The 228,628-nt window shown below is 59.5% G+C and carries 211 protein-coding genes, 1 other RNA gene and 3 pseudogenes (2 of these 215 cut by a window edge); 79 read left to right on the forward strand and 136 right to left on the reverse strand.

Translation table 11 applies throughout. The features are described 5' to 3' along the window. Positions 1-175, forward strand: the 3' end of a protein-coding gene (locus AB4N74_RS22365) for an HD domain-containing protein (protein WP_093429781.1). The gene continues 464 nt to the left of window position 1, outside the view; the window shows 175 of its 639 coding nt (coding positions 465-639); its start codon lies beyond the left edge, outside the window; its stop codon occupies positions 173-175. Positions 176-325: 150 nt separating this feature from the next. On the opposite strand, the gene AB4N74_RS22370 is transcribed toward AB4N74_RS22365, so the two are convergent. From AB4N74_RS22370 to AB4N74_RS22405, 8 genes are all read right to left on the reverse strand, one after another. After that, on the reverse strand, positions 326-1,216 hold the full coding sequence (locus AB4N74_RS22370) for an ABC transporter permease subunit (RefSeq protein ID WP_093429780.1): 891 nt from the start codon (positions 1,214-1,216) through the stop codon (positions 326-328). Next, the gene (locus tag AB4N74_RS22375; protein WP_177413063.1) at positions 1,213-2,094 is read right to left on the reverse strand and encodes an ABC transporter permease subunit; all 882 of its coding nucleotides are present in this window, start codon (positions 2,092-2,094) and stop codon (positions 1,213-1,215) included. Before AB4N74_RS22375 ends, AB4N74_RS22370 begins: the two co-directional genes overlap by 4 nt. Before the next feature lie 35 nt (positions 2,095-2,129). Further along, positions 2,130-3,272 carry an ABC transporter ATP-binding protein gene (locus AB4N74_RS22380; RefSeq protein ID WP_034151965.1) on the reverse strand — a complete coding sequence of 381 codons (1,143 nt, stop codon included), beginning with the start codon at positions 3,270-3,272 and terminating at the stop codon, positions 2,130-2,132. Positions 3,273-3,339: 67 nt separating this feature from the next. Next, on the reverse strand, positions 3,340-4,437 hold the full coding sequence (locus AB4N74_RS22385; protein ID WP_099757457.1) for a polyamine ABC transporter substrate-binding protein: 1,098 nt from the start codon (positions 4,435-4,437) through the stop codon (positions 3,340-3,342). A 187-nt stretch (positions 4,438-4,624) separates the two neighbouring features. Continuing rightward, a complete protein-coding gene (locus AB4N74_RS22390; RefSeq protein ID WP_099757458.1) occupies positions 4,625-5,734 on the reverse strand; it encodes a polyamine ABC transporter substrate-binding protein in 1,110 nt (369 codons plus the stop codon). A gap of 171 nt (positions 5,735-5,905) precedes the next feature. Continuing rightward, positions 5,906-7,270: an aspartate aminotransferase family protein gene (locus AB4N74_RS22395; protein WP_093429776.1), complete on the reverse strand. Its 1,365-nt coding sequence runs from the start codon at positions 7,268-7,270 to the stop codon at positions 5,906-5,908. Positions 7,271-7,326: 56 nt separating this feature from the next. Then, entirely contained in the window at positions 7,327-8,685 is a 1,359-nt protein-coding gene (locus tag AB4N74_RS22400) for a glutamine synthetase family protein (RefSeq protein WP_099757459.1), read from the reverse strand. A 94-nt stretch (positions 8,686-8,779) separates the two neighbouring features. Then, positions 8,780-9,136, reverse strand: a complete 357-nt coding sequence (locus AB4N74_RS22405) for a gamma-glutamyl-gamma-aminobutyrate hydrolase family protein (protein ID WP_139213374.1) — start codon at positions 9,134-9,136, stop codon at positions 8,780-8,782. A gap of 278 nt (positions 9,137-9,414) precedes the next feature. On the opposite strand from AB4N74_RS22405, the gene AB4N74_RS22410 reads away from it, so the two are divergent. Both AB4N74_RS22410 and AB4N74_RS22415 read left to right on the forward strand, forming a co-directional pair. Next, positions 9,415-10,791, forward strand: coding sequence for a glutamine synthetase family protein (locus tag AB4N74_RS22410; RefSeq protein ID WP_038358985.1), 1,377 nt, complete (start codon positions 9,415-9,417; stop codon positions 10,789-10,791). 276 nt (positions 10,792-11,067) lie between these two features. Further along, a complete protein-coding gene (locus AB4N74_RS22415) occupies positions 11,068-11,706 on the forward strand; it encodes a TetR/AcrR family transcriptional regulator (protein ID WP_116254288.1) in 639 nt (212 codons plus the stop codon). Positions 11,707-11,884: 178 nt separating this feature from the next. On the opposite strand, the gene AB4N74_RS22420 is transcribed toward AB4N74_RS22415, so the two are convergent. The 11 genes from AB4N74_RS22420 to argE form a co-directional block, all read right to left on the reverse strand. Continuing rightward, complete coding sequence (locus tag AB4N74_RS22420) at positions 11,885-12,100, reverse strand: TOBE domain-containing protein (protein WP_003229256.1); 216 nt, start codon at positions 12,098-12,100, stop codon at positions 11,885-11,887. 27 nt (positions 12,101-12,127) lie between these two features. Next, the gene (gene ssuB / locus AB4N74_RS22425; protein ID WP_460097266.1) at positions 12,128-12,934 is read right to left on the reverse strand and encodes an aliphatic sulfonates ABC transporter ATP-binding protein; all 807 of its coding nucleotides are present in this window, start codon (positions 12,932-12,934) and stop codon (positions 12,128-12,130) included. After that, positions 12,931-13,713, reverse strand: coding sequence for an aliphatic sulfonate ABC transporter permease SsuC (gene ssuC, locus AB4N74_RS22430; protein ID WP_257356571.1), 783 nt, complete (start codon positions 13,711-13,713; stop codon positions 12,931-12,933). The genes ssuB and ssuC overlap by 4 nt, the downstream gene beginning before the upstream one ends. 8 nt (positions 13,714-13,721) lie before the next feature. Next, positions 13,722-14,870 carry an FMNH2-dependent alkanesulfonate monooxygenase gene (gene ssuD, locus AB4N74_RS22435; protein WP_007939251.1) on the reverse strand — a complete coding sequence of 383 codons (1,149 nt, stop codon included), beginning with the start codon at positions 14,868-14,870 and terminating at the stop codon, positions 13,722-13,724. Between the two features lie 25 nt (positions 14,871-14,895). Continuing rightward, positions 14,896-15,861 (reverse strand): sulfonate ABC transporter substrate-binding protein, encoded by a 966-nt coding sequence (locus AB4N74_RS22440; RefSeq protein WP_034151972.1) that lies wholly within the window; start codon positions 15,859-15,861, stop codon positions 14,896-14,898. A 90-nt stretch (positions 15,862-15,951) separates the two neighbouring features. After that, complete coding sequence (gene ssuE, locus AB4N74_RS22445) at positions 15,952-16,545, reverse strand: NADPH-dependent FMN reductase (RefSeq protein ID WP_007913832.1); 594 nt, start codon at positions 16,543-16,545, stop codon at positions 15,952-15,954. A 331-nt stretch (positions 16,546-16,876) separates the two neighbouring features. Continuing rightward, complete coding sequence (locus tag AB4N74_RS22450; RefSeq protein ID WP_095125823.1) at positions 16,877-17,515, reverse strand: peroxiredoxin; 639 nt, start codon at positions 17,513-17,515, stop codon at positions 16,877-16,879. A 296-nt stretch (positions 17,516-17,811) separates the two neighbouring features. Then, positions 17,812-19,155, reverse strand: coding sequence for an OprD family porin (locus tag AB4N74_RS22455; RefSeq protein WP_320336177.1), 1,344 nt, complete (start codon positions 19,153-19,155; stop codon positions 17,812-17,814). A 419-nt stretch (positions 19,156-19,574) separates the two neighbouring features. Beyond that, positions 19,575-20,903, reverse strand: coding sequence for an OprD family porin (locus tag AB4N74_RS22460; RefSeq protein WP_093429767.1), 1,329 nt, complete (start codon positions 20,901-20,903; stop codon positions 19,575-19,577). Between the two features lie 573 nt (positions 20,904-21,476). Continuing rightward, positions 21,477-22,778: an amino-acid N-acetyltransferase gene (gene argA, locus AB4N74_RS22465; protein WP_064116338.1), complete on the reverse strand. Its 1,302-nt coding sequence runs from the start codon at positions 22,776-22,778 to the stop codon at positions 21,477-21,479. Between the two features lie 273 nt (positions 22,779-23,051). After that, positions 23,052-24,209: an acetylornithine deacetylase gene (argE, locus tag AB4N74_RS22470; protein WP_460097269.1), complete on the reverse strand. Its 1,158-nt coding sequence runs from the start codon at positions 24,207-24,209 to the stop codon at positions 23,052-23,054. 155 nt (positions 24,210-24,364) lie between these two features. Here argE and AB4N74_RS22475 point away from each other — a divergent pair, with 155 nt between their 5' ends. After that, positions 24,365-25,735 carry a CYTH domain-containing protein gene (locus tag AB4N74_RS22475; RefSeq protein WP_460097270.1) on the forward strand — a complete coding sequence of 457 codons (1,371 nt, stop codon included), beginning with the start codon at positions 24,365-24,367 and terminating at the stop codon, positions 25,733-25,735. An 89-nt stretch (positions 25,736-25,824) separates the two neighbouring features. On the opposite strand, the gene AB4N74_RS22480 is transcribed toward AB4N74_RS22475, so the two are convergent. After that, positions 25,825-26,289, reverse strand: a complete 465-nt coding sequence (locus tag AB4N74_RS22480) for an Lrp/AsnC family transcriptional regulator (RefSeq protein ID WP_016983809.1) — start codon at positions 26,287-26,289, stop codon at positions 25,825-25,827. 126 nt (positions 26,290-26,415) lie between these two features. Here AB4N74_RS22480 and AB4N74_RS22485 point away from each other — a divergent pair, with 126 nt between their 5' ends. The 3 genes from AB4N74_RS22485 to AB4N74_RS22495 all read left to right on the forward strand — a co-directional run bounded on the left by AB4N74_RS22485 (position 26,416) and on the right by AB4N74_RS22495 (position 29,017). Next, positions 26,416-26,754: a hypothetical protein gene (locus tag AB4N74_RS22485; RefSeq protein WP_093429765.1), complete on the forward strand. Its 339-nt coding sequence runs from the start codon at positions 26,416-26,418 to the stop codon at positions 26,752-26,754. A 92-nt stretch (positions 26,755-26,846) separates the two neighbouring features. Further along, positions 26,847-28,631 carry a GspE/PulE family protein gene (locus AB4N74_RS22490; protein ID WP_093429764.1) on the forward strand — a complete coding sequence of 595 codons (1,785 nt, stop codon included), beginning with the start codon at positions 26,847-26,849 and terminating at the stop codon, positions 28,629-28,631. Between the two features lie 65 nt (positions 28,632-28,696). Further along, a complete protein-coding gene (locus tag AB4N74_RS22495; protein ID WP_171057234.1) occupies positions 28,697-29,017 on the forward strand; it encodes a DUF2388 domain-containing protein in 321 nt (106 codons plus the stop codon). Between the two features lie 186 nt (positions 29,018-29,203). Here AB4N74_RS22495 and gcvP read toward each other — a convergent pair whose 3' ends face one another. The 10 genes from gcvP to AB4N74_RS22545 form a co-directional block, all read right to left on the reverse strand. Further along, on the reverse strand, positions 29,204-32,077 hold the full coding sequence (gcvP, locus tag AB4N74_RS22500; RefSeq protein WP_460097273.1) for an aminomethyl-transferring glycine dehydrogenase: 2,874 nt from the start codon (positions 32,075-32,077) through the stop codon (positions 29,204-29,206). Between the two features lie 253 nt (positions 32,078-32,330). Beyond that, a complete protein-coding gene (gene gcvH / locus AB4N74_RS22505) occupies positions 32,331-32,714 on the reverse strand; it encodes a glycine cleavage system protein GcvH (RefSeq protein ID WP_242207731.1) in 384 nt (127 codons plus the stop codon). A gap of 49 nt (positions 32,715-32,763) precedes the next feature. Further along, positions 32,764-33,846: a glycine cleavage system aminomethyltransferase GcvT gene (gene gcvT, locus AB4N74_RS22510; RefSeq protein WP_116254279.1), complete on the reverse strand. Its 1,083-nt coding sequence runs from the start codon at positions 33,844-33,846 to the stop codon at positions 32,764-32,766. 156 nt (positions 33,847-34,002) lie between these two features. Continuing rightward, complete coding sequence (locus AB4N74_RS22515; RefSeq protein WP_093429761.1) at positions 34,003-35,619, reverse strand: ABC transporter permease; 1,617 nt, start codon at positions 35,617-35,619, stop codon at positions 34,003-34,005. A 348-nt stretch (positions 35,620-35,967) separates the two neighbouring features. Next, positions 35,968-36,972 (reverse strand): extracellular solute-binding protein, encoded by a 1,005-nt coding sequence (locus AB4N74_RS22520; RefSeq protein WP_093429760.1) that lies wholly within the window; start codon positions 36,970-36,972, stop codon positions 35,968-35,970. Positions 36,973-37,193: 221 nt separating this feature from the next. After that, positions 37,194-38,411, reverse strand: coding sequence for a 2-octaprenyl-3-methyl-6-methoxy-1,4-benzoquinol hydroxylase (locus AB4N74_RS22525; RefSeq protein WP_460101211.1), 1,218 nt, complete (start codon positions 38,409-38,411; stop codon positions 37,194-37,196). Positions 38,412-38,420: 9 nt separating this feature from the next. Continuing rightward, complete coding sequence (locus tag AB4N74_RS22530) at positions 38,421-38,906, reverse strand: DUF4442 domain-containing protein (RefSeq protein WP_093429758.1); 486 nt, start codon at positions 38,904-38,906, stop codon at positions 38,421-38,423. After that, complete coding sequence (gene ubiH, locus AB4N74_RS22535; RefSeq protein ID WP_460097276.1) at positions 38,899-40,086, reverse strand: 2-octaprenyl-6-methoxyphenyl hydroxylase; 1,188 nt, start codon at positions 40,084-40,086, stop codon at positions 38,899-38,901. Before ubiH ends, AB4N74_RS22530 begins: the two co-directional genes overlap by 8 nt. Next, on the reverse strand, positions 40,083-41,417 hold the full coding sequence (gene pepP / locus AB4N74_RS22540; protein WP_099757471.1) for a Xaa-Pro aminopeptidase: 1,335 nt from the start codon (positions 41,415-41,417) through the stop codon (positions 40,083-40,085). The genes ubiH and pepP overlap by 4 nt, the downstream gene beginning before the upstream one ends. A gap of 27 nt (positions 41,418-41,444) precedes the next feature. Continuing rightward, positions 41,445-42,005 (reverse strand): YecA/YgfB family protein, encoded by a 561-nt coding sequence (locus tag AB4N74_RS22545; protein WP_093429755.1) that lies wholly within the window; start codon positions 42,003-42,005, stop codon positions 41,445-41,447. Positions 42,006-42,130: 125 nt separating this feature from the next. Here AB4N74_RS22545 and AB4N74_RS22550 point away from each other — a divergent pair, with 125 nt between their 5' ends. The 4 genes from AB4N74_RS22550 (at position 42,131) to AB4N74_RS22565 (ending at position 43,548) form a co-directional block, all read left to right on the forward strand. Continuing rightward, positions 42,131-42,340 carry a TIGR02449 family protein gene (locus AB4N74_RS22550; protein ID WP_007911197.1) on the forward strand — a complete coding sequence of 70 codons (210 nt, stop codon included), beginning with the start codon at positions 42,131-42,133 and terminating at the stop codon, positions 42,338-42,340. Beyond that, a complete protein-coding gene (locus AB4N74_RS22555; RefSeq protein WP_093429754.1) occupies positions 42,337-42,654 on the forward strand; it encodes a cell division protein ZapA in 318 nt (105 codons plus the stop codon). Before AB4N74_RS22550 ends, AB4N74_RS22555 begins: the two co-directional genes overlap by 4 nt. Before the next feature lie 30 nt (positions 42,655-42,684). After that, positions 42,685-42,863: non-coding RNA, 6S RNA (gene ssrS, locus AB4N74_RS22560), on the forward strand. Between the two features lie 79 nt (positions 42,864-42,942). Next, positions 42,943-43,548: a 5-formyltetrahydrofolate cyclo-ligase gene (locus AB4N74_RS22565; protein WP_099757472.1), complete on the forward strand. Its 606-nt coding sequence runs from the start codon at positions 42,943-42,945 to the stop codon at positions 43,546-43,548. A 36-nt stretch (positions 43,549-43,584) separates the two neighbouring features. On the opposite strand, the gene AB4N74_RS22570 is transcribed toward AB4N74_RS22565, so the two are convergent. Then, positions 43,585-43,740: a hypothetical protein gene (locus AB4N74_RS22570; protein WP_016985917.1), complete on the reverse strand. Its 156-nt coding sequence runs from the start codon at positions 43,738-43,740 to the stop codon at positions 43,585-43,587. 197 nt (positions 43,741-43,937) lie between these two features. Between AB4N74_RS22570 and AB4N74_RS22575 the strand changes: the two genes are divergently transcribed. From AB4N74_RS22575 to AB4N74_RS22590, 4 genes are all read left to right on the forward strand, one after another. After that, entirely contained in the window at positions 43,938-44,387 is a 450-nt protein-coding gene (locus AB4N74_RS22575; protein WP_099757473.1) for an EVE domain-containing protein, read from the forward strand. Between the two features lie 121 nt (positions 44,388-44,508). Then, the gene (locus AB4N74_RS22580) at positions 44,509-45,474 is read left to right on the forward strand and encodes an HlyD family secretion protein (protein ID WP_099757474.1); all 966 of its coding nucleotides are present in this window, start codon (positions 44,509-44,511) and stop codon (positions 45,472-45,474) included. Continuing rightward, positions 45,471-48,200: a ribosome-associated ATPase/putative transporter RbbA gene (rbbA, locus tag AB4N74_RS22585; RefSeq protein ID WP_460097280.1), complete on the forward strand. Its 2,730-nt coding sequence runs from the start codon at positions 45,471-45,473 to the stop codon at positions 48,198-48,200. The genes AB4N74_RS22580 and rbbA overlap by 4 nt, the downstream gene beginning before the upstream one ends. Continuing rightward, entirely contained in the window at positions 48,200-49,318 is a 1,119-nt protein-coding gene (locus tag AB4N74_RS22590; protein WP_099757476.1) for an ABC transporter permease, read from the forward strand. The genes rbbA and AB4N74_RS22590 overlap by 1 nt, the downstream gene beginning before the upstream one ends. A gap of 16 nt (positions 49,319-49,334) precedes the next feature. On the opposite strand, the gene AB4N74_RS22595 is transcribed toward AB4N74_RS22590, so the two are convergent. Continuing rightward, positions 49,335-49,742 carry a flagellar basal body-associated protein FliL gene (locus AB4N74_RS22595; protein WP_027610485.1) on the reverse strand — a complete coding sequence of 136 codons (408 nt, stop codon included), beginning with the start codon at positions 49,740-49,742 and terminating at the stop codon, positions 49,335-49,337. Positions 49,743-49,892: 150 nt separating this feature from the next. On the opposite strand from AB4N74_RS22595, the gene AB4N74_RS22600 reads away from it, so the two are divergent. After that, positions 49,893-50,870 (forward strand): NADPH:quinone oxidoreductase family protein, encoded by a 978-nt coding sequence (locus AB4N74_RS22600; RefSeq protein ID WP_320336171.1) that lies wholly within the window; start codon positions 49,893-49,895, stop codon positions 50,868-50,870. Between the two features lie 6 nt (positions 50,871-50,876). Here the strand turns inward: AB4N74_RS22600 and AB4N74_RS22605 are convergent, their stop codons facing one another. Continuing rightward, positions 50,877-51,506 (reverse strand): flagellar basal body-associated protein FliL, encoded by a 630-nt coding sequence (locus AB4N74_RS22605; protein WP_460097282.1) that lies wholly within the window; start codon positions 51,504-51,506, stop codon positions 50,877-50,879. 224 nt (positions 51,507-51,730) lie between these two features. On the opposite strand from AB4N74_RS22605, the gene glpT reads away from it, so the two are divergent. Next, positions 51,731-53,080 (forward strand): glycerol-3-phosphate transporter, encoded by a 1,350-nt coding sequence (glpT, locus tag AB4N74_RS22610; protein WP_016985912.1) that lies wholly within the window; start codon positions 51,731-51,733, stop codon positions 53,078-53,080. Here the strand turns inward: glpT and AB4N74_RS22615 are convergent. From AB4N74_RS22615 to AB4N74_RS22645, 7 genes are all read right to left on the reverse strand, one after another. Further along, the gene (locus AB4N74_RS22615; protein WP_093429749.1) at positions 53,056-53,724 is read right to left on the reverse strand and encodes a gamma-glutamylcyclotransferase; all 669 of its coding nucleotides are present in this window, start codon (positions 53,722-53,724) and stop codon (positions 53,056-53,058) included. The two genes, glpT and AB4N74_RS22615, sit on opposite strands and share 25 nt — an antisense overlap. Before the next feature lie 196 nt (positions 53,725-53,920). Continuing rightward, entirely contained in the window at positions 53,921-54,889 is a 969-nt protein-coding gene (locus tag AB4N74_RS22620) for a CDP-6-deoxy-delta-3,4-glucoseen reductase (RefSeq protein WP_257356581.1), read from the reverse strand. Then, a complete protein-coding gene (ubiD, locus tag AB4N74_RS22625) occupies positions 54,889-56,355 on the reverse strand; it encodes a 4-hydroxy-3-polyprenylbenzoate decarboxylase (RefSeq protein ID WP_007911173.1) in 1,467 nt (488 codons plus the stop codon). Before ubiD ends, AB4N74_RS22620 begins: the two co-directional genes overlap by 1 nt. Before the next feature lie 80 nt (positions 56,356-56,435). Next, positions 56,436-58,397: an acyltransferase family protein gene (locus AB4N74_RS22630; protein ID WP_460097284.1), complete on the reverse strand. Its 1,962-nt coding sequence runs from the start codon at positions 58,395-58,397 to the stop codon at positions 56,436-56,438. A 126-nt stretch (positions 58,398-58,523) separates the two neighbouring features. Then, a complete protein-coding gene (gene rho, locus AB4N74_RS22635) occupies positions 58,524-59,783 on the reverse strand; it encodes a transcription termination factor Rho (RefSeq protein ID WP_003229334.1) in 1,260 nt (419 codons plus the stop codon). 250 nt (positions 59,784-60,033) lie between these two features. After that, entirely contained in the window at positions 60,034-60,363 is a 330-nt protein-coding gene (gene trxA, locus AB4N74_RS22640; RefSeq protein WP_003206727.1) for a thioredoxin TrxA, read from the reverse strand. Positions 60,364-60,483: 120 nt separating this feature from the next. Beyond that, positions 60,484-61,191, reverse strand: a complete 708-nt coding sequence (locus AB4N74_RS22645) for a FadR/GntR family transcriptional regulator (protein ID WP_093429746.1) — start codon at positions 61,189-61,191, stop codon at positions 60,484-60,486. Between the two features lie 256 nt (positions 61,192-61,447). Between AB4N74_RS22645 and AB4N74_RS22650 the strand changes: the two genes are divergently transcribed. The 5 genes from AB4N74_RS22650 (at position 61,448) to ppx (ending at position 66,009) form a co-directional block, all read left to right on the forward strand. Beyond that, positions 61,448-62,233, forward strand: coding sequence for a transporter substrate-binding domain-containing protein (locus AB4N74_RS22650; protein WP_460097286.1), 786 nt, complete (start codon positions 61,448-61,450; stop codon positions 62,231-62,233). Positions 62,234-62,254: 21 nt separating this feature from the next. Further along, entirely contained in the window at positions 62,255-62,929 is a 675-nt protein-coding gene (locus tag AB4N74_RS22655) for an amino acid ABC transporter permease (RefSeq protein ID WP_460097288.1), read from the forward strand. Next, entirely contained in the window at positions 62,926-63,576 is a 651-nt protein-coding gene (locus AB4N74_RS22660; RefSeq protein WP_116254270.1) for an amino acid ABC transporter permease, read from the forward strand. The genes AB4N74_RS22655 and AB4N74_RS22660 overlap by 4 nt, the downstream gene beginning before the upstream one ends. Further along, a complete protein-coding gene (locus AB4N74_RS22665) occupies positions 63,563-64,300 on the forward strand; it encodes an amino acid ABC transporter ATP-binding protein (protein ID WP_007911148.1) in 738 nt (245 codons plus the stop codon). Before AB4N74_RS22660 ends, AB4N74_RS22665 begins: the two co-directional genes overlap by 14 nt. A 206-nt stretch (positions 64,301-64,506) precedes the next feature. Beyond that, positions 64,507-66,009: an exopolyphosphatase gene (gene ppx, locus AB4N74_RS22670; RefSeq protein ID WP_093429742.1), complete on the forward strand. Its 1,503-nt coding sequence runs from the start codon at positions 64,507-64,509 to the stop codon at positions 66,007-66,009. Positions 66,010-66,281: 272 nt separating this feature from the next. Here ppx and ppk1 read toward each other — a convergent pair whose 3' ends face one another. Then, a complete protein-coding gene (ppk1, locus tag AB4N74_RS22675; protein ID WP_007911143.1) occupies positions 66,282-68,507 on the reverse strand; it encodes a polyphosphate kinase 1 in 2,226 nt (741 codons plus the stop codon). Between the two features lie 18 nt (positions 68,508-68,525). Beyond that, the gene (gene hemB / locus AB4N74_RS22680) at positions 68,526-69,539 is read right to left on the reverse strand and encodes a porphobilinogen synthase (RefSeq protein WP_460097290.1); all 1,014 of its coding nucleotides are present in this window, start codon (positions 69,537-69,539) and stop codon (positions 68,526-68,528) included. A 207-nt stretch (positions 69,540-69,746) separates the two neighbouring features. Between hemB and AB4N74_RS22685 the strand changes: the two genes are divergently transcribed. Both AB4N74_RS22685 and elbB read left to right on the forward strand, forming a co-directional pair. Further along, entirely contained in the window at positions 69,747-70,397 is a 651-nt protein-coding gene (locus AB4N74_RS22685; RefSeq protein ID WP_093429739.1) for a DedA family protein, read from the forward strand. A gap of 290 nt (positions 70,398-70,687) precedes the next feature. Continuing rightward, positions 70,688-71,356, forward strand: a complete 669-nt coding sequence (gene elbB, locus AB4N74_RS22690; RefSeq protein WP_038359087.1) for an isoprenoid biosynthesis glyoxalase ElbB — start codon at positions 70,688-70,690, stop codon at positions 71,354-71,356. 128 nt (positions 71,357-71,484) lie between these two features. Here the strand turns inward: elbB and AB4N74_RS22695 are convergent, their stop codons facing one another. Together AB4N74_RS22695 and AB4N74_RS22700 are read right to left on the reverse strand one after the other, a co-directional pair. Continuing rightward, positions 71,485-71,940, reverse strand: a complete 456-nt coding sequence (locus AB4N74_RS22695) for a YaiI/YqxD family protein (RefSeq protein ID WP_460097292.1) — start codon at positions 71,938-71,940, stop codon at positions 71,485-71,487. Positions 71,941-72,045: 105 nt separating this feature from the next. Continuing rightward, positions 72,046-73,941 carry an FTR1 family protein gene (locus tag AB4N74_RS22700; protein ID WP_460097293.1) on the reverse strand — a complete coding sequence of 632 codons (1,896 nt, stop codon included), beginning with the start codon at positions 73,939-73,941 and terminating at the stop codon, positions 72,046-72,048. 189 nt (positions 73,942-74,130) lie between these two features. Here AB4N74_RS22700 and AB4N74_RS22705 point away from each other — a divergent pair, with 189 nt between their 5' ends. The 5 genes from AB4N74_RS22705 (at position 74,131) to AB4N74_RS22725 (ending at position 78,894) form a co-directional block, all read left to right on the forward strand. Next, positions 74,131-75,531: a COG3014 family protein gene (locus AB4N74_RS22705; protein WP_460097295.1), complete on the forward strand. Its 1,401-nt coding sequence runs from the start codon at positions 74,131-74,133 to the stop codon at positions 75,529-75,531. A 207-nt stretch (positions 75,532-75,738) separates the two neighbouring features. Next, the gene (locus tag AB4N74_RS22710) at positions 75,739-77,133 is read left to right on the forward strand and encodes a COG3014 family protein (RefSeq protein ID WP_093429735.1); all 1,395 of its coding nucleotides are present in this window, start codon (positions 75,739-75,741) and stop codon (positions 77,131-77,133) included. Between the two features lie 15 nt (positions 77,134-77,148). Beyond that, a complete protein-coding gene (locus tag AB4N74_RS22715) occupies positions 77,149-77,523 on the forward strand; it encodes a YcfL family protein (RefSeq protein WP_007911131.1) in 375 nt (124 codons plus the stop codon). A 36-nt stretch (positions 77,524-77,559) separates the two neighbouring features. Further along, positions 77,560-78,147, forward strand: a complete 588-nt coding sequence (gene lpoB / locus AB4N74_RS22720; RefSeq protein ID WP_016772610.1) for a penicillin-binding protein activator LpoB — start codon at positions 77,560-77,562, stop codon at positions 78,145-78,147. Positions 78,148-78,150: 3 nt separating this feature from the next. Next, positions 78,151-78,894, forward strand: a complete 744-nt coding sequence (locus AB4N74_RS22725; protein WP_093429734.1) for a penicillin-binding protein activator LpoB — start codon at positions 78,151-78,153, stop codon at positions 78,892-78,894. A gap of 72 nt (positions 78,895-78,966) precedes the next feature. Here AB4N74_RS22725 and AB4N74_RS22730 read toward each other — a convergent pair whose 3' ends face one another. The 3 genes from AB4N74_RS22730 to AB4N74_RS22740 all read right to left on the reverse strand — a co-directional run bounded on the left by AB4N74_RS22730 (position 78,967) and on the right by AB4N74_RS22740 (position 82,254). Further along, positions 78,967-79,599: a LysE family transporter gene (locus AB4N74_RS22730; RefSeq protein WP_093429733.1), complete on the reverse strand. Its 633-nt coding sequence runs from the start codon at positions 79,597-79,599 to the stop codon at positions 78,967-78,969. A gap of 163 nt (positions 79,600-79,762) precedes the next feature. Further along, entirely contained in the window at positions 79,763-80,344 is a 582-nt protein-coding gene (locus AB4N74_RS22735) for a mechanosensitive ion channel family protein (protein WP_093429732.1), read from the reverse strand. After that, positions 80,344-82,254, reverse strand: a complete 1,911-nt coding sequence (locus AB4N74_RS22740) for an ATP-binding cassette domain-containing protein (protein ID WP_257356587.1) — start codon at positions 82,252-82,254, stop codon at positions 80,344-80,346. Before AB4N74_RS22740 ends, AB4N74_RS22735 begins: the two co-directional genes overlap by 1 nt. Positions 82,255-82,304: 50 nt before the next feature. Here AB4N74_RS22740 and AB4N74_RS22745 point away from each other — a divergent pair, with 50 nt between their 5' ends. Then, a complete protein-coding gene (locus tag AB4N74_RS22745; protein ID WP_257356588.1) occupies positions 82,305-82,766 on the forward strand; it encodes a TIGR02444 family protein in 462 nt (153 codons plus the stop codon). Here the strand turns inward: AB4N74_RS22745 and AB4N74_RS22750 are convergent. Further along, positions 82,763-83,947, reverse strand: coding sequence for an AlgP family protein (locus tag AB4N74_RS22750; protein WP_460097297.1), 1,185 nt, complete (start codon positions 83,945-83,947; stop codon positions 82,763-82,765). The two genes, AB4N74_RS22745 and AB4N74_RS22750, sit on opposite strands and share 4 nt — an antisense overlap. A gap of 192 nt (positions 83,948-84,139) precedes the next feature. Between AB4N74_RS22750 and AB4N74_RS22755 the strand changes: the two genes are divergently transcribed. Then, positions 84,140-84,805, forward strand: a complete 666-nt coding sequence (locus AB4N74_RS22755) for an FKBP-type peptidyl-prolyl cis-trans isomerase (RefSeq protein ID WP_099757488.1) — start codon at positions 84,140-84,142, stop codon at positions 84,803-84,805. Positions 84,806-84,865: 60 nt separating this feature from the next. On the opposite strand, the gene rsd is transcribed toward AB4N74_RS22755, so the two are convergent. From rsd to AB4N74_RS22795, 8 genes and pseudogenes are all read right to left on the reverse strand, one after another. Then, on the reverse strand, positions 84,866-85,324 hold the full coding sequence (gene rsd / locus AB4N74_RS22760; protein ID WP_093429727.1) for a sigma D regulator: 459 nt from the start codon (positions 85,322-85,324) through the stop codon (positions 84,866-84,868). Positions 85,325-85,507: 183 nt separating this feature from the next. Then, the gene (locus AB4N74_RS22765) at positions 85,508-86,059 is read right to left on the reverse strand and encodes a disulfide bond formation protein B (protein ID WP_093429726.1); all 552 of its coding nucleotides are present in this window, start codon (positions 86,057-86,059) and stop codon (positions 85,508-85,510) included. A gap of 218 nt (positions 86,060-86,277) precedes the next feature. Beyond that, positions 86,278-87,516, reverse strand: coding sequence for a heme biosynthesis protein HemY (locus AB4N74_RS22770; RefSeq protein ID WP_116254261.1), 1,239 nt, complete (start codon positions 87,514-87,516; stop codon positions 86,278-86,280). After that, entirely contained in the window at positions 87,513-88,655 is a 1,143-nt protein-coding gene (locus AB4N74_RS22775; RefSeq protein WP_093429724.1) for a uroporphyrinogen-III C-methyltransferase, read from the reverse strand. Before AB4N74_RS22775 ends, AB4N74_RS22770 begins: the two co-directional genes overlap by 4 nt. 16 nt (positions 88,656-88,671) lie before the next feature. Further along, positions 88,672-89,433 carry a uroporphyrinogen-III synthase gene (locus AB4N74_RS22780; RefSeq protein WP_093429723.1) on the reverse strand — a complete coding sequence of 254 codons (762 nt, stop codon included), beginning with the start codon at positions 89,431-89,433 and terminating at the stop codon, positions 88,672-88,674. Next, on the reverse strand, positions 89,430-90,371 hold the full coding sequence (gene hemC, locus AB4N74_RS22785) for a hydroxymethylbilane synthase (RefSeq protein WP_093429722.1): 942 nt from the start codon (positions 90,369-90,371) through the stop codon (positions 89,430-89,432). Before hemC ends, AB4N74_RS22780 begins: the two co-directional genes overlap by 4 nt. Before the next feature lie 138 nt (positions 90,372-90,509). Next, complete coding sequence (locus AB4N74_RS22790) at positions 90,510-91,256, reverse strand: LytR/AlgR family response regulator transcription factor (RefSeq protein ID WP_093429721.1); 747 nt, start codon at positions 91,254-91,256, stop codon at positions 90,510-90,512. After that, a pseudogene (locus AB4N74_RS22795) lies at positions 91,253-91,393 on the reverse strand (sensor histidine kinase); the annotation flags it as partial. The gene AB4N74_RS22790 and the pseudogene AB4N74_RS22795, both read right to left, overlap by 4 nt. A 334-nt stretch (positions 91,394-91,727) precedes the next feature. Between AB4N74_RS22795 and argH the strand changes: the two are divergent. Beyond that, positions 91,728-93,122: an argininosuccinate lyase gene (gene argH, locus AB4N74_RS22800; protein ID WP_095049356.1), complete on the forward strand. Its 1,395-nt coding sequence runs from the start codon at positions 91,728-91,730 to the stop codon at positions 93,120-93,122. 130 nt (positions 93,123-93,252) lie between these two features. Here argH and AB4N74_RS22805 read toward each other — a convergent pair whose 3' ends face one another. After that, positions 93,253-93,912, reverse strand: coding sequence for a glutathione S-transferase family protein (locus AB4N74_RS22805; RefSeq protein ID WP_460097299.1), 660 nt, complete (start codon positions 93,910-93,912; stop codon positions 93,253-93,255). Between the two features lie 123 nt (positions 93,913-94,035). On the opposite strand from AB4N74_RS22805, the gene AB4N74_RS22810 reads away from it, so the two are divergent. From AB4N74_RS22810 to AB4N74_RS22820, 3 genes are all read left to right on the forward strand, one after another. Further along, positions 94,036-94,326: a hypothetical protein gene (locus AB4N74_RS22810; protein ID WP_093429718.1), complete on the forward strand. Its 291-nt coding sequence runs from the start codon at positions 94,036-94,038 to the stop codon at positions 94,324-94,326. 254 nt (positions 94,327-94,580) lie between these two features. Next, positions 94,581-94,826, forward strand: a complete 246-nt coding sequence (locus AB4N74_RS22815) for a TIGR02647 family protein (RefSeq protein WP_047596728.1) — start codon at positions 94,581-94,583, stop codon at positions 94,824-94,826. Positions 94,827-95,009: 183 nt separating this feature from the next. Further along, a complete protein-coding gene (locus AB4N74_RS22820; protein ID WP_093429717.1) occupies positions 95,010-97,853 on the forward strand; it encodes a class I adenylate cyclase in 2,844 nt (947 codons plus the stop codon). 7 nt (positions 97,854-97,860) lie between these two features. On the opposite strand, the gene rnk is transcribed toward AB4N74_RS22820, so the two are convergent. The 3 genes from rnk to cyaY form a co-directional block, all read right to left on the reverse strand. Then, positions 97,861-98,271, reverse strand: a complete 411-nt coding sequence (rnk, locus tag AB4N74_RS22825) for a nucleoside diphosphate kinase regulator (protein ID WP_027610444.1) — start codon at positions 98,269-98,271, stop codon at positions 97,861-97,863. A 128-nt stretch (positions 98,272-98,399) separates the two neighbouring features. Further along, positions 98,400-98,624, reverse strand: a complete 225-nt coding sequence (locus AB4N74_RS22830; protein ID WP_093429716.1) for a DUF1289 domain-containing protein — start codon at positions 98,622-98,624, stop codon at positions 98,400-98,402. Positions 98,625-98,628: 4 nt separating this feature from the next. Beyond that, positions 98,629-98,961: an iron donor protein CyaY gene (gene cyaY / locus AB4N74_RS22835; RefSeq protein WP_077575013.1), complete on the reverse strand. Its 333-nt coding sequence runs from the start codon at positions 98,959-98,961 to the stop codon at positions 98,629-98,631. Positions 98,962-99,278: 317 nt separating this feature from the next. On the opposite strand from cyaY, the gene lptM reads away from it, so the two are divergent. Genes lptM through AB4N74_RS22865 form a run of 6 tightly spaced genes read left to right on the forward strand, consistent with a single transcriptional unit; the run spans position 99,279 to position 103,888 of the window. Beyond that, positions 99,279-99,452, forward strand: a complete 174-nt coding sequence (gene lptM / locus AB4N74_RS22840; protein ID WP_007911098.1) for an LPS translocon maturation chaperone LptM — start codon at positions 99,279-99,281, stop codon at positions 99,450-99,452. A gap of 9 nt (positions 99,453-99,461) precedes the next feature. Continuing rightward, on the forward strand, positions 99,462-100,709 hold the full coding sequence (lysA, locus tag AB4N74_RS22845; RefSeq protein WP_116254256.1) for a diaminopimelate decarboxylase: 1,248 nt from the start codon (positions 99,462-99,464) through the stop codon (positions 100,707-100,709). A 3-nt stretch (positions 100,710-100,712) separates the two neighbouring features. Next, positions 100,713-101,543: a diaminopimelate epimerase gene (dapF, locus tag AB4N74_RS22850; protein WP_095119833.1), complete on the forward strand. Its 831-nt coding sequence runs from the start codon at positions 100,713-100,715 to the stop codon at positions 101,541-101,543. A 13-nt stretch (positions 101,544-101,556) separates the two neighbouring features. Then, on the forward strand, positions 101,557-102,282 hold the full coding sequence (locus AB4N74_RS22855) for a DUF484 family protein (RefSeq protein ID WP_064116398.1): 726 nt from the start codon (positions 101,557-101,559) through the stop codon (positions 102,280-102,282). A 2-nt stretch (positions 102,283-102,284) separates the two neighbouring features. Further along, entirely contained in the window at positions 102,285-103,184 is a 900-nt protein-coding gene (gene xerC / locus AB4N74_RS22860; RefSeq protein ID WP_007950060.1) for a tyrosine recombinase XerC, read from the forward strand. Beyond that, complete coding sequence (locus AB4N74_RS22865; RefSeq protein ID WP_460097302.1) at positions 103,181-103,888, forward strand: HAD family hydrolase; 708 nt, start codon at positions 103,181-103,183, stop codon at positions 103,886-103,888. The genes xerC and AB4N74_RS22865 overlap by 4 nt, the downstream gene beginning before the upstream one ends. 189 nt (positions 103,889-104,077) lie before the next feature. On the opposite strand, the gene sutA is transcribed toward AB4N74_RS22865, so the two are convergent. The 4 genes from sutA to glnK all read right to left on the reverse strand — a co-directional run bounded on the left by sutA (position 104,078) and on the right by glnK (position 106,862). After that, complete coding sequence (sutA, locus tag AB4N74_RS22870) at positions 104,078-104,404, reverse strand: transcriptional regulator SutA (protein ID WP_093429713.1); 327 nt, start codon at positions 104,402-104,404, stop codon at positions 104,078-104,080. Between the two features lie 102 nt (positions 104,405-104,506). Next, positions 104,507-104,932: a secondary thiamine-phosphate synthase enzyme YjbQ gene (locus tag AB4N74_RS22875; RefSeq protein ID WP_102901435.1), complete on the reverse strand. Its 426-nt coding sequence runs from the start codon at positions 104,930-104,932 to the stop codon at positions 104,507-104,509. A 215-nt stretch (positions 104,933-105,147) separates the two neighbouring features. Further along, a complete protein-coding gene (locus tag AB4N74_RS22880) occupies positions 105,148-106,485 on the reverse strand; it encodes an ammonium transporter (protein WP_186620136.1) in 1,338 nt (445 codons plus the stop codon). Positions 106,486-106,523: 38 nt separating this feature from the next. Further along, entirely contained in the window at positions 106,524-106,862 is a 339-nt protein-coding gene (glnK, locus tag AB4N74_RS22885) for a P-II family nitrogen regulator (protein ID WP_002555808.1), read from the reverse strand. Between the two features lie 413 nt (positions 106,863-107,275). On the opposite strand from glnK, the gene AB4N74_RS22890 reads away from it, so the two are divergent. The 4 genes from AB4N74_RS22890 (at position 107,276) to AB4N74_RS22905 (ending at position 111,244) form a co-directional block, all read left to right on the forward strand. Beyond that, on the forward strand, positions 107,276-107,536 hold the full coding sequence (locus AB4N74_RS22890; protein ID WP_460097305.1) for an accessory factor UbiK family protein: 261 nt from the start codon (positions 107,276-107,278) through the stop codon (positions 107,534-107,536). Positions 107,537-107,895: 359 nt separating this feature from the next. Then, the gene (locus AB4N74_RS22895) at positions 107,896-108,414 is read left to right on the forward strand and encodes a BRO-N domain-containing protein (protein ID WP_460097307.1); all 519 of its coding nucleotides are present in this window, start codon (positions 107,896-107,898) and stop codon (positions 108,412-108,414) included. Positions 108,415-108,609: 195 nt separating this feature from the next. Then, complete coding sequence (locus AB4N74_RS22900; protein ID WP_342593393.1) at positions 108,610-109,155, forward strand: N-acetyltransferase; 546 nt, start codon at positions 108,610-108,612, stop codon at positions 109,153-109,155. Positions 109,156-109,750: 595 nt separating this feature from the next. Beyond that, a complete protein-coding gene (locus AB4N74_RS22905) occupies positions 109,751-111,244 on the forward strand; it encodes a YifB family Mg chelatase-like AAA ATPase (protein ID WP_460097308.1) in 1,494 nt (497 codons plus the stop codon). On the opposite strand, the gene AB4N74_RS22910 is transcribed toward AB4N74_RS22905, so the two are convergent. From AB4N74_RS22910 to AB4N74_RS22920, 3 genes are all read right to left on the reverse strand, one after another. Next, the gene (locus AB4N74_RS22910; RefSeq protein WP_460097310.1) at positions 111,241-112,455 is read right to left on the reverse strand and encodes an aldose 1-epimerase family protein; all 1,215 of its coding nucleotides are present in this window, start codon (positions 112,453-112,455) and stop codon (positions 111,241-111,243) included. The two genes, AB4N74_RS22905 and AB4N74_RS22910, sit on opposite strands and share 4 nt — an antisense overlap. Before the next feature lie 206 nt (positions 112,456-112,661). Beyond that, a complete protein-coding gene (locus tag AB4N74_RS22915) occupies positions 112,662-114,638 on the reverse strand; it encodes a methyl-accepting chemotaxis protein (RefSeq protein ID WP_007920409.1) in 1,977 nt (658 codons plus the stop codon). A 184-nt stretch (positions 114,639-114,822) separates the two neighbouring features. Continuing rightward, entirely contained in the window at positions 114,823-115,743 is a 921-nt protein-coding gene (locus tag AB4N74_RS22920; RefSeq protein ID WP_099757501.1) for a LysR substrate-binding domain-containing protein, read from the reverse strand. Between the two features lie 158 nt (positions 115,744-115,901). Here AB4N74_RS22920 and AB4N74_RS22925 point away from each other — a divergent pair, with 158 nt between their 5' ends. Continuing rightward, positions 115,902-117,299 carry a NorM family multidrug efflux MATE transporter gene (locus AB4N74_RS22925; protein WP_460097313.1) on the forward strand — a complete coding sequence of 466 codons (1,398 nt, stop codon included), beginning with the start codon at positions 115,902-115,904 and terminating at the stop codon, positions 117,297-117,299. Between the two features lie 109 nt (positions 117,300-117,408). On the opposite strand, the gene AB4N74_RS22930 is transcribed toward AB4N74_RS22925, so the two are convergent. Continuing rightward, positions 117,409-119,082, reverse strand: coding sequence for a putative bifunctional diguanylate cyclase/phosphodiesterase (locus AB4N74_RS22930; RefSeq protein ID WP_093429679.1), 1,674 nt, complete (start codon positions 119,080-119,082; stop codon positions 117,409-117,411). A 262-nt stretch (positions 119,083-119,344) separates the two neighbouring features. On the opposite strand from AB4N74_RS22930, the gene rep reads away from it, so the two are divergent. Both rep and AB4N74_RS22940 read left to right on the forward strand, forming a co-directional pair. Next, the gene (gene rep / locus AB4N74_RS22935) at positions 119,345-121,354 is read left to right on the forward strand and encodes a DNA helicase Rep (protein WP_038359196.1); all 2,010 of its coding nucleotides are present in this window, start codon (positions 119,345-119,347) and stop codon (positions 121,352-121,354) included. Between the two features lie 59 nt (positions 121,355-121,413). Next, positions 121,414-121,986 carry a xanthine phosphoribosyltransferase gene (locus AB4N74_RS22940; protein WP_007920398.1) on the forward strand — a complete coding sequence of 191 codons (573 nt, stop codon included), beginning with the start codon at positions 121,414-121,416 and terminating at the stop codon, positions 121,984-121,986. 132 nt (positions 121,987-122,118) lie between these two features. Here the strand turns inward: AB4N74_RS22940 and AB4N74_RS22945 are convergent, their stop codons facing one another. From AB4N74_RS22945 to dadA, 6 genes are all read right to left on the reverse strand, one after another. Then, entirely contained in the window at positions 122,119-124,041 is a 1,923-nt protein-coding gene (locus tag AB4N74_RS22945; protein ID WP_460097314.1) for an acetyl-CoA hydrolase/transferase C-terminal domain-containing protein, read from the reverse strand. Between the two features lie 374 nt (positions 124,042-124,415). Continuing rightward, positions 124,416-124,832, reverse strand: coding sequence for a c-type cytochrome (locus AB4N74_RS22950; RefSeq protein WP_257358664.1), 417 nt, complete (start codon positions 124,830-124,832; stop codon positions 124,416-124,418). 181 nt (positions 124,833-125,013) lie between these two features. After that, on the reverse strand, positions 125,014-125,562 hold the full coding sequence (locus AB4N74_RS22955) for a cupin domain-containing protein (RefSeq protein ID WP_007920393.1): 549 nt from the start codon (positions 125,560-125,562) through the stop codon (positions 125,014-125,016). 88 nt (positions 125,563-125,650) lie between these two features. Then, on the reverse strand, positions 125,651-126,724 hold the full coding sequence (alr, locus tag AB4N74_RS22960) for an alanine racemase (protein WP_460097316.1): 1,074 nt from the start codon (positions 126,722-126,724) through the stop codon (positions 125,651-125,653). A 94-nt stretch (positions 126,725-126,818) separates the two neighbouring features. Then, positions 126,819-127,172: a RidA family protein gene (locus AB4N74_RS22965; RefSeq protein WP_093429675.1), complete on the reverse strand. Its 354-nt coding sequence runs from the start codon at positions 127,170-127,172 to the stop codon at positions 126,819-126,821. Then, entirely contained in the window at positions 127,144-128,448 is a 1,305-nt protein-coding gene (gene dadA, locus AB4N74_RS22970; RefSeq protein WP_034152046.1) for a D-amino acid dehydrogenase, read from the reverse strand. Before dadA ends, AB4N74_RS22965 begins: the two co-directional genes overlap by 29 nt. 156 nt (positions 128,449-128,604) lie before the next feature. Here dadA and AB4N74_RS22975 point away from each other — a divergent pair, with 156 nt between their 5' ends. Continuing rightward, positions 128,605-129,093 (forward strand): Lrp/AsnC ligand binding domain-containing protein, encoded by a 489-nt coding sequence (locus AB4N74_RS22975; protein ID WP_003177284.1) that lies wholly within the window; start codon positions 128,605-128,607, stop codon positions 129,091-129,093. 110 nt (positions 129,094-129,203) lie between these two features. On the opposite strand, the gene AB4N74_RS22980 is transcribed toward AB4N74_RS22975, so the two are convergent. Beyond that, a complete protein-coding gene (locus AB4N74_RS22980) occupies positions 129,204-129,557 on the reverse strand; it encodes a YkgJ family cysteine cluster protein (RefSeq protein WP_064389779.1) in 354 nt (117 codons plus the stop codon). A gap of 147 nt (positions 129,558-129,704) precedes the next feature. On the opposite strand from AB4N74_RS22980, the gene AB4N74_RS22985 reads away from it, so the two are divergent. After that, a complete protein-coding gene (locus AB4N74_RS22985) occupies positions 129,705-131,015 on the forward strand; it encodes an NAD(P)/FAD-dependent oxidoreductase (RefSeq protein ID WP_099757510.1) in 1,311 nt (436 codons plus the stop codon). Between the two features lie 117 nt (positions 131,016-131,132). Here AB4N74_RS22985 and AB4N74_RS22990 read toward each other — a convergent pair whose 3' ends face one another. Then, complete coding sequence (locus tag AB4N74_RS22990) at positions 131,133-131,378, reverse strand: DUF1127 domain-containing protein (RefSeq protein ID WP_095049332.1); 246 nt, start codon at positions 131,376-131,378, stop codon at positions 131,133-131,135. 178 nt (positions 131,379-131,556) lie between these two features. Here AB4N74_RS22990 and AB4N74_RS22995 point away from each other — a divergent pair, with 178 nt between their 5' ends. Both AB4N74_RS22995 and AB4N74_RS23000 read left to right on the forward strand, forming a co-directional pair. Next, positions 131,557-132,978: an aminotransferase-like domain-containing protein gene (locus AB4N74_RS22995; RefSeq protein WP_186620155.1), complete on the forward strand. Its 1,422-nt coding sequence runs from the start codon at positions 131,557-131,559 to the stop codon at positions 132,976-132,978. 60 nt (positions 132,979-133,038) lie between these two features. After that, a complete protein-coding gene (locus AB4N74_RS23000; protein WP_093429670.1) occupies positions 133,039-134,607 on the forward strand; it encodes a phospholipase D family protein in 1,569 nt (522 codons plus the stop codon). 86 nt (positions 134,608-134,693) lie between these two features. Here the strand turns inward: AB4N74_RS23000 and AB4N74_RS23005 are convergent, their stop codons facing one another. Then, complete coding sequence (locus tag AB4N74_RS23005; protein ID WP_093429669.1) at positions 134,694-135,836, reverse strand: MFS transporter; 1,143 nt, start codon at positions 135,834-135,836, stop codon at positions 134,694-134,696. 188 nt (positions 135,837-136,024) lie between these two features. After that, positions 136,025-137,518 carry an aldehyde dehydrogenase gene (locus AB4N74_RS23010; RefSeq protein ID WP_257356602.1) on the reverse strand — a complete coding sequence of 498 codons (1,494 nt, stop codon included), beginning with the start codon at positions 137,516-137,518 and terminating at the stop codon, positions 136,025-136,027. Between the two features lie 238 nt (positions 137,519-137,756). Between AB4N74_RS23010 and AB4N74_RS23015 the strand changes: the two genes are divergently transcribed. Further along, a complete protein-coding gene (locus AB4N74_RS23015; protein ID WP_093429667.1) occupies positions 137,757-138,119 on the forward strand; it encodes a cupin domain-containing protein in 363 nt (120 codons plus the stop codon). 181 nt (positions 138,120-138,300) lie between these two features. Here the strand turns inward: AB4N74_RS23015 and rpmG are convergent, their stop codons facing one another. Next, a complete protein-coding gene (rpmG, locus tag AB4N74_RS23020; RefSeq protein WP_007894709.1) occupies positions 138,301-138,456 on the reverse strand; it encodes a 50S ribosomal protein L33 in 156 nt (51 codons plus the stop codon). An 11-nt stretch (positions 138,457-138,467) separates the two neighbouring features. Next, positions 138,468-138,701: a 50S ribosomal protein L28 gene (rpmB, locus tag AB4N74_RS23025; RefSeq protein WP_007920377.1), complete on the reverse strand. Its 234-nt coding sequence runs from the start codon at positions 138,699-138,701 to the stop codon at positions 138,468-138,470. A gap of 448 nt (positions 138,702-139,149) precedes the next feature. Here rpmB and AB4N74_RS23030 point away from each other — a divergent pair, with 448 nt between their 5' ends. Next, positions 139,150-140,736 (forward strand): ABC transporter substrate-binding protein, encoded by a 1,587-nt coding sequence (locus AB4N74_RS23030; RefSeq protein ID WP_257356603.1) that lies wholly within the window; start codon positions 139,150-139,152, stop codon positions 140,734-140,736. A 133-nt stretch (positions 140,737-140,869) separates the two neighbouring features. Here AB4N74_RS23030 and radC read toward each other — a convergent pair whose 3' ends face one another. After that, positions 140,870-141,544: a RadC family protein gene (gene radC / locus AB4N74_RS23035; protein ID WP_093429665.1), complete on the reverse strand. Its 675-nt coding sequence runs from the start codon at positions 141,542-141,544 to the stop codon at positions 140,870-140,872. 135 nt (positions 141,545-141,679) lie between these two features. Between radC and coaBC the strand changes: the two genes are divergently transcribed. The 4 genes and pseudogenes from coaBC to argB all read left to right on the forward strand — a co-directional run bounded on the left by coaBC (position 141,680) and on the right by argB (position 145,921). After that, positions 141,680-142,888, forward strand: coding sequence for a bifunctional phosphopantothenoylcysteine decarboxylase/phosphopantothenate--cysteine ligase CoaBC (coaBC, locus tag AB4N74_RS23040; RefSeq protein WP_007920365.1), 1,209 nt, complete (start codon positions 141,680-141,682; stop codon positions 142,886-142,888). A gap of 5 nt (positions 142,889-142,893) precedes the next feature. Further along, positions 142,894-143,349 (forward strand): dUTP diphosphatase, encoded by a 456-nt coding sequence (dut, locus tag AB4N74_RS23045; RefSeq protein ID WP_038359240.1) that lies wholly within the window; start codon positions 142,894-142,896, stop codon positions 143,347-143,349. 272 nt (positions 143,350-143,621) lie between these two features. Next, positions 143,622-144,998: pseudogene (locus tag AB4N74_RS23050) on the forward strand (phosphomannomutase/phosphoglucomutase); the annotation flags it as partial. A 17-nt stretch (positions 144,999-145,015) separates the two neighbouring features. Further along, positions 145,016-145,921 carry an acetylglutamate kinase gene (gene argB / locus AB4N74_RS23055; protein WP_003229488.1) on the forward strand — a complete coding sequence of 302 codons (906 nt, stop codon included), beginning with the start codon at positions 145,016-145,018 and terminating at the stop codon, positions 145,919-145,921. 168 nt (positions 145,922-146,089) lie between these two features. Here the strand turns inward: argB and pyrE are convergent, their stop codons facing one another. Beyond that, positions 146,090-146,734 carry an orotate phosphoribosyltransferase gene (pyrE, locus tag AB4N74_RS23060; protein WP_008078597.1) on the reverse strand — a complete coding sequence of 215 codons (645 nt, stop codon included), beginning with the start codon at positions 146,732-146,734 and terminating at the stop codon, positions 146,090-146,092. Positions 146,735-146,816: 82 nt separating this feature from the next. On the opposite strand from pyrE, the gene AB4N74_RS23065 reads away from it, so the two are divergent. After that, positions 146,817-147,596, forward strand: a complete 780-nt coding sequence (locus AB4N74_RS23065) for an exodeoxyribonuclease III (protein ID WP_007920349.1) — start codon at positions 146,817-146,819, stop codon at positions 147,594-147,596. Between the two features lie 78 nt (positions 147,597-147,674). On the opposite strand, the gene gltS is transcribed toward AB4N74_RS23065, so the two are convergent. The 3 genes from gltS to rph all read right to left on the reverse strand — a co-directional run bounded on the left by gltS (position 147,675) and on the right by rph (position 150,363). Continuing rightward, a complete protein-coding gene (gene gltS / locus AB4N74_RS23070; RefSeq protein ID WP_093429662.1) occupies positions 147,675-148,886 on the reverse strand; it encodes a sodium/glutamate symporter in 1,212 nt (403 codons plus the stop codon). 357 nt (positions 148,887-149,243) lie between these two features. Next, positions 149,244-149,612, reverse strand: coding sequence for a DUF4870 domain-containing protein (locus AB4N74_RS23075; protein ID WP_007920344.1), 369 nt, complete (start codon positions 149,610-149,612; stop codon positions 149,244-149,246). A 28-nt stretch (positions 149,613-149,640) separates the two neighbouring features. Beyond that, positions 149,641-150,363 carry a ribonuclease PH gene (gene rph, locus AB4N74_RS23080; RefSeq protein ID WP_016985814.1) on the reverse strand — a complete coding sequence of 241 codons (723 nt, stop codon included), beginning with the start codon at positions 150,361-150,363 and terminating at the stop codon, positions 149,641-149,643. 271 nt (positions 150,364-150,634) lie between these two features. Here rph and AB4N74_RS23085 point away from each other — a divergent pair, with 271 nt between their 5' ends. The 6 genes from AB4N74_RS23085 to AB4N74_RS23110 all read left to right on the forward strand — a co-directional run bounded on the left by AB4N74_RS23085 (position 150,635) and on the right by AB4N74_RS23110 (position 155,940). Continuing rightward, entirely contained in the window at positions 150,635-151,498 is an 864-nt protein-coding gene (locus AB4N74_RS23085) for a YicC/YloC family endoribonuclease (protein ID WP_093429970.1), read from the forward strand. A 12-nt stretch (positions 151,499-151,510) separates the two neighbouring features. Further along, positions 151,511-152,131: a guanylate kinase gene (gene gmk, locus AB4N74_RS23090; RefSeq protein ID WP_008078609.1), complete on the forward strand. Its 621-nt coding sequence runs from the start codon at positions 151,511-151,513 to the stop codon at positions 152,129-152,131. A gap of 167 nt (positions 152,132-152,298) precedes the next feature. Continuing rightward, entirely contained in the window at positions 152,299-152,562 is a 264-nt protein-coding gene (gene rpoZ, locus AB4N74_RS23095) for a DNA-directed RNA polymerase subunit omega (protein WP_003177259.1), read from the forward strand. A gap of 57 nt (positions 152,563-152,619) precedes the next feature. Continuing rightward, entirely contained in the window at positions 152,620-154,725 is a 2,106-nt protein-coding gene (spoT, locus tag AB4N74_RS23100; RefSeq protein WP_064589822.1) for a bifunctional GTP diphosphokinase/guanosine-3',5'-bis pyrophosphate 3'-pyrophosphohydrolase, read from the forward strand. A gap of 24 nt (positions 154,726-154,749) precedes the next feature. Then, entirely contained in the window at positions 154,750-155,130 is a 381-nt protein-coding gene (locus AB4N74_RS23105; protein ID WP_003229509.1) for a RidA family protein, read from the forward strand. 69 nt (positions 155,131-155,199) lie between these two features. Next, entirely contained in the window at positions 155,200-155,940 is a 741-nt protein-coding gene (locus tag AB4N74_RS23110; protein ID WP_116254239.1) for a hypothetical protein, read from the forward strand. A 139-nt stretch (positions 155,941-156,079) separates the two neighbouring features. Here the strand turns inward: AB4N74_RS23110 and AB4N74_RS23115 are convergent, their stop codons facing one another. Beyond that, positions 156,080-156,937: an SDR family oxidoreductase gene (locus AB4N74_RS23115; protein WP_320336150.1), complete on the reverse strand. Its 858-nt coding sequence runs from the start codon at positions 156,935-156,937 to the stop codon at positions 156,080-156,082. Between the two features lie 188 nt (positions 156,938-157,125). Here AB4N74_RS23115 and exbB point away from each other — a divergent pair, with 188 nt between their 5' ends. The 6 genes from exbB (at position 157,126) to AB4N74_RS23145 (ending at position 164,034) form a co-directional block, all read left to right on the forward strand. Continuing rightward, positions 157,126-158,085 (forward strand): tonB-system energizer ExbB, encoded by a 960-nt coding sequence (exbB, locus tag AB4N74_RS23120; RefSeq protein WP_099757518.1) that lies wholly within the window; start codon positions 157,126-157,128, stop codon positions 158,083-158,085. 6 nt (positions 158,086-158,091) lie between these two features. Continuing rightward, positions 158,092-158,520, forward strand: a complete 429-nt coding sequence (exbD, locus tag AB4N74_RS23125; RefSeq protein WP_007920333.1) for a TonB system transport protein ExbD — start codon at positions 158,092-158,094, stop codon at positions 158,518-158,520. Beyond that, positions 158,517-159,263, forward strand: coding sequence for an energy transducer TonB family protein (locus AB4N74_RS23130; RefSeq protein ID WP_093429658.1), 747 nt, complete (start codon positions 158,517-158,519; stop codon positions 159,261-159,263). The genes exbD and AB4N74_RS23130 overlap by 4 nt, the downstream gene beginning before the upstream one ends. 276 nt (positions 159,264-159,539) lie before the next feature. Continuing rightward, positions 159,540-160,469 (forward strand): hydrogen peroxide-inducible genes activator, encoded by a 930-nt coding sequence (locus AB4N74_RS23135; protein WP_007920331.1) that lies wholly within the window; start codon positions 159,540-159,542, stop codon positions 160,467-160,469. Between the two features lie 9 nt (positions 160,470-160,478). Beyond that, positions 160,479-162,554: an ATP-dependent DNA helicase RecG gene (recG, locus tag AB4N74_RS23140; RefSeq protein WP_320336149.1), complete on the forward strand. Its 2,076-nt coding sequence runs from the start codon at positions 160,479-160,481 to the stop codon at positions 162,552-162,554. A gap of 79 nt (positions 162,555-162,633) precedes the next feature. Beyond that, positions 162,634-164,034 carry an aminoacyl-tRNA deacylase and HDOD domain-containing protein gene (locus AB4N74_RS23145; protein WP_016985804.1) on the forward strand — a complete coding sequence of 467 codons (1,401 nt, stop codon included), beginning with the start codon at positions 162,634-162,636 and terminating at the stop codon, positions 164,032-164,034. 64 nt (positions 164,035-164,098) lie between these two features. On the opposite strand, the gene AB4N74_RS23150 is transcribed toward AB4N74_RS23145, so the two are convergent. Beyond that, positions 164,099-166,711, reverse strand: coding sequence for a hypothetical protein (locus tag AB4N74_RS23150; protein WP_093429656.1), 2,613 nt, complete (start codon positions 166,709-166,711; stop codon positions 164,099-164,101). A 192-nt stretch (positions 166,712-166,903) separates the two neighbouring features. Continuing rightward, positions 166,904-167,287 (reverse strand): helicase, encoded by a 384-nt coding sequence (locus AB4N74_RS23155; RefSeq protein WP_093429655.1) that lies wholly within the window; start codon positions 167,285-167,287, stop codon positions 166,904-166,906. Between the two features lie 584 nt (positions 167,288-167,871). Here AB4N74_RS23155 and AB4N74_RS23160 point away from each other — a divergent pair. Further along, a complete protein-coding gene (locus tag AB4N74_RS23160) occupies positions 167,872-168,243 on the forward strand; it encodes a DUF6124 family protein (RefSeq protein ID WP_077575052.1) in 372 nt (123 codons plus the stop codon). Positions 168,244-168,357: 114 nt separating this feature from the next. Here AB4N74_RS23160 and AB4N74_RS23165 read toward each other — a convergent pair whose 3' ends face one another. From AB4N74_RS23165 to AB4N74_RS23355, 39 genes and pseudogenes are all read right to left on the reverse strand, one after another. After that, positions 168,358-168,519, reverse strand: a complete 162-nt coding sequence (locus AB4N74_RS23165) for a hypothetical protein (protein ID WP_320336147.1) — start codon at positions 168,517-168,519, stop codon at positions 168,358-168,360. Positions 168,520-168,556: 37 nt separating this feature from the next. Then, positions 168,557-169,138, reverse strand: coding sequence for an N-acetyltransferase (locus AB4N74_RS23170; protein WP_460097328.1), 582 nt, complete (start codon positions 169,136-169,138; stop codon positions 168,557-168,559). 179 nt (positions 169,139-169,317) lie between these two features. Next, entirely contained in the window at positions 169,318-169,743 is a 426-nt protein-coding gene (locus AB4N74_RS23175; protein ID WP_320336145.1) for a hypothetical protein, read from the reverse strand. A gap of 56 nt (positions 169,744-169,799) precedes the next feature. Continuing rightward, positions 169,800-170,798 (reverse strand): hypothetical protein, encoded by a 999-nt coding sequence (locus AB4N74_RS23180; RefSeq protein ID WP_320336144.1) that lies wholly within the window; start codon positions 170,796-170,798, stop codon positions 169,800-169,802. Between the two features lie 44 nt (positions 170,799-170,842). Next, on the reverse strand, positions 170,843-171,598 hold the full coding sequence (locus AB4N74_RS23185) for a lysozyme inhibitor LprI family protein (RefSeq protein WP_320336143.1): 756 nt from the start codon (positions 171,596-171,598) through the stop codon (positions 170,843-170,845). Next, complete coding sequence (locus tag AB4N74_RS23190; protein ID WP_320336142.1) at positions 171,595-172,458, reverse strand: tetratricopeptide repeat protein; 864 nt, start codon at positions 172,456-172,458, stop codon at positions 171,595-171,597. Before AB4N74_RS23190 ends, AB4N74_RS23185 begins: the two co-directional genes overlap by 4 nt. 4 nt (positions 172,459-172,462) lie before the next feature. Further along, positions 172,463-172,918, reverse strand: a complete 456-nt coding sequence (locus AB4N74_RS23195) for a hypothetical protein (protein WP_320336555.1) — start codon at positions 172,916-172,918, stop codon at positions 172,463-172,465. Between the two features lie 86 nt (positions 172,919-173,004). Then, on the reverse strand, positions 173,005-173,514 hold the full coding sequence (locus tag AB4N74_RS23200; protein WP_320336141.1) for a hypothetical protein: 510 nt from the start codon (positions 173,512-173,514) through the stop codon (positions 173,005-173,007). Next, positions 173,511-175,961: an alpha/beta hydrolase gene (locus tag AB4N74_RS23205; RefSeq protein ID WP_460097331.1), complete on the reverse strand. Its 2,451-nt coding sequence runs from the start codon at positions 175,959-175,961 to the stop codon at positions 173,511-173,513. The genes AB4N74_RS23200 and AB4N74_RS23205 overlap by 4 nt, the downstream gene beginning before the upstream one ends. 9 nt (positions 175,962-175,970) lie before the next feature. Beyond that, on the reverse strand, positions 175,971-177,365 hold the full coding sequence (locus tag AB4N74_RS23210) for a TIGR01777 family oxidoreductase (RefSeq protein WP_460097333.1): 1,395 nt from the start codon (positions 177,363-177,365) through the stop codon (positions 175,971-175,973). A 138-nt stretch (positions 177,366-177,503) separates the two neighbouring features. Then, positions 177,504-178,871, reverse strand: coding sequence for a lysozyme inhibitor LprI family protein (locus AB4N74_RS23215; protein WP_320413657.1), 1,368 nt, complete (start codon positions 178,869-178,871; stop codon positions 177,504-177,506). A gap of 20 nt (positions 178,872-178,891) precedes the next feature. Next, positions 178,892-179,353: an XAC2610-related protein gene (locus AB4N74_RS23220; protein ID WP_320413658.1), complete on the reverse strand. Its 462-nt coding sequence runs from the start codon at positions 179,351-179,353 to the stop codon at positions 178,892-178,894. Positions 179,354-179,482: 129 nt separating this feature from the next. Continuing rightward, entirely contained in the window at positions 179,483-180,043 is a 561-nt protein-coding gene (locus AB4N74_RS23225; protein WP_320413659.1) for a hypothetical protein, read from the reverse strand. 4 nt (positions 180,044-180,047) lie between these two features. After that, positions 180,048-182,753, reverse strand: a complete 2,706-nt coding sequence (locus AB4N74_RS23230; protein ID WP_460066474.1) for a glycoside hydrolase family 24 protein — start codon at positions 182,751-182,753, stop codon at positions 180,048-180,050. A 16-nt stretch (positions 182,754-182,769) separates the two neighbouring features. Further along, the gene (locus AB4N74_RS23235; RefSeq protein ID WP_320413661.1) at positions 182,770-183,789 is read right to left on the reverse strand and encodes a tetratricopeptide repeat protein; all 1,020 of its coding nucleotides are present in this window, start codon (positions 183,787-183,789) and stop codon (positions 182,770-182,772) included. 5 nt (positions 183,790-183,794) lie between these two features. Continuing rightward, a complete protein-coding gene (locus AB4N74_RS23240) occupies positions 183,795-185,831 on the reverse strand; it encodes a type VI secretion system Vgr family protein (protein ID WP_460097335.1) in 2,037 nt (678 codons plus the stop codon). Positions 185,832-185,859: 28 nt separating this feature from the next. Continuing rightward, a complete protein-coding gene (locus AB4N74_RS23245; RefSeq protein ID WP_460097337.1) occupies positions 185,860-186,861 on the reverse strand; it encodes a serine/threonine-protein kinase in 1,002 nt (333 codons plus the stop codon). Continuing rightward, entirely contained in the window at positions 186,858-187,586 is a 729-nt protein-coding gene (locus tag AB4N74_RS23250; protein ID WP_460097339.1) for a PP2C family protein-serine/threonine phosphatase, read from the reverse strand. Before AB4N74_RS23250 ends, AB4N74_RS23245 begins: the two co-directional genes overlap by 4 nt. After that, a complete protein-coding gene (gene tssM, locus AB4N74_RS23255; protein ID WP_460097340.1) occupies positions 187,586-191,125 on the reverse strand; it encodes a type VI secretion system membrane subunit TssM in 3,540 nt (1,179 codons plus the stop codon). The genes AB4N74_RS23250 and tssM overlap by 1 nt, the downstream gene beginning before the upstream one ends. Before the next feature lie 13 nt (positions 191,126-191,138). After that, positions 191,139-192,014: a type IVB secretion system protein IcmH/DotU gene (gene icmH / locus AB4N74_RS23260; protein ID WP_007920301.1), complete on the reverse strand. Its 876-nt coding sequence runs from the start codon at positions 192,012-192,014 to the stop codon at positions 191,139-191,141. Positions 192,015-192,019: 5 nt separating this feature from the next. Continuing rightward, positions 192,020-193,351 carry a type VI secretion system baseplate subunit TssK gene (gene tssK / locus AB4N74_RS23265; RefSeq protein WP_007920300.1) on the reverse strand — a complete coding sequence of 444 codons (1,332 nt, stop codon included), beginning with the start codon at positions 193,349-193,351 and terminating at the stop codon, positions 192,020-192,022. 2 nt (positions 193,352-193,353) lie between these two features. Further along, positions 193,354-193,853, reverse strand: a pseudogene (gene tssJ, locus AB4N74_RS23270) (type VI secretion system lipoprotein TssJ). Between the two features lie 5 nt (positions 193,854-193,858). Beyond that, entirely contained in the window at positions 193,859-195,055 is a 1,197-nt protein-coding gene (tagH, locus tag AB4N74_RS23275) for a type VI secretion system-associated FHA domain protein TagH (protein ID WP_034152083.1), read from the reverse strand. A gap of 18 nt (positions 195,056-195,073) precedes the next feature. Then, positions 195,074-195,214: a hypothetical protein gene (locus AB4N74_RS23280; protein ID WP_003229566.1), complete on the reverse strand. Its 141-nt coding sequence runs from the start codon at positions 195,212-195,214 to the stop codon at positions 195,074-195,076. A 93-nt stretch (positions 195,215-195,307) separates the two neighbouring features. Then, positions 195,308-196,828 carry a sigma-54 interaction domain-containing protein gene (locus AB4N74_RS23285; protein WP_122596747.1) on the reverse strand — a complete coding sequence of 507 codons (1,521 nt, stop codon included), beginning with the start codon at positions 196,826-196,828 and terminating at the stop codon, positions 195,308-195,310. 10 nt (positions 196,829-196,838) lie between these two features. Then, a complete protein-coding gene (gene tssH / locus AB4N74_RS23290) occupies positions 196,839-199,496 on the reverse strand; it encodes a type VI secretion system ATPase TssH (RefSeq protein ID WP_116254220.1) in 2,658 nt (885 codons plus the stop codon). Between the two features lie 11 nt (positions 199,497-199,507). Beyond that, the gene (gene tssG, locus AB4N74_RS23295) at positions 199,508-200,515 is read right to left on the reverse strand and encodes a type VI secretion system baseplate subunit TssG (RefSeq protein WP_016985779.1); all 1,008 of its coding nucleotides are present in this window, start codon (positions 200,513-200,515) and stop codon (positions 199,508-199,510) included. Further along, on the reverse strand, positions 200,479-202,266 hold the full coding sequence (gene tssF, locus AB4N74_RS23300) for a type VI secretion system baseplate subunit TssF (protein ID WP_093429639.1): 1,788 nt from the start codon (positions 202,264-202,266) through the stop codon (positions 200,479-200,481). Before tssF ends, tssG begins: the two co-directional genes overlap by 37 nt. A gap of 80 nt (positions 202,267-202,346) precedes the next feature. Continuing rightward, on the reverse strand, positions 202,347-202,724 hold the full coding sequence (locus tag AB4N74_RS23305) for a hypothetical protein (RefSeq protein WP_093429638.1): 378 nt from the start codon (positions 202,722-202,724) through the stop codon (positions 202,347-202,349). Continuing rightward, positions 202,721-203,572, reverse strand: coding sequence for a hypothetical protein (locus tag AB4N74_RS23310; RefSeq protein WP_093429637.1), 852 nt, complete (start codon positions 203,570-203,572; stop codon positions 202,721-202,723). Before AB4N74_RS23310 ends, AB4N74_RS23305 begins: the two co-directional genes overlap by 4 nt. Before the next feature lie 4 nt (positions 203,573-203,576). Beyond that, positions 203,577-204,083, reverse strand: a complete 507-nt coding sequence (locus AB4N74_RS23315; protein ID WP_093429636.1) for a PAAR domain-containing protein — start codon at positions 204,081-204,083, stop codon at positions 203,577-203,579. Positions 204,084-204,094: 11 nt separating this feature from the next. Next, the gene (locus AB4N74_RS23320; protein ID WP_236427323.1) at positions 204,095-204,526 is read right to left on the reverse strand and encodes a hypothetical protein; all 432 of its coding nucleotides are present in this window, start codon (positions 204,524-204,526) and stop codon (positions 204,095-204,097) included. A gap of 19 nt (positions 204,527-204,545) precedes the next feature. Then, positions 204,546-204,953: a type VI secretion system baseplate subunit TssE gene (tssE, locus tag AB4N74_RS23325; protein WP_093429635.1), complete on the reverse strand. Its 408-nt coding sequence runs from the start codon at positions 204,951-204,953 to the stop codon at positions 204,546-204,548. A 9-nt stretch (positions 204,954-204,962) separates the two neighbouring features. Beyond that, a complete protein-coding gene (gene tssC / locus AB4N74_RS23330; protein WP_016772499.1) occupies positions 204,963-206,438 on the reverse strand; it encodes a type VI secretion system contractile sheath large subunit in 1,476 nt (491 codons plus the stop codon). Between the two features lie 25 nt (positions 206,439-206,463). Continuing rightward, entirely contained in the window at positions 206,464-206,967 is a 504-nt protein-coding gene (gene tssB / locus AB4N74_RS23335) for a type VI secretion system contractile sheath small subunit (protein WP_003229587.1), read from the reverse strand. Positions 206,968-206,999: 32 nt separating this feature from the next. After that, positions 207,000-208,562, reverse strand: a complete 1,563-nt coding sequence (tssA, locus tag AB4N74_RS23340; RefSeq protein ID WP_007920270.1) for a type VI secretion system protein TssA — start codon at positions 208,560-208,562, stop codon at positions 207,000-207,002. 639 nt (positions 208,563-209,201) lie between these two features. Then, positions 209,202-209,477: an HU family DNA-binding protein gene (locus AB4N74_RS23345; RefSeq protein WP_003213368.1), complete on the reverse strand. Its 276-nt coding sequence runs from the start codon at positions 209,475-209,477 to the stop codon at positions 209,202-209,204. Positions 209,478-209,667: 190 nt separating this feature from the next. Then, positions 209,668-210,816: an NAD(P)/FAD-dependent oxidoreductase gene (locus AB4N74_RS23350; RefSeq protein ID WP_093429634.1), complete on the reverse strand. Its 1,149-nt coding sequence runs from the start codon at positions 210,814-210,816 to the stop codon at positions 209,668-209,670. 24 nt (positions 210,817-210,840) lie between these two features. After that, entirely contained in the window at positions 210,841-211,008 is a 168-nt protein-coding gene (locus tag AB4N74_RS23355) for a rubredoxin (RefSeq protein ID WP_093429633.1), read from the reverse strand. A gap of 201 nt (positions 211,009-211,209) precedes the next feature. Between AB4N74_RS23355 and AB4N74_RS23360 the strand changes: the two genes are divergently transcribed. After that, entirely contained in the window at positions 211,210-211,770 is a 561-nt protein-coding gene (locus AB4N74_RS23360) for a chorismate--pyruvate lyase family protein (RefSeq protein WP_460097347.1), read from the forward strand. After that, positions 211,770-212,660 carry a 4-hydroxybenzoate octaprenyltransferase gene (gene ubiA, locus AB4N74_RS23365; protein ID WP_093429631.1) on the forward strand — a complete coding sequence of 297 codons (891 nt, stop codon included), beginning with the start codon at positions 211,770-211,772 and terminating at the stop codon, positions 212,658-212,660. Before AB4N74_RS23360 ends, ubiA begins: the two co-directional genes overlap by 1 nt. 122 nt (positions 212,661-212,782) lie before the next feature. Here ubiA and AB4N74_RS23370 read toward each other — a convergent pair whose 3' ends face one another. Further along, entirely contained in the window at positions 212,783-213,160 is a 378-nt protein-coding gene (locus tag AB4N74_RS23370) for a COG4315 family predicted lipoprotein (RefSeq protein ID WP_093429630.1), read from the reverse strand. Positions 213,161-213,311: 151 nt separating this feature from the next. On the opposite strand from AB4N74_RS23370, the gene phoB reads away from it, so the two are divergent. The 3 genes from phoB (at position 213,312) to AB4N74_RS23385 (ending at position 216,825) form a co-directional block, all read left to right on the forward strand. Continuing rightward, positions 213,312-214,001 (forward strand): phosphate regulon transcriptional regulator PhoB, encoded by a 690-nt coding sequence (phoB, locus tag AB4N74_RS23375; protein ID WP_007896474.1) that lies wholly within the window; start codon positions 213,312-213,314, stop codon positions 213,999-214,001. Between the two features lie 74 nt (positions 214,002-214,075). Continuing rightward, entirely contained in the window at positions 214,076-215,362 is a 1,287-nt protein-coding gene (gene phoR / locus AB4N74_RS23380; RefSeq protein ID WP_256573782.1) for a phosphate regulon sensor histidine kinase PhoR, read from the forward strand. 122 nt (positions 215,363-215,484) lie between these two features. Beyond that, positions 215,485-216,825, forward strand: coding sequence for a hemolysin family protein (locus AB4N74_RS23385; protein WP_007920256.1), 1,341 nt, complete (start codon positions 215,485-215,487; stop codon positions 216,823-216,825). Positions 216,826-216,933: 108 nt separating this feature from the next. Here AB4N74_RS23385 and AB4N74_RS23390 read toward each other — a convergent pair whose 3' ends face one another. The 8 genes from AB4N74_RS23390 to AB4N74_RS23425 form a co-directional block, all read right to left on the reverse strand. Further along, a complete protein-coding gene (locus AB4N74_RS23390; protein WP_093429628.1) occupies positions 216,934-217,830 on the reverse strand; it encodes a peptidoglycan DD-metalloendopeptidase family protein in 897 nt (298 codons plus the stop codon). 208 nt (positions 217,831-218,038) lie between these two features. After that, complete coding sequence (locus AB4N74_RS23395; protein WP_093429627.1) at positions 218,039-218,995, reverse strand: response regulator; 957 nt, start codon at positions 218,993-218,995, stop codon at positions 218,039-218,041. A 176-nt stretch (positions 218,996-219,171) separates the two neighbouring features. After that, the gene (gene phoU / locus AB4N74_RS23400; protein WP_007954334.1) at positions 219,172-219,933 is read right to left on the reverse strand and encodes a phosphate signaling complex protein PhoU; all 762 of its coding nucleotides are present in this window, start codon (positions 219,931-219,933) and stop codon (positions 219,172-219,174) included. 71 nt (positions 219,934-220,004) lie between these two features. Next, a complete protein-coding gene (gene pstB, locus AB4N74_RS23405; protein ID WP_093429626.1) occupies positions 220,005-220,838 on the reverse strand; it encodes a phosphate ABC transporter ATP-binding protein PstB in 834 nt (277 codons plus the stop codon). A 169-nt stretch (positions 220,839-221,007) separates the two neighbouring features. Further along, complete coding sequence (gene pstA, locus AB4N74_RS23410; protein WP_093429625.1) at positions 221,008-222,678, reverse strand: phosphate ABC transporter permease PstA; 1,671 nt, start codon at positions 222,676-222,678, stop codon at positions 221,008-221,010. A gap of 16 nt (positions 222,679-222,694) precedes the next feature. Next, the gene (locus tag AB4N74_RS23415) at positions 222,695-224,728 is read right to left on the reverse strand and encodes an ABC transporter permease subunit (RefSeq protein WP_175559543.1); all 2,034 of its coding nucleotides are present in this window, start codon (positions 224,726-224,728) and stop codon (positions 222,695-222,697) included. A 422-nt stretch (positions 224,729-225,150) separates the two neighbouring features. After that, positions 225,151-226,152 carry a phosphate ABC transporter substrate-binding protein PstS gene (locus AB4N74_RS23420; protein ID WP_054048327.1) on the reverse strand — a complete coding sequence of 334 codons (1,002 nt, stop codon included), beginning with the start codon at positions 226,150-226,152 and terminating at the stop codon, positions 225,151-225,153. A gap of 233 nt (positions 226,153-226,385) precedes the next feature. Next, complete coding sequence (locus tag AB4N74_RS23425) at positions 226,386-227,684, reverse strand: MFS transporter (protein WP_460097349.1); 1,299 nt, start codon at positions 227,682-227,684, stop codon at positions 226,386-226,388. 376 nt (positions 227,685-228,060) lie between these two features. Between AB4N74_RS23425 and AB4N74_RS23430 the strand changes: the two genes are divergently transcribed. Together AB4N74_RS23430 and AB4N74_RS23435 are read left to right on the forward strand one after the other, a co-directional pair. Further along, positions 228,061-228,465, forward strand: a complete 405-nt coding sequence (locus tag AB4N74_RS23430; RefSeq protein WP_003229628.1) for an acyl-CoA thioesterase — start codon at positions 228,061-228,063, stop codon at positions 228,463-228,465. A gap of 57 nt (positions 228,466-228,522) precedes the next feature. Beyond that, positions 228,523-228,628, forward strand: partial view of a D-hexose-6-phosphate mutarotase gene (locus AB4N74_RS23435; protein WP_460097351.1) — the 5' portion only. The gene runs 794 nt beyond the window's last position; the window shows 106 of its 900 coding nt (coding positions 1-106); its start codon is at positions 228,523-228,525; its stop codon lies off the right edge, out of view.

Here is a 228,628-nt window from a genome sequence, read left to right on the forward strand (position 1 = left end):
GCACCCGCGTGGGGAAGGTTTCAAGGAGTGCATCATCTGCGCGTTTGCCGATGGCTTGCGCCATCGTCCGCAGACGACGTTTGGCAATGTGAAGACTGATGTCCTGAAGGATCAGCAGCCGGGGTTCAAGCCGATGAACTTTGTTGAAGTCATCCGCCAATCTCCGTGGATTTGAATATCACCAGAAACAACTGTGGGAGCGAGCTTGCTCGCGAATGCGGTGGGTCAGCCAACATTTCAGTCGCCTGACACGCCCTCTTCGCGAGCAAGCTCGCTCCCACAGGGACTGGGGTTAATCACAGATTTGTGATCAACCCCATTTGGCTTACGCCGCTTCCGGCGCCGGGGCGCGACGCACGTCCGGCTGCTTCCACGAATCGGCTGCGCTTTCTTCGATGGCTTGCTGGATGGCTTTCTTGCGCGCTTCTTCGGCACGGCGGCTGAAGAACCAGACCATGAAGGTCACGATCGACACCGCCAGCAGAATCAGACTGGCAACGGCATTGATCTCGGGTTTCACACCCAGACGTACCGCCGAGAACACCTCCATCGGCAGGGTCGTCGACCCCGGACCAGAGACGAAGCTCGCCAGCACCAGGTCATCCAGCGACAGCGCGAACGACATCATGCCGCCCGCCGCCAGCGACGGCGCGATCATCGGGATGGTGATCAGGAAGAACACCTTCCACGGCCGTGCACCGAGGTCCATGGCCGCTTCTTCGATCGACAGGTCCAGCTCACGCAGACGCGCCGACACCACCACCGCCACATACGCCGCACAGAATGTGGTGTGGGCGATCCAGATGGTGACGATGCCACGTTCCTGCGGCCAGCCGATCATCTGCGCCATGGCCACGAACAGCAGCAACAGCGACAGACCGGTGATCACTTCCGGCATCACCAACGGCGCTGTGACCAGACCGCCGAACAGCGTGCGGCCCTTGAAGCGGGTGATACGGGTCAGCACGAACGCTGCCAGCGTACCCAGCGCCACCGCAGCGACCGCGGTGTAGCAGGCGATTTCCAGCGAGCGCAACACCGAGCCCATGAGTTGCGTGTTGTCGAGCAAACCGACGTACCACTTGATCGACCAGCCGCCCCACACCGTCACCAGTTTCGAGGCGTTGAACGAGTAGATCACCAGGATCAGCATCGGCAGGTAGATGAACAGCAAACCCAGAACCAGCATCAGGCTGGAGAAACGGAAGCGCTTCATTCTTTACCCTCCATTTCCTTGGCCTGACTGCGGTTGAACAGAATGATCGGCACAATCAGGATCGCCAGCATCACCACCGCCAGCGCGGACGCTACCGGCCAGTCACGGTTGTTGAAGAACTCTTGCCACAGCACCTTGCCGATCATCAGGGTTTCCGGACCGCCAAGCAGTTCCGGGATCACGAACTCACCGACCACCGGGATGAACACCAGCATGCAGCCGGCAATGATGCCGTTCTTGGACAGTGGAATGGTGATTTTCCAGAAGCTGTTGAAGGTGCTCGAACCGAGGTCGGAAGCGGCTTCCAGCAGGCTGTGATCGTGCTTCACCAGGTTGGCGTACAGCGGCAGGATCATGAACGGCAGGTACGAATAAACAACACCGATGTACACCGCGAGGTTGGTGTTGAGGATTTGCAGCGGCTCGTCGATGAACCCCATGCTCATCAGGAAACCATTGAGCAGACCGTTGTTGCTGAGGATGCCCATCCACGCGTAAACGCGGATCAGGATTGCGGTCCAGGTCGGCATCATGATCAGCAATACCAACACCGTTTGCATTTCTTTACGGGCGGTGGCGATGGCGTAGGCCATCGGGTAGCCGATCAGCAGGCAGAGGACGGTGCTGATGAACGCCATCTTCAACGAGCCGAGGTAAGCGGCGATGTACAACTCGTCGCCCGCCAGCATCGCGTAGTTGCCAAGGTTCAGCAGCAGTTGCAGCTTCTGCTCGGCGTACGTGTAGATCTCGGTGTACGGCGGAATGGCCACGTCGGCTTCGGCGAAACTGATCTTCAGGACGATGAAGAACGGCAGCATGAAGAACAGAAACAGCCAGATGAACGGAACCCCGATGACCAGTTGCCGGCCATTGGGGATTATTCGGTTGATGCGACGTTTGAATTTGCGCATGTTCATGAGCGAAGTACCACGCCGCTGTCGTCTTCCCACCACACGTAGACCTGATCACCCCAGGTCGGACGCGCGCCGCGACGTTCAGCGTTGGCCACAAACGACTGCACCAGTTTGCCGCTCGGCAATTCAACGTAGAACACCGAGTGCCCGCCGAGGTAGGCGATGTCGTGCACCTTGCCGCTGGACCAGTTGTACTCGCAGGTCGGCTGGTCGGCGGTGACCAGCAGCTTCTCCGGGCGGATCGCGTAGGTCACGGACTTGTCCTGCACCGAGGTGCTGATGCCGTGGCCGACGTAGATCTGCCGATCGAGATCCTTACAGGTGATGGTCGCGTGGCCTTCGGCGTCGTCGATCACTTCACCTTCGAAGATGTTGACGTTACCGATAAATTCGCAGACCAGACGGCTGGTCGGGGTTTCGTAGATGTCGATCGGGCTGCCGATCTGGGCGATCCAGCCCAGGTGCATGATCGCGATGCGCTCGGCCATGGTCATGGCCTCTTCCTGGTCGTGGGTCACCATCACGCAGGTCACGCCGACGCGCTCGATGATTTCCACCAGTTCCAGCTGCATCTGCGAACGCAGTTTCTTGTCCAATGCGCCCATCGGCTCATCGAGCAGCAGCAACTTCGGTCGCTTGGCCAGCGAACGTGCCAGCGCCACACGCTGACGCTGACCGCCCGACAACTGATGCGGCTTGCGCTTGGCGTACTGGCTCATCTGCACCAGCTTGAGCATCTCGGCCACACGGGCATCGACCTCGGCCTTGGGAATCTTGTCCTGCTGCAGGCCGAAGGCGATGTTCTGCGCCACGGTCATGTGCGGGAACAAGGCGTACGACTGGAACATCATGTTGATCGGACGTTCGTACGGCGGCATGTCGGTGATGTCGACGCCGTCGAGGAAAATCCGCCCCTCCGTGGGCCGTTCGAACCCTGCCAGCATCCGCAGCAGAGTGGATTTGCCCGATCCCGAACCGCCGAGCAAGGCGAAGATCTCGCCCTTCTTGATTTCCAGGGACACATCGTCCACGGCAATCGTCTCGTCGAACTTCTTCGTGACCCGGTCGATTTTGACCAACACCTGTTTCGGTGTCTGGTCGCCCTCGAGGGCTTTCTTATAGGCGCCGGAGGCAACTGCCATTTACGAAACTCCCAGAAAAAAACAATGCAGTTCGCCCAATGCAGACGAACCCAGGATAGTTTGTGCCTTACTTGCCCGACTTGACCTTGGTCCAGCTGCGGGTCATCAAACGTTGAATATTGGGCGGTAACTCGGTCGACACGTAGGTCTTGTCGAGTACTGCTTGCGGTGGATAAACCGCTTCATCGGTGCGAATGGACTGTTCCATCAGCTTGTCCGAACCCGGGTTGGGGTTGGCGTAACCGACGTAATCACTGACTTGGGCAATCACCTCAGGTTTCAGCAAATAGTTGATGAAGGCGTGGGCCTCTTTGACGTTGGACGAATCCTTCGGAATCGCCAGCATGTCGAACCACAGCGCGCCGCCTTCTTTCGGGATCGAGTACGCGATGTTCACGCCCTTCTTGGCTTCCTCGGCGCGGTGCTTGGCCTGGAAGATGTCCCCGGAGAAACCGATGGCCACGCAGATATCGCCGTTGGCCAGGTCGCCGATGTACTTGGACGAGTGGAAATAGGTCACGTACGGACGCACGGCGAGCAGTTTGGCCGTGGCCTTTTCGTAATCCTTGGTGTTGGTGCTGTTGGCGTTCAGGCCCATGTAGTTGAGCACGGTCGGCATCATTTCATCCGCCGAATCGAGGAACGCGACGCCGCAGCTGTGCAGCTTCTTGATGTTCTCGGGTTCGAACAGCACGCTCCAGGAATCGATCTTGTCGATACCGAGCACTGCCTTGACCTTGTCGACGTTGTAACCGATGCCGTTGGTGCCCCACAGGTACGGCACGGCGTACAGGTTGCCCGGATCGTTTTGCTCCAGACGCTTGAGCAGCACCGGGTCGAGATTGGCATAGTTGGGCAACTGCGACTTGTCGAGTTTCTGGAACGCGCCAGCCTTGATCTGCTTGCCAAGGAAGTGGTTCGACGGCACGACCACGTCGTAACCGGTACGCCCGGCCAGCAGCTTGCCTTCCAGGGTTTCGTTGGAGTCAAAGACGTCGTAGACCGGTTTGATCCCGGTTTCTTTCTGGAAATCGGCCAGCGTGGTCTCGCCGATGTAATCGGACCAGTTATAAATATGTACCGTACCGGCGGCCTGGGCTCCGACGGCGATCGTCAGGCCGGCAGTGGCCAGCAGGGCTTTGCGCAAAGAAGAAAAAATAGGCAAGTGGAGGTCCTCTAAATTAGTTGGGCCCAAGTTGCCCCGCACTGCATGACAGCCATGGCTGCCCGGCAACAAAACCGGCGCGCAACTTACCCTCGAAAAACCGTTCCTGCAAAACTTCCTGTCATTTAATTGATCCGCTGGCCGCCCTCGCGGGGACGACGGCCAGCGGTTGCTGCTTCAAACCGGCTTATTTACCGGATTTGATCTTGGTCCAGCTGCGGGTCATTTCACGCTGGGTCGCTGCCGGCAAGTCGGCGATCGCATACAACTTGGCCTGCACGTCGGCTGGCGGGTAGATGCCTGGATCGCTGGTGATGTCTTTTTCCACCAGTGCGGTTGCAGCGGCGTTACCGTTCGGGAAACGTACGGCGTTGGTGATGCCGGCCATGACTTCAGGCTTCTGCAGGAAGGTCATGAACTTGTAGGCGCCTTCAACGTTTTCGGCATCTTTAGGGATGGCGACCATGTCGAAGAAGCTGCCCGCGCCTTCTTTCGGAATGGCGTAGCTGACTTTCACCTTGTCACCGGCCTCGGCGGCACGCGACTTGGCCTGCTGCACGTCACCCGAGTAGCCGACCGCTACGCAGATGTTGCCGTTGGCCAGGTCCGAGATGTACTTGGAGGAGTGGAAGTAGGTGATCGAAGGACGAATCTTGAGGAACAGTTCCTCGGCTTTCTTGATGTCTTCTTTCTTCTGGCTGTCGGTTGGCAGGCCCAGGTAGTGCAGCGCGACCGGGAGCATTTCGGTCGGCGAATCGAGGAAGCTCACGCCGCAGCCCTTGAGTTTGGCGATGTTCTCCGGCTTGAGCAGCACGTCCCACGAATCGATGGTGTCGACGCCCAGCGCAGCCTTGACCTTCTCTGCGTTGTAACCGATGCCGATCGAGCCCCACATGTACGGGAAGGCGTGCTTGTTGCCCGGGTCGCTGACCGACACGGCCTTGAGCAGGTCCTGGTTGAGGTTCTTCCAGTTAGGCAGCTTGGACTGGTCCAGCTCCTGGTAAACGCCAGCCTTGATCTGCTTGGCCAGGAAGTTGTTCGACGGTACGACCACGTCATAGCCGGACTTGCCCGCGAGCAGTTTGGCTTCCAGGGTTTCGTTACTGTCGAATACGTCGTAGACCACCTTGATCCCCGACTCTTTCTCGAAGTTGGCGATGGTGTCCGGCGCGATGTAATCCGACCAGTTGTAGACGTGCAGTACTTTGTCGTCCGCGTGAACCGCACCCGCCATCATGCCCGCCACGGACAGCGCGAGAAGTGTCTTGCCAGCAAGCTTTTTACCTAATGCCTTCATGCGTCATGCTCCAAATTTTTCTTTTTTGAACCACTTTGTTCAGCGGCCGAACCCGGACAACTGGAACCGCGGTTAGTCTGGCAAGATCCGAGGCGGTCTTTCAAGAAAAGACCGGCCTTTCTGACAGCTTTGAGCGAGAGCGCCGCAGCTCCCCCGCTCAGAGCCTAGCACTTAGCCTTGCAACGCACTGAGGGTCAGGTCCAGACACTTGCGTGCCTTGGTCACCAGCTCATCGATCTCGGCTTTGCTGATCACCAGCGGCGGCGCGATGATCATGGTGTCGCCCACAGCGCGCATGATCAGGCCATTGTCGAAGCAGAACTGGCGGCAGATCATGCCGACGCCCTTGCCTTCATAACGCTTGCGCGTGGCCTTGTCCTGCACCAGCTCGATCGCGCCCAACAGACCAACCCCGCGAACTTCACCCACCAACGGGTGATCACTCAGTTCCCGCAGACGTTTCTGCAAATACGGTGCCGTTTCGTTGCGGGCGTTCTCGATAATTTTTTCGTCGCGCAGAATGCGGATGTTTTCCAGGCCCACCGCTGCTGCCACCGGGTGACCGGAGTAAGTAAAGCCGTGGTTGAAATCGCCGCCTTCGTTGAGCACCGCCACAACGGAGTCGCGAACGATCAGGCCACCCATCGGGATGTAGCCGGAAGTCAGGCCTTTGGCGATGGTCATCATGTCGGGCGCAAGGTCGTAGAAATCGCTACCGAACCACTCACCGGTACGGCCGAAACCACAAATCACTTCGTCGGCGACGAAGAGGATGTCGTACTTGGCGAGGATTTCCTTGATGCGCGGCCAGTAGCTGTCTGGCGGAATGATCACGCCGCCGGCGCCCTGGATCGGCTCGGCAATAAAGGCACCGACGTTGTCGACGCCGACTTCGAGAATCTTCTCTTCCAGCTGGTTGGCCGCCCAGATACCGAACTCTTCCGGGGACATGTCGCCACCCTCAGCGAACCAGTACGGCTGCGCGATATGAACGATGCCCGGGATCGGCAAGTCGCCTTGTTCGTGCATATACGTCATGCCACCGAGGCTCGCGCCGGCTACGGTCGAACCGTGATAACCGTTCTTGCGGCTGATGATGACTTTCTTGTTCGGCTGGCCTTTGATCGCCCAGTAGTGGCGAACCATACGCAGCATGGTGTCGTTGCCTTCGGAGCCAGAGCCGGTGAAGAACACGTGGTTCATGCCTTCCGGCGCCACGTCGGCAATCGCCTTGGCCAGTTCCAGTGCCGGCGGGTGCGCGGTCTGGAAGAACAGGTTGTAGTACGGCAGTTCGCGCATTTGTTTGGCGGCCGCATCGGCCAGCTCATCACGACCATAACCGATGGCCACGCACCACAGACCAGCCATGCCGTCGAGAATCTTGTTGCCTTCGCTGTCCCACAGGTAAACGCCCTTGGCGTTGGTAATGATCCGCGGGCCCTTCTCTTTCAGTTGCTTGAAGTCGCTGAACGGGGCCAGGTGGTGATCATTGCTGAGTGCTTGCCACTCGCGGGTTTGCGGGTTGTTGCTGGTCATGCCAATTCTCCTTGTTATCGGTGAAGGCGCGGCTGCTGCCAGCCGCGCCCGGCGTATCAGACGGCGAAGAGCAGGTACTCACGCTCCCAGGAACTGATCACGCGCTTGAAGTTTTCATGCTCGGCCCGTTTTACCGCGACGTAGCCAGTGATGAAGGTTTTGCCCAGGTACTTCTCGATGGTCGCGCTGTTTTCCATACGTTCCAGTGCGTCTTCGATGGTCAGTGGCAGGCGCAGGTTGCGGCGCTCATAACCACGGCCCACCACCGGCGCGCTCGGGTTCAGGCCTTCGATCATGCCGATGTAGCCGCAGAGCAGGCTCGCGGCAATCGCCAGGTACGGGTTGGCGTCGGCGCCCGGCAAGCGGTTTTCCACACGGCGGTTCTGCGGGCCGGCATCGGGTACGCGCAGGCCCACGGTGCGGTTCTCTTCGCCCCACTCCACGTTCACCGGTGCCGAGGTATCCGGCAGGAAGCGGCGGAACGAGTTGACGTTCGGCGCGAACAGCGGCAACAACTCAGGAATCAGTTTCTGCAAACCACCGATGTGATGCAGGAACAACTGGCTCATGGTCCCGTCTTCATTGGAGAAGACGTTCTTGCCGGTTTCGATGTCGATGATGCTCTGGTGCAAATGCATCGCGCTGCCCGGCTCGCCGGTCATTGGCTTGGCCATGAAAGTCGCGGCCACGTCGTGCTTGAGTGCTGCTTCACGCATGGTGCGCTTGAACACCAGAATCTGGTCGGCCAGCGACAGTGCGTCACCGTGACGGAAGTTGATTTCCATCTGCGCCGTGCCGTCTTCGTGGATCAGCGTGTCGAGGTCCAGCTCCTGCAGTTCGCACCAGTCGTAGACGTCTTCGAACAGCGGATCGAATTCGTTCGCCGCTTCAATGGAGAACGACTGACGACCGATTTCCGGACGGCCCGAACGGCCAATCGGCGGCTGCAACGGATAATCAGGATCGTCGCTGCGCTTGGTCAGGTAGAACTCCATTTCCGGCGCGACGATCGGCTGCCAGCCCTTGTCGGCATAGAGCTTGAGAACTTTCTTGAGGACGTTGCGCGGCGACAGCTCGATCGGGTTGCCCTGCTTGTCGTAGGTGTCGTGAATTACCTGGGCGGTCGGCTCGATGGCCCACGGCACCAGGTACACGGCGTTCTGGTCGGGGCGGCAGATCATGTCGATGTCGGCCGGGTCGAGCAGTTCGTAATAGATGTCGTCTTCGACGTAGTCGCCGGTCACGGTCTGCAACAGCACGCTTTCTGGCAGGCGCATGCCTTTTTCGGCGATGAACTTGTTGGTCGGCGAGATCTTGCCCCGGGTGATACCGGTCAAGTCGGCGATCATGCATTCGACTTCTGTGATCTTGTGGTCTTTCAACCAATCGGTGAGCTGGTCGAGGTTGTTACTCATAAATGCCTCTGGGCTGAGTCTCCTGACAGGATGTCAGGCAAAGTTTGACGCTTTGAGCGTCGCGTTAAAGGGGGCTTGCTCGCGCAGTACCGGCTTACGCCTGGCACCGCGCATAGACAATGAAAGAGGAGCTTACCTGCCCTTTACGCTGGCGTTGCATTTCCTGTGCACAGACGAGGCGTGCAGAATCATGAGCACGGCTGGGCACGCGACACAGGCTTTGGGAGTGAAAGCGATCTATATTGGAAGGGGACGCCATAAACAGGATGCTGTCCCGTACGTCCAGAATATCGGACGCTTGCGCTTGAGCGACCATGGACGGGAACATCGTCGGCAACGGTTCAGCCATGCTGGCTGCGCTACGGACGGATTTTTCGCCACTGATGTGATGAGCATGCAGACCGGACTGTTGCGAGCAGTCGGTGATGCCGATTAACGGCAGGCGAGACATGAAGCACCCCGGTATTATTGCTGTTATGGGTTTGATCGGAGCTTAGCCTTGTTCATTTTTTTACACAACACCCCCGTAAAAAATACAACACGGCCTGCTCAAGCCCGCGGGTGGCAAGCTTCCTCAGGACAAAAAACTGCCCAAAAATGCCCCATAAATGCCCTCACAGCGCTTTTTTAGGGCAAAAAAGGCCTCGCTTGACTTCGGCAGGCCGTTCGGGTTGACTGAAACCAGAAAAGATCAATGATTGATATTTTTAACAACAAAGGTGTTGCATCATGTCGGTACCCCCGCGTGCCGTTCAGCTTAACGAAGCGAACGCGTTCCTTAAGGAACATCCTGAGGTTCTGTACGTTGACCTTCTGATTGCGGATATGAATGGTGTGGTGCGCGGCAAGCGCATTGAACGCACCAGCCTCCACAAGGTTTACGAGAAAGGCATCAACCTGCCGGCCTCTCTATTTGCTCTGGATATCAACGGTTCAACGGTGGAAAGCACCGGCCTGGGCCTGGACATCGGCGACGCCGATCGTATCTGCTATCCAATCCCCGATACCCTGTGCAACGAGCCATGGCAGAAGCGCCCGACTGCGCAACTGTTGATGACCATGCACGAACTCGAAGGCGACCCGTTCTTCGCCGATCCGCGCGAAGTGCTCCGTCAAGTTGTTGCAAAGTTTGACGAACTGGGCCTGACCATTTGCGCCGCATTTGAACTCGAGTTCTACCTGATCGACCAGGAAAACGTGAACGGCCGTCCTCAGCCGCCACGCTCGCCGATCTCCGGCAAACGCCCGCACTCGACGCAGGTCTACCTGATCGACGACCTCGACGAATACGTTGACTGCCTCCAGGACATTCTGGAAGGCGCCAAAGAGCAAGGCATTCCGGCCGACGCCATCGTCAAGGAAAGTGCCCCGGCGCAGTTCGAAGTGAACCTGCACCACGTTGCCGACCCGATCAAGGCTTGCGACTACGCGGTTCTGCTCAAGCGTCTGATCAAAAACATCGCCTACGACCATGAAATGGACACCACCTTCATGGCCAAGCCGTATCCGGGCCAGGCAGGTAATGGTCTGCACGTACACATCTCGATTCTGGATAAAGAAGGCAAAAACATTTTTGCCAGCGAGGATCCCGAGCAGAACGCCGCGCTGCGTCACGCGATCGGCGGTGTGCTCGAGACCCTGCCCGCGCAGATGGCGTTCCTCTGCCCGAACGTCAACTCCTACCGTCGTTTCGGCGCACAGTTCTACGTGCCGAACTCGCCGTGCTGGGGTCTGGACAACCGCACCGTGGCGATTCGCGTACCGACCGGCTCTGCCGATGCCGTGCGTATCGAACACCGCGTGGCCGGTGCCGACGCCAACCCGTACCTGTTGATGGCTTCGGTACTGGCCGGCGTGCATCATGGTCTGACCAACAAGATCGAGCCAGGCGCGCCAGTCGAAGGCAACAGCTACGAGCAGAACGAGCAAAGCCTGCCGAACAACTTGCGCGATGCCCTGCGTGAGCTGGACGACAGCGAGGTGATGGCCAAGTACATCGATCCGAAATACATCGATATTTTCGTCGCCTGCAAGGAAAGCGAGCTGGAGGAGTTCGAACACTCCATCTCCGACCTTGAGTACAACTGGTATCTGCATACCGTGTAAGCGGTTGTAGCGCCAAACAGAACGCCGTCGGCTCTTGCAGCCGGCGGCGTTTTTTTATGTCCGGACTCAGATCCCAAGGGTGGGGGTGAATGGCCGCCTGCGGCGGTTCGCGAGCAAGCTCGCTCCCACAGAGATCTTCAGTGAACATGGGTTGTGTGTACACAGGAGATCCCCTGTGGGAGCGAGCTTGCTCCGGGCGGCGCTCCGACGAAAGCGGCCGACAAGACAACACACAAGCCGGCTCGTACAATGCCCGCTGCCCCGCAGGAGACTTCCATGACGCGACCCGCCCCCGTCCGCAAACCCCGTGCCCGCAGTCAGGCGCGCATCGATTCGATACTCGACGCCGCGCGCACGCTGCTGGCTGCCGAGGGCGTGGCGAGTCTGTCGATCTACAGCGTCGCCGAGCGCGCGCAGATTCCGCCCTCCTCCGTGTACCACTTCTTCGCCAGCGTCCCGGCGTTGCTTGAGGCACTGACGGCAGATGTGCACGCCGCGTTTCGCGCCTGCCTGCAAGCGCCGATTGATCATGACGCCTTGCGCGACTGGCGCGATCTGTCGCGGCTGGTTGAGCAACGGATGCTGGAGATCTACGATGAAGACGCGGCGGCACGGCAGTTGATCCTTGCCCAGCATGGTCTGACCGAAGTCACTCAGGCTGACCGTCAGCACGATATTGAACTGGGCGACCTGATGCACAAGCTGTTCGATCATCACTTCGAATTGCCTAGGCTGCCGAAGGATGTCGATGTGTTCGCCCTGGCGATGGAGTTGGGTGATCGGGTATATGCGCGTTCGGTGCAGCAGCATGGGCAGATCACGCCGCGCATGGCCGAGGAAGGCATGCGCGTGTTTGATGCCTATATCGGCCTGTATCTGCCGCCGTATCTACCCAAAAGATCTCTAGTGCTCTGACTGGCCCTTTCGCGAGCAAGCTCGCTCCCACAGTGATTTGTAGTGAATACAACATCTGTGGGCAACACCGAACCTGTGGGAGCGAGCTTGCTCGCGAAGGCCGCACCGCAGTTTTCAGATCAGGCACAAAAAACCCCGAACGGCTCACGCTCTCCGGGGTTGTTTTTTACTCACCGACTTACAGCTTGGCGATCGACACCTCGGTGGATTTCACAAAGGCGATCACTTCGCTGCCGACCACCAGTTCCAACTCCTTGACCGAGCGGGTGGTGATCACCGAAGTGACAATGCCGGAAGCGGTCTGCACGTCGATTTCCGACAGCACGTCACCGAGGACGATTTCCTTGATCGAGCCTTTGAACTGGTTGCGGACGTTGATGGCTTTGATAGTCATGGCAATGATTCCTGTCGTTTGCTTGAGTTATTGAGCCCAACGCAGTTGCGTAGGCAGTGGTGAAACAGGTTCCGGCGCCGGCGGTTCGCCGGGCAGGGAGAGAACACGGTTAAGCACTTCGGTTTCCAGCGCCGCCAGTCGGTGCGAACCACGCACTCGCGGTCGCGGCAGTTCCACATGCAGATCAAGACCGACTTCGCCGTCCTCAATCAGAATCACCCGGTCGGCAATCGCCACCGCTTCGCTGACGTCATGAGTCACCAGCAGCACGGTGAAGCCGTGTTGCTGCCAGAGACGTTCGATCAGTTGCTGCATTTCAATGCGGGTCAGTGCGTCGAGTGCGCCGAGCGGTTCGTCGAGCAGTAACAGACGCGGTTGGTGGATCAGCGCCCGCGCCAGTGCAACCCGCTGCTTCTGTCCGCCAGATAACGCCGCCGGCCACTCATTGGCGCGATCCGCCAGCCCTACCGCTTCCAGCGCTTCCAATGCTTGCGGGCGCCAGTTGCCCTTGAGGCCGAGACCGACGTTGTCGATGATCTTTTTCCATGGCAGCAGACGTGCTTCCTGGAACATCAATCGGGTGTCTTCCCGCGCATCGCTGAGCGGCGCAGAACCGGCGAGCAAGTCGCCGCCAGTCGGTTGATCGAGCCCGGCGAGCAAGCGCAGCAAGGTACTTTTGCCGCAACCGCTACGCCCAACCACGGCGACAAACTGCCCCGCCGGAATGTGCAGATCGATGTCACGCAGCACCTGCCGCGCGCCGAAGGTTTTCTGCAGGTTGCGCACTGCCAGCGGAATCCCGCGCAGCAGGCGTGGAGGTTGTTGAGCGGTCATGCCGCACCTCCTTTGGCAACCTGATACGCCGGGTGCCAGCGCAACCACACACGTTCAAGTCCACGGGCCGAAAGGTCAGCGAGTTTGCCGAGCACCGCGTAAAGCAGGATCGCCAGCACCACCACGTCGGTCTGCAAGAACTCGCGAGCATTCATCGCCAGATAGCCGATGCCCGAGCTGGCGGAAATGGTTTCGGCGACGATCAGCGTCAGCCACATAAAGCCCAGGGCGAAACGCACACCGACCAGAATCGAAGGCAGCGCACCCGGCAGAATCACCTGCCAGAACAGGCTGAAACCGCTCAGGCCATAACTGCGCGCCATCTCCACCAGTGCCGGGTCGACGTTGCGGATGCCGTGATAAGTGTTGAGGTAGATCGGGAACAACGTGCCCAGCGCCACCAGAAAAATCTTCGCCGACTCGTCGATGCCGAACCACAGGATCACCAGCGGAATCAGCGCCAGGTGCGGCACGTTGCGGATCATCTGCACCGAACTGTCGAGCAGGCGTTCGCCCCACTTCGACAGACCGGTGATAAAGCCCAGGACCAGACCGATGCTGCCGCCGATGGTGAAACCGAGGGCTGCACGCCAGCCACTGATGGCCAGGTGCGTCCAGATCTCGCCGCTGCGCACCAGGCTCACGCCGGCCTCGATCACCGCCACCGGTGCCGGCAGAATCCGTGTCGACAACCAACCCGCCGACACCGACAACTGCCACACCGCTAGCAACAACACCGGCAACGCCCAGGGCGCGAGGCTGTGGATGATTTTCTTCATGGCGCGCCTCAGCTCTGCGACGCGGCTTTGGGAAGAATGTCGTTGGCGACCATCTCGCCGAACGGGCTGACATAACCGGCGCTTTTCGGCAGTTCCGGGCGCTCGATGTCGAGATGCGGGAACAGCAGTTCAGCGACGCGGTACGACTCTTCGAGGTGTGGATAACCGGAGAAGATAAAGGTGTCGATGCCCAGATCGGCGTATTCCTTCACGCGCGCGGCCACGGTCGGGCCATCGCCGACCAGCGCCGTACCGGCACCACCACGCACCAGACCGACGCCGGCCCAGAGGTTAGGGCTGACTTCGAGGTTGTCGCGACTGCCGCCGTGCAGGGCGGCCATGCGTTGCTGGCCGACCGAATCGAACCGCGCCAGCGAAGCCTGAGCACGAGCGATGGTGTCGTCGTCCAGGTGCGAGATCAGCCGATCCGCCGCTTGCCAGGCTTCAGCGTTGGTTTCACGGACGATCACATGCAGACGAATGCCGAAGCGCACGGTGCGGCCGAGCTTGGCGGCTTTGGCGCGCACCTGTTCGATCTTCTCCGCAACCGCTGCGGGCGGCTCGCCCCAGGTCAAGACCATTTCCACTTGTTCTGCAGCCAGATCCTGCGCCGCTTCCGAAGAACCACCGAAGTACAGCGGCGGACGCGGTTGCTGGATCGGCGGATAGAGCAACTTCGCGCCTTTCACGCTGATGTGCTGACCGTCGTAATCGACGGTTTCGCCTTCCAGCACACGACGCCAGATGCGGGTGAATTCCACCGAAGCCTGATAGCGTTCTTCGTGGCTGAGGAACAGACCGTCGCCGGCCAATTCTTCCGGGTCACCGCCGGTGACCAGATTGAACAGCGCACGGCCGCCGGACAGGCGATCAAGGGTCGCAGCCTGTCGCGCCGCGACCGTCGGGGAAATGATCCCGGGGCGCAGAGCCACGAGGAATTTCAGGCGCTGGGTCACCGGGATCAGCGACGCTGCCACCAGCCATGAGTCTTCGCAAGAACGGCCGGTAGGAATCAGCACACCGCCGAATCCCAGACGATCCGCCGCTTGCGCGACCTGTTGCAGATAACCGTGGTCGACGGCGCGAGCGCCTTCGGCGGTGCCAAGGTAATGGCCGTCGCCGTGGGTAGGCAGGAACCAGAAGATATTGAGGCTCATGGAGTGGTCTCCTTAGGAATTCGAATTACTGCGCTTTAGCCACAGCGGCCGGTGGTGTCCAGATCACATCCTTGATGCTCAATGGCTTGGGAATCAGCTTGAGCTGGAAGAACGTGTCGGCGATTTTCTGCTGCGCGGCGACCACTTCCGGGGTCAGGAACAGTGCGCCGTAGCCCTGGCGTTTCACCGAGGTCAGGGTGATGTCCGCCGGCAGACCGAGCAGTGGCGCAACCTGTTGGGTCACGTCTTCAGGGTTGGCTTTGGACCACTCGCCGACTGCGCGCACTTCCTCGACGAGGGTCTTGATCACCTGAGGATTTTTCTCGGCGTAAGGCTTGGTCGCGAGGTAAAACTGGTGGTTGTCGACGATGCCTTTACCGTCGCGCAGGGTGTGCGCTTGCAGCTGTTTTTCAGCAGCAGCCTGGTACGGATCCCAGATGACCCAGGCGTCGACACTGCCACGTTCGAACGCGGCGCGGGCATCGGCGGGCGGCAGGAAGACGGTTTGAATATCGGTGTATTTGAGGCCGGCGTCTTCCAGTGCACGCACCAGCAGGTAGTGGACGTTGGAGCCTTTGTTCAGTGCGACCTTCTTGCCCTTGAGATCCGCCACCGATTTGATCGGCGAGTCTTTCGGCACAAGGATCGCTTCGCTGTTCGGCGCTGGCGGTTCGTAGGCAACGTAAAGCAGATCGGCGCCGGCCGCCTGAGCGAAGACGGGCGGGGTTTCGCCGGTGACACCGAAGTCGATCGAGCCGACGTTCAGGCCTTCCAGCAGTTGCGGGCCGCCGGGGAATTCAGTCCATTGCACGTCGACGCCTTGGGCGGCCAGACGTTTTTCCAGAGTGCCCTTGGCCTTGAGCAGCACCAGCGTGCCGTACTTCTGATAACCGATCCGAAGAGTCTCGGCTTGAGCTTGAGTGATGGCGCCGAAGGTGACAGCCGCAGCAAACAGAGCGACCAGACCACGACGCAAAAATACAGTGCGCATAGCGCTCTCCTTTTTGCTGTTGGGTTTTGGCTGCACCTGCTTGACCGTTAGCGGCGAAGTAAGGTGAGTTACATCAAATGCGGGTGTGGCTTAAATGCTCCAGCGAGCACTCAACAAACGTTCGTTCAACAGGCCCGGTTCCAGCGGTTTCGGCCGGCGGGCCATGGCGCCGACAAACTGATCCAGCGCTTCATGCAGTCGCTGCTCCAGCGCCGGTGCCAGTTGTGCTGCGGCACTGCCTTCGCCGTAAGCGATCTGGCTGTCCTCGGCGAAAATCCCTTGGAGCATTTCCTGGGCTTTCAGCGCGGACAACACAGGCTTGAGCGCGTAATCGACCACCAGCATGTGGGCGATGCTGCCGCCGGTGGCCATTGGCAAAACAATCTTGTGGTTCAGGGCGCGCTCCGGGAGCAGATCCAGCAACGTCTTCAACGCGCCGGAAAACGAAGCCTTGTACACCGGCGTGGCGATCAACAGGCCGTCGGCGTTTTCGATCTGTTGCAGCAGGTCGAGCACCTTCGGGCTGTCGAAGCGGGCGTGAAGCAAATCTTCAGCCGGGAAGTCCCGCACCTGATAACTCACCACTTCAACCCCTTGCGCCTGCAACCAGCGTTGCGAGCGTTCCAGCAGCACCCCGGAACGGGAGCGCAGGCTGGGACTGCCACCGAGTGAGACGACCAGCATTGAGACAATTCCTTAAGCGTTTCAGGCGATTCGCGGGTTGCGATCTCGCTTCGATGGGAGTGACCTTACCAGCTGATTTATATATCCATAAATCATATTTATTCATTTGGTTATGCATTTTGGAGATATGCGATTCGCTTTGTTTCGGGCGAAAAAAAGGCCGTCGAAACGGCCTGAAATCCCCTGCTTAGTAGCAACCACTGATCGTTCCCACGCTCCGCGTGGGAATGAATCCATGGACTCCGCGTCCACTGTGACGCAGAGCGTCACGGGCGGCATTCCCACGCGGACGGTTCGACGCCTCGACGTGGGAACGATCTGCCCGGTGAGATCACTTATTCGGCTGCGGCGTCAGGCGCAGGTACGGCTTCACCGCGCGATAGCCCTTCGGAAAGCGCTGCTTGATCTCGTCCTCATCCTTGAGCGACGGCACGATCACGACCTCTTCACCGTCCTGCCAGTTGGCCGGCGTAGCCACCTTGTAGTTGTCGGTGAGCTGCAGCGAATCGATCACCCGAAGAATCTCGTGGAAGTTGCGCCCGGTGCTCGCCGGGTAGGTGATGGTCAAACGAATCTTCTTGTTCGGATCGATCACGAACAGCGAGCGCACGGTCAGCGTGTCGTTGGCGTTCGGGTGGATCAGGTCATACAGATCCGAGACCTTGCGATCGGCGTCCGCCAGGATCGGAAAGTTGACGACAGTGTTCTGGGTTTCGTTGATGTCTTCGATCCACTTGTGGTGCGAATCCACCGGGTCGACCGACAGCGCGATGGCTTTGACGCCGCGTTTGCTGAACTCATCCTTGAGCTTGGCGGTGAAGCCCAGCTCAGTGGTGCACACCGGAGTGAAGTCCGCCGGGTGGGAGAACAGCACGCCCCAGCTATCGCCCAGCCATTCGTGGAAACGAATCTTGCCGGCGCTGGAATCCTGTTCGAAATCGGGGGCGATGTCGCCGAGTCTGAGGCTCATGGTGCTGCTCCTGATGAGTTGTTCGAGACCTCAACTGTAGCCCGGGATTTGCCATCGTTAAAAAGAATAAATAACTAGATATCTAGATCATTATTGAATATTAAATATCTGTTCACTGGACGCTGGCAGGCATCCCGACGACCATCGGTCGCAAGGTTCGAGAAGGCCTTGAGTTGCTTTAAAGAGGGAAGTTTCGGGGATGGCTTACGGGGGTGAGCCTGACTCGAAAACGCAAAAGCCCCGTCCGGCGCGATGCCGGACGGGGCTTTTTTACATCAGCGAATCGAGGCGCGCTATTACAGCAGCGGGATCGAGTAGCTGACGATCAGGCGGTTTTCATCCTGGTCGCGCTGACCTGGGATGTCGTTGCGCCACATGGCGTTTTTCCACATCACGCCAACGTTTTTCAGCGGGCCTTCCGGTACGACGTAACCGATGGTCAGGTCGCGTTCCCACTCGGAACGGCCATTGCCGTTTTCAAGGCCGTTTTTACCCACAGTGTCGATGTTGTCGCCACGCAGGTAAACCATACCGGCAGTCAAGCCCGGCACGCCGACTTTAGCGAAGTCATACGAGTAGCGTGCTTGCCAGGTGCGCTCGCCGGCACGGCCGAACTTCTGGATTTGCATGTCAGTGATGGTGTAGTTCGACGAACCGTCACCTTGGTTCAGCCAAGGGAAGTCGCTGCTACCGTTGGAAACCTGATAGCCGCCACCGAAGGTGTGACCGGCAACGGTATACAAGAACAGGCCGCTGTACAGATTGTTGTCGACCTTACCTTTACCGCTTGTCTGACCGGTGTAGTTACCATTGCTGTAGTAAGCCGGAGTGTTGGAGTTAGCACCATCATCCGAGCTGTTGAAGTAACGGAAGTCAGATTTCAACACGCCAGGGCCAATTGCCCAGTTGTGGACAAGCCCAAGGAAGTGCTGCTTGTAGAAATCTTCTAGGTTGCCGTAGTAGTACTGAGCAGTCAGGTCCTTGGTGATTTTGTAGTCACCACCACCGTAGATGAACTTGTTGCTGTTGGTAATACGTGCGGTTGCACCACCAATGGACATGTTTTCGTTGTTGCTGGAGTTACGTCCCTTCACGGCTTCGATCTGACCGCCAACCAGAGTCAGATCCTTGATTTCGCCAGAGGTAATCTGTCCACCCTGCCACGTTTGCGGCAACAGACGACCGTCGTTGGTCACGATCACTGGCAGTTTCGGCTGCAGGGTGCCCAACTTCAGTTCGGTCTGAGAGATCTTGGCTTTGGCAGTCAGACCCAGACTGGAGAAGCTGTCGACAGCGTCACCATTGTGTTCGCTTGGGAAAACGGTGCCGCCGTAGTTACCGATACCGTTGGTGCCACCACCCGAATCGAGACGCACACCCAGCAGACCAATGGCGTCGATACCGAAACCTACAGTGCCTTGGGTGTAACCAGAGATGAAGCGCAGATCGAAGCCTTGGCCCCATTCTTCGTTCTTCTTCTGAGCGCCAGCCGCTTTTGTGCCGGAGTCACGGTTATCGTTGTTGATGTAGAAGTTACGCAGCCCCAAAGTAGCTTTGCTGTCTTCGATGAAACCAGCGGCGCCTGCCTGCTGCGCCATAACCCCTACGGCCACAGCCAGGGCCAAGGTGGACTTGTTCATGTATCGCTCCTCTCGTTTCTAATTTTTTTGCTTTTTTTACTGTCGGTTCCGGATCTATTGCCCGAAATCCTCAACGCTTGATCGCGACGGACCATCTACCCCCGGTCAAAGCCGCGAAAGGATACCCCGGCATAGTCCTTAAAAGAATTGTTTCACTCTTTTTCAGAGCGTCGAGGCATATATATAGGCAGCGCAGACTGGAGGTATCGGCTTCAACACCGATTCCTGAACCCTGCAGATTGTCGAGGGACAAAAATGCCAAAACACCGCAGCGTATTTTGAACGCCGCACGGGTCTACTTTAGGCCTTCGCCGAAGAACATAAAAAGAATAAAAATCGCCATTAGACTTATATTTTGGAATATAGAAAAATGCGCAAAAAAAACCTTGCCGAGGGGCAAGGTTTTTTTTCAGGACTTGTTACAAGAAGCTGTAGGTGTAGTTGAAGATCAGGCGGGTCTGGTCCTGATCGGCAATATTGATTTCGCTGCCGCGGTAAACACCATTGCGCAGTGTCACACCAAAACCTTTGAGAGCACCCTGTTGAATGGTGTAGTCGATACGCATGTCCCGTTCCCACTCGGACATATCGCTGCCGGTGCCATTCGTTGCCTTGATGTTGTCACCATGCAGATAAGCGATCGAGGCTTTGAGGCCAGGTACACCCAGGCCTGCGAAGTCATAGGAGTACTGACCGAAGGTGGTATTTTCACCGGCACGAACGAAACCGTTGATCATGGAGTCGGTGAACAGATAGAAACTGGCGCCACCGGCACCTTCAGGGCGACCGTTGCCATCGACCACGTTGCCTTGGTTCAGGTAGACGAAGCCACCGTCATCGTTGACACGTTGATGGCCAAGCAAGAAGGCGTTGCCACCCAAGGTGTAAGTGAACATGGCGCTCCAGGTCTTGTTATCGACCTCGCCCGGGTTCTTGGCATAACCACCGTTGTTATTGAAGCGGTAGCCTGCGTCCCCGTTCTTGCCATCGGAGCTGCTGTCGAAATAGCGGATGTCCGTCTTGAACGACTGGTTGGTGCCGATCGGAAGCACGTGTATCAGACCAAAGAAGTTCTGCTTGTAATAATCCTGCAGGTTCGAATGGTAGTACTGCAGGGTCAGGTCTTTGGTGACCTTCCAGTCAGCACCGGCATAGCGGAACTGGTTGCTGTCCTGCGTACCACCGGCCACAGCGAGGCCGGTGCTGTTTGTCGAGGCGCGACCCACAGCGTGCTCGAGCTGACCAGCATTGAAAGTAACGTTGTCGATTTCCTTGGAGGTGATCGTGCCACCCTCGAAGGTTTGAGGCAGCAGACGGCTATCGTTCGCAACCAGAATCGGCAAGCTAGGTTGCAGAGCGCCACCCAGGTGAGCTTCGGTCTTGGACAGACGTGCCTTCACGTTGCCCGCTACGCGGCTCCAGGACTGCGTTGCTGAACCGTCGGAGTCACTTGGGCTGAACGAGTTATTGTCTGGGTGGTGCCCACGGCCACCATCCAGGTGAATGCCGCTGAGCGCCTGCACATCAAGACCAAAACCGACCGTGCCTTGAGTGAAACCGGACAGGTAATCAAACTTGAAGCCCTGCGCGGCTTCTCGCTGATCTGCGCCGCCATCACGGTTGTCGTTGTTGAAATACATGGTGCGGGAACTGATAGAAGCCTTGCTGTCTTCGATGAAACCCGCGGCACCTGCCTGCTGCGCCAATACCCCAAAGGCCACAGCCACGGCCAAGGTGGACTTATTCATTGTTAAGCTCCTCTCGTTTCTAATTCTTGTTGACCTGGCCCGGATCGATGCCCGGGTTCCAAAGGTTAGCGATTAGCGCCAGAGCGTGACCCACAAGTCAATCGTAACTTTGTGTGTCTACGACCATAGTCTAATCAGCGGTTTTTTGGTCCATGCAGATTCATGAGTTCGTCATGAATCTGAAAAGAATGGATGCCTTCTTTTCTAATACCCTTTAGGAATTTAACGCCCGTGTTTGCACGCTCTGGTGCTCCCCACAACAACGCGTCGATTAATTCCTGAAGAGTATTAAGCTGCCCTGTTTAGCGGGTTTGCCTTGAAGCAATCCTGTAACAGTTTCATCACCCCAGCACCTAACCCAGCGCACTATCCGGATCAATTGTTACAGTTTATGTGTCGGCAGAATTTTTTCACGCACGGCGCAGCCGTCGTCCTTGCCGGAATGCACCCAGTCATTTCAGCCGGGGATTTCAGCGGAGGGGAATCAGTAGGAGAGGTTCAGATTGGAATGCACAACAGGTGCAGCAATGTGAGGACCTCGCAGTCGGCCCCCACTCGCCACACCCTGATGAATCAAAGGGTCTTTTCGAAGATCTTCGAATTACGCTGAAAGTTGTACAGCGAAGCCCGCGCCGCTGGCAGGCGTTCAACGCTGCTCGGTTCGAACCCACGCTCACGGAACCAGTGCGCGGTGCGCGTGGTGAGGACGAACAAGGTCTTCAAACCCTGCGCCCGCGCCCGGGTTTCGATGCGCTCCAGCAGTTCATCGCCGCGACCGCCATGACGGTACTCCGGATTCACCGCCAGGCACGCCAGCTCACCGGCATCGGAATCGGCAATCTGATACAGCGCCGCGCAGGCGATGATCATGCCTTCACGCTCGACCACGCTGAACTGCTCGATCTCACGCTCCAGCACTTCGCGCGAACGACGCACCAGAATCCCCTGCTCTTCCAGCGGACTGATCAAGTCGAGCAAACCGCCGACGTCTTCAATCGCCGCCTCGCGGACCAGTTCGAATTGCTCTTGCGCGACCAGCGTACCGCCACCGTCACGGGTGAACAGCTCGGTCAGCAGCGCGCCGTCTTCGGCGTAACTGACGATATGGCTGCGCGCCACGCCGCCACGGCAAGCCTCGGCAGCGGCATCAAGCAGTTCCGCCTGATAATTGCTGCTGCCCAGACGCTGTAAATGCGCCGGCACTTGCTGTGGACGCAACTCACGCACCAGTTTGCCGTTCTCGTCGATCAGACCGAGATCAGCCCCGAACAGCAACAGCTTGTCCGCGCCCAGGTCGATAGCGGCGCGGGTGGCGACGTCTTCGCAGGCGAGGTTGAAGATTTCACCGGTCGGCGAGTAGCCCAACGGCGACAGCAACACGATCGAACGCTCGTCGAGCAGGCGATTGATGCCCTTGCGGTCGACCCGGCGCACTTCGCCGGTGTGGTGATAGTCGACGCCTTCCAGCACACCGATCGGCCGCGCGGTAACGAGGTTGCCGCTGGCCACGCGCAGACGCGAGCCCTGCATCGGCGACGAAGCCATGTCCATCGACAAACGTGCTTCGATGGCGATGCGCAATTGGCCGACTGCATCGATCACACATTCGAGGGTTGCGGCATCGGTGATGCGCATGCCGTGGTGGTAATGCGGGGTCAGGCCACGGGCGGCAAGGCGGGTTTCAATCTGCGGGCGCGAACCGTGCACCAGCACCAGGCGCACGCCGAGGCTGTGCAGCAGGACGATGTCGTGGACGATGTTGCCGAAATTCGGATGCTCCACGCCGTCGCCAGGCAGCATGACGACAAAGGTGCAGTCGCGGTGGGCATTGATGTAAGGGGACGCGTGACGAAGCCAATTGACGTATTCGGGCATGAACCTGGGCCTGTAATAAATAGCAGCCGAAAAAGGGGCGAAACGGAAAACGCACAGCGGGCTGATGGTTATCGTCGGAACAGGCTTGGCGACACGCGCGCTCTCCTCATGAATACGGGTTGGGTTGCTGGCAATTTACAGCGTTTGATCGGGCAAAACATAGATCCCTTGTAGGAGTGAGCTTGCTCGCAAAAGCGGTGTATCAGATACATCAATGTCGACTGACCCGACGCCTTCGCGAGCAAGCTCGCTCCCACATGGACAGTGTTCAATTCATAGAACTTTGTCCGGGGTCAGGCAGTAATGTTCAATCAGTTGCCGTAATAGATGCACGGTAGGCTGCAAACGTGACATTTCAAGGTACTCGCCGGGCTGATGCGCACAGGCAATGTCGCCAGGGCCGAGCACGATGGTTTCGCAACCAAGGCGCTGAAGATAAGGTGCTTCGGTGCCAAACGCTACTGCTTCGGCGCTGTGGCCGGTGAGCTTTTCAGCAATGCGCACCAGTTCAGCGTCTTCGGCCTGCTCGAACGACGGCACTTCCGGAAACAAAGGTCTGTAGTCGATCTTCACCTGGTGGCGTTCGGCGACCGGGTTGAGCTTGCGCAGAATCTCCGCGCGCAGGACTTTCGGGTCCATACCCGGCAATGGCCGCAGGTCGAATTCCAGCGAACACTGGCCGCAGATACGGTTGGGATTATCGCCGCCATGGATGCAGCCGAAGTTCATCGTCGGTTGCGGCACGCTGAACTGCGGATTGTTGAATTCGCGCTGCCACAGCAGGCGCAGGCCGCGCAGTTCGCCGATCGCATCGTGCATCGCTTCGAGGGCGCTGTGGCCCAGACGCGGATCCGACGAATGGCCACTTTGCCCGAGAATGTCGATGCGCTCCATCATGATGCCTTTGTGCATGCGGATCGGTTTGAGCCCGGTCGGCTCGCCGATCACCGCCGCGCGGCCGATTGGACGCCCGGCCTCGGCCAGTGCGCGGGCGCCGGACATCGAGCTTTCTTCATCGCAAGTGGCGAGGATCAGCAGCGGCTGCTTGAACGGCTGATCGAGCAGCGGCAGCACCGCTTCGATGATCAGCGCGAAGAAACCTTTCATGTCGCAACTGCCCAGGCCAACCCAGCGGCCATCGACTTCGGTGAGTTTCAGCGGGTCGGTCTGCCACAACGCATCGTCGTACGGCACCGTGTCGCTGTGCCCGGCCAGCACCAGCCCGCCGGGGCCGCTGCCGAAACTGGCGAGCAGGTTGAATTTGCCGGGGCTGACCTGCTGGATATCGCAATTGAAACCCAGGTCGCCCAGCCAGCCGGCGAGCAAATCGATCACCGCGCGGTTGGATTGGTCGAGGTTCGGTTGGGTACAGCTGACCGATGGCGCGGCGATCAGCGCAGCGAACTGGTCTTGCATGGACGGCAAAGGCATCGCTGACTCCAACTCCCGATTTGAAGTCCATCATAGAACCATCCGGCGTCAGGAATAAACCGCCGCAGGGCGTAGGACGAATCAGTCCTGTACACTGCACGGCCTTGGCAGCCACATATTCCCCGGCTGCGCTCCCGATCCTGGATTTTCCGGCCATGCAGAAAGAAACCGAAATCAAACTCCGCGTCAGCCGCGAAACCCTCGCTGCGCTGCGCGAGCACCCGTTACTGAAAAAACGCAACAAAAGTGGCTGGGAACGCCGTGAGTTGATGAACCAGTACTTCGACACCCCTGAGCGCGATCTGGCCCAGGCCAAAGTCGCCCTGCGCCTGCGCAAGGACGGTGACGAAGTCATTCAAACCCTCAAGACCCGTGGCCAAAGCGTTGCTGGTCTGTCCGAACGCAATGAATACGACTGGAAGTTGCCGAAAGCCAAGCTCGACGTGAAAAAACTCGACGGCGAATGCTGGCCCGAGTCGCTGGCCGAGCTGGACAAGAAAACCCTCAAGCCGATCTTCACCACCGACTTCGTCCGCGAGCGCGCCGAAATCGCCTGGGGCCGTGGCAAGAGCAAAGTGGTCATCGAAGCCGCGCTGGATCTCGGTCACGTTGTGGTAGGCAAGCAGAAAGAAGAAATCTGCGAGCTGGAACTGGAACTGCGCGAGGGCAAGCCTGCCGCGCTGCTGGAACTGGCCGCCGAACTGGCTGAAACCCTGGCGTTGATGCCGTGTGACATCAGCAAGGCTGAGCGCGGCTATCGTCTGTACGACGCCAACAGCTATTCGCTGAGCCTGCCGGCGCCGGAGCTGACCCCGGAAACCCAACTCGACGACGCCTTCGCCGCGCTGAGCTGGCATTTGCTCGGCAGCAGCCAGCGTCTGGCCGAACAGTACCGTTTCAACGGCCACTGGCGCCTGTTGCTCGACTGGGTCGAGAACCTCGCGGAAATGCGCGCCCTGCTCAGCAGCCTCGGCCAGGCCGCGCCGCGTCAGTCGACTCACGATTTGCGCGTCGCGCTTGATGCATTGCTGGAAGACTGGCGCCCACTGGTGCAGGCCGGTATCGAAGATGAAGACGTGCGCAAAGCCGCGCCGGAGCAGTTCCTCGAAGAACTGGAAGATCCGCGCTGGGGTCTGTTCTCGCTGAGCACGTCACGCTGGTTGCTGGCCCGTACCTGGACCGCCGACCGCAACGTTCGCGGCAATCGTCAGGGCGGTGCGCAGTTGCATAGCTGGTTGCCGCGCCTGTTGGGCGAAGAAGCTACGGCCCTGCAATTGCAGCGCTATCAGCAGCAGCCGGAAGATCTGGCTGAACAACTGCCGCGTATCGAGCGCATTCAGGTCTGGCTGCACCACGCGCGCAACGTGCTGGAAATCCCGGAAATGGATCGTCTGTACGGCGAGCTGAACAAGTTGGCGCAACTGGCCAACGAGCCGACGATCACTGACGAACTGCTCGACGCGCGCAAGCAACAGGCGATTGCGGTTTACCAGAATCGCGCATGGAAAATGCTTCTGCGCATGTAATACCGCTTTCGCGAGCAGGCTCGCTCCCACATTGGAATGCAATCCCCTGTGGGAGCGAGCCTGCTCGCGAAGAGGCCAACTGCCTGACCTCAGACAGGGAGGCTTGTGGTGGATTTGATCTCCGACAACGCCACAATCGAATTCACTTCCTGAATCCCCGGCACCAGCGACAGCTTCTCGAAAAAGAATCGCTCATACGCCTCGATGTCCGCCGCAACAATCCGCAGTAAAAAATCCACCGCCCCCATCAGCACATAGCACTCCAGCACTTCCGGAAAGCCGCGAATCGCTTCGGTGAACTCGGTGAAGTTCGAACGCCCGTGGGCGTTGAGTTTGATCTCGGCAAAGATCTGCGTATTCAGGCCAATCTTCTTGCGATCAAGCAAGGTCACCTGGCCACGAATGATGCCCTCCTCTTTCATCCGCTGAATCCGCCGCCAGCACGGTGATTGCGACAGCCCGACCTGCTCGGCGATCTGCGCGCTCGACAGCGAGGCGTCCTCTTGCAGGAGGGCGAGAATCTTGCGGTCGTAGCTGTCCAGTTCACTGTGCATAGAAAAACCTCTAATCGAACATTTTGCGAATTGATCCTTTCGATCAATCGTCAATAACGACGATCATAGCCAAGAAATACCCGGCGTCGAATGTAAAAATTCCTCCAGAGATTTTGGAGACTCGCCATGCCGCACCTCGAAGCCGTAACCACCTCGCCTACCCGCGCCGACGTCTGGAACGTCAGCAACGCCCATTGCCTGGCGCAGTATCAGATCCTCGCCGAGGCCGAGCCGGATCTGCTGGTGCGGGTGCTCAACCTGTTCGCACTGCAGTTCCTCACGCCCGAGCAGGTCAATGTGCAGCGCATGGATGATCTGCTGTCGATCGACCTGGTCATGGGCGGTCTCAGTTGGCATCGCGCGCAAGTGATCGCGGAAAAACTTCGTAACCTGATCAGCGTCTGCTCGGTCAATCTGCAAAACGCCGACAGTGCTTGGGATGCCCCCGCGCAAGCCGCTGGCTGACAAATCCGGCAACGGCTTCATCGGGTAGTGGCCCAACGGTCTGCGGGGCCGCGACTATCCTTTTGCGCACTGTCGCTCAAAAGGAAGCCCGCATGTCCGTTCAACTTGCCACTCAGGACCGCTGGCTGGAACTCAACGAGGTGCTGCGTGAACTGGTCGCCCAAGGCTTTATCGGCCAGGACGCGGCCGAGCAGGCGCTGAATGCCCGTCGTCGCCACGCCGTCCATGGCCAGATGCATCCACTGGAATTCATCGCCAGCCAGCAACTGGACGACCTCAGCCGTCCGGGCAAACACCTCGACCTGGAAAGCCTGACCCTGTGGCTGGCGCAACAGGCCGGCCAACCGTACTTGCGTATTGACCCGTTGAAGATCAACGTCGCCGCGATCACGCCGTTGATGTCCTATGCCTTTGCGCAACGGCACAAGATTCTCGCCGTGGCGGTCGACCGCGATTCGGTGACCGTGGCCAGCGCCCAGCCTTATGTCACCGGCTGGGAGGCCGATCTCACCCACGTATTGAAACTGCCGATCAAACGGGTGGTGGCCAACCCGGCGGATATCCAGCGCTTCAGCGTCGAGTTCTTCCGCTTGGCCAAATCGGTCAGCGGCGCCAGCAATGCCGATCAGCAGAGCGGTAACCTTGGCAACTTCGAACAACTGCTCAACCTCGGCGCCAGCGATCAGGAGCCGGATGCCAACGATGCGCACATCGTCAACATCGTCGACTGGCTGTTCCAGTACGCCTTCCAGCAGCGCGCCAGCGATATCCACATCGAGCCTCGGCGTGAACAAGGCACGGTGCGCTTTCGCATCGACGGCGTGCTGCACAACGTCTATCAATTCCCGCCGCAGGTGACCATGGCAATTGTCAGTCGCCTGAAAAGCCTCGGGCGGATGAACGTCGCCGAGAAGCGCAAACCCCAAGACGGCCGGGTCAAGACCAAGACCCCGGACGGCGGTGAAGTGGAGCTGCGCCTTTCGACGCTGCCCACCGCGTTCGGCGAAAAAATGGTCATGCGGATTTTCGACCCGGAAGTGCTGCTCAAGGATTTCGACCAGCTGGGTTTCAGTGCCGACGATTTGCGCCGCTGGCAAGACATGACCCGCCAGCCCAACGGCATCATTCTGGTCACCGGGCCGACCGGCTCGGGCAAGACCACCACGCTGTACACCACGCTGAAAAAACTGGCGACGCCGGAAGTGAACCTCTGCACCATCGAAGACCCGATCGAGATGGTCGAGCCGGCGTTCAACCAGATGCAGGTGCAGCACAACATCGACCTGAGTTTCGCCGCCGGGGTGCGCGCGCTGATGCGGCAAGACCCGGACATCATCATGATCGGCGAGATCCGTGACCTGGAAACCGCTGAAATGGCGATTCAGGCGGCGCTCACCGGGCACCTGGTCTTGTCGACGCTGCACACCAATGACGCCCCCAGCGCAATCAGCCGTCTGCTCGAACTCGGCGTGCCGCACTACCTGATCAAAGCCACCGTGCTCGGCGTGATGGCCCAGCGTCTGGTGCGCACCTTGTGCCCGCACTGCAAAGCGCCGCTAACGCTGGAAGAAGAGGATTGGCAAACCCTGACCCGCCCGTGGCAAGCGCCGCTACCGGGCAACGCACAACGCGCCATCGGTTGCGTGGAATGCCGCGATACCGGCTATCGAGGCCGCGCCGGGGTCTACGAAATCATGCAACTGAGCGACAGCCTCAAGGCGTTCATCACCCCGGACGCCGACCTCACGGCGATTCGTCGGCAGGCGTTCAAGGAAGGCATGCGCAGTTTGCGGCTGTCCGGGGCACAGAAAGTCGCGGCGGGGCTGACGACGGTGGAAGAAGTGCTGCGGGTGACGCCGCAGAGCGAGCAGAAATAAGCCGCCACGGAACCGGATCGGGGAATGGCGATCCAAGGCCCTAGTTAACCCCCTGGAGTCATCTCATCATGCGTCTCAAACTTGCTGTCGCCACTCTGGCCTTGCTGTCCCTTCCCGTTGGTTCGGCCATGGCGGACAGCTTTTGGCGTAACGTCATCTCGTCCGGTGCCACTACCGGTTCGACCTACCTGACCTTCAAGGATCACAAGCTGATCATCGCCGCACAGGACGATGCCGGCAGCTTCGTTGCCAGTGATGGCGGTATTCGCGGACCGTATCTGGAAGCGGCGATGCAGAAAGTCCGCGCCGACAATCCAGGCCTGCAGGCGACCGATATGGAATTGGCGAATGCGATCCTGGCGAAGAATGCCGTGGCTTCCGAGTAAGCCATCCGCCAACAAAAATGCCGCTCAATCGAGCGGCATTTTTTTGCCTGTCTTCTGAGCCCAGCACTAAACCCTGTGGGAGCGAGCTTGCTCGCGAAGGCAATTTCACATCCGAAATATGCGGCGACTGACACGCCGTCTTCGCGAGCAAGCTCGCTCCCACAAGGACCGCATACAGTCTGAATGTCAGCGGTAATCATCCACCGGGACGCAGGCACAGAACAGGTTTCGGTCGCCGTAAACGTTATCCACTCGATTCACCGCCGGCCAATACTTGTGCGCCTTGGTGTGCGCATCCGGGGTAATGCCCTGCTCGATGCTGTAGGGCCGCTCCCAAACTCCGGTGACATCCGCCAGGGTATGCGGCGCTCGTTTCAACGGGTTGTCCTCGGCCGGCCAGTTGCCGTTTTGCACTTCGGTGATTTCTGCACGAATGCTCAGCATCGCACCGATAAAACGATCCAGTTCAGCTTTGGATTCACTCTCGGTCGGCTCGACCATCAACGTGCCCGGCACCGGGAAGGACATGGTCGGCGCATGGAAGCCGTAATCCATCAGGCGCTTGGCGACGTCTTCTTCGCTGATCCCGGTCAGCGCCTTCAAGGGCCGCAGGTCGAGAATGCATTCGTGAGCGACCCGCCCGTTGCGCCCGGTGTACAACACCGGGAATGCGCCGGATAAATGCTGCGCCAGATAGTTCGCCGCCAGAATCGCCACCTCGCTGGCATCCGCCAGTTGCGGGCCCATCATGGCGATGTACATCCAACTGATCGGCAGAATGCTCGCGCTGCCCCAAGGCGCCGCGCTGACCGCGCCGTTCTGCGCCAGTGGCCCGTCGATCGGCACCACTGGATGATTGGCGACGAACGGCGCCAGATGCGCACGAATACCGATCGGCCCCATGCCCGGCCCACCGCCGCCATGGGGAATGCAAAAAGTCTTGTGCAAATTCATGTGCGACACGTCGGCGCCAATGTCTGCCGGCCGCGTCAGCCCGACCTGCGCGTTGAGGTTCGCGCCGTCCATGTAGACCTGACCGCCGTACTTGTGGATAACCTCGCAGATCTCGCTGATGCCCTCCTCGTACACACCGTGGGTCGACGGATAGGTCGCCATCAGGCACGACAACTTATCCCCAGCCTCGGCGGCTTTCGCTTGCAGATCCTCCAGATCGACGTTGCCCGCTTCATCGCACTCGACGATTACCACACGCATCCCGGCCATTTGCGCCGAAGCCGGGTTGGTGCCATGGGCCGAGGACGGAATCAGGCAGATTTCCCGCGCCCCCTGCTGACGGCTCTCGTGGTATTTGCGGATCGCCAGCAGCCCGGCGTACTCGCCCTGAGCGCCAGAGTTGGGCTGCATGCAGATCGCATCGAACCCGGTGATTGCGCACAACCAGCGCTCCAGTTCCTCGATCATCAGCGTATAACCGACCGCCTGCTCACGCGGCACGAACGGATGCAGGTTGGCGAATTGCGGCCAGGTGATCGGAATCATTTCGCTGGTGGCGTTGAGTTTCATGGTGCAGGAGCCCAGCGGGATCATCGACTGATTGAGCGCCAGATCCTTGTTTTCCAGTTGTTTGAGATAGCGCAGCATCTCGGTTTCGCTGTGATGGGCGTTGAACACCGGGTGGCGCAGGTACGGGGATTTGCGCTGAAGGTTGTCGGGGATGCCCGAGTTCAGGGCTTCAGCGTCAAGTTCATCGACGTTCAACCCATGATCGGCACCCAGCAATACATCGAACAGCTTGGCCACTGTGCTTTCATCGGTTGTCTCATCAAGACTCAGCCCCACACGGCCGCGACCAAGAATTCGCAGGTTGATCTGCGCAGCCTGAGCGCTCTCGATGATCGCCGTTTGCGCACCGCCGACGTCCAGCGTCAGCGTGTCGAAGAATTGTGCGTTGACCCGACTGATGCCCTTGCGCTCAAGCCCTGCCGCCAAAATGCAGGTCAGTCGATGCGTGCGCTGGGCGATGCGCTTCAAGCCTTCCGGGCCGTGATAGACCGCGTAGAAACTGGCAATGTTGGCCAGCAGGACTTGTGCGGTACAGATGTTCGAATTGGCCTTCTCACGACGAATATGTTGTTCGCGGGTTTGCAGCGCCATGCGCAATGCGACGTTACCCCGAGCGTCCTTCGACACGCCGATGATCCGCCCGGGAATCGCCCGTTTGTATTCCTCGCGGCTAGCAAAGAATGCTGCGTGCGGCCCGCCGTATCCCATCGGCACGCCGAATCGCTGGGAGGAACCGAACACTACATCGGCACCCAATTCGCCCGGCGGCGTCAGCAACAACAGACTCAACAAATCCGTCGCGACGCAGGCCAGCGCCTGCTGCGCATGCAGATGATCGATCAAGGGCCGCAGATCATGAATCTCGCCGTGGGTGTCGGGATACTGCAACAACGCACCGAACACCTGATGCTGTTTCAAGTTATCCACAGCGTCGATGATCAGCTCGAAACCGAAGCCTTCGGCGCGGGTCTCCAGCACCGAAATGGTTTGTGGATGGCAGTTTTCATCGACGAAAAACAGATTGCTCTTCGACTTCGCCACACGCTTGGCGAGTGCCATGGCTTCGGCAGCCGCCGTCGCTTCATCGAGCAGCGAAGCGTTGGCCAACTCGAGGCCGGTGAGGTCGATGGTCAGTTGCTGGAAATTCAACAGCGCTTCGAGCCGGCCTTGAGCGATCTCCGGTTGATACGGCGTGTACGCGGTGTACCAGCCGGGATTTTCCAGCACATTGCGCAGGATGACGGTTGGCGTCAGGGTGCCGTGGTAGCCCATACCGATCAGGCTGGTCCAGACCTGATTCTGCTCGGCGTAACTGCGCAGCTTGGCCAGCGCGGCTTGTTCATCCAGCGCGGGTGGCAGCTCGAGCGCGCGATTGAAGCGAATGCCTGGCGGCACCGTTTGCTCGATCAGTTCAATTCGACTACCGAGGCCAAGGCTGTCGAGCATCGCCTGTTGCTCGGCTGCATCGGGGCCGAGGTGACGGCGCAGGAAGGCATCGGGATCGCGTAACTGGCTCAGGGACGGCAACTGGGACATGACGGGCTCTCTCTTGGCTGGCGCTCGGCGTCAATGCAACACGGTCAAACCAGCATAGCAGCCCATGCCACGGCTAAATTTTCAAAATCAACACTGACCCTGTGGGAGCGAGCTTGCTCGCGAAAGCGGTGTGTCAGTCGCGGAAGATGTTGAATGTAAAACCGCTTTCGCGAGCAAGCTCGCTCCCACATTGGATTTTTCATCGCCCATAGAAAAGCCCCGAAGAGTCGGGGCTTTGGGTATTGCTTAAAGCTTACTCGCCGATGGCAGCCTTGTACGCTGCAGCATCCAGCAGCTTGTCCAGCTCAGCCTTATCGCTTGGCTTGATCTTGAAGATCCACGCGCCGTACGGATCGGAGTTCAGCAGCTCTGGCGAACCGCCCAGCTCTTCGTTGATCGCGATGACTTCACCGCTGATCGGCGAGTAGATGTCGGAAGCAGCTTTCACCGATTCAACGACGCCAGCCTGATCTTCAGCGGCGAACACCTTGCCTACTTCGGTCAGCTCAACGAACACCACATCGCCCAGCGCTTCCTGCGCGTGATCGCTGATGCCCACGGTGACGGTGCCGTCGGCTTCCAGACGTGCCCATTCATGACTTTCGGCAAAACGCAGTTCAGCGGGAATATTGCTCATCTTCGGTGTCCTCAGGAATTGGGTCAGCGGTCATGCCCGCCGGAAAAGGTTAGATCAAAGTTTTGCCATGGCGTACGAAGGTCGGTTTGACCACCCGTACCGGGTACCACTTGCCACGGATTTCCACTTCGGCGCGGTCGGCAGTTGCCATCGGAACACGCGCCAGGGCAATCGATTTGCTCAGCGTAGGAGAGAAACTACCACTGGTGATCTCCCCTTCGCCAACATCGGCGATGCGAACCACTTGATGAGCGCGCAAAACACCACGTTCTTCCAGGACCAGACCAACCAGTTTGTGCGCAATGCCGGCAGCTTTTTCCGCCTCCAGCGCAGCACGGCCGATGAATTGGCGGGTGGCCGGTTCCCAGGCAATGCTCCAGGCCATGTTCGAGGCCAGTGGCGAAACGTCTTGGTGAATGTCCTGACCGTAGAGGTTCATCCCGGCTTCAACCCGCAGGGTATCGCGGGCACCGAGGCCGATCGGGGAAATGCCGGCACCGACCAGATCGTTGAAGAACCCCGGCGCCTGATTGGCCGGCAGGCAGATTTCCAGGCCATCTTCACCGGTATAACCGGTACGCGCGATGAACCAGTCACCGTCGGTATAGCCTTCGAAGGGTTTGAGGTGCTGGATCAGCGTGGCGCGCGACTGGGTCACCAGTTCGGCAATCTTGTGCCGGGCCTGTGGGCCTTGGATGGCGAGCATCGCCAGCTCGGAGCGCTCGTGCAGTTGCACGTCGTAATCGCCGCGCTGCGCGTTCATCCAGGCCAGATCCTGATCCCGGGTCGAAGCGTTGAACACCAGTCGATAAGCGTCGTCGAGGCGGTAGACGATCATGTCATCGACGATGCCGCCACGCTCGTTGAGCATGGTGCTGTACAACGCACGGCCGGGGCGGTGCAGGCGGTCGACATCATTGGCCAGCAAATGCTGCAGCCAGGCCTTGGCCTGGGTGCCGGTGACATCGATCACGGTCATGTGGGAAACATCGAACACCCCGCAATCGCGGCGCACTTCGTGATGCTCCTCGACCTGCGAGCCGTAATGCAGTGGCATGTCCCAACCGCCAAAATCGACCATCTTCGCGCCGAGGGCGAGATGCAGGTCATACAGAGGCGTACGCTGTCCCATGGGTTTCTCCTTCCGGGCGTGGCGAAGGTGCGGACAGCCGCTGTACGGGGTGAAAGCCTCGAAATATAAGGCTTTCAGCCGATTTCAGCGAACGGGTCTGTCAGACGAACCGCACCGAATGCCGCGCATTGTAGCCGCATGATTCAGGACTGACGACTAAGTGTTTCGGTGCGCCGAGCGGCGGATCAGTCCGATGACCGGCAGTAGACCGACCAGAACCAGGGTCAGCGCTGGCAAAGACGCCCTCGCCCATTCACCTTCACTGGTCATTTCAAAGATCCGCACCGCCAGCGTATCCCAGCCAAACGGGCGCATCAGCAGGGTCGCGGGCATTTCCTTGAGGACATCGACGAACACCAGCAGCGCCGCGCTCAGCGCGCCGGGCAGCAACAGCGGCAGATACACTTTGAAAAACAGTCGCGGCCCACTGACACCCAGGCTACGTGCTGCTTCGGGCAAAGAGGGCCGTATACGCGCCAGACTGCTTTCCAGCGGCCCGTACGCCACCGCAATAAAGCGCACCAGATAGGCCATCAGCAACGCCGCCAGACTGCCAAGCAGCAGCGGTTTGCCCGCGCCGCCGAGCCAACCGGAGAGTGGAATCACCAGTTCGCGATCCAGGTAACTGAACGCCAGCATGATCGACACCGCCAGCACCGAACCCGGCAAGGCGTAACCGAGATTGGCCAGACCAACGCCGGAGTTGATCGCGGGCGTCGGCGCCAGTCGCCGAGCGAAGGCCAGCAGCAACGCGACGCTTACGGTAATCAGCGCCGCCATGCCGCCCAGATACAAGGTGTGCAGGATCAGCCCGGCGTAGCGCTCGTCCAGATCGAAACGGCCGCGCTGCCAGAACCAGACGATCAGTTGCAGCAGCGGAATGACGAAGGCGCAGGCGAACACCAGTGCGCACCAGCTCATCGCCGCGAACGCCTTGAGCCCGCGCAAGTGATACAGGGCTTTCACCCGTGGTCGCTCGTTGCCCGCCCGATTGGCGCCACGCGCGCGACGTTCGCCGTAGAGCACCAGCATCACCACCAGCAGCAACAGACTGGCCAGCTGCGCCGCACTCGACAGGCTGAAGAAGCCGTACCAGGTCTTGTAGATGGCGGTGGTGAAGGTGTCGAAGTTGAACACCGAGACCGCGCCGAAATCCGCCAGGGTTTCCATCAGCGCCAATGCCACGCCGGCGCCAATGGCCGGACGCGCCATCGGCAACGCCACACGCCAGAACGCTTGCCACGGCGATTGGCCAAGCACCCGCGCCGCTTCCATCAGGCCTTTGCCCTGAGCGAGGAATGCGGTGCGCGCCAACAGGTAAACGTAGGGATAGAAGACCAGCACCAGCACGATGATCACCCCGCCGGTAGAGCGCACGCGCGGCAGCCGCAGGCCGCTGCCGAACCATTCGCGCAGCAGGGTCTGCACAGGGCCGGCGAAATCGAGCAGGCCGACGAAAACGAAGGCCAGCACATAGGCGGGAATGGCGAAAGGCAGCATCAGCGCCCAGTCGAGCCAGCGCCGGCCGGGGAATTCGCAGAGGCTGGTGAGCCAGGCGAGGCTAACACCCAGCAGCGTCACACCGACACCGACGCCAACGACCAGCGTCAGGGTATTGCCCAGCAGGCGCGGCATCTGGGTTTGCCACAGGTGCGACCAGATCTGTTGATCGATGGTCTGCCAGGAGAGCAGCAGAACGCTCAGGGGCAACAGCACCAGCGCGGCGATGGCGAAGACGATGGGATACCAGCGGCGTTGGGCGGGGTGGGCCACTTTTGAATCTCTGGAGGGAATGGGTGTTCTTGGGAATAGGGTTTCAGGTGGATATTGCTGCCCTCACCCTAGCCCTCTCCCTGAGGGAGAGGGGACTGACCGCGTAGTTTATGGGAATTACGCCGACCTGAAACATCGAGCCGAACTCAGGATTCAAATTCAACATAAATCGGCCCCCTCTCCCAGAGGGAGAGGGGACTGACCGAGGCGCTCGTTCAAGCTACATCGACCAGAGATATCGAGTTGAACTCAGGAGTTGAATCCAACACAGATCGGCTCCCTCTCCCTTGGGAGAGGGCTGGGGTGAGGGGCAGCGATCTTGAAGCAGACAAGTCTATCGGAAACGCCTCAATTCCAACCCGCCCGATCCATCATCCGGATCGCTTCAGCCTGACGCTTGCCCGCCACTTCCACCGGCAAGGTGTCAGCGACAAACTTGCCCCACGCCGCCACTTCTTCCGAAGGCGCCACCGCCGGGTTGGCCGGAAACTCCTGGTTCACGTCTGCGAAAATCTTCTGCGCCTCGGGCGTGGTCATCCATTCAACCAAAGCTTTGGCCGCTTCCGGGTGCGGCGCGTACTGGGTCAGGCCAATGCCCGACAGGTTCACGTGCACGCCACGATCGGCCTGATTCGGCCAGAACAGCTTCACCGGCAGTTCCGGCTTCTGCTTGTGCAGGCGGCCGTAGTAGTAAGTGTTGACGATGCCGACATCACATTGCCCGGCGTTGATCGCTTCGAGCACCGCGACATCATCGGAGAACACGTCGGTGGAGAGGTTGTTGACCCAGCCCTTGAGGATCTTTTCGGTCTTCTCGGCACCATGGACTTCGATCATGGTCGCGGTCAGCGACTGGTTGTAGACCTTCTTCGCCGTACGCAGGCACAGGCGCCCTTCCCAGTTCTTGTCGGCCAGTGCTTCGTAGGTGGTCAGCTCGCCCGGCTTCACGCGTTCAGTGGAGTAGGCGATGGTCCGCGCGCGCAGGCTCAGGCCGGTCCAGGCGTGAGTGGACGAGCGATATTGCAGTGGAATGTTGGCGTCGATGGTTTTCGAGGTGAACGGCTGGAGGATGCCCATCTGCTCGGCCTGCCAGAGGTTGCCGGCGTCAACGGTCAGCAGCAGGTCGGCGGTGGCGTTCTCACCTTCGGCCTTGATGCGCTGCATCAGCGGCGCTTCCTTGTCGGTGATGAACTTGATCTTCACCCCCGTCTTGGCGGTGTAGGCATCGAAGACCGGTTTGATCAGCTCATCGATGCGCGACGAGTAAACCACCACCTCATCAGCGGCCTGGGCCGTTGTGCTGCCGATCAGGGTCAGGGCCAGTGCGGTCAGAAGACGCTTGGGTGCCAACATGGGAGTGGTCTCTCGGTCGGAAAATGTGGGCCAAATGATAAGGACTCACATTTACCACCTCAATCGAACTCTTTTTGAAGGAGTTACCAGATGTTGCACAGTTTGAAAATTGTGGTGCCTGGCCGGGCGCCATCGCGAGCAGGCTCACTCCTACATTTGGAATGCGTTCCCCTGTAGGAGTGAGCCTGCTCGCGATGAGGCCATCAGCAGCAACGAAGAGATCAGGGTTTGGCGAGGGCCGGAAGATCACCGGTCAACCCGAGGGCTTCACGCACAAACAGCGCCTTCGCCTCCGGCATCTGCTCCACCAGCTTCAACCCGGCATTGCGCAGCCACCTGACCGGCAACGGATCAGCCTGAAACAACCGCTCAAACCCTTCCATCGCCGCCATCAGCGCCAGGTTGTGCGGCATGCGCCGGCGCTCGTAACGGCTCAGCACCTTCACCTCCGCCAAGCGCTCGCCACGCTCGGCCGCCTGCAACAGCACTTCGGCCAGCACCGCAGCATCAAGGAAACCGAGGTTCACACCCTGCCCCGCCAACGGGTGAATGGTGTGCGCCGCATCGCCGATCAGCGCCAGCCCTTCGGCCACATAGCGCTTGGCATGGCGCTGACGCAGCGGCACGCACAGTCGCGGATCGGCACTGACGACTGCGCCGAGGCGACCTTCAAAGGCGCGCTCCAGCTCTCGGCAGAACGCCGCTTCATCCAGCGCCATCAAGCGCTCGGCTTCGCCCGGCGTGGTCGACCAGACGATCGAACACCAATCCTGCTGCCCGTCACGCTCAAGCGGCAGAAACGCCAAAGGCCCGTGATCGGTAAAGCGCTGCCACGCGGTCATCTGGTGCGACTTGCTGCTGCGCACGCTGGTGACGATCGCGTGGTGCATGTAATCCCACTCGCGCGTGGCCATCCCGGTGAGGCGGCGAACGGCCGAGTTGGCACCGTCAGCGGCAATCACCAATGGCGCGCGCAACTGACGACCGTCAGCCAGCGTCAGCAACCAGTCATCGCCCGAGCGGCGCATCTGTTCCAGCCGCGCATTAGCGAGCATGCCCAGATCGCAATCGTGCAAACGGTCGAGCAAGGCGTCCTGCACCACACGGTTTTCGACGATATGACCCAGCACCTCGGCGTGCACACTGCTCGCCGAGAAATGGATCTGCCCGGTGCCGCTGCCGTCCCAGACGTGCATGTCGGTGTACGGGCTGCTGCGGCGCATGGCGATGCCGTCCCACACGCCGAGGCGTTCGAGGATGCGTTGGCTGGCAGCCGACAGCGCGCTCACACGCGGTTCAAATGCCGCGTCGGCATCGAACGGCTTGACGCTCAGCGGGCTGCCATCGAGCAGCAGGACTTCCAGCCCGCTGTCCTGCAACGCCAACGCCAGGGCGCTGCCGACCATTCCGGCTCCGACAATCAGCAGATCTGCGCGCATTTCCATGCTTTAAGCCTGTCTCGCTTGCGGCTTGAGCCGCACGTAAAGGGTTTTACCGACCCGCGCCACCAGATTGCCGGCGCCGTCATGAATGTCGACCTGCAACTGCGGCAGGTATTTCTCGCCGTTGGCGGTTTGCCGGCGAATCTCGGCGAGCAAGGTCTCGTCGATATTGAAGCGGGCGAATACCGGGCCTTTGCCCGGTGCAATGAAATCGATGTCGGCAGCCTTGTCCCAGACAATGTACTTCGAGCCGAGGTTCTCCATGAGCATCAGCATGAAGAACGGGTCGACCATCGAATACAGACTGCCGCCAAACTGAGTGCCGACGTAGTTGCGGTTGTACCAGCCAAGGCCCATCGACACTTGAATGTCGCGGAAGTCATCGCTGATGTGCCGAACCCGCACGCCAGCACCGAGGTACGGCGGGTAGAACGTCATCACCCAGCGCATCAACCGCGCCTTGCCGAATTTAGCGGTCAACCACTTAAGCATCCGGACGCGTTCCCAAACCCATGGCCTGACGGGCAAACCAGCGTTTGGCCGGTGGCAGCAGATCGAGACCGAGCAAACCGATGTTGCGGCCCAGCGACACCAATGGCTGCGTGCTGCCGAACAGCCGCGTGACCTGATCGGAGAAACCGACGGTAAGGTCCTGATCCAGACGCTGACGCTCGCGATACGCCTGCAACGTGGCGAAGTCGCCCAGCGGCTTATCGCTGGCCAGCAACGCAGCGGCCAAGGCATCGGCGTCACGCAGCGACAGGTTGAAACCCTGCCCGGCTATCGGGTGCAGGCTGTGCGCCGCGTTGCCGAGTACAGCCAGATGCGAGCGCACCTGCTCTTCGGCCTCGACCAACGTCAGCGGATACAAATGCCGTGCGCCAACCTGTTTCAACGTGCCGAGGCGATAACCGAATACGCCCTGCAATTCGCTGAGGAAATCACGCTCGCTCAAATCGGCCAGACGCTGCGCGTCCATGCCCAGACGGGTCCAGACCAAAGCGCAGCGGTTTTCCGGCAACGGCAGCAGCGCCATCGGCCCTTCGTCGGTGAAGCGCTCGAAAGCCATGCCGTTGTGCGCTTCGCTCGGGGTGATATTGGCGATCAGCGCGCTCTGGTTGTACGGACGCTTGCGCACGTTGATGCCCAGTTGTTCGCGCAGCCCGGAGCGCCCGCCATCGGCAAGTACCGCGAGATCGCATTCCAGCGTGGTTTCATCGTTGAGGGTGAGGCGATAGCCATCGGACAGCGGCTCCATGCGCGTGACTTCCGCCGGGCAGCGCCAGCTGATCACATCCTTGTCGACGTGCTGCCACAGGCACTGGCCGAGCCAGGCGTTTTCCACCACATAACCGAGCGCTGGTACGCCCTCTTCCATCGCCGACAGACGCGCGGTGGAGAAGCGGCCACGGTCAGAAACATGAATCTGTTTGATCGGCTCGGCGCGACGGGAGATTTCCTGCCACACGCCCAGCCGTTGATAAATCTGCCGCGAGCCGAAGGACAGCGCCGACGAACGTGCGTCGTAACTCGGCTGCCAGCTGTCGCCTGGTGCAAACGGTTCGATCAGGACGATCTTCCAGCCACGCGCCTTGGCCCCGGCCTGCAAGGCCAACGCCAGACTGGCGCCGACCAGACCGCCACCGATGATTGCCAGATTGACTCGACTCATGCCGCGTGGGTCCTTGCTTGCGCCATCAGCGCTTCGATTTCAGCGACGGTTTTCGGCACGCCGCTGGTGAGGATTTCACAACCTGTTTTGGTCACGACCACGTCGTCCTCGATACGTACACCAATGCCGCGCCATTTTTTCGCGACGTTCTGATTGTCCGGGGCGATGTAGATGCCCGGCTCTACGGTCAGCGCCATGCCGACCTCGAGCACTCGCCATTCGCCGCCGACCTTGTACTCACCAACGTCATGCACATCCATGCCCAGCCAGTGACCGGCGCGGTGCATGTAAAAGGCTTTATAGGCTTCGCTGGCGATCAACTCGTCGACCTCACCATGCAGCAATCCCAGTTTCACCAGCCCCGTGGTAATCACTCGAACCGTGGCTTCGTGCGCCTGATTCCAGTGCTTGTTCGGGGCGATTTCGGCGAACGCGGCTTCCTGCGAGGCCAGCACCAACTCATAGATCGCTTTCTGCTCGGGCGAAAACTTGCCGTTGACCGGCCAGGTGCGGGTGATGTCGCTGGCGTAGCAGTCAATCTCGCAACCGGCATCGATCAACACCAGGTCGCCGTCCTTGAGCAGCGCGTCATTCTGCTGGTAATGCAGGATGCAGCTGTTGCGTCCGGCGGCGACGATCGAGCCGTAGGCCGGCATCTTCGCCCCGCCCTTGCGGAACTCGTAGTCGAGTTCGGCTTCGAGGCTGTACTCGTAGAGCCCGGCCCGACTGGCCTGCATCGCACGGATGTGGGCTTGCGCCGAGATCCGTGCGGCTTCGCGCATCACCTTCACTTCTGCCGCCGATTTATACAGACGCATGTCGTGCAGCAGATGATCCAGGGCAACGAATTCGTTCGGCGGCTGGGCGCCGAGGTGCGCCTTGGAGCGGATCACATTGATCCAGTCCATCAGGTGACGGTCGAATTCAGGGTTGCTGCCCATCGCCGAATACACCCGGTCGCGGCCTTCGATCAGGCCCGGGAGGATGTCGTCGATGTCGGTAATAGGGAAAGCGTCATCGGCACCGAAGTCGCGGATCGCGCCCTCTTGCCCGGCGCGCAAACCGTCCCACAATTCGCGTTCGGCGTTGCGCTCACGGCAGAACAGCACGTATTCGCCATGCTCACGGCCGGGCATCAAAACGATGACAGCCTGCGGCTCGGGAAAACCGCTGAGGTACTGGAAATCGCTGTCCTGACGGTAGACGTGCTCGACGTCGCGGTTGCGAATGGCGACCGCGGCGGCGGGCAGGATCGCGATGCTGTTGGGTTCCATCTGCGCCATCAGGGCCTTGCGGCGACGGCTGTATTCCGCTTTCGGGATATGGATCATGGGCAGATGGCTTTCCCTGGCACGCGATTAATGCAGCGACGGCTTGGCGGCTGGCGGCACGTCGGCTTTCTTGGTTTCCGAGAACAGCAGCAGCGGCGCGACGCGCAGATACTCCATGACTTCCATGTAGTCGGTTTCGCCGTCTTCGGATTCTTCGAGAGCATCCTGCACTTGGGAAATGGCGGCCAGATCCTGCAGCACTTCGGTGGCTTCAGTGCTGAGCATGCTGCTGTCGCGGCAGTTCAGGCCGAAACCGCTGAGGAAGCCCTGGCACCATTGGCCCAGTGCAGCGGCGCGGTCAGCCAGCGGTGCGTCATCGGTCGGCAGCAGCAGAACGACAGTGACGTCGTCGCCGGTCAGCTCGCCTTTGACCATCTCTTGCAGGCCGATCAAGGCGTTACGGACATTGTCCTGCGGTTCGCTTTCGAGCAACTCGGCAGCATCGATCAGCCACTCTTCGGCATTGAAGCCGGCACCGGCGCAGCTACGGCCAAGCAGCAGGCCATGCAGTTCGGCAGGCGAGACGTTGTGGCCGCTGGAAGTCAGCAGGGTGGCAAAGGCTTGGTACGGGGAATTCGCATTGGTCATGGGCAGCTAGGCGCCAGACGGCGCTATGTCTAGAATGAAGGCCTTGTATCCTACATCGACAGACTCGCCAAGACTATTAAAGGCTGTCCGCCAGCTACCTCCCATCAGACGAACACGTGGACACAATGGAAGACACCGACCTGCAAGCGCTGATGGCCAGACTCGAACTGTTGATTGGCCGAGTCGAGCAACTAAAGAGTCAAAATGCACTCTTACTAGCTCAGGAAAAGACCTGGCGCGAGGAACGCGCTCACCTCATTGAAAAAAACGAAATCGCCCGGCGTAAGGTCGAATCGATGATTTCGCGCCTCAAGGCCCTGGAGCAAGACTCATGAGTTCAAGCAATAGCGTCACCGTGCAGATCCTCGATAAAGAATATTCGATCATCTGCCCGCAGGAAGAACGCAGCAATCTGGTCAGTGCCGCGCGCTATCTGGATGGCAAGATGCGTGAGATCCGCAGCAGCGGCAAAGTCATCGGTGCCGACCGTATCGCCGTGATGGCCGCGCTGAACATCACCCACGACCTCTTGCACAAAGAAGAGCGTCCGGACATCCAGGCCAGCGGTTCGACCCGTGAACAGGTGCGCGACTTGCTCGATCGTGTCGATCTGGTCCTCGCCGACGATCAGAACACCAGCAAGGGCTGATTCAACTGGCCGCTTGCGGTATACTCGCGGCACTCCCTGGGGTGCTTGCCAGTTGACGATGTCCCTGAGCCGATTCGCACTACCCTGGAAGTTGCACGTTGGGCTGGTGTGCATGTCCGCTAGACGGAAAGCCTTAAAGTCTACTGCATCTTCCACCTTGAACTTTCGGGTTCAAGGGCTAAGTTGACAGCGGTTCATCCGGGGAGCCTGATTCGAATCCGATGTCGGTGAAAACCGCCATCGGATTTTTTATGCGTACGTTTTCGTCCAACCTGCCGAAGCCGAACCATGACCGAACCCGCGCTGCTGCCCCGCCCGCAACTCCGCCGCCTGCTGCGCAAGGCGCGCCGTGCGCTGACCAAGAGCGAACAACGCCAGGCTGCCAAGGGCCTGTACCGGCAACTGGCACAAGACCCGCACTTTCGCCGGGCCAGACATATCTCTTTGTATTTGCCCACCGATGGTGAAATCGATCCGCGCCTTCTGCTGCGCGAAGCCCAACGTCGGGGTAAATCGACTTATCTGCCGGTGCTCAGCGCCTGGCCACGCACCAAGATGGTTTTCCAACGCATTCGTCCCGGCGAGAAACTTAAACCCAATCGCTTCCGCATTCTCGAGCCGCGAGCCAATCTGGCACAGCAACGCAAGGTCTGGACACTGGATCTGGTGTTATTGCCGTTGGTAGGGTTTGACGATGTCGGCGGGCGACTGGGGATGGGCGGCGGTTTCTATGATCGCAGCCTGGCGTATCTGGCTCGGCGAAAAAGCTGGCGCAAGCCGACGCTGCTGGGCCTGGCCCATGAATGTCAGAAGGTCGAACGCTTGGCGCAGGCAAGCTGGGATGTACCGTTACAAGGCACGGTCAGCGACAAGGCTTGGTATTTCGCGGGATAGGACGCCGCGCAGATCAGCGGCGTCGAGAAAGCCGTTTCAGCGTTTGAAGGCTGTCGACTGTTGCACCTGTTGCGCGACTTCAATCGGCGCGTCGGCCTTGTTCGACCACAAGCTCTGCGCATAACCGGTGGTTACGACGCCCAAGCCAAACAAAATTACCAAAGTCCATAGTAGATCCGGTTTGCGTTTCATCGATTGCCCCCCTCAAGGCACATCATCACGATGACAGCAGCGGTTTCCGTTCGTAGGCCGTGCAGCAGCGTCAAGCTTTAAAGGCCGGCATTTTGCGACAACGTGAACCTGCGCGCAAACGCTGACGTCAACCGACTGTCGGTTTGTCATAAAATTGCCCGACAACCTGCCCAATGACCGTTTCAGGAGCAAAAACCATGGCCTATTGGCTGATGAAGTCCGAGCCCGACGAACTCTCTATCAAAGGTCTGGAAAAGCTCGGCACAGCGCGCTGGGACGGAGTTCGCAACTATCAGGCGCGTAACTTCCTGCGCTCGATGGCCGTGGGTGACGAGTTCTTTTTCTACCATTCCAGCTGCCCGGAGCCGGGGATTGCCGGTATCGGGAAAATTATTCAGGCGGCGTACCCGGATCCCACCGCACTGGAGCCGGAAAGCCACTACTTCGACCCGAAGGCTACTCCAGAGAAGAATGCCTGGAGTGCGATTGATGTTGCGCACGTCGAGACGTTTGCCCGGGTATTGAAGCTGGATTATCTGAAGCAGCAGACCGCGCTGGCCGAGATGCCGTTGGTGCAGAAGGGCTCGCGGTTGTCGGTCATGCCCGTGACGGCCGAACAGTGGGCCGCCGTGCTCGGCTTGCGCTGAGAACTGCCCGGTCACGGTTATTAGCCGAAAAAGGGGCTAGGCTTGGCGCTCGGTTGACTGACATCAAGCGACTGGAACGCTTGAACAGTCAGACTGCACGCCACAGCCGCAGGATGCCCCCATGTCGACGCACAGCCGCTCTTCACTTTTATACGCCGGGTCGCTTCTGGTGTTACTCGCCGCCGCCGGCGGGCTCGGTTACTGGATGTCGATCAGCAGCCGTCTGGTCGAAGGGCTGTCGATGGGCAACGGTCGGCTGGAAGCCACCGAAGTGCAGATCGCCAGCAAGACACCCGGACGCCTGGCCGAGGTGCTGGTCGATGAAGGCGACAAGGTCAACAAGGGCCAACTGCTCGCGCGCATGGATACCCGCACCCTCGAAGCCCAGCGCACTCAAGCCGAAGCCGAAGTCTTGCGCGCCCGGGAAAACCTCAACGCCGCCGAGGCCAATGTGCAATTGCGCCAGAGTGAATTGCTACTGGCCCAGCAGGAACTGGGGCGTTCGCAATCGCTGTTCAAGCACGGTTTCGTCAGCGCCCAGGTTATCGATCAATTGCAGTCGCGTATCGGCACCGGCAATGCTGCCGTGACGGCGGCCCGCGCCCAAGTGTCGGCGGTCGCTGCAGCGATCGGCGCGGCGCAGGCACAGGTCGCTCAACTGACCAGCGAAATCGACGACAGCAGCCTGCGCGCGCCGATTGATGGGGTGATCCAGTTGCGCATGGCCGAACCCGGCGAAGTGCTGGGGGCCGGTGGCCGCGTCCTGCTGTTGATTGATCCCAACGATCAGTACATGAACCTCTACCTGTCTGCCTCGGTGGCCGGGCGTCTGGCCGTAGGCGATGAAGCCCGGGTGCTGCTCGATGCCCTGCCCGACAAACCCTTGCCGGCGAAGATCAGTTTCGTCGCCGGCAAATCGCAGTTCACCCCCAAAGAGGTCGAGACCCGTGACGAGCGGCAAAAACTGGTGTTCCGCGTCAAGCTGCGCCTGACCCAACCCAGCGCCGTGCCGCAAGCCAAGCCCGGCATGCCCGGCGCCGGTTATGTGCGCATCGCGCCGATTGCCTGGCCGGCCAATTTGCAATGAATAGCCTCGCGGTTCAGGCGAACGCGATCGCGCACCGTTACGGCAAACAGCAAGCGCTGAGCGCTATCACCTTCAGCCTGCCCGCCGGCACCCGTTGCGGGCTGATCGGCCCCGATGGTGCGGGCAAGTCCAGCCTGCTCGGGCTGATCGCCGGCGTGAAGGCCTTGCAGCAAGGGCAACTGGACGTCCTCGGCGGGCAAATCCAGCAGCGCCGCCACCGCGACACGCTGTATGCGCGCATCGCCTTCATGCCCCAGGGATTGGGCGGCAACCTGTATCCCGAGCTGTCGATCCGCGAAAACATCCAGTTCTTTGCCACGCTGTTCGGCCTGTCGAAAGCCGACAGCGAGCAACGCATGCACAATCTGCTGCTCGCCACCGACCTGCTGAAGTTCGCCGAGCGCCCCGCCGGCAAGTTGTCCGGCGGTATGAAACAGAAGCTGGGCCTGTGCTGCGCGCTGATCCATGAACCGGATCTGTTGATTCTCGATGAGCCGACCACCGGCGTCGACCCGCTCTCACGCCGACGCTTCTGGGAGCTGATCGACGATGTACGGCGCGAGCGCCCGCAACTGACCCTGCTGGTTGCCACCGCGTATATGGAAGAAGCCGAACAGTTCGAGCATTGCCTGATGCTCGACAACGGCCAATTGATTGCCACCGGTCTGAGCCGCGAGTTGGCAGCCGTCACCCCCAGCGGCAAACTCGATGAAGCCTTCACACACTTCCAGGGCGACAGTCATCACGACGCTCAGCCGTTGGTCATTCCGCCGCGTACTGGCGGTACCACAGACATTGCCATCGAAGCCCACGACCTGACGCTGCGCTTCGGCGACTTCACTGCGGTGGATCACGTCAGCTTCGCCATCGGTCGCGGCGAGATTTTCGGTTTTCTCGGCTCCAACGGCTGCGGCAAGACCACAACCATGAAAGTCCTGACCGGGCTGATGCCGGCCAGCGAAGGCAGCGCGACACTGCTGGGCAATCCGGTGGACGCCAAGGATCTGGCCACGCGCAAGCGGGTCGGCTTCATGTCCCAGAGCTTTTCGCTGTATGGCGAACTCAGCGTGCGGCAGAACCTTGAGCTGCACGCCCGTCTGTTCGACTTGCCCAAGGCCGAAAGCGCGCAACGCATCGACGCATTGATTCAGCGCTTCAACCTGCTCAGCGTCGCCGATCAGCCGTCCGGTGCCCTGCCTCTCGGGCTGCGTCAACGCCTGTCGCTGGCGGTCGCGGTGTTGCATCGTCCGGAAGTGCTGATCCTCGATGAGCCGACCTCCGGCGTCGACCCGGCAGCCCGTGATGACTTCTGGCGACTGCTGATCGAACTGTCCCGCGAGCAAGGCGTGACGATTTTTCTCTCCACCCACTTCATGAACGAAGCCCAGCGCTGCGACCGCATTTCGCTGATGCACGCCGGCAAAGTCCTCGCTTGCGACACCCCGGCAGCGCTGCAGCGTCAGTTTGCCGGAGAGACGCTGGAAGCCGCTTTCGTGACGTGTCTGGAACAGGCCCAAGGCACTGCCCCATCGCCTCCCGCGAGTGAATCGCCGACAGCGCCTTCAGCGCCAGCCGCCGCGCCGCCAGACCAGCAACGCGGTTTCAGCCTCGGTCGCCTGCTGGCCGTGGCCAGTCGCGAAGGCAAGGAGCTGCTGCGCGACAAAGTGCGCATGGCTTTTGCGCTGGCGGGGGCGATTTTCATGATGGTGATTTTCGGCTACGGAATTTCCCTCGACGTAGAGAACCTCGCGTTCGCCGTTTACGATCAGGATCAAACCCCGCAGAGCCGAACCTATCTGGAAGCCTTTCGCGGCTCGCGCTACTTCGATGAGCGGCCGGCCATCCACGACGCTCAAGAGCTGCACCGCCGCCTGCAACGCTCGGAAATCAAACTGGCGCTGGAAATCCCGCCCGGCTTTGGCCGCGACCTGTACGCCGGACGCCAGCCTGCGGTGGCGGCGTGGCTGGACGGCGGCATGCCGTTTCGCGCCGAGACCAGCCGCAATTATGTCGAAGCCGTGCACCTGGCCAACCTGCAGCAGTTGGCCGAACAGAGCAGCCCCGCCATCAACCACCAGACGGGTGCCAGCCTGGAAACGCGCTTTCGCTACAACCAGGATGTGGTCAGCGTCAACGCTATTGGCCCCGGGGTCATGGCGCTGATTCTGGCGTTCATTCCGGCGATGCTCACCGCACTCGGCATCGTGCGCGAAAAAGAACTCGGCTCGATCACCAACTTCTACGCCACGCCCCTGACCCGCCTGGAGTTTCTGCTGGGCAAACAGGCGCCATACCTGCTGGTCAGTCTGGTCAATCTCGCGCTGCTGGTGGCGATGAACCGCTGGCTGTTTGGCGTGCCGTTCAAGGGCAGCCTGCTGACGCTGGCGTTTGGCGGCCTGCTGTATGTGCTGGCGACCACCAGCATGGGCCTGCTGATCTCGGCGTTCACCCGCACGCAAATCGCCGCGATCCTCGGCACCATGATCATTACCAGCCTGCCGACCATCCAGTTCTCCGGACTGATCGTGCCGCGTTCTTCACTGGAAGGAGCGGCTGCGGTGATGGGCATGCTGTTTCCGGCAGGACACTTTCTCGACATTGCCGTGGGGACGTTCACCAAAGCGCTGGACCTGCGGCAGCTGTGGCCGCAGTGCCTGGCGCTGTTCGGGTTCTTTGTCGGGTTCACCGGGCTGAGCCTGATCATGCTGAAAAAGCAGGAGGCCTGATGCACAAGTTCGCGCACATCCTGCGCCTGGGGCTCAAGGAACTGACCAGCCTGCGCCACGACAGCGTATTGCTGCTGTTCCTGTTCTACGCCTTCACCGTGGCGATCTACATGCCTGCCGCCGGCTCAGTGATCGGCGTGCACAACGCCAGCGTGGCGATCGTCGACGAAGACCACAGCGCCCTCTCGCGCCAGTTGGCCCAGGCCCTGCAACCGCCGGAATTCCAGACGCCAGTGCTGCTCCCCTATCCGCAACTGGACCAGGTCATGGACAGCGGCCAGTACACTTTCGTGATCAACATTCCGGCGGGGTTTCAAACCGATCTACTGGCGGCGCGGCAACCGGCCATTCAGGTCAACGTCGATGCCACCGCGATGAGCCAGGCGTTCATGGGTGCTGGCTACATCAGCCGGATTTTCCAGCGCGAGCTGCAGGCCTTTGGCGACCAGGACGATGCCGCGAGCAAAACGCCGATTCAACTGACCACCCGCGCGCTGTTCAACACCAACCTGGAGGGTGGCTGGTTTCTGGCGGTGATTCAGATCGTCAACAACATCACTATTCTGGCAATCATCCTCACGGGCACGGCGCTACTGCGCGAACGCGAACACGGCACGCTTGACCATTTGCTGGTGCTGCCGCTGACGGCGCTGGAAATCATGCTGGCGAAAATCTGGAGCAACCTGCTGGTGGTGGTGCTGTGCACCTGGCTGTCGCTGGAGGTGGTGGTCAAAGGCGCACTCGGCGTGCCGCTGTCCGGCTCGATGAGCCTGTTTTTGCTGGTGACTGCGGTTTACCTGTTTGCCAGTACCGCGTTGGGGATCTTTCTGGCGACACTCGCACGCTCGACGCCGCAGTTCGGCTTACTGGCGATTCCGGTGATCATCCCGATGTTGCTGCTGTCGGGTGGCAGCACGCCACTGGACAGCATGCCGCAATGGCTGCAGTGGGTCATGCAGGGCTCGCCGTCCACGCACTTTGTCAGCCTCAGCGCCGCGATTCTGTTTCGCGACGCCGGGCTGAGCGTGGTCTGGCCGGACTTGCTGGCGCTAACGGCCATCGGCCTGCTGTTCTTCGTCATCGCGCTGGCGCGCTTTCGCAAAAGCCTGGCGTCCTGAACAGCAGCCAACGCACTTACTGAATGATCAGGTTGTTGAACAACAGATCCTCAACCACCGGCTTGCCGGTCTCGTCATTCATCACTTGCTGGGTCTGCTTCAACGCTTCCTGACGCAGCTTTTCCTTGCCTTCGATGCTGCCCATCGCCTCGGTGGTCTGCTGGGTGAACAGTGCCACCAGCTGATTACGGATCAGCGGCTCGTTGGCCTTGACCAGTTTGGTCGCCTCCTCACCGGTCACGCGCAATGCCACATCGGCCTTGTAAACCTTAAGCTTCGGCGTGCCGTCCAACCCGTAGTTGCCCACGAACGGCGGGCTCAGCGTGATGTAGTTGACCTTCGGCGCCTCGCCTTCTTTAGCTTCTTCGGCCAGCGCTGCCACAGGCAGAGACAGGGCCAGCAACAACATGATCCACGCTTTCACAATTCGCTCCTTATCCGGTTTGCGGCCTAGCATAACGACCCGCCACGCAAGCACAAGCTTATGGCTGACTATCAGGGCCGGGCATGCTCGTTGACCCGTTGACTGACACACCTACACTTATCGGCCATCACTCCCAAAGGAATAGCCCTGATGAAAGCCGTGCTGTGCAAAGCCTTCGGCCCTGCCGAATCGCTGGTGCTGGAAGACGTCGCCAGCCCTGTCGCGAAGAAGAACGAAATCCTCCTGGAGGTGCACGCCGCCGGGGTCAACTTCCCGGACACGCTGATCATCGAGGGCAAGTACCAGTTCAAGCCGCCCTTCCCGTTCTCGCCGGGTGGTGAAGCGGCTGGCGTGGTCACGGAGGTCGGGGAAAAGGTCAGCCACCTCAAGGTCGGTGACCGAGTCATGGCGCTGACCGGTTGGGGCAGCTTCGCTGAACAGGTCGCGGTGCCGGGCTACAACGTCCTGCCGATTCCGCCGTCGATGGATTTCAACACCGCCGCCGCGTTCAGCATGACTTACGGCACCTCGATGCACGCCCTCAAGCAACGCGCCAACCTGCAAGCGGGGGAAACCCTGCTGGTACTCGGTGCGTCCGGCGGCGTCGGTTTGGCGGCGGTGGAAATCGGTAAAGCCATGGGCGCTCGCGTCCTCGCCGCCGCCAGCAGTGCCGAGAAACTCGCGGTGGCCAAAGCTGCCGGTGCCGATGAGCTGATCAATTACAGCGAAGCCAGCCTCAAGGAAGAAATCAAACGCCTCACCGATGGTCAGGGCGCTGACGTGATCTACGACCCGGTCGGTGGCGATCTGTTCGACCAGGCCATCCGCGCCATCGCCTGGAACGGCCGCCTGCTGGTGGTCGGCTTCGCCAGCGGACGCATCCCGGAACTGCCGGTAAACCTCGCCCTGCTCAAAGGCGCGGCGGTACTCGGCGTATTCTGGGGTTCCTTCGCCCAGCGCCAGCCGCAGGACAACGCGGCGAACTTCCAGCAGTTATTCGGCTGGTTCGCCGAGGGCAAGTTGAAACCGCTGGTGTCGCAGGTCTATCCGCTGAGCAATGCGGCGCAGGCGATCAATGATCTTGGCCAGCGCAAGGCTGTCGGGAAGGTTGTGGTGAAGGTTCGCTGAGACTCTTCAACGACCGGGCGACGCCGCAATGTCGCCCGGCATCAGATGTTCCTGAACCTTTTCGCTCTGTGACCCAACCAGCCTTCCCTTGTCATCGAAGCGCAGAACGATCAGCCAGTCGTAAACATCCACCGGCCATTTCGGCTGGCCGATCAGTGCCGGACCATCGCCGCCGAAAGCGGCAATCAGTTTATTGATGTGGCCGTGATGCCAAGCGATCAGCACTGTTTTCGCCTGATTGTTCTTGCGCAGCAGGCTGACCAGTTTGTCGACGTCGTTATTGGCGTAGGGCTGCTCGATGGGCAATTGCAGGCGCTGGGACAGTGGAATCAGTGTCTGACGCGGTCGGATGCTTTCCGGGCTGTCGGCGGTAGCGATCAGACGCTGGGGCGTGAGTGTCTGGTCGTCCAGTTGCAACGAGGTGAAATAGTCCGCGTAGGCAGCGGCGCGCTGTTCGCCCCGGGCATTGAGTTCACGGCCGACTTCAGGCTTTTCCGCATGACGGACGATCAATACGGTGACATTGCGCAGGCCTGGCGCTGCAGAACCCTGTGCGAAGCTCAACACCAGTACTGAAGCAGTCACCGCAGCAACCATCAACAGTCTGGGCAATAGCCTGCGAACTTTCGGGGTCATCGTTTATCTCGCGAAATCAGTCGATCTGTAAATCGCGAGTCTAAGTCACAACCTCCCGAGCGCGACGAAAACGCCCTGTTCTTACAGCTGAGCGACAGGTTCGTAAAGGAACGCGCGACTTCCAACATTTTCCGCTATTTGCTCGATGCGAACCGGTGCTATTTTCGGTAACGAAACTGTAACATTCGCATCCGCAGTCAAAACAAGAAATCTGGAGCTCTTGAATGTTTGCTTTCTTTCGTCCTGCCGCACATCAGGCTCCATTGCCTGAAGAAAAAATAGACAGCACGTACCGACGCCTGCGCTGGCAGATCTTCGCCGGTATTTTCTTTGGCTACGCCGGTTATTACCTGCTGCGCAAAAACTTCTCGCTGGCCATGCCGTACCTGATCGACGAGGGCTACAGCCGTGGTGATCTGGGTCTGGCGATGTCGGCGATCGCCATTGCCTATGGCCTGTCGAAATTCCTCATGGGCCTGGTGTCCGACCGTTCCAACCCGCGCTACTTCCTGCCGTTCGGTCTGCTGGTCTCGGCCGGGGTGATGTTCATTTTCGGTTTCGCGCCTTGGGCAACGTCCAGCGTAACCATGATGTTCATCCTGCTGTTCATCAACGGCTGGGCCCAAGGCATGGGCTGGCCGCCAAGTGGCCGGACCATGGTGCACTGGTGGTCGCAGAAGGAACGCGGTGGCGTGGTATCCGTGTGGAACGTGGCGCATAACGTTGGCGGCGGCCTGATCGGCCCGCTGTTCCTGCTCGGCATGGGCTTGTTCAACGACTGGCACGCGGCGTTTTACGTACCGGCAGCCGTGGCGCTGGGCGTGGCGGTATTTGCCTTCATCACCATGCGCGACACCCCGCAATCGGTCGGCCTGCCACCCATCGAGAAGTACAAGAACGATTACCCGGAAGGCTACGACGCCAGCCACGAAGACGAATTCAGTGCCAAGGAAATCTTCGTCAAATACGTGCTGCGCAACAAAATGCTCTGGTACATCGCCATGGCTAACGTCTTCGTTTACCTGCTGCGCTACGGCGTACTGGACTGGGCGCCGACCTACCTGAAAGAAGCCAAGGGTTTCACCGTCGATAAAACTTCGTGGGCTTACTTCTTCTACGAGTGGGCGGGCATTCCCGGCACGCTGCTGTGCGGCTGGATGTCGGACAAGATCTTCCGTGGCAACCGTGGCCTGACCGGTATGGTGTTCATGGCGCTGGTGACCGTGGCGACCCTGGTTTACTGGCTGAACCCGGCCGGCAACCCGACCGTTGACATGATCGCGCTGTTTTCGATCGGCTTCCTGATCTACGGCCCGGTGATGTTGATCGGTCTGCAGGCGCTGGAACTGGCGCCGAAGAAAGCCGCCGGCACGGCTGCGGGTTTCACCGGCCTGTTCGGCTATCTGGGTGGTTCGGTCGCGGCCAGTGCGGCGATGGGCTACACCGTGGACCATTTCGGTTGGGATGGCGGTTTCGTGCTGCTAGTGGGCGCTTGCCTGCTGGCAATGGCCTTCCTCGCCCCGACGCTATGGCACAAGCAAGTCGCCAGTCAGAGCCGCGAAGCAGTCGCTTGATCGCTTTGTGATTTACAGCGTTTGAGCCGCGCCTCCAGATTACGGTCTGGCATGGCGTGGCTGCGCAGGGCGTGGGCGGTCTGCTCGACATAATCGCGAGTGGTGCCGTAACGCCCGCAAGCGCTTGCGAACACCTGGCTCAGCACGTGATCCGGCAAGTTGCCAGCATAGCTGGGCAGGTGTCGCTCCAAAACGAATCCCAAGGCCTGCACCTGAGTGCCATCTTCGAGCCGGCAGTTGAGCCAGTGTGGCCGGTAGGACGGCACCGGCATCTCGCGTTTCCACAAGGCGTACAGCGCCGCGTCGAGATTATCTTCCGGCAAGCGATAGGCGAAGCCACTGCACGAACCGCCGCGATCCAGACCAAACACCAGACCGGGCATTTCCGGCGTGCCGCGATGCTCGTGCGACCACAGGTACAAACCGCGATGGTAACCATGCACGCGGCCGCGCACCCGCTCCACCGCCGAGCATTCAGGCCGCCAGATCAGTGAGCCATACGCGAACAGCCACACCGGCCCGCCCTTGTGGCGCGCCATGGTTGACTGCATGGAAGCGAGAAGTTGTTCGTGCGTCAGCTGCGGCCCAAGATCGAGCCGCGGAGGGTAATTCAAATTCAGAAAAGCGTTTTCAATGGCGCTCATGGCGAATAGCGTTCAGCTCCCCGCGGGTGAAGAATTACTTAATAGAACGCACCGCTGTAACAATAAGGCACATATGTTTTAAGGCAATTTGAGTGCCATGGCACAGTTCTTAATTGATTGCCTGATTGCTATATAACCTAGCGGCATTTATGCAATTACATAAATACCGATCGGCTATATAGCGAGTTATAACGAATCAGGAGCGGGGGGCGTAAGCGAACACGTCGGCGCGCATTTGATGAGCGTCCATACCCGCTTCAACCAGAGCGTCCAGCGTGCCGTAGACCATGGCCGGCGAGCCGCTGGCGTAGACGTGCAGCGGTTTCAGATCCGGGAAATCTTCACAGACTGCCTCGTGCAGCATGCCGCAGCGCCCTTCCCAACCGCATTGATCGCTGACGACTTTGTGCAGGAACAGATTGGGCAACTTCAACCATTCGTCCCAATGCTCGATCTGATAGAAATCTTCCGGACGGCGTACGCCCCAATACAGATGCACGGGGTGTTTGAAGCCGTTGGCGCGGCAGTGTTCGATCAAGGCGTGAATCTGGCCCATGCCGGTGCCAGCGGCGATCAGCACCAGCGGCCCTTCCGGCAGCTCGGCCAGATGCGTGTCACCGAATGGCAGCTCGACACGCACCATCGCGTTGCGTTGCAGCTGTTCGATCAGGCTCAGTGCACTGGCTTCGCGCGCCAGCACATGGATTTCCAGATCACGCCCGCCGTGGGGTGCCGAGGCCATAGAGAACGCCGACTTCTCGCCGTTCTCGCGCTCGATCATCAAATATTGCCCGGCGTGATAACGCGGTGACTTGCCCGCCGGCGCACGCAGACGCACGCGCCAGGTGTCGCCGCCGACGTCCCGGCACTCGATGACCTGACACGACAGGCTGCGCACCGGCAGTTCTCCCAGCGCGAGCACGCCATCCCACAGCAGGATGCAGTCTTCCAGCGGCTCGGCTATGCAAGTGTAGAACTCGCCGTGGTCGTGCACTTTGCCATCCTGCGCGACGCGGCCTTCAACCAGCAACGCCGCACACACATGACAATTACCGTTGCGGCAGCTTTGCGGGCATTCGTAGCCCAGACGCCGCGCGCCGTCGAGAATCCGCTCACCGGGCTGTATCTCAAGCACTGCTCCGGAGGGCTGCAGGGTTACACGCATCAATCTATTCCTAACTGATTCCAGATGGCATCGATCCGTTGGGTGACGGCGTCGTCCTTGACGATCACACGGCCCCACTCGCGAGTGGTTTCGCCCGGCCACTTGTGGGTGGCATCGAGGCCCATTTTCGAACCCAGGCCGGAGATCGGCGAGGCGAAGTCGAGGTAGTCGATCGGCGTGTTATCGATCATCACCGTGTCGCGCTTGGGATCCATGCGCGTAGTGATGGCCCAGATCACGTCGTTCCAGTCACGGGCATTGATATCGTCGTCAGTGACGATAACGAACTTGGTGTACATAAACTGTCGCAAAAACGACCAGACACCGAGCATCACGCGCTTGGCATGCCCCGGATACGACTTCTTCATGGTCACGATGGCCATGCGATACGAGCAGCCTTCCGGCGGCAGGTAGAAGTCGGTGATTTCCGGGAACTGCTTCTGCAGTATCGGCACGAACACTTCATTCAGCGCCACACCGAGGATCGCCGGCTCATCTGGCGGACGGCCGGTGTAGGTACTGTGGTAGATCGGTTTGATCCGGTGGGTGATGCGCTCGACGGTGAACACCGGGAAGCTGTCGACTTCGTTGTAGTAACCGGTGTGGTCGCCGTAAGGACCTTCGTCAGCCATCTCGCCCGGATGGATCACGCCTTCGAGGATGATTTCGGCGGTGGCCGGCACTTGCAGATCGTTGCCACGGCACTTGACCAGTTCAGTGCGGTTACCGCGCAAGAGGCCTGCGAAAGCGTATTCGGAGAGGCTGTCCGGCACTGGCGTCACCGCGCCGAGAATGGTCGCCGGATCCGCACCCAGGGCGACGGACACCGGGAACGGCTGGCCCGGATGCTTCTCGCACCACTCGCGGAAGTCCAGCGCGCCGCCACGGTGGCTGAGCCAACGCATGATCACCTTGTTGCGGCCGATCACTTGCTGACGATAGATGCCGAGGTTCTGACGATCCTTGTTCGGGCCTTTGGTGACGGTCAGACCCCAGGTGATCAGCGGGCCGACGTCGCCGGGCCAGCAGGTCTGCACCGGCAGCATCGCGAGGTCGACGTCGTCGCCTTCGATGACCACTTCCTGGCACACCGCGTCTTTGACGACTTTCGGCGCCATCGAGATGATCTTGCGGAAGATCGGCAGTTTCGACCATGCGTCTTTCAAGCCCTTCGGTGGCTCCGGCTCCTTGAGGAACGCCAGCAGCTTGCCGATTTCGCGCAGCTCGCTGACCGACTCGGCGCCCATGCCCATCGCCACCCGTTCAGGCGTGCCGAACAGGTTGCCGAGCACCGGGATGTCGTAGCCGGTGGGTTTCTCGAACAGCAGTGCCGGGCCCTTGGCCCGCAGTGTGCGATCGCACACCTCGGTCATTTCCAGCACCGGCGAGACGGGAATCTGGATGCGTTTCAACTCTCCGCGCTGCTCAAGCTGCTGCACGAAATCCCGAAGATCCTTGAATTTCATTGACGATGGCACCCTCAAAATAGGCGTACATCCTACCTGCTCTGACGGGCAAACAGCAGCCCGTCAGCGCCCGGGATCGCTCAATTGTGGCTAGTACCCAGCAGCAATGGTGCAAACAACGGGCTCAGTCTGGCACTGCCCACGTCCGAAAGATGGTCGGCATCCTTGTACTGCGAGTGGCCATCGACATCAATGGCGCACAAGCCGTCCTTGCACATCAGCGGCGTCGGATCGATGACATGAATGCCGGAATCAGCGGCGCTCATCGAGCCGAACAACGACGTGAAAAACTGCTGGCGAGCCAAGTGTTCGCTGAGCGGGCGACCGAGACCTTCTGCCGAACGGCCGATGCGCGCCAGACTGGTCAGACGGTCGATGAAGCTCTTGTGTTGCAGTGGCACTTCCTTGAACAGCCAGACTTGCACACCCGCTTCACGCAACTCGGCCACTTGCGCCTTGAGGGCGGCAGCCATGCGCTGCTCTGCCTGGCGCGGGTTGTCCTTGCGATCAAGCAGGAACTGTAGATCGCCATCGCCGTCTTCACGACCATAAACGTACAGACTCCAGTTCGCCGCCAACACCACGTCCTTGATCCCCAGACTCGTGACGCGGTCCATGTTGCGCTGGTTGAAGTCTTTGCACTGAGGGCGCAAGTGGTCATCGATGATCGGCGGGCACCCGGTCAAGCTGTACAGCCACACCGGCTGCACGTTGCGCCCGGCATTGCCTTCAATGGCTGGCAACAACGCGGCGGCGTGACTGTCGCCCCAGAACATTTTTGTCACCGTAATATTTTGATCACCGCCCACAAGGCAGGATTTGGTCAGTGCCTTGTCCGTGCTCAAGTGCATGCATTTCGACTGCCCGGCGTTCCACTCGCGCGATTGCGCATATTCCAGCGCCTTGCCGGTCAGACGCTGCGGAACACCGTCTGCCGAGCGAATCACCGAGCCGGTGATCGCCAGCACCGTGATCGACACCAGACCGCCGACCAACACCGAGTTACGACTGGCAAACACACGCTTTTCACGGAAGGGTAGTTCGATATAGCGCAGGCTCAGCCAGGCCAGCGCCAATGCCAGAGCCATCCAACCGAGCGCTTCCAGCGGCTGGATACCGTCGATGGAGATCGCATTGGCATACACGTAAACCGGCCAATGCCACAGATACAGCGAATAGGAGAGCAAGCCGATCCACACCAGAACCCGGATACTCAACAACCGGCCCGCCCACGTTGGGCCCTGTGCACCCGACCAGATCAGCGCCGTCGTGCCCAATACCGGCAGCAATGCTGCCCAGCCCGGAAACACCGTGGACTTGTCGTAGGTGAACACCGCCACCAGCACCGCCGCCAGACCGGCCAGGCCAACAGACTGCCGCAGCCACGGCCGCGCGACATGCTTGGGCACGGGCATCACCGCCAGCATGGCCCCGCAGAGCAATTCCCAGGCGCGGGTCGGCAACGAGAAAAAGGCAAATTCCGGCCGGCGTTCGATATAGATGATGTTCAGGCCGAACGACACCAGCAGGACAGCGAACAGCATCCAGCGCCAATGGCGGACGTAGCGCATCAGCAATACCATCATCAGCGGGAAGAAGATGTAGTACTGCTCTTCTACCGCCAGCGACCAGGTATGCAGCAGCGGCTTGAGTTCCGAGGCGGGCTCGAAGTAGCCGTCTTCGCGCATGAACAAGATGTTGGAAATGAACAGCGACTGATAACGAATAGTCCGCCCGAGTTCGGCCAGGTCTTTGGCCGTCAGCAACAGCCAGCCTAATGCCAGCGTCACCACCACAACCACAGTCAACGCCGGCAGGATGCGTCGGGCGCGACGCCCCCAGAAGTCGAGGAAGCTGAAGCGCTGCGCGCTGATTTCACGAAACAGGATTGAAGTGATCAGAAAACCGGAAATGACGAAGAACACATCAACGCCGACAAAGCCGCCGCTGAATGTGTTGAATCCGAAATGAAACAGGACGACGGGAATAACCGCCAGCGCCCGTAATCCGTCGATATCACGGCGATTGCCAAACGTGTGCATAACCTTTCTTATCCTTGTAGGTACAAACCGCTCCAGACAAGGACAGTAGCGCGTTACGAAAGTTATGCGGCGCGTACGCAAAAAAAACGCCCCCTTTCGGGAGCGTTCTTTTTTACAGCGTGTGTATTACTTGCGCTTCATCGACAAGAAGAACTCGTCGTTGGTCTTGGTCGTTTTCAGTTTGTCGACCAGGAACTCGATGGCAGCCACTTCGTCCATCGGGTGCAGCAGCTTGCGCAGGATCCACATACGCTGCAGTTCGTCGTCGGCAGTCAGCAACTCTTCGCGGCGGGTGCCGGAGCGGTTGATGTTGATCGCAGGGAACACGCGCTTCTCGGCGATCTTGCGATCCAGAGGCAGTTCCATGTTGCCGGTACCCTTGAACTCTTCGTAGATCACTTCGTCCATCTTCGAGCCGGTTTCAACCAGCGCGGTGGCGATAATGGTCAGCGAGCCGCCTTCTTCGATGTTACGCGCGGCACCGAAGAAACGCTTTGGCTTCTCGAGGGCGTGGGCATCGACACCACCGGTCAATACCTTGCCGGAGCTCGGGATCACGGTGTTGTAGGCACGGGCCAGACGGGTGATGGAGTCGAGCAGGATCACCACGTCTTTCTTGTGTTCAACAAGGCGCTTGGCCTTCTCGATCACCATTTCAGCAACCTGCACGTGACGGGTCGGCGGCTCGTCGAAGGTCGAGGCAACCACTTCGCCACGCACGGTGCGCTGCATTTCGGTTACTTCTTCCGGACGTTCGTCGATCAGCAGCACGATCAGGTGAACTTCAGGGTTGTTACGGGCGATGTTCGCGGCGATGTTCTGCAGCATGATCGTTTTACCGGCTTTCGGCGGTGCAACGATCAGACCACGCTGGCCTTTGCCGATCGGGGCGCACAGGTCGATGACACGACCGGTCAAGTCTTCGGTGGAGCCGTTACCGGCTTCCATCTTCATGCGCACGGTCGGGAACAGCGGAGTCAGGTTCTCGAAGAGAATCTTGTTTTTCGCGTTCTCTGGACGATCGAAGTTGATCGTGTCGACCTTGAGCAGGGCGAAATACCGCTCGCCTTCCTTCGGAGGGCGAATCTTGCCAACGATGGTGTCACCGGTGCGCAAGTTGAAACGGCGGATCTGGCTCGGCGAGACGTAGATATCGTCCGGGCCGGCCAGGTAGGAAGCGTCAGCGGAGCGCAGGAAGCCGAAGCCGTCCTGGAGAATCTCCAGCACGCCATCACCGGAGATTTCCTCGCCGCTTTTCGCGTGCTTTTTCAGCAGGGAGAAAATCACGTCCTGCTTGCGCGAACGGGCCATATTTTCTATGCCCATCTGTTCGGCCAATTCGAGCAGTTCGGTAATCGGCTTTTGCTTGAGTTCAGTCAGATTCATATAGGAATGACGTAATCATTTATGGAGGGGGGGAAATTAAGCTTTTGGCTTAATGAGGCCGCGCCGCAGAGAAGGCGACAGGATCGCGTACTTATTCGAAAAGGAGTGCGTCGGCGACGGCTAGCAGGGGGCAATGGAGAAACCAGTGCGGGGCCGAATGTACCACCTGAGTTTCGGAGCGTCTAGCCCTGAATACGCAAAAAGCCCCGCTAATTTGCGGGGCTTTTTTTCAGGCACTTTACAGCGACGCTTAGATGTTGGCGTCGAGGAAAGCCGCCAGTTGCGACTTCGACAGGGCGCCGACTTTGGTCGCTTCAACGTTGCCGTTCTTGAACAGCATCAGCGTCGGGATACCACGCACGCCGTGCTTGGCCGGGGTTTCCTGGTTTTCGTCGATGTTCAGTTTGGCAACGGTCAGCTTGCCTTTGTAAGTCTCGGCAATCTCGTCCAGAACCGGAGCGATCATTTTGCAAGGACCGCACCATTCAGCCCAGTAATCGACCAGGACAGCGCCTTCGGCCTTGAGTACGTCGGCTTCGAAGCTAGCGTCGCTAACGTGTTTGATAAGATCGCTGCTCATGGAATTCTCCAGGTTGTAAGCAAAAAAACGTGGCCCATCATAGCCGCCCTTCCCCTGTTCAGGAAGCCGCAGTTGATTGAGTCTTGCTATGGCACTCGATGAGTTTGGGTATAGCTCAAGTCACGTCGTGGCGGGGGCAATGAAAGCAATTCCGGTACGCAGGGCGGCGTTGCGCACGTGTTCCTGCATGGCTTTTTGCGCCGCACCCGATGCCCGGCGCGCGAGGGCGCGGAGGATCTTGCGGTGTTCCTGCCAGGTTTCCATGGCGCGTTCGGCACGGATGAACGGTAGTTTCTGGCTCTCCAGGAACATCTCGGCGCTGGCGGTAAGGATGCTCAGCATCGCCTGATTGCCGCTGGCCAAGAGGATTCGGCGGTGGAATTCGAAGTCGAGTTTCGCCGCCGCTTCAAAGTCACCGACCTTCAATTGGTCACGCATGGCCGCAACGTTGTCTTCGAGCGCATCCAGATCGAACGTGCTTAACGTGACCGCCGCCAGCCCTGCGGCGAAGCCTTCCAGCGCATAGCGCAATTGAAAGATGTCCAGCGGTGACGCTTGCGCCGCAAATGGCCAGCCCGGTGCCTGCGCACCACGCGGCAACTCTACGGGCGACTGCACGAACACGCCTTTGCCCGGCTGAATACTGACCACGCCCAGCGCACTCAGCGACGACAGCGCCTCACGCAACGATGCCCGGCTAACGCCCAGTTGTAGCGCCAGGTCCCGTTGCGACGGCAACGCATCGCCCGCACCGAAACCCTGCTCAGTGATCAGTTTGCGGATCGCTTGCAGCGCCACTTCGGGTACCGCACGGGAAATCGAGTTCATGGTTTTTCAGACGCGCCAGGCCAATGTGCGGCTAGTTGTAAAGCTATTCGCCGAGTCCGGCAAGTCGTGCCCCAGCAGGGTTCGGCAAACCACACCGGTGCGCCATGGCAGTGCGAAAAACAACCTGACTGTTCAGACCAGTAAGACCGAGCAAAGTCGCTGAAACTGCGGTCTGCGGGGGCGAAAACCACGTATTGGCACGGCCCATGCTCTGTCCGATCGCAGAAATCACTTCTCGCCGATCCGGAGATTGTCCATGACCAAGCGTTACAGCGCCCTCCTCGCCGCTCTGTTTTCCTCTCTGTTGCTCAGCCAGGCTCCCGCGCACGCCGACGCTCTCGACGACGTGGTCAAACGCGGCACGCTGAAAGTCGCCGTGCCCCAGGACTTCCCGCCATTCGGCTCGGTCGGCCCGGACATGAAGCCTCGCGGCCTGGACATCGACACGGCGAAACTGCTGGCCGATCAACTCAAGGTCAAACTCGAACTGACGCCGGTCAACAGCACCAACCGCATCCCGTTCCTGACCACCGGCAAAGTCGATCTGGTGATTTCCAGCCTCGGCAAAAACCCTGAGCGCGAGAAAGTCATCGACTTCTCCCGCGCTTACGCGCCGTTCTACCTCGCCGTGTTCGGCCCGCCAGACGCTGCGATCGCCAACCTCGACGACCTCAAGGGCAAAACCATCAGCGTCACCCGTGGCGCCATCGAAGACATCGAGCTGACCAAGGTCGCCCCCGAAGGCGTGACCATCAAACGCTTCGAAGACAACAACTCGACCATCGCCGCCTACCTCGCCGGCCAGGTTGACCTGATCGCCAGCGGCAACGTGGTCATGGTCGCGATCAGCGAAAAGAACCCGAAACGCGTGCCGGCGCTGAAAGTGAAACTGAAGGATTCGCCGGTCTACGTCGGTGTGAACAAGAACGAAGCGGCGCTGCTGGCCAAGGTCAACGACATCCTGACCACCGCCAAGGCTGACGGCGCACTGGAAAAGAACTCGCAGACCTGGCTGAAAGAGCCGCTGCCGGCCGATCTCTGATCGACTGCGCGGGAGACCTTCATGGCTTATCAGTTCGATTTCATGCCGGTGGTGGAAAACACCGACCTGTTGCTGCGCGGGGCGCTGTTCACCCTTGAGCTGACGGCCATCGGTGCGTTGCTCGGGGTCGGTGTCGGAGTTGTCGGTGCTTTGGTGCGGGCGTGGAAAATCCGCCCGTTCTCGGCAATCTTCGGCGTCTACGTCGAATTGATCCGCAACACGCCGTTCCTGGTGCAGTTGTTCTTCATCTTCTTCGGCCTACCGTCGCTGGGTGTGCAGATTTCCGAGTGGCAAGCGGCGGTGCTGGCGATGGTGATCAACCTTGGTGCTTATTCGACGGAAATTATTCGCGCCGGCATTCAGGCAATCCCGCGCGGACAGCTGGAAGCCGCAGCGGCATTGGCGATGACGCGCCTCGAGGCGTTCCGCCACGTGGTGCTGCTGCCGGCATTGGGCAAGGTCTGGCCGGCGCTGAGCAGCCAGATCATCATCGTCATGCTCGGTTCGGCGGTGTGTTCGCAGATCGCCACCGAAGAGCTGAGCTTTGCCGCCAACTTCATTCAGTCGCGCAACTTCCGCGCCTTTGAAACCTATGCGCTGACCACGCTGATCTACCTGTGCATGGCGCTGCTGATTCGCCAGTTGCTGAACTGGATTGGCCGACGCTATATCAGTCGAAGCGGGAGCCGCGTATGAGCGATTTCACCTTTTGGGACATCCTGCGCAACCTGCTCACCGGCCTGCAATGGACACTGGCGCTGTCGCTGGTGGCGTTCATTGGTGGCGGGGTCGTCGGGCTGCTGATCCTGGTCATGCGCATCTCGAAAAACTCTGTGCCGAGCAGCATCGCCCGCACCTGGATCGAGCTGTTTCAGGGCACGCCGCTGTTGATGCAGCTGTTTCTGGTGTTTTTCGGCGTGGCGCTGGCCGGGATCGAAATCTCGCCGTGGATGGCCGCAGCGATTGCCCTGACCTTGTTTACCAGCGCTTATCTGGCGGAGATCTGGCGCGGCTGCGTCGAGTCGATCCCCCATGGCCAGTGGGAAGCCTCGGCGAGTCTGGCGCTGAATCCGCTGGAACAGCTGCGCTACGTGATCCTGCCGCAAGCACTGCGCATCGCTGTGGCGCCGACCGTGGGTTTCTCGGTGCAAGTGGTCAAAGGCACCGCCGTGACCTCGATCATCGGCTTCACCGAGCTGACCAAGACCGGCGGCATGCTCGCCAATGCCACGTTTGAACCGTTCATGGTCTACGGCCTCGTCGCCCTCGGCTACTTCCTGCTCTGCTACCCCTTGTCCCTCAGTGCGCGCTACCTGGAAAGGAGACTGCATGCCTCTGCTTAGAATTTCCGCCCTGCATAAATACTACGGCGATCACCATGTGCTTAAAGGCATTGACCTCAGTGTCGAGGAAGGCCAGGTGGTGGCGATCATCGGCCGCAGCGGCTCGGGCAAATCCACCCTGCTGCGCACCCTCAATGGGCTGGAGTCGATCAATGACGGCGTGATCGAAGTCGACGGCGAATACCTCGACGCCGCCCGCGCCGATCTGCGCAGCCTGCGGCAGAAAGTCGGCATGGTCTTTCAGCAGTTCAATCTGTTCCCGCACCTGACCGTGGGCGAAAACGTCATGCTCGCACCGCAAGTGGTGCAGAAAGTGCCGAAAGCCAAAGCGGCGGAGCTGGCCCGGGAAATGCTGGAACGCGTGGGCCTTGGGGAAAAATTCGATGCCTTCCCGGATCGGTTGTCTGGGGGCCAGCAACAGCGGGTAGCGATTGCCCGGGCGCTGGCGATGTCGCCGAAAGTGTTGTTGTGCGATGAAATCACCTCGGCGCTCGACCCGGAACTGGTCAATGAAGTGCTCAGCGTGGTGCGGCAACTGGCCAAGGAAGGCATGACGCTGATCATGGTCACCCACGAAATGCGCTTCGCCCGCGAGGTCGGGGATAAATTGGTGTTCATGCACCATGGCAAAGTCCATGAGGTGGGGGATCCGAAGGTGTTGTTTGCCAATCCGCAGACGGCAGAGCTGGCGAACTTTATTGGCACAGTTGAAGCAACAGCCTGAAGATCTTCTGAGGCAGTGATGCCCTCTTCGCGAGCAAGCTCGCTCCCACATTGGAATGCGCTCACCTGTGGAGCAAGCTTGCTCGCGAATGGCCGCGCCGCGATCTCCAGACTTTCTGCGCTGAATCAACGGTTTGAACCGTGCGCGTTGGCGCCAGCGTTTGATCGTGGCACGATGACGGGGTTATCGACCGAGACCCCCTGACCATGCCGCAATCCCAAGCCAAGAATCTGTCCCTGATCGCCGCAATCGACCTGGGCTCGAACAGCTTTCACATGGTCGTGGCCAAGGCCCAGAACGGTGAGATCCGCATTCTCGAACGCCTCGGGGAGAAGGTTCAGCTCGCCGCCGGCATCGACGATGAGCGCCATCTCAACGAAGAATCGATGCAACGAGGCCTCGATTGCCTCAAGCGTTTCGCCCAACTGATCAACGGTATGCCGCTGGGCGCCGTGCGCATCGTCGGCACCAACGCCTTGCGTGAAGCGCGCAACCGCCTCGAATTCATCCACCGCGCCGAAGAAATCCTCGGTCATCCGGTGGAAGTCATTTCCGGCCGTGAAGAAGCGCGCCTGATTTATCTGGGCGTATCGCACACCCTCGCCGACACCCCGGGCAAACGTCTGGTCGCCGATATCGGCGGCGGCAGTACCGAATTCATCATTGGCCAGCGCTTTGAGCCATTGTTGCGCGAAAGCCTGCAAATGGGCTGTGTCAGCTTCACTCAGCGCTACTTCAAGGACGGCAAGATCACCCCGGCCCGCTACGCCCAGGCGTATACCGCGGCGCGGCTGGAGATCATGAGCATCGAACACGCCCTGCATCGCCTGACCTGGGATGAAGCCATCGGCTCCTCGGGCACCATCCGTGCCATCGGCCTGGCGCTGAAGGCCGGCGGTCACGGCACTGGCGAAGTGAATGCCGAAGGCCTGGCGTGGCTCAAGCGCCGCCTGTTCAAGCTCGGTGACGTCGACAAGATCGATTTCGAAGGCATAAAGCCTGATCGCCGGACAATCTTCCCGGCGGGTCTGGCGATTCTCGAAGCGATTTTCGACGCCCTCGAACTGCAACGCATGGACCACTGCGACGGCGCACTGCGTGAAGGCGTGCTCTACGACCTGCTCGGCCGTCATCATCATGAAGACGTGCGCGAGCGCACCCTGACCTCGTTGATGGAGCGCTATCACGTTGATCTGGAGCAAGCCGCACGGGTTGAGCGCAAAGCCTTGCACGCGTTTGACCAGGTTGCGGTGGACTGGGAGCTGGATGACGGCATCTGGCGCGAACTCCTCGGCTGGGCGGCGAAAGTGCACGAAGTCGGCCTCGACATCGCTCACTATCACTACCACAAGCACGGCGCCTACCTGATCGAGCACTCGGACCTCGCCGGGTTCTCCCGTGAAGACCAACAGATGCTCGCGCTATTGGTGCGCGGCCATCGCCGCAACATTCCCAAGGACAAGTTTGCCGATTTCGGCGACGACGGTGACAAGCTGATTCGCCTCTGTGTGCTGCTGCGTTTTGCAATCCTGTTCCACCACATTCGTGGCACCCAGGCGATGCCGCAGGTGGTGTTGCACGCGAAGGGCAACACCCTCGATGTGGAGTTTCCGGAGAATTGGCTGGATGAGAATCAGCTGACTCAGGCGGATTTCGGGTTAGAGGCGGATTGGCTGACGCGGGTGGGGATTGTGCTCACTGTTCACTGATACCCAGCAAATTTGTGGATAACAGGTACAAAAAAGGCGATCCGCAGGGATCGCCTTTTTATTGGGTTCGGCTTGAAATTGGAGTTGGGCCTTCCCCTCACCCCAGCCCTCTCCCGAGGGAGAGGGAGCCGATTTGTGGGCTTTTCAAATCCTGAGTTCGACTCGATTTCTCAGGTCGGTGATAGCGTAAGACACCTCGGTCAGTCCCCTCTGCCTCTGGGAGAGGGTTAGGCGGGCGGCGTTCCGATGAGGGGCTTTTGACCTTCAAGGCTTTAGCTGCTCACCGGCAAGATCGGGCTACCCAGCCGCTCCAGCAACGTCGCCTGCGCACTCCTCGGGTTCTGGTTGCCGGTCGGCGTGTTGCGAATATAACGACCATCCGACTGCAAACTCCAGCTATGGGTATTGTCAGTCAAATACAGCTCCAGCTCTTTCTTCACCCGGGTCAGCAGCTTCTTGCCTTCTACCGGGAAGCAAGTCTCGACGCGCTTGTCGAGGTTGCGCTCCATCCAGTCGGCGCTGGAGAGGAACATCTGCTCGTCGCCGCCATTGAGGAAGTAGAACACGCGGGTGTGTTCCAGGAATCGGCCGATGATCGAGCGCACATGGATGTTGTGCGAAACCCCGGCAATCCCCGGACGCAGGCAGCACATGCCGCGCACCACCAGATCGATGCGCACGCCGGACTGGCTGGCCTTGTACAGCGCGCGGATGATCTTCGGATCGGTCAGCGAGTTGAACTTGGCGATGATGTGCGCCGGTTTGCCGTCGAGCGCAAATTGCGTCTCGCGGGTGATCATGTCGAGCATGCCCTTCTTCAGGGTGAACGGCGCATGCAGCAGCTTCTTCATACGCAGGGTTTTACCCATGCCGATCAACTGGCTGAACAGTTTGCCGACGTCTTCGCACAAGGCATCGTCGGAGGTCAGCAGGCTGTAGTCGGTGTAAAGCTTGGCGTTGCCGGCGTGGTAGTTACCGGTGCCGAGGTGCGCGTAACGCACGATCTCGCCGGCCTCGCGACGCAGGATCAGCATCATCTTGGCGTGGGTCTTGAAGCCGACCACGCCGTAGATCACCACCGCACCGGCCGCTTGTAGACGGCTGGCCAGTTGCAGGTTGGACTCTTCGTCGAACCGTGCACGCAGCTCGATGACTGCCGTCACTTCCTTGCCGTTACGCGCGGCATCCACCAGCGCATCGACGATCTCGGAGTTGGCGCCGGAGCGGTACAGCGTCTGGCGCACAGCGAGTACGTGCGGGTCTTTCGCCGCCTGACGCAGGAGGTCGACCACCGGGGTGAACGACTCGAACGGGTGCAGCAGCAGGATGTCCTGCTTGCTGACCACGCTGAAAATGTTTTCGCTGTTCTGCAGCAGTTTCGGGATCTGCGGGGTGAACGGCGTGTATTGCAGCTCCGGATGACTGTCCAGACCGGTGATGCTGAACAGCCGCGTCAGGTTGACCGGGCCGTTGACCTGATACAGCTCGCTCTCGCTCAGGTTGAACTGCTTGAGCAAGTAATCCGAGAGGTGTTTCGGGCAGGTGTCAGCGACTTCCAGACGCACCGCATCGCCGTAACGACGCGAGAACAACTCGCCACGCAGGGCGCGGGCCAGGTCTTCGACGTCTTCGGAGTCGAGCGCGAGGTCAGCGTTTCGGGTCAGGCGGAACTGATAGCAGCCTTTTACCTTCATGCCCTGGAACAGGTCATCGGCATGGGCGTGGATCATCGACGACAGGAACACATAGTTGTCGCCCGGGCCGCCAACTTCTTCCGGCACCTTGATGATCCGTGGCAGCAGGCGCGGCGCCGGGATGATCGCCAGACCGGAGTCGCGACCGAAGGCGTCGATGCCTTCCAGTTCGACGATGAAGTTCAGGCTCTTGTTCACCAGCAACGGGAACGGGTGCGTCGGGTCGAGGCCGATCGGGGTGATGATCGGTGCGATCTCGTCGCGGAAATAACGGCGCACCCAGGTTTTGATCTTGACCGTCCAGTGGCGGCGACGGATGAAGCGCACCTGATGCTTTTCCAGCTCCGGCAACAGAATGTCGTTGAGGATCGCGTACTGGCGGTCAACGTGACCGTGGACCAGCTCGCTGATCCGCGCCAGCGCCTGATGCGGCTGCAAGCCGTCAGCACCGGCCTGTTCACGGGCGAAGGTAATCTGCTTCTTCAGGCCGGCGACGCGAATTTCAAAGAATTCGTCAAGGTTGCTGGAGAAGATCAGCAGGAACTTCAGGCGTTCCAGCAACGGATAGGACTCGTCCAGCGCCTGTTCCAGCACGCGGATATTGAATTGCAGTTGCGAAAGCTCACGGTGGATGTACAGGCTGCTGTCATCCAGGCCCGGTATCGCAATCACTGGCGCCGCCGCGACAGGTTCGGCGACTGGCGCGGGTGGCGCAGGCTCCAGTTCCGGCGGGGTCTCGGTGATTTGCTCGACCACCGGTTGAGCTTCTTTTACTGCAACTTCCGTGAGTCCTTCGGTATTCATTGAATGTTCCTGGGAGGGCTATTTCTGCTCTCGTAACAATTGAGCGGCGCGGACAGCAAAGTAAGTCAGGATGCCATCAGCGCCGGCACGTTTAAAGGCGGTCAGTGATTCGAGAATCACCGCCTCGCTCAACCAGCCATTCTGGATCGCCGCCATGTGCATGGCGTATTCGCCGCTAACCTGATAGACGAAGGTCGGCACTTTGAAGGCATCTTTTACCCGGAAAAGAATGTCCAGATACGGCATGCCGGGTTTGACCATGACCATGTCCGCGCCTTCAGACAAGTCGGCGCCGACTTCGTGCAGCGCTTCGTCGCTGTTGGCCGGGTCCATCTGATACGAGGCCTTGTTGGCCTTGCCTAGGTTCGACGCCGAACCGACCGCATCGCGGAACGGGCCGTAATAGGCGCTGGCGTACTTGGCCGAGTAAGCCATGATCCGCACGTTGACGTGGCCGGCGATTTCCAGCGCTTCGCGGATCGCCTGAATGCGACCGTCCATCATGTCCGACGGCGCCACCACCTGCGCGCCGGCTTCAGCATGGGACAACGCCTGACGAACCAGCGCGTAGACGGTAATGTCGTTCTGTACGTAGCCTTCTTCGTCGAGAATGCCGTCCTGGCCGTGGGTGGTGAACGGATCGAGCGCGACGTCGGTGATCACCCCCAGCTCCGGGAAACGCTCACGCAGGGCGCGGGTGGCGCGCTGGGCGATGCCTTGAGGATTCCAGGCTTCGGCGGCGTCGAGGGATTTAAGCTCAGGAGGGGTGACCGGGAACAGCGCCAGCGCCGGAATCCCCAGCTCGACCCACCGGGCCGCTTCTTCGAGCAGCAAATCGATCGTCAGCCGCTCTACCCCGGGCATCGAGGCCACGGCTTCGCGGCGGTTTTCACCGTCGAGCACGAACACCGGCAGGATCAGGTCATCGACTGTCAGCACATTTTCCCGCACCAGCCGACGCGAAAAATCATCACGACGATTGCGCCGCAGGCGTGTGGCAGGGAACAGACGATTGGCGGGGGTAAAGCTCACGGCAGACTCCTGAGCCCGCGCAAACGGGCGAGCGTGACAGTTATAGACGGCCATTATGACGAACAGATGACAGTTGTGTGAGACCTGTGACAGGTAGCCGCATTCCATTCTCAGTGTAGGAATTGTTCACGTCGAGACACATTTGGACACTTTCATGAATGTGTCCGAAGGGTTAGGCTGCGCGTTCATTTCGCCAGCACCCAGACAATGCTCCAACAATTTCTGCATGACTTTGGCTACTTTGCCTTGTTCCTCGGCACGTTTTTCGAAGGCGAAACCATTCTGGTGCTCGCGGGCTTCCTCGCGTTCCGTGGATACATGGACATCAATATGGTGGTGGTCGTGGCGTTCTTCGGTAGCTATGCCGGCGATCAGCTGTGGTACTTCCTCGGCCGCAAGCACGGGCGCAAATTGCTGGCGCGCAAACCGCGCTGGCAGATGATGGGTGACCGCGCGCTGGAGCACATTCGCAAGCATCCTGACATCTGGGTGCTGAGCTTCCGCTTCGTCTATGGCTTGCGCACGGTGATGCCGGTAGCGATCGGTTTGTCGGGTTATCCGCCGGGACGTTATCTGCTGCTCAACGGCATCGGTGCGGCGATCTGGGCGACGGCGCTGGCTGCGGCCGCCTACCACTTCGGTGCGGTACTGGAAGGCATGCTCGGCAGCATCAAGAAGTACGAGTTGTGGGTACTCGGTGCGCTGCTGATTCTTGGCGTCGGCCTGTGGCTGCGCCGCCGCTTCAAGAATGCGCGGCTGGCCAAACAGGTTTACGCCGACGAGCAAGCCGCGAAAGCTGCACTGCTGAGTCAAGACGAAGCGTCCAAGGCTGCCGAACCGAAGACGCCAGCCGAGTAACTCGCTGGCGACTTGCTACAGCCCGCCAGCACTGAGCGGGCTGGCCGACCCTTTCAGTCAGACGGATCACTTTTATCCTCGCTACTCTGGGGCATTCAAGTTCGCCAGCGGCGTTGTCACGCCAAAAATCTCCCGCTCGTTACGCCGCAGGCAACCGCAAATAATGAACACCCCGCCGTCGTTGCGATCCATGTAGAAAGCGCTCCATACAGGTGCAGCCGCCACTTGGGCCTATGGCAACGCGCGACAATTTAGTGGACATTTAGCGCCATGAATCTGGAGAGAAACCCATGAGCAAAAAAGTTGCAGTGATCCTGTCCGGCAGTGGCGTATACGACGGCGCCGAAATCCATGAAAGCGTCATCACCCTGCTGCGCCTCGACCAACGCGGTGCGCAGGTGCAGTGCTTCGCACCGAACATTGCGCAATTGCACGTGATCAATCACCTGACCGGCGAAGAAATGCCCGAGTCGCGTAACGTGCTGGTGGAATCGGCGCGCATTGCTCGCGGCAACATCAAAGACATCCGCGAAGCCGACGTCGACGACTTCGATGCGCTGATCGTGCCGGGTGGGTTTGGTGCGGCGAAGAACCTGTCGAACTTTGCTGTTGAAGGCGCTGGCTGCAGCGTGCAGCCGGAAGTACTAGCGCTGGCCGAGGCATTTGCCGAAGCGGGCAAACCGGTCGGTCTGATGTGCATCTCGCCGGCACTGGCGGCGAAGATCTACGGCCCGGGCGTAACCTGCACCATCGGCAACGACGCCGACACCGCCACGGCGATGAACAAGATGGGCGCCACCCACGAAGACTGTGCGGTGACGGAAATCATCGAAGACAAGGCGCGCAAACTGGTGACGACCCCGGCTTACATGCTGGCGCAGAACATCAGTGAAGCGGCGTCGGGGATTAACAAACTGGTCGATCGCGTGCTCGAGCTGACCCACGAAAACGACGCCTGATTCCCAGCAGTACACAAATCCCAATGTGGGAGCGAGCTTGCTCGCGAAAGCGGTGTGTCATTCAACACAGCGTTGCCTGACCTGGCGCCTTCGCGAGCAAGCTCGCTCCCACAGGTTTTGTGTACCGCTCAAGACTGGCGCGTCAGTCGGGTGAGGGTCCGATCCAGCGCATTGGCGAACGCCTGCTTCTCGCGATCGCCAAACGGCGCCGGTCCGCCGCTCATCTGGCCTTGTTCGCGCAGATCAGTGAACAGGTTACGCACGGCCAACCGCTCGCCCATGTTCTGTGCATCGAACTCCTTGCCGCGCGGATCAAGCGCCGCGACGCCCTTCTTCACCAAACGATCGGCTAGCGGGATATCGCTGCAAATCACCAGCTCACCGGGCACTGCGTGTTCGACCAGATAATCGTCTGCCGCATCCGGACCACTCGGCACCACGATCAGTTTGACGATGGCCAGCCCCGGCTTGATCTGCGGCTGCCCGGCCACCAGCACTACTTCGAACTGGCGCTTGAGGGCGAACTTCACCACCAGATCCTTCGCCGCCCTCGGGCAGGCGTCGGCATCGATCCATACACGCATTTTTCTAACCTCCAAAAACAACTCGCGAGCACGCTCACTCCCACAAGCGTAACGCTAAACCTGTGGGAGCGAGCCTGCTCGCGAATGTGAGCGCAGCGAATGCTGTTAAGCGACTACCCGCCGCTTCTCCGCCACCCAACTACGCCCATACAACACAGCAATCGCCAGAATCGCCACCGCCTGCGCCGTCAGCGAATAGGCATCGGCATGAATCCCCAGCCAATCGAATTCAAAGAACGCCACCGGCCGCGTGCCGAAGATCCCGGCTTCCTGCAACGCCTTCACGCCATGCCCGGCAAACACCACCGACAACGCGCAGAGCAGCGCCGCGTTGATGCTGAAGAACAGCGTCAGAGGCAGTTTCGCCGAACCGCGCAGAATCACCCACGCCAGCCCGACCAGCAGCACCAGCGCCGTGGCGCCACCCGCGAGCACCGCGTCATGCCCGGCCGGGCCGGCTTGCAGCCACAGGGTTTCGTAAAACAGGATCACTTCGAACAACTCGCGATACACCGAGAAGAACGCCAGAATCGCGAAGCCGAAACGCCCGCCGCCGCCAACCAGGCTGCTCTTGATGTAATCTTGCCAGGCCGCAGCATGGCGACGGTCATGCATCCACACGCCCAGCCACAAGACCATGACACTGGCGAACAGCGCCGTCGCGCCCTCAAGCAATTCACGCTGCGAACCGCTGACATCGATCACGTAAGCCGCCAGCGCCCAGGTGCCGAGGCCGGCCAGCAACGCCAGGCCCCAACCGACGTTGACGCTGCGCACCGCCGATTGCTGGCCGGTATTGCGCAGGAAAGCGAGGATAGCCGCCAGCACCAGAATCGCTTCCAGGCCTTCTCGCAGCAGAATCAGCAGACCGGAGATGTAGCTCAGCGACCAGCTCAAGCCATCACTGCCGAGCAACCCGGCGGACTCTTTAAGCTTGGCTTTGGCGGCGTCCAGGCGCTGCTCGGCCTGCTCGACCGGCAAGCCGTCCTGCAACGATTGACGGTAAGCCATCAGGGATTTTTCGGTGTTCTTGCGCACATTGGCGTCGACGTTATCCAGCGAGCTTTCGACCAGCTCGAAGCCTTCCAGATAGGCCGCGACCGACAGGTCGTAGGCCTGATCGTGTTCACCGGCGCGGTAGGCGGCAAGGCTCTTGTCCAGCGTTGCGGCGGTGTAGTCGAGCAACTGCGCCGGGCCACGCTTGACCTGCGGCGGCTGCGCGCGTTGCGCACGGAACGTCGCCGCTGCTTGCTGGCCTTCGGCAGCCTGCACTTCGGCCGGGGTCTGACGCGCCAGATCGGCGATGTTGTAGGTTTTCTCGGCTTTGGCCGCCGCCGGATCAGCGCTGAACCCGGCGATGTAGGTCGCCAAATCCCAACGCTGCCGATCATCGAGCTGATCGGCAAACGCCGGCATGTCGGTGCCTTCGACGCCTTGGCCGAGGGTGTTGTAGATCGCGTACAGACTCAGGTTATCCAGCCGCGCCGCATCACGCAGATTGGCCGGTGCCGGGGTCATGCCGAGGCCCGCCGGGCCGTCACCGGCGCCACTATCGCCGTGGCACACCGAGCAATTCTGCGCATAGAGCGGCGCACCCCGGGTGGGATCGGGGGTGATGATCGGCGCTTGGCTGACCTCATACGCCACCGCCAGTTGCGCGCCCAGTTGCCGTGCCTGCCGGGCCACTTCGGCGCCATCCTGCCTGGCAGTGATTGCCGCGTGCAAAGCGCTGACACCCTGCTCCAGCGCAGCCTTTTCAGGCTTGGCCGGCATGCCGGCGATCAAGCCTTGCAGCGCCCGCGTGAACTCCAGTTGCTCGCGGTATTCGGAATCATCGACAACCTTGCCCGCCGCTACCGTCGGCGGGTAGTCGGCGCTGATGTAATCGAGCAGGTGCAGCGCTTGCGGCGCGCCTTCCACGGTATCGGCCAGCAGATTAAAGCTGCTCAGGGCAAACAACGGGAACACCAGCCAGGCCAGAAAACGGGACGAGGCAGTCATGAATGAGTCTCAAATGGAAATGCGAAGTTACATATTGTTCACTTCGAACGCGTTTCCCTCAAGCTTTGTCGACGTAACGCCACACAAGACGCGAGCCATCGGCCTGCAAAAACGCCACATCACTTAGCCACTATTGCACCCTATACTGCGCGACCTGTCGCATTTCCCGCTCAAGGATGAACCCCTTTCATGCGCCACCGCTTGCACTTGCCCCTGTTGATCGCCGCCGTTGTGCAACTGAGCGGCTGCGGTGCATATCGCAACTACGATCTGGAACTGCAACAGACCACCGACCCGTTCAAGGCCGGCAACATCAACAGCGCCCTGGCCGTGATCGAAGCGAACAATCCGGCCGTGGAAAAAGACCTGCTCTACTATTTCGAAAAGGGCGCCGTACTGAGTGCGGGCGGCGAGTTTGCGCAGAGCCAGACAACCTGGCGCAGCGCCGAGCAGATGATCATCGAGCGCCAGGACACGATCCAGACCACCGGCGACAAGCTGCTCGCCGCCATGGGCGATCACTGGGGCAGCATCATCAATGACAAGCTGCGCCGCTACGATGGCTACGACTACGAAAGAGTCATGCTGACCACGCAAATGGCCCTCAACCAACTGGCCATGAATGATTTTGACGGCGCCCGTGCCGACATCAAGAAAACCCACGAGCGCGAAGCGCTTATAGCCCGACAGCGGGAGCTGGAATACGAGCGTGTCGAAGCAGCGGCCAAGGCCCAGGGCGCGCGCGTGCATTACAAGGACCTGCAGGGTTACCCCGTGGTGATGCTCGAATCGCCTGCGGTGATTGCGCTGAAAAACGGCTACCAAAGTGCATTCAGTCACTATCTCGCCGGCTTCACCTACGAAGCGCTGGGCGAGAAAGATCTGGCAGCGCCCGGCTATCGTCAGGCAATTGAACTGCGTCCGGACATGGCGTTTTTCCAACAGGCACTGCGCGACCTCGACAGCCCTGGTCTGAAGGCAGACGAAAGCGATGTGCTGATCATCGTACAGAGCGGCCTGGCGCCGGCCCGCAGCTCCGTGCGCGTGCCCTACCCGGTGAAGCTCGCGGACGGTCAGGTCATCGTCGCCAATATCTCGTTCCCCGTAATGGTGCCCGACATCTCGACGCCTTCATTCAACCAACTGAGCATCGATGGTCGTCAAAAAAAGCTGATTGCGGTCAACAGCATTGCCGACATGTCCTTGCGCACCCTGCGTGACGACATGCCGGGCATTATCCAGCGCACAACCTATCGGGCATTTCTGGCAGCAGATGTTCAGGCCAGGGACAATCGACGCGATCCGAGCAAAGCCTCCTACGTCACCCACTGGGATGCTTTCGAGCATGCCGACACGCGCACTTGGCGCACCTTGCCCAACCTCACCCAAGTCGTGCGCCTGCGCTTGAAAAAAGGTGAGCACCTGATCAGCCTGCCCAACGCTCCCGGTGCTGCGCCCATGAAAATCCGCATCGACCAGAGCCGCCAGGTCATCGGCCTGCGTGCTTTGGGTGAGCGAGTGTTTGCCAATGGCAGCGCGTTCCAGCCCAGCGGAGCGCCGAGCGGCAGTGTGGTATCCGACCTGAAATAAATAATGGCACCAAACTAACAAGTGCAATTAAAAAGATATTACATAGCCACCACTGCCCGCCTATAATGCCGCGCCCTCGCTATCGCGAAACGGCATTAAAGCTCCTCAGGTTATGAGGAATTGGCAGGAGGCCAGCGCCACTGTCGATGGGTCACACCAGCCCGACCAGCATTCGCGGCTGTATTACTCCAGGGAAGAAGTACCCCCATGGCATTCCGCGCTCCCACTCTGATTGCGCTCAGCGCCGTCACTCTGCTGTCCGGCTGTTCGGCGTTTCGCAACTACGACTCCGAACTGGCCCAGACCAATCAGCAACTGGCCACCGGCAATGTTGACGCCGCGCTGACTCTGCTGGAAAAGAACAACACCGGCCCGGACAAAGACCTGCTCTATTACTTCGAGAAAGGTGAATTGCTGCGCGCCAAGGGCGACCTGTCCGGCAGCCAGAACGCCTGGACCAGCGCTGATCAGGTGGTGGGCAAGTGGGAAGACTCGGTCAAGCTCGACACCGACAAATATCTGGCCCAGTTCGGCAGCTTCCTGGTCAACGACAAGGTGCGTCGCTACGAAGGCTACGACTACGAAAAAGTCATGCTGACCACGCAGATGGCCCTGAACCTGCTGGCGGTCAACGACTTCGACGGCGCGCGCACCGCGATCAAAAAGACTCACGAACGTGAAGCGGTGATCGCCGAGCTGCGCGACAAGGAATACCTCAAGAGCGAAGAAGAGGCCGAGAAAGAAGGCATCAAGACCCAGTACAAAGACCTGCAGGGTTATCCGGTCGCCAGCCTCGACGCACCGGAAGTGGTCGGTCTGAAGAACAGCTACCAGAGTGCTTTCAGCCATTACCTGTCCGGTTTCGTCTACGAAGCCCTGGGCGAAAAAGGCCTCGCGGCGCCGGGTTACCGCAAGGCTGCCGAACTGCGTCCGAACACGCCGTTGCTGGAGCAGGCACTGGTCAACCTCGACAAGCCGAGCAAGTCTGACGACAGCGATATTCTGATCGTCGTGCAAAGCGGTCTGGCGCCAGCTCGCGACTCGATCCGCGTGCCGCTGCCATTGCCGATCTCCAACAACGTGGTGATCACCCCACTGTCGTTCCCGATCATCAAGCCGGACACCTCCACCGCGCCGTTCGCGCAGATCGGTGTCGATGGCCAGCAGGTCGATCTGACCGCTCTGAACAGCACCACCGCCATGTCCCGCCGCGCCCTGCGTGACGATATGCCGGGGATCATCCTGCGCACCACCGTGCGGGCGATCACCAAAGGCGTGGCGCAGAAGAAGATCAACGAAACCAATCCACTGGCCGGTCTGGCCGTCGGCATCTCTTCAGCTGTGCTTGAAGGTGCCGATACCCGTACGTGGCGCACCCTGCCGGACAACACTCAAGTGGTGCGTCTGCGCTTGAAGAAAGGCGAGCATCAGGTCAGTCTGCCGAGCGCCGTCGGCGGTTCGGTGGTCAAGGTCACCGTCGATCAGCGTTATCAGGTGATCACCCTGCGCGCCGTGGGCAACCAGGTGTTCGCCGGTGGCCTCGCCGCCCACGTCATCCCGAGCGCCAGCGCGACCAACGTCGCCAGCCTCAAACAACCTTAAGAACGGAGTCTTTGCATGCGCTTCAAACTCATCGCCGTCGCCGCCCTCGCCTTGCTGGCGAGCGGCTGCGCTACCCCGCCACCGCCAGAGCCGGGCAGCGCCGCGAGCAAAGTCGTGGCCATGGGCCCGCAGAAACACATCGTCGTCGGCGCCATGCGCGTCGCTCGCGAAAACGGCTTCATGACGGTCAACGTGCAGTTGAGCAACACCCTCAACAGCAACAAGATTTTCTACTACCGCTTCGCCTGGCTCGGCGCGGAAGGTTTCCCGATTGCCGAAGAAGAAGTGTGGAAAAGCCAAATGATGTACGGCGCCCAGACCAGCTTCATTCAAGGCATCGCCCCGACCCCGAAAGCCGTGGACTTCCGTCTGGAAATCAAGACGCCGTAAGCCTGTCACCCTATTTCTGTTTTAGAGAGCATTCCCATGTTTGCACGCTTTTCCTGCATCGCTGTTATCGCCCTGCTGGCCTCCGGTTGCGCCAACACTTCGCCGACCCTGGGCAGCAAGAACATCAGCTACGGCGACACCAAAGCGGTTGAAACCGTGACCAACGAATTCGGTTCGACCGACCTGCAAATGATCGCCGAGTCGATGACCCGCTCGCTGGCCCAGTCCGGCATTCTGCAGGGCCGCCCGGTGGTTCAGGTCTACGACGTGAAGAACAAGACCAGCGAATACATCGACACCCGCGAAATCACCACCAGCATCAAGACTCAACTGATGAAAACCGGCGTGGCCCGCTTCGCCAGCGACAACAACGCCATGCAGAGCCAGGTTGACCAGCTCAAGCTGCAAAACCAGAGCGGCCTGTACAAGAAGAGCACCGTGGCCAAGACTGGCAACATGGTTGCCGCCAAGTACCGCATCGAAGGTTCGATCAGCTCGATCGTCAAACGCAGCAGCGACTACAAGGACGTCTTCTACAAATTCAGCCTGCAACTGATCGACGTTGAAAGCGGTCTGGCCGAGTGGATGGACGAAAAAGAGATCCGCAAAACCACGGAGCGTTAATTGATGCGCGCATGGATTGGCATGATGGCCCTGGCTTGCGCGTTCAGCGTGCAAGCGGCCCCGAAAGTCGCGGTGACGGATCTGGCTTACCAGGAACGTGTGGAGCAATACATCCACATCGTTTCGGCCCAGAGCAATCATCGCGAGGGTTACTACAGCTCCAGCGGCTCGTCGAGCTACAACGAGATCGAAGCGAGCACCAGCTACATCGAGCAAGGCGAGCTGCGTAAATTCACCGGCGACATCAAAGGTGAAATCCTGCGTACCGGCATGTTCCAGCTGGTGCAGGGCACGCCGTACACCGCGTCGTCCAAGGGTGACGTCTACGACGTGATCAAGCGCATCAAGGCCGGCAACTTCAAGGGCGCCGACTATGTGCTGTTCGGTACCGTGTCCGATATCGACTTCACTCAGGACATCAACGAGCTGGCGAATACCGACAGCTATTCGGCGGTGCTGGGCCTGACATTGGTGGCGGACTTCAGCCTGATCAACACCAAGACCTTCGAGATCACCTCGGCCTTCACGGCGATGGGCGAAGCGCAGGACACCAAACTGGTGAACCACCGCGACATCAAGATCTCGCTGAACCGCCCACGGGTGGTGCGCGACGTGTCCAAGGCGCTGGGTGAAGACGTGGCCGGGCAACTGAGCATGCAGCTTGGTGGCGGCGGTTACGAGCAGCCGCGTGAGGCGCCGCAGCGCAACAATTTGCCGCGTGATACTGCGCCGGTGATCTTGCGCTGATCCTTGGCCGCTCTGCGTCCCAGCCACAAAAAAGGCGACCCGCAAAGGTCGCCTTTTTTTTGCCTGCGCGGTTTATGCTGCCGCTTTACGCAGCGTGGCCATAAACGCCGCAGCGCCGATGAACAGCCCGGCAAACGTGCGGTTCATGCGCTTCTGCTGTTGCGGGGTGCGCAACAGACGCAGCACCTTCGACGCCAGACCGGTGTAGCCCGCCATGACAATCAGGTCGACGAAGATCATCGTCACACCAATTACCACATACTGAATCAGCAACGGCGCATGCGGGTTGATGAACTGCGGCAGGACCGCGAGCATGAACACCAAAGCCTTGGGGTTGCTGATGTTCACCAGAAAGCCGCGGAACACCAGCGCCAGCGGCTTGCCGATCGGTCGTACCGTCGCGTCGTCGCTCATGTCCATGGGCAGCGCACGCCATTGCTTGATGGCCAGGTACACCAGATAAGCCACACCGAACCATTTAATCGCGTGGAAGGCGGTGGCCGAAGCGGTCAGGATCGCGCCAACACCGGCGCCGACAATCGCGATCTGCACCGCCAGGCCAATCTGCAGGCCGAGGGCGTTCCAGTAACCGCGCCAGAAACCGTATTGCAGACCGCTGGACATCGACGCAATGGCGCCAGCACCCGGGGACAGACTGATCACCCAGCAGGCGGCAAAAAATGCCAGCCATGTTTGAAGCTCCATCGCACACCTCGCATCTGAATTGTGACAGACGCTCAAGCTAATGCGGATTGGGCCTAAAAGCAAAAGATCGCAGCCTCCGGCAGCTCCTACTTTGGAATGCGATCCCTGGAGCTGCCGAAGGCTCGGGCCGCGATCGGACGATCTTTTGATCTTGCTGTAAGACTTACTTCTCGAACCCGCTGGAAGGGAATACATCCGTCCCGCGCCAACGCCGCACCGAGCGCTGGAAGAACAAGCTGTTCGGCACCTGCACCATCGCGCTGCCGGTCCCCAGCTCTTCCGCCTCGATCAACGTGGTGTAAAGCAGATTGATCGCCACCACCCGGCCTTTGACGCCAGGCTTGTCCGTGGTGTCCACCAGCTCAACGATATCGCCCAGCCGGAACGGCCCAACCGTGAAGATCAGAATCGCGCAGAGCAGATTCGACAGCACACTCCACATCGCGAAGAACGCCACCGCCGCCACGGCGACGAACCCTGACAGCGCCGTCCACAGCACCGTGGCCGAGACACCGAGGCGTTCCAGAACAAAGATCAGCGCACTGCCCATGATCAGCCAGCGCAACACGCCGCGCAGTGGCATCAGCAATTGCGGCGGGAACGGATAGCGCTCGCCCAACCGGGTCAGGCCTTTGGCGACGAAGCGCTGAGTGAGGTAACCGGCCAGCAGGATCAGCAGAATCTGCACCGCGAACCAGATCGGCTCGACCCACTCCGCCGGCAGCGGCAGCTTGAACGCTTCCATCAGGACAGCGCCTCCAGCTCCGCCTGCATGCTTTCCAATACCTCGAGAGCTTCCATCCACGCCTCTTCCAGCTCGCCTTCACGAACCTTCAGCTTGGCCTGTTCAGCGAGCAGATCACGCAATTCGTTCTTGCGTGCCGGCTCGTAGATGTCGCTGTCGCCGAGGCTGGCGTCGACCTTGGCCAGTTTCTCGTGAAGCTTGCCCAGCTCGGCTTCGAGCTTGTCAGCTTCACGCTTGTGCGGGGCCAGTTGCTGACGCAACGCAGCAGCAGCCTGACGCTGGGCCTTTTTGTCGGTCTTGTCCGGATTCACCGGGGTGTTACTGACCGGCGCGTTACGCTGGCGGTACTCCACCAGCCATCGCGCGTAGTCTTCGAGGTCGCCATCGAACTCTTCGACCTTGCCATCAGCGACCAGGTAGAAGTTGTCGGTGGTGCTCTTGAGCAAGTGACGATCGTGAGACACCACCAGCACCGCGCCGCTGAATTCCTGCAGCGCCATGGTCAGCGCCAGGCGCATTTCCAAGTCGAGGTGGTTGGTCGGTTCGTCGAGCAGCAACAGGTTCGGGCGCTCCCAGGCGATCAACGCCAGGGCCAGACGCGCTTTTTCACCACCGGAGAAATTCAGTACCGGCTCATCAATGCGCGCGCCACGGAAGTCGAAACCGCCGAGGAAGTCACGCAGTGTCTGCTCGCGCTCGGTCGGCGCCAGACGCTGCAAGTGCAACAACGGGCTGGCCTTGGAATCCAGCGAATCGAGCTGATGCTGGGCGAAGTAGCCAACCACAGTGTTCTCGCCACGGGTCAGCCGCCCGCCCAGCGGTGACAGTTCGCCGGCGAGGTTTTTGATCAGCGTCGACTTACCTGCGCCGTTCGGGCCGAGCAGGCCGATCCGCGCGCCCGGGGTCAGTTGCAGCTTGACCTTCTCCAGGATGGTTTTGTCGCCATAGCCAAGACGCGCATCCGACAGGTCGATCAGCGGGCTGGAGATCTTGCTCGACTCGCGGAAGACGAAGTCGAATGGCGAATCGACGTGGGCCGCCGATAGCTCTTCCATCCGCTCCAGTGCCTTGATCCGGCTCTGTGCCTGACGGGCCTTGGTCGCCTGGGCCTTGAAACGGGCGATGTAGCTTTCCATGTGCGCACGTTGCGCCTGCTGCTTCTCGTAGGCCTGTTGCTGCTGGGCCAGACGCTCGGCACGGGCGCGTTCGAACGCGGTATAGCCGCCGCGATACAGGGTGATTTTGCGCTGATCGACGTGGGCCACGTGATCGACGACTTCATCGAGGAAATCACGGTCGTGGGAGATCAGCAGCAAGGTGCCCGGGTAGCTTTTCAGCCACTCTTCGAGCCAGATGATCGCGTCGAGGTCCAAGTGGTTGGTCGGTTCGTCGAGCAACAACAGGTCGGACGGGCACATCAATGCCTGCGCCAGATTCAGACGCATCCGCCAGCCACCGGAGAAATCTCCTACCTGGCGATCCATCTGCTCGTTGGTGAAGCCGAGACCGGCGAGCAATTTGCGCGCCCGCGCGTCGGCGGTGTAGCCGTCGGCGCTGTCGAGTTCCGAGTGCAGGCGGGCCTGAGCGGCACCGTCGTGCGCCGCTTCGGCGGCGGCGAGGTCACGTTGCACCTCGCGTAGACGCAAATCGCCATCGAGCACATAGTCGACGGCAAGACGCTCAAGGGTCTCGATCTCCTGGCGCATGTGGGCGATGCGCCAGTCAGCCGGCAGGAAGCAATCACCCGAGTCGGGGTGCAGTTCGCCCCGAATCAAGGCGAACAGGCTCGATTTGCCGGCGCCGTTGGCACCGATGAGGCCGGCTTTGTGGCCGGCGTGCAGGGTCAGCTCGGCGTCTTCTAGCAGACGTTGCGGGCCACGCTGTAAAGTCAGGTTCTGAAGTCGGATCATAATGGCGGCGGAGTCTACCAGCTTCGCTCACAACTGGCGCGAGTAGCACGATGTCCTCTGACCTGTGGAGCTTTTCCCTTGCCACCTACGCCCGCCCGGGCGTGGAAGATGCCTGCCTGCGACTGCAAACGGCGGGCGCCAATGTGTGCCTGCTGCTGTGCGGATTATGGCTCGAACAACGCGGGGTGATCTGTGATGAACAACGTGTAAGCCAGCTTCAGACGCTGACCGAGCCTTGGGATACCGAGGTGGTACAGCCGCTGCGCTCACTGCGGATGCAATGGAAAGCACGGGCCGTTGATGATGCGGTGCTGAAAGGCATGCGCGAGCAGATCAAATCACTGGAGCTTGAGGCTGAGCGAGCGTTGCTGTCACGGCTTGAAGGGGCGGCGCAGGAATGGCCGCTAAACGATGCAGGCTCGAAGACCTGGCTTGAAGGATTGGCCGGCATGGCGGCCAGCCCGAACCGCGACGCGCTGCAAGTGCTGCGCGTCGCGGCAACCGGCACTTAGGAAGCGCTGGTCGGGTTGTTGCTGACGCTCGACGCAGCGGCTGGCGATGGCGCAGTCGAAGGAGTCGAGGTGGTGGCGGCTGGAGCAGCGGCGGCTGGCGTGGCCGGAGTGGCTGGCACGGCAGGCTTGGCAGCTGGAGTGGTAGCCGGTTTGGCGGCAGCTGGTTTGGCAGCGGCAGGCTTTTTCACGGCCGGTTTGGCAGTTGGTTTGGCGGCCGGTTTTGCAGCAGCAGGCTTGGCAGCAGTGGTCGCTGGTTTAGCAGCGGCGGCTGGCTTGGCGGCGGCTTTCACTGCTGGTTTTGCCGCCGGCTTGGCGGCAGGTTTTGCCGCGGTTTTTACAGCGGGTTTAGCGGCAGCCGGTTTGGCGGCTGGCTTGGCAGCGGCGGTTTTTGCAGCAGGTTTTGCGGCTGGTTTCGCCACAGCTTTCGCCGCAGGTTTAGCGGCCGGTTTGGCAGCTGCAGCTTTCGCGGGAGCAGCTTTGCTCGCGGCTGGTTTTGCAGCCGGTTTGGCGGCGGCCGTTCTAGCGGCTGGCTTGGCAACAGCTGGTTTTGCAGCAGTGGTTTTAGCCGCCGGTTTGGCAGCGCTCGCGGCAGCCGGTTTTTTCGCCGCAGGTGTGGCCGCGGTTTTGGCCGCTGGCTTGGCCGCCGCTTTCACCGGTGCCTTGGCAGCAGGTTTGGCCGCCGTTTTTGCAGCAGGTTTAGCCGCTGCGGTTTTCGCTGCAGGCTTGGCTGCAGCCGGTTTGGCAGCCGCTTTCTTCGCCGGTGCCGCTGCCGGTTTGGCGGCGCGGGTGGACAGTACTTTGCCCACGGCTTCTTGAACGCGACCCACACCCTGGGCCAGTTTCAGGCTTTCCTGGGCATCGCGCTTGAGTTGCAGAATGTAGCTGCGAGTGTCGGACTGACGATCCTTTAAGGCATCGAGCAGGTCTTCCAGTTCTTTCACTGCGGCCTTGGCTTTGTTCTGTGCCTTGGCTTTACCGGCAGTGGCTGCGTCCTGCAATTTGGTGCGGGATTTGTGCAGTTTTTCTTGCGCCTTGCCGCGTTGCTTTTCCAGTTTGGCGAGCAGTTTTTCAGCATCAGCCAAGGCTTGGGAGCAAGCGTTTTCCAGATGCTCGAGCAGGCTGCCCGAGAGTTGTTGGAGTAAGTGCAACGGAGTATTTACAGGCTTCTTGGTGGCCGACATGGTTTACCTCCTGGCTGACGTGAGTGCGGCTCATACTAGACCTCTGCAGTTACCGCCGCTAGGGCATCTTGACAGTATCGATTGCGTTGCGTTGCACCGAATCGAAAATGTTCTGCGCGAAGTCAAAAGCAGTTCACCGTTGCAGACGTTCGCGCTGGCATAATCCACCGCATCTCAGGACGGAGTGTGCCCATGTCGCGCTACTTTTTTTTATCCCTCTGCATGGTTTTTTCGGCCGTTCACGCTGACGAAAAAAACACCGCGAACGATGCTCACGATCTGGCCTACAGCCTCGGTGCCAGCCTCGGTGAACGGCTGCGTCAGGAAGTCCCGCAGTTGCAGATCCAGGCGCTGGTCGATGGCTTGCAACAAGCCTATCAAGGCAAGCCGCTGGCGTTGAGCGAAGCACGTATCGAACAGATTCTGGCCGATCATGAAGCGCAAAACGCCGAGCACTCTGCACAGCCTTCAAGTGATGCGGCGATGGAAAACGAGCAACGTTTTCTTACCGCTGAAAAAGCCAAACCGGGTGTTCAGGAACTGGCTGACGGCATCCTGCTCACCGAGCTGACAGCGGGTACCGGTGCCAGGGCTGGCCCCGATGGAAAAGTGCAGGTGCTGTACGTCGGACGGTTGCCGGATGGCACCGTGTTCGATCAGAACACTCAGCCGCAATGGTTCAACCTCGACAGCGTGATTGCCGGCTGGCGCACCGCGTTGCAGAACATGCCGGTAGGCGCGAAATGGCGACTGGTGATTCCATCGGATCAGGCCTATGGCGCTGACGGTGCCGGTGACCTGATTGCGCCGTTCACACCGCTGGTGTTTGAAGTGGAATTGCGTGGTGCGACGAGTTGATCGGGCAATAAAAAACGGTGCGCTTTCGGGCGCACCGTTTTTTTTGATCAGGGTTCGGGATCAGGCCTGAACCGGATCTTCTTCCTTGTGCGCTGTGTGCAGCACTTCAATCAGGCAGTCTTCAAGTTCGAAGCGTTCGTGGAGCAGGCCACCTAGCTCTTTGAATTTCTCTGCAACGCATTTGCCCTCATCGCACAGGTCGTTGAAGGCTAGAAGCTTCTCGGTAATGACATCGATGCGCGGATAAATCGTCTCGGCGAGTTCCAGCCCACGCTTGTCGTTGAAAGCCTTGGCTTCGCCCGTCAGCTGTTCGTAGATTTCGAAGTGCCCGGCCGAGACGTAATCGACCAGCACACCGCAGAATTCCTGCAGAGGCTTGCGGTTCTCGGAGAGCGACTCAGGCTGTGCACCGAGTTTGTCGTAGGCACCGATCAGCTCTTCACGCTCTTGCAACCAGCGGTCGATCAGCAGATGAACCCCACCCCAACGTTCCTGAGCATTCTGACAACTTTCGAGCATGGCGATCTCTCTTCCCTTGTGGGTCATGCTGCTCTACACCCGCGCCCCTCTTTTGATTCTGGCTTGGGGGTCGGCCGGGCAGAGCGTCATCGAGCAACATAAATCCAATGACACGTGCGGGCCAGATTATGCCCGCACGCCTATGGCTTCAAGGTACGCAGGAGATAAAGTTCATACAAGTGTTTAATCCCGCAACAGCACCGGGTGCGACGCTTGGCCGCTGAGCGGGCGTTGCAGAGCACTCCATACCAGCCGCAACAATTGATACACCGCCAGAATCGATACCGCGACAAAGAACAGCAGGCTCCACTCCGGGATACTCAGGTCGAACAGCGTCCAGGATATTTCCGCACAATCGGTACCGCCGCTAAACATCGTTTGCAGGGCACAGATCCATGGCAGACCACTGAACAAGGCCTCGGGAGCAGGCGAACAATTGAGCAGGTGCAGCATCGGATCGCTCTGTATCAGTACCTGCCGCCAGGCCGCCGTGGTCCCACCCAGGCTGGCGCCCAGGGTCAACAGCCAGTAGAACCACAAACCGACACGTTTGGGACCGTGCACCGCCGCCAGACCACTGACTACGCACAGCAGCGTGAGGAACAGGCGCTGCACCAGACACAGGCTGCACGGCGTCAGGCCGACTGCATATTCAAGATAATAGGAAGCTCCCAGAGCAAAGGCCCCCGCAGTGAAAGCCATGAAGAACAAGGAGCGTGAGCAGGCCAACGACATGGCTTTTCCGTAACAGTAGAGACAGACGGTTACGGTAGAGGAAAGCGTGTCAGCCTTTCAAGGCAAGGCCCTGCCGACAGTTCACCAGAGGTGTAGGGAAAACCCGACAGGATCGAGAGGAATTGGTGTAGACCACTGTAGGAATTTGCTTCAGGCGCTCAACGAAGTGGAAAATTCAGCCACAAAAGGTAAGCGAGGGAGCGAACTCCCTCGCCACTTCAGACTTGGGCCGGAACCGGCAACGGCGCGGCCAGCAGGCGCTCGTCCAGCAGACCAAGGCCTTCCTGGAACAACTGATTGCTGCGCTCGGTATCGCCCAACTGGGCGAGCAGGCGCGCCAGTTCCGCACACGCCTCGGGATTGCGCTGCACACGCAGACTGCTTTCCAGGTAATCCCGTGCCTTGCCCCACAGACTGGTTTGCAGACACAGTCGGCCGAGGGTCAACAGCAGGCTTGGATCGTTCGGATGCTCCTTCAGCCAGCCTTCGGCGGTTTGCAACTGGCGGGCCGGATCGCTGCCGCGCACCAGCCCGTAGAGACGGGCCAGATGGCTGTCGTACTTGCGTTTGAGGGCAGTGCGCAGCACCTCCTCCGCTTCGACCTGGGCGCCCAACTGCCGCAACTGTTCGGCGTACGCCAACACCAGCGGCGGCTCCTGCCGTTGCGCCGAAGTGAGCTGCTCCCAGGCGCGCGTGAGCGACTGCAAACCCACGCTGCCATCCTCTTCCCGTTGCGCAGCCAGCGAGAGGTTTTCACCCCAGGCGCGGCGCTCGAGTTCAGCCAGTTCGGCGCGCGGCAGGACTTTGTCCTTGCGCAATTCCGGCAGCAAACGAATCACCGCCGACCATTCGCCGCGCTGCTGATACAAGCGCTGCAACTGACGCAACGTCTGCGCATTGTGTGGATGGCGATCGTGCATCGCTTGCAGCGTCACCAATGCACCGTCGGTGTCGCCACGGTCAGTCTGCAACTGCGCATGACTCAAAGCGATGGCCAGCTCCGCCTGGGGCTGACGCTCGAGCGCCCGTTCCAGCAAACGATCGCACTCTTCGTAAAGACCTTGCTCGTTGGCTGCGCGGGCAGCACCGAGGTAGTACAGCAATGGCTGGCGCTCGGCTTCAGCCGCTCGAGACAGGTGACGCTGAGCGCTGGCCCAGCGACCTTCGGCCAGATCCAGTTGACCGTGCTCGATCGCCACCTGTACGCGCCGACTGCGGTTGCGGCGCGACCATGGGTTGACCACGCCACTGGAGGCCATGACCAATTCGACCAGTGCCTTGATCCCCCAGGTCAGCAGCCACAACACCGCGATGACCGCCAGCGTCGCCCACAGGCTGGACTCGTAGCGGAAGCTTTTGTAGGCCACCAGCACGTAACCGGAATGCTCGGCAATCGCCAGACCCAGCGCCGCTGTCGCCGCGATCACCAGAAACACGATCACATACAGGCGTTTCATGGCGTGGTCTCCTGCGCGGTGTTGGCGGCAGGCTTGGCGAAGGGTTTCACCGACTCTTCGGCGTTAACGTTGCGCCGTTCAAGGTAGGCTTGCACCGCACTCAGCGTGCCGGCCAGATCCGGCGTGGTGACCGTGACCGGTTCCTTGCTCAACTCACCGACCTGCTCGAGCATCACTTTGCTTTGCGGATTGTCCGGGTTGAAATTGCCCTTGAGCACATCGCGCGCTTCGGCCAGCGCCTGGGTATAGACCGGCGCCTGACCGTTGAGGGCTGCCCACTGTGCCTGCTCAAGCGCAAGGCTCAGGGCCAGACGCACCTGACTCAGGCTCTGCCCGGCCAGCAGCGGCCGCACATTCTTGTCGGCATTGAAATCGATACGGATATAGCGCGAGACCTGATCCCACCACTGCGCCCAACGACTGGCGCCGTCACCGTCAGCGGTCAGGCCCAGCAGCGATTCGCCACGATCCTTGTACTCCGGCGCAAGCTCGGTGAGGTCGATGACTTGATCACGCAACGCGCCGAGGCGCAGGAACAGACCGGTGCGATCCGGTTGCGAAGTACTGCGCAGCGCCACCAGGGTTTTCGCCACTTGCTCGCGGGCGGCGAAAGAGCCTGGATCGTTTTGCTCACGGAGAATTTCGTCAGCGCCCTGGACCAGCGCCTGAGCGCTGCTGATGTCCTGTAAAGCCGACAAACGCAGGCTGGCCAGGCGCAGCAAATGCTCTGCCTCGGCCAGACGCCAGTCCTTGCGACTGGCGCCCAGCACCGTTTCCAGACGTTGATTGAGGCGCTGTTGATCACCTTGAAGCTGGGTCACCAGACGCTGGCGCTCGGCAAGTTCGTCGGCACCCGGCAGCTGCGCGAGGCGCTCGGTCAGACGCTGCTCATTGAGCTTCAGGCTTTGCGCCTGATCGTTCAATGCCTGCACTTCACCGGACTGCTGTTGAGTGTTGGTCTGCAGGTGACGAACCTGCCAGACACCCCAGCCGCCGATCGCAACACCGGCAGCACCGAGCAACAAAGCGACGATGGCCAGTCCATTGCCTCGGCGCGGCTCTGTGGCCGGCGGTGGAGTTTCAACCTGGGGTTCAATCACAGGCTGGACGTCATCTTTTGGCAAGGCTGTTTCGCTCACGTATCCATCCTTTGCATTAGAAAACGGGTTCGGGATACTCCCGCAACGCCGTCAGCAAAGCCGCGGCACTCGCGCCGCGGCAATCCACAACTGTTTGAGCCCCGGCGGCACGTGCCAGCTCGGCGACCCTTGGGCTTGGTACAAACAACGGCAACGGCGCGATGGCCGGCCAGGTATCACCGGCCATTTGGCGCAGGTGCTCGAAACCCTGTCCACTGCTGACCACCAGCCCGTTCAAGCGTTCCGCTTCGATCCGCCGTGGCAGCTCATCCAGGGCATAGGCTGGCAGGTCGCGTCGATACAATTCCAGATACTCGACACTAGCACCTAGCTCACGCAAGCGCTCGGCGAGCAGTTCACGCCCACCCTCCCCGCGCAAGATCAACACCTGCGCGCCGGGCTGGCTGACCGCCTCACGCAGACGCGGCAATTGCAGCAAGGCCTCGCTGTCATCGCCGGCGGCCGGGAAGTTCGCGTCCAGACCGTGATCCAGCAAAATCTGCGCAGTCGCCGCGCCGACACTGAACCACGGCATCGTCAGCGCAGATGCACCTTCGAGCAGATCCAGCGCAATACGCGCCGCCGGTTTGCTGACGACAATCACTGCACTGCAACTTGGCAACTGCGTAATCGCCTGACGAATTTTCTCAGAGACTGGCAGCGGGACAATGTCCAGAAGCGGCAAACAGCTACTGAAAACGCCCTGCCCGGCCAACGTCTGCGCCAGCGCCGCACAGTCTTCCGCGGGGCGCGTCAGCAGCAGGCGCCAACCGGTCACTCGTGACCTGCCTCGCCGTAGACCGCTTTGAGAATGTCGTCGGCACCCTGGCTGAGCAGGTCTTCGGCGACCTTCACACCCAGTGCTTCGGCATCGGCCCGTGGCGCGCGCGCTTGGGCGCTGAGCAGCTTGCCGCCACTTGGCTCACCGACCAGACCACGCAACCACAACTGCTCGCCTTCGAGCACGGCATAGCAGGCGATCGGCACTTGGCAGCCGCCATTCAAATGTTTGTTGAGGGCACGCTCGGCGGTGACGCGCGACGAGGTGTCGGCGTGATGCAGCGGTGCGAGCAAGGCGTGGATTTCGGTGTCGGCGCTGCGGCATTCGATGCCGACTGCACCTTGGCCACCGGCAGGCAGGCTGTCATCAACACTGATCGCCGAAGTGATGCGATCTTCGAAGCCGAGGCGGATCAGGCCGGCGGCGGCGAGGATGATCGCGTCGTACTCACCGGCATCGAGTTTGGCCAGGCGAGTGTTGACGTTGCCGCGCAGAAAGCGGATCTGCAGATCCGGACGACGGGTGAGCAACTGTGCCTGCCGACGCAGACTCGACGTGCCGACAATGCTGCCGGCAGGCAATGCTTCCAGGCTGGCATACGTATTGGAAACGAAGGCATCACGCGGATCTTCACGCTCGCAGATGCAGAACAGGCCGAGGCCTTCCGGGAAGTCCATCGGCACATCTTTCATCGAGTGGACGGCGATGTCTGCTTGGTTTTCCAGCAGCGCAGTTTCCAGTTCCTTGACGAACAGGCCCTTGCCACCGATTTTCGACAGTGGCGAATCGAGCAGTTTGTCGCCGCGGCTGACCATGGGCACCAGCGTCACCAGCAGGCCCGGGTGGGCCGCTTCAAGACGGGCTTTGACGTATTCGGCCTGCCAGAGGGCAAGCGCACTTTTACGGGTGGCGATGCGGATTTCGCGAGAGGACATGGATCAATCCGTACTGAATAGATACGGCGGATAATAACAGCTCAGCCAAATCCACTTTGACTTGAATCAGAGTCGGCGCGGCCTCCCTGGCCCGCAGTGCCTGGTAAAAAGGAGCTGGAGCTGTCCGGAATGACCGGGTTACAGGCCCTGCATCATCTTGCGCACACCGGCCACGTGCCGACGACTGACGATCAGCGCGTCACCATTTAGACCCTTGAGAAACAGCTGGAAATGCCCCAGCGGCGTACGCTGCAGACGTTCGATGCGGTCGCGGGCGACCAGCGCGTTGCGATGGATACGCACAAAGCGCTCGCCGAATTCGTCTTCGAGAGCTTTGAGCGGCTCATCCAACAGCACTTCACCGGCCTCGTGGCGCAGGGTCACGTACTTGTGGTCGGCGATAAAGTAGACCACCTGATCCAGCGGGATCAGTTCGATGCCTTTGCGGGTGCGGGCGCTGATATGGCTGCGCGGGCCGTTGCCGCTTTCAGCAGCAGGACGGGTCAGGGCCGAGAGTTGCGCCCGATTGGGACGTTCAGCCCGTTTCAGGGCGTCATGCAGATGTTCGGTTCGCACGGGTTTCACCACATAGCCCACGGCGCTGGCCTGCAGGGCTTCCACGGCAAATTCATCGGGGCTGGTGCAAAACACCACGGCCGGCGGCGTTTCACGTTCGCACAAACGGGCAGCAACCTGCAGGCCATCGAGACCCGGCATGCGGATATCGAGCAGCACGATATCCGGCTTGTGGCTGTCGATCAGTGCCAACGCCTCTTCGCCATTCGTGGCGCCGGGCTCCAGAACTGTATAACCCTCGAGCTCGCTCACCATTCGGCTGAGGCGCTCGCGAGCCAGTGGTTCGTCATCAACGATCAGGACATTCATATTGCGCTGGATTCCTGCGTGAGTCTCGCACAAGGATAGCGTAGACAGGTGAAGTGACGTCCGTCACCGCGATCCACGCTAAGACTAGCCCGAGCGCCAAAAAGTGCCGTACGTCGGCCAGCAATATTTGCCAGTGTCCGGGTCGTACTGCTCAAAGCCCGCTGTTTCCTGCGTTTCTCACGGGGTTTGCCGAAGGACAAAACACCCACCCCCTCTTCTTATAGTCGCCGGCCAGACCTTTGCGCGATCCAGAGCCGCGTCGACCCTTATGTCCAACTGTAGACGCTCGCCGGGCCGATATTGCTCAATCGAAAAATATCCTTGTGCAAATCCCCCGGCACCAGCGGCCACTATGGCTGACGCAATGAGAAAAAAACGTATCGACCAGTGTCAGCGACAGGATTGGCAACCCTGTTATTATCCGCGCCAGCGTTTCACGCCTTCTTTCTTCAAGCCGATACGAGCGAATTCATGAGCACTGACAAGACCAATCAGTCCTGGGGCGGCCGCTTCAGTGAACCCGTCGACGCCTTCGTCGCCCGCTTCACCGCCTCCGTCACTTTCGACCAGCGCCTGTATCGCCACGACATCATGGGCTCGATCGCCCACGCCACCATGCTGGCCAAGGTCGGCGTGCTGACCGATGCCGAGCGCGATAGCATCATCGACGGCCTGAAGACCATTCAGGGCGAAATCGAGGCCGGCCAGTTCGACTGGCGTGTCGACCTCGAAGACGTGCACATGAACATCGAAGCACGCCTGACCGACCGCATCGGCGTCACCGGTAAAAAGCTGCACACCGGGCGTAGCCGTAACGACCAGGTCGCCACCGACATCCGCCTGTGGCTGCGTGACGAAATCGACCTGATCCTCGCCGAGATCACCCGCCTGCAGAAAGGCCTGCTGGAGCAAGCCGAGCGCGAAGCCGCGAGCATCATGCCGGGCTTCACCCACCTGCAGACCGCGCAGCCAGTGACCTTCGGGCACCACATGCTGGCCTGGTTCGAAATGCTCAGCCGCGACTACGAGCGTCTGGTCGACTGCCGCAAGCGCACCAACCGCATGCCACTGGGCAGCGCCGCGCTGGCTGGCACCACCTACCCGATCGACCGCGAATACACCGCGCAACTGCTGGGCTTCGACGCCGTTGGCGGCAACTCGCTGGACAACGTCTCCGATCGCGACTTCGCCATCGAATTCTGCTCGGCCGCGAGCATCGCGATGATGCACTTGTCGCGCTTCTCCGAAGAGCTGGTGCTGTGGACCAGCGCGCAGTTCCAGTTCATTGATCTGCCGGACCGCTTCTGCACCGGCAGCTCGATCATGCCGCAAAAGAAAAACCCTGACGTACCGGAGCTGGTGCGTGGCAAGACCGGCCGCGTGTTCGGCGCACTGATGGGTCTGCTGACCCTGATGAAAGGCCAGCCGCTGGCCTACAACAAGGACAACCAGGAAGACAAAGAGCCGCTGTTCGACGCCGCCGACACCCTGCGTGATTCGCTGCGAGCCTTTGCCGACATGATCCCGGCGATCAAGCCCAAGCACGCGATCATGCGTGAAGCGGCGCTGCGCGGTTTCTCCACCGCGACCGACCTGGCTGACTACCTGGTACGCCGTGGCCTGCCGTTCCGTGACTGCCATGAAATCGTCGGTCACGCGGTGAAGTACGGCGTCGACACTGGCAAGGACCTGGCCGAGATGAGCCTGGAAGAGCTGCGTCAGTTCAGCGATCAGATTGAGCAGGACGTGTTTGCCGTGCTGACCCTGGAAGGCTCGGTGAATGCTCGTGACCATATCGGCGGCACTGCGCCGGCGCAGGTCAAGGCAGCGGTGGTACGCGGTCAGGCGCTGATCGCTAGCCGCTAAAAGCCAAAAGCTTCGCGAGCAGGCTCGCTCCCACAGGGGATTTTTGTCGGCCACAAATTTTGTGTTCAACAAAAATCCAAATGTGGGAGCGGGCCTGCTCGCGAAGGTTTCCTTCAGAGCGCTATAAAACTCACTTCTTGGCAGCGATCATCGCCAAAAACGCCGGCATCGCAGCTTCCTTGTCTGCCGCGATATTCTGCACATGCGGATTCTGCTCCAACCTCTCCAGTAGCGCCTTCGCCTGCGGCAACTCCGCCAGCAGATCAATCCCGAACAGCTTCTGCCCGACCGCACAGGCCAGCGGCACGCTGTAGAGGAAATACAAATCGGCAATGCTCAGACTGTCGCCCGCCACGTACGGGTCGAATTTGCCATGTCGGCCCAGCGCGGCGAAACCCAGCTGCAATTCAGTCTTGGTCTTTTCCTTGATCGGCTCCGGCAGGGTCATGCCGAAGAACGCCTCGCCGTAACAAGCGCGTCCCGGCAACTCGATGTACAGCTCGATTTCCTTGGCAATCGCCAATACCTGCGCGCGTTGGAACGGATCGCTTGGCAGCAGCGGCGTGCCTTTCTGGGTCTGTTCGAGGTATTCGAGGATGATTGCGGTTTCGTTGATAAAACCAGCGTCTACACCCAGCACCGGCACTTTGCCGCGCGGGCTGATGGCCAGAGACTCCGGTGTCTGCGTCGGGTAGAACGTGACCTCTTCGAACGGCAGGCCTTTTTCCAGCAGTGCCAGTTTGACCATGTTGTAGTAGTTGCTGACTGAGAATCCGTAGAGCTTGAACATCACATAGCCTCCAGGCCGTGCGGGGTGGGCAGTGCCTGTTTATAGATCGCTCAGGCCTTTCCCGCCAGCAGCATCACGCCACTGAATGCGGGTAAACTGGCGCCTTTCCATGAGGAGCCTGCCATGAGCGAGCCGACAGACATCGACAATGACAACGACGAAGAAGAGTTCACCGAAGCGACGTTGATCGAAGCCATCGAAAACCAGATCGAAAGCGACAATCCGCCGGCCGCCAAAGCGACGTTCAACAAGCTGACCCTGGTGGGCGTCGAGCGCGAAGAAATCCTCAATCTGATGGCTCACGTGCTGGCTTACGAAATCGACGCGATGCTCGATGAAGACCGTGCGTTCAATACCGAATGGTACGAAGCGGCGCTGCGCGCTTTGCCAGAGTTGCCACCCGAAAAGCAGTAAGCCCCGATCCTGTAGGAGTGAGCCTGCTCGCGATAGCGTTCTGTCAGTGAAAAAGATGCTGACAGGCACTCCGCTATCGCGAGCAGGCTCACTCCTACAATGTTTGTAACGTATCCATCCAGCCAACTCCCGCCTCCCGACTACACTGCAATCCGCCTCAAGACAAAATCCCTGATCTGAGCACTGGACATGCCGCAAAAGCGGGTTCACCTTAGGGACGCTGTCGTCCAATTCCTAGAAAGTCTGGAGTCCTTATGTCGCTTACCCCTGAGTTGGTTGCCGAACTGGAAGTCCTCGCACTCTTCAACCTGGACAGTTCCCAGGAAGGTCTGAAAATTCATCAGACCGCTGCCCCGAAACACATCGCCGCTGCCAAACGCCTCTTTGAAAAAGAACTGACCGACCAGCCCGATGGCGGGTATCTGACCAGCCTCGGTCGCGATGCCGCACAAAGTGTGCAAACCGTGCTGACCATTCTGAGAGAGCAGGAAACCGCCTGATTCCCCCTGACTTTGCCCACGGGAACTCCTGCCACGGGATTTCCGCGGGCTTGCCCGGCCACCCGCGATAGAAATCTGACGTCAAAAAACAAATTCAGCTTAAAAGTCCCGCTGCGCAAAGGCTAAACTGCCTCCCATTCCGAGACCCTCTTCGTCCGAGCCTGCGAGCCGGTTTGAGCTGACATGACGCGCACCCACGAAATCCGCCCCGACCTGGACGAAGGCATCGACCGCAAGGTACTCAGCCAGCTGCGCGCGCGTTTTCTCAAACTCAATGAAGGCCGCCTCGGTCGTGCCCTTGAAGGGCTGTCGACACGCCAGCAAAGTGTGTTGACGCTGTTGCCGCTGTTCTTTCATGTTAATCACCCGCTGCTGCCGGGCTACGTGTCGGGCAGCACGCCGGCCGGCCTGTCGAATTACGAGCCCGACGCCAACGTGCTGACCGAAGCACAGCGTCTGACTCGTTCGTTTTCGTACAAACCGCGTCACGGCAGCAATCCGCCGCGACCGATTCACGGCCTGTTCCTGATGGGCAGCCTCGGTACGCTGGCGCAAGCCGATCAGAGTGACATGGACGTGTGGGTCTGCCACGCGCCTGGCTTGAGCGAAGGTGAACTCGCCGAACTGAGCAAGAAATGTCAGTTACTGGAAGCCTGGGCCGCGAGCCAGGGTGCTGAGGCGCATTTCTTTCTGATCGACCCGGTGCGCTTCGTCAAGGGCGAACGCGACACCCAGCTCAGCTCGGAAAACTGCGGCAGCACTCAGCACTATCTGTTGCTGGATGAGTTCTACCGCACCGCAATCTGGCTGGCCGGACGCACGCCGATCTGGTGGCTGGTGCCGGTTTACGAAGAAACTGCGTACGACCTTTACACCCACACCCTGCTGTCCAAGCGTTTTATCCGCGCCGACGAGACCCTCGACCTCGGTCATCTGGCGCGGATTCCGCCGGGCGAATTCATCGGTGCCGGATTGTGGCAGTTGTTCAAGGGCATCGAGTCACCCTACAAATCGGTGCTCAAGCTGCTGCTGACCGAGGTCTACGCCAGCGAACACCCGCAGGTGCAATGTCTGAGCCTGCGCTTCAAAAAAGCTGTGTTCGCCAATCAGCTCGATCTGGATGAGCTGGACCCGTACATGGTCGTGTACCGGTGTATCGAGGAATACCTCACCGCGCGCAACGAGCCGGAACGGCTGGAGCTGGTGCGCCGCGCGCTGTACCTGAAGGTCAACCGCAAGCTCACCGGCAATAGCCGCACCCAGAGCTGGCAACGCACGTTGCTGGAACGGCTTGCCAGCGAGTGGCATTGGGATCAGCGGCAACTGACGCTGCTCGACAGCCGCAGTCAGTGGAAAGTCCGCCAGGTCAGCGCCGAACGTCGCGCGCTGGTCAATGAGCTGAACTACAGCTATCGCTTCCTGACCCAGTTCGCCCGCACAGAACAAACCGTCAGCCTGATCAATAAACGCGATCTCAATGTGCTGGGGCGCCGGCTCTACGCGGCCTTCGAACGCAAGGCCGACAAGGTCGAATTCATCAACCCCGGCATCGCCCCGGATCTGGCCGAAGACACCCTGACCCTGGTGCAGTCACGCAATAAAAAGGAACCGGGACAAACCCAGTGGGGCCTGTATAACGGCAGCCTCACGGCACTTGAGTGGGAACATTTTGCGCCAATCAAGCGCAGCCGCGAGTTACTGGAGCTGTTGACCTGGTGCCACCGCAACGGCGTGATCGACAGCAGCACCCGCCTGGCCCTGCATCCCGGCACCAGCGACCTGAGCGAGTTCGAGTTGTTCAACCTGCTTGGCAGCCTGCAACAGTGCATTGCCCTGCCCTTGCCCACCGTCGCGGAAGAACCGTTGCTGCGTGCAGCGGTGCCAAGCGAAGTGCTGATTCTGGTCAACGTCGGCGTCGACCCGCTCAAGCATCACCGCGACCTGAATATCCTGATGACCACCGAGCGCACCGACTCGCTGAGTTACGCCGGGGTGCGCGAAAACCTCGTGCTGACCCTGGATCAGGTCACGCTCAATAGCTGGAACGAAGTACTGGTCAACCGCTTCGACGGCCCGCATGCCCTGCTCGACTGCCTACGCGATTACCTCAACAACCTGCCGCGCGGGCCGTTGCAGCCGTCATTGAAGGTGCGCTGCTTCTGCCACAACCGCGCGCAGTTCATTGCCCGTCGCGTTGAAGAAATCATCGACACCGCGCAGAACCTGTTGCTCAGCGAGTTGAACCATCGCTACCTGATTCAGGTGCAGCAGCATTATCACGTGCTGGAATTGGTGCCGGGTCAGGTCAACCATGTGGCGCTTGCCACCCTGCCGGCCCTGCTCGATTACCTTGGCGAAGAACAGCCGCGCTACAGTCCGCTGCACCTGGATCCCATGGCACTGGAAGATAACGACCTTGCACTGATCCTGCCGATGGGCCAGCCGGAGTGCATTCAAGTGTTCTATCGGATCACCGAGCAGCAGGCCGAGCTGTACGTGCTGGATGAGTTCAACGCGCTGTGGCAGCAACATTTGCCCTATCACGACGAGCAGAGTCTGTTGGTGCCGTTGCAACGCTTCCTGCAATCTATTCTGTTCCGCCGCGAAGCCGTGCTGCCGATGGACGCCGGTCCCGACGGCCGTCTCGAAACTTTGTATTACCAGTTATTGCCTTCAGGTCCGGGACGTGCGCGCCGGGTCGAAGCGCGGTCGGCACCACAGACGCCAGTGAACAAGCCGTTCTACGACGTACAGGCGATCGTCGGCAAAGCCGCACCGGGCGAAGTGCAGGTCACGCTGTATTGCAATCAACGGGAATTCAGCGAACTGGAACATGGCGACCAGCTGTTCAGCGTGGTCGCCCGGGAGATCGTCGAGCAGCGCCGCGAGAGCGAACGCTATCGCTGCTACATCACCGACCTCGACCTTTCCGGCCTGCTCGGTGACGGGCAGAGTTCAAGCAATCTGTATCTGCGCTACAAGGCTGACCTGGAGCGCGCTCTGAACGAGGCACTCGAACAGGTCTGAGGCGGGCTTACTCGCGGAATTCACCGCCGTTGGCCGGCTGCGATTCGACTTCAAGCAAGGTCAGTTTGAGGGTCTTGCCACCCGGAGCCGGCCAGTCGATGTGCTGACCGACCTTGAGGCCCAGCAGTGCGCTGCCGACTGGCGCCAGAATCGAGATCTTGCCTTCATCGGCGTTGGCGTCCTTCGGATAGACCAGCGTCAGGTGGTAATCCTTGCCACTGCCTTCTTCGCGGCAATGCACACGGGAATTCATCGTCACGACATCGGCGGGCACTTCATCGTGACCGACCACGGTGTCGGCGCGGTCCAGCTCGGTTTGCAGCGCAATCACGCCCGGCAGCGTGTCATCCAGGCTGTCGATCAGGCGCTCCAGACGTTGCACGTCCAGACGGGTAAGGGTGATGGAAGGTGCGGTCATGATCCGGGCAGACTCCTTTCTTCTGCACACAAAAAAAGCAAAACCCCGCCAAAAAAGACGGGGTTTTCACCAGGCCTCGATGGGTTGAGGCGTGTTCGGACACTATCACAGCTCAAAAAATATACAAGTCACGCCCCGCCGCACTGTTTGCGCTGAGACGCCTGCGCGCAAATCACACGTCGCCGGTCATCGTCTGCCGAGCGCCATTCGCGAATGTCTTCGACATGGCGGAAGCAGCCGAGGCAGACCTTCTGCTCATCCAATCGGCACACACCGCTGCACGGCGAGGGCACGGCCGGGCTGATGTTGCTGTACAGCGGCTTCGGTGGACGAACGGGAGCGGTGTCAGTCACGGAATCACAGACCTTCGAAGTCGAATTCAGCGCCAGCCTGCTGCTTGACGATGCGCTCGAGCATTTCGCCCAGTTGCTCTTCGCTCTTGTCGCACATCCAGCGCTCGCTTTCTTCGTCGTAGTCGAAGTGGAAACCACCGGACACCGCCGCCAGCCACAGCTGACGCAGCGGCTCCTGGCGGCTGAAGATCAGCTGCGAGCCGTTTTCGAACTTGACGGTCAGCACACCGGCCGAACTTTCCAGATCGATGTCCAGGTCGCTCTCGTCAAAGATGTCTTCCAGTTTTTCCTGGGTTTCATCGACCAGATCGTGGAAACGGGCTTCGGACAAACTCATTGCGGCAACCTCAAAAAATGTCTGATCAGGCACAAGCGCCGAAAGATACGGACGCTGCTGGCCGATTGCAAAGATTAACGACCAAGCACCGGTCAGGGCATCGAACACCCAACCCTGTGGGAGCGAGCCTGCTCGCGAATGGCCGGCACATTCAACATTATTGTTGCCTGACACACCGCCATCGCGAGCAGGCTCGCTCCCTCAGGGTTACCAGTGCTCACGGACAAGCCCCGCCGGACGGGAACCCCCTCGCATAGGCAAGCTGCCGGGTGGCCGGTATACTCCGGCGCAATTAACGCATTTTCAAGGATTTCGCCATGAAGCGCCTGATCTCTTCCCTTGCTGCGCTCGTCGCGGTTGCCTGCCTCGTTTCGGCCTGTGGTCAAAAAGGCCCGCTGTACCTGCCGGATGACGATCAGGACCCGGCCGAGCAAGCCCAGTCTTCGCAGAAGCAGCCGTCCAAAGCACACAAGCACGACGTTTACCAATAAGGGATCGCCATGGACGCTTTTAACTACCGTGGCGGGGAGCTGTTCGCGGAAGGTGTGGCGCTGTCCGCCATCGCCGATCGCTTCGGCACGCCCACCTACGTCTACTCCCGCGCGCACATCGAAGCCCAGTATCTGGCCTATGCCGATGCGTTGGCCGGCATGCCGCACCTGGTGTGCTTTGCGGTCAAAGCCAACTCCAACCTCGGCGTGCTGAATGTCCTGGCCCGTCTCGGTGCCGGTTTCGACATCGTTTCCCGTGGTGAGCTGGAGCGAGTGCTGGCCGCTGGCGGCAGCCCTGACAAGATCGTCTTCTCCGGTGTCGGCAAGACCCGTGACGACATGCGTCGCGCCCTCGAAGTCGGCGTGCACTGCTTCAACGTCGAATCCACCGACGAGCTGGAGCGCCTGCAAGTGGTCGCCGCCGAGCTGGGCGTTCGCGCCCCGGTATCGCTGCGGGTGAACCCGGACGTCGATGCCGGCACCCACCCTTACATTTCTACCGGTCTCAAAGAGAACAAGTTCGGCATCGCCATCGCCGACGCCGAAGACGTGTACGTGCGCGCCGCGCATCTGCCGAACCTGGAAGTGGTCGGTGTCGACTGCCACATCGGCTCGCAACTGACCACCCTGCCACCGTTCCTTGATGCGCTCGATCGCTTGCTGGATCTGGTCGATCGTCTCGGCGACTGCGGCATTCACCTGCGCCACATCGATCTCGGTGGTGGTTTGGGCGTGCGCTATCGCGATGAAGAGCCTCCATTGGCTGCCGACTACATCAAGGCTGTGCGCGAGCGCTTGAACGGACGCGACCTGGCGCTGGTGTTCGAGCCGGGCCGTTTCATCGTCGCTAACGGCGGCGTGCTGCTGACGCAGGTCGAGTACCTCAAGCACACCGAACACAAAGATTTCGCCATCGTCGACGCGGCGATGAACGACCTGATCCGCCCGGCGCTGTATCAGGCGTGGATGGACGTCACCGCGGTCAAACCGCGTGATACCGCTGCGCGCAAATACGACATCGTCGGCCCGATCTGCGAAACCGGCGATTTCCTCGCCAAGGACCGTGAATTGGCCCTGGCCGAAGGCGATCTGCTGGCCGTGCATTCGGCCGGTGCCTACGGTTTTGTGATGAGTTCCAACTACAACACCCGTGGCCGTGCTGCCGAAGTGTTGGTAGACGGTGATCAGGTTTTTGAAGTGCGCCGCCGCGAAACCGTGGCCGAGCTGTTTGCCGGCGAAAGCCTGCTGCCGGAGTAACCCATGCTGCTGCGTTTTACCAAAATGCACGGCTTGGGTAATGACTTCATGGTTCTCGACCTGGTCAGCCAGCACGCGCATATTCAGCCAAAGCACGCCAAGCAGTGGGGCGACCGCCACACCGGCATCGGTTTCGACCAGTTGCTGATCGTTGAGGCACCGAGCAATCCGGACGTGGATTTCCGTTACCGGATCTTCAATTCCGATGGCTCGGAAGTCGAGCAGTGCGGCAACGGTGCGCGCTGCTTTGCACGCTTCGTGCTCGACAAGCGTCTGACCGCCAAACGGCAGATTCGCGTCGAGACCAAGGGCGGCATCATCGAACTGGACGTGCGTAACGACGGCCAGATCGGCGTGAACATGGGCGCCCCGCGTCTGGTGCCAGCGGACATTCCGTTCGAAGCGCCGGCGCAGGCCAGCAGCTATCAACTGGAAGTCGACGGCACCACGGTCGAACTGGCCGCCGTGTCGATGGGCAACCCGCACGCCGTGTTGCGCGTGCAGGACATCAACAGTGCACCGGTGCATGAACTGGGACCGAAAATCGAACACCATCCGCGCTTCCCCGCGCGCGTGAATGTCGGTTTTCTCCAGGTCATCGACCGTAACCGTGCGCAGTTGCGCGTGTGGGAACGCGGTGCCGGGGAAACCCAGGCCTGCGGTACCGGCGCGTGTGCAGCGGCTGTCGCTGCGATCAGCCAGGGGTGGATGGATTCGCCGCTATTGATCGACCTGCCAGGCGGGCGCCTGTCCATTGAGTGGGCAGGCCCTGGCCAACCGGTGCTGATGACCGGTCCGGCAGTGCGTGTATACGAAGGACAAGTACGTCTTTGAGTGAGCAGAAACCATGACCGATAAGCCTCAGGTACCCGCCCGACAGTCCGACGAATCAGCGTCCGAGAGCCTGGAGGCGGCAGCGGTTGCCGCATACCTGGAGGCTCATCCGGACTTCTTCGTCGAGCACGAAGAACTGCTGCCCGCCCTGCGCATTCCTCACCAGCGTGGCGATACCGTTTCGCTGGTCGAGCGGCAGATGACCATTCTGCGCGACCGCAACATCGAGATGCGCCATCGCCTCTCGCAATTGATGGACGTCGCCCGCGACAACGATCGACTGTTCGACAAGACCCGCCGTCTCATACTGTCCCTGATGGACGCCGCCAGCCTCGAAGACGTGGTGATCAGCGTCGAAGACAGCCTGCGCCAGGATTTTCAGGTGCCCTTTGTCAGCCTGATTCTGCTCGGTGACAACCCGGCACCGGTCGGTCGCTGGGTCACTCACGCCGACGCACAAGTCGCCATCGGTGGCTTGCTCACCGAAGGCAAAAGCGTCAGCGGCAGCCTGCGTGAGCATGAACTGGACTTCCTCTTCGGCGAAGAACAGCGCAAACAGATCGGCTCCACCGCCGTGGTCGCGGTCAGTCATCAAGGCATCCACGGCATTCTGGCGATCGCCAGCCGTGATCCGCAGCACTACAAGAGTTCGGTCGGTACGCTGTTCCTCAGCTATATCGCCGAAGTCATGGGCCGTGTACTGCCACGGGTCAACAGCTCCCTGCGCTCGGTACGCTGAGCATGGAACGGCAACTGGACGCTTACTGCGAACACCTGCGCAGTGAGCGACAGGTGTCGCCGCACACGCTGTCGGCCTACCGCCGCGATCTCGATAAAGTCCTTGGCTGGTGCGTCAAACAGAACATCGGCAGCTGGGCGGCGCTGGATATTCAGCGTCTGCGCAGCCTGATCGCTCGTCTGCATGCGCAGGGGCAATCCTCGCGCAGCCTCGCGCGGCTGCTGTCAGCGGTGCGCGGGCTTTACCACTATCTGAATCGCGAAGGTCTTTGCGACCACGATCCGGCAACCGGTCTGGCACCGCCGAAGGGCGAACGTCGCCTGCCGAAAACCCTCGATACTGATCGCGCACTGCAACTGCTTGAAGGGGCGGTCGAGGATGATTTTCTTGCGCGGCGCGATCAGGCGATTCTGGAGTTGTTCTACTCCTCCGGCCTGCGCTTGTCAGAGCTGACCGGGCTTAATCTTGATCAACTTGATCTGGCCGATGGCATGGTTCAAGTGCTTGGCAAAGGCAGCAAGACCCGCCTGCTGCCAGTGGGTAAAAAGGCCCGCGAAGCACTGGAACAATGGCTACCGTTACGGGCCATGACCAACCCCGCAGACGACGCCGTGTTCGTCAGCCAGCAAGGTCGGCGCCTCGGCCCGCGAGCGATTCAGGTGCGGGTCAAACTGGCCGGCGAACGCGAACTGGGGCAGAACCTGCACCCGCACATGCTGCGCCACTCCTTCGCCAGCCACCTGCTCGAATCCTCGCAGGATCTGCGCGCGGTGCAGGAATTGCTCGGCCATTCGGACATCAAGACTACGCAGATCTACACCCACCTGGACTTCCAGCACCTGGCGGCGGTCTACGACAGTGCTCACCCACGAGCCAAACGCATGAAAGGCGATGATTCATGAGCATCCAGTTGATCACCTTCGACCTCGACGACACCTTGTGGGACACCGCTCCGGTGATCGTCAGCGCCGAAGCGATATTGCGCGAATGGCTGAGCGAACATGCGCCGAATCTGGGTGCGTTGCCGGTGGAGCATTTGTGGGGGATTCGTGAGCGGGTGCTGGCCAATGAGCCGGGGCTGAAACATCGCATCAGCGCGCTGCGCCGGCGGGTGTTGTTCCATGCACTGGAAGAAGCCGGGTACGCCCATGACGAGGCGTCGGCGCTGGCGGACAAGAGTTTTGAAGTGTTTCTGAATGCGCGGCATCAGATCGAAGTGTTCCCTGAAGTCGAACCAGTACTGGAGATTCTCGCCAATTACTATGCGCTTGGCGTGGTCACCAATGGCAATGCTGATGTGCGTCGATTGGGCCTGGCGGACTACTTCAAGTTTGCGTTGTGCGCGGAAGATATCGGCATCGCCAAACCGGATGCCCGGTTGTTTCATGAAGCTTTGCAGCGTGGTGGCGCTACAGCCGAAACAGCCGTGCATATTGGCGATCATCCGGGCGATGACATCGCTGGAGCACAACAGGCGGGGTTGCGGGCAATCTGGTTTAACCCGGCGGGGAAAGTCTGGGAAGCGGATCGTCTGCCGGATGCCGAGATTCGCAGCCTGAGTGATTTGCCAGCCGTACTCGCACGCTGGAATGCCACCTCGAAATAATCCACAAACCCTGTGGGAGCGAGCTTGCTCGCGAAAGCGTCAGGTCAGTCACTGCAATGCTGTACGACCTACCGCATTCGCGAGCAAGCTCGCTCCCACAAGGGAACTGCATTCACTTCAGCTCATTTATTCCAGGCATGAAAAAGCCCGCAGCGACGGCGGGCCTTTTCAGCAAGCCAGCGGCACGCCTCAGATAGGGCGGCTGCCGTACTTGTTGTCCGGCTTCTTCGGCGGATCGGCGACCACGTTGGCCTCCACTTCCTGCACTTTTCCGCCACGCGACAGGAACTCTTCCATGGCCTTGGCCAGGGCGTCGCGTTCCTTGTTCTTGGCTTCAATGCTCGGCAATTCATCTACCGACACCGCGGCCTTGGCTTTACCTTTGGCAGCCGGGGCCGGCGTATCGTCGCCACCATCGTCTTCAGCAACGTCTTCCGCTGCTGCTTCCAGACCTTCCTCGGCCTCGTCTTCGTCGCCTACTTCGAGGTCGTCGTTTTCCAGATCATCGTCGCTCATGTTCTACCTCATGACTTGCGAAAAGCAGATTAGTTATAGACCAGCTTTGGCAACTGTCGAAAGTCGCCGTTAAAAAATCAGTAACCATTGGTGACCAACGGTTTACGCCCCTTCACCGTGCAAGGTGGCGAGGACTTTTCGGGCACCGCCATGATCACGGTGCTCGCCCAGATAAACGCCTTGCCAGGTTCCCAGTGCCAGGCGACCTGCCGAAACCGGCAGACTGATCTGGCAGCCAAGCACGCTGGCCTTGAAGTGCGCCGGGAGGTCGTCCAGGCCTTCGTCGTTATGCTCATAGCCGTCTGTTCCTTGTGGGATCAGACGATTGAAAAATCGTTCGAAGTCGCGACGTACCGCCGGATCGGCGTTCTCGTTGATGGTCAACGACGCCGAGGTATGCTGCAGCCACAAATGCAACAGACCGACCCGGCACTCCCTGAGTTCAGGCAGCCCTTTGATCAACTCGTCCGTCACCAGATGAAAGCCCCGGGGCCGTGCCCGCAGGGTTATCAGAGTCTGTTGCCACATACAGTTCTCCGCACGTTCGGGGCGCATTCTAGCGCGCTCTGGGAAAAAACAAAGGCCCTAATATTCCTGCAATGATGTAAGCCATTGGCCGTAGAAAAACGCTCGTCGTAAACACGACCAAAGCCGTACGAAAAATCCTTTCAGCTGCTCTCTTTGCGACAAATTCCAGACAAAAAAATGCCCGGCGAACCGGGCAAGTTTTTTGCTGCGCGTACTTACAGGTTGTAGCCGCGTTCGTTGTGCTGTGCCAGATCGAGGCCGACCGATTCTTCTTCCTCGGTCACACGCAGACCCATCACAGCGTCCAGCACCTTGAGGATGATGAAGGTGACGATCGCGGTGTAGATCACCGTGAAGCCGACGCCTTTGCACTGAATCCACACTTGCGCGGCGATGTCGGTCACGGTGCCGAAACCACCCAGCGACGGAGCAGCGAATACGCCGGTGAGGATCGCGCCGAGGATACCGCCGATACCGTGTACGCCGAACGCGTCCAGGGAATCGTCATAACCGAGTTTGCGTTTAAGGGTGGTGGCGCAGAAGAAGCACACCACGCCTGCGGCCAGACCAATCACCAGTGCGCCCATCGGGCCCACGGTGCCGGCCGCCGGAGTAATCGCTACCAGACCGGCAACCACACCCGATGCGATACCCAGTGCGCTTGGCTTGCCGTGGGTGACCCACTCGGCAAACATCCAGCCCAGCGCGGCAGCAGCGGTAGCGATCTGAGTGACCAGCATCGCCATGCCGGCGGTGCCGTTGGCCGCTGCAGCGGAACCGGCGTTGAAGCCGAACCAGCCGACCCACAGCATCGCCGCGCCCATCAGGGTGTAACCGAGGTTGTGCGGAGCCATCGGCGTGGTCGGGAAGCCTTTGCGCTTGCCCAATACCAGGCATGCAATCAGACCAGCCACACCAGCGTTGATGTGCACCACGGTGCCGCCCGCGAAGTCGAGCACGCCCCAGTCCCACATCAGGCCGCCGTTGCCGGACCAGACCATGTGCGCGATCGGTGCATAAACCAGGGTGAACCAGACGCCCATGAAGATCAGCATCGCGGAGAACTTCATCCGCTCGGCGAACGCACCGACGATCAGCGCCGGGGTGATGATCGCGAAGGTCATCTGGAAGGTGATGAACACCGCCTCAGGGAACAGCGCCGCTGGGCCGGTCAGGCTCGACGGCGTGACACCGGCGAGGAACGCCTTGCCCATACCGCCGAAGAACGAGTTGAAGTTGACGACGCCCTGCTCCATGCCGGTGGTGTCGAACGCAATACTGTAGCCATAAATGACCCACAGGATGCTGATCAGACCGGTAATGGCGAAGCACTGCATCATCACGGAAAGAATGTTTTTCGAGCGAACCATGCCGCCGTAGAACAGTGCCAGGCCGGGGATGGTCATGAACAGCACGAGGGCTGTCGAGGTGAGCATCCAGGCAGTGTCGCCGGAATTGAGGACCGGGGCCGCCACTTCGTCTGCCGCCATTGCAAGGCTTGGCATTACGATGGACAACAGGGCTCCTAGCCCTGCGAATTTACGCAGAGTCATATTGTTTTCTCCTGGGGCGTTGGGGTTTGTGGCGGCGCTTAGATCGCGTCGGTATCGGTTTCGCCGGTACGGATGCGGATCGCCTGTTCCAGATTGACCACGAAGATCTTGCCGTCACCGATCTTGCCGGTGTTGGCCGCTTTGGTTATCGCCTCGATAACCCGATCCAGATCCTTGTCGTCGATGGCCACGTCGATTTTCACCTTGGGCAGAAAATCGACCACATATTCCGCGCCGCGATACAGCTCGGTGTGACCCTTCTGCCGGCCGAAGCCTTTAACTTCAGTAACGGTAATGCCCTGCACGCCGATTTCGGACAGCGACTCGCGCACGTCGTCCAACTTGAACGGCTTGATGATGGCAGTGACTAGCTTCATGAAACTCTCTCCCGAATTGGTGGACTTGCCCCAGGAAAACAAACCCGACTCAAGTCTAAGCGCAGTGCCTGGCTTTGTAACGCATCGTCGGCCTTACCTGCCCGACTGACGCCAGCTAACCGCTGCTGACGAAACTCCCCGCTCCGTCTGCCGCACTGCATTCGTCACAGCGACTGCATCAGTGCATGGGTCGAAGGTGACTAAGCAGAAACCTTGCCATCTCGCCAAAATCCCCTGATTTCAATCCCTTGGCCGCTGCCACAGGCGTTAGCGCGAAAAAGGCCCGACGGTTACGCACAACAACGGTGCGTCGCCGCCCGCCCCCTTGCGCGAAAAGCGTGCATCCATGCCTGCATCAGTGACTATAGACACTGCGTGATACACTGCCCGCCACTGTTTACAGGACACATTCCATGCTCGCGCCCAAAGACTTCCTCGACGCCCTGAGCGGCACCGCTTCCCGCCTGTTAAACGGCGACACCCCGCTGCCGAAAGCCGAAATCGAAAGCCAGTTCAAGATGCTGCTGCAAAGCGCCTTCAGCAAACTCGACCTGGTGAGCCGGGAAGAATTCGATAGTCAGATGGTTGTGTTGGCGCGTACTCGCGCACGCCTCGAAAGCCTCGAAGCCAAAGTCGCCGAGATGGAAGCAAAGCTGACGCCGCCCGCTGAATAATCCGCGCCCCCTGTAGGAGCTGCCGAAGGCTGCGATCTTTTGATCTCCAGCCCTTCAACCATCCCGGCAACGTCCTACAACCTGAATGACCGCCGTCCGATTGCGCCGAAAAGCCCAGGTTTCTAAGCTCACCCGATGCTGAATGTTCAGCACCGGGTTTGGCGACCCGAACAGCTTAAGGCGCACGACAACCATGATGGCGGCTACATTTACCGCCACATCGTTTCATGGCGGTTGTGCGTGGGAGACCTTCGGGTCTGCCGGGTTCCTTTTGCTCCGGTTCGCCAACCCGCGTACAACTGCCACCCAATCGTTTGGCGACGATTGAGGGCAGCCCCTTAAGCAAGAGGAACTGCTCCATGAATCAAGAAGAGACTTATCTAAGCCCGCACATCTTCACCCGCCACAAACTCCCCCTCCACGCCCTTCTCATCCAGAACCAACCCTGGTTCTGCGCCCGAGACCTGAGTCGCCTGCTGCACATCTACCTCAACGAACGCATGCTGCGAAAACTCGACCCCGACCAATACCAAACCCGTAAAACCCTCATCCACAATCAAATCGAAAACACCCTGCTGATCAGCGAATCCGGCATCTACGCCCTCCTCGTCTACCACTACTGCCCCGAATACCGAGCGCTACGCGAATGGCTCACCCACCAGGTCATCCCCACCCTGCGCGACGCCCAACATCCCTGCACAAGCGAACGTCCACACCTGAGCCTGCTCAGTTGGCCGGACATGACGTTGAGTTTGTTGCATTGGAATAATCAGCCGTGGATACGGTTGCAGGATGTGCCACACATGGTGACGGAGCGAGAACAAGCAAACCGCACGGTTGTGAACTCATGGTGGAGAAAGGCTCTGCAATTGATCTGAATTTTTGCGCTGCAACCTCACCAACGGTCATTTCAGTGATACCACTGAAATGACCTGTCTTGTGTCTTCGTTAACTCGCCCCCCCTACTCCGAAATCCTCCACTCACAGAAGTAACGTCCTACAAAACGCGTCCCCCACGTCTGATTTCGCTGCCCCCTCTCTGCTGGCTATCTTCTGCGACCAGATCCAAACAGATGAAAACAATGAGAAGAAAAGGCAAAGCAACGGATCTTCGTAACCAGACATTCAGATCAAACTCGCGAAAGATCGCCTACAAATTCTTTCTAAAGAACATTGCCCCGAGAATCCCAAATATTGATGCAGCAGCGGTCAAGTTTGAGCCAATTACCCCAGCAGCGATAAAGCAATACTTTCTCTGGGAGGGGCCAACAATTTTCCCTTGGGATGACGTTGCAGACTGGAAAAGTAAAGATGCGAAAGGTCTGGATTTGGCGATATGGTTCAAACAGATTCTTTGCGGCATGTGCTATGCGACCCCGCGCGCAAGCTCTATCTGCTTAAAGATTATTCTGTTGGAAGGGCATCCGGACAGGGCGCACCCGCTTCGCGGCAGGATCGCGCCGATTGCTCTGCTTGTCGCAGATCACTATGCGCGAGCGCTAGGATGCAAAGAAATCGAAATTCAGGATCCTGATCCGAATGTTGTTTTTTACTACCGGAAACTGGGGTTCGAATTCGACCATACCAACCGGCTTGTCATTTCTGTGAACGGTCAATAACATCGAAATCAACAACCCAATCGTACGAGGTGCGTATGAGCCCAAAAAAGCGAAAGGCAAAGCTTCTTCAGATTGTTGAACTACATCTCGAAGCACTCCGGTTGGCTGGGGATATGTCAGCCAACCAACGGCGATTTATTGAAGTTGCTGTTACGTGTGGGCCAGAGCTTGAGCCAAGCGGCCCGCTGGCCGGTAGAAGATCCTGAGTCAAAAATAAAAAGGCGTCCATAGGACGCCTTTTTTGTGTTTGGAGGAGTAGTCGCAGCGATTCTTTAGCTCCTGGCTTTGCAACCATGGGTTCAGAATCCGACGAGCTGGCCCGTCGTCACTACTTCAGAAAAACCAGCTTTCTCTGCTGCCAAAAATGCGGGGGAGCTTTTGCTGGTGCCCAGTCCCGACGAATGCGCAGTTGCAGTCCTCGGACGGGATGATCCGTCAATGCCGGTCGAGAGTCAACGCTCCAATTCAGGGAAGCAGTGCCGCGCCATTGGGTTTTGATACGTCTTGTAAACCTCTATTCCAGCACTGAAACCCGGCTCAACTACCCTTAAAAAACCCGCAGGAAGCGGTTCCCGATTCAGCTCAAGGAACGACCATGTCCCTCTCCATCGTCCACAGTCGCGCCCAGATTGGCGTGGAAGCCCCCGCTGTCACCGTCGAAGTCCATCTGGCCAACGGCCTGCCGTCGCTGACCATGGTCGGTCTGCCCGAGGCGGCGGTGAAGGAGAGCAAGGATCGGGTGCGCAGTGCGATCATCAATTCCGGGCTGCAGTTTCCGGCGCGGCGGATCACCTTGAATCTGGCGCCGGCGGATCTGCCCAAGGATGGCGGACGGTTTGATCTGGCGATTGCCCTGGGGATTTTGTCGGCGAGTGTGCAGGTGCCGTGTCTGACGCTGGATGAGGTGGAATGTCTGGGTGAGTTGGCGTTGTCCGGCGCGGTGCGACCGGTGCGCGGGGTATTGCCCGCAGCACTGGCGGCGCGCAAGGCCGGGCGGGCGCTTGTGGTGCCGCGAGCGAATGCCGAGGAGGCCTGTCTGGCGTCCGGGTTGAAGGTGTTTGCGGTGGATCATTTGCTGGAGGCGGTGGCGCATTTCAACGGCCATACGCCGGTGGAGCCTTACGTGTCGGACGGTTTGATGCATGCCGCCAGACCCTATCCAGACCTGAACGAAGTGCAGGGGCAAATGGCAGCCAAAAGGGCGCTGCTGATTGCCGCAGCGGGTGCGCATAACCTGCTGTTCAGCGGCCCCCCGGGGACGGGCAAGACGCTGTTGGCCAGTCGATTGCCGGGACTGCTCCCGCCGCTGTCCGAATGCGAAGCCCTTGAGGTTGCGGCGATTCAATCCGTCGCCAGTGGCGTACCGCTGACCCACTGGCCGCAGCGTCCATTCCGCCAGCCGCACCATTCCGCATCCGGCCCGGCACTGGTCGGGGGCAGCTCAAAACCGCAACCCGGCGAGATCACCCTCGCCCACCACGGCGTGCTGTTTCTCGATGAGCTGCCGGAGTTTGATCGCAAGGTATTGGAGGTGCTGCGCGAGCCGCTGGAGTCCGGGCATATCGTGATTGCCCGGGCCAAGGATCGCGTGCGTTTCCCGGCGCGATTTCAGTTGGTGGCGGCGATGAACCCGTGTCCCTGTGGATATCTCGGCGAGCCGAGCGGCAAGTGTTCCTGCACGCCGGACATGGTGCAGCGCTATCGCAACAAACTCTCGGGGCCGTTGCTGGACCGGATCGACTTGCACCTGACAGTGGCGCGAGAAGCGACGGCGTTGAACCCGCAGGTGAAGCCGGGAGAGGACAGCGCCAGCGCCGCAGCACTGGTAGCCGAGGCTCGCGAACGACAGCAAAAGCGTCAAGGCTGCGCCAATGCATTTCTCGATCTGCCGGGATTGAAGCGACACTGCAAGTTATCCACAGTCGACGAAGCCTGGTTGGAGTCGGCCTGTGAGCGTTTAACGCTATCGCTGCGTTCCGCGCACCGGCTTCTCAAGGTCGCCCGGACACTGGCAGACCTCGAGCAAGTCGATGCAATCAAACGCGAACACTTGGCCGAGGCACTGCAATACCGGCCTGCGACACCTTAATGCTCGGTCAGATCAACCAGCGGCGTCTGCCGCACTTCGGTTTCACGCCCGGCCTGAATCTCGCTCACACGCTTCAAGGCGTTATCCACAGCACCTTTGTCCGCGAGCAGGCTGTAGCTGATCTGGAACTGTTTTTGTTCTTTGGGCGCGATGGTCGGCACCAGATTCAGCGGACGCTGATAGCGGCGGTTGTAGGAAAAACTGGTGCCCGGCTCCAGCCCCGTGACATAGCCCTGGCCTTGAGTGTCAGTGTTTTTCCACAGGGAGAACACCGGCAACTGCTGGGTATTGAAGCCAACGGAAACACCGAGGCTGCCCGCCTTGTTATGCAGAACAGTCAGGGTTTCGCCTTTGGCGTCGGCATAGGGCACGACGTTGTAGACGGTTTCGTCGTAGTCCTTGGTCGGCGCACGATAAGTCTGCCAGTCAGCCAGATCGCCCTTGGCCTTGTCGTTGAACGGCGAGACCTGTTTTACCGGTGCGGCAAAACGTGCGCCCTGCTCGAGGAACGGCGTACTGAAGTTGCTGTGATACAGCGCCTGGTATTCCTTCGGATAATCGCCGTTGTTGGTCAGCGTGTCATTGAGGGCGAAACGCGCAGTGCCGGGTTCGGTGACCAGCTCGGTGACGACCGAGAAATCGACTTTCTTGAACGCCTGCTCCTTCAGCTCGCCGCGCAGGCTGATGGCGTAGGGCGGCTTTTCATCGATATGCAGGGTGACGGTGCTGGCCGGGATGTTGGCGGCGCGGCCGTGCAAGGTCAGCAGTTCGCCATTGTCGATGCCGGGATGGCCGACCCATTCATAACCGCAGCGGGCGACCAGTTCATTGAAGCCCTCCAGCCAACCCAGGCCACCACGCCCGTTGAGCTCGATAAAGGCCGGGTTAACCACGTCCTTGACCGGCGAATCCCAACCCATCCGCACGTTGCCGACAGAAGCCTGCAAGACGTTCATGCCTCGGGTGGGCACCACCGAGAGTTTCATCTCGCCGTTATCGATATCGACGATGCTGACGCCTTCTTGCCGCCCACCGTGCAAGGTACGCAGGCTCACGGAGAAGGGTTTGGCGGTTTTCACGCCGAGCTGCTCACTGGTGATGGTCCAGTTTTGCGCGGGCTTGTTGGTATCGAGAAGGACGTAATCCCAAGCCATGGCGTGGGAAGCAGCAGAGAATGCGCCGAGGGCGACGGCGAGTTTGAGCGGGGTCATGGCAGCAGCCTTTATTGGAGTTGTGCCATTTTTATAGCGCTGCGGAAACGTTTCAGCAAGTGTAGCGGAGCTTGCGATCGTGTGATTTATCAAGAATTGGCAGGGATGCCTTCGCGAGCAAGCTCGCTCCCACAAGGTTTTCGGGTGTTCACACAATTTGTCAGCTACCCCGGAAACTTGCTCGCGAAAGCTATATCAAGGCTGTATCAACGGAAGCGATCAACCTCGGAACGCAAATCCGCCGCCAGTTTCTCCAGCTCTTTAGCCGTCACCGCCAGGTTCGACACAACCTCACGCTGCTCACTGTTGGCCAGCGCAATGCTCTGCAAATTGCTGCTCAACAACGTCGCGGTGCTGCTCTGCTCCTGAGTGGCCGTGGTAATCGCGGCAAACTGCTGTCCCGCCGAACGGCTCTGTTCATCGATTCGCGCCAGCGCCGACGCCACGTTGGCGTTGCGCGACAAACCTTCCTGCATCAGCACATTGCCCTGCTCCATGGTGCTGATCGCGTTACCGGTTTCCTGCTGGATGCTGTGGATCATGCTGGAAATTTCATCAGTCGCCTGACGAGTACGCGAGGCCAGGCTGCGCACTTCATCGGCTACCACGGCGAAGCCGCGACCTTGTTCACCGGCACGTGCCGCTTCAATCGCGGCGTTGAGCGCCAGCAAGTTAGTCTGTTCGGCAATCGAAGTAATCACACCGACAATGCCGCCAATTTCCTGCGAACGCTGACCGAGGGTGTTGATCACGGTAGCGGTGCTGTTCAGGGCGCCAGCGATTTGCTCCAGCGAGGACGACGCTTCTTCCATCGAGCTGCGGCCAATCTGCGTTTGCTGGGCATTTTCCTGCGCCAGACGCTGGGTCGCGCCCATGTTGTCGGCGATGTTCAACGACGTCGCACTGAACTCTTCCACCGCGCCGGCCATGCTGGTGATTTCGCCAGATTGTTGCTCCATGCCTTCATACGCACCACCGGACAAACCGGACAGGGCCTGGGCACGGCTATTGACCTCTTCCGAAGAGCGGCGGATGTGCTCGACCATGGTCGACAGCGCCTGGCTCATCTGGTTGAACGCGCGCGACAACTGACCGATTTCATCGTTGCTCGATACGTTCAGGCGAACGCTCAGATCACCGGCGCCCAAGGCCTCGGCCTGACGCACCAGATCCCCCAGAGGCGCCAGTTTGCTGCGCAGCAGCCAGACCACAGATCCGACCGCCAGCAGCATCGCCAACAGACTGCCAATGGCCAGTTGCGTACCCACGCTCCAGGTCACCGCGCGGATCTCGGCTTTCGGCATGCTCGCCACGACCGACCATGGTCCGCCATCGAACGGCACGGCAATGCTGTAGAAATCTTCCGAGGTGTCGCTCCAGAACTCACCCTTGCCCGGCTTTGCAGCCAAACCTTTGATCACCGGAACGGCTTGATCCAGCGCCTGCACCCCCGCCGGCGCGACCAGCCATTTGTTTTGCTCGTCGAGCAACGCCAGCGAACCGCTCTGGCCAATGCGGAAGCGCTTGAGGTTATCGAACTGGATGTTCTGCGCGTCGGTGTAATCGAAGCCGACGAACAGCACCGCAATCACCTTGCCGCTGCCATCGCGCACCGGGGTGTATTGGGTCATGTAGGAGCGATCGAACAGCAAGGCGCGACCGACGTAACCCTGCCCCGCCATCAACTTCGCGTAGGCCGGGTGCGCGTGATCGAGCAAGGTGCCGATGGCACGGGTGCCATCCTGTTTGGTCAGCGAAGTGCTGACGCGGATGAAGTCTTCGCCGCTGCGCACGAACAGTGTGGCGACGCCGGCGGTCATCTGCTTGAACTCGTCGACTTCCTTGAAGTTGTTGTTCAGCACTTCGCTGCCCAGATGCAGACCCGGGGTCTGGGTGCCGGCAACATTCACCGGCTCACTCGGGTGAATGCTCAGACCTGCGCTAAAGCGCTTCTCGAACAGCCCGCTCAGGCGCTGGGTGCTTTCACGCAGCGTGCCGTGGAATGTGCTCAGTTGGTCGGCCAGCAGCCGCGCCTCACTGGCCAGATGCTCTTCACGGGTGGCGAGGTTGGCGGAGTCCAGCGAACGCAAGGCGAACACCGTACTGCCACTGATAACTATCGCCAGTATTACAGCGAGCGCGAGGCCCAGCTGCGAGGCGATCCGAGCGCGAGGTTGAGACATGGACAGCTCCTGGCCGAGCCACGGGATCCTCCTTGATCTCGACTCGGAAATTTTTCTGGTTGTGGGGGTGAATCGTGGATACCGGCACGACGGTTCCACAAGCACGTATTCGGCGGTGGATCCAAATACTTGAGCGGAAAACAAGGTTATGGCACAAGGCCGGTATTGTGGCGGCTCTAACGTTTCAGCTCAAGCGCGCAACCGCCGGCAATTCCATGGCGCGGACTTCGCTTTGCAGAAAGTCGCTGAGACGGCGCAAACGTTCACCTCCCGGGCGGGTCTTTGGCCACACAAGGTAGTAATTCAAGCCGCTGGCGACCGCGGTTGGCCACGGCAGGCTCAGCCTTCCCTGCGCCACATCTTCGGCGACCATTAACAGGTCGCCCATCGACACACCGTACCCGCGCGCCGCCGCGATCATGCCCAATTCGAGGGTATCGAACACTTGCCCACCCTTGAGTGACACCTGATCGGACAGCCCCATGTGTTCCAGCCAACTGCGCCAATCGCGACGGTCCGGTGTCGGGTGAAGTAATTCGGTGCAAGCCAGTCGAGCCAGATCCCACGGCTGATCATTCAGCAGGTTTGGCGCCCCCACCGGAATCAGCTCTTCAGGAAACAGCAGGCTGGCCTCCCAGTCCGGCGGAAAATGCCCGTCACTCAACAGCACCGCGCAGTCGAACGGCTCATCGTTGAAGTCCACCGAATCGACGTCCATCCACGCACTGGTCAGTTGCACTTCGTTGCCAAGCTGCAAATGACGGAAGCGACTCAGGCGCGCGAGCAACCAGCGCATGGTCAGGGTCGAGGGCGCTTTCATGCGCAAAATGTCGTCCTCGGCACGCAAGGTATTGCAGGCCCGCTCCAGCGCACTGAAGCCTTCGCGGATCCCGGGCAGCAGCAACCGCGCCGCTTCGGTCAGTTGCAGATTGCGCCCGCTGCGATGAAACAGCCGACAGGCGAAGTGATCTTCGAGGGTCCGAATATGCCGACTCACCGCACTCTGGGTAATCGACAGTTCCTCGGCAGCCCGGGTGAACGAACTATGTCGCGCCGCCGCTTCAAATGCGCGCAGGGCATACAAGGGAGGAAGACGACGAGACATGCAGAAAGCTCCGATAGCGGGATAAAGCCAATCTTAAACCGTTTACTCAGGATGAGTTTTAATCATGCCACCCATCCTTTTTATCCCTTTGTGCAAAGCCCGCCAAGCGCCGAGAATCGACGGTCTCCTGTTCCCTCTGAAATTGAGTGGTGATGACCATGCAGCATCCTGTGCGTACCGAACTCTGGGCCATTCTGCGGCTGGCAGGGCCGTTGATTGCTTCACAGTTGGCGCACATGTTGATGGTGCTGACTGACACATTGATGATGGCGCGCCTGAGTCCTGAAGCGCTTGCGGGCGGCGGTCTCGGTGCGGCGACTTATTCGTTCGTGTCGATTTTCTGCATCGGCGTGATTGCAGCGGTCGGCACATTGGTGGCTATTCGCAAGGGCGCCGGCGACATCATTGGCGCTGCGCGTCTGACCCAGGCCGGGTTGTGGCTGGCGTGGCTGATGGCGTTGGGCGCCGGGTTGCTGCTGTGGAACCTGAAACCGGTGTTGCTGCTGTTCGGCCAGACCGAAACCAACGTCAACGCGGCCGGGCAATTCCTGATTGCCCTGCCCTTCGCCCTGCCCGGCTACCTCAGTTTCATGGCCCTGCGCGGTTTCACCAGTGCAATCGGCCGGGCGACACCGGTGATGGTCATCAGCCTGGCCGGCACGGTGGCGAATTTCCTGCTCAATTACGCGCTGATCACCGGCATGTTCGGTCTGCCGAAAATGGGCCTGACGGGCATCGGCCTGGTCACAGCGATTGTCGCCAATTGCATGGCGTTGGCGCTGGCCTGGCATATTCGCCGGCATCCGGCCTATGACGCTTATCCATTGCGCGAAGGCTTGTCGCGGCCCAACCGGCAATATCTCAAAGAACTGTGGCGTCTCGGCCTGCCAATCGGCGGCACCTACGCGGTGGAAGTCGGTTTGTTCGCCTTCGCGGCGTTGTGCATGGGCACCATGGGCAGCACGCAATTGGGCGCGCACCAGATTGCCCTGCAAATTGTCTCGGTGGCGTTCATGGTGCCGGCGGGGATGTCGTACGCGATCACCATGCGCGTCGGCCAGCATTACGGCGCCGGGCAACTGAGTGATGCGCGGATGTCCGGGCGGGTCGGGATCATCTTTGGCGCGGTGGTGATGTTGGGATTCGCGATGGTGTTCTGGCTGTTGCCGAACCAGTTGGTCGGGTTGTTCCTCGATCACAATGATCCGGCGTTTGCCGAGGTGATTCGCCTAGCGGTGAGCCTGCTGGCGGTGGCGGCGTGGTTCGAGCTGTTCGACGGCACGCAGACGATTGCCATGGGCTGCATTCGTGGACTCAAGGATGCAAAAACCACTTTTCTGGTCGGGCTCGCTTGCTATTGGCTGATTGGCGCACCGGCGGCGTGGTGGATGGCGTTCCATTTGAACTGGGGGCCGACGGGTGTCTGGTGGGGATTGGCGCTGGGGTTGGCGTGTGCGGCGGTGAGTTTGACGCTGGCGTTTGAATGGAAGATGAAGCGGATGATTCGGCTGGAGCCTGCGTCATCAAGTCAGTTCACAGTTCCTCAGACCGACTGAGATCCCTTGTAGGAGTGAGCCTGCTCGCGATAGCGGTGTGTCAGTCGAAGCAAATGTTGACTGGTAGATTGCTATCGCGAGCAGGCTCACTCCTACAGGGGTTATGCGTTCAGCTCACGATTTCGAGGGCTGACTGTTGGCTTGAGCCGAAGGTTAGATATTCAACCAACTCCGCCAACGGCAACGGCCGGCTGATCAGATAGCCCTGCACCTGATCGCAGCCAAACCCGCGCAGCAGCTCCAGTTGCTCCGGGGTTTCCACCCCCTCCGCCACCACTTCCAGATGCAGGTTGTGCGCGAGATTGATCATCGCGTGCACCAGTTTGCGATTCTCTTCGCGCTGCTCCATGCCGCCGACAAAGCTTTTGTCGATCTTCAACAAGGTGATCGGCAGGCTGTTGAGGTGCACGAACGACGAGAACCCGGTGCCAAAGTCATCCAGCGAGAAGCGCACACCGAGACGGCCGAGAGCGTCCATGGTCTGCTTGACCAGATCGCTACGGCGCATCACGGCGGTTTCAGTCAGTTCGAATTCCAGCCACTGGGCCTCAACGCCACGCTCGGCAATCAACCGGCTCAGCGTCGGCAACAACTGACTGTCTTGAAACTGGCGGAATGACAGGTTGATCGCCATGTGCAGCGCCGGCAGCCCGCGCTCGCGCAACGCCTGCATGTCACGCAAGGCCCGGGAAATCACCCAGTAACCCAGCGGTACGATCAACCCGCTCTGCTCGGCCAAAGGGACAAATTCACTCGGCGGCAGCAAACCGCGCTCGCCATGACGCCAGCGCACCAACGCTTCGAGGCCGACAATCTGGCCATCCTCAAGATTCAGGCGTGGCTGGTAATGCAATTCCAGCTCATCGCGACGCAAAGCTCGACGCAACTCGCTTTCGAGGTCGGCCATGCTCCGCGCATTGCGGTTGATCCGTTCGTTGAAGATATGGAAGGTGCAACCCTGGGTGCTCTTGGCCTGCTGCATGGCGATGTGGGCGTGCCACATCAGCGGATCAGCGCCGCCCTGCGCACGGGCGTGGGCGATGCCGAGACTGGAGCCGATCAGCAGGCTTTCGCCATCGACCCAATACGGTTCGGCGAGCGCTTCGGTGATGCGTTCGGCCATCCACTCGGCGCGCTGCGGTGCACGGCGGGTGTCGATCAGCAGGGCAAACTCATCGCTGCCCAGACGCGCCAATTGATCACCGGCTTCGAGCTGACTTTTCAGCCGTGCGACCACTTGCAGGATCAAGCGATCGCCCGCCTGATGGCCAAGCGCATCGTTGGCGTGGCGGAAGTTGTCGAGATCGAGATGCCCGAGGGCCAGGCCGCGACCGTCGTTTTCCGCGAGGCGCGCAGCAAGCAAGGTCTGGAAACCCTGACGGTTGGCGATGCCGGTCAGCGGATCCTGCTCGGCGAGGCGTTGCAGGGTGTTTTCGAGAACGCCGCGTTCGCGCACATGGCGCAGGCAGCGGCGCAGCATGCCGGCGTCGAGGGCGTCGAACACCAGCCAGTCACTGACGCCAACCGGCGCGGTGTCCGGTTCATGCTCCAGCAGCAAGACCGTCGGCAGGCTGCACCGGCCCGGTGCCGGTTGCAATGCCGGAAGGGTCAACAACACCGCATGGCGGTTGTCTTCGAACAAACTGCTGACCGAATCCCAGCTCGGCGCGCTGATCAGCACCGCCGCGCTCCCCATTGGAGCCAGACACTCACGCAATAACGCTGTCCACGCTGGCTCTTCGGCCAGTAGCAGCAAACGCAAGGGTTCGACAGGCGTAGACAAGCTAGCTCCCTAGACTCTGCAATGATGTGGGCGGGGCATTATGCCGTTGCGCCGTTCAATGACCAAATGACAACGGTTATCAAAACGTTATTTTGTGTCACGAATGAGAACATTAGCCGCAAAATCACCGCGCATCCTCCGCGAAAGTAACAAAACCGGCAAATTTGAATCGCGTGGTACGTCACAAGTCGGAGAGAGCGGCACAAATCGCTGAGCCTGTTAAAATGCCGGCCCATTTCGTCAACGACTCCCGAATTTTCGTATGTCCCGACTCAATCCCCGGCAGCAAGAAGCCGTGAACTACGTCGGCGGCCCTCTATTGGTGCTCGCCGGTGCTGGCTCCGGCAAAACCAGCGTGATCACGCGCAAAATCGCGCACCTGATCCAGAACTGCGGCATCCGTGCCCAGTACATCGTCGCCATGACCTTTACCAACAAGGCCGCGCGCGAGATGAAAGAGCGGGTTGGCACCCTGCTGCGAGCCGGCGAAGGTCGCGGCCTGACCGTCTGCACGTTCCACAACCTCGGTCTGAACATCATCCGCAAGGAGCACGTGCGGCTGGGCTACAAACCCGGTTTCTCGATCTTCGACGAGACCGACGTCAAAGCCCTGATGACCGACATCATGCAGAAGGAGTACGCGGGCGACGACGGCGTCGACGAGATCAAGAACATGATCGGCGCCTGGAAAAACGACCTGATCCTGCCGCCTCAGGCGCTGGAGAACGCGCGCAATCCCAAGGAACAGACCGCCGCCATCGTCTACACCCACTACCAGCGCACGCTGAAAGCGTTCAACGCGGTGGACTTCGACGACCTGATCCTGCTGCCGGTAAAACTCTTCGAAGAACATGCCGACATCCTCGAAAAGTGGCAGAACAAGGTCCGTTACCTGTTGGTCGACGAATACCAAGACACCAACGCCAGCCAATACCTGCTGGTAAAAATGCTCATCGGCAAGCGCAACCAGTTCACCGTGGTCGGCGACGACGACCAGTCGATCTACGCCTGGCGCGGTGCGCGGCCGGAAAACCTGATGCTGCTCAAGGACGACTACCCGTCCTTGAAAGTGGTGATGCTCGAGCAGAACTACCGCTCCACCAGCCGCATCCTGCGCTGCGCCAACGTGCTGATCTCGAACAACCCGCACGAATTCGAAAAGCAGCTGTGGAGCGAGATGGGCCACGGCGACGAGATCCGCGTGATCCGCTGCCGCAATGAGGACGCCGAAGCCGAGCGCGTGGCCATGGAAATTCTCAGCCTGCACTTGCGCACCGACCGTCCGTACAGCGATTTCGCCATCCTTTATCGCGGCAACTACCAGGCCAAGCTGATCGAACTGAAGCTGCAGCACCACCAGGTGCCGTATCGCCTGAGCGGCGGCAACAGCTTCTTCGGCCGCCAGGAAGTGAAGGACCTGATGGCCTACTTCCGCCTGATCGTCAACCCGGATGACGACAACGCCTTCCTGCGGGTGATCAACGTACCGCGCCGCGAAATCGGCTCGACCACCCTGGAAAAACTCGGCAACTACGCCACCGAACGCAAAATCTCGATGTACGCCGCCACCGACGAAATCGGTCTCGGCGAGCATCTGGACAGCCGCTTCACCGATCGCCTGTCGCGCTTCAAACGCTTCATGGACAAGGTCCGTGAGCAATGCGCCGGTGAGGATCCGATCTCGGCGCTGCGCAGCATGGTCATGGACATCGACTATGAGAACTGGCTGCGCACCAACAGCTCCAGCGACAAGGCGGCCGATTACCGGATGAGCAACGTCTGGTTCCTGATCGAGGCGTTGAAAAACACCCTTGAAAAGGACGAAGAAGGCGAAATGACCGTCGAGGACGCCATCGGCAAACTGGTCCTGCGCGACATGCTCGAACGTCAGCAGGAAGAGGAAGACGGCGCCGAAGGCGTGCAGATGATGACGCTGCATGCGTCCAAGGGTCTGGAATTCCCTTACGTGTTCATCATGGGCATGGAAGAGGAAATCCTCCCGCACCGCTCCAGCATCGAAGCCGACACCATCGAAGAGGAACGCCGCCTGGCCTACGTGGGCATCACCCGCGCGCGTCAGACCCTGGCCTTCACCTTCGCCGCCAAGCGCAAGCAGTACGGCGAGATCATCGACTGCGCGCCCAGCCGCTTCCTCGATGAGCTGCCGCCGGACGATCTGGCGTGGGAAGGCAACGACGACACACCGACCGAAGTCAAAGCCGTGCGCGGCAACAACGCATTGGCCGATATACGCGCGATGTTAAAGCGCTAGAATTGACCACTTTTTTTACTAGACCTTCGGCGCACAAAGCGCCAAAAGAGGACAGCTTCATGGAAGCATTGCACCAGAAAATCCGCGAACAAGGCATTGTGCTTTCCGACCAGGTCCTGAAGGTCGACGCCTTCCTGAACCACCAGATCGACCCGGCCCTGATGAAGCTGATCGGCGACGAATTCGCCTCGCTGTTCAAGGATTCGGGCATCACCAAGATCGTCACCATCGAAGCCTCGGGCATCGCCCCGGCGATCATGACCGGTCTGAACCTCGGCGTGCCGGTGATCTTCGCCCGCAAGCAACAGTCCCTGACCCTGACGGAAAACCTGCTGTCGGCGACCGTTTACTCGTTCACCAAGAAGACCGAAAGCACCGTGGCCATCTCCCCGCGCCACCTGACCAGCAGCGACCGCGTGCTGATCATCGACGACTTCCTGGCCAACGGTAAGGCGTCGCAAGCGCTGATCTCGATCATCAAGCAAGCCGGCGCGACCGTTGCCGGTCTGGGCATCGTCATCGAGAAGTCGTTCCAGGGCGGCCGCGCCGAGCTGGACTCGCAAGGCTACCGCGTCGAATCGCTGGCTCGGGTGAAATCGCTGAAAGATGGCGTCGTGACCTTCATCGAATAAACCAGCAGCACCGCAATACCCCTGTGGGAGCGAGCCTGCTCGCGAATGCTTAGGGTCAGTCGACATCTTGGTTGACTGATACACCGCTTTCGCGAGCAGGCTCACTCCCACAGTGGGTTTTGCGGTAGGCGGTTACTGCGCGGTGGCTTTGAGGCCGGTGAGCAGCAGGCGTTGGAAGAGGTCTTCTTTCAGGCCTTCCGGGTTTGTCAGCTGCATGCGTTCGAGGTGTTCGGGGTATAGCGATGCCTCGGGCGCATCGAGGGCTGCTTTGCCGAGATCGAGGATTTCGGTGAGTTTGAATTTGCTCTTCAGCCAGTTCAGCGCCCGCAGCAAATCCCGTTCGATCGCAGTGAAATCACAGCCTAGCGGATACTCCGGAAACAGGTTCGGATGCCGTGCGGCGATCGCTTGCAGACGCTGCGGTGTGTTGTCGGCAAAGCGCGGATCAAGGCGAAAATCCTTTGGCAATTTGCCGACTTTTTGCGCTTGCTCAATCAGGCCCTGCTGGAAGCGGGAATCGCTGATATTCAGCAATGACTCGATCACCACCGCATCGGACTTGCCGCGCAGATCAGCGATGCCGTACTCGGTCACGACGATATCGCGCAGATGCCGTGGGATCGTGCAATGGCCGTATTCCCAGACGATGTTGGAACTGACGTCACCACCGGATTCGCGCCAGCTACGCAGGATCAGAATCGATCGGGCATCGTGCAGTGCGTGGCCCTGCGCGACGAAGTTGTACTGCCCGCCGACACCGCTGAGTACCCGTCCATCCTCCAGTTGATCCGCCACACCGGCACCGAGCAAAGTCATGGTGAACACGGTGTTGATGAATCGCGCGTCAAGACGCTGCAAGCGCTTGAGCTCTTCCTGCCCATACAACTCGTTGATGTAACTGATGCGTGTCATGTTGAATTCGAGGCGTTTGCTCTGCGGTAACTCACGCAGACGCTCGTAGAAGCTGCGCGGTCCGAGGAAGAAACCGCCATGCACCGAAATCCCGTCAGTCTGCGCGGCCTCGTCGAGGGTGCCGGCGTTGGCCTGTTCCTGCGTTGGCACATCCGGGTAGACCTTGCGCCGGATGATCCCGGCATCCGCCAGCACTAGCAGACCGTTGACGAACATTTCACTGCAGCCGTAAAGGCCCTTGGCGAACGGACCGGTGCCGCCTTCGCGTTCGATCAGTTGCGCCCACTGGCTGAGGTTGATGTCATTGAGTAACGCTGTGTATCCGGCGTTATCTGCCTGACGTGCGAGCAAAGCGGCAGTCAGCGCATCGCCCATCGAGCCGATGCCGATCTGCAACGTGCCGCCGTCGCGCACCAGCGTACTCGCGTGCACACCAATGAAATGATCCTGAAACCCCACCGGCATGTTCGGCGTGGAAAACAGCGTGCTGCTGTCCTTCGCGTCGATCAGCAGGTCGAAGGTGTCGATGTCGACTTCGGCGTCGCCGGGCATGTACGGCAGATCGGTGTGTACCTGTCCGACCAGCAAAATAGTCTCCCCGGCGTGGCGGCGCTTGGCGATCATCGGCAACAGGTCGAGGGTGATGTCCGGGTTGCAACTCAGGCTCAGACGGTCGGGGTGTTCGCTGCTGCTGGCCAGTAATTGCGCCACCAGATTGAGCCCGGCGGCGTTGATGTCGCGCGCGGCGTGGCTGTAGTTGCTGCTGACGTAATCCTGTTGAGCCGGCGCGCTGTTGAGCAGGCTGCCGGGCTGCATGAAGAATTGTTCGATACGGATGTTGGCGGGCAGGCTGTCGCGGTGCAGGTCGGCGAGGAAATCGAACTCCGGGTAGTCACCGAAGACGCGTTCGACGAAGGGTTCGATAAAGCGTTTTTGCAAACCATCGCCCAGGTTCGGCCGGCCGAGGCACAGCGCGGTGTAGATCGTCAGTTGCCGCTCGGGCAGGCCTTTGATCCGTCGGTACAGCGCGTTGACGAAGTGATTGGGCTTGCCCAACCCCAGCGGCATGCCCATGTGGATATGCGCCGGCAACCGCGCCAGCACGTCGTCCACCGCCTGTTCGATCGAACACAACTGCACCATCTGAAGCCTCCTGCCCGTTCCGTGAATAGGGGTAGACCGAGCTTGCCTTGAGTTTGCTGCAATGAACAGCTTCAGAGTGAGTGTGCGCTGTTCTTGAAATGTTTTTCCGACTCGAAATTGTTGCCCTCACCCTAGCCCTCTCCCAGAGGTAGAGGGGACAGATTGGGGGATATTGGGGAGGTATGCCGACGTGAAAGTGATGTACTGAATCCATAATCGCTAAGGTCTCTCAGGTCGATGGATAGCGAAAGACACCCCGGTCGGCCCCCTCTCCCTCAGGGAGAGGGCTGGGCGGGCGGCGTTCCGATGAGGGCTACTGAATCGCAGGCACAAAAAAACCGTCCGAAGACGGTTTTTTTCATCAGAAGCGCGGCTTATTTAAGGCCGGACATCTTCTGGATCGCGCCCTTCAGCTCGGCATCCGAGCAATCGGCGCAGGTGCCTTTCGGCGGCATCGAATTGATACCGGTGATGGCTTTGGCGAGGATGCCATCAAGACCGCCCTGATGATCAGCACGCTCTTTCCACGCTGCGGTGTCACCGATCTTCGGCGCGCCCAACAACCCGGTACTGTGGCAAGCATTGCAATGCTTGGCAATCACCTCATCCGGGGTTTTCGCCCCGCCACCGCCGCCTGCCGAAGCGGCAACTTCCATCCCCTTGCACTCCTTGCCTTGAACACACACCTGACCGACCGGATCGAGGCGTTTGGCAATGTCGTCATTCGTCGCAGCTTGAGCGCTGACAGCCCAGAGGGCCAGTACGGTTGCTGGTGCAGCCAGCATTTTCATAATTAGGTTCACGCGTTCACCCTCAATGGTGGCTATTCACGCCTGCGGCCACGGTTCGCAGGCGGGCGGAAGTATAGCGGGTAGCCCGCCACACTGAAACAACCCCATAGTCGAAGGGGTTATACCGCACGGTAGAAAAACTCTCCGGATGCCTTTGCCATCATGGCTTGGCACCTCTTTGTTAAAAATTCGCCGGCGTGGCTGCGCTGATTAGTCGCGCAGGCGCGTCGAACGGATTACGAAAACGGTGCGGCTTGGTACTTTCAAAGTAGTAGCTGTCGCCGGCTTCGAGAATAAAAGTTTCCAGACCCACCACCAGTTCCAGACGACCTTCCACCAGAATCCCGGTTTCTTCGCCTTCATGGGTGAGCATTTCTTCGCCGGTGTCGGCACCCGGCGGGTAGATTTCATTGAGGAAGGCGATGGCGCGGCTGGGGTGCGCGCGGCCGACCAGTTTCATGGTCACGGCGCCGTCGGAAATGTCGATCAGCTCGTTGGCCTTGTAGACGATCTGGGTCGGGACTTCCTGCAGGATTTCTTCGGAAAAGAACTCGACCATCGACATGGGAATCCCGCCCAGTACCTTCCTCAGCGAACTGATCGAAGGGCTGACGCTGTTCTTTTCGATCATCGAAATGGTGCTGTTGGTGACGCCCGCGCGTTTGGCGAGTTCACGCTGGGAAAGCCCTTTGAGCTTGCGGATCGATTGCAGTCGTTCACCGACGTCCAAGGCGGGAGCCTCCTGATGTTGTAAGAATATTGAGCGTTATCATGGCGACAGCGTTCAGTATTTACAACACTTGGCCCCCGCAGCGGCGTCAACCCTCGGAATAGAGCCTTGGCACCCGACGCAGGTTGCAGAAGATCTGGTACGGAATGGTGTCCGCCCACTGCGCCACTTCGCTGGCGAGGATGTTTTTACCCCACAGCTCAACGCTCGAACCGAGGCCAGCTTCAGGCACATCGGTGAGGTCGATGCAGAGCATGTCCATCGACACGCGACCGAGAATCCGACTGCGTTTACCCGCCACCAGTACCGGCGTGCCGGTCGGCGCCTGACGCGGGTAGCCATCGGCATAACCCATCGCCACCACGCCGACGCGCATCGGCTTGTCGGTGATGAATTTGGCACCGTAGCCGATCGGCTCACCGGCAGGCAGTTCACGGACGCAGATGACTTTCGACTCCAGGGTCATCACCGGTTGCAGGCGATCAGCCACGGCGTTGGCCTCCTCGAACGGGGTCGCGCCGTAGAGCATGATGCCCGGACGTACCCAGTCGCTGTGAATCTGCGGCCAACCGAGCACGGCCGGCGAGTTACGCAGGCTGACTTCCGCCGCCAGGCCCTGACGCGCCGCTTCAAACACCGCGACTTGCTCGGTGCTGCTCTGCGCGTGCAACTCATCGGCGCGGGCGAAGTGGCTCATCAACACGATCTTCGCCACTTTGCCGCTGGCCAGCAGACGCTGATAGGCCGCCGGATAGTCCTTCGGATGCAGACCAACGCGGTGCATGCCCGAATCAAGCTTCAGCCACACGGTGATCGGCTTGCTCAGTGTCGCCTGCTCAATCGCTTCGAGCTGCCACAGCGAATGCACCACGGTCCAGAAATCATGCTCGACAATCATCGCTAGCTCATCGGCTTCGAAGATGCCTTCGAGCAACAACACCGGGGCCTTGATGCCGGCCGCGCGCAACTCCAGCGCTTCTTCGATGCAGGCGACGGCAAAACCGTCGGCCTCGGTTTCCAGTGCCTGGGCGCAACGCACCGCGCCATGGCCGTAGGCGTCCGCCTTGATCACCGCAAGCGCCTTGGCGCCAGTGACTTCGCGGGCAATTCGGTAGTTGTGGCGCAGGGCTTCTAGGTCGATCAGGGCACGGGCAGGACGCATGGCGGCAGACTTCTAGGCGGTCATGGGAAGAAAAACCGGCGCCGACTGACGACGTGAACCGCCAACAGCGCCGGGAGAGGGATCTTTACAACGGTTACGGCAGCGCGGCGACGATGGAAATTTCCACCAGAATGCTCGGTTTGGCCATTTTCGCTTCGACGGTGGCACGGGCCGGGGCGGCGCCTTTGGGCAGCCACTGGTCCCACACCGAGTTCATCCCGGCAAAGTGTGCTTCGATGTCGTTCAGGTAGATGGTCGCCGACAGCAGATGCTGTTTGTCGGTGCCAGCCAGATCGAGCAAGCGCTCGATATTAGCCAGTACCTCGCGGGTCTGCTGCTCAATCCCGGCGTCGAAGTCGTCGCCGACCTGCCCGGCCAGATACACGGTGCCGTTGTGGCTGACGATCTGACTCATGCGCTCATTGGTGAGCTGGCGCTGGATTGACATGTTTTGCGGACTCCTGGGTCTTGTTGCCGTAACGGGAAATATCGAGGCCTTCGGCGCTGATCTGTGGTTTTTTCTTCGCCATCAGGTCGGCCAGCAAACGACCGGAGCCGCACGCCATGGTCCAACCGAGCGTGCCGTGACCGGTGTTGAGGAACAGGTTCTTGAACGGCGTGGCGCCAACGATCGGCGTGCCGTCCGGGGTGGTCGGACGCAGGCCGGTCCAGAAGCTCGCCTCGGCCAGATTACCGCCCTGAGGATAAAGGTCGTTGACGATCATCTCCAGGGTTTCGCGGCGGCGCGGGTTCAGCGACAGGTCAAAACCGGCGATCTCGGCCATGCCGCCAACGCGGATGCGGTTGTCGAAACGGGTGATCGCGACCTTGTAGGTCTCGTCGAGAATAGTCGACGTCGGGGCCATTGCCGGGTTGGTGATCGGCACGGTCAGCGAGTAACCCTTGAGCGGATACACCGGCGCCTTGATGCCCAGCGGCTTGAGCAGTTGCGGCGAGTAGCTGCCGAGCGCCAGTACGTAGCGGTCAGCGGTTTCCAGCTTGCCGTCGATCCACACACCGTTGATGCGATCACCGGCGTAGTCGAGTTTCTGGATGTCCTGACCGAAACGGAATTCGACACCCAGCTTCACCGCCATTTCGGCGAGACGTGTGGTGAACATCTGGCAGTCGCCGGTCTGGTCATTCGGCAGGCGCAGGGCGCCGGCGAGGATGTCAGTGACACCCGCCAGGGCCGGCTCTACGCGGGCAATGCCGGCGCGGTCGAGGACTTCAAACGGCACGCCGGATTCTTTCAGCACAGCGATGTCTTTGGCGGCGCCATCAAGCTGTGCCTGAGTGCGGAACAATTGAGTCGTGCCGAGGCTGCGGCCTTCGTAGGCAATACCGGTTTCCGCGCGCAATTCGTCGAGGCAGTCGCGGCTGTACTCGGACAGACGCACCATGCGCTCCTTGTTCACCGCGTAACGGCTGGCGGTGCAGTTGCGCAGCATCTGCGCCATCCACAGGTACTGGTCGATGTCGGCGGTGGCTTTTATCGCGAGAGGGGCGTGGCGCTGCAACAGCCACTTGATCGCCTTCAGCGGCACGCCCGGCGCGGCCCACGGCGAGGCGTAGCCCGGCGATACCTGGCCGGCGTTGGCGAAACTGGTCTCCATGGCCGCGGCTGGCTGCCGGTCGACCACCACCACTTCAAACCCGGCACGGGCCAGATAGTAAGCACTGGCGGTACCGATGACGCCGCTACCCAAGACCATTACGCGCATTTTTGTATCCCTCATCGCGGCAGGGCCGCGTACGTCTGTTGTTAGAGCAATGATGGGCGCAGTGTAAAAAAGAAATGCCAGTGCTTTTCACTATATAAGCGCCTATATTTGGCGACAATTCTCGGCAAAAACCCTTTTCACGGAGGCGCATCCCCTATGCGTACCAACACTCAGACCAAACGTGAGCTGGACAAGATCGACCGCAACATCTTGCGGATCCTGCAGGCGGACGGGCGGATTTCCTTCACCGAACTTGGGGAAAAGGTCGGCCTCTCCACCACGCCCTGCACCGAACGGGTACGGCGTCTGGAGCGTGAAGGGATCATCATGGGTTACAACGCCCGGCTGAATCCGCAGCATTTGAAGGGTAGCTTGCTGGTGTTCGTCGAGATCAGCCTCGACTACAAATCCGGCGACACTTTCGAGGAGTTCCGACGCGCGGTGCTGAAATTGCCGCATGTACTGGAATGTCATCTGGTGTCAGGGGATTTCGACTATCTAGTGAAAGCGCGGATTTCCGAGATGGCCTCGTACCGCAAGCTGCTCGGCGACATTCTGCTGAAGCTGCCGCATGTGCGTGAGTCGAAGAGCTATATCGTGATGGAAGAGGTGAAGGAGAGCTTGAGCTTACCTATTCCGGATTGAAGATCGCTGGCGCTCCATTCGCGAGCAGGCTCGCTCCCACAGGGAAATGCATTCCAAATGTGCGAGCGAGCCTGCTCGCGATGGCGTCGACTCGGTTCCGAGTGAACGCGTTAAACCAACACCTGCCGATTCGCCGCCATGTACTCGAATATCTGCTTCTCCACTCTCGGATGAATCAACTCCACCGGGCGCCGCTCATTCGGGCAAGGCAAGGTCTTGGTCGTGCCGAACAAACGGCAAATCAACGGCCGTTCCTCATACACCGTGCAGCCATTCGGCCCCAGATGCACACAGTTCAGTTCTTCCATCGCCGCATCCTGCTCGGCGCGGGTCTTGCGCGGCAGGCGCGCCATTTCTTCGGGCGAGGTGGTTACCGGACCGCAGCAATCGTGACAGCCGGGCACGCACTCGAACGAGGGTATCTGCTGGCGCAAGGTGCGGATTTTCTGGCTGTTGCAGCTCATTGCAGCGCTGACCGAGAAGGAATTTGCGGCAATTGTGCCGCAAAAGCCGCGATCCAGACACCGCAGGCCGACCAATGTTGCCCACGTTCGGGCGTGCGGCTTATGCTCCGTCAAATTTTCTCGACACTTAGCCGTTGGATGACGCCCATGACTGCCCGCGCCTTTACCTCCGCGAGCCAACCCCACGTTGCCTCTTACTACGCCGCCAGCAGCCTGCCGCAGCCCGATCACCCGGTGTTGCAAGGTGACGTACTGGCCGACGTCTGTGTGGTCGGCGGCGGCTTTTCCGGGTTGAACACGGCGCTAGAACTGGCCGAACGCGGCCTCAGCGTGGTGTTGCTGGAAGCGCACAAGATCGGTTGGGGCGCCAGCGGTCGCAACGGCGGGCAGCTGATTCGCGGGGTCGGTCATGGTCTCGATCAGTTCACCAACGTCATCGGTGCCGACGGCGTGCGCGAGATGAAACTGATGGGCCTGGAAGCAGTGGAAATCGTTCGCCAGCGCGTCGAGCGTTTTCAGATTGCCTGCGACCTGACCTGGGGCTATTGCGACCTCGCCAACAAACCGTCCGACCTCGAAGGCTTTGCCGAAGACGCCGAAGAACTGCGTGGCCTTGGCTATCGCTACGAAACCCGCTTGCTGCAAGCCCACGACATGCACACGGTGGTCGGTTCCAAACGCTATGTCGGCGGCTTGATCGACATGGGCTCCGGGCATCTGCATCCGCTGAACCTGGCCTTGGGCGAAGCAGCAGCAGCGCAGCAACTGGGCGTGAAGCTGTTCGAACATTCGGCAGTAACCCGTATCGACTACGGCCCTGAAGTGAAGGTGCATACAGCGCAAGGCTCAGTGCGCGCGAAGACGTTGGTGCTGGGCTGCAATGCCTATCTCAACGATCTGAACCCGCAACTCAGCGGCAAAGTCCTGCCCGCCGGCAGCTACATCATCGCCACCGAGCCGTTAAGCGAAGCGCAGGCGCACAACCTGCTGCCGCAAAACATGGCGGTCTGCGATCAGCGTGTGGCGCTGGATTACTACCGGCTCTCGGCGGATCGCCGCCTGCTGTTCGGCGGTGCCTGCCATTACTCGGGACGCGACCCGAAAGACATCGCGGCGTATATGCAGCCGAAGATGCTGGAAGTATTCCCGCAACTGGCTGGCGTGAAGATCGATTATCAGTGGGGCGGTATGATCGGCATCGGCGCGAACCGGTTGCCGCAGATTGGCCGGCTCAATGATCAACCGAATGTGTATTACGCACAGGCGTACTCCGGGCACGGGGTGAATGCCACGCACCTGGCGGGCAAGTTGCTCGCCGAAGCAATCAGCGGGCAGCACAGCGGTGGCTTTGATCTGTTCGCCAAGGTGCCGCACATCACCTTCCCGGGCGGCAAACATTTGCGTTCGCCGCTGTTGGCGTTGGGGATGTTGTGGCATCGGATGAAAGAGTTGGTCTGATGGTTTTGCAGCGATCCTGAGGCCGCTTTCGCGAGCAGGCTCACTCCTACAGTTGAAATGCGTTCCCCTGTAGGAGTGAGCCTGCTCGCGATGAGGCCCAAAACGACCATACAGATCTCAGATCCGCCAGAAAGGCTTCAACCCCTCCTCCTGCGCTTGCTCACGCGTCAGCCCGATGTCCTTGAGCTGATCCGCCGTCAGTGCCAGCAACGCCTTGCGCGTGTGCAGACGATGCCACAACAGACTCCAGCGACTCAGGCCGGACGGCGCATTGCGCATGATCTCATTGCGCGCACTGTCCTTCTGCCCTGCCGCCAGTTCCTGACCGTGTAACGTCAACCGCACATCGCTCAAGCCGTTCATTTTCAATGCTCCTGTTTACTTGGGTAGCCAGAGATTCCATGATGCGCGGGCGAGCAAAACCATTACAGATTCAAAGACACTGTATTAACTCCATACAGATTTGCCGCTTTGTCGACTGAATTGTCGATTTTTGCGAGATCTGTACTGGTTTATCGAATCACCGCACCGAGGCAGCGCCATGACCCTTTATGTAAACCTCGCCGAATTGCTCGGCACGCGCATCGAAAACGGCTTCTATCGCCCAGGGGACCGGCTGCCATCGGTGCGCGCCTTGAGCGTCGAACACGGGGTCAGTCTGAGCACGGTGCAACAGGCCTATCGCGTGCTCGAAGACAGCGGCCTGGCCACGCCGAAACCCAAGTCCGGCTACTTTGTGCCGGTCGGCCGCGAACTGCCGGAGCTGCCCGCCGTCGGCCGTCCGGCGCAGCGCCCGGTGGAGATTTCGCAGTGGGATCAAGTGCTGGAGTTGATTCGCGCGGTGCCGCGCAAGGATGTCGTGCAACTGGGTCGTGGCATGCCGGACATCAGCTCGCCGACGATGAAGCCTTTGCTGCGTGGGCTGGCGCGGATCAGCCGCCGTCAGGACATGCCCGGTCTGTATTACGACAACATCCACGGCACTCTCGAACTGCGCGAACAGATCGCTCGACTGATGCTCGACTCCGGCTGCCAGTTGAGCGCCAGCGATCTGGTGATCACCACCGGTTGCCACGAAGCGCTGTCTACCAGCATCCACGCGATCTGCGAACCGGGCGACATTGTCGCGGTGGACTCGCCAAGCTTTCATGGCGCCATGCAGACCCTCAAAGGCCTGGGCATGAAAGCCCTGGAAATTCCCACCGACCCGCTCACCGGGATCAGCCTCGAAGCGCTGGAACTGGCACTGGAACAATGGCCGATCAAGGTCATCCAGCTCACGCCCAACTGCAATAACCCGCTCGGCTACATCATGCCGGAGTCGCGCAAACGCGCCCTCCTCAACCTCGCGCAGCGCTTCGACGTAGCGATCATCGAGGACGATGTGTATGGCGAACTGTCCTACACCTACCCGCGCCCTCGCACGATCAAATCCTTCGACGAAGACGGCCGTGTGCTGTTGTGCAGTTCGTTTTCCAAGACCCTGGCGCCGGGGCTGCGCATTGGCTGGGTCGCGCCGGGTCGATACCTTGAACGGGTGTTGCACATGAAATACATCAGCACCGGCTCGACCGCGCCGCAGCCGCAGATCGCTATTGCCGAATTTCTCAAGGCTGGTCATTTCGAACCGCATTTGCGGCGCATGCGCACGCAATACCAACGCAGCCGCGACCTGATGATCGATTGGGTGACCCGCTATTTCCCGGCAGGTACCCGCGCCAGCCGGCCGCAAGGCAGCTTCATGTTGTGGGTCGAATTGCCGGAAGGTTTCGACACCTTGAAACTGAATCGTGAGTTGCACGACCAAGGCGTACAGATTGCCGTCGGCAGTATCTTTTCCGCCTCAGGCAAGTACCGCAATTGCCTGCGGATGAACTACGCTGCCAAACCGACAGCGCAGATCGAAGAGGCGGTGCGCAAGGTCGGCGAGACCGCTGTCAGATTGCTGGCGGAAGCCGACTGACCTTTTTCCAGAGAACCGCGTCCATATGCCGACCCTTGCCGCCATTCGGAATGATCCTACGTGAGCTTCAGACAGCCCCTACTCGCTTTGCTGTTACTCGCCTCGTTCCTGAGCGGCTGTGCCAGTCTCGATGTCCCGCGCGAGCCAAGTCAGGCGTTACCGGCAGCTGATTCCAGCTTCGGCCGTTCGATTCAGGCGCAAGCGGCGCCCTATCAGGGCCGCTCGGGTTTTCGCCTGCTGTCCAACAGCAGCGAGGCGTTCACCGCCCGCGCCGAGCTGATTCGCAACGCCCAGACCAGTCTCGATCTGCAGTACTACATCGTCCATGACGGCATCAGCACGCGAATGCTGGTGGAGGAACTGCTCAAGGCTGCCGATCGCGGCGTGCGCGTGCGCATTCTGCTCGACGACACCACCAGCGACGGTCTGGACCAGATCATCGCCACGCTGGCGGCGCATCCGCAGATCCAGATCCGCCTGTTCAACCCGCTGCATCTGGGCCGCAGCACCGGCGTCACCCGCGCGGCGGGCCGCTTGTTCAACCTGTCGCTGCAACACCGGCGCATGCACAACAAGCTGTGGCTGGCGGATAACAGCGTGGCCATCGTTGGCGGGCGTAACCTGGGTGACGAGTATTTCGACGCCGAGCCAAACCTGAATTTCACCGACATCGACATGCTCAGTGTCGGGCCGGTGGCCGAGCAGCTCGGGCACAGTTTCGACCAGTACTGGAACAGCGCCCTGAGCAAACCGATCGACGAATTTCTCTCCAGCCGACCTACCGCCAAGGACCTGCAGAACACCCGCACACGTCTGGAAGAATCGCTGGAGGAAACCCGCAAACAGAATCACGCGCTGTACCAGCAGTTGATGACATTCAAGACTGCGCCGCGCATGGATATCTGGCGCAAAGAGCTGATCTGGGCATGGAATCAGGCGCTGTGGGACGCGCCGAGCAAGGTGCTGGCCAAGGCTGAACCGGATCCGCAATTGCTGCTGACCACGCAGTTGGGCCCGGAGTTGAAAAACGTCAGCAAAGAACTGGTGATGATCTCGGCCTATTTCGTTCCGGGCCAGCCGGGACTGGTCTACCTGACCGGTCGTGCCGATGCCGGCGTCTCGGTAAGCCTTCTGACCAACTCGCTGGAAGCCACCGATGTGCCAGCGGTGCACGGCGGCTATGCGCCGTATCGCAAAGCGTTGCTGGAGCATGGCGTGAAACTGTATGAACTGCGCCGTCAGCCTGGGGATAACTACGGCAGTGGCCCGCATGTGTTTTACAGCAAATCGTTTCGCGGCTCTGATTCAAGCTTGCACAGCAAAGCGATGATCTTTGATCGGCAGAAGTCGTTTATCGGCTCGTTCAACTTCGACCCGCGCTCGGTGTTGTGGAACACCGAGGTCGGGGTCTTGGTCGACAGTCCGGAGTTGGCCGAGCATGTGCGTGAGCTGGCCTTGCAGGGGATGGCGCCGGCGCTGAGTTACCAAGCGAAATTGCAGGATGGCCAGATCATTTGGGTGACCGAAGACAACGGCCAGCTGCACACGCTGACCAAGGAACCGGGGAGCTGGTGGCGGCGCTTCAACGCATGGTTCAGCACCACTGTCGGCCTTGAGCGGATGCTTTAAAAAGCAAAGATCGCAGCCTGCGGCAGCTCCTACAGTTGAAATGCATTCCCCCTGCAAGAGCTGCCGCAGACTGCGATCTTTTGACCTTAAGCCGTTTGCACCGTACCGAATGCACCTTGCCGCATCAGCAGAATCACCAGTCCAAACGCCCCAACCGCCATCAGCAGCGGCAACGCATGTCCGCTGATCCACTGACTGCCCGCCCCCGCCATCAGAGGCCCGATCAGACAGCCAACCCCCCACAGCTGCGCAATATGTGCATTGGCCCGCACCAGTGCATCGTCACGATAACGCTCGCCAATCAGGATCAGTGACAGGGTAAACAGCCCGCCGGCGCTGGCACCGAACAGCACCCACAGCGGCCAGATCAACAGCGTGTCGATCAACATTGGAATCGCCAGGCTCGACAGCATCAGGATCACTGCGCACCCAGTGAACAGGGTGCGCCGCGACAGATAATCGGCCAGCGCACCAATCGGCAGTTGCAGCAGCGCATCGCCCACCACCACCGTGCTGACCATCGCCAGCGCGATCTCGGCAGTGAAGCCCTGTTGCAGGCAATACACCGGCAGTAACGTCAGGATCATCGCCTCGAATGCGGCGAACAACGACACCGCCCAGGCAATCGCCGGCAACTCACGGGCGAAGCCCCACAATTCCTTGAACGTTACGCTGCTGGCTCCACTGCTCGGCGCACCGCTGCGGCCCAGCAAAAGCAATGGCGACAGCAACAGCAAAGCGACACCGACCCAGAAACCGTAATCATGCTCGGTACCCAGCGCGCCCAACAGCAACGGACCCGACAGTTGGCTCAACGCATAGCTGCTGCCATACAGCGCCACCAGTCGCCCGCGCCAGTTCTCGACCACCAGTTGATTGATCCAGCTCTCGCCGAGGATGAACACGATGGTCAGGATCACCCCGATCATCAGCCGTAGCACCAGCCAGATCGGGTAGCTCGGCAGCAACGCCAACAGACCGATCGACAGCGCCCCGGCCCACAGGCACAGGCGCATCAGGTTCGCCGTGCCGAAACGTGCCGCCAGATGACTGGAAATCTTCGCGCCCAACAACACGCCAATCGCCGGCATCGCCGCCATCACGCCGATGGCAAAGGAGCCGTAGCCCCAACCTTCGAGGCGCAACGACACCAACGGCATGCTGACCCCCAGGGCCAGGCCGACACTCAAGACAGACGCCAACACGGCGAAATACGTCGCCCACCGCATGTTCCACGCTCCTGTGGATTATTTTTATGTGCACCACAAAACCAATGTGGGAGCGAGCTTGCTCGCGAATACGGTTTCACATTCAGCAGATCTGCTGACTGATACACCGCTTTCGCGAGCAGGCTCGCTCCCACAGGGATCTGCCTCATCTGGAGGATCTGCTCTTGCGAACAGACCCTCCTAACGGCTTACAGCTTGATCCACGTCGCTTTCAGCTCGGTGTACTTGTCGAACGCGTGCAACGATTTGTCGCGACCGTTACCCGACTGCTTGAAGCCGCCGAACGGTGCGGTCATATCACCACCATCGTACTGGTTAACCCAGACACTGCCTGCGCGCAGTGCCTTGGCGGTCAGATGCGCCTTGGAGATGTCCTGGGTCCATACCGCAGCGGCCAGGCCATACGGCGTGTCGTTGGCGATCTGGATCGCTTCTTCAGCCGTATCGAAAGCGATGACCGACAGCACCGGGCCGAAGATCTCTTCCTGAGCGATCTTCATCGCGTTGCTCACGCCATCGAAGATCGTTGGCTCAACATAAGTGCCGCCGGTTTCCTGAAGAATGCGCTTGCCGCCGGCGACCAGTTTGGCGCCATCGGTGTGACCGGATTCGATGTACGACAGCACAGTATTCATCTGCTGAGTGTCGACCAATGCACCGACGTTGGTGGCCGGATCCAGCGGGTTGCCCGGCTTCCAGGCTTTCAGTGCCTCGATCACCATCGGCAGGAATGTGTCCTTGATCGAACGCTCGACCAGCAGACGCGAACCGGCGGTGCAGACTTCGCCCTGGTTGAAGGCGATGGCGCTGGCAGCGGATTCGGCAGCGGCTTGCAGATCCGGCGCATCGGCAAAGACGATGTTCGGGCTCTTGCCGCCGGCTTCCAGCCAGACGCGTTTCATGTTCGATTCGCCGGAGTAGATCATCAGTTGTTTGGCGATCTTGGTCGAACCGGTGAACACCAGTGTGTCGACATCGTTGTGCAGGGCCAGCGCCTTGCCGACGGTGTGACCGTAACCCGGCAGCACGTTGAGCACGCCTTTCGGAATACCGGCCTCAACAGCCAGTGCAGCGATGCGGATGGCGGTCAGCGGGGATTTTTCCGAAGGCTTGAGGATCACCGAGTTACCGGTCGACAGCGCCGGGCCGAGTTTCCAGCAGGCCATCATCAGCGGGAAGTTCCACGGCACGATGGCACCGACGACACCCACTGGCTCGCGGGTCACCAGGCCCAGTTGGTCGTGCGGTGTGGCCGCCACTTCGTCGTAGATCTTGTCGATCGCCTCACCACTCCAGCTCAGCGCCTGCGCCGCGCCCGGAACGTCGATGTACAGCGAATCGCTGATCGGCTTGCCCATGTCGAGGGTTTCGAGCAGGGCCAGTTCTTCAGCGTGCTGCTTCAGCAGGCCGGCAAAACGAATCATGGTGGCTTTGCGTTTGGTCGGTGCCAGACGCGACCAGACGCCGGAGTTGAAGGTGGCGCGGGCGTTTTCCACGGCGCGCTGGGCGTCGGCGGCGTCACAGCTGGCGATCTTGCCAAGCAGACGGCCATCGACCGGGCTGATGCACTCGAAGGTCTCGCCGGAGACGGCGTCGGTGTATTCGCCATTGAGGTAGGCGCGGCCCTCGATTTTCAGATCGCGGGCGCGTTGTTCCCAGTCGGTACGAGTCAGGGTGGTCATTTAAGTGTCCTCCTCTTGTTCAATACGAGCGCCGCGCGATCGTCGCCAGCGTCCTCAAAAATTCTGCCCGGCCAGCCTGCATTTCGGCCCAAGGCACCCGCCACCCTAAACCAGCGGCCGGGGTTGTTTCAATATATTTGACATAAGGTGGTCATACGGCCTTGCGGTGTTGATTTTAATCAACATAGACTTTGGCCCTTTCCAGCCAATCGCGCCGTATTTACGGGGGATAACAACAATGAACATCCAGAACGTCGTCGACATCAGCCTGACCAGCAGCGAAGCCGAACGCTATCGCCCGGACCCGGCGAAAGTACTGAAGGGTGATCCTGAGCAAGCGGTGTTTCATCAATACGACAGCCCGTGTGGGCAGATGGGCGTTGGCGTATGGGAAGGTGCGGTGGGTCAGTGGACGGTGAATTACACCGAGCATGAATACTGCGAGATTTTACAGGGCGTGTCGGTGCTGCGTGACGGCGAGGGCAATGCCAAGACGTTGCGCGTTGGCGACCGGTTTGTGATTCCGGCAGGGTTTCGGGGCACTTGGGAAGTGCTCGAAGCTTGCCGCAAGATCTATGTGATCTTTGAACAGAAGGCTTGAGGATTTTCGCTGGCTGATCCGGCCCTATCGCGAGCAGGCTCACTCCTACAATTGACCGCATTCCATGGTGGGAGCGAGCTTGCTCGCGAAGGCGTCAGGACAGGCGACACAAAAATCGAGACCACAAAAAAGGCCCGTATCGTGAGATACGGGCCTTTTTTCGTAAGTCGGGAAAAATCAATTACTTGATTTTGCCTTCCTTGTAGATCACGTGCTTGCGAACAACCGGATCAAATTTCTTGATCTCGATTTTGTCCGGGGTAGTACGCTTGTTTTTGTCGGTAGTGTAGAAGTGACCAGTACCGGCGCTCGAGATCAAACGAATCAATTCACGCATGATTAGCTCCCTTAAATCTTGCCATCGCGGCGAAGTTCGGCGAGCACGACAGTGATGCCACGCTTGTCGATGATACGCATGCCTTTGGCAGATACGCGCAGACGCACAAAACGTTTCTCTTCTTCAACCCAGAAGCGGTGATGCTGCAGGTTCGGCAGGAAACGACGACGGGTTTTGTTGTTTGCGTGGGAAATGTTATTCCCAGTCACCGGACCCTTACCGGTAACTTGACATACTCTCGACATGCCTCAGCCCTCTAAAACCACATGCCCAACCCGGCATGGGTTGGCCGCTTAATCTCTCAGTCATTTGGCGCCAGGCGCCGCGTTTCTTTAGAGGTCTTACCGGCTACACCTACAGTGAAGGAACCGGGCCCCTAGAAAAGAGCGCTGCTTTATACCAGAAAGACTTCGGAGCAACAACATTCGGTGTGCAAACAATCCACAAAAAGGCGCTTTTTCAGCCTGCGAACGGCTTGGATAAAGGCTGGCATCGATTTTTACCACTCGTCGCAGAAAATCGTCCCTACGGGCGATTCAGACTTTTTACCGCGCACCGCGGTCTGAAAAACCGCCATCACTGTGCCCCGAAAATGCAAAAAGGGGATAGTCATTTGTAATCCAGACCTCTAGGGTAGGCCTTTTCCAGACTGCACTTGCAGATGGGCCTTCGATCTGTAAAAGGAAACCGACCATGCGCCTCGCTGCCCTACCCCTGTTGCTCGCCCCGCTCCTGCTGAGCCCCCTGGCCCAGGCCGCCGCGCTGAGCGTCTGCACCGAGGCCAGCCCTGAGGGTTTCGACGTGGTGCAGTACAACTCGCTGACCACCACCAACGCCTCGGCCGACGTGCTGATGAACCGTCTGGTTGAATTCGACACCGCCAGCGGCAAAGTCGTGCCGAGCCTGGCCGACAGCTGGGAAGTCAGCACCGATGGCCTGACGTATGTCTTCAAGCTACACCCGCAGGTGAAGTTTCATACGACTGACTACTTCAGGCCGAGCCGTGAGCTGACTGCAGAAGACGTCAAATTCAGCTTCGACCGCATGCTCGACCCGGCCAACCCGTGGCACAAAGTCGCCCAGAGCGGCTTCCCGCATGCGCAATCGATGCAGTTGCCAGCGTTAATCAAGAAGATCGACGCGCTCGATCCGCTGACCGTGCGCTTCACTCTTGATCACCCGGACTCGACCTTCCTGGCGACCCTGAGCATGGGCTTCGCCTCGATCTACTCCGCCGAATACGCCGACAAATTGATGAAGGCCAACGCCACGGACAAGCTCAACAGCCAGCCGATAGGTACCGGCCCGTTTGTGTTCAATCGCTTCCAGAAAGACGCGGCGATTCGCTACAAGGCCAACCCGGATTACTTCGGCGGCAAGCCTTCGGTAGACCCGTTGATCTTCGCCATCACCCCGGACGCCAACGTGCGCCTGCAAAAGCTACGGCGCAACGAATGCCAGATCGCCCTGTCGCCAAAACCGTTGGACGTACAGGCCGCGCTGAAAGAGCCGACACTGAAAGTAGAAAAGACTGACGCGTTCATGACCGCTTTCGTTGGCATCAACAGCCAGCATCCCCCGCTGGACAAGCCAGAGGTGCGTCAGGCCATCAACCTCGCCTTCGACAAGGCCAACTACATCAAGGCGGTGTTCGAAGACACCGCCGAAGCGGCCAATGGCCCTTACCCACCGAACACCTGGAGTTATGCGAAGAACCTGCCGGGTTACCCGCATGACGTGGCCAAAGCCAAGGCGCTGATGGTCAAGGCCGGTTTGAAAGACGGCTTCCAGACCACCATCTGGACGCGTCCTTCGGGCAGCCTGCTCAACCCGAACCCAAGCCTCGGTGCACAGTTGTTGCAATCGGATCTGGCGGAAATCGGTATTCAGGCGGAAATCCGCGTGATCGAGTGGGGCGAACTGATTCGCCGCGCCAAGGCGGGCGAGCATGACCTGCTGTTCATGGGCTGGGCCGGCGACAACGGCGACCCGGACAATTTCCTGACACCGCAGTTTTCCTGCGCCGCGGTCAAATCGGGCACCAACTTCGCACGCTACTGCAACGCCGATCTGGACAAGCTGATCAGCGCCGGCAAGACCACCAGCGAACAAGGCGTACGCACCAAGCTCTATGAGCAGGCGCAGACGCAGATTCAGCAGCAGGCGTTGTGGCTGCCGCTGGCGCATCCGACCGCGTATGCGCTGACACGTAAGGACGTGCAGGGTTACTCGGTAAGCCCGTTTGGCCGCCAGGACTACTCCAAGGTCAACCTCAAATAACCTGCCCAGCACATCACCTGTAGGAGTGAGCCTGCTCGCGATGGCGTCATTTCAGTCAACCCATTCGGTGACTGGAAAATTGCTATCGCGAGCAGGCTCACTCCTACAGGGGTTTAGCGTTTGTCCCTGAGAGTTACATCCAGCCACACTCCGCCATCGACAACGGCTCACCATCACCAACGATGAAGTGATCGAGTACCCGCACGTCAATCAACTCCAGTGCCTTTTGCAGGCGTTTGGTCAGCAGCCGATCTGCCTGACTGGGGTCAGTGTTCCCCGATGGATGGTTGTGACACAGGATCAACGCAGCGGCGTTATTGGCCAAACATCGCTTCACAACCTCGCGTGGATGCACGCTGGTGTTGTCGATTGAGCCGCGAAACAGTATCTCGAAATTCAGTACTTGATGTTTGGAGTCGAGAAACAGGCAACCAAACACCTCATGCGGTTCGTGACGAAGCATCGATTTCAGATAATCGCGAACGACCTGAGGGTTTTCCAAGGCTGGTTTCTGCCGTGATTTCTCAGCCAGATGCCGCCTGTTCATTTCCTGAGCAGCTTGCAGTTGCGCAAACTTCGCCGGCCCGAGCCCCAATTGTTTGCTGAATTCGTCCTGATCGGCCTCAAGCAGCAAACGCAGGCTGCCGAATTGAGTCAACAGATTGCGCGCCAGATCCACAGCACTTAGTCCGGGCAATCCGGTGCGCAGAAAAATCGCCAGCAACTCAGCGTCTGAAAGGCTCGCTGCCCCGTGTTCCAACAACCTTTCCCGCGGACGTTCCGCCGCAGGCCAATCGCGAATACTCATAGCACTTCCCTGTCTGTGGGCGCCGCTGTTCCGTAGCGGTCGCTGTGATATCGTAGCCCATCTTTTTTGCGGGCGAATTCACCCTGGGGAGGGGGTTTCGCCACGTATGTCACCCACGAAATGAAAGGCAGACCTATGCAGCGGCTGTATCGGAAACGCATCGTGCTCGGCGTCGGCGGCGGCATCGCGGCCTACAAGAGCGCCGATCTGGTTCGTCGCCTGATCGATCAGGGTGCCGAAGTACGCGTGGTCATGACCCATGGCGGCGCCGAGTTCATCACCCCGCTGACCATGCAAGCGCTGTCCGGCCACCCGGTCCACCTCGACTTGCTCGACCCGGCTGCCGAAGCCGCGATGGGCCACATCGAGCTGGCGAAATGGGCCGACCTGGTACTGATCGCCCCGGCCACTGCCGACCTGATCGCCCGCCTGGCCCAAGGCATCGCCAACGATTTGCTGACCACCCTGGTGCTGGCCACCGACGCCGTTGTGGCAGTCGCGCCGGCAATGAATCAGGCGATGTGGCGTGATCCGGCGACCCAGGCCAACCTGCAACTCCTGGAAAGTCGTGGCCTGAAGACCTTCGGCCCGGCCTCGGGTAGCCAGGCCTGCGGCGACGTCGGCATGGGCCGAATGATGGAGGCCACCGACCTCGCACAATGTGCGGCGGACTGCTTCCAGCGCCAGGCGCTGACCGGCAAACACGTCGTCATCACCGCCGGCCCGACTCAGGAAAACATCGACCCGGTTCGCTACATCACCAACCACAGCTCCGGCAAAATGGGCTTCGCACTCGCTGAAGCCGCAGTTGAGGCCGGCGCCCGCGTCACGCTGATCAGCGGCCCGGTGCACCTGCCGACGCCGGATCGCGTCACGCGCATCGACGTGGTCAGCGCCCGCGATATGCTCGCGGCCTGTGAGTCGGCGATCCCGTGTGACGTGTTCATCGCCTCGGCGGCCGTTGCGGACTACCGCCCGGAAGTCGTCGCCCCGCAAAAACTCAAGAAAGATCCTACGAGCGGTGACGGCTTCGTCCTGCAAATGGTGCGTAACCCGGACATCCTCGCCACCATCGCGACGCGTCCCGACCGTCCGTTCAGTGTCGGTTTCGCCGCCGAGACCGAACACCTGCTCGACTACGCTGCACGCAAGCTGAAAGACAAGAATCTCGATTTGATCGTCGCCAACGACGTCGCCAACCCGAGCATCGGTTTCAACAGCGAAGAAAACGCCTGCAGCGTGATTGACCGTGCGCTGCACGCCACGGTTTTCGCCCAGACCAGCAAGAGCAAGATCGCTCGCCAACTGGTCACCTTTATCGCCGAACGTCTGAACCAGGTTTAATTTACATGCACGCTTTGCAAGCCAAGATCCTCGACCCACGCATCGGTACCGATTTCCCGCTGCCGCAATACGCCACCCCGGGTTCCGCCGGCCTCGACCTGCGCGCCATGCTGGATCAGGACATCGTGATCAAGCCGGGTGAAACCGTGCTGATCCCCACCGGTCTGTCGGTTTACATCGGCGACCCGAACCTCGCCGCGCTGATCCTGCCGCGCTCGGGCATGGGCCATAAGCACGGCATCGTGCTGGGCAACCTCGTGGGTCTGATTGACTCGGATTATCAGGGCCCACTGATGGTGTCTTGCTGGAACCGTGGACAGACCGACTTCACCATGACCGTCGGCGAACGTCTGGCGCAACTGGTGCTGGTGCCAGTGGTGCAGGCGCACTTCGAAATGGTTGAAGAGTTCGTCGAAACCGAACGCGGCACCGGCGGATTTGGCCACACCGGCACCAAGTAACCAGCACTGATACGTCTCTGTAGGAGCAGCCTTCGGCAGCTCCTACAGGGAAAATTTGTGCATTTTCAGCGGCAGGTTTTCACACCGTAAATCAAGGTTTTGCCGGCCGAAAGCCACGCCCGCCGAGGCGTCATGGCCCTTTCATACCACGAACTCTCCGTGGAAAACGCCGTCATACCCTTCAGTTTGAGCCTGCCGTCGAACGATTCGTCGGTCTGTCCCGCCACTTTCGAGATGGAGCATTTCCGTAGATGAGCACCCCAGCCAAGATCGCCCCGAAGCTGCCCGACAGCATTTTCCGCGCCTATGACATTCGCGGCACCGTGCCGGAATTCCTCAATGCCGAAACCGCTTACTGGATCGGCCGCGCCATCGGTTCGCAGAGCCTGGCCCAAGGTGAACCGAACGTTTCCGTCGGTCGCGACGGCCGCCTGTCCGGCCCGGAGCTGGTTGCAGAACTGATTCGCGGCATCGCCGAAAGCGGCTGCCACGTCAGCGATGTCGGCCTGGTGCCAACGCCCGCGCTGTACTACGCCGCCAACGTCCTGGCCGGCAAATCCGGGGTGATGCTCACCGGCAGCCACAACCCGTCGAACTACAACGGTTTCAAGATCGTCATCGCCGGCGACACCCTCGCCAACGAACAGATCCAGGCCCTGCACGAGCGCCTCAAGAGCAACAACTTGAGCAGCGGCACCGGCAGTGTCACTCAGGTCGAGATCCTCGACCGCTACAACACCGAAATCGTCCAGGACATCAAACTGGCACGGCGCATGAAGGTCGTGGTCGACTGCGGCAACGGCGCGGCCGGTGTGATCGCCCCACAACTGATCGAAGCGCTGAATTGCGAAGTCATCCCGCTGTTCTGCGAGGTCGATGGCAACTTCCCCAACCACCACCCGGATCCTGGCAAGCCTGAGAACCTCGTCGACCTGATCGCCAAGGTCAAGGAAACCAACGCCGATATCGGCCTGGCTTTCGACGGCGACGGCGATCGCGTCGGCGTGGTGACCAACACCGGCAGCATCGTTTATCCCGACCGCCTGCTGATGCTGTTCGCCCGTGACGTGGTCGCGCGCAACCCGGACGCGGAAATCATCTTCGACGTCAAATGCACCCGTCGCCTGGTGCCGCTGATCAAGGAATACGGTGGTCGTCCGCTAATGTGGAAGACCGGTCATTCGTTGATCAAAAAGAAAATGAAACAATCCGGTGCGCTATTGGCCGGGGAAATGAGCGGGCACATCTTCTTCAAGGAGCGCTGGTTCGGTTTTGACGACGGCATCTACAGCGCCGCACGGCTGCTGGAGATCCTCAGCAAGGAAAAATCCACCGCGGAAGAGCTGTTTGCGACGTTCCCGAACGATATTTCTACGCCGGAAATCAATATCCATGTGACCGAAGAGAGCAAATTCAGCATCATTGATGCACTGCACGACGCACAGTGGGGCGCAGGCGCTGACCTGACCACCATCGACGGCGTGCGAGTCGATTACGCCAAAGGCTGGGGCCTGGTGCGCGCGTCCAACACCACACCGGTGCTGGTGCTGCGCTTCGAGGCCGATGACGAGGCTGAATTGCAACGCATCAAGGATGTGTTCCACGCCCAACTGAAACGCGTTGCACCTGATCTCCAACTACCGTTCTGATCCACCCGGAGCCCTGAATGACCCTCGAACGCGAAGCCGCCGCCCATACCGCCCAGGTCCTGTCCGAAGCGTTGCCTTACATCCGACGTTATGTCGGCAAGACCCTGGTGATCAAATACGGCGGCAACGCGATGGAAAGCGAGGAGCTGAAAACCGGCTTTGCGCGCGACATCGTCTTGATGAAAGCCGTGGGCATCAACCCGGTCGTGGTTCACGGTGGCGGCCCGCAGATCGGCGATCTGCTCAAGCGTCTGTCGATCGAAAGCCACTTCGTCGATGGCATGCGCGTCACCGACGCCGCGACCATGGACGTGGTCGAAATGGTCCTTGGCGGCCAGGTCAACAAAAGCATCGTCAACCTGATCAACCGTCACGGCGGCAGCGCCATCGGCCTGACCGGTAAAGACGCCGGGCTGATTCGTGCGAAGAAGCTCACCGTCACCCGTCAGACGCCGGAGATGACTCAACCGGAAATCATCGACATCGGTCAGGTCGGCGAAGTGGTCGGGATCAATACCGAACTGCTGAACCTGCTGGTCAAAGGCAACTTCATCCCGGTGATCGCGCCGATCGGCGTGGGTGAGAACGGCGAGTCGTACAACATCAACGCGGATCTGGTGGCCGGTAAAGTCGCCGAGGCACTGAAAGCCGAGAAGCTGATGTTGCTGACCAATATTGCCGGCCTGATGGACAAGTCGGGCACCGTGTTGACCGGCCTGAGCACGCAGCAGGTCGACGACCTGATCGCCGACGGCACTATCTACGGCGGTATGCTGCCGAAGATTCGTTGCGCACTGGAAGCGGTTCAGGGCGGCGTGGGCAGCTCGCTGATCATCGACGGTCGCGTGCCGAACGCGATCCTGCTGGAAATCTTCACCGACACCGGTGTGGGCACGCTGATCAGCAATCGCAAGCGCCCATAAGCGCTGACGTAAACCAAAAGACCCCGCTCAGCCTGGCTGAGCGGGGTCTTTTTTTGCACCACATTCCCTGTGAGAGCGAGCCTGCTCGCGAAAGCGGTCTCTGCATCACATCAATGTTAAATGTGAAGGCCTCTTCGCGAGCAGGCTCGCTCCCACAGTGCTCTGCGGTTAAACGCCGAACTGGGCGCGATAGGCTTCCACGGCGGGCAGGTGTTGCTTGAGCTGCGGATCATCGGCAAGGAATTCCAGCACCTGATTCAGCGAAACAATGCTGATCACCGGGATACCGAAATCACGCTCGACTTCTTGAATGGCCGACAATTCACCGTTGCCACGTTCCTGACGGTTCAGCGCAATCAGCACGCCCGCAGCCTTGGCACCGTCCTGGGAAGCGATGATCTGCATCACTTCGCGGATTGCTGTACCGGCCGTAATTACGTCATCAATGATCAGCACATCGCCAGTCAGTGGCGCGCCGACCAGACTACCGCCCTCGCCGTGGGCCTTGGCTTCCTTGCGGTTGAAGCACCACGGCAGATCACGGTCGTGGTGCTCGGCCAGTGCCACAGCGGTGGTTGCCGCCAACGGGATGCCTTTGTAGGCCGGGCCGAACAGAACGTCGAAGGGAATGCCGCTCTCAGCGATGGCTGCCGCGTAGAAACGCCCCAGCTGCGCCAGGGCCGAACCCGAGTTGAACAGGCCGGCATTGAAGAAGTAAGGACTGGTGCGCCCGGACTTCAGGGTGAACTCACCGAAGCGCAAAACGCCGCGATCGATGGCAAAACGAATGAAATCGCGCTGATACGCTTGCATGAAAAAAACCCCAAATACCACGGATTTAGCTAATTAGCTTGACGCCGTGTATCATACACGCACGCGATTTTTGGGGCCATTTATGCGGATCATCAGTGTGAACGTCAATGGTATTCAGGCTGCAGTCGAGCGTGGTTTGCTCAGTTGGCTGCAAGCACAGAATGCCGACGTCATCTGCCTGCAGGACACCCGTGCCTCCGCCTTTGAACTGGATGACCCAGCCTTCCAACTGGATGGCTACTTCCTTTATGCCTGCGATGCTGAAGTCCCTGCCCAAGGCGGCGTGGCTTTGTATTCGCGGTTGCAACCGAAGGCTGTCATCAGCGGTCTCGGTTTCGAGACGGCCGACCGCTACGGGCGCTACCTGCAAGCAGATTTCGACAAAGTCAGTATTGCCACCTTGCTGCTTCCTTCGGGGATGAACGGCGATGAGGACTTGAACCAGAAGTTCAAGCTCATGGACGACTTCGGCAAGTACCTGGACAAACAGCGGCGCAAACGTCGCGAGTACATTTATTGTGGCTCGCTGTACGTGGCGCAGCAGAAGCTCGACATCAAGAACTGGCGCGACAGCCAGCAATCCCCGGGCTTCCTGGCGCCAGAACGCGCCTGGATGGACGAGATTGTCGGCAACATGGGCTATGTCGATGCCCTGCGCGAAGTCAGCCGCGAAGGCGACCAGTACAGCTGGTGGCCGGACAACGAACAGGCCGAGATGCTCAATCTGGGCTGGCGTTTCGATTACCAGATCCTGACCCCGGGCCTGCGGCGCTTCGTGCGCAGTGCTCGCCTGCCGCGTCAGCCACGGTTCTCGCAGCACGCACCGCTGATCGTCGACTACGACTGGACGCTGACCATCTAAGCGTAGTTTCGCAGTTAAAAATGCCCGTATCGCAAGATACGGGCATTTTTTGTGCCTCACAGTGCAGCAGATTCGAACTCAGACTGCCGCGAAGAACGGTAAGGCCAGATACAGCTTGATCACGATGACATTGATAATGTCGATGAAGAACGCTCCAACCATCGGCACCACCAGAAACGCGATCTGCGAGGGGCCGTAGCGCTGCGTCACGGCCTGCATGTTGGCAATGGCAGTCGGCGTGGCACCCAGGCCAAAACCGCAGTGCCCTGCCGCCAGCACGGCCGCGTCGTAGTTGCGCCCCATCATCCGGAATGTCACGAAAATCGCGAACAACGCCATGACCAGCGCCTGCACTGCCAGGATGATGAAGATGGGCAGCGCCAATGCTGCCAGATCCCACAGTTTGAGCGACATCAGGGCAATCGCCAGAAACAGCGACAAGCTGACATTGCCCAGCACCGACACCTCACGCTCGAACACCTGATACAGACCCAACGCCGAAAGCCCGTTACGCAAGACCACGCCAACAAACAGAACACAAACGAACGTCGGCAACTCGAATGCGGTGCCCTGCAGCAGGCCGTTCAACAGATTGCCCGCCAGCAAACTGACCGCGATCAGGGCGAGTGTTTCTATAAACGAAAACGGGGTAATCGAGCGTTCTTTGTTTGGTTGCTCGAAGCCTTTCGGCAACCGCAGCGGCGCATCCGGACTCTGACAACCGGGCACCTGCACTCGCTTGATGAGCAAGCGCGCGACTGGTCCGCCGATCAAACCACCCAGCACCAGGCCAAACGTCGCGGAAGCCATCGCCAGCTCCGACGCAGATGCCAGACCGTATTTCTCACTGAATACCGTACCCCACGCAGCCCCAGTGCCGTGACCGCCCGCCAAGGTGATCGATCCGGTCAGCAGTCCCATCAATGGATCGAGCCCGAGCATTGTTGCCAGCCCGATCCCCATCGCATTCTGCACTACCAACAATCCGGTGACTGCCAATAGAAATATCCCGACAACGCGCCCGCCTTTCTTCAAGCTGGCAAAGTCTGCACTTAGACCAATGGTGGCAAAAAAGGCCAGCATCAAAGGTGTCTGCAGCGAAGTATCGAAACGAATTTCAATATTGAGCGTTCGCAGCAGCAACAAGATCAAGGCAACTACCAGGCCACCCGCGACAGGTTCGGGAATGTTGTAACTGCGCATGAAACCAACACGCATAACGAGCCCACGCCCAAGTAGAAGCACTAAGGAAGCGGCGACAAGTGTTCCGTAAAAATCAAGCTGAATCATTGGGATTATTCTTGGCTAGATATTCAGAGGCGAGCTGTTTACCTGCACGCGCCTCATGAACCGGCTTATTGTCTCAACACTGATTACTCGGAAATTCAATAGCCTTCGATGGCTTGAATATATCTTAATATTTCAGGAGAAATATTATCCGAGCAACTTTAACAATCGTCGCCTTTGATTCCAAGGCCATGAATCCTAACTAAGCCGATGCAGTTGTGACTAAAAGTGTATATACAGAAAGAGTATCGACCGATCATCGCGATCAGATCATTCCTACCCATAATAACGATTAATTTTGTTGCATTAATAAAATGCCCTGACAGGTCAGGGCATTTGTTTTAAAACTTTTCGAGCGCCTTATTTGATCAGCCGCCAGGTAAACGGATATCGGTAAGGAAAACCTTCATTGGCCTTCACACCGGCGATGATGGTCAATACCAGCGCACCAATGGCCAGTATCCCCAACAGGAAGAACCCGATGATCAGCACCATCAGCAGGAAACAGATCAACGAGGCGATGGCGACGGTGATCTGAAAATTCAGCGCCTCCTTGCCTTGAGCGTCGATGAACGGGTCCGTTTCGCGCTTCATCTGCCAGAGGATCAACGGCCCGATCAGATTGCCGAACGGGATCCAGATCCCCAGCAAGGCGGACAAGTGACAAAACATCGCCCACTGGCGAACCTCCTGGCTCGGTTTGGGCAGCAATTCTTGTTCGTCACTCATCGCGTCCTCCTTGCGGTTATGAACCTGCTCAGTCGGCCAGTGCAGCCTTTTGCAGTTCGAAGATTTCGTTCATGCCTTGCTTGGCCAGTTCCAGCATGGCGTTCAAGTCTTCAGGCTGGAACGGCGCGCCTTCAGCCGTGCCCTGCACCTCGATGAAGCCACCGGTGCTGGTCATCACCACGTTGAGGTCAGTCTCGGCGGCGGAATCTTCAAGATAGTCCAGATCCAGCACGGCCTCGCCCTGATACATGCCGACCGACACGGCACCGATCATCTGCTTGAGCGGATCGCCACCCTTCAGGCCGCCACGCTTCTTGATTACTTTCAGTGCATCAACCAGTGCAACCATGGCGCCGGTGATCGAAGCCGTGCGAGTACCACCGTCGGCCTGGATCACGTCGCAGTCGACGTACAGGGTCACATCGCCCAGCTTGGACATGTCCAGCGCAGCGCGCAGGGAACGGCCGATCAGGCGCTGGATTTCCAGGGTGCGACCGCCCTGCTTGCCACGGCTCGCTTCACGCTGGTTACGCTCGCCAGTGGCGCGCGGCAGCATGCCGTATTCGGCGGTCAACCAACCCTGGCCCTGGCCTTTGAGGAAGCGCGGTACACCGTTTTCGACGCTGACGGTGCAGATGACTTTGGTATCACCGAATTCGACCAGTACGGATCCCTCGGCGTGTTTGGTGTAGTTGCGGGTAATGCGGATCGAGCGGAGCTGATCGGCAGCGCGACCACTTGGACGTTTCATAGGGAATACCTGTACTGGGGACGGAAAACTGCCGAGCATTATAGAGCGCTGCACCGCGCGTGGGCACTCGTTAAAAATCCAGCCCGACGATCGAAGGCCCTGAAACACCCGTTACCGACGGGATGCAGCCCTTTGTCACACCGTGTGTTTGGGCGCATTCGCCGCACTGCGCTACAATCCTGCGCCTTTGCTGCCAGTCGGCTTAAATTCATACATATCGCGCCTGCGGAACACAGGTTTCGCGCCGATCTGCATTTGCGAGGTCACCGCCATGGTGCACAGCATGACCGCCTTCGCCCGCGTCGAAAAAGCCGGCGCACAGGGCACCCTGAGCTGGGAACTGCGCTCGGTGAACAGCCGCTATCTGGAACCGCACCTGCGCCTGCCGGAGTCGTTTCGCGACCTCGAAGGCGCGGTGCGTGAAGCGCTGCGTCAGGGCCTGTCGCGGGGCAAACTGGAATGCACCCTGCGTTTCACCGAAGAAAGCACCGGCAAAACCCTGCAAGTCGATCGCGAGCGCGCCGCGCAGCTGGTCGCAGCGGCTGAGACCGTGGCTGGCCTGATCAAGAACCCTGCCGCACTCAACCCGCTGGAAGTGCTGGCCTGGCCCGGCGTACTGGTGGGCGATGCGAGCGACCCGCAGGCGCTGAATGCCGACGCACTGGCGCTGTTCAATCAAGGCCTGAAAGAGTTGAAGGCCGGCCGCGAGCGCGAAGGCGCGGAACTGGCACGCCTGATCAACGAGCGTCTGACCTCCATTGAAGAAGACGTGGTGACCCTGCGTGAACTGGTGCCGCAGATGCTCGCGACCCAGCGTCAGAAAGTCCTCGATCGCTTCGCTGACATGAAGGCCGAGCTGGATCCGCAGCGTCTCGAACAGGAAATGGTCATCCTCGCGCAAAAGAGCGACGTGGCCGAAGAACTGGATCGCCTGAGCACCCACATCATCGAAGTTCGCCGGGTGCTCAAGTCCGGCGGTGCCGCTGGTCGGCGCCTGGACTTCCTGATGCAGGAACTCAACCGCGAAGCCAACACACTGGGCTCCAAGGCCTTCGACCCGCGCAGCACCCAAGCCGCCGTCAACCTCAAGGTGTTGATCGAGCAGATGCGCGAACAAGTGCAGAATATTGAGTAAGGCTACCCCGACATGACCCACAGCACCGGCACCCTGTACATCATTTCCGCGCCATCGGGCGCGGGCAAGAGCAGCCTGGTCAAGGCCTTGACCGACGCCATACCGGAAATTCGCGTTTCGGTTTCCCACACCACCCGCGCCATGCGTCCGGGTGAAGTGGACGGCGTGAACTATCACTTCGTGACCCGCGAAGAGTTCGTGAAGATGGGCGAGCATGGCGACTTCCTCGAACGCGCCGAAGTCTTCGGCAACTTCTACGGCACCTCGCAAAGCCGCCTGCAGCAGACGCTGGACGAAGGTCACGACCTGATTCTGGAAATCGACTGGCAAGGCGCCGAGCAAGTACGCAAGCTGATGCCGCAAGCACGCTCGATCTTTATCCTGCCGCCGTCGCTTCAGGCCCTGCACCAACGCCTGACCAATCGCGGTCAGGACAGCGACGAGATCATTGACGGGCGGATGCGCGAAGCGGTCAGCGAGATGAGTCACTATGTCGAATACGACTACCTGATCATCAACGACGATTTTGCTCACGCACTGGACGATCTGAAGGCGATTTTCCGCGCCAATCAACTCCAGCAGAAACGCCAGCAAGTACGTTTCGGCAAATTGCTGGCCGAATTGCTCGGATAATCAGCACTTCCCAAAACAGCTGCAAGCGCTTTACATTGGTGCTTGCAGCGCGTTGAAGGGCTTGGTCAAAAAATCAGCGCTTCCCTAATCGCTGGTGTTTTTTTAAACTGTTGAGTCCGCTCGCCCAACCGGGCAGCGCGCATATTGCATTCGCTCCGAGGAATACCATGGCCCGCGTAACCGTTGAAGACTGCCTAGAACACGTGGAAAACCGCTTTGAGCTGGTCATGCTCTCTACCAAGCGTGCCCGTCAACTGGCCACCGGCGGCAAAGAGCCACTGGTTCAGTGGGAAAACGACAAGCCGACCGTTGTCGCCCTGCGTGAAATCGCTGAAGGCCTGATGAGCTACGAGTTCATCGCCAACGCTGAGATCGTCGAAGACGAACCGCTGTTTGCAGCGTTCGAGGACGAGTCCAACGAGGCCGTCTAAGCCTATGCCTGGTCGACGTAGCACGGCGCGGGATCACAGCTTACGGCAGGAATCATCATGCCGAGCATAGACGCCCTCGCCGATCGCTTATCGACCTACCTCGGCAACGACCAGGTCAACCTGGTCCGCCGAGCGTATTTCTACGCCGAACAAGCCCATGACGGTCAACGCCGTCGCAGCGGCGAGGCGTACGTCACGCATCCTCTTGCCGTGGCCAATATTCTTGCCGACATGCACATGGACCATCAGAGCCTGATGGCGGCGATGCTGCATGACGTGATCGAAGACACCGGTATCGCCAAAGAAGCGCTGCAAGCGCAGTTCGGTGAAACCGTGGCCGAACTGGTCGACGGGGTCAGCAAACTGACCCAGATGAATTTCGAGACCAAGGCCGAAGCCCAAGCCGAAAACTTCCAGAAAATGGCCATGGCCATGGCACGCGACATTCGCGTGATCCTGGTCAAACTCGCCGACCGCCTGCACAACATGCGCACGCTGGAAGTGCTGTCCGGCGAAAAGCGCCGACGCATCGCCAAGGAAACCCTGGAAATCTACGCGCCCATCGCCAACCGGCTGGGCATGCATGCCATTCGTATCGAATTTGAAGACCTTGGCTTCAAGGCCATGCACCCGATGCGTTCCGCGCGGATCTACCAAGCGGTCAAACGCGCCCGGGGCAACCGCAAGGAAATCGTCAACAAAATCGAAGAATCCCTTGGCCATTGCCTCGCCATCGACGGCATCCAGGGCGAAGTCAGCGGTCGGCAGAAACACCTCTACGGCATCTACAAGAAAATGCGCGGCAAGCGTCGGGCCTTCAACGAGATCATGGACGTCTATGCGTTCCGGATCATCGTCGACAAGGTCGATACCTGCTACCGCGTGCTGGGTGCTGTACATAATTTGTACAAACCGTTGCCAGGGCGCTTCAAGGATTACATCGCGATTCCCAAGGCCAACGGCTATCAGTCGCTGCACACCACGCTGTTCGGCATGCACGGCGTACCGATCGAAATCCAGATCCGCACCCGCGAAATGGAAGAGATGGCCAACAACGGCATCGCCGCCCATTGGCTGTACAAGTCCAGCGGTGACGAACAGCCGAAAGGCACTCACGCCCGCGCCCGCCAGTGGGTCAAAGGCGTGCTGGAGATGCAGCAACGCGCCGGCAACTCGCTGGAATTCATCGAGAGTGTGAAGATCGACCTGTTCCCGGACGAGGTCTATGTGTTCACGCCCAAAGGCCGGATCATGGAGCTGCCGAAAGGCTCCACGGCGGTCGACTTTGCCTACGCGGTACACACCGACGTCGGCAACAGCTGCATTGCCTGCCGGATCAACCGCCGTCTCGCGCCGCTGTCCGAACCGCTGCAAAGCGGCTCCACGGTCGAGATCGTCAGCGCACCCGGCGCCCGACCGAATCCGGCGTGGCTCAACTTCGTGGTCACGGGCAAGGCGCGCACGCACATCCGTCATGCGCTGAAACTGCAACGTCGCTCGGAGTCCATCAGCCTCGGCGAACGCTTGCTGAACAAAGTGCTCAACGGCTTCGACAGCGCGCTGGAAAAGATCCCGGCCGAACGCGTCAAAGCCATGCTCACCGAGTACCGCCTCGAACTGATCGAAGATTTGCTCGAAGACATTGGCCTGGGTAACCGCATGGCCTACGTGGTCGCCCGCCGCCTGCTTGGCGAAGGCGAACAGTTGCCAAGCCCGGAAGGCCCGCTGGCGATTCGCGGTACCGAAGGTCTGGTGCTGAGCTACGCCAAGTGCTGCACGCCGATCCCGGGCGACCCGATTGTCGGGCACCTGTCGGCGGGCAAAGGCATGGTCGTGCACCTGGACAACTGCCGTAACATCAGCGAAATCAGGCACAACCCGGAAAAATGCATCCAGCTCTCGTGGGCCAAGGATGTCACCGGCGAATTCAACGTCGAACTGCGCGTCGAGCTGGAACACCAGCGCGGCCTGATTGCCCTGCTGGCCAGCAGCGTCAACGCAGCCGACGGCAATATCGAGAAAATCAGCATGGACGAGCGCGATGGTCGCATCAGCGTGGTCCAGTTGGTGGTCAGCGTCCACGACCGTGTGCACCTGGCCCGCGTGATCAAGAAGCTGCGCGCCTTGACCGGGGTGATCCGCATCACCCGCATGCGTGCATAACCTGCCTATTACAAGGAGTCATATATGACCAAAACCGTAATCACCAGCGACAAGGCCCCGGCCGCCATCGGTACTTACTCCCAGGCGATCAAGGCAGGCAACACCGTTTACATGTCGGGCCAGATTCCTCTGGACCCAAAAACCATGGAACTGGTTGAAGGCTTCGAAGCCCAGACCGTCCAGGTATTCGAGAACCTCAAAGCCGTGGCTGAAGCCGCTGGCGGTTCGTTCAAGGACATCGTCAAACTGAACATCTTCCTCACCGACCTGAGCCACTTCGCCAAGGTCAACGAGATCATGGGCAAGTACTTCGACCAGCCATACCCGGCTCGCGCCGCCATCGGCGTGGCTGCCCTGCCAAAGGGTTCGCAGGTTGAAATGGATGCCATTCTGGTCATCGAGTGATGCGCACGGCGCGGCCTTCAAACGCCGCGCCGACTGCTCAGCAAGAAAAGGTTTTGAAAGGATTCCACCATGCGCAAAGCGCTAGCTCTCCCGCTGCTCGCCATTTTCCTCGGCGGCTGCGCCAGCAACCCTGCCGACCGTGACATCAGCGGCACCTGGATCAACCAGGTGGCGATCGATGCCGCAGCCAAGGGCGGCCCCCTGCGCGAAGCGCTTCAGGCTTACGGCCCGAACCTTGAGTGGGACGTCAACACCAAGGCCGGTCAGGCCCGCTACACCAACGGCTTTGAGAACGTCGAAGGACGGCTGCTGGGTGAGAAATCCGGCGCCTGGAAAGTCGACTTCTATGGCAGCTCCGCCAGCGAGCTGAAACGCGACGGCGGGCAACTGCAGCAAGCCGCCAGCGAGAACGAACCCGAGCAGGTGTTCGACCGCGCACAGATTCCGGTGCCGGAAGGCGCACCGATTGGCGCCAGTTTCGAGCGCGCGCTGTATTCCGCCTACATGGGCGGCAACTGGACAATCGCCAGCGGTCAGGGCGAAGGCGGCACCGTGCAGTTTCAGGCTGACGGCCAGGTCTCCGGGCTGCCAGGAGCCGACCGTTATGCCTTGTGCCTGGCAGGTGATTGCGCTTCGATGAGCAGTACCAACGACAACATGTGGTTGCAGCTCAACGGTCAGGGCAATGCCTACATCTTTGCGCGCAAGGGCAAGGAACTGGAGATTTTCCAGGCGGTGAACACCGCGCTGGCGGATGAAATGCCGCAATACACGCCGGGCGAGCGTAAGTGGTTGCTGGAGAAGCAGTAACCCGGACCTCAATTCGCAGAAATCACCTGTAGGAGTGAGCCTGCTCGCGATAGCGGTGTAACAGTCAGCATAAGTGTTGAATGTTAGACCGCTATCGCGAGCAGGCTCACTCCTACAGTTGTTTTGGGGTGTCAGGAAGTCAGCACTTACCTTCGAGGATCGCGGCATAGCCCTCGCGGTAACTTGGGTACGCTGGCGTCCAGCCCAACGCTTTCGCCCGGGCATTGCTGCAACGCTTGCTGCCCGTGCGCCGAACGCTGGCGTCTTCCGCCCATTCGGTAACGCCCAGATACTCACGCAACCAGCCCACCACTTCGGCCAACGGTGCCGGTGCATCGTCCACGCCGATGTAGAAATCCTCCAGCTTCACGCCCTGCCGATCCTTCTCCAGCAGAAACGCCAGCAATCCCGCCGCGTCGTCAGCGTGAATCCGGTTGCCATACAGCGGCGGCTCCACCGCGACGCGATAACCGCGACGCACCTGAGTCAGCAGCCATTCGCGACCCGGGCCGTAAATCCCGGTCAGGCGCAGGATGCTCGCAGGGATTCCACTGTTTAGAGCCACCTGCTCTGCTTCGAGCATCAGTCGCCCGGAATAACCCGCAGCGACCGTCGCGGATGCCTCGTCAACCCACTCGCCATCCTGCTGACCGTAGACACTGCTGCTGGATACGAACAGCAGCCGCTCAGGCACTTGCCCGTAATCGTCCAGCCAGCTCAGGACATTCTGCAAACCCTGAACATAAGCCGCGCGATAACCGGCCTCATCGTGATCAGTCGCTGCAGCGCAATACACCAGATAGTCCACGGCACCCACCGGCCAGGTCGCCGGGCAGTCTTCGTTGAACAGGTCGCCGGCAACGCCGATCACCCCAGCAGGCAGCTTCGAAACATCCCGGCGCAGGCCGTGAACTTCCCAACCAGCCGCCAGCAATTGCCTGGCCAGACGACTGCCGACATCACCACAACCGGCAATCAAAACAGAAGGCGCGGACATCAAAAAACTCCTATCGGAAAGACACAGACTAGCGCTGGCAAAGGACGGGCGGCTAGCAATGAAGGAAAAAAAGATACTCTATTACTTTTGTTAACAAGAATTACTTGCAATAATGCACCTCACTTTTGTTCTCGGCCTCACGAGGCCTGGAAGAGCATCAACGTTTTTCTATCTCAGGTCCGGCCAGCATGACACGCAATCAAATCCCCGCTTCGCCAACCAATCGACCTCGCGCCTGGAGCGCGCTGGCGGCTCTGCTGCTCAGCATGATGCTGGCACCGACCGCCGCGTTCGCCGACGCACAAGCGCCAGCAGCCCCGGCCGCGACCGAACAGCACGCACCGGCCGCCAACGCGCCTGCCGCTGCTCCCGCTGCCACTGATCCAGTGCAAGCGGTAGACGCTGCCGACGTACCTGAAGTTCTCGAAGCGGACAACAGCCTGGGCATGGCCCACGACCTGTCGCCGTGGGGCATGTACCAGAACGCCGACATCATCGTGAAAATCGTGATGATCGGTCTGGCCATCGCTTCGATCATCACCTGGACCATCTGGATCGCCAAAGGCTTCGAGCTGATGGGCGCCAAACGTCGTCTGCGTGGCGAAATCGCCGCTCTGAAAAAAGCCACCACCCTTAAAGAAGCCAGCGCCACCGCCGGCAAGGAAGGCACCCTCGCCAACCTGTTGGTGCACGACGCCCTCGAAGAGATGCGCTTGTCGGTCAACAGCCGCGAGAAAGAAGGCATCAAGGAACGCGTGAGCTTCCGCCTCGAGCGTCTGGTAGCGGCCTGCGGTCGCAACATGAGCAGCGGCACCGGCGTCCTCGCCACCATCGGTTCCACCGCGCCGTTCGTCGGCCTGTTCGGTACCGTGTGGGGGATCATGAACTCCTTCATCGGCATCGCCAAAACCCAGACCACCAACCTTGCTGTCGTAGCGCCCGGTATTGCTGAAGCGCTGCTGGCCACTGCATTGGGTCTGGTTGCGGCGATTCCTGCGGTAGTGATCTACAACGTCTTCGCCCGTTCCATCGCCGGTTACAAGGCGCAGGTTTCCGACGCGTCGGCAGAAGTTCTGCTGCTGGTCAGCCGCGACCTCGATCACCAGCCTGAGCGCAGCTCGCAACCGCACATGGTGAAAGTGGGGTAATCGGCCATGGGCCTGCATTTGAAAGAAGGCGCAGACGACGATCTGGCCGAGAACCACGAAATCAACGTCACGCCGTTCATCGACGTGATGCTGGTGCTGTTGATCATCTTCATGGTGGCCGCTCCGTTGGCCACCGTGGACATCAAAGTCGACCTGCCGGCCTCGACGGCCAAACCGGCGCCGCGGCCAGAGAAACCGGTGTTCCTCAGCGTCAAAGCTGACCAGCGCCTGTACATCGGCGACGACGAAGTGAAAGCCGAAACCCTTGGCGCCGTGCTCGACGCCAAGACTCAGGGCAAGAAAGACACCACTATCTTCTTCCAGGCTGATAAAGGCGTGGATTACGGCGACCTGATGAGCGTGATGGACAAGCTGCGCTCCGCCGGTTACCTGAAGGTCGGCCTGGTCGGACTTGAGACGGCAGCCAAGAAATGATCACGACGCGCCATAAGCTGACGCGTTACAGCGGTAGCCTGGCCGTGGTGCTGGGCGTGCATGCGCTGGCCATCGCGCTGGCACTGAACTGGACCGCCCGCCCGCCCATCGAATTGCCCCCACAGGCAATGATGGTCGAGCTGGCCCCGGTTCCAGCCCCGCCACCGCCTGCTCCGCCGAAAGTCGTCACACCGCCGCAGCCACCGGCTCCGGTTGAAGAGCTGCCGATTCCGAAGTTGGCCGAAGCACCGAAAGCTGAAATCGCGGTGCAGAAGCCCAAGCCGAAGCCAAAGCCTAAACCGCCGAAGCCGGTCGAGAAGAAGCTGCCTGATCCACCGAAGGAAAAACCTTCCGAGGAGAAACCGGCCGATACACCACCGACCCCGGCACCGACGGAGAAATCCGCTGCACCGGCGCCCGGCCCGTCGCCGGCACAGTTGGCAGCCAAGGCCAGTTGGCAAGGCACTCTGCTTGCGCATTTGGCCAAGTACAAGAAGTACCCGCAAAGTGCACAGGCACGGGGCAAGGAAGGCTTGAACCGCCTGCGTTTTGTAGTCGATGCCGAAGGCAACGTGTTGTCGTTTGAACTGGTGGGCCGCTCAGGCAACGCCGATCTGGACCGGGCCACCCTGGAAATGATCCGCCGCGCACAACCGCTGCCCAAGCCACCGGCCGACATGTTGACCAACGGCTCGATCGAAATTGTTGCGCCGTTTGTTTACTCCCTCGAACGCCGCCGCTAAGCAACACCGCAATACCCTGTGGGAGCGAGCCTGCTCGCGAAGAGGTCGTGTCAGTCAGCACATGCTTGTCTGACCCACCGCTTTCGCGAGCAGGCTCGCTCCCACATGGGTTATGAGTCGACCGTTAAATCGAGAGAAAGGCACCGAAGGTGCCTTTTGCATATCTTGCAACGGCAAACCGACATTGCCCGGTGTCGCATTCCTCACTCAGTCTGATAACGTGCGTCTATCGATTGCAGCCGGTATGCTTGGCCCGCATCTTCATGGACGCTTGCTATGACCCTCACAGAATTACGCTACATCGTCACCCTCGCCCAAGAGCAGCATTTCGGCCACGCCGCCGAACGTTGCCACGTCAGCCAGCCGACCCTGTCGGTGGGCGTGAAAAAGCTTGAAGACGAACTCGGTGTGCTGATTTTCGAGCGCAGCAAAAGCGCCGTGCGCCTGACCCCGGTCGGCGAAGGCATCGTCGCCCAGGCGCAGAAAGTCCTCGAGCAAGCGCAAGGCATCCGCGAACTGGCCCAGGCCGGCAAGAACCAGCTGACCGCACCGCTGAAAGTCGGCGCGATCTACACCGTCGGCCCGTACCTGTTCCCGCACCTGATTCCGCAACTGCACCGGGTCGCCCCGCAGATGCCGTTGTACATCGAAGAAAACTTCACCCACGTGCTGCGCGACAAACTGCGCAACGGCGAGCTCGACGCGATCATCATCGCCCTGCCGTTCAACGAAGCCGACGTGCTGACCCTGCCGCTCTACGACGAGCCGTTCTACGTCCTGATGCCGGCGCAGCACCCGTGGACGCAAAAAGAAACCATCGACGCCGGCCTGCTCAACGACAAGAGCCTGCTGCTGCTCGGCGAGGGCCACTGCTTCCGCGACCAAGTGCTGGAAGCCTGCCCGACCCTGACCAAGGGCAACGATGGCGCCAAGCACACCACGGTTGAATCCAGCTCGCTGGAAACCATCCGCCACATGGTCGCGTCCGGTCTGGGCATCTCGATCCTGCCGCTGTCGGCGGTCGACAGCCATCACTACGCCCCGGGCGTGATCGAAGTGCGCCCACTGTCGCCGCCGGTGCCGTTCCGCACCGTGGCCATTGCCTGGCGCGCGAGCTTCCCACGGCCAAAAGCCATCGAGATCCTCGCCGACTCCATTCGCCTGTGTTCGGTGGCCAAGCCAGCGGCACCGGTTACAGCCGGTTAAGCGAGCGTCATGACGGAGCTGTCGCAAGTGTCGGTGACGGCACTCAAGGGTGTCGGCGAAGCCATGGCCGAGAAATTGGCCAAGGTCGGTCTGGAGAATCTTCAGGACGTGCTGTTTCACCTGCCGCTGCGTTATCAGGATCGCACCCGCGTGGTGCCGATCGGCGCTCTGCGGCCGGGGCAGGACGCCGTGGTCGAAGGCACCGTCAGCGGCGCCGATGTGGTCATGGGCCGACGCCGCAGCCTGGTCGTACGCCTGCAGGACGGCACTGGCGGACTCAGCCTGCGCTTCTACCATTTCAGCAACGCACAGAAAGAAGGCCTCAAGCGCGGCACGCGGGTTCGCTGCTACGGCGAAGCCCGGCCCGGTGCGTCCGGCCTGGAAATCTACCACCCGGAATATCGCGCCATTACCGGTGACGAACCGCCGCCCGTGGATGAAACCCTGACCCCGGTCTATCCGCTCACCGAAGGCCTGACCCAAGCACGTCTGCGTCAGTTGTGCATGCAAACGCTGACCATGCTCAAGCCGGACACCCTGCCCGACTGGTTGCCGACCGAGCTGGCGCGCGACTATCAACTGGCGCCGCTGGCCGATGCGATCCGCTACCTGCACAACCCGCCCGCCGACGCCGACGTCGACGAACTCGCCCTCGGTCATCACTGGGCGCAACATCGCCTCGCTTTCGAAGAACTGCTGACGCACCAACTGTCGCAACAGCGTCTGCGCGAAAGCATGCGTTCCCTGCGCGCGCCCGCGATGCCGAAAGCCAAAAAGCTGCCGCCGAAATACCTGGCCAACCTCGGCTTCAACCCGACCGGCGCGCAACAGCGCGTCGGCAACGAAATCGCCTACGACCTCAGTCAGCACGAACCGATGCTGCGCCTGATTCAGGGCGACGTCGGCGCCGGTAAAACCGTCGTCGCCGCCCTCGCCGCGTTGCAAGCGCTGGAGGCTGGTTATCAGGTTGCGCTGATGGCGCCGACCGAGATCCTTGCCGAACAACACTTCATCACCTTCAAGCGCTGGCTCGAACCGCTGGGCATAGACGTCGCTTGGCTGGCCGGCAAGCTCAAGGGCAAGAACCGCGTCGCCGCGCTGGAACAGATCGCCAGCGGCACGCCGATGGTGGTCGGTACCCACGCGCTGTTCCAGGACGAAGTGCAGTTCAAGAACCTCGCGCTGGTGATCATCGACGAACAGCATCGCTTCGGCGTGCAGCAACGTCTGGCGCTGCGGCAGAAAGGCGTCGGCGGGCGCATGTGCCCGCACCAACTGATCATGACTGCCACGCCGATTCCGCGGACGCTGGCGATGAGCGCCTACGCCGACCTCGACACCTCGATCCTCGACGAACTGCCGCCCGGGCGCACCCCGGTCAACACCGTGCTGGTCACCGACACCCGCCGCGTCGAAGTCATCGAGCGCGTGCGCAGCGCCTGCGCCGAAGGTCGTCAGGCCTATTGGGTATGCACGCTGATTGAAGAATCCGAAGAGCTCACCTGTCAGGCCGCCGAAACCACGTTTGAAGACCTCACTCTTGCCCTCGGCGAGCTGAAAGTCGGGCTGATTCACGGGCGTATGAAGCCCGTCGAGAAGGCCGCTGTCATGGCCGAGTTCAAGGCCGGCGACCTGCAACTGCTGGTCGCAACCACAGTGATCGAAGTTGGCGTCGACGTACCCAACGCCAGCCTGATGATCATCGAAAACCCCGAGCGCCTCGGCCTCGCGCAACTGCACCAGTTGCGCGGCCGCGTTGGCCGGGGCAGCGCCGCCAGCCATTGCGTGCTGCTCTACCATCCGCCGCTGTCACAGATCGGACGCCAGCGCCTGGGCATCATGCGCGAGACCAACGACGGCTTCGTCATCGCCGAAAAAGACCTCGAACTGCGCGGTCCCGGGGAAATGCTCGGCACCCGCCAGACCGGCCTGCTGCAATTCAAGGTCGCCGACCTGATGCGCGACGCCGACCTGCTGCCCGCCGTCCGCGACGCCGCGCAAGCCTTGCTGGAACGCTGGCCAACCCACGTCAGCCCATTACTCGATCGCTGGCTGCGCCACGGGCAGCAATACGGCCAAGTGTGAGCACCGTCGCAGTTTCTGACAGATCGTTCTGATCAAGCTGGTTATACTCCTGCCATTGTTTCAAAAACGGATACAGACCATGACCGAAGCCGCTCTCGCCCCCGAATCCCCGCACGCGCCGTCTGTCATTCGGCTGCTGCTAGGCAAACTCGGGATCGCCTACGAAGAAGTGCTCGACCACCACGGCCTCAATGCATCGCGCAAGGTACAAGCCGTGTTGCTGGACGACGCCGTCGGCGCGCTGATGGTGCTGTTTCCGCAGAGCCAATTGCTCGACCTCAATCGCCTCGCCGAACTGACGGGCCGGCGCCTCACCGCTGTGTCGACCGAGCGCTTGGAAAAGATGCTCGGCAAACACAGCCTGAGCCTGTTGCCGGGCCTGCCGGCGCTGACCAGTTCGCCATGCCTCTACGAAGAAAGCCTCCTGCGCGAACCGAAGTTGCTGATCAACTCCGGTGAGCCGGGCCTGCTGCTGGAAATCGCCAGCGAAGACTTCAAGACCATGCTGACCAAGGCCAGCGCCGCTAACTTCGGCGAAGCCCTGAGCAGCATCCGTCCGAACCTCGACCGCCCGGACGATGACCGCGAGGAAATCACCCAGGCCGTGCAAGCGTTCACCGCGCGGCGCATTCAGCAACGTCTGGAAGCGACCATCGAGATTCCGCCGCTGGCCGAAACCGCACAAAAAATCATCAAACTGCGCGTCGACCCCAACGCCACCATCGACGACATCACCGGCGTGGTTGAAACCGACCCGGCGCTGGCCGCGCAAGTGGTGAGCTGGGCGGCGTCGCCGTACTACGCCTCGCCGGGCAAGATTCGTTCGGTGGAAGACGCGATCGTCCGCGTGCTCGGTTTTGATCTGGTGATCAACCTTGCGCTGGGCCTGGCCCTCGGCAAGACCCTGAGCCTGCCCAAAGACCACCCGCAACACACCACGCCGTACTGGCAGCAGTCGATCTACACCGCCGCCGTCATCGAAGGCCTGACCCGCGCCATGCCGCGCGCCCAGCGCCCGGAAGCCGGCCTGACGTATCTGGCCGGTCTGCTGCACAACTTCGGTTACCTGCTGCTGGCCCACGTCTTTCCGCCGCACTTCTCGCTGATCTGCCGCCACCTGGAGGTCAACCCGCACCTGTGCCACAGCTACATCGAGCAACACCTGCTCGGTATCAGCCGTGAACAGATCGGCTCGTGGCTGATGCGCTACTGGGACATGCCCGATGAACTGGCCACCGCTCTGCGCTTCCAGCACGACCCAAGCTACGACGGCGCTTATGCTGAATACCCGAACCTCGTTTGCCTGGCTGTGCGCCTGCTGCGCAGCCGCGGGATTGGCTCCGGTCCGGATGAAGACATCCCCGACGCGCTGCTTGAGCGTGTGGGCCTGACCCGCGACAAGGCCAATGACGTGGTTAGCAAAGTGCTTGAGGCTGAAGTGCTGCTGCGCGAACTGGCTTCGCAGTTCAGCCAGGCCTGAATGCAAAGCGGGCAAGCGACCTCCAGTTGGAGCGACGCTTGCCCGCGATGGGCCAACCTGCGGCTTAAGCCGACTTGTCCAGGTAACGGATCACCCAGCCTTTATCGTACCCAGAGTCGGTGAAATACACTCCGCCCACCACGATGCGCCCATCGTCCATTACCGCCATGCCGTGGGGGTATTCGAAACCCGCGCTTTCATTGAAAACGGTAAATCCCGAACCAAAGAAAGAGGAGTCTGGAGAACCATCCGCCAGAAAGCGTGCGGTGACCGCGCTGAGATTCTCGTCAAGCGCGCCAGTGCCACTGTTACCGCAAACGATGACTGAACCGTCCGTACGCGGCACGCAATGCAACCATCTGACGCCTTGGGACACAGGTGACGAAATCAGTGGTTGACCATCATTGAACACCCGATTGTAGGAGCCGCTGAGATTGAGCACCGCAATCAAGCCCTGAGAGACGCCCTCCACCGCCGCACCGCCGGCCACAACAATCTTGTCGTCGACGATTGCCGCAACGTCCAGGCTTATCCATTGATCGTGGGGCACGTCCACCGCGCCTTTGATTCCAAAACCTGTGTCAACCTTACCCGTAGCGTCGAAACGAGTAACGAAGGCGCCATGCGCACTCACCGCAAAATAATTGCCGCAGATCACCACGGCGCCGTCAGCCTGGGTTGCCGCCGCTTGCGCAACGATGTCCAAAGGCGAAATATCTGCAAGCTCTACGAACGCAAAGCCGGTGCCGTTGAAGGTCGTATCGGGTGAGCCATTCGGCTCGAACCTCAGAACGATACCTTTTGTCCGGCCGGAAGCATCCTCAACGTTACTGACCACGACGATTTTTTCGTCCAGTTGTTGAGCGACCATCCCTGCTGCGCCATTCCCTGCGGCACCGCTGGCAGACGCTTGCACCACCCCGGTATATCCGCCGCCGCCCATCTTCGCGTAGGGAAGATAGAGCACACCTTGTTCCCCGAAAGACGTCTGCAGTTGCCCGTCCTCGCGCTGTCTGACCAGCACCAGGCCCGTCGAGTTATTCGCGCCCTCTTCCGTGTACTGAGCACGAACCAGCCAGCCGCCATCGCTCAGCGGTGTAAACCCGAGGATCCGGCTCATGAAAAAATTTTCTTTCAGCCTGATCTCGACATAGCCGGAGCCTTCTCCACCGAAAGCTGAGTCGAGAGCACCGTCTTCAAGCAGACGAACGATCCGCGTAGGTGTACCGGGCGTTGAAAGGCGAACGGCAACCAGCAATTTGTTTTGCGGCAGCGCCAGCAGCGCCCTGACGTCATATCCCGAGAATCCGGGGAATGGAAATCTGAGGATGCCGCCATCACCAAAAGCCGGATCGTTATTTAAAGACGGCGCACCCGCCAGATAGCGCACGATACGGCCAGGGACTTTGGAAGGATCAGCGTAGACGGAGAGCTCGATGCACACCACGATCCGGCCGTCCGTCATAACGGTGACACCTCGCGCAAAGGCTGCCCCTGCGCTGTCTTCAAACAACGCATGACCCGTACCGTTGAAAGCCGTATCCGGTTTTCCATCAGCAAGGAAACGCGCCGTCACCATGGCTGATTCACCCTGACCGACAACAGCGATCGAACCACCCACCTGCGAGGTATGCGTCCACGCCAACCCTTTTAGTAACGGCGAAAACAGCGGCTTGCCACCATTGAACACAAGGTTGGCCGCGCCGCTGGTCGTGAATGCAGCGATCAACCCACCGTCGAGACCACCACGCTGGGCTCGGCCCGCGACGATAATCCTGCCATCGCCTTCACGTACCGAAATCGACTGCAGAAAACTCTCGCCTTCATCGTTGGGCATCAACACGGCCACACCGTTGTTGAATTGACTGTCCGGCGCGCCACTGGCGTCCAGACGCGCCAGAAAAACTCCACGACCTCCCGATCCGTCCTGGTATGAACCGCAGACCAGCACCTTGCCATCGGCTTGAATGGTGATGCCGTAGACGTTATTCGATGTGGCGACATCCACAACCACATAGCCTGAACCGTTGAATGATTGATCGAGTGAGCCATCCGCTAGCAGACGAATCACAACACCCGCTGGCAGTGGTGCATCATCAAAAAACACTAAATGGAGCAGGACGATTTTGCCATCCACCTGCCGGGCCGTTGATCGTGATGGGACGCGGGCAGTCTGTGAGGATCCGGTGTTCGGGTGACTTGCCTCACGCGGCACGCTAGCGGGATGGGGATTGCCGTAATGGGAGATAAACCGCATGCCGTTGGTGCCGAACGCGTCGTTCAGTTCACCGGTATTTTTCAGGCGGACCAGTGCAAGGCCAACGTCATTGGAGGTAGTCGAGGAATATTGAAGGTGTATCAGCCAACCATCATCCTCAAGCGCATCGAGACCGGATACATAGCTGATCCGAGCCCCTTCCAGCGCTATTTCAACAAAACCTCTGCGCGCCGGACCGAAGGTTTCGTCCAGCGAACCGTCGTCATTCAGCCTCGCAATGGCAACCGGGGCATTCGCTCCCGTTAAAGGTATCGCAACGAGTAATTTTGCATCGGGGAGCGCCAGGACCGCCGCCGCTTCGTCGCCCGCGATACCAGGTATCGGTAAGGTCAGCACGCCATCCTGAGCAAATGTCGGATCGAGAGACCCAGGGATCGAAATACTGTGTGTCTGCGTCATGAGCTTGCTCCATCAAGTCAGTTAAGTCCCTTAATGCCGGAACTGGAACTTGAGTAGAACATCGCGACTGTGCACGAAACACCTGATAGAAATGACAGTCCGGCAGTCTTTGCGAGCCACAATGATGGCCTTACAAGACAAGCGCACCGTTATTCAGTGCGCGTGCATGGGTTTGTTCTAGCCAGCGACTTCCTAAGCTTTAGCCTTCACCTTTCTTGGTTTCAAATACTTCATCAACCCTTGAAACCACATCACTAGCGCAGGGTTGCCCTTAAGCTGGATCGACTTGTCCTGAATGCCCTGCATAAACGCCAACTGCTTGTTCTTCGCCTGCATCGTCGCAAAGCCATAACCGGCATCTTTAAACGCAATCGCAAACGCCGGCTCTGCGACCACGCCAGACTTGCTGGTGATGCGCTGATCCTTGACCACGAAATGCCGCGCCACTTTCCCGTCCAGCGTCTGTAGCTGAAATACCAGATCCTTGTCACCCAACTGCTGCTGGAACGCAGGATTTGTCCGGCTGGCCTTACCCATCAACAAACCCATCATCCACAGAAGAAAACGAAATTTCATGCGCACAGCCTCAAAAGGAAAATGAACGGCCGGGGCAGTGTAAGGGATTCGGACGATAACGCCACTATCTGACTCTGTTGGAGGATGATGCAGACTATTTCCCGCACGATGACCGCCAAGTCACGATTCAGCGCTCGCCGACTGATCGTCCCCACGCTCCGCGTGGGAATGCATCTCGAGCCGCTCCGCGTCTCCCCACTCACCTTTACTACACCTGTTGAAACACATCCCTGTAGGAGTTGGCGAAGCCTGCGATCCTTTGATCTTCCGCCCCGCGAATCTATGGGAAATTTCCTGCAAAGTGCGGTGCGGTCCATGAACTAGGCGAGTTGGCTGGCTATCGATAGGCTCTGTGTGTCGCCGCAGATTGGCGATACGGACGTGCAAGTCCGGTTGGAGTACACATTGGTTATGGCAATTCGCCGAGCGTTTTCCTATGCTCGCGGATCGTTATGGCGGCTGTGTATGGGAGGCCTTCGGGTCTGCCGGGTTACTCCACCGGTCTTGCACACCTATGCACAGCTGCCACCACTTTCGAAGTGCGAGCGAAACGGTGTCGGCTCCTTAAACTGGAGTAAGACCGAATGATCAAACCAACACCCAATCCCCCAGAAAACCCGGATATTTCGCCCTACGAATCTCTGGAATCAAAGAAATTCCACGAAGCCGCCGAGCGCGCCCTCGATCACCATTTCAAACCAGCCGTCGATCCACACCCCAAACGCGAGAACGGCCTCTTCAAACTCTCCCCCGGCACCGACGCCGAAGCCCTCATGGCCAACGCCTCCGAAGACCTCCTGTCCATCAGCGTCATCGCCTGCGACCTCGCCGACGACCTCCACGGCTCCCGCCGCTCGGTGGCGCTGGCCCTGAGCAGAATGGCGGACGGGGTGAGATTGATGGTGGAAGGGACGCTCGACCAGATAGAAGTGCGAAGCGTGGCGGCCAAGCCGTAGCGAGATTTGCGGATGAAAAAAGGGGACGTTAAGTCCCCTTTCTGCAACTGTCTGTAGAAATCCAGACGAAAAAAAGCTGCCAATCACGGCAGCTTTTTTGAGAATCCGAAACCGTCAGCCGGCCAGTCGACCAACAGGCTCAAAATCAGAACCTTTGGCCAACGCAACATCCAGAAAACGGCTGCGCTTACCGGAACGCTTGGCCAAGACTTCACGAGCTTCGGCCTGGAACCGAGCAGCCATCATAGGCTTGGGTTCATGTTTGGTCTTTTTCATGGAAACCTCTCGGGTCTCGAAATTTGACTGGATAGTATTACCGCTCAACCCCAATAACAAGCCGGCCCGTCGGATCAAAGCCAAACCCTAAACTCTCATACAACGGTATAGCAGTGGCGGCTGGTTCTTGAACTTCAATTTCCGTACAGCCAATCAAGATCGCGTAGTTTTCAATCGCGGTTAATGCCAAAGCAGCCACGGTGCCTCGCAACGGATGAGATCTGTCCGGCTTACCCTCCAGAATCACAATCTTGATGCACAGCTTGCTCTTGCGAGGCGACGCATAACATAACCCACATAATTCTTGGTCGAACCAAAGCGAGACGTCAAAACCACGGGTGTCTGCTTGCTTCCATTGATGCACATCGTGCCACGGGTACAAGGTAGCCTCATCTCCCCAAAGATCGGCCGCTTCGATGGCAACGGGAGTAATGGGCTCGTATTGAATTCGAGTTGTATCAATACCTCTGGTTATGAGGTTCTGGTTCCCACGCGCCAGATCTTCCGCTGCCTTGCGCGCTTCAGATCGCCAGATCTGGTAGCGATACCCGTTCCCTCGACTCTTGGACATGGACAACCACTGGCAACTTTCAAGGTCGAGAGCGTAGCGGCGTTTCAAGGCTTTTGAACATCAACAGAAATACCCTGACATTGATTATATGGTCCGAGCAATCCGCGGCCCTCTAGCCTTAGCCACTTACACCATCGCTCAACGTCAGGACGGGGTGAGATTGAGTCACGCCATAGCGAGATTTGCGGATGAAAAAAGGGGACGTTAAGTCCCCTTTCTTGAAGATTTTATCCCCACTCACAACCCGTCTCCGGGGAGGCCTCGATGCTGAAATCTTCATCGAACGAATACTGTTTGCCGGATTTATAATTCGTGTAGCGCATCGAGTTCACCCGAGCGCCTTGCGTTGCAATGACATACTGTCCCGTCACCGCACCGTCTGAAACTTCCACCCAAGTCGTCGTGAATTCGTAGGGCCCGCTCTCCGTCATGACGTACTCTTCGGTTCGGTGATGAACCAAAGCAATAGCTTTCTTCGACTTGCTGTACCTGACACTTGCGCCGCTCCATTTGGCGTCCACGTCGTAATAGGTTCTGAACTCAAAATTGATGTTTTTGCCTTCCAGCGAATGGAAGCACCTTACCTGTGTAGAAACTTCGCTGTGGGCCGCCAACGGCAACACCATCAACAGCACTAAAAATAAATTCTTCACAAATCCCTCTGAACCCGTTCTGTTGAATGCGCTTATGCCGATGAACGCCGGCGTTTCTAAAGCGAATAATCCGCCACTTCTTCCAGCCGCCAACACTGCCCACGAACAAACCGATATTCGAAGACATAGTCGGTATCCGGCTTCTGCAGGATCGCGATCGCTTTTTTGTCCCGTGCTTCCTTGACGGTCAACGTCAGGCCCTGGGCCTCTCGCTTTGCTTGATCCGGAATGACAGGAAACTTAAGTTGATCGCCGCTGAGACTGCGTTTTTCCATCTCAGGCTCAGGATCGCCGGCCACGGTCGTGGCCATTCTCAGCGGTCGTTGTACGAAGGCTTTTTGCACATCTGCGCGTTCGGAGAAAGCTGAGAGGAACGCTGAAAAGTCGGTCGAAGGGCAAGCAACATTGGACGTATCAACCTCGGCTTTGAGTAGATTCTGGCCGTTGTCCTGATGCAGTTTTGAATCCGCAATTATCTTTGCATCCAAGTCTGCCAAGCGCTTTTTAATGCTGGTCGCATTCTTGTAAGCACATTCGACCTTTACATCATCCGCCAGATTTCGACCGTCGAGGCAGTTCTCAAGCTCGGGATCTGGTGGGTCGCCGCTAAAAAACCGCAAAGCCAATTGTTCGCCGTCCTTCACCAGTGGCAATTCCAGCACCGAATAGGAATCACCTTCGAATTGACTGTGCGAGACTTTTTGTTTTGTCAGAACAAACATGGACTTCCCCGCTTGCTCCGGGAATTTGCGTTCAAAGAAGAACACCGAGGCGATCTGCTCACCTTCGACCTTCCACACATAATTCAGCGAAGGCTTCACTGCATTCGTGGTGGTGTAGAAGATCTCGGCGTAAGGAACATGCCCTTCCCTCACCTGACCTTTGAGGTTGTTCTTCAAAAAGAACACGGTGATTTTTTGATCACCGAGCGAGGCAACTACAGGCGGATGCAGCTCACCGATGGTTTGTGGGTCACTCGCTAATGCCGGCTGAGCCAACAAGGCAACCATGAATCCGAGCGCACTCATACAACTTAAGAGCTTGGCCAATTCCACTCACTTCCCTGTTGATCAATCTTCGAATGTTAATGCTGATGGTTTCACGATGACTCGGCTGCGCCGCACTTCAGCTCTTTGATTTGCTCATTCTGGATCGGTATCACACAAGCGAGCCGCTTCTCTCTTTCCCCACGAAGCTCGAACAAGCTGAGCGTCAGGTGTAAACCATCAGTAGCGAACGCATGATCCTCAAACACCGCACTGGCATAGCCATCCCAAAACGACTTGCCCTCGAAACTGCAGAACCGCTTGGACGCCAGCACTCGCCAATTGCCATCGGGCGCGAGAAGCTGGACATTGAGGCAAGGGTTGCCAAACGTAGTGACGTAGCGAGCTACCACATCGCCGAAACGTTGCGAGGCCGATGCAGAAACCTTGGCCACATCGACCACATCACTCGGGCCATCAGGCGCAATCGCATCCAGGTAGGCGGCACGCTCCAGACTCATTCTGGTGATGCACTTATTGAGTACTTGGGAATAAGCCTGCGAACCGGGTGCGACAGCCGTGGTTTCGAGGGGGCAGGTGGTGTCACGCAATTTGATCCAGGCACGTTGCGACTCTTTGGCTGCGGCCATATTTGTCTTGGTCAGTTCCGGTTCGGGGCTGGACTCAAACCGCGACATCAGTTTTTTGTAGCTGGCATTGAGTCGTGCGTCGGCATTCTTGCGGTCGGCCTCCAAGCACTCATCGTATTGCCAGCTCACGTTGATGACTTTGCAGGTGTCCTCGGCATGCGCGATTGATGCGCACAGCGTTCCAAGAGGCAATGCGATAAAACGGACAATCCTGTTCAATTTTTCATTCCCTGATGTGCAGTTCGCTCAATCACTCTTTGCGGAATTTTCTGCGCCTTGCCGTCGGCGCTCATCGCGTCGCGGTACTCGCGGTAATAACGCTGCGCTTCTTCTTTCCGATCAAGGCGCCAGAGTGAATCGGCGATGTTCAACATCAGTACCGTGCGTTTACCAACGGCCTCAACGCCGCGATAAAACTTCAGCGCCAGCTCATCGTTACCGCCCTCGGCCAAGTAGAAAGCCAAGTCGTTAAAAGCTTGAACATTGCGCGCCGGTGGGTGACAAGCCATATAGGACTCTGGACTTATAGTGCGAAGATTGAATGCGAGTTCTTCCACGCGAGATTGCGGCATCTCAATATTTGAGACCTGCTTCAATAAGTCCTTTGGAGACGGCGTCTGCATGACGAGGTCAGGCGCATCCTCTTCCCCGGAAGTCCACCGATTGCCCTCCCACTTGCCGTAGCAAAACCTGGCTGCCGGCTGACTGAGCACGCAACCGGTCTCCATCGAAATGACCCCGCAACCAGTTTCCTCTGTCGGGATTTCTTCACCCTCCTGGCCAATGACAACGCCATACAGAGTCTGAAGGAGGAGCAATGTTTTCTTGTCGGGACTTAACCAAGCCTCATGCGTTTCAGTACCCACCGCGGGTACATAGAGGGGAAACGTTTTTCCATTGGCGGTAAACGAGGCAACCGCCGCCTCCGCAGCAGGCCTGCCCCATGTCTTGTCCTTCAATGTCACTAAGTGCCCGCCAACCCCCACGATCTGAATATTTTCAGACAAGGCATTGGCTGAAGCTGTCAGGCTCATGACAATCATCAACCACTTAAGGCTGCCCGCGAGAAGACGGTTCATCCACTCACTCCTCATCCATCGGCGACGATTCAACGTCGATCATGCTCAGCAGTCGAAATTCATTGTTCACAAACTCGTAGTAACGGTCCCGGTTACCACTTTCCAAAGCATTCCCCTGCGCATCTTCTTCGCCGTCGAGCGTGATGCCGGACACGCTGATCAAGCGGCTGTCGGGCTGGTAAACCATGCCGAACGTGCTGCCGTCGTAAGCATTCGGCAGACCGCCAACGACTTCCCCAGTCTGAGCGTCCAGCACTTCGCCGCAAATGGCGCTGCCGCCACAGCCGAGCCTGTGCAGGATGTAATGGCCGGCGAAGTTGACCTTGCCTTTCAGGGCTTGCACCCGTGCCTGATCCATCATTGGGCTGCTGTTTTCTTGCGGCACCAGCTTATGGTTGGGGCCGGTGAAAACTGGCGTGACGGTGTAATCCTTGAAGGTTGGATCGGCAGCGAATGCCATGGACGCGGCAGCCAATATCAAGCTGCCGAGAAGAACTGAAAATCCTTTCACGTAGTAACTCCGTAAATGCCGTGGGGACCGTCGGCTTACTCAGCCTGCCCTTCGTAACGCTGTGTCTGCGGGTCGAATTGCCACAGATGTGGCCGGGTCATGGCCTTTTCACCCTTGTAGCGAATCCGCCCGCGCCTGTCCCTGATGTAGGAGTAGATCTCGATGTCCTTGAACTCACCTCCCCCCTTGGGTGGGCCGTCCAGAACTTTGACCCCGGCGAAGTAATCGCCGCCCGAATACCTCAAATAACCACGGCACTGGATCAGGAAGGCAAATGTGCTATCCATTGATGAGCCAATGCCGACGCGGGAATTGAAGATGAAGTCTTGGATGCCATCGCCATTTAGATCGCCGCGAAAAACCACGTGGCCCGGATCGATAGAAAACTCTTTTCCATCGAGACTGGAAAGTATGTCTTCCGGATGTTCACTGCTCTGCGACCATTGCGATAAGAAATATTTTGAGTCAGCTTCCTGATTGCAAACATCTGCCGCCATAACCGCTATCGGCAACCAGCTCACACATAACACCAGCAATCGTTTCACTTCATATCCTTCGATTTGATCAACTCCAACTCGCCATCCCGAAACAACACCTCACGCCCCACCCACGCCGGATCCACCTGCGGCATCACTGCCGACGGTTTGCGCAATTCGCGCAGCAACGTCGAGCCATGCGACAACCTCCCGCCCATCCGCGCAATCACCGCCCGCGCCGCCTTGTAATGCGCATGTCGCCCCGGATCGAGGGTGTCTTCGAGCAGGATGTCGGCGCCGAGGATGCCCTGCACCTGCCCCGGATAAATCATGAATCCGGTGGCCAGCTCCGCACCTTCACGACCGTCCTGCCAAAAGCTGCCATCGCGGGTGCGCACATCGGGGTGCGGTGCAAACCAATGTTCGCGATCCGCCAGCGGCATGGCGTGGTGCAGGCGGAAGAAGATGCGCATGAGGTTGTCGCGGTACCACTCGCGCACTTGCAGGTAATAACCGCGTAGGCCCGGCAGACCGCTCGAATGCGCGAGGCGGATCAGATTTGGCCATTGCGGGAATGACTGTAGCGGCAGTTCGCTCGACGCGGGTCGAGGGGTGGCCGGATCGGTTTCCCAAGGCAAGCGGTGAGGACTGTTTTCAAGGTTGTCGTACGCGGTCGGCGGGCGCCCAAGCCAGTCGCCGCCACTACTGGCCAGCGCCGTGGCGATGCACAGATTGCCTTGCACCACGAACACGTAAAACCGGGTGAACCAGTCTGCCAATTGCTGGTCATCGGCAGCTTGCACGACGAGCTCGGCCAGCTCCCGGTCGAACCGGTGTAAGCCGCTTTCAAGGTTCAGCAAATGCCCGCGAGCCTTGCGTTGCATACGCAAAAACAGCGGCAACGAACGCAGCATCTTCAGCGGTTGCCATGGCAAATGCGGAGTCGCGCCACCGACTTCACCGGCGTAGTTCGCGGCGCTGATGCCCCAGTCGGCCAGCCGGGCAAGAAACAGATCATTGTTGATATAGGACGCGCCGCCGAACACCGCGGTGAACGGCTCGTTGTCCTGCAACACTCGCGCATCCCAACGCGCCATGATCGCCGGAATACTCGCGGCTGCTCGGCGCTGGGCGTATTCCACCAGCACGCTCGGTTGCGGCGGCAGGATCTCGGCGATGTTCGCGGCGGTCAGGTGCCGGCGCCAGCCGTAGTCGCTGATCGGCCGGCATTGCAGGAGCCAGAGTTGCGAGCCATCCCAGGCCCATTCGACGTCGCCGGGCACGTAGTGGAACACGCGCAGCACGTCTTGCAGAAAGCGCCAGAGCAGGTCTTCGGTAAAACCGTGGGACGGCGTGAACGTGCCGCTTCGCCACGCATCGCCAAGCCGCGAAAGCGTTGCCCGTGAGGGGCTGACGTGACCGTCGGCCAGCGATTCGAGATGGCCTTCAACCCACTCCAGTTCTACCGAGAGATGGCGCACGAAAGCGATCCCGGAAACGATCGGCGTGATGAAGCGTTGCACCACCACTTCCTCGACGCCTTCGGCCGTCAGTTCGGCGATGCGTTTCGGCACATTGGCGGACGGCTCGCGCAGATAGGTGGTGCTCAAACCGGCATTCGCCGAATCGGCCTGATCTTCGCCATAACTGGAGGAGCGCACCGCCCAGGTCACATCAGGTTGAGCAGCGAGAAATGCTGGCAGACGCGGATCGCTGCAATCGTTGAGCGTCAGCGCTGCCGGCACCGCTTGCCCCGCCAGTTCAGCCAGGCGCAAACGCCCGCCTTTGGTGTGCGCGACAAACCCGCGCTCGCCCGACTCCAGCCACTGTGCGAACTGCGCAGGCGAGTCGATCCACGGGTAATGACCCCACCCAGATTTGAGGCTGATGGTCAGATCAGCGCGGGCGAGAATCGCCGACCATGCCGCCGCTTGCTCGATGCCGAGTACTGCGTCCTGATCGCCCCAAACCAACTCGACCGGATCGGTGATCCACTCCAGCAGCGGCAGCGCAGTATCGGCGCGAATCAGATCCCAGTGCGGCACAAACGCACGGCAGCGCGCATAGCCGGCGCCCATGCGCTGGTACTGCGCGGGCGTCCAGGTCTGGTTGGAAAACTTGCGAGCAAACAGCGTGGGTTTGTTCGATAGCAGCCAGTGAATAGTCTTGCGGATCGGCAGCGGCGACATCAGTGCCGGCAAGCGCCGCTGCCACAGAAACGCACCCACCGGCGCCAACAAAACGCTGCGGGAAAAGTGCCCGGGACGACGTTGCAACGCATGCAGCACCAGCAACGCATTGACCCCGACCGCCATGATCGCGCTGCCCTGCTCCGTCATCGCCAGCAAGGTCTGCGCGTAGTCCGCCAGATCTTCGCAGGGTGGCTGCGGGTTGGCGCCGAAGCCCGGCAACTCCAGCGGTACCACGTCGTAGCGCTGGAAGTGCGGCAGTGCGTCATCCCACCAATCGGCAGCGCTGCCGTTGCCGGCCAGCAGGTACATCAACGGCTTGCTCATGGACGATCCTCAGGTCAGATCGCGCAGAGCGGCGTCGAGGGTTGGATAGCGGAATGTGTAGCCGGTCTCGGTCAAACGCTGTGGCACCACGCGCTGACCGTCGAAGAACAACTGCGCCATCTCCCCCGCCATTGCACGCACTGGCGCGGCGGGAATGTGCAACCACACCGGACGCTTGAGGACCTTGCCGGCCTGCTCGGCGAACGCTGCCTGACTGACCGTTTCGGGCGCGACCATGTTGTAGGTGCCGCGCAGAGTGTCGTCGTTGAACGCCCGCGCGATCACCTGAAGCACATCGTCGCGATGCACCCAGCTCATGATCTGCCGACCATCACCCATGCGCCCGCCGAAACCCAAGCGGAACGGCAGCAACAGTGGCGTCAACGCACCGCCGGGGCCGAACACTACGCCGAGGCGAAGCACCACCTGACGCACGCCAAACTCAGTGGCCGGTTGCGCGGCGGCTTCCCAACGCGCACAGAGTTCGGCCATGAAACCGTCACCCTTGCTGGCGTGTTCGTCGAGGCCTTCGCTGGCATCGCGTACGCCGTAGAAGCCGATGGCCGAGGCTTGAATCCATAGGGCGGGTTTGTGCTTGGTGTTCTTCAGCCAGGTCATCAGCGCTTCGGTGGTGCCGACTCGGCTGGCGAGCAGTTGCGCCTGACGCTTAGGAGTCCAGCGTGGGCCGGCGACGGGAGCGCCGGCGAGATTGATCACTACATCGAAGGAATTGTCGTGGCTGAGTTCGCTCAGGGACTGCACGCTGCGAACGCGACCGCCGAACAGATTGGCTGCTTTCAATGGATCACGTGCCAGCACACTCACGGTGTGGCCGGCGTCGAGTAATTGATTGACCACCGCCTCGCCAATAAACCCGGTTCCACCGGTGATCAGCACTCGTTTGTAGGCGCTGCCGGTAAACGGGTTGGACTCGTTCGGTGCTTTTTCTGGACGGGATTTTTTGCGGTCATGGCGATACAGCCAGATTAGCGGCGGCAACAGCACCAGCAGCGCAAAACCGTCGAGCCACAGGTGCGACCAGACCTGTTGTTGCGCCGAGAGCCACATGTCCTGCGGCGCCCATAACAGGATGCCGCCCATCAACCAGCCCCACACCATCGGCGCTTTCGAACGATTGCCGATGTGCACCAGCGCGAGCATGTACAGCGAATAACTTTGCAGCGTCGCGCCGAACAGCGCGAGCCACCAGACCTGTTGTTCGTGGCCGGCGGCGGGTACTGCGTCGGTGCCCCAGAACGACAGTTCGAGAACGTGCAGATAGCCGTCGAGTAATCCGGAATGACCAGCCCAAGTCAGGGTGAGACCGGCGAGAATGTGCACGATTGCGGCGGCGTATAGCCAGAGCACCAACGCTTGGCGAAGGGAGTTCGAGGGGACTGGCATTCCGTGTCCTGAGCGCATTCCTTGGGGGTGGGGAGTTTAAAGGAAAATCGCGGTCGTCAGATGCTCAAAAACTAAACGTTTTACCGGACGTATTCAGACTCAACGACTGCGAAAACGCATCAGACATGACCCGGCATTTCAGATGCAGTGACTGGCCTTGATCGGTTCAGTGCCCTGCGATCCCAATCGCTCCACGTTGAAGATGCCCAACTGATTACCTTTGTCAGCCGCCATTTGATAACAGGCTAACGCTCGGGACATATCCTTCGTTCCAAGCTCGCCACCTTCAAAGGTCGAGGCCAGATAATTCATCGCGTCTGTGGAACCCATGGTGATCGCCCGAATGACCTGCTCTTTCGCTTGCTCGGGATGGAGGCAAGGGCCGCTATAGTCGGTGGAGTTTCCGACACAAAAAAACGTGGCATAGGCCAACGCGCCACTCGGTATTTTCGAGGCCGCTTTGAACAGCGCCTCAACCTTAGCGGTTTCCAACTGAGACGCCATTTGCGAAAGGCTTAGGCTTGCCGCCGACAGGCTCGCCTGTGCATCACCCGATTCTGCAGCACACACAAAATTTTCCAGCGACGCTTCAATCAACTCCACCGTCAGCGGGTATTGTTCAAGAAACCCCAGCCCACCCAACGCTTCGGCACGCTGATAACAGAAGTTCTCGGCCCGGCTCATTCCAGGGTTGTCCGTTGCGACAAGATCCTTTTCGTTGATCGACCAATCCTCAATCCCCTCAAGCACCCAGCACGCCTGACGAGAGAAGTTGAAGATTTTCACATTGCTGTTACCCGCCCGTTTATCCACAACGTTGACGTGACTGTCATCGACCTCTTCGATCTCGACTCCAGGTGTCTTGCCGGGTGTAATGGCGGCCATCAGCGGGTAGGTGAACGTTGTTCCACTAACACCGGAGGTCGAAGGTTCAAAGGTACTTCGATCCTTTCCCGCCACCGGTTTCAACACCAGGGACTTGACCGTCATCGCAGTGAGACGGCGTTGTGATTCGCTGTTGGCGGAAAACGCTGTCAGGAAAGGCGCGAACTCCTCCGAGGGGCAAGCGTCGCTGGTGGGAGCCGTCGAAGCGCTCTTATCGGATGCAAGCGCAGGGACAATCTTGTCCAGATACGCCGAACGCTCACGACTCATTCTGGCGATGCACGAGTTGACGGCGAACACATGCGCCGGCATCCCAGTCTCGATTTCGAATGCTTCCAAAGGGCAGTTCGCATCGCGCAACTTCAACCACGCACGTTGCGACTCCTTGACCTTCGCCGCGTACTCCGCGCCCAACGCCGGATCTGTTCGATAGTCAGACTCAAGCCGCGTCATCAACTGCTTGTAGCTGACGTTCAATTGCGCATCGGCAGCCTTCTTCGCCGCCTCCGAGCAGGGCACCATTTCCAGACTTGAGGTGACCTGGCTGCAGTCATCCTGCGCATAGACCGCTGAAACCGACAGCAGCAGAGTGGCCAGCAGCGTAAAAACAAAACGGTTCACTGTGTTCATCCTTGAGTCATTCAGGTTTTGCGTTTGGTGAATCGGGTGATGCATTGCTTGGGTATGTTCATTTCCCAGTAAGTGCTGAGCAACGCCTTACGTTTTTTGTCGACGCGCAGGTTAACGAAGCCATCGCCGCAGTCCGGCTGCAACTCTTCGAACACGCCGGTTTTGGCTTGATAAATGAACACTCGGTAGTAGTCATAAGTGCCCATGCCGTCATCGAGCTGCCAGATCGCGAAATCCTTGTCGCCGTCGAAATTGAAATCGTCGAACTGCATGTGGAGTTTATTCTCGGCTTCAAAATCGATTGTTCGCGACTCGCTGTGCGTTTCACTTTTTACTGCGATGTTCAGCTTGGAGCCTTCGAGAACCAGCGTCGCTTCGACGCCTTTGGTTGGGCTGAACGTGGTGGTTTCGGCTAACGCCGGGATCGTCCACATCAGGAAAATCAGTAATAGCGTGATATTTTTCAATTGCATAAACTCGCAATAATTCCACTTGCACCCACCGATGCTAAATTCAATTCATAGTTTTCATCTGCACACCTAATATACGTCACCACAGGGAGAGACACCTTTCAGTAGTCCTCCCCTGACACCCCCAAAGCTTCAAAGGCCGGGGTATGTTATTTTTTTTGCAAAAGAACTTTCATCCACCAAATCTTTCTTACTAACACCATACTTATTAATTAAATCGTCACGCGACCCTAACGACCCAAAAGAGCGAAACGAATTACTATAAACGTAATTCACCAACTTTCCATCTAACGAATAATAACCATGCCACTCAGGGCACGCACCACAGCCGCCGTAACCGCCGATGGAAATTAAGCTTCCCTTGCTCCCTTTAACACAAGCCATCGAAACGACCACATTAGAAAGTATCTTCACATTCGATCCGCTGCTGGTCACCTGTGATATTTTATCAACCTTCCGACGGTTCTCTTGTCCATTTATCTTGATTATCTGATCTGTACATACTGGGAGGCCACTGTGATCCTCCGACTTTGCGACGGTGTCATTTTGACAAATAGATACAAGCTCCACCTTCGATCCATCACATTCCAAGATATCTATTTTTTCAGGCAAGCTGGGATTTTGAGCAGAAGCAGCCATTGCCGAAGCACAAAGAAATGCTGCGACACCAACACGATATTTATTGAAATTCACCACATCACTCCATCAAGTCTGCAACAAAACCGACTTTCATCGGCAGATCACTTTCACCAGCCAACTCTTGACTTACCATATTATTATACTCTGCAACGACATCCTCCAGCTTCACGGTAGGCTGACCATAAGGAGACCCTGGAAGACTCGCCCACTCTTTATTACATTTTTTAATAGCTGCCTTTATATCCCCTCTCATGATCTCTGGAAGTGCATCTCGACGATATTTCAGAATAACAACGCAGTATCTATCTTGCATTGCAGGTGTAAAATCTGTAATACCGTGCTCTTCCCGCAGCTTAATGATACCTGGGTCATCCCAAACATATCTCATGACCTGATAGGCGCCGGCAGCAGTAGAAGAGATAACTTGACCGGTTTTCTTAACCGTCTTTTCCATAAGAAGACGAGGATGATCTGCAAACGTTTTTCCATAATCCTTAATAAAGGATTCTCCGCCAAACAGATGCTCATAACCTTCGAGGCCGATCGTTCCCTCACCAATCTTGAGCATTCTCAGGAAAGCCCGAATCCGCGCCTCCTCAATGGTCATAACATGAATTTTCTTCAAGTTATCGATAAATGCTATTGGGTGAAAGTGATAAATAGATTTCGGCAAAGCAATTTGCATTGCCCCTGCCATTTCGTCCCAAAAAACGAGCTTATCTATTCTTTCTTGTTCGAGTTTGAGTACAGCTGGGGATTCTAAAAGAATTTTGTTTAAGCGTGCCCACTTCGGTTCAGATGATTTTGCCTGCCATTCCGTAGGATGATAGGCAATAAGTTTGGTCCAGCGACTCCGGAGTTCTGCGTCTCGCAGCGCCGACTGCAACTCTTCAACAGTAACATTACCGTCCGCCACACCCTTGCTGTCGATTTCCGAGTAAATTTTCTTAAAGAAATCCGGCATTGCATCAACATCGAGAAAACCATCAGCACTTTCGTTATTCTCTTTGACAATGCTGAATCCTAGCCTTTCCCAATCATGCTGACTGATTACCGTAGCACTCTCTTTTTGCAAGAAACCTTCAAGCGAAGTAGTCTCCCCCTTTACTGAAAGCCCAAACCATTCTTTTCCGCTTGAATCCTTTGTAACTTTCGCCTTACTCAAAGCTACAATTATTTTTTCCCCAAGAGGTGGCTGCTTTGGAGAAAAAGAGATTTTTCCATCCGTCTCAGTTTTTTCATATAGTACTGTGCCACTTTCAAGAACGAGATGCTGATTACCGCCTGTTAACCCTTTTGGATTTTTTATAAGGCTAGCGATATCATCACTACTGAAGACTTCAAGATGGACCTGACGCTTACTTATTTTCCCGCCACCTGGCCCTGCCAACACCTCATTCAAACCCAGGTAACCAATCGGGTCGCCAGCTTTGATTGCAATATTAGTAAGAACCACGCGATCATAATTAACAGGTATAACTGGCGCCCAATCAACAAGATGATTTGACTTATCATTCTCCACACAAGCCCAAAATGTAGATGGAACCGATCCACCTTTTTTCAATCCAGTAGGAGCGCCTGAACTACTAGGTACAAAAGTGCACTCAGCCATTTTCAGCAGCTTACCTCTCACATCTAAATTCAGAACTTTTTCACTATCAAATTCGATAACACTAGAAGTACACAAAACCATTTCTGAACTTATTGGACTACCTGCTTTTGCACCGTTAACTTGTGACTCTGGCGGATTACGCAATTGCAGGCCTTTCGCGGTGACCGTAGCTCGAACCTTACCCTGCCAATATACAGGTCTCAACCTCTCAGTTTTAGCCTCTGATGGGTATTGCGCAAAAGGCAGCAGATGCATATAAAGACTGAAAAAAGTCATTACATCTTCTGAAACCACATTACCTTTTTCAACAGGCCTCCCAGGAAACTTATAATCATGCCTCACCAAGCAAAACGAATTTGAATAACGCAATTCGGTACTTGCGCCATCTTGCTCAAATACTGACTTGACGTAGTCTTCATTCAAACGATAGGCAACTACAACGCCGTCAGCAATACACCGAACAGGTTGGACGTCGGTGCATTGTGGCGCACTCAGCTCACTTACATGGATGCCACCATGCCAAAAACTATGCCCGCCCAGCAAATAGTTTCCTGATACTTCTTTTTCAAGCACCGAATAGATTTCGTCCGAGCTCTCATATTGACTCCCATCCGCCTTTCGAATTGGAAACTGAAAAGTCATTATTGGTGCAGGACTATTCTGTTTTGGTGCAGGAACTGGTGCGGGGGACGAAGCTTCGCCTGTTCGAAACTCTTCTTTAGCCCTGAGAAACTTTGTAGGAATCGGCCAGTAGAAGGCCGGATCTTTAGTGCCAAAATAAGTAAATGATGGCCCTTTCCTCGTCTGCGCGCCGAAGAACTTGCCTGCAGTACCGGTGGGATTAACGTCAACAACAATACCGGTATGAAATAACTTATCCCCACCACCCAGCGGATCTTCATTAATCCAAAGAGCGATATCACCTTTCTTGACGTCGGGTGGCACCACGGTTGTGTAGTAAGTGGAATCCACCATTACACGGGTATCTTGATACGGGATTTTGTAGCCAGCCCCCGTCAGCAACAAATTAACCATGTGCGAGCAGTCGATTAACTTATTACCGGCCGCATTTGTTTTTATGCCATCGCCACCCATCTTGTACACGTAGCCACGGTTTTCGTAATTACCCGTTAAATCTAATGGTTCTGTCATTTCTGCATCCTGCAAATCAATAGCAATGGCTGGTTTCTGTGGCGTCAGCGGTTTGCGATTTCAATCTGGTTAAATTACTCAGGGCGATGGCATTTCCTTTACTGGCGGCCAAGCGATAGCAATCCAGTGCTCTGGAGGCATCCTTGGTTACCAATCTTCCGGTCTCGAATGTATCACCCAGTTTATTTTGAGCATCGGAAGAGCCCATTGATGCGGCGCGAATCAATTCCCTTTCTGCTTCTTCAGGATGCTGACAAGGACCCTCGGGGTCTGTGTCGTTGCCATAACAATAGAAAGTGGACAATGCAGAAGCTCCGCTTGCCAGAGTAGCGGCGGCGGCCTTGAGCAGGGCTTCGACCTTTTCTGTTTCCAATTGAGATGCCATTCCGGAAAGACTCAGACTGGCAGCACTGAGACTTGCCTGAGGATCGCCGGAAGCTGCTGCACACAGGTAGTTTTCCAATGCTGCTTCAAAGAGTTCTCCCGTCAGGGAGTATTTGTCCAGGCCACCAAGGCGTCCGTAAGTTCGCGCACGCTGATAGCAAAAGTTCTCGGCGGTACTCAGGGTCGGCGTGGTCCCTTCAACAAGGTCTTTATCATTGATCGACCAGTTCTCGACGCCCTCGAGTACCCAGCATGCCTGACGAGAAAAATTGAAAATCTTGATGTTGCTGTTACCCGCTCGCTTGTCCACAACGTTGACGTGACTGTCGTCGATTATTTCGACTTCAACCCCGTCTGTCTTGTTTGTGGCTAAAGGTGCCATCAGCGGAAACGCCAATGTGGAGCTGTTGATCTCCGCCGTTTGCGGCTCAAGAGTCCGCCCCTCTCCTTCGGGTTTCAACACCAGCGATTTCACCGTCATCGCAGTCAACCGCCGCTGAGTTTCGGCATTCGCAGAAAACGCCGGCAGAAACTGGGAAAAGTCCTCGGACGGACATTCATCCGCATAAGCGCTGCCATGAAACAGGCTCAACAGCGACGCGGTGAAAACCGCTATCGCGATGCCATTGCTCTTCTTCAAAACACGATTCATGTCGATCACTCGGAAAACACAAAAAAAGCCTTCGGCTTAACCTTCTCTGGCGGCGCATTCAACAACGCCTGATCCATCAAACTCCCCGCCTTATCCTTATCCGCCGTCCCCGGCAGCACCGGCGGTTTAATCCCGATCCCGGTGCCGGAACCAGCCGAACCACCCGCATTGATCTTGATCACCGGCCCAACCACCGTAACCCCACCGCCATCAAGCTTGATAAAGCTCCCCCCCCCAAGAATGGTCAGCTCTGTCCCCGCCTCAATAACAATCTTGTCCCCAGCCTTAAGGTGAATCTCTTTCCCCACACTGGTCAGCTGCGCAGTCCCCAGCTTCACATGCTGGTTCTGCCCGACCGTCAGGTGATCATCCAGCTTCGCTTCAACCTTGCGGTCAGAGATCGTGGTGCGGTGTTCTTCGGCCTTGAGCTCGGTGTAAGTGTTCTTCACCACCGTGTCATGGCGTTCATTGCCGACCCGAATCTTCTGGTCATGCTCTACGTTTTCATCCCAATCCCGCTGGGCATGAATGTAGATCTGCTCCGCACCTTTCTTGTCTTCGATGCGCAGCTCGTTGTAGCCACCGCCCCCCGGTGAGCTAAGCGTTTTGAACACACTGCGAGTCTTGTTCGCCGGCAGTGCATACGGCACCGGGTTTTCCTTGTGGTACAGGCAGCCGGTGACAAGGGGTTGGTCGGGGTCGCCTTCGAGGAAGGTGACGAGGACCTCCATGCCGATGCGCGGGATGGAGATGGCGCCGTAGCGGTCGCCGGCCCAGGAGCTGGAGACGCGCAGCCAGCAACTGGTTTTGTCGTCGGCCTGGCCTTCGCGGTCCCAGTGGAACTGGACTTTGATGCGGCCGTACTGGTCGCAGTGGATTTCTTCGCCTTTGGGGCCGGTGACCATGGCGGTCTGGCTGCCGAGTACGCGTGGTTTCGGGTGTTCGAGGGCCGGGCGGTAGAACACGTCCCACGGGGTGGCGAGGAAGGTGTTGCGGTAGCCTTGGTGGAAGTCGTCTTTATTGTCGGTAGTGTCGCTGGTCACGCCTTCTTCGAGGACTTGCGGCTGCTTGCCTTCGTGGAAGATTTCAGTGAGCAGCCACAGGTCGTTCCACTCGCTGCGTGGGTGGTCGGACAGTTCCATGAAGTGGCCGCTGACCAGTTTGGTCTGGTCGCCGCGACCTTCGGCCTGGCGGTAGTCGGCGCGGTGGCGTTCGAGGGCGCGTTGGCTGAGGAACTTGCCACGGGCCCGGTCGATGAAGCGGCCGGGGTAATCGTAGTCTTCCAGATCCGGCTCAGTGCTCTCGCCTTCGGGTTTGTACGCGGCTTCCATTTGCAGGCGCGGTTTTTCGAAGTCGTAGTCGCGGCGCGTGGTGCGGCTGGTGCGGGTTTCCAGGCGCAGCTTGAAGCCTTTGATCACCGGTTCTTCGGCGACCATGCCGCTGCCTTGCACGTAGGCGGTGGGCTGGCCGAGTTTCTGGAACACGGTCTGGTCGTCGCCGAACACCAGCAGGTGACCCTTGTCGCTGTGCTGGAAGTGGTAGTGAATGCCTTCCTCTTCGCACAGGCGCTGGACGAAGTGCAGGTCGGTTTCGTCGTATTGCACGCAGTAGTCGCGATCCGGGCACGGCTGGCTGAGCTGGAAGCTGTAGGCGTTGCCCTTGATGCCGTGTTCTTCGAGGATCAGTGCGATGATTTTCGGCGCCGACATCTGCTGGTAGATGCGCTGGTTGGTGCGGTGATGCAGGTATTGCAGTTGCGGCACCATCGACACTTTATAGCGGGTCAGGCGTTTGCCGGCATCGCCCTGAGCGACGCGGTAGATCTGGCCGTGGATGCCCGAGCCTTGTGGATCGAATGCGAGAAACGCCTGCTTATGCAGGAGCTGTTCCAGATCGAGATCCGGGTTTTCGCTGACCAATTCCAAGTCGAAACGATACGGCTGGCTGATGCCTTCGGTGCCGGTGAACGACAGCACTTGCAGGTCGCCGACGTAGTCTTCGACCTTGAGGCTGAAGTGGGTTTCGTTAGCTGGGTTGAACATAAAGTGCTCCCTGTTCGAATGTCATCCGTTACGCCCGAAGTCGCAGACGTTGCAGCCAGGACGAAGTGGCGCCCAAGGCGTCACGCAATTGTTGGGCAGTGATGGTGCGTTCTGCCGGGTTGAAGCTCAGCGCGGTTCGCAGCACTGGCCAGCCGTGTTTCGGTAAGTTCGCCGGGGCTTGCAGTTCGCGCTCCAGGTGCTCGTCGCGGGCCTGGGTCGAGGGCAAGCGGCGGAACGGGTGTTTGCCGCCCGCCAGTTCGTAGATCACGCAGGCCACGCCGTACACGTCCGCGCTGGCCGACAAAGGTTGGCCCTCAAGCAGTTCGGGGGCGGCGTAGCCCGGGGTCCAGGCGTTGAAGCGTTCGCGGCTCAGATGCGGCAGGCCGGGCATCACACCCTCCTCTGCCTGACCGAGGCCGAAATCGAAGAGGCGCAAACCGTCTTCGCTGAGCATGACGTTGCTCGGTTTCATGTCACCGTGCAGCACGCCGCGACCGTGGGCGTAGGCCAGCGTGTCGAGCAGCGGCAGGACGATGTCGCGCAGTTCTTGCCACGGCAGGCCGAGGGGCCGCTCGCAGAGCAATTTGTCCAGGGTCAGGCCACGCATGTATTCCATGGTGATGAAGGCCCGCTGGCAGTCGGTGTCGACTTCAAAGGTGTGCGCACGCACGACGTTGTCGTGGCGCAGGCGTCGGGTCAGGGCGAACTCGCTGTAGAGCAAGGCACTGGCATCCGGCGATTCGGCAAATTCTTCGCTGAGGATTTTCAGCGCAATGTAAGGATCGGGATCACCGAACTGTTCGTGCAGCAGATCCCGCGCCCGGTAAACGGCGCCCATGCCACCGGCCCCGAGCAGACGCTCGAGGTGGTAGCGACCGGCGAGTACATCCGGCAGTGCACCGATGCTGGCCTTGGTCGGCGCCAGCAAAGGCTCTGCCTTGTTTTGCTTGGCGAAGGCGAAGTAGGTCAGGTTGTTGGCCTGTTCTTCGCTCATCAGCAAGTCATCGACTGAGGATTCGATTTCAGTCATTGGCGGATCACCACGGCTGTCAGGTTGTCGCGCGCGGCGCCACGCAGGGCACCGTCGAACAAACGTTCCAGCGCCACGTGCGGCGCGCTGAGGCTGAGGGCGTTGCCGAGGGCATCGCTGCTCAGGCCCTGATACAAACCATCGCTGCAGAGCAAAAACGCATCACCCGGATAGACCTCGAGTTCGAGGACATCCAGGGTCAGTTGTTCGGCCGCACCGACGGCTCGGGTCAGGGCCTGAGCCGCTGGGTGCGCCGCCGCTTGTTCGACACTCATTTGCTGTTCGTCGATCAGTTGCTGTTGCAGCGAATGATCCTTGGACAGCTGATACAACCGCTGCCCGCGCCACATGTAGCAACGACTGTCGCCGGCCCAGATGCAGGCCGCGCGATTGCCTTCCACCAGCAGCGCGACGACGGTGCTGCCCATGATGCTGTCGTGACGCCCGGCGGTGACCGTCAACTCCTGCCCCAAACGTCGGTTCAGCCAGTGCAGGCACTGGCGAATGGCTTTGAGGCGTTCGTCGAAGTCCTCGTATTGCGGCAGTTCAGCCAGGCTGGCGACGATCAACTGGCTGGCGATGTCGCCACCCTGATGACCGCCCATGCCGTCCGCGACCACCCACAGCCCCTGCTGTGGCGAGTCGAGGAAGGCATCTTCGTTGCGCGCCCGCACCTTGCCCGGGTCGGTACGCGCCGCACTGCGCCAGGCACTGGCCACCAGCATCAGAGCTGCACCGGCATACGGAAGGTGCGCAGTACGCCCATGTCGAACGGGTTCGGCGTGCGCTGGCTGGTCAGCAGGTAGTTGGCGCGCAGGCCACCTACGTCGGCTTTCAGCACCAGCACGTCGCGACCGCTCAGGTACTCGGTCTGCATCAGGTCGAACAGACGGAACAGCGACCATGGGCCGGAGTTCTTCTCGATGCCGATCGGGCGACCGGCCATTTTGTCCATGACCAGACTGGTACGACCGTCTTCAGCATCGGTCGGCCATTTGAACGACATTGGCAGGATCGGACCGTGGCGGTATTCCATGGTCTTGTCGCCGAACTTGAACTCGGAACGGCTGACCGCCGGGTCGAGGGTGTACGGCTCAAGCTTGAACTGCACGGTCGGCTCGGCCGGGTTGATCGAGAAGAAGCTCTGACGAATCGTCAGTGCCGCCGCCATCTGGTCGAGATACATTTTCGATACCGGCAGGCTGTGACCATCGACACTGCGCATGCGGTAGTTGCCCGGATCGCCGCTGACGAACGGACGCAGGTAGCTGTCGAAGAAACGGTCGACGGTGCCTTGAGCGCGGAAGAACTCGCGGAAATCGCTGATCGCCACGTCGCTGGTGCTGCTGGCGCTGAACGGATAACGCTTGCTGATGGTTTTGCCATACACGCTGTACAGCTCGTTCTGATAACGGCCGTTCAGGTATTGGTAAGCATCGTTGAGCACCAGACGCCACGAGTCTTCGGCCAGCACGTTGAACCACACGCTGAGCGGACGCGGCAGACGACCGGAGGCATTGCGCAGGTTGGTCAGCGCATCACGCTGGCCGCTCATGCGGGTTTTCGCCATTTCGAACGCGGCTTGTTCCGGCGTGCTGGAACGGGCCAGACCGGCCAGTTGCAGTTGCAGGTCGTTGAGCGCGCTCAGTGCAGGCGTGAGATCCGCCGCCGGGCCGTTGTTGTCATCGAGCAAACGATGCAGCGGTTCGAAGCGGCGTTGCAGCGACTTCTTCGCGGTGTCCGGCAGGGTCTTCGCCACGTTCAGGGCCGAAGCCTTGTCCGCGACAGCCGAGGCCAGTTTACCGACTTTACCCAGTTTGCCTTTCTGCCCGGCCAGTGCATCAGCAGCGTCGCCAGCTTCTTCGACAGGATCTGCAGCGGCCTGGAAGCGCGTGTTCTCACGCACTTCAGTGAGCAATGCCAGCACCGGCGAGTTGGCCGAAGTCAGGCCCGCCAGTTGTTCGGCGCCTTCACCGGCGTCGCTGATTGGCGGCAGGGCAACCTGGCCAACGGCTTCGCTCCAGTAGTTGGCGTAGTCGCGGAAATACAACTGCTCCAGCTCGACCATCAGACGACGCAAGTCCATGTCGCTGATGCCGGCGCCTTCGCCCAGCACCCAGTTGTCCCGCAGGATGTCGGTAACCAGCGCCGAACCCTGTACCGAGAAATACTGCTGATAACCGGTTTGCGTGTAGAAACCCGGGATCACGTATTCGGTGCCGATAAACAGCGAGCCTTGTGGGCCGAGGTGTTGGCTGAAACGATAGTCCGGCAGGTTGCGCGCCTGCTCGCGGAGCATGCGGTAAACCACCGTGGCCAGCGATTCGCTGCGCAATACCTGACGCGCCTGAGTGACCAATTGGTCGTTCAGCGGGTAGATAAACGGCTGCTTCAGCAGGCGATCGAGGTGCGCACTCAAACCGTTCTGTACGGCGGTGTTGCCGGTATAGCGCGTCGACCAGTCAGTAGCGACCCAGTCCTTGAGCCACGCGGCATCGCGACGATCCTTCATGTTCAACATCAGGTACGCGCGCAGGCTGTTGAGCAGGCGGTCGCGGTCCTTCATGTTGGCGCGGATCTGCCCTTCGAGCATGGTCGCCACTCGTGGCAGCAGTTGCTTTTCAAGCTCGCGCTCGTAAGCCTCTTTGACCACTGGATTGACGTCTTCACCCTGATACAGACCGCCGCGTTCGTGATACGAAACGTCGCCCTTCTTCGGAAAGACCTGGGTCGCGGCGTAGCTGCTGTCGAGGGTTTTCAGCACGCCCATGGCGTCATCACGCGGCGAAAGTGCCGTGCGCTGCTGCGTCCAGTTCTGCGCCAGATTGCGCAGGTTTTCCAGGCGCTCGTAGTTGGCCGAGAAACCACCGGCCCAGAGCATGCCGAACAGCGCCAGCGAAGCGAGTGCGCCGACGTACAGCGCACGCTGGCCCCAATGGATGCGGCTGCGTTCGCGTTTGTCCAGACCGGCCAGATCGGCTTCGGGGAAAATCACTTGGCTGAACAAGTGATGGATAAACCGCGAGCGACCGCTGCGCAGGGTCGGCAGCACGCCGGCGCTCATGCCGAGGCTGGCGCCGATGCCGGCGGTGGTGGCATCCATCTCTTGGGTCAGGTGCGGCGCGCTGGTCAGGTAGAAACCACGCAGTTGCGTGGCACGCTGATAACGGTTGCCAGTGAACGCCATGTCGACGAACAGGCACAGGCGCTCGCCGATCTGCCCCAATTGATGCGGGAAGTCGAGGATGCGGCCACGGCGCTGGGTATCGCGCTCGGAGTGCATGCGCATGATCACTTGGCTGTTGAGGCGACGCAGCAGTTCTTCGAATTCGTTGCGCAGCACAGCGACATCGGTGCCGACCTGATCCTTGCGGAAACTGGTGCCGAGCACTTGATCGCTTTCTTCGCGAGTCAGTTGATCGAAGAACTCGTCGAAGCCGAGCAGCTTGTCAGCCTTGCTCAGGACCAGATAGACCGGCACGTCGACGTGCAGTTTCTGATGCACGTCTTGCAGACGGCCGCGAACCTGGCGTGCGAGGGTATCGATGTCCTGTTCACTACCACCGAGCAGGGTTTCCACCGGGATGGTCACCAGCACGCCGTTCAACGGACGCCCGCGACGGCGCTTGCGCAGCAGTTCCAGCAAGGTGGTCCAGGCGCTGCCGTCGACTTCCGCGTCAGGCTGGGTCATGTAGCGCCCGGCGGTGTCGATCAGCACACCGTGGTCGGCGAAGTACCAGTCGCAATGACGGGTGCCGAGGGTGTCGCGGGTCAGCTTGCGGTCGATCTTGTTGATCGGGAATTCCAGACCGGAAAAGTCCAGCAGGCTGGTCTTGCCGGAAGCCTGCGGACCGATCAGCAGGTACCACGGCAAGTCACTGCGCCAGCGCTCGCTGCGGCCGCGATACAGGCTGGAAGTCTTCAGGGTTTTCAGCGCGTCTTTGAAACGTGCCTTCAACTCCTTCTGTTCTTCGTCGATCAGCTCTTCGCGGCGAATGCGGTCCTGGCCGTCCTCGCTTTCTTCCTCGGCTTTCTTGCGGATACCCGCGCGCCAGCTGACGAAGACCATGGTCAGGCCCCAGATCAGGAACAGCACGGCAATGGTCAGCAAGCGCGCGGTCGCACTCTCCCAGAACTTGTAGTCATCAACCGCCAACAACGGGCCGACGAACCACACCAGCAGCGCCACGAACAGCACCAGCAGCAAAGTCCAGACCCAGGTCTGGCGCAGGAAGGCGCCGACTTTCTTGAAAAACTTTTTCATCACACGTCCCTGTTTACGGCTGCGACTGCGGTTGCACCGCGGCCGGATCAAGCGGCTGATAAGGTTGCAGAACGGTGTCGCGCTGCTCGCCCAAGACCCAGGCGAAGCCCGAATACATCACCACCAGACAGACCAAAGTGAACAACACCACCATCCACGCCGGCACGATGCGCACCAGGTTGCGGCGCTGATCGTTCAAGCCTTCCCAGTGCGGCGACAACTCGCGCGGCACGTCGCCACGCAACTGACGAATCTGCCGATAAAGAGCATCGCGGATGCCTTCAAGTTCGAGCATGCCGCGTGCCTGGACGCGGTACTTGCCCTCGAAACCGAGGGACAGGCACAGGTACATCAGCTCGAGCATTGGCAGGTGCTTGACCGGGTTTTTCGACAGGCGATCGAGCAACTGGAAGAACTTCTCGCCACCGAAGGTTTCGTTGTGGAAGCTGCTCAGCAGGCTCATCTGCGACCATTCGCTTTCGTTGCCCCACGGCGTCGTCACGACGGCTTCGTCGACCACGGTGCAGAGCACGTAACGCGCGGCCATTACCTGGCTGCTCTCGGCGCCGTTGTGCAGGGCGCGTACTTCAAACAATTTCAGCCCGGCAGTCAGACGCTCGTTGAGTGCGTACAAGTCTTCGCGGGTTTCGCTGTGCTTGAGGCGCACCACTTCCGAAAGCAGCTCGGACGAAGCAGCGACCAGCGAATTGAGGCTGATGTTGAACGCTTCTGCCGGGCGCAGGCGCGCGGCGTAGATCATGCGTTCTTCCAGTTGCTCGAAACGCGGCGGCGCGGCGAAGTCGGTCAGCGGACTCGATGCCGGTCCGTGGCCCTGACGATCGAGCAGGACGGTTTTGTCGTCCTGGTTGTAATCCGTTTCCTTGATCATGTCGGTCAGTTCCTGATGGCCCAGAATTTCAGTTCAAGCTCGGCGAATTCGCCGGACACATGGAACGCGAAACCGCCGGAGCGCTCGAGTTGTGCCAGGTCTTCGGAACTGAGTTCGAGGATGAAATAGGTTTTGTTCGAGTGGAACGCGATCTGCCGCGGGGCCACCGGCAACGGTTTGACCTTGATCCCCGGCAAGTGCAGGTTGACCAGTTGGCGGATACGCTCCACCGGGCCGACCTTGAGGTGCGCCGGCAAACGGTGGCGCAGTTCTTCGGAGTCGCAGTTGGCACTCGCTGCCAGCACGAACGACGCCGAGCCGAGCAGTTTGTGGTCGTGCAACGGCGAGACGATGATGCCGTACTGACGTGCTTGCAGGATCAGTTCGATGGCGTGCTGCTCGAGCACCATCGACAGCACCTGGCGAATCGCTTCCATCAGTTTGCGGAAGCTCCCACCCTGATCGGCGTGGGAGTAGCGGCTGTCCAGGCGCGGGCGTTTGCTCTCGCCGGAAAAGGTCGCCAGATCGCCGAGCATGGTCAGCAGCGTGCGGTACAACTCTTCCGGGTGCACTTGCTCCAGGCCGAGGTAGTGGCGCAGCAGCAGTTCGGTGCGGTTGATCAGTTGCAGCATCATGAAGTCGCCGACCTCCGCGCCGCCGACCTTGCCGTTTGAGCGAATCCGCTCGGCAATCGTGTCGCCACGGTGGTTGAGCATGCTGATGACTTCTTTCAGGCACGACAGCAGATAGCTGGAGGCGTGGGCCTGAATGTAGGTCGGCACGAAATCCGGGTCGAGGCTGATCACGCCGTCCGGCGTGGTGTCGAGCACGTCGCAGATCTTCAGCTTGACGTAGGCCTGATCGCTCTGCTGCTCGCCGAGCAACAGTTTGAAGTCCGGGCGACCGCAGCTGACCTGGCTGGCGGAATCGTCGCCGGCGTTGGAGTCGGCCACTTCGGCGTCGTACGCGGTGTAACGCGCGAGCACGTCGGATTGCTCCGGACGGCGCGACTCGATGTGGTTGCCGGTGACCAGCGGCAGCGCCAGGTAGATCGGCGTGTTGCCGGTGTTCGGCGGTACGTCAAGCGCCAGCGGCTCGGTGTTGCCACCGAGTTCGAACAGGCTGCCGTCCGGCAGAATCCCCGAGGCTTCACTGATCACCAGTTTGCCCATGTTGAGGAACTGCAAGTCGATCTCCAGATTGAGGAAACCCCAGGTGTAGCCACCCAGCAATTGGGTGCGGGTTTTCATCTGGTGATCGTAATAGCGATCGTTGTGCTGGAAGTGCTGCGGCCGCAGCAGCATGCCTTCCTGCCAAATGACTTTATGGGTATTCATGATCAGTCATCCGCCTTGGCGAGCACTTGATTGGTGTTACGGATGCCGGTCTGGTCCAGAGTCAGATCGACTTCGGTGACTTCCAGCGGAGTGATCTGAACGGTGTGGCGCCATTGGGTGTCCGGCAAGTCGCGGTAAGCGGCGAGAACGCCCACATAAAGGCTGCCCTCTTCCACCTTGAGCTTCATCTCCACAGTTTCACCCGGGCGCAATTCGAGTTCTTCGCTGGCCACCAGATCCGGGTTGAGGGATTCCTTGGCGCGTTCGTACAGGCTGAAGAAGTCAGCGTTCTCGAAGGTCACCGGGTGCTTGAGTTCGAACAGGCGCACGACGATCGGCGACGGCCGACCGTTGAGGTCCGGGTTGAGCTGATCGCTGCCGGTCAGCTTCAGGTTGATCTTGGTCACTTTCGAGTACGGCGACAGCGACGAGCAACCGGCGAGCAGCACCAGCACGGTGAGCGCAGTCAGCGTCTTGAAAAAGCGGTCGAGCGGCGAGACATGCGCATCATCCTTGGTGGTCGGTGTGGAGGGTGGAGATCAGGCGGATCTGTTCTTCGTAGGCCTGGGCGAAGTCGCGGGCCAGCAGACGCTCGCTCCAGTCATCGTCCTGACGCAGCGCCTGGTGATAGCGGCCGAACGCTCTCCAGCGCCCGCCCGATGTCGCGATCAACGGCTTGTTGTCACGCTCGAAACGCAGGGTCAGTTGCTCCGGCGAGAAATGCTCCAGCGTGCCGCGCACGGCGGCGCGGCTGGCGGTCAGCAGTGCGACTTGATGCGCCTGCAGATCGCGGAACGCACGGGAGATCGCTTGCTCGGCCGGCAGATGGCCGGGCTTGCTTGGCTGCAACAGAATCTGCAGGGCTTCGCTCGGATCGACGGCGAATTTCAGCGGATTCTTGTTGGTGCCTTGCACGGTGGTCTGGGCCAGACGCAATTCGTTTTTCAGCTCCGAGCGGGTGCGCAGGCTCTGCTGCAATCCGCCGATGCTTTGGCGCAGCAAGCGCGCCGCGTTCAACGCCAGGGCTTCGCGTTCGTCGTGGCTGAGGCCTTTGACGTCGACGCCCAGCGCCGCACCGAAATGATCCCAGAAACCTTCGCTCTGGCGCTCGACGGCTTTCGGTGCCGGAGCGGGCTCAGGTTCGACCGGAGCGGCAATCAGCTCCGGCACCATCAGGCTTTCCATGTCGATACGTGCGTAGTCGGCACGCTGACGGGAATCCTCAGGCTTGGTGTTCGGCGCCAGCAGTTCGTCGATTTCCGAGTACACACGCTCTTGCTGCTCGAGAGCATTGAGCGGGTCGAGATCGAGGAAGGCATCATCGGGAATGATGCTGCCAGCGGCGCGTGGGCGGCCGACTTCGCCATCGAAGGTCGCCGGGTCACGGACCAAGCGCGCGCGAATCTCGAAGTCACCCAGCACGTAGGTGCTGCCGTGCTCGATGCGCACTGGTTCGCCTTTGTGCAGACGCGCGCCGCTCTCGCCGTCCTGGACACCGTTGCTGCTGGTGTCGGTGAGGAAGAACGTGCCCTCGCGGTAGCTGACAATCGCGTGGTGATTGGACAGGTGACGCTTGCGGTCAGGGATGATCCAGTCGCAGTCCTCGCCCCGCCCGATCACGCCGCCGGCCTGTTTAAAGGTCTTCTGGCACAACTCGGTGGGCACGAACTGCTTGGTGTTCAGCATTTCGAAAACCAATTCCATGTTTGATGCTCCTTGCGGTCACTTGCCGCGATTGACCGCTTGCGGATCACCCAACGGGCGATAGTCGTTGTCGTTGAATTTGTAGTTGCCGCTACAGCCGCCAAGGCCGCATAGAACGACGAGGGTCAGCAGGACAGCGTGCCAGTGACGAACAGACATCAGAGGGTCTCCAGGTGTAGACAAAGCACAAAGCGCCGACCCTTGCGGGCGGCGCTGAAATTGGTTTTTGTGGGGATTTCGATGACGTTTTGCCTACCCATCGAAATCTCCCAGATTGATGTTCAGACGGCCGAGCCGATACAGCAGCGTGCGTCGCGGCAAGCCCAGTTCGCGGGCGGCGAGGGTCTGGTTGCCGTCGTTTTTGCGCAGGCAATCGAGCAATAACGTGCGTTCGACCTGCTCGAGGCGTTCACGCAAATTCAAGTGGCTGTTGTCTTCCGGCATCGGCTCCATGCGCAGGGAGAAATGCTCGGCGAGCAACTCGCCGCCTTCGCACAACAGCACCGCACGCTCGACCAATGCCTTGAGTTCACGCACGTTGCCGGGGAAGTTGTAGCCGGACAGGTGTTCCAGCGCCGCACTCGACCAACGCACCGGATCGCGTTGCAAATAAGTGCAGGTCTTCTCGGCAAAGTGCTGGGCCAGTTCGAGGATGTCGCCTTCGCGCTGACGCAGCGCCGGCAGCTCGATCGGGAATTGCGCGAGGCGGTAGTACAAGTCCTCGCGGAATTTGCCCTCGCTGACCAGCGTCGACAGATCGCGGTGCGTTGCGGCGATGATGCGTACATCGATTTTGTGCGTGTCGTTGGAGCCCAGCGGACGGATCTCGCCTTCCTGCAACACGCGCAAGATCTTCGCCTGCAACGACAACGGCATGTCGCCGATCTCGTCGAGCAACAACGTGCCGCCATTGGCCGCATCGAACAGGCCGGCGCGGTCGCGATCGGCACCGGTGAACGCGCCTTTGCGATAGCCGAACAGCTCGCTTTCCAGCAGATTTTCCGGAACCGCCGCGCAGTTCTGCACGATGAACGCCTGAGAACGACGCGGGCCGCAATCATGAATCGCCCGCGCAACGACTTCCTTACCGGTACCGGTTTCGCCGCGCAATAACACGGTGTACGGGCTGTGCAGGACTTTGCTGATCAGCGAATGGGTCTGGCGCATCGCCGCGCTTTTGCCGATCAAGCCATAGCCACTGATGCTCGGCACGCTGCGCGCCACCGTGGCCGATTCCGCCAGTGGCTGGCGCAGGCGTTGCAGCAAATGCAACTGGCCCAGCACGAACGAGCCGAGCTGGCCGAGGGAATCCGCGAAGCCTTGCAGGTTGGTGCGACGTCGACTGGCGCATAGCAGCAAGCCTTCGACCGCCTTGTGCTGATTGACCAGCGGCACGCACAACAGCGACTGCCACGGCGAGGTCGCCGCCGGCAGGAAACTGGTTTCGTGCAAGCTGCCGCTCAAGTCGTCGAGGCACACCACGCGGTTCTGGCACAGGGCGAATTGCAGCAGTTGTTCACCGTTGTAATCCGCCGGCAGGCTCGCCGCTTCACGCGGTTGCAGAGCGCCGTCGAGGCATTCGGCGTTCATCCCCAGACACGTGTGGGTGGCGTCGAGCAGATACAGCTGCGTCAATTCGCAACCGCTCAACTCGGCCAACCCACGCACGAAGTCACCCAGCAACGCAGCACCGTCCGCCGCCCGCGACAGACTGGCGAACTGCGCCAGCAACGCTTCGGCATAGACCAGTGGCTGCGGCACCTGAGTGAACATCACACCCACCTCAGGCGAACTCGCACGTCACGCTGGACTCGCCGTCGAGCGTGGCATGCACACGCTTGAGGCTTTCACCGGTAGCCATGGCATCGAGCAAGCGGTCAGCCACCAGCGGCAGCACGTGCTGATCGAGCAGATGGTCGATCAGGCGCGCACCGCTGTCGCTTTGCGTGCAACGCTCGGACAGGTGATCGACAAGGTTCTGGCACCAGCTGAAATCCAGCTGACGACGATTGAGACGCTCGCCGAGGCGACCGAGTTTGATCTCGATCAGCTCGCGCAATACCGGGCCGCCGACCGGGTAGTACGGCACTACTTTCATCCGCGCCAGCAGTGCCGGTTTGAAGTGTTTGCTGAGCACCGGGCGAATGGTTTCTTCGAGCACTTCGGCGGTTGGCCGCGCGCCGTTTTCACAGAGGTCGCTGATGCGGTCGCTGCCGAGGTTCGAGGTCATCAGGATCAACGTGTTGCGGAAGTCGATCTCGCGACCTTCGCCGTCGTTGGCCACGCCTTTGTCGAAGATTTGGTAGAACAGGTTGAGCACGTCCGGGTCGGCCTTCTCGACTTCATCGAGCAGCACTACCGAGTACGGCTTTTGGCGCACGGCTTCGGTGAGCATGCCGCCCTCGCCATAACCGACGTAGCCCGGTGGCGCGCCGATCAGGCGGGAAACGGTGTGCTTCTCCTGGAATTCGGACATGTTGATGGTGGTGATGAAACGATCACCGCCGTACAGCAAGTCAGCGAGGGCCAGTGCGGTTTCGGTTTTACCGACGCCGCTTGGGCCGACCAGCAGGAACACGCCCACTGGTGCGTCAGGTTTGTTCAGACCGGCAGCGGTGGCGCGCATCGAGCGATCCAGGGCGTGCACGGCTTGTTCCTGACCACGGATGCGCGTGCGCAGGTCGGTGGCGAAACTGGCGACTTTGGCGTTGTGTTCGCGAGCCAGTTGCGCCAATGGCACGCCGGTCCAGGCGCTGATCACTTCGGCGACCAGGCGGGGGCACACTTCGAAGCTGACCAGACGCTCCTTGACCTGTGCGGCGGTCAAGGCGCTGTGGGTTTCGTTGAGCTGGGCTTCCAGCGCTTCGACGCTTTGGCCTTCTTCAACTTCAGCGGCGATGGTTTCGATCACCGTGCCTTCAGCGTCTTCTTCAACGTTGACGGTCGGCTCGACGGCGGCGGCTTCGCGGGCCTTGGCCAGTTGCTGACGCAGTTCCAGCAGGCGCTCGGCCAGTTGTTTCTGTTCAGTCCACAGGGTTTCCAGCGCGACCATTTCGTCTTCGGCTTCGTCGAGACGAGCTTCCAGTGCATCCAGCGCTTCGTAGTCGATCAGCAGACCGGCCTCGGCATCGCGGCGCAGGGCCTGACGCTGACGGCCACCTTCAGCCAGTTCGCCACGCAGGCGCTCAAGGCTTTCCGGGGCAGCGGCGAGGCTGATGCGCACGCGGGCGCAAGCGGTGTCGAGAACGTCGACCGCTTTGTCCGGCAGCTGCCGACCGGCCAGATAACGTGCGGACAGTTCAGCCGCCGAGACCACCGCGTCATCACGCAGATAGATGCCGTGGCTCTTCTCGTAAACCTGGGCCAGACCACGGAGGATGGTCACCGCTTCGCTGACAGTCGGTTCGTGCAGTTGCACCGGTTGGAAACGACGGGCCAGCGCCGGGTCTTTCTCGAAGTATTTCTTGTACTCGGCCCAGGTGGTCGCGGCGATGGTACGCAGTTCGCCACGGGCGAGTGCCGGTTTCAGCAGGTTGGCCGCATCGGAACCGCCAGCGTTGCCGCCCGCGCCGATGAGGGTGTGGGCTTCGTCGATGAACAGAATGATCGGTTTCGGCGAAGCTTTGACTTCGTCGATCACGCCTTTAAGACGACGCTCGAACTCACCTTTGACGCTGGCGCCAGCCTGCAGCAGGCCCATGTCCAGCGACAGCAGTTCAACGCCTTTGAGCACTTGCGGCACTTCACCGGCGGCGATGCGCGAAGCCAATCCTTCGACGATGGCGGTCTTGCCGACACCGGCCTCACCGACGACGATCGGGTTGTTCTTGCGGCGACGGGCGAGGATGTCGACCATCTGCCGGATCGCGCCGTCACGGCACAGCACCGGGTCGAGTTTGCCGTCGCGGGCCTGTTGGGTCAGGTTGTGGGTGAAGCGCTGCAACAGCGATTCGCCCTGCGCCGCTGGTTTGCCATTGGCCGCTGGTTGCTCCTGTTGCGACAGGGCAAATTCCTTCAAGCGATCAATGTTCAGCTTGGCGAGCAGCGGCTGATAACGGCTGCCGGCGTAGCGCATCGGGTTACGCAGCAGCGCAAGGATCAGCGCCGCGTCTTCGACCTGGGTCTGACCCAGTTCGAGGTTGGCCACCAGCAAAGCGTCTTGCAGCCACTGCACCAGTTCCGGGGCGAACACCGGATTGCGCGAAGCGCTGTGTTCGACGCGCGATTGCAGCGCAGCGCTCAGTTCACCGGCGTCGACGTCTGCATCCTGCAGTGCGCGCGACAGCAAGCCGTTCGGGCGCTCGAGCAGGCCAAGCATCAAATCTTCGACGAGGATCTTGCTGCCGCCACGGGCCACGCAACGCTCGGCCGAACGTTCCAGATCACGACGGGTTTCGGCGTCCAGCGCCTGGATGAGTTGTTGCAGGTCTACGTTGATCATGGCTCACGTCCTTAATGAATTTTGCTGCCCAGGGTTACCACGCCGTCCGCTTTTTCGCGGCCCAGCCAACTGGTCCAACCGAGGCGACAGGCGTTCTGCTCACCGATGCGCAGTTCGCGGATTTCTTCCTGGCGCAGGACCAGGCGAATGTCGTAATCGAGCGGGTCACGCAAGGTGAACCGCACCAGCGCGCAGAGCGGCTGGTAACCGAAACCGATCGGCAGGAATTCATGGAATCGCTGCCAGTCGAGTTCGGTGATGTGAATGCGGAATTTGCCGCTGCGGTCGCGCACGTGTTCGCCGAGCACGAGGTCTTCGCCGAGCAGGCTGTTGGCGCGGCCCAAACGATTGCGCTGCTCTTCGAGAATTTCCACGCGGCGCTCGATGCACTGCTCGATGACCAGGTCTTCGTGCTTGAAGTAGTAACGCAGCACGGCTTCGATCAGCGCCGCCGAGTGCGCACGCAAGCTGAGCAGGCCTAGGTACGGCAGCAGACGTTTCCAGTTGAGTTCCTTGGCCTTGCGGATCTCTTCACCACCGAGGCCGATCAGGGCAAACAGCTGCGAAGAGAACGGGTCGATCGCGCCGCTCTGGAAGCTCGCGCGATAGCGATACTTGCGCCAGATCGGCAGCATCAGCCGTTGCAGGCGATGGTGAAAGAGGTCGAGGAAATTGCGCGTCGGGTTGCCGTCTTCGCTATCGCCCAGGGCTTGTTCGCCGTAGAACGCCGGCAGCGGCGAACCCGAGCCGACCAGGCCGATCAGGTTGAAACGCATGCGCGCGCGCATTTGCCCGTGCTCTTCGAAAAACTCCACACGATCGACGTCGCTGCGCGGAAAGCCCAGGCTCGGGTTGGCCTGAAACTCCACGTGGTCGTACAGATCGTCTTCGCTCAGGTGCGGGTGTGCCTCGCGCAGCCGGTCGATCACCAGCAGCACGGCCTGAAACAGCGAGTACTCGCGTATTACCTTGGTCAGCCCGCTTAAAGCAGGGGCTGCAGGCCCATACGTGGTGTCCATTGGTACACCTCTCCCTGTGTGCTTTTTACGCGCAGCTCATGGAATGAATTGAGACTGGCGTAAAGCGCGAAAAACTCGTTAAGAACCGAAGCGAAGACGAACAGGTCGCCTTCGCCGATGTACCCTTCCGGGTCGATGGTCAGTTCGGTGCGCAAACCGCGCACCGGCAACCCACGGTGCAAGCGGTCGACGTGGTGATGCTTGATGTGCTTGAGGCCGCCGAGCAGGCGTTTGCTGACCTTCTCCGCGTGCTGGTCGTAGTAGCGCGGCAAGTCGTAGGTCTCGAGAATCACCTTCAACGCATTGACGTCGGCCAGCGACAGATAGTTAAGCGACATGTTGCTGATCAGCTTCCACAGGAAGTCACGGTTCAGCGGTGGCGCGAAGCTGGAAGTGGCCGGGGTAATGTTGCGGAAGCTCAAGAACTCCGGCGTCTCTTCACTGGCCATGCAGATGTCGCCGAGCTTGAGCTTGCGCGGCAGGTTCTGGTTGGTGCACATCAGCTCGATCGACAGGGTTTCGTGGGCTTCGGTATGGCGAATACCGAAGCTCAGGTAGGTGTCGAGGCCGTCGTGCAGCAAGGACGAACGCTGGCGGATGCTGTAATGCGGACGGCTGTTGGGCACGTCGAAACTCGGGTCGTGCTCGAAGGATTCGAACGGCACGTACTCCTGATAACCGAGGCCGCCGGGCTTCCAGCCGGTCACGGTTTCCACCGAGAACACACCGCAGTTTTCCAGATCGTATTCCGCCGGCAGCAATAGGTATTCATCCTGTTTGCCGTCGAGGCGAATCGGCAGTGCGTCGTGGGCGAACAGGTTGGCAATCGGCGTGCAGAACAGCTTGACGTTATCCAGGGTCGGCCGCATGCGCATGATGCCGCTCTTGCGAATATCGAAGCGCAATTCGAGGCCGCGCATCTGCTTGAGGGTGTCCTCCGGCAGCGCGTTGATGATGTCCAGACCATTCACATCGACGAACAGGAACTTGTCCTGGAAGGCGAAGTATTCCTGCAGGTAGCGATAGCCGCGGAAGGTGTTCAGCGGATACGGGATCAACGCCTCTTCTTCGGCAAAGCCCACCGGTTTGACCCGATCACCGGGAATCTTGAACGCCATCGGCTTGCCGCTGACGCCATCAATCGGTTTGCCGGCGCCGTCGAGCGGGATCAGTTCGATGCCTTCAAGGTTGCGCAACAGGCTCAGGTAGAGCATCTGGCTGATGTAGCGCTCGCCGGCAAAGTGCAGACGCAGTTTGCTCAGTTCCAGCTCACCGAGGTGACCGTCGGCACTCATTTCCAGACGCAGGCTGAGCAGCGAGCCGTCACCCTTCACCGAGTAATTCAGCGCGGCCAGATCCAGCGGCAGCACGTCAGTCGGGTAACAAGTACGGAAGCGGCAACGCACGTCTTCGATCGGCTTGCTTTCAATCGGCGTATCGCGCTCGACGCGCAACGCCGGCCCGGAACGCTTGAGCGGATCGAACTGCAAAATGCTGAACGCCGGCAGCGGGCGCATGTAGTTCGGCCACAGCAATTGCATCAGCGAATGGCTGAGTTCCGGCAGCTCGTCATCGAGCTTCTGGCGCAGACGCCCAGTCAGAAACGCAAAGCCTTCGAGCAACCGCTCCACGTCCGGATCCCGCCCGGCCTGGCCCAGATACGGCGCCAACGCCGGACTACGCTCGGCGAAACGGCGACCGAGTTGGCGCAGTGCGGTGAGTTCGCTTTGGTAGTAGTGGTTAAAGGACATGTATGGCTGCCTGGGTATTTATTCGTTTGATTTGCAAACTGAAAGCGACTGAGAGCGCAAATATGGGAAAACAAAAAAAATCATTTCGTACTCCGAGCTAGCAAGAACCGTTCAAACTTACCAGCCACCCATATCGCCAGAGCAGTGAGCCCACCTGTAAGAATGCTATAGGCGACCGCTCGAACGGGATAAAGCGGCAACAAGTAAAGCAATATCATCGAAACCATTAAAACAACAATACTAAACTTAAAAAATAGCCTTGGAATTATAGCAACCAATAAATTAGCAAAAACAAATAGGTAAAAAATCATATACATGGCAATCCCAATGGAAGCGCCACGAGACGTCAAACCACCAAATGAAACTTTATACAGAGAGACCCCGTAATAATTAACAACAACATAAACGACGCAGGCAAAAAAGTGCACGAGCAAGCCCGCTGCTATCCTCGTCATCATCTCTTCCACTCTCCATACTTATCTACAGAGCCCTGAGTGATGGAGCTTCTCAATTTCTGATCGGAAACGCCGAGGTAAACTGTGCTGGTCACCACTTTTTCGCGATAGCCCATTCGCCCAGCAAATACTCTTATAGTTTCAGTGCGTAGCTCAAAATTTTCAGAGGCCCACAAAGCACCGCGCAGCACCATGTAGTTATCGTATTCGTTGGTTTTGTCCTCCTTCGGAAATATAGGGATACCATCACCATACGTCATACCGGTTTCAACGGTTTTCTTGATAGCCGTTTCCGAAGACTTGGTTTCTTCCAAATATAAACGGTAGGTATCGGTCGAGAACGGTATTTGTCCAACACCGTCAGTCCAATAGGGCTCGCCCTCGATCATCACCATTATAAATCCGGCGCCGCCCTCTGAACTATTTTTCCAATCACCGGGCATTCTGGGAGCGAAGCTAATTGACATTCTGTCAACAATTGCAAACTTTATAATTTCTGCCCAGGTAAATTGTTTATAAGCATTGTATGCGTCCGTGCCGGCAGTTTTAGACTCGGGATTCACCCATACCTTTTCCCGGTAGTTATCAGCTAGAGGCTCAAACCATTGGATGGCTTCCGCATAGAGCTTTTCAGCCGTCATGATTCTGAACTGAACATCTGATGCATTCGGTTTTACAGCAAAAAGAGGCACGCCATTGCCTCTGGTTATCAGCCAAACATTTGGCAAAGGAAGCTTTTTCGGTTCTTTATCTTCACTCGGCGTAGTTTCGGCTTTAATTTTCAGCTCCGTTTTTCCATCGGAGGTCTCGAAAACATGTGCGATGCCGTCGATAACAATAGAGGTTTCCACGCGATTACTCCGCCGACACGTAGATGGTAACCATCTCGCCTTGTTTACCAGTGGAGAAACACCCCGTGCCCCCAGCTGCCGACGAACATCCTGCTTTTTCTAATCCACTCTCAGAAACCATTCTGTAATTCAAGTTCGCGATTGGTTGTCCGTCCGCTGCATGAAAGGAAAAAACTCGGTTGAAGATCCCAGGAATAACAACGGGCTCCGGCGGCACAAACGGCGCCGGCGAATGCGAATTCCCGATAATCACCGTCCCGGATCCAGCCGTAACCTTGTTGCCATGCGTACCCACCGAATCAACCGTCGCGGCAGGTTTGCCGTTGATCAACACAGTGGTCGCCAAACCTCCCGACATCGCACCACCACACGCCGAGGCATCGCCCTGGCGGGCGGCCGCGAGGCCGTCGAAGAACACGTCGCCGGAACCGGCGGCGATCGGATTGGTGCCGTGACCGGGGAGCGGGCAAGCGGTGGGGTCGGATACACGTGCCGCGGGTTTGCCAGACATCGGGGTTCTCCTTAGTTGACCTTGGCTTGATGACTATTCATTTCTTGAGCACACGCCGGAATATTCCAGCCCTCATAACCCGTCGCTGTCGGGTAGATCGCGTGACCGTATACCCACTGCGAGCGTTCATCGGTGGTGAACTCGTTCTGCCAGAGCAGCCATTCGGACGACTTCAGCAACGTGCCGTCTTTTGCATAAACGCGGAAAAAGGCTTCGCTGGCGAATAGCTTGAAAAGCTTTCCCGGTATGCCGAAGGCTGAGTACTGCGGAATGTAGGAACGGATGGAGCACGTACCATTGCCGTTCCAGACAATCGAGTACTCGTGAGCCAGCCGTGCTGCCGTCGTTTTCACGTAACAGGCAATTGAAATCAGGACAGTGGCCGTCAGGGCTAGAAACAGCAAAGCGCTACGCCCCAACTTTGCCAAAAGACCTAAATTCACGGCGCTCCCTCGCATGGTCCTAATTCACCTTCACTTGTCCGCTGCCATCCAGGCGCGCGGAAAAACTGACCTGACGCTTGAACCCTTCTACTTCCAGCAGGCCTTCGATGCTGAAGGCGAGGCGAAGCTGATCGTGGTCACGCGGCAGGGAAATGACACGCACGTTGCTCAGGCGCGGCTCGTAGGCTTCGATGAAGTTTTCGATGGCCAGACGGGCCTGACTCAGGGAGTCGTGCAGGCTCAGACGCATGTCATTGAGATCGGGCAACCCGTAGTCGGACAGCGTTTGCACGCTGCCGGCCCGGGTGCTGAGCATTTTGGCCAGATGGGCAGCCACTGACGCCATGGCACAAGCCTCAAGGCTGTTGCCCTTGCGTAGTTGCGCGTCGCCATTGAGGCGTTCGAACAGGCTGCCGTATCCGTCCATGAGTCGCTCTTACTCTTTGTCCAGCTTGCCAACCAGCGACAGGGTGAAATCGGCACCCATGTACTTGAAGTGCGGACGCACGTTCAAGCTCACGCGGTACCAGCCCGGCTCGCCTTCAACGTCGCTGACGATCACTTGCGCAGCGCGCAGCGGACGACGGCCACGCACTTCGGCGCTCGGGTTTTCCTGGTCGGCAACGTACTGACGGATCCACTTGTTCAGTTCCAGCTCGAGGTCGGTACGCTCTTTCCACGAACCGAGTTGCTCGCGCTGCAGCACTTTCAAGTAGTGAGCCAGGCGGTTGACGATCATCATGTACGGCAGTTGGGTGCCGAGCTTGTAGTTCAGCTCTGCGGCCTTGCCTTCTGCGCTGATGCCGAAGAACTTCGGCTTCTGCACCGAGCTGGCGGAGAAGAACGCCGCGTTGTCGGAGCCTTTACGCATGGTCAGGGAGATGAAGCCTTCCTCGGCCAGTTCGTATTCACGACGGTCGGAAACCAGAACCTCAGTAGGGATCTTGGTTTCGATTTCGCCCATGCTTTCGAAATGGTGCAACGGCAGGTCTTCAACTGCGCCACCGCTCTGCGGGCCGATGATGTTCGGGCACCAGCGGAATTTGGCGAAGCTGTCGGTCAGCTTGGTGCCGAACGCGTAAGCGGTGTTGCCCCACAGGTAGTGCTCGTGGCTGTTGGCAACAGTTTCCTTGTACACGAACGATTTGACCGGGTTTTCTTCCGGATCGTACGGGTTACGCAGCAGGAAACGCGGCACGGTCAGGCCAACATAACGGGAGTCTTCCGAAGTACGGAAGCTCTGCCATTTGGCGAATTGCGGGCCTTCGAAGTGGTCTTTCAGATCTTTCAGATCCGGCAGGCCGGTGAAGCTTTCCAGGCCGAAGAATTTCGGGCCGGCGGCAGCGATGAACGGTGCGTGCGACATGCACGAAACGCTGGCCACGTATTGCATCAGCTTGACGTCTGGCGAGCTTGGCGACATGTAGTAGTTAGCGATGATCGCGCCCACAGGCTGACCACCGAACTGGCCGTATTCAGCGGTGTAGATATGCTTGTACAGGCCCGACTGCATGACTTCCGGCGAGTCTTCGAAATCGTCCAGCAGGTCTTCTTTCGAGACGTTGAGGATTTCGATCTTGATGTTTTCGCGGAAGTTGGTGCGGTCAACCAGCAACTGCAGACCACGCCACGACGATTCCAGCGCCTGGAAATCCGGGTGGTGCAGGATCTCGTCCATCTGACGGCTGAGCTTGGCATCGATCTCGGCGATCATGCGGTCAACCATGGCCTTCTTGACCGGCTCACCGTTGTTCTGCGGCTTGAGCAGTTCTTCGATGAAGGCCGACACACCGCGCTTGGCGATGTCGTAGGCTTCGTCGTCCGGAGTCAGACGGGTTTCGGCGATGATGCTGTCGAGAATGCTGTATTCGCCGCTGGCGGCGCTCTTCTCTTGTGCTGCGCTAGTGCTCATTGTGTTGGCTTCCTTGGCTGGAGTCTCAGGCGTCCGGGGCTGCGGCGTTCAGGCCCAGCTCACCGAGTACGCGACCGCGGGATTCGTCGTCGGCGAGCACGCCTTCGATCGCTTTACGGAACGCAGGTGCGTTACCCAGCGGGCCTTTGAGGGCCACCAGCGCATCGCGCAGTTCCATCAGTTTTTTCAGCTCAGGCACTTGCTCGACCAGGCTGGCCGGGTTGAAGTCCTTCATCGAATTGACGCGCAGTTGCACAGCCAGCTCGTCGGCCTCGCCATCTTCCTGCAGACGGTTCGGCACGCTCAGCGTCAGACCCAGCTCTTGCTTGGCCAACACTTCGTCGAAGGTCATCTTGTCGATGCTGATCGGCTTGCGATCTTCGATTTTGCGATCGTCCTTGCGGTGGGTGTAGTCACCGATTGCCAGCAGCTTCAGCGGCAGTTCAATCTCTTCCTGAGCACCGCCGGTGGCGGGTTTGAAGGTGACGTTGATGCGTTCCTTGGGGGCTACCGAGCCTTCTTTGGCCATGGCTTTTCTCCTTGCGGTTGTGGCCCTGGGGCCTATTCGAGTACCACTTCGAGGTCGAGGTGGCACAGCCTGCGATAAATCTCTTCCTTGCGTTCACGTACGGCATGGTTCTGCGGCAACAACTCGCAGCAGCTATGCAGTAAATGCAGCACTTCCAATGCAAGATCGGGCTCCCAGGCGTGCAGGCCTGAGTCCTGTAATGTTTGATCGAGGGTTTCCAGCTGGTTCTTGGCCAGTTCGTATTTCTTGGCCATGAAGCACAGGCGCGCGAGGGCGAACTGCCAGAAGAAACGTTCGCGGCCGCCGTGAGCGGATTGCAAACCCTGCTTGAGGGTCTGCACGGCAGGCTTCAGGCCTTCCTTGCGCAGCAGCGGCAGGACTTCTTCGAGCGCCTTTTCCCAGGCCGGCTGGGTTTCGACGTTTTCGCTTTCGACCTTGCGCGGCGCGCTGGCGCTTTGCAGGTGCGGCATGACGTTGGCGGCGATCCACGCCCGGGTGGACGGATCGGCAAACGGCGCGCCGTCATGGAAGCGCAACTCGACAATGCCGGGCAGCCGTTGAACCAAAAGCGCGAAGTGGATCTCCACTTCGCGCATTGCCAATTCGGCGTTGAGGTTCTGGAGACACTCCCAGACCATCCTCTGCCCATCGAACCAGAACGGCGCCTTCGCCAGGCTCGCCTCCAGTTCCACCAGCAGGTCGGCGTATTTGCCCTGATCGAAACGGTCCTGATAGAGCTTGAGCTTTTCCAGTGGCAGGCCGCGCAACACGGTGATCTGCTCGGCGTTGCGCTCGGGCACCGCGTCGATGGTCATCCACAGCAGTGTGCGATTGAGGCGCAGGGCGCGCAGGTCGGTGGCTTTCTGCTTGAGCCACCAGGCACACAATGGCCGGGCGCTTTCCTGTTGCGCGCGCAGGGCTTTGTGCGCATCTCGTTCGTTGTCGATCGGTGCGCCGGGGGTGAGCAACTGGCTCGCGGCCTGTTTGACCTGCGCCACCGCCGCACCGACTACACCGGGGGCCGGCTGGTTGTCGGCCGCGCGCTGGATCATGGTTTTCAGGCGACGGGAGATCGGCAGCAGCAACGGCGAATCATCGCCCAGATGCTCGGCACACGCCGCTTCAAGGCCGGACAGGTGCTCGGAGAGCTGCCGGAACATCGGCAACTGCTCTTTGATCGCAATGTTTTCGGTGATGACTTGCTCGAGACGCGGCACCAGCCAGCCGATCGCGGCGGCACGAGTACGGGGTTTGAGCGGGTGAACGTCGGCCCAGTTGTTTTCCGACAGATGGTGCAGCAGACCGAGGCCGGCCAGCAGCCCGGGGAAGGATTCGCGCTGGTACAGCGACCAGGTCAGCCAGGCGCCGACACGTAAATCCTTGGATTGGGTACGCAGCAGATTTTCGCTGTTTTCGCGAATTTTCAGCCAGTCGATCTGCCCGCTTTCGTGCATCGACGAGGCTTTGGCCAGCTCACTTTCCAAGGCCTCGAATTCGCTCGAAAAACGAACGTCTTCGCCCGCGAAATTCTCTTTGGAAACAGAGACTTTAGCGAGTTCGAGGTAATGGGCGGAAAGTTTGCTTGAGTAGGACATCCATGGCCTTTATTAAGGATTACAGTCAGGCGCCTATTGGAGTTACCGCGGCGCGGGACAGTATCGAAGAGCGGTGAAGCGACTCATCCAATTGAGATGTGCTCTTTCAAGTGGGCGCATCGTAATCACTATGATGGCCACTAGCAAGCATCTGATTAAACAACAAGACGAACTGTTCTTTGTTTGTTGTAGGAGGTTTCCCTATATTCAGTCAGGGAATCCCCGATGCCGTCTTCATATATACGCAGCTGCACGAAACACCTGAAAACCCTGATTTAGAGCGATCGTTCCAATCTGCGGTGATCACCGAAGACCGGGGCCGACGACAATGGCGCGGAGCATGACGGGTTTTGAAAAAAACGGATGTAGGATGATTCCGAAAGATTTCAGTGTTGTTTCAACAATCCACAGCGAGACAACCAACAATGGCAAAAGTGCCATCACTATGATGGCTTTTATATATAGGGTATTGATTTAAGTGTGAGGCAGATCGATAGCCAACCAATGCAATTGATTACGTGGCTTTATTATTGCTGCAGGGCATAACAAATAGGCAGGCATAAAAAATGGGCACCCGACCGCAATCGGTGTGCCCATTTTTTCAGCGGTTCTCCCCGTTATTCGAGGAGTTCGCCGCAATTAAGGATTTACGCTGTCTTTCAACGATTTGCCTGGCTTGAACGCAACAGTGTTGCTGGCCTTGATTTTAACCGGTTCGCCGGTCTGCGGGTTTTTGCCGGTGCGGGCGCCGCGGTGGCGTTGCAGGAAGGTGCCGAAGCCGACCAGCGTCACGCTGTCCTTGCGGTGCAGAGCGCCGGTGATTTCTTCGAGAACGGCGTTGAGTACGCGGTTGGCCTGTTCTTTGGTCAGATCTGCTTTTTCAGCGATTGCAGCGGCGAGTTCTGGTTTACGCATTAGTGAAGCCCCTTTGACGGTTTTTTGTTGTTATGTCCGTGCTGTTCTCGTTGGAACAGCGCCCAAGGCGCCGCAGGCTCTACTCTGCGGCAGACGGGAGTGAGAATGGCACGCGGATACCGGCGGCGCCAGTCTCCACGCGACCTTTGTAGGGGCAAAAGCGGGGTGATTCCGACAGAACGACCGGTATTTACGCCAGCAGCGCCGGAAGCTGTTTGTTCAGGGCGAGTTTTTCCATCACCGCTGCACCCGTCAGCGCATAACCGAGCAACTGCCCATCGGCACCGTGGCACAGCGCCTTGATGTCGGCGCCCAGACCTTCGACGGTCCACACACCTTCGCTGCCCCGTGGTGGTGGCGAAACCACCAGCGGGCACACCGGGGTTTTTACGGTGATCGGCATCGGGCCGTAGCTCACGGCAGTAGGGTTTCCAGCGAGGGTTTGCGCCAGCGCGCGCGCGCAACTCATCAGGGGCATCACGTACAGCAGATTCAATCCGTCGACCTCGGCGCAGTCGCCCAGGGCGTAAATATTGGCGTGGGAGGTTTTCAGGTGCCGGTCGACCACGACGCCGCGATTGACCTGCACGCCGGCAGCCGCCGCCAGATCGATACGCGGGCGCAGGCCGATGGCCGAAACCACCACGTCGCAAGGAATGACCTGGCCGTCGGACAGGTGCGCTTCCAGGCCGTCGGCGACTTTTTGCAGGCGGGTCAGTACCGGGCCGAGGTGGAATTTCGCACCAAGGCTTTCCAGCCCGGCCTGCACCGCCGCCGCAGCGGCCGGGTGCAGCAGCATCGGCATGACTTGTTCGCACGGCGCCACCAGTTGCACTTCGTAGCCGCCAAGTATCAGGTCGTTGGCAAACTCACAGCCGATCAGTCCAGCGCCGAGCAATAGCACCCGACGCTTGCCCGCCGCAGCGGCGCGGAAACGCGCATAGTCTTCGAGATCATTGATCGGGAACACCAGATCGCTGCCATCGCCTTCAATCGGCACACGCACGGTTTCCGCGCCCCAGGCGAGAATCAGGTCGCGATAGCTGACCGCCTCCTCGCCAATCCACAGGCGCTTGTGGCCAGCGTCGATGCCGCTGATGCGCGTGTGCGTGCGCACTTCGGCCTTCAACTGCTCGGCCATGGTGCCCGGCTCGGCCATGCTCAGGCCGTCGGCGTCCTTGTTCTTGCCGAAACCGGTGGAGAGCATCGGCTTGGAGTAAGAGCGGCCGTCATCAGCAGTGATCAGCAACAGCGGGGTTTCGCTGTCGAGCTTGCGAAACTCGCGGGCCAGGTTGTAGCCCGCCAGGCCAGTGCCAACGATGACGACAGGTGCGCTCATGCCTTACTCCTTTGTTTTTCTTGCTTAGTTGATTTCGATCATTTCGAAGTCCGTCTTGCCGACGCCGCAGTCCGGGCACAGCCAGTCTGCCGGTACGTCTTCCCAACGGGTGCCCGGCGCAATGCCGTCATCCGGCCAACCCTCGGCTTCGTTGTAGATCAGGCCACAGACGATGCATTGCCACTTTTTCATTCAGGTACTTCCTCAGGGTTCAGGCGTGGTGCCAGCGCGGACGGTCGATGGGTGTTGCGCTGCCATCCGGCTCAGGGCGTTTTGTACTGATGGAGCCGGGCAGATGCAAGCCTGTTCGGCGCAACGGCGACCCGGATCAATCAATCTCGCAGCTCGCCATGGTAAGCTCGCCGCCTCATTTGCGGCCAATAATGACTCATTGTGCAACATTCAAATGCCTGCCCGGCCCCGCTCTGGCTGACCCAAAGCCGACTGACGCCCCTCCCCGATTCGGTGACCCTCGACTGGCTGTTCGACGAAGGCTCCCTCACCCGCCGACTGACCCGGCTGTCCAATGATGGCTTCAGCGTCACGCCGTTGTTCGAAGGCTGGGACACTCTGCGCGCCGACGAATGCGCGGCGCTGGAGCTGGCCGAAGGCAGCGAAGGCTGGGTGCGCGAGGTGTATTTGCGCGGTCACGGCGAGGCCTGGGTATTTGCCCGCAGCGTGGCGTCGCGCGCCGCCTTGCAAGGCGACGGCTTGCACATGGATGAACTGGGTAGCCGTTCGCTGGGCGAATTGCTGTTTTGCGATCAGGCGTTCCAGCGTCGCGCCATCGAAGTGTGCCACTACCCTGAACAATGGTTGCCGCCAGACGTGAAGGCGCCTGAGTTGTGGGGTCGGCGTTCACGTTTCGACCGTGGCGCATTGAGCGTACTGGTCGCGGAAATCTTCCTGCCGAGCCTGTGGCGCACCGCTCGCGCCCATCCGGAGAACTGCTGATGTATCAGAGCCTGCTCAAGTCGCTGAACCGCTTGAACCCGCGCGCGTGGGACTTCATTCAGTTGACCCGGATGGACAAGCCGATCGGCATTTATCTGCTGCTGTGGCCAACCCTTTGGGCCCTGTGGATTGCCGGCAAAGGCTCGCCGTCGCTGGCCAACGTGGTGATTTTCGTCCTCGGCGTGGTACTGACCCGCGCCGGCGGTTGCGTGATCAACGACTGGGCCGACCGCAAGGTCGACGGCCACGTCAAACGCACCGCGCAGCGACCGCTGGCCAGCGGCAAGATCAGTTCGAAAGAAGCGTTGGTGTTCTTTGCGCTGTTGATGGGCGTGAGTTTTCTGCTGGTGCTGTGCACCAATGCGCCGACGATCTGGCTGTCGCTCGGTGGCCTGGCGTTGGCGTTCACATATCCGTTCATGAAGCGCTACACCTATTACCCGCAAGTGGTGCTGGGCGCGGCGTTTTCGTGGGGCATGCCGATGGCGTTCACGGCCGAGACCGGTGAACTGCCGGCGGCAGCGTGGCTGCTGTGGATCGCCAACCTGCTGTGGACGGTGGGTTACGACACCTATTACGCAATGACCGATCGCGATGACGATTTGAAGATTGGCGTGAAATCCACGGCAATTCTGTTTGGCGAGGCGGACCGGGTGATCATCCTGAGTTTGCAGGCATTGTCGCTGGGTTGCCTGATGCTGGCGGGATCCAAGTTTGAGCTGGGCATCTGGTTCCATCTTGGCCTGCTGGTGGCTGCCGGGTGTTATGCGTGGGAATTCTGGTACACGCGGGATCGCGACCGGATGCGCTGCTTCAAAGCGTTTTTGCACAACCACTGGGCCGGGTTGGCGATTTTCGTCGGGATCGTGCTGGATTACGCGTTGCGCTGAAGATTCAAACCTGTGGCAGCGAGCTTGCTCGCGAAAGCGTTGGGTCAGTTGCCACATAGACTGACTGAGACGACGCCTTCGCGAGCAAGCTCGCTCCCACAGGGACGCAGTTGCTGCAGGACTCAGTGTTTCGGCATGTGCCACATGTCCTTGAACCCTTCCCCCTTCATGTCGCCTGGTTTTTCATCCATTTTGAAGGTGTAAAGCGGCTTGCCGTCATATGCCCATTGCATCATGCCGTCATCACGCTTGATGGGGGTGAATTTGCCTTCAGCCTTGGCCCCCGCCGGCGCCATCATCGGCGGCCAGTTCTTCGCGCAATCGCCGTTGCACATCGATTTACCGCCATCGTCCTTGTCGAACGTATAAACGGTCATGCCTTTGTGATCGACCATCATGCCGTCCTTCATCATGGCCGGCTCGGCGGCCATGGCAAATCCAGGCAGCGTCAGGGCAGCAGCCATCAGCAGGGCTTTGAAAGAAACAGTCATTTGAGTCATGGAAACCTTCTTTTGTGGTTGTCAGGATTCGGACTTAGAGCTTAGTTGAGGATTTGCACAATCGCCGCCGGACTAAAATACTGTCACACGACTGCAATAATTCCGTTATCTAATGCGGCGCAAGACAGTTAAATGACAAGAGGATTAAGGCATGGTTGGCAGGAGCATTCTGATCGTCGACGACGAAGCGCCCATTCGCGAAATGATCGCCGTTGCGTTGGAAATGGCCGGCTATGACTGCCTCGAGGCCGAGAACTCGCAGCAGGCCCACGCCATCATCGTCGACCGCAAGCCGGACCTGATCCTGCTCGACTGGATGCTGCCCGGCACCTCCGGCATCGAACTGGCCCGTCGTCTGAAGCGTGACGAGCTGACCGGGGACATCCCGATCATCATGCTCACCGCCAAGGGCGAAGAGGACAACAAGATCCAGGGTCTGGAAGTCGGCGCCGACGACTACATCACCAAACCGTTTTCCCCGCGCGAACTGGTCGCCCGCCTCAAAGCCGTGCTGCGCCGTGCCGGCCCGACCGACGGCGAAGCGCCGATCGAAGTCGGCGGCCTGCTGCTTGATCCGATCAGCCACCGCGTGACCATCGACGGCAAACCGGCCGAGATGGGCCCGACCGAATACCGTCTGCTGCAATTCTTCATGACCCACCAGGAACGCGCCTACACCCGTGGCCAGTTGCTGGATCAGGTCTGGGGCGGCAACGTCTATGTTGAAGAGCGCACCGTCGACGTGCACATCCGGCGCTTGCGCAAGGCCCTCGGCGACGCCTACGAAAATCTGGTACAAACCGTGCGCGGCACCGGCTACCGGTTTTCCACCAAGGCCTGATCCGACCGCCAGACTCGCTGACAAGGACCGTATTTTCCGTGAATCAAAACTGGCATGGCACCCTGATCCGCCACATGCTGTTGCTAGTCACAGCGTGTCTGGTGATCGGCCTGATCACCGGCTATTACGGCTGGAGCCTTGCGGCGGGCCTGGGGATTTATCTGGCCTGGACACTCAAGCAATTGCTGCGTCTGCACGAGTGGCTGCGCCAGCACCAACCCGACGAAGCACCGCCCGACGGCTACGGCCTGTGGGGCGAGGTGTTCGACAGCATCTACCACCTGCAACGCCGCGACCAACGCGTGCGCGGGCGTCTGCAAGCGGTGATCGACCGGGTGCAGGAATCCACCGCCGCGCTGAAAGACGCGGTGATCATGCTCGACAGCGACGGCAATCTGGAATGGTGGAACCGCGCCGCCGAAACCTTGCTTGGCCTCAAGACCCCCCAGGACAGCGGCCAACCGGTGACCAACCTGGTGCGCCATCCGCGTTTCAAGGAGTACTTCGAGCAGGAGAGCTACGCCGAGCCGCTGGAAATCCCCTCGCCGACCAACGATCGCGTGCGCATTCAGCTGTACCTGACCCGCTACGGCAACAACGAACACTTGATGCTGGTGCGCGACGTCACGCGCATCCATCAGTTGGAACAGATGCGCAAAGATTTCATTGCCAACGTCTCCCACGAGTTGCGCACGCCGCTGACGGTGATCTGCGGCTACCTGGAAACCCTGCTCGACAACGTCGAGGAAGTGAATCCGCGCTGGAGTCGCGCGCTGCAGCAGATGCAACAACAGGGCGGGCGCATGCAGACGCTGCTCAACGATTTGTTGTTGCTGGCGAAACTCGAAGCCACCGATTATCCGTCGGACAATCATCCGGTGCAGATCGACACCCTGCTGCAATCGATCAAGAGCGATGCCCAGCAATTGTCGGGCGCGAAGAACCAGCGCATCAGCCTCGAAGCCGATGCCGGCCTGTTGCTCAAGGGCAGCGAGGCGGAGTTGCGCAGTGCGTTTTCCAATCTGGTGTTCAACGCGGTGAAGTACACCCCGGCCGAGGGCAACATCCGCATTCGCTGGTGGGGTGACGATCAAGGCGCACACCTGAGCGTGCAGGATTCCGGCATCGGCATCGACAGCAAACACCTGCCGCGCCTGACCGAGCGTTTCTACCGCGTCGACTCCAGCCGCAACTCCAACACCGGCGGCACCGGGCTGGGTCTGGCCATCGTCAAACACGTGTTGCTGCGCCACCGCGCACGCATGGAAATCAGCAGCGTGCCCGGTCACGGCAGCACGTTCACCTGCCATTTCGCCCCAGCTCAGGTGGCTCAGGCGCGGGCCATCAGCGCCGCCGAGTAAGACCGACCGGCACTCGCCACTAGGCAATCGCCATGTCAGCCGCTACATTGGCTGACTTGTGCCTGCCTTTCAGGCGCGATTTTTCTCTCTCTTGAATCACACGGAACCCGCAAAACTCCATCATGGACCCTTCCCCTGGCTTGTCCCTCGCTACAATTTTCGCCGATTTCGGCATGATCCTTTTTGCTCTGATCCTGGTTTTGCTCAACGGCTTTTTCGTTGCGGCGGAATTTGCCATGGTCAAACTGCGCTCGACCCGGGTCGAGGCCATCGCTGATCAGAACGGCTGGCGCGGGCACATCCTGCGCACCGTGCACAGTCAGCTCGATGCATACCTCTCGGCCTGTCAGCTCGGTATCACGCTCGCCTCCCTTGGCCTTGGCTGGGTCGGTGAGCCGGCGTTCGCACACATCCTCGAACCGCTGCTGAGCGCGGTCGGCGTGCAGTCGCCGGAGATCGTCAAAGGTGTGTCGTTCTTCACCGCGTTCTTCATCATTTCGTACTTGCACATCGTGGTTGGTGAGCTGGCCCCGAAATCCTGGGCGATCCGCAAACCCGAGCTGCTCTCGCTATGGACGGCGGTGCCGCTGTACCTGTTCTACTGGGCGATGTACCCGGCGATTTACCTGCTCAACGCCAGCGCCAACGCGATTCTGCGTATCGCAGGGCAAGGCGAACCCGGTCCGCACCATGAACACCATTACAGCCGCGAAGAACTGAAACTGATCCTGCACTCCAGCCGTGGCCAGGATCCGAGCGATCAGGGCATGCGCGTTCTGGCCTCGGCGGTGGAAATGGGCGAGCTGGAAGTGGTCGACTGGGCCAACTCCCGCGAAGACCTGATCACCCTCGAATTCAACGCGCCGCTGAAAGAAATCCTCGCGATGTTCCGTCGCCACAAGTTCAGCCGTTATCCGGTGTACGACAGCGAGCGCCAGGAGTTCGTCGGCCTGCTGCACATCAAGGATCTGCTGCTGGAACTGGCGGCGCTGGACCACATTCCCGAGTCGTTCAACCTGGCTGAGCTGACCCGTCCCCTCGAGCGCGTGTCGCGCCATATGCCGCTGTCGCAGCTGCTGGAGCAGTTCCGCAAGGGCGGCTCGCACTTCGCCGTGGTCGAGGAGGCTGACGGCAACATCATCGGCTACCTGACCATGGAAGACGTGCTGGAAGTGCTGGTCGGTGACATTCAGGACGAACACCGCAAGGCTGAGCGCGGGATCCTCGCCTATCAGCCGGGCAAGCTCTTGGTGCGTGGCGACACGCCGCTGTTCAAGGTGGAACGCCTGCTGGGCATCGACCTCGACCACATCGAAGCCGAGACCCTCGCCGGGCTGGTCTACGAAACCCTGAAACGGGTGCCGGAAGAGGAAGAAGTGCTGGAAGTCGAAGGCCTGCGGATCATCATCAAGAAGATGAAAGGGCCGAAGATTGTGCTGGCGAAGGTGTTGATGCTGGATTGAGTGCAATGCGGGAAACCGCGTTGCCTGCTAAAAGATCGCAGCCTGCGGCAGCTCCTACAGGATCGCATTCCTGTGTAGGAGCTGCCGCAGGCTGCGATCTTTTTTGCTTTATTGCTTGCCCAACGCAAAGTTGGGCAACGCCCCCAGCGGCTGGATGAACTGATACGGAATCGACACCAGCCCCTCGCCGGTATTGCGCTGCACCACAAAGTGCAGGTGCGGGCCGCTGCTGTTGCCGGTGTTGCCTGACAACGCCAGCGGACTGCCCACCGCCACCCGTTGCCCTTCGCGCACGCTCACCGAACCTTGCTTGAGGTGCAGGTACACGCCCATGGTGCCGTCGTCATGCAGTACCCGCACGAAATTGCCGGACGCATCCGAACCGCGCCCGCTCTGGGAATTCTCGGTCTTCACCACCACCCCGGCCCGCGCGGCAATGATCGGCGTGCCTACCGGCATGGCGATGTCCATCGCATAGCGATTCTTCGGCCCATAGTGACTGTACTGACCGTTGGCGCCCTGACTCAGACGAAACGGCCCGCCACGCCACGGCAGCGGATAGCGATAGCCCTGCGCGATACCAGTGGGGTCACCGAGGGAATAGTAGAACTGCGGCGTATACACCAGCGGCTGCTTGCCGGATATCGCCGTCAGCAACGCCAACCGCGTGTTGCTGCGCGCCGGCAAAACCCGGTGGATGGTTTGCGCCGGCGCACCGCGGACATTGCTCAGCCCGGTGAATGCCAAGGCAATTTTGACCGGCGCATACAAATCGTTGCGCACGAAGACCACGTCTGTGCCCTTCTGCTTCTTGATATCGAGGTAAACCTGCCGTTCCAGGCGCTCGACCATGCGGTCCTGAAACACGAACACCTGCGAGCCTTTGCTCGGCCGGTCGCTGTACGACACCACGCCGTTGGCATCAGTGGATTTGTAGATGGTCATGGCCACAGCCGAAGTGGATGCCATGAAAAGACCATAGAAAAACAGCAGGCGCGCGAGCATGGGCAAAAGTCTGTCGAAGTGAGGCCTGGGAATGAGCCTAGCAGGTGAAGCAGACCAGGCTAGTCGACAGATGTTTCAAATTGGCCAGCCTGGGAGATTGGTGGTGCAAGTAATGGCCCCTTCGCGAGCAGGCTCGCTCCCACATTTGGAATGCATTCCAGGGTGGGAGCGAGCCTGCTCGCGAAGGCGATGTGTCAGGCGACGAAGATCACGCGCCCGGAACGAAGTGCTTCTGCGCCGTGCCGCGGGCGATCAGGCGGGAGATGTAGTCGAGTTTCTGCGCGTCCTGGTCGACGAAACGGAAGGTCAGTTGCAGCCAGTCGCTGTCGGGTTTCTGCTCATGCGCAACGATGGCGTGCAGGTAACCATTGAGACGGGCGATTTCGGCGTTGTCGCCCTGCTCCAGGTCGAGTACGGCGCTGTCGAGGATCTGCGGCAGGGTCTCGGTGCGTTTCACCACCAGCAACGCTTCCTTGATGCTCAGGGCCTTGATCACGCATTGCTGGGTGCCGCTTGGCAGGCGCAATTGGCCCTGACCGCGACCACCGACCGGCGCTTTCGACGTGGCGGGAGCCTGAACCGGTGGGCTGTTGAGCAGACCGCGCGATGGCGCAGCAGCGGGCGCTGGTGCAGCGACGGCAGGTTTGGCGAACGGATTGACCGCCGCCGCAGCCGGAGCACCACCGACCACGGCAGGCTTGCCGCCAGTCAAGGCGCTCAGGGAATCGTTGCCGAACGCCGAGTTCATCTTGGTCGGCGCGCTGTTCATCAGGGTGTCGAGCTTGCCGACCTTGTTCAGCGCCTGTTTGACCTTGGTCAGCAGCTGCTCGTTGGTGAACGGCTTGCTGACGTAGCCGGAAACGCCGGCCTGAATCGCCTGCACGACGTTTTCCTTGTCGCCACGGCTGGTGACCATGACGAATGGCATGGTCTTGAGGTTGTCTTGCTCGCGGCACCAGGTCAGCAGTTCGAGCCCGGACATTTCCGGCATTTCCCAGTCGCACAGGACCAGGTCGAATGCTTCCCTGGCCAGCATAGCCTGAGCCTTTTTACCGTTGACGGCGTCCTCGGTGCGGATCCCCGGGAAGTAATTACGCAGGCACTTTTTCACCAGGTCACGAATGAACGAAGCATCGTCCACGACCAACACACTGATCTTGCTCATCCAACACCCCTATTAAAATCCCGGCAAGCATAACGCTGGCTGATGGCACATTGCCAAAACTCTTCAGTCACGCCGGGACTTTTCGTTCGCGGGTGCTGCTTTTTAATCGAATCTGCCCATGAAAAGCACAAACAAAAACGCCCGGCCAAAGGGCCGGGCGCTTTTCTCAGGCAATCTTACTTATCGTCAGCATCGCCCGGAACATTAGCGGTTTCGCCGCTTGTGCCTTCAACTTCTTCTTTCATGCGTTTGAGGCCCATGTGGCGCACGTCGGTGCCGCGCACCAGGTAAATGACCAATTCGGAGATGTTGCGTGCGTGGTCGCCGATGCGTTCCAGCGAACGCAGCACCCAGATAATGCTCAAGACCCGCGAGATAGAGCGCGGGTCTTCCATCATGTAGGTCGCCAGCTCACGCAGGGCGGTCTTGTATTCGCGGTCGATGATCTTGTCGTACTGCGCCACCGACAACGCCAGATCGGCGTCGAAACGGGCGAACGCGTCCAGCGCATCGCGAACCATGTTGCGCACCTGGTCGCCGATATGGCGAACCTCGACGTAACCGCGTGGCGCTTCACCTTCTTCGCACAATTGAATCGCACGGCGAGCAATCTTGGTCGCTTCGTCACCGATGCGCTCCAGGTCGATCACCGACTTGGAAATGCTGATGATCAAACGCAGGTCAGACGCCGCCGGTTGACGGCGGGCGAGAATGCGCAGGCATTCTTCGTCGATGTTGCGTTCCATCTGGTTGATCTGGTCATCGATCTCGCGCACTTGCTGAGCGAGACCGGAGTCGGCTTCGATCAGCGCGGTCACCGCGTCGTTGACCTGCTTCTCGACCAGCCCGCCCATGGCCAGGAGGTGGCTGCGCACTTCCTCGAGCTCAGCGTTGAACTGCGCGGAGATGTGGTGGGTAAGGCCTTCTTTACTAATCATGTTGGCGTCCTTGGAGCGTCCGGTAAGGTGCGGTGGGCCGCAGCGTCAATTCTGTGAATAACCCGCAACTGTCAGCCATAACGACCGGTGATGTAGTCTTCGGTCTGCTTCTTCGCCGGATTGGTGAACAGGGTATCGGTGTCGCCAAATTCCACCAGTTTGCCCATGTACATGAACGCCGTGTAGTCGGACACCCGCGCGGCCTGTTGCATGTTGTGCGTAACGATAACGATGGTGAACTTGGACTTCAGCTCGTAGATCAGCTCTTCGACTTTCAGCGTCGAGATCGGGTCGAGGGCCGAGCACGGTTCGTCGAGCAGCAGCACTTCCGGCTCAACCGCGATGGTACGGGCGATGACCAGACGCTGTTGCTGACCACCGGACAGGCCGAGTGCCGATTCATGCAGACGATCTTTGACTTCGTCCCACAGTGCCGCGCCTTTCAACGCCCACTCGACCGCTTCGTCGAGGACGCGCTTCTTGTTGATGCCCTGGATGCGCAGACCGTAAACGACGTTTTCGTAGATGGTCTTCGGGAACGGGTTGGGCTTCTGGAACACCATGCCGACGCGACGACGCAGCTCCGCAACGTCTTCGCCCTTGCGATAGATGTTATTGCCGTAGAGGTTGATCGCGCCTTCTACGCGGCAGCCGTCAACCAGGTCGTTCATGCGGTTGAAGGTGCGCAGCAGCGTGGATTTACCGCAGCCGGACGGGCCGATGAAGGCGGTCACGCGCTGTTTCGGGATGTTCATGCTGACGTCGAACAGCGCTTGTTTCTCGCCGTAGTAAAGGCTCAGGCCGGGTACTTCGATGGCCACGGTTTCCTGTTCGAGATTCAGGCTCTGCTTGTCGCGGCCCAGGGCAGACATGTTGATGCCGTGGGTATGTGTTTCGTGCTGCATGGGAGGCTCCCTGTGCTAACAAATTCGGTTCGGAACACTGCTCGGTGCAGCTTCCATCAATATTGCGGCGGTCGCGATTCAATGTGGGAGCGAGCTTGCTCGCGAAGGGGCCCTCACGGCCGCCAAAAGCTTCGCGAGCAAGCTCGCTCCCACAGGGTTCGCGTCGTCCTTAGCTATCCAGTGCTTTGTATTTTTCGCGCAGGTGGTTGCGGATATACACCGCCGACAGGTTCAACGTCGCGATCACCAGTACCAGCAACAGCGCCGTGGCATACACCAGCGGACGCGCCGCTTCGACGTTCGGGCTCTGGAAGCCGACGTCATAAATGTGGAAGCCCAAGTGCATGATCTTCTGATCCAGGTGCAGGTACGGGTAGTTGCCGTCCACCGGCAGCGACGGCGCCAGTTTCACCACACCCACCAGCATCAGCGGCGCCACTTCACCGGCGGCGCGGGCCACGGCGAGGATCATGCCGGTCATCATTGCCGGGCTGGCCATCGGGATGACGATCTTCCACAAGGTTTCAGCCTTGGTCGCGCCGAGGGCCAACGAGCCTTCACGCACGGTACGCGGAATACGCGCCAGACCTTCCTCGGTCGCCACGATCACCACCGGCACCGCCAGAAGCGCCAGGGTCAGCGAGGCCCAGAGCAGACCCGGTGTACCGAAGGTCGGCGCCGGCAGTGCTTCGGGGAAGAACAAACGGTCGACCGAACCACCGAGTACGTAAACGAAGAAGCCCAGACCGAACACGCCGTAAACGATCGCCGGAACGCCGGCGAGGTTGTTCACCGCGATACGGATGATCCGCGTCAGGGTGTTCTGCTTGGCGTATTCACGCAGGTACACCGCCGCCAGCACACCAAACGGGGTGACGATCATCGCCATGATCAGGGTCATCATCACGGTGCCGAAGATCGCCGGGAAGATCCCGCCTTCAGTGTTCGCTTCACGCGGGTCGTCCGAGAGGAACTCCCAGATCTTGCTGAAGTAGAAACCGAGCTTGGTGAAGGTGCTCATCGCGTTCGGCTGGTAGGCGTGAACCACTTTGCCCAGACCGATTTCAATCTCTTTGCCGTTGGCGTCACGTGCGGTCAAGGCATCACGGTTGAACTGCGCATGCAGATCGGCCAGACGTGCTTCGATGTCCTGATAACGCGCATTCAGCTCGGCACGCTCGGACTCCATGTCCGCCTGCGCGGTGGCGTCGAGCTTGCCTTCAAGTTCCAGTTTGCGACCGTGCAGACGGATGCGTTCCAGCCCTGCGTTGATTGCACCGATGTCGGTCTTTTCCAGCGACTTCAGTTGCGCCGCCAGACCGTTCACACGGTTGATCCGTGCTTGCAACTCTGGCCATGCCGCCTCGCCTTCGGCGATGACTTTGCCGTCCTGTTTGACGTTGACCAGGTAGCCGTAGAAGTTGCCCCACTCGCGACGTTCGATCGCCATCAACTCGGGAGGCGTCGTCTGATTGGTCAGCCACTCGCCGACGATCCAGGTAAAGTCGTTGCCGTTCAGGTCACGGTTGCCGACCTTGATCAGCTCACGGGTCATGAATTCCGGACCTGCATCAGGCACCGGCAAACCGGCGCTCTTCAGACGGGCACGGGGCACTTCTTCTTTCTGCACCACTTCACCGACGACCAGGTGATTGGCCTGACCCGGTACGTCGTAATTGGCGTGGACCAGGTCCGCCGGCCAAAAGTGACCCAGACCGCGCACGGCAATCACCGCCAGCAGGCCAATGGTCATGATGACCGCGATGGACACCGCGCCACCGCTGATCCAGACGCCCGGGGCGCCGCTCTTGAACCATCCTTTCAGGGAGTTCTGTTTCACAGACTTCTACCTTTGCTTAAAGCGACGAGTATTTCTTGCGCAGACGCTGACGAATCAGTTCTGCCAGGGTGTTCATGACGAAGGTGAACAACAGCAGCACCAGCGCCGAGAGGAACAGCACGCGGTAGTGGCTGCCGCCGACTTCCGACTCGGGCATTTCCACCGCGACGTTGGCCGCCAGAGTGCGCAGGCCTTCGAACAGGTTCATTTCCATAACCGGGGTGTTACCGGTGGCCATCAACACGATCATGGTTTCGCCGACCGCACGGCCCATGCCGATCATCAGCGCCGAGAAGATCCCCGGACTGGCAGTCAGGATCACCACGCGGGTCATGGTCTGCCACGGCGTGGCACCCAGCGCCAGCGAACCAAGGGTCAGGCCGCGCGGCACACTGAACACGGCGTCTTCAGCGATCGAGTAGATGTTCGGGATCACCGCGAAACCCATGGCCAGACCGACCACCAGAGCGTTGCGCTGGTCGTAGGTGATGCCCAGGTCGTGGGAGATCCACATGCGCATGTCACCGCCGAAGAACCAGTTTTCCATGAACGGGCTCATGTACAGCGACAACCAACCCACAAACAGGATCACCGGAATCAGCAGCGCACTTTCCCAACCGTCCGGGACTTTCAGGCGGATCGATTCAGGCAGGCGGCTGAAGGTGAAACCGGCGACCAGAATGCCGATCGGCAGCAACATCAACAGGCTGAAGATGCCCGGCAGATGCCCTTCGACATATGGCGCGAGGAACAGCCCGGCGAAGAAACCGAGGATCACCGTCGGCATCGCTTCCATCAGCTCGATCACCGGTTTGACCTTGCGGCGCATGCCCGGGGCCATGAAGTACGCGGTGTAGATCGCAGCGGCAACGGCCAGTGGAGCAGCGAGCAGCATGGCGTAGAACGCAGCTTTCAGAGTGCCGAAGGTCAGTGGCGACAGACTCAGTTTCGGTTCGAAATCGGTGTTGGCCGCGGTCGATTGCCAGACGTATTTAGGCTCGTCGTAGTTCTCGTACCAGACCTTGCTCCACAGCGCGCTCCAGGAAACTTCCGGGTGCGGGTTGTCGAGCAGTAATGGTTGCAGCTTGCCGCCGGCTTCGACGATCACGCGGTTGGCACGCGGCGACAGACCGAACAGGCCTTGACCTTCTACCACTTGATCGACCAGCAAGGTGCGATGCGCGGTGCTGTGGAACACGCCAAGCTTGCCGCTAGCATCCAGAGCAAGGAAGCCCTTGCGACGCTCTTCGGCAGTGATTTCAACGATCGGCGTGGTGCCCATCTGGAAAGTTCGAATCTGCTTCAGGCGCAGCTCACCATCGGTGTCACGGGCCATGAACCACTGGGCCAGACCACCCTTGGAGTCGCCGACGATCAGCGAGATACCACCGACCAGTTGCGTGGTCGCAGTGACTTCGGCGTCAGCGTTTTCCAGCAGTTTGTAGCGACCGTTGAGGCTCTTGTCGCGCAGGCTGAACACATCGGCCTGAGCGCGACCGTTGACCACGTACAGCCACTGCTGGCGCGGGTCGACGAAGATGTTTTTCACCGGCTCGGTCATTTGCGGCAGATCGATACGCTTCTGCTCGTTGGTGACTTCGCCAGTCATCATGTTTTCTTCGCTGGTCAGCGACAGCACGTTGAGTTGCGAACCGGTCGAACCGACCAGCATCAACGTCGTGTCGGTGGCGTTCAGGCTGACATGCTCCAGCGCGCCACCGGCTTCGTTCAGCGCGATCGGCGTCTCGCCGTACGGATACTCGATGGCCGGGCTGATGGTTTTCTTGCCATCGGGGTAGCTGACTTTATAGGTGTGACGGAACACCAGCGCCTGACCGTTGGACAGACCCACGGCCACCAGCGGATGGCCCGGCTGATCTTCACCAATAGAAGTCACGGTTGCGCCGGCTGGCACTGGCAGATCGACGCGCTTCAGTTCAGCGCCACTGTCGATGTCAAAAAACAATGCCTGGCCCTTGTCGGAAACGCGCATGGCCACCTGATTCTGCTCTTCGAGCGAAATCATCAGCGGCTTGCCGGCGTCCTGCATCCAGGCTGGGGTGATCGAGTCTTTCGCAGTCAGGTCGGCACCCTGGAACAGCGGCGCCACCACGTAGGCGAGGAAGAAGAAGATCAGGGTGATGGCTGCCAGCACCGCGAGACCGCCAACGAGGACGTACCAGCGGGTGAAGCGATCCTTGAGCGCGCGAATGCGGCGCTTGCGTTGCAGCTCAGGCGTATTGAAATCAATGCGCTTGGGAGGATTAGTAGTCATGTGGGAATTGGCCAGATCATTCATGCGCTCACCCTAGCGATCCTGTATGACAGAAAGATGACAATGCAGTGACGCAGCAAATCCACCGCCAGCGGGACTGGCAGGGGATCAAAAATTTGAGGTGTGTAAAAGGCCGGTCTGCGCGCAGATCCGGCCTTTTACATGAGTCCGGTGGGGTTCACTCTGGACTCAATTTGTTACTTTTTTGCGACTTCAGCGCCGCCTTCCTGCAGACCCAGGTCAGCCAGTGCTTTTGCAGCAACCTTGGCTGGCAGTGGGATGTAGCCGTCTTTCACTACCACTTCCTGGCCCTGCTTCGACAGCACCAGTTTCACGAACTCAGCTTCCAGCGGAGCCAAAGGCTTGTTCGGGGCTTTGTTGACGTACACGTAGAGGAAACGCGACAGCGGGTACTTGCCGTTCAGGGCGTTTTCTTCGCTGTCTTCGATGAACTCGGTGCTGCCCTTCTTCGACAGAGCAACGGTCTTCACGCTAGCGGTCTTGTAGCCGATGCCCGAGTAACCGATGCCGTTCAGCGAGGAGCTGATCGACTGCACAACCGACGCCGAACCTGGTTGTTCGTTGACGTTTGGTTTGTAGTCGCCTTTGCACAGGGCTTCTTCTTTGAAGTAGCCGTAGGTGCCGGATACCGAGTTACGGCCGAACAGTTGCACTGGCTTGTTGGCCAGGTCGCCGGTCACGCCCAGGTCGCCCCAGGTTTTCACGTCGGTTTTGGCGCCGCACAGGCGGGTGGACGAGAAGATCGCGTCAACCTGTTCCATGGTCAGGTGCTGGATCGGGTTGTCCTTGTGCACGAACACTGCCAGGGCATCCACGGCAACCGGAATAGCGGTTGGCTTGTAGCCATACTTCTGCTCGAAGGCCGCCAGTTCTGTGTCCTTCATCTTGCGGCTCATCGGGCCCAGGTTGGAGGTGCCTTCAGTCAGCGCAGGTGGCGCAGTGGCGGAGCCAGCGGCCTGAATCTGGATGTTTACGTTCGGGTATTCTTTTTTGTAGTTCTCAGCCCAGAGGGTCATGAGGTTGGCCAGGGTATCGGAACCGACGCTGGACAGGTTGCCCGACACACCAGTGGTCTTGGTGTAGCTCGGGATAGCAGGGTCAACAGCGGCGAACGCGTTGGCAGTCGCAACGCCAGCAGCGACAAAAGTCATTGCCGCCATCAAACGCTTCAGTTTCATGCCTTACTCCTAGCAGATAGGGTGTGTTAAGTCGGGGCCAAGTATCAGCAGGCCGTGTGAACACTCTATGGCTGAAATATGACAATTGGATGAAAGGCCAGCATCGAGGTTTTACTGAATGATTCGTGGTGCCCCCATTCGCGAGCAGGCTCGCTCCCACAGTTGAAATGCATTCCAACTGCGGGAGCGAGCCTGCTCGCGAAGGCGCCGGGACTATTGAGGGAGATTTCGGATCAACGCCCTTTCTTCCAGAGCCACGCCCCGACCAGAATCCCCATCGCGCACAGCACCGCCACATAGTAGGCAGGCCCCATCGCGCTTTCTTTCAGCAGCAGGCTGACCACCATCGGCGTCAACCCGCCGAAGATCGCGTAAGCCACGTTGTACGAGAACGACAATCCACTAAAGCGCACCACCGGCGGGAACGCCTTGACCATCACGTACGGCACCGCACCGATGGTGCCGACCAGGAAACCGGTCAACGCGTACAGCGGGAACAGCCAGTTCGGGTGATCGGCGAGACTGTGATAGAAGGTCCACGAGCTGACCAGCAAGCCCAGGCAACCAAACACAAACACGCGACCGGCACCGAAGCGATCCGCCAGTGCGCCGGAAATGATGCAGCCGATGCTCAGGAACACAATCGCCAGACTGTTCGATTGCAACGACTCGGTCGGCGAGAAGTGATAGACCGTTTGCAGCACGGTCGGGGTCATCAGGATCACCACAACGATCCCGGCCGACAGCAACCAGGTCAGCAGCATCGAGATCGCAATCGCCCCGCGATGATCACGCAGCACTGCGCGCAGAGGCACTTCTTCAGCCAAGGCTTTACGCAGTTGCAGCTCGGCGAATACCGGGGTTTCGTGCAGCCAGCGGCGCAAGTAAACCGAGAACAGGCCGAACACACCGCCCAGCAGGAATGGAATACGCCAGGCGTAATCGGATACTTCCGCCGGCGTATAAATGCTGTTGATCGCGGTGGCGACCAGCGAGCCGAGCAAAATGCCGGCGGTCAGGCCGCTGGTGAGGGTGCCGCAGGCGTAACCCATGTGCTTTTGCGGTACGTGTTCGGAAACGAAGACCCACGCGCCCGGTACTTCGCCACCAATCGCCGCGCCCTGAATGACCCGCATCAATAGAAGAAGGATCGGCGCCCACAGGCCGATCTGCGCGTAGGTTGGCAGCAGACCCATGATCAGGGTCGGCACGGCCATCATGAAAATGCTCAGGGTGAACATCTTCTTGCGCCCCAGCAGGTCGCCGAAGTGTGCCATGACGATGCCGCCCAGCGGTCGCGCCAGATAGCCGGCGGCGAAAATGCCGAAGGTCTGCATCAGGCGCAGCCACTCGGGCATGTCGGCGGGGAAGAACAGCTTGCCGACCACGGTGGCAAAGAAAACGAAGATGATGAAATCGTAGAACTCCAGCGCGCCACCGAGGGCGGACAGCGACAGAGTCTTGTAGTCATTGCGGGTCAACGGTCGTGCGGGTTGCTCGGGCTGCGCGAGGCTCGAAGGCGCTGTGGTCATGGCAAGGGCTTCTCTTATAGTCGGATCTGCCGCCACAACAACGCTGGCGGTGGCTTGGGCAGGTTCGGCACCATAGCAAATTGTTCGAAAAAGCACATAGAGGTGCGTATTTGACGGTCGAAATGAGAACCGGATGGTCGTCGCGGAGTCTACCGACCGATATACTCGCAACCTGCTCCGGTTTGTAGGGGGTTGCTGTGCGAAAACGTCGTTGGCCCGGCCTTTGCTCGGGATTAGCCGGTTTCGCAGAGTTTCTCCTTAGGCGCCTGATGGAAAACGTGACGAACGTAGTATGTTCGGTGCTGAATCGTTTTTCCCGAAGACGGCTACCACCAGCAATACCAACGAAGAGTTACGGGTCAGAGGCACCCCCGGCATGATAGAGCTCGAACAAGAAGATCCGATCCCGCAAGGCGACCTGGCCCTGCAAATCACCGCACTCCCACGCGAAACCAACGGCTTTGGCGATATTTTCGGCGGCTGGCTGGTGGCACAGATGGATTTGGCCGGCACCGCAATGGCCAGCCGTGTCGCTGGCGGACGCGTCGCCACCGTCGCCATCGACCGCATGGCGTTCCTCGTGCCTGTGGCTGTCGGCGCGCAATTGTCCTTTTATACCCAGACCCTGGAAATCGGCCGCAGCTCGATCCAGATGATGGTCGAAGTGTGGAGCGACGACCCGTTGTCCAGCGAGTGGCGTAAAGTCACCGAAGCGGTCTTCGTCTTCGTCGCCATCGACGGCAGCGGTCGCACTCGCTCGGTTCCACCACGCGCGCGTTAAACATCGTCGCCGTTTTACGGTCGATAGTTGTCCTTGTTACTGATCGAGAGCTGTCCCATGAACACGCCCAACGTTGAAGCCGTGAAACTGGATGAACTGAACTGCTGGCGTATCCGCCACGGTCAGGCCGAAGTGCTGGTGGCCCAGCAAGGCGCGCACATCC

The sequence above is a fragment of the Pseudomonas sp. H3_C08 genome (assembly GCF_054669455.1).

What these genes read in the sequence shown, in the direction of transcription:
- AB4N74_RS22370 (WP_093429780.1), bottom strand. Translation starts at nt 1,216, where the DNA reads ATGAAGCGCTTCCGTTTCTCCAGCCTGATGCTGGTTCTGGGTTTGCTG.
- AB4N74_RS22380 (WP_034151965.1), bottom strand. Translation starts at nt 3,272, where the DNA reads ATGGCAGTTGCCTCCGGCGCCTATAAGAAAGCCCTCGAGGGCGACCAG.
- AB4N74_RS22390 (WP_099757458.1), bottom strand. Translation starts at nt 5,734, where the DNA reads ATGAAGGCATTAGGTAAAAAGCTTGCTGGCAAGACACTTCTCGCGCTG.
- AB4N74_RS22395 (WP_093429776.1), bottom strand. Translation starts at nt 7,270, where the DNA reads ATGACCAGCAACAACCCGCAAACCCGCGAGTGGCAAGCACTCAGCAAT.
- AB4N74_RS22400 (WP_099757459.1), bottom strand. Translation starts at nt 8,685, where the DNA reads ATGAGTAACAACCTCGACCAGCTCACCGATTGGTTGAAAGACCACAAG.
- AB4N74_RS22405 (WP_139213374.1), bottom strand. Translation starts at nt 9,136, where the DNA reads ATGTCTCGCCTGCCGTTAATCGGCATCACCGACTGCTCGCAACAGTCC.
- AB4N74_RS22410 (WP_038358985.1), top strand. Translation starts at nt 9,415, where the DNA reads ATGTCGGTACCCCCGCGTGCCGTTCAGCTTAACGAAGCGAACGCGTTC.
- AB4N74_RS22415 (WP_116254288.1), top strand. Translation starts at nt 11,068, where the DNA reads ATGACGCGACCCGCCCCCGTCCGCAAACCCCGTGCCCGCAGTCAGGCG.
- AB4N74_RS22420 (WP_003229256.1), bottom strand. Translation starts at nt 12,100, where the DNA reads ATGACTATCAAAGCCATCAACGTCCGCAACCAGTTCAAAGGCTCGATC.
- ssuB (WP_460097266.1), bottom strand. Translation starts at nt 12,934, where the DNA reads ATGACCGCTCAACAACCTCCACGCCTGCTGCGCGGGATTCCGCTGGCA.
- ssuC (WP_257356571.1), bottom strand. Translation starts at nt 13,713, where the DNA reads ATGAAGAAAATCATCCACAGCCTCGCGCCCTGGGCGTTGCCGGTGTTG.
- ssuD (WP_007939251.1), bottom strand. Translation starts at nt 14,870, where the DNA reads ATGAGCCTCAATATCTTCTGGTTCCTGCCTACCCACGGCGACGGCCAT.
- AB4N74_RS22440 (WP_034151972.1), bottom strand. Translation starts at nt 15,861, where the DNA reads ATGCGCACTGTATTTTTGCGTCGTGGTCTGGTCGCTCTGTTTGCTGCG.
- ssuE (WP_007913832.1), bottom strand. Translation starts at nt 16,545, where the DNA reads ATGCTGGTCGTCTCACTCGGTGGCAGTCCCAGCCTGCGCTCCCGTTCC.
- AB4N74_RS22450 (WP_095125823.1), bottom strand. Translation starts at nt 17,515, where the DNA reads ATGAGCCTCAGACTCGGCGACATCGCCCCCGATTTCGAACAGGATTCC.
- AB4N74_RS22455 (WP_320336177.1), bottom strand. Translation starts at nt 19,155, where the DNA reads ATGAACAAGTCCACCTTGGCCCTGGCTGTGGCCGTAGGGGTTATGGCG.
- AB4N74_RS22460 (WP_093429767.1), bottom strand. Translation starts at nt 20,903, where the DNA reads ATGAATAAGTCCACCTTGGCCGTGGCTGTGGCCTTTGGGGTATTGGCG.
- argA (WP_064116338.1), bottom strand. Translation starts at nt 22,778, where the DNA reads ATGCCCGAATACGTCAATTGGCTTCGTCACGCGTCCCCTTACATCAAT.
- argE (WP_460097269.1), bottom strand. Translation starts at nt 24,209, where the DNA reads ATGCCTTTGCCGTCCATGCAAGACCAGTTCGCTGCGCTGATCGCCGCG.
- AB4N74_RS22475 (WP_460097270.1), top strand. Translation starts at nt 24,365, where the DNA reads ATGCAGAAAGAAACCGAAATCAAACTCCGCGTCAGCCGCGAAACCCTC.
- AB4N74_RS22480 (WP_016983809.1), bottom strand. Translation starts at nt 26,289, where the DNA reads ATGCACAGTGAACTGGACAGCTACGACCGCAAGATTCTCGCCCTCCTG.
- AB4N74_RS22485 (WP_093429765.1), top strand. Translation starts at nt 26,416, where the DNA reads ATGCCGCACCTCGAAGCCGTAACCACCTCGCCTACCCGCGCCGACGTC.
- AB4N74_RS22490 (WP_093429764.1), top strand. Translation starts at nt 26,847, where the DNA reads ATGTCCGTTCAACTTGCCACTCAGGACCGCTGGCTGGAACTCAACGAG.
- gcvP (WP_460097273.1), bottom strand. Translation starts at nt 32,077, where the DNA reads ATGTCCCAGTTGCCGTCCCTGAGCCAGTTACGCGATCCCGATGCCTTC.
- gcvH (WP_242207731.1), bottom strand. Translation starts at nt 32,714, where the DNA reads ATGAGCAATATTCCCGCTGAACTGCGTTTTGCCGAAAGTCATGAATGG.
- gcvT (WP_116254279.1), bottom strand. Translation starts at nt 33,846, where the DNA reads ATGGGACAGCGTACGCCTCTGTATGACCTGCATCTCGCCCTCGGCGCG.
- AB4N74_RS22520 (WP_093429760.1), bottom strand. Translation starts at nt 36,972, where the DNA reads ATGTTGGCACCCAAGCGTCTTCTGACCGCACTGGCCCTGACCCTGATC.
- AB4N74_RS22525 (WP_460101211.1), bottom strand. Translation starts at nt 38,411, where the DNA reads ATGCGCGCAGATCTGCTGATTGTCGGAGCCGGAATGGTCGGCAGCGCC.
- AB4N74_RS22530 (WP_093429758.1), bottom strand. Translation starts at nt 38,906, where the DNA reads ATGCTTAAGTGGTTGACCGCTAAATTCGGCAAGGCGCGGTTGATGCGC.
- ubiH (WP_460097276.1), bottom strand. Translation starts at nt 40,086, where the DNA reads ATGAGTCGAGTCAATCTGGCAATCATCGGTGGCGGTCTGGTCGGCGCC.
- pepP (WP_099757471.1), bottom strand. Translation starts at nt 41,417, where the DNA reads ATGATCCATATCCCGAAAGCGGAATACAGCCGTCGCCGCAAGGCCCTG.
- AB4N74_RS22545 (WP_093429755.1), bottom strand. Translation starts at nt 42,005, where the DNA reads ATGACCAATGCGAATTCCCCGTACCAAGCCTTTGCCACCCTGCTGACT.
- AB4N74_RS22550 (WP_007911197.1), top strand. Translation starts at nt 42,131, where the DNA reads ATGGAAGACACCGACCTGCAAGCGCTGATGGCCAGACTCGAACTGTTG.
- AB4N74_RS22555 (WP_093429754.1), top strand. Translation starts at nt 42,337, where the DNA reads ATGAGTTCAAGCAATAGCGTCACCGTGCAGATCCTCGATAAAGAATAT.
- AB4N74_RS22565 (WP_099757472.1), top strand. Translation starts at nt 42,943, where the DNA reads ATGACCGAACCCGCGCTGCTGCCCCGCCCGCAACTCCGCCGCCTGCTG.
- AB4N74_RS22570 (WP_016985917.1), bottom strand. Translation starts at nt 43,740, where the DNA reads ATGAAACGCAAACCGGATCTACTATGGACTTTGGTAATTTTGTTTGGC.
- AB4N74_RS22575 (WP_099757473.1), top strand. Translation starts at nt 43,938, where the DNA reads ATGGCCTATTGGCTGATGAAGTCCGAGCCCGACGAACTCTCTATCAAA.
- AB4N74_RS22580 (WP_099757474.1), top strand. Translation starts at nt 44,509, where the DNA reads ATGTCGACGCACAGCCGCTCTTCACTTTTATACGCCGGGTCGCTTCTG.
- rbbA (WP_460097280.1), top strand. Translation starts at nt 45,471, where the DNA reads ATGAATAGCCTCGCGGTTCAGGCGAACGCGATCGCGCACCGTTACGGC.
- AB4N74_RS22590 (WP_099757476.1), top strand. Translation starts at nt 48,200, where the DNA reads ATGCACAAGTTCGCGCACATCCTGCGCCTGGGGCTCAAGGAACTGACC.
- AB4N74_RS22600 (WP_320336171.1), top strand. Translation starts at nt 49,893, where the DNA reads ATGAAAGCCGTGCTGTGCAAAGCCTTCGGCCCTGCCGAATCGCTGGTG.
- AB4N74_RS22605 (WP_460097282.1), bottom strand. Translation starts at nt 51,506, where the DNA reads ATGACCCCGAAAGTTCGCAGGCTATTGCCCAGACTGTTGATGGTTGCT.
- glpT (WP_016985912.1), top strand. Translation starts at nt 51,731, where the DNA reads ATGTTTGCTTTCTTTCGTCCTGCCGCACATCAGGCTCCATTGCCTGAA.
- AB4N74_RS22615 (WP_093429749.1), bottom strand. Translation starts at nt 53,724, where the DNA reads ATGAGCGCCATTGAAAACGCTTTTCTGAATTTGAATTACCCTCCGCGG.
- AB4N74_RS22620 (WP_257356581.1), bottom strand. Translation starts at nt 54,889, where the DNA reads ATGCGTGTAACCCTGCAGCCCTCCGGAGCAGTGCTTGAGATACAGCCC.
- ubiD (WP_007911173.1), bottom strand. Translation starts at nt 56,355, where the DNA reads ATGAAATTCAAGGATCTTCGGGATTTCGTGCAGCAGCTTGAGCAGCGC.
- AB4N74_RS22630 (WP_460097284.1), bottom strand. Translation starts at nt 58,397, where the DNA reads ATGCACACGTTTGGCAATCGCCGTGATATCGACGGATTACGGGCGCTG.
- rho (WP_003229334.1), bottom strand. Translation starts at nt 59,783, where the DNA reads ATGAATCTGACTGAACTCAAGCAAAAGCCGATTACCGAACTGCTCGAA.
- trxA (WP_003206727.1), bottom strand. Translation starts at nt 60,363, where the DNA reads ATGAGCAGCGATCTTATCAAACACGTTAGCGACGCTAGCTTCGAAGCC.
- AB4N74_RS22645 (WP_093429746.1), bottom strand. Translation starts at nt 61,191, where the DNA reads ATGAACTCGATTTCCCGTGCGGTACCCGAAGTGGCGCTGCAAGCGATC.
- AB4N74_RS22650 (WP_460097286.1), top strand. Translation starts at nt 61,448, where the DNA reads ATGACCAAGCGTTACAGCGCCCTCCTCGCCGCTCTGTTTTCCTCTCTG.
- AB4N74_RS22655 (WP_460097288.1), top strand. Translation starts at nt 62,255, where the DNA reads ATGGCTTATCAGTTCGATTTCATGCCGGTGGTGGAAAACACCGACCTG.
- AB4N74_RS22660 (WP_116254270.1), top strand. Translation starts at nt 62,926, where the DNA reads ATGAGCGATTTCACCTTTTGGGACATCCTGCGCAACCTGCTCACCGGC.
- AB4N74_RS22665 (WP_007911148.1), top strand. Translation starts at nt 63,563, where the DNA reads ATGCCTCTGCTTAGAATTTCCGCCCTGCATAAATACTACGGCGATCAC.
- ppx (WP_093429742.1), top strand. Translation starts at nt 64,507, where the DNA reads ATGCCGCAATCCCAAGCCAAGAATCTGTCCCTGATCGCCGCAATCGAC.
- ppk1 (WP_007911143.1), bottom strand. Translation starts at nt 68,507, where the DNA reads ATGAATACCGAAGGACTCACGGAAGTTGCAGTAAAAGAAGCTCAACCG.
- AB4N74_RS22685 (WP_093429739.1), top strand. Translation starts at nt 69,747, where the DNA reads ATGCTCCAACAATTTCTGCATGACTTTGGCTACTTTGCCTTGTTCCTC.
- elbB (WP_038359087.1), top strand. Translation starts at nt 70,688, where the DNA reads ATGAGCAAAAAAGTTGCAGTGATCCTGTCCGGCAGTGGCGTATACGAC.
- AB4N74_RS22695 (WP_460097292.1), bottom strand. Translation starts at nt 71,940, where the DNA reads ATGCGTGTATGGATCGATGCCGACGCCTGCCCGAGGGCGGCGAAGGAT.
- AB4N74_RS22700 (WP_460097293.1), bottom strand. Translation starts at nt 73,941, where the DNA reads ATGACTGCCTCGTCCCGTTTTCTGGCCTGGCTGGTGTTCCCGTTGTTT.
- AB4N74_RS22705 (WP_460097295.1), top strand. Translation starts at nt 74,131, where the DNA reads ATGCGCCACCGCTTGCACTTGCCCCTGTTGATCGCCGCCGTTGTGCAA.
- AB4N74_RS22710 (WP_093429735.1), top strand. Translation starts at nt 75,739, where the DNA reads ATGGCATTCCGCGCTCCCACTCTGATTGCGCTCAGCGCCGTCACTCTG.
- AB4N74_RS22715 (WP_007911131.1), top strand. Translation starts at nt 77,149, where the DNA reads ATGCGCTTCAAACTCATCGCCGTCGCCGCCCTCGCCTTGCTGGCGAGC.
- lpoB (WP_016772610.1), top strand. Translation starts at nt 77,560, where the DNA reads ATGTTTGCACGCTTTTCCTGCATCGCTGTTATCGCCCTGCTGGCCTCC.
- AB4N74_RS22725 (WP_093429734.1), top strand. Translation starts at nt 78,151, where the DNA reads ATGCGCGCATGGATTGGCATGATGGCCCTGGCTTGCGCGTTCAGCGTG.
- AB4N74_RS22730 (WP_093429733.1), bottom strand. Translation starts at nt 79,599, where the DNA reads ATGGAGCTTCAAACATGGCTGGCATTTTTTGCCGCCTGCTGGGTGATC.
- AB4N74_RS22735 (WP_093429732.1), bottom strand. Translation starts at nt 80,344, where the DNA reads ATGGAAGCGTTCAAGCTGCCGCTGCCGGCGGAGTGGGTCGAGCCGATC.
- AB4N74_RS22740 (WP_257356587.1), bottom strand. Translation starts at nt 82,254, where the DNA reads ATGATCCGACTTCAGAACCTGACTTTACAGCGTGGCCCGCAACGTCTG.
- AB4N74_RS22745 (WP_257356588.1), top strand. Translation starts at nt 82,305, where the DNA reads ATGTCCTCTGACCTGTGGAGCTTTTCCCTTGCCACCTACGCCCGCCCG.
- AB4N74_RS22750 (WP_460097297.1), bottom strand. Translation starts at nt 83,947, where the DNA reads ATGTCGGCCACCAAGAAGCCTGTAAATACTCCGTTGCACTTACTCCAA.
- AB4N74_RS22755 (WP_099757488.1), top strand. Translation starts at nt 84,140, where the DNA reads ATGTCGCGCTACTTTTTTTTATCCCTCTGCATGGTTTTTTCGGCCGTT.
- rsd (WP_093429727.1), bottom strand. Translation starts at nt 85,324, where the DNA reads ATGCTCGAAAGTTGTCAGAATGCTCAGGAACGTTGGGGTGGGGTTCAT.
- AB4N74_RS22765 (WP_093429726.1), bottom strand. Translation starts at nt 86,059, where the DNA reads ATGTCGTTGGCCTGCTCACGCTCCTTGTTCTTCATGGCTTTCACTGCG.
- AB4N74_RS22770 (WP_116254261.1), bottom strand. Translation starts at nt 87,516, where the DNA reads ATGAAACGCCTGTATGTGATCGTGTTTCTGGTGATCGCGGCGACAGCG.
- hemC (WP_093429722.1), bottom strand. Translation starts at nt 90,371, where the DNA reads ATGTCCTCTCGCGAAATCCGCATCGCCACCCGTAAAAGTGCGCTTGCC.
- AB4N74_RS22790 (WP_093429721.1), bottom strand. Translation starts at nt 91,256, where the DNA reads ATGAATGTCCTGATCGTTGATGACGAACCACTGGCTCGCGAGCGCCTC.
- argH (WP_095049356.1), top strand. Translation starts at nt 91,728, where the DNA reads ATGAGCACTGACAAGACCAATCAGTCCTGGGGCGGCCGCTTCAGTGAA.
- AB4N74_RS22805 (WP_460097299.1), bottom strand. Translation starts at nt 93,912, where the DNA reads ATGTTCAAGCTCTACGGATTCTCAGTCAGCAACTACTACAACATGGTC.
- AB4N74_RS22810 (WP_093429718.1), top strand. Translation starts at nt 94,036, where the DNA reads ATGAGCGAGCCGACAGACATCGACAATGACAACGACGAAGAAGAGTTC.
- AB4N74_RS22815 (WP_047596728.1), top strand. Translation starts at nt 94,581, where the DNA reads ATGTCGCTTACCCCTGAGTTGGTTGCCGAACTGGAAGTCCTCGCACTC.
- AB4N74_RS22820 (WP_093429717.1), top strand. Translation starts at nt 95,010, where the DNA reads ATGACGCGCACCCACGAAATCCGCCCCGACCTGGACGAAGGCATCGAC.
- rnk (WP_027610444.1), bottom strand. Translation starts at nt 98,271, where the DNA reads ATGACCGCACCTTCCATCACCCTTACCCGTCTGGACGTGCAACGTCTG.
- cyaY (WP_077575013.1), bottom strand. Translation starts at nt 98,961, where the DNA reads ATGAGTTTGTCCGAAGCCCGTTTCCACGATCTGGTCGATGAAACCCAG.
- lptM (WP_007911098.1), top strand. Translation starts at nt 99,279, where the DNA reads ATGAAGCGCCTGATCTCTTCCCTTGCTGCGCTCGTCGCGGTTGCCTGC.
- lysA (WP_116254256.1), top strand. Translation starts at nt 99,462, where the DNA reads ATGGACGCTTTTAACTACCGTGGCGGGGAGCTGTTCGCGGAAGGTGTG.
- dapF (WP_095119833.1), top strand. Translation starts at nt 100,713, where the DNA reads ATGCTGCTGCGTTTTACCAAAATGCACGGCTTGGGTAATGACTTCATG.
- AB4N74_RS22855 (WP_064116398.1), top strand. Translation starts at nt 101,557, where the DNA reads ATGACCGATAAGCCTCAGGTACCCGCCCGACAGTCCGACGAATCAGCG.
- xerC (WP_007950060.1), top strand. Translation starts at nt 102,285, where the DNA reads ATGGAACGGCAACTGGACGCTTACTGCGAACACCTGCGCAGTGAGCGA.
- AB4N74_RS22865 (WP_460097302.1), top strand. Translation starts at nt 103,181, where the DNA reads ATGAGCATCCAGTTGATCACCTTCGACCTCGACGACACCTTGTGGGAC.
- sutA (WP_093429713.1), bottom strand. Translation starts at nt 104,404, where the DNA reads ATGAGCGACGATGATCTGGAAAACGACGACCTCGAAGTAGGCGACGAA.
- AB4N74_RS22875 (WP_102901435.1), bottom strand. Translation starts at nt 104,932, where the DNA reads ATGTGGCAACAGACTCTGATAACCCTGCGGGCACGGCCCCGGGGCTTT.
- AB4N74_RS22880 (WP_186620136.1), bottom strand. Translation starts at nt 106,485, where the DNA reads ATGACTCTGCGTAAATTCGCAGGGCTAGGAGCCCTGTTGTCCATCGTA.
- glnK (WP_002555808.1), bottom strand. Translation starts at nt 106,862, where the DNA reads ATGAAGCTAGTCACTGCCATCATCAAGCCGTTCAAGTTGGACGACGTG.
- AB4N74_RS22890 (WP_460097305.1), top strand. Translation starts at nt 107,276, where the DNA reads ATGCTCGCGCCCAAAGACTTCCTCGACGCCCTGAGCGGCACCGCTTCC.
- AB4N74_RS22895 (WP_460097307.1), top strand. Translation starts at nt 107,896, where the DNA reads ATGAATCAAGAAGAGACTTATCTAAGCCCGCACATCTTCACCCGCCAC.
- AB4N74_RS22900 (WP_342593393.1), top strand. Translation starts at nt 108,610, where the DNA reads ATGAAAACAATGAGAAGAAAAGGCAAAGCAACGGATCTTCGTAACCAG.
- AB4N74_RS22905 (WP_460097308.1), top strand. Translation starts at nt 109,751, where the DNA reads ATGTCCCTCTCCATCGTCCACAGTCGCGCCCAGATTGGCGTGGAAGCC.
- AB4N74_RS22910 (WP_460097310.1), bottom strand. Translation starts at nt 112,455, where the DNA reads ATGACCCCGCTCAAACTCGCCGTCGCCCTCGGCGCATTCTCTGCTGCT.
- AB4N74_RS22915 (WP_007920409.1), bottom strand. Translation starts at nt 114,638, where the DNA reads ATGTCTCAACCTCGCGCTCGGATCGCCTCGCAGCTGGGCCTCGCGCTC.
- AB4N74_RS22920 (WP_099757501.1), bottom strand. Translation starts at nt 115,743, where the DNA reads ATGTCTCGTCGTCTTCCTCCCTTGTATGCCCTGCGCGCATTTGAAGCG.
- AB4N74_RS22925 (WP_460097313.1), top strand. Translation starts at nt 115,902, where the DNA reads ATGCAGCATCCTGTGCGTACCGAACTCTGGGCCATTCTGCGGCTGGCA.
- rep (WP_038359196.1), top strand. Translation starts at nt 119,345, where the DNA reads ATGTCCCGACTCAATCCCCGGCAGCAAGAAGCCGTGAACTACGTCGGC.
- AB4N74_RS22940 (WP_007920398.1), top strand. Translation starts at nt 121,414, where the DNA reads ATGGAAGCATTGCACCAGAAAATCCGCGAACAAGGCATTGTGCTTTCC.
- AB4N74_RS22945 (WP_460097314.1), bottom strand. Translation starts at nt 124,041, where the DNA reads ATGGTGCAGTTGTGTTCGATCGAACAGGCGGTGGACGACGTGCTGGCG.
- AB4N74_RS22950 (WP_257358664.1), bottom strand. Translation starts at nt 124,832, where the DNA reads ATGAAAATGCTGGCTGCACCAGCAACCGTACTGGCCCTCTGGGCTGTC.
- alr (WP_460097316.1), bottom strand. Translation starts at nt 126,724, where the DNA reads ATGCGTCCTGCCCGTGCCCTGATCGACCTAGAAGCCCTGCGCCACAAC.
- AB4N74_RS22965 (WP_093429675.1), bottom strand. Translation starts at nt 127,172, where the DNA reads ATGTCAATCCAGCGCCAGCTCACCAATGAGCGCATGAGTCAGATCGTC.
- dadA (WP_034152046.1), bottom strand. Translation starts at nt 128,448, where the DNA reads ATGCGCGTAATGGTCTTGGGTAGCGGCGTCATCGGTACCGCCAGTGCT.
- AB4N74_RS22975 (WP_003177284.1), top strand. Translation starts at nt 128,605, where the DNA reads ATGCGTACCAACACTCAGACCAAACGTGAGCTGGACAAGATCGACCGC.
- AB4N74_RS22980 (WP_064389779.1), bottom strand. Translation starts at nt 129,557, where the DNA reads ATGAGCTGCAACAGCCAGAAAATCCGCACCTTGCGCCAGCAGATACCC.
- AB4N74_RS22985 (WP_099757510.1), top strand. Translation starts at nt 129,705, where the DNA reads ATGACTGCCCGCGCCTTTACCTCCGCGAGCCAACCCCACGTTGCCTCT.
- AB4N74_RS22990 (WP_095049332.1), bottom strand. Translation starts at nt 131,378, where the DNA reads ATGAACGGCTTGAGCGATGTGCGGTTGACGTTACACGGTCAGGAACTG.
- AB4N74_RS22995 (WP_186620155.1), top strand. Translation starts at nt 131,557, where the DNA reads ATGACCCTTTATGTAAACCTCGCCGAATTGCTCGGCACGCGCATCGAA.
- AB4N74_RS23005 (WP_093429669.1), bottom strand. Translation starts at nt 135,836, where the DNA reads ATGCGGTGGGCGACGTATTTCGCCGTGTTGGCGTCTGTCTTGAGTGTC.
- AB4N74_RS23010 (WP_257356602.1), bottom strand. Translation starts at nt 137,518, where the DNA reads ATGACCACCCTGACTCGTACCGACTGGGAACAACGCGCCCGCGATCTG.
- AB4N74_RS23015 (WP_093429667.1), top strand. Translation starts at nt 137,757, where the DNA reads ATGAACATCCAGAACGTCGTCGACATCAGCCTGACCAGCAGCGAAGCC.
- rpmG (WP_007894709.1), bottom strand. Translation starts at nt 138,456, where the DNA reads ATGCGTGAATTGATTCGTTTGATCTCGAGCGCCGGTACTGGTCACTTC.
- rpmB (WP_007920377.1), bottom strand. Translation starts at nt 138,701, where the DNA reads ATGTCGAGAGTATGTCAAGTTACCGGTAAGGGTCCGGTGACTGGGAAT.
- AB4N74_RS23030 (WP_257356603.1), top strand. Translation starts at nt 139,150, where the DNA reads ATGCGCCTCGCTGCCCTACCCCTGTTGCTCGCCCCGCTCCTGCTGAGC.
- radC (WP_093429665.1), bottom strand. Translation starts at nt 141,544, where the DNA reads ATGAGTATTCGCGATTGGCCTGCGGCGGAACGTCCGCGGGAAAGGTTG.
- coaBC (WP_007920365.1), top strand. Translation starts at nt 141,680, where the DNA reads ATGCAGCGGCTGTATCGGAAACGCATCGTGCTCGGCGTCGGCGGCGGC.
- dut (WP_038359240.1), top strand. Translation starts at nt 142,894, where the DNA reads ATGCACGCTTTGCAAGCCAAGATCCTCGACCCACGCATCGGTACCGAT.
- argB (WP_003229488.1), top strand. Translation starts at nt 145,016, where the DNA reads ATGACCCTCGAACGCGAAGCCGCCGCCCATACCGCCCAGGTCCTGTCC.
- pyrE (WP_008078597.1), bottom strand. Translation starts at nt 146,734, where the DNA reads ATGCAAGCGTATCAGCGCGATTTCATTCGTTTTGCCATCGATCGCGGC.
- AB4N74_RS23065 (WP_007920349.1), top strand. Translation starts at nt 146,817, where the DNA reads ATGCGGATCATCAGTGTGAACGTCAATGGTATTCAGGCTGCAGTCGAG.
- gltS (WP_093429662.1), bottom strand. Translation starts at nt 148,886, where the DNA reads ATGATTCAGCTTGATTTTTACGGAACACTTGTCGCCGCTTCCTTAGTG.
- AB4N74_RS23075 (WP_007920344.1), bottom strand. Translation starts at nt 149,612, where the DNA reads ATGAGTGACGAACAAGAATTGCTGCCCAAACCGAGCCAGGAGGTTCGC.
- rph (WP_016985814.1), bottom strand. Translation starts at nt 150,363, where the DNA reads ATGAAACGTCCAAGTGGTCGCGCTGCCGATCAGCTCCGCTCGATCCGC.
- AB4N74_RS23085 (WP_093429970.1), top strand. Translation starts at nt 150,635, where the DNA reads ATGGTGCACAGCATGACCGCCTTCGCCCGCGTCGAAAAAGCCGGCGCA.
- gmk (WP_008078609.1), top strand. Translation starts at nt 151,511, where the DNA reads ATGACCCACAGCACCGGCACCCTGTACATCATTTCCGCGCCATCGGGC.
- rpoZ (WP_003177259.1), top strand. Translation starts at nt 152,299, where the DNA reads ATGGCCCGCGTAACCGTTGAAGACTGCCTAGAACACGTGGAAAACCGC.
- spoT (WP_064589822.1), top strand. Translation starts at nt 152,620, where the DNA reads ATGCCGAGCATAGACGCCCTCGCCGATCGCTTATCGACCTACCTCGGC.
- AB4N74_RS23105 (WP_003229509.1), top strand. Translation starts at nt 154,750, where the DNA reads ATGACCAAAACCGTAATCACCAGCGACAAGGCCCCGGCCGCCATCGGT.
- AB4N74_RS23110 (WP_116254239.1), top strand. Translation starts at nt 155,200, where the DNA reads ATGCGCAAAGCGCTAGCTCTCCCGCTGCTCGCCATTTTCCTCGGCGGC.
- AB4N74_RS23115 (WP_320336150.1), bottom strand. Translation starts at nt 156,937, where the DNA reads ATGTCCGCGCCTTCTGTTTTGATTGCCGGTTGTGGTGATGTCGGCAGT.
- exbB (WP_099757518.1), top strand. Translation starts at nt 157,126, where the DNA reads ATGACACGCAATCAAATCCCCGCTTCGCCAACCAATCGACCTCGCGCC.
- exbD (WP_007920333.1), top strand. Translation starts at nt 158,092, where the DNA reads ATGGGCCTGCATTTGAAAGAAGGCGCAGACGACGATCTGGCCGAGAAC.
- AB4N74_RS23130 (WP_093429658.1), top strand. Translation starts at nt 158,517, where the DNA reads ATGATCACGACGCGCCATAAGCTGACGCGTTACAGCGGTAGCCTGGCC.
- AB4N74_RS23135 (WP_007920331.1), top strand. Translation starts at nt 159,540, where the DNA reads ATGACCCTCACAGAATTACGCTACATCGTCACCCTCGCCCAAGAGCAG.
- recG (WP_320336149.1), top strand. Translation starts at nt 160,479, where the DNA reads ATGACGGAGCTGTCGCAAGTGTCGGTGACGGCACTCAAGGGTGTCGGC.
- AB4N74_RS23145 (WP_016985804.1), top strand. Translation starts at nt 162,634, where the DNA reads ATGACCGAAGCCGCTCTCGCCCCCGAATCCCCGCACGCGCCGTCTGTC.
- AB4N74_RS23150 (WP_093429656.1), bottom strand. Translation starts at nt 166,711, where the DNA reads ATGACGCAGACACACAGTATTTCGATCCCTGGGTCTCTCGATCCGACA.
- AB4N74_RS23155 (WP_093429655.1), bottom strand. Translation starts at nt 167,287, where the DNA reads ATGAAATTTCGTTTTCTTCTGTGGATGATGGGTTTGTTGATGGGTAAG.
- AB4N74_RS23160 (WP_077575052.1), top strand. Translation starts at nt 167,872, where the DNA reads ATGATCAAACCAACACCCAATCCCCCAGAAAACCCGGATATTTCGCCC.
- AB4N74_RS23165 (WP_320336147.1), bottom strand. Translation starts at nt 168,519, where the DNA reads ATGAAAAAGACCAAACATGAACCCAAGCCTATGATGGCTGCTCGGTTC.
- AB4N74_RS23190 (WP_320336142.1), bottom strand. Translation starts at nt 172,458, where the DNA reads ATGAACCGTCTTCTCGCGGGCAGCCTTAAGTGGTTGATGATTGTCATG.
- AB4N74_RS23195 (WP_320336555.1), bottom strand. Translation starts at nt 172,918, where the DNA reads ATGGCATTCGCTGCCGATCCAACCTTCAAGGATTACACCGTCACGCCA.
- AB4N74_RS23205 (WP_460097331.1), bottom strand. Translation starts at nt 175,961, where the DNA reads ATGAGCAAGCCGTTGATGTACCTGCTGGCCGGCAACGGCAGCGCTGCC.
- AB4N74_RS23210 (WP_460097333.1), bottom strand. Translation starts at nt 177,365, where the DNA reads ATGCCAGTCCCCTCGAACTCCCTTCGCCAAGCGTTGGTGCTCTGGCTA.
- AB4N74_RS23220 (WP_320413658.1), bottom strand. Translation starts at nt 179,353, where the DNA reads ATGCAATTGAAAAATATCACGCTATTACTGATTTTCCTGATGTGGACG.
- AB4N74_RS23230 (WP_460066474.1), bottom strand. Translation starts at nt 182,753, where the DNA reads ATGACAGAACCATTAGATTTAACGGGTAATTACGAAAACCGTGGCTAC.
- AB4N74_RS23235 (WP_320413661.1), bottom strand. Translation starts at nt 183,789, where the DNA reads ATGAATCGTGTTTTGAAGAAGAGCAATGGCATCGCGATAGCGGTTTTC.
- AB4N74_RS23240 (WP_460097335.1), bottom strand. Translation starts at nt 185,831, where the DNA reads ATGTTCAACCCAGCTAACGAAACCCACTTCAGCCTCAAGGTCGAAGAC.
- AB4N74_RS23245 (WP_460097337.1), bottom strand. Translation starts at nt 186,861, where the DNA reads ATGACTGAAATCGAATCCTCAGTCGATGACTTGCTGATGAGCGAAGAA.
- AB4N74_RS23250 (WP_460097339.1), bottom strand. Translation starts at nt 187,586, where the DNA reads ATGCTGGTGGCCAGTGCCTGGCGCAGTGCGGCGCGTACCGACCCGGGC.
- tssM (WP_460097340.1), bottom strand. Translation starts at nt 191,125, where the DNA reads ATGAAAAAGTTTTTCAAGAAAGTCGGCGCCTTCCTGCGCCAGACCTGG.
- icmH (WP_007920301.1), bottom strand. Translation starts at nt 192,014, where the DNA reads ATGATCAAGGAAACGGATTACAACCAGGACGACAAAACCGTCCTGCTC.
- tssK (WP_007920300.1), bottom strand. Translation starts at nt 193,351, where the DNA reads ATGAATACCCATAAAGTCATTTGGCAGGAAGGCATGCTGCTGCGGCCG.
- tagH (WP_034152083.1), bottom strand. Translation starts at nt 195,055, where the DNA reads ATGGAATTGGTTTTCGAAATGCTGAACACCAAGCAGTTCGTGCCCACC.
- AB4N74_RS23280 (WP_003229566.1), bottom strand. Translation starts at nt 195,214, where the DNA reads ATGTCTGTTCGTCACTGGCACGCTGTCCTGCTGACCCTCGTCGTTCTA.
- AB4N74_RS23285 (WP_122596747.1), bottom strand. Translation starts at nt 196,828, where the DNA reads ATGTTCACTCAGGTGCCGCAGCCACTGGTCTATGCCGAAGCGTTGCTG.
- tssH (WP_116254220.1), bottom strand. Translation starts at nt 199,496, where the DNA reads ATGATCAACGTAGACCTGCAACAACTCATCCAGGCGCTGGACGCCGAA.
- tssG (WP_016985779.1), bottom strand. Translation starts at nt 200,515, where the DNA reads ATGGACACCACGTATGGGCCTGCAGCCCCTGCTTTAAGCGGGCTGACC.
- tssF (WP_093429639.1), bottom strand. Translation starts at nt 202,266, where the DNA reads ATGTCCTTTAACCACTACTACCAAAGCGAACTCACCGCACTGCGCCAA.
- AB4N74_RS23305 (WP_093429638.1), bottom strand. Translation starts at nt 202,724, where the DNA reads ATGATGACGAGGATAGCAGCGGGCTTGCTCGTGCACTTTTTTGCCTGC.
- AB4N74_RS23315 (WP_093429636.1), bottom strand. Translation starts at nt 204,083, where the DNA reads ATGTCTGGCAAACCCGCGGCACGTGTATCCGACCCCACCGCTTGCCCG.
- tssE (WP_093429635.1), bottom strand. Translation starts at nt 204,953, where the DNA reads ATGGACGGATACGGCAGCCTGTTCGAACGCCTCAATGGCGACGCGCAA.
- tssC (WP_016772499.1), bottom strand. Translation starts at nt 206,438, where the DNA reads ATGAGCACTAGCGCAGCACAAGAGAAGAGCGCCGCCAGCGGCGAATAC.
- tssB (WP_003229587.1), bottom strand. Translation starts at nt 206,967, where the DNA reads ATGGCCAAAGAAGGCTCGGTAGCCCCCAAGGAACGCATCAACGTCACC.
- tssA (WP_007920270.1), bottom strand. Translation starts at nt 208,562, where the DNA reads ATGTCCTACTCAAGCAAACTTTCCGCCCATTACCTCGAACTCGCTAAA.
- AB4N74_RS23345 (WP_003213368.1), bottom strand. Translation starts at nt 209,477, where the DNA reads ATGCGTAAACCAGAACTCGCCGCTGCAATCGCTGAAAAAGCAGATCTG.
- AB4N74_RS23350 (WP_093429634.1), bottom strand. Translation starts at nt 210,816, where the DNA reads ATGAGCGCACCTGTCGTCATCGTTGGCACTGGCCTGGCGGGCTACAAC.
- AB4N74_RS23355 (WP_093429633.1), bottom strand. Translation starts at nt 211,008, where the DNA reads ATGAAAAAGTGGCAATGCATCGTCTGTGGCCTGATCTACAACGAAGCC.
- ubiA (WP_093429631.1), top strand. Translation starts at nt 211,770, where the DNA reads ATGTATCAGAGCCTGCTCAAGTCGCTGAACCGCTTGAACCCGCGCGCG.
- AB4N74_RS23370 (WP_093429630.1), bottom strand. Translation starts at nt 213,160, where the DNA reads ATGACTCAAATGACTGTTTCTTTCAAAGCCCTGCTGATGGCTGCTGCC.
- phoB (WP_007896474.1), top strand. Translation starts at nt 213,312, where the DNA reads ATGGTTGGCAGGAGCATTCTGATCGTCGACGACGAAGCGCCCATTCGC.
- phoR (WP_256573782.1), top strand. Translation starts at nt 214,076, where the DNA reads ATGCTGTTGCTAGTCACAGCGTGTCTGGTGATCGGCCTGATCACCGGC.
- AB4N74_RS23385 (WP_007920256.1), top strand. Translation starts at nt 215,485, where the DNA reads ATGGACCCTTCCCCTGGCTTGTCCCTCGCTACAATTTTCGCCGATTTC.
- AB4N74_RS23390 (WP_093429628.1), bottom strand. Translation starts at nt 217,830, where the DNA reads ATGCTCGCGCGCCTGCTGTTTTTCTATGGTCTTTTCATGGCATCCACT.
- AB4N74_RS23395 (WP_093429627.1), bottom strand. Translation starts at nt 218,995, where the DNA reads ATGAGCAAGATCAGTGTGTTGGTCGTGGACGATGCTTCGTTCATTCGT.
- phoU (WP_007954334.1), bottom strand. Translation starts at nt 219,933, where the DNA reads ATGATTAGTAAAGAAGGCCTTACCCACCACATCTCCGCGCAGTTCAAC.
- pstB (WP_093429626.1), bottom strand. Translation starts at nt 220,838, where the DNA reads ATGCAGCACGAAACACATACCCACGGCATCAACATGTCTGCCCTGGGC.
- AB4N74_RS23415 (WP_175559543.1), bottom strand. Translation starts at nt 224,728, where the DNA reads ATGCAGGACGCCGGCAAGCCGCTGATGATTTCGCTCGAAGAGCAGAAT.
- AB4N74_RS23420 (WP_054048327.1), bottom strand. Translation starts at nt 226,152, where the DNA reads ATGAAACTGAAGCGTTTGATGGCGGCAATGACTTTTGTCGCTGCTGGC.
- AB4N74_RS23425 (WP_460097349.1), bottom strand. Translation starts at nt 227,684, where the DNA reads ATGACCACAGCGCCTTCGAGCCTCGCGCAGCCCGAGCAACCCGCACGA.
- AB4N74_RS23430 (WP_003229628.1), top strand. Translation starts at nt 228,061, where the DNA reads ATGATAGAGCTCGAACAAGAAGATCCGATCCCGCAAGGCGACCTGGCC.